This window comes from Streptomyces sp. RLB3-17 (assembly GCF_007113425.2).
In the GTDB taxonomy this organism is placed as follows: Bacteria; Actinomycetota; Actinomycetes; order Streptomycetales; family Streptomycetaceae; genus Streptomyces; species Streptomyces mirabilis_D.
In genome coordinates this window covers 4390168-4620853 of record NZ_CP041610.2, presented here as the reverse complement: position 1 = coordinate 4620853, position 230686 = coordinate 4390168, and the positions used below count along the sequence as shown (strand labels likewise).

General features: G+C 70.8%; 183 protein-coding genes, 4 tRNA genes and 3 pseudogenes (2 of these 190 running past the window's edge). 97 read left to right on the top strand and 93 right to left on the bottom strand.

What is annotated here, in order from left to right; genetic code table 11:
* The 5 genes from drmB to FNV62_RS21045 all read right to left on the bottom strand — a co-directional run.
* Window positions 1–411: the 5' end (the start) of a DUF1998 domain-containing protein gene (gene drmB / locus FNV62_RS21065; RefSeq protein WP_144315522.1), read on the bottom strand. It extends 1455 nt beyond the left edge of the window; 411 of the gene's 1866 nt are visible here — the first part of the coding sequence; the start codon lies at window positions 409–411; its stop codon lies beyond the left edge, outside the window.
* Complete coding sequence (locus FNV62_RS21060; protein ID WP_144315521.1) at window positions 408–3668, bottom strand: helicase-related protein; 3261 nt, start codon at window positions 3666–3668, stop codon at window positions 408–410. The genes drmB and FNV62_RS21060 overlap by 4 nt, the downstream gene beginning before the upstream one ends.
* A complete protein-coding gene (locus FNV62_RS21055; RefSeq protein WP_144315520.1) occupies window positions 3665–5569 on the bottom strand; it encodes a UvrD-helicase domain-containing protein in 1905 nt (634 codons plus the stop codon). Before FNV62_RS21055 ends, FNV62_RS21060 begins: the two co-directional genes overlap by 4 nt.
* Complete coding sequence (locus FNV62_RS21050; protein ID WP_144315519.1) at window positions 5566–10329, bottom strand: DEAD/DEAH box helicase; 4764 nt, start codon at window positions 10327–10329, stop codon at window positions 5566–5568. The genes FNV62_RS21055 and FNV62_RS21050 overlap by 4 nt, the downstream gene beginning before the upstream one ends.
* Before the next feature lie 207 nt (window positions 10330–10536).
* On the bottom strand, window positions 10537–10680 hold the full coding sequence (locus tag FNV62_RS21045; protein ID WP_164657637.1) for a hypothetical protein: 144 nt from the start codon (window positions 10678–10680) through the stop codon (window positions 10537–10539).
* Between the two features lie 590 nt (window positions 10681–11270).
* On the opposite strand from FNV62_RS21045, the gene FNV62_RS21040 reads away from it, so the two are divergent.
* From FNV62_RS21040 to FNV62_RS21030, 3 genes are read left to right on the top strand one after another with little or no spacing between them, the layout of a single operon-like run.
* The gene (locus FNV62_RS21040) at window positions 11271–13424 is read left to right on the top strand and encodes a helix-turn-helix transcriptional regulator (RefSeq protein WP_143601768.1); all 2154 of its coding nucleotides are present in this window, start codon (window positions 11271–11273) and stop codon (window positions 13422–13424) included.
* A 3-nt stretch (window positions 13425–13427) separates the two neighbouring features.
* Window positions 13428–14423, top strand: a complete 996-nt coding sequence (locus FNV62_RS21035) for a hypothetical protein (RefSeq protein WP_143601767.1) — start codon at window positions 13428–13430, stop codon at window positions 14421–14423.
* On the top strand, window positions 14420–15298 hold the full coding sequence (locus FNV62_RS21030; protein ID WP_143601766.1) for a DUF6339 family protein: 879 nt from the start codon (window positions 14420–14422) through the stop codon (window positions 15296–15298). The genes FNV62_RS21035 and FNV62_RS21030 overlap by 4 nt, the downstream gene beginning before the upstream one ends.
* 18 nt (window positions 15299–15316) lie before the next feature.
* Here the strand turns inward: FNV62_RS21030 and FNV62_RS21025 are convergent, their stop codons facing one another.
* The 5 genes from FNV62_RS21025 to FNV62_RS21005 all read right to left on the bottom strand — a co-directional run bounded on the left by FNV62_RS21025 (window position 15317) and on the right by FNV62_RS21005 (window position 22711).
* Entirely contained in the window at window positions 15317–16663 is a 1347-nt protein-coding gene (locus FNV62_RS21025; protein ID WP_143601765.1) for a DNA cytosine methyltransferase, read from the bottom strand.
* A gap of 11 nt (window positions 16664–16674) precedes the next feature.
* On the bottom strand, window positions 16675–17670 hold the full coding sequence (locus tag FNV62_RS21020) for a DNA cytosine methyltransferase (protein ID WP_143601764.1): 996 nt from the start codon (window positions 17668–17670) through the stop codon (window positions 16675–16677).
* The gene (locus tag FNV62_RS21015) at window positions 17658–18068 is read right to left on the bottom strand and encodes a very short patch repair endonuclease (protein ID WP_144316506.1); all 411 of its coding nucleotides are present in this window, start codon (window positions 18066–18068) and stop codon (window positions 17658–17660) included. The genes FNV62_RS21020 and FNV62_RS21015 overlap by 13 nt, the downstream gene beginning before the upstream one ends.
* A 54-nt stretch (window positions 18069–18122) precedes the next feature.
* Entirely contained in the window at window positions 18123–21011 is a 2889-nt protein-coding gene (locus tag FNV62_RS21010) for a Z1 domain-containing protein (protein WP_144316505.1), read from the bottom strand.
* 119 nt (window positions 21012–21130) lie between these two features.
* On the bottom strand, window positions 21131–22711 hold the full coding sequence (locus tag FNV62_RS21005) for an ATP-binding protein (RefSeq protein WP_144315518.1): 1581 nt from the start codon (window positions 22709–22711) through the stop codon (window positions 21131–21133).
* A gap of 393 nt (window positions 22712–23104) precedes the next feature.
* Here FNV62_RS21005 and FNV62_RS21000 point away from each other — a divergent pair, with 393 nt between their 5' ends.
* Window positions 23105–23581: a hypothetical protein gene (locus FNV62_RS21000; RefSeq protein WP_144315517.1), complete on the top strand. Its 477-nt coding sequence runs from the start codon at window positions 23105–23107 to the stop codon at window positions 23579–23581.
* 246 nt (window positions 23582–23827) lie between these two features.
* Here FNV62_RS21000 and FNV62_RS20995 read toward each other — a convergent pair whose 3' ends face one another.
* On the bottom strand, window positions 23828–25405 hold the full coding sequence (locus FNV62_RS20995) for a substrate-binding domain-containing protein (RefSeq protein ID WP_225900315.1): 1578 nt from the start codon (window positions 25403–25405) through the stop codon (window positions 23828–23830).
* 265 nt (window positions 25406–25670) lie between these two features.
* The gene (locus FNV62_RS20990) at window positions 25671–26690 is read right to left on the bottom strand and encodes an SEC-C metal-binding domain-containing protein (RefSeq protein WP_143601761.1); all 1020 of its coding nucleotides are present in this window, start codon (window positions 26688–26690) and stop codon (window positions 25671–25673) included.
* 188 nt (window positions 26691–26878) lie between these two features.
* On the opposite strand from FNV62_RS20990, the pseudogene FNV62_RS20985 reads away from it, so the two are divergent.
* Window positions 26879–27730: pseudogene (locus FNV62_RS20985) on the top strand (class E sortase).
* A gap of 149 nt (window positions 27731–27879) precedes the next feature.
* Here FNV62_RS20985 and FNV62_RS20980 read toward each other — a convergent pair.
* Complete coding sequence (locus tag FNV62_RS20980) at window positions 27880–29286, bottom strand: MFS transporter (protein WP_143601759.1); 1407 nt, start codon at window positions 29284–29286, stop codon at window positions 27880–27882.
* Window positions 29287–29419: 133 nt separating this feature from the next.
* Here FNV62_RS20980 and FNV62_RS20975 point away from each other — a divergent pair, with 133 nt between their 5' ends.
* The 4 genes from FNV62_RS20975 to FNV62_RS20960 all read left to right on the top strand — a co-directional run bounded on the left by FNV62_RS20975 (window position 29420) and on the right by FNV62_RS20960 (window position 32258).
* Window positions 29420–29947, top strand: a complete 528-nt coding sequence (locus FNV62_RS20975) for a winged helix-turn-helix transcriptional regulator (RefSeq protein WP_097284876.1) — start codon at window positions 29420–29422, stop codon at window positions 29945–29947.
* Between the two features lie 97 nt (window positions 29948–30044).
* Complete coding sequence (locus tag FNV62_RS20970; RefSeq protein WP_054235572.1) at window positions 30045–30371, top strand: DUF6412 domain-containing protein; 327 nt, start codon at window positions 30045–30047, stop codon at window positions 30369–30371.
* 196 nt (window positions 30372–30567) lie between these two features.
* Window positions 30568–31275 (top strand): membrane protein insertase YidC, encoded by a 708-nt coding sequence (gene yidC, locus FNV62_RS20965; protein ID WP_144315516.1) that lies wholly within the window; start codon window positions 30568–30570, stop codon window positions 31273–31275.
* Window positions 31276–31400: 125 nt separating this feature from the next.
* Window positions 31401–32258, top strand: a complete 858-nt coding sequence (locus FNV62_RS20960) for a fumarylacetoacetate hydrolase family protein (RefSeq protein WP_097284875.1) — start codon at window positions 31401–31403, stop codon at window positions 32256–32258.
* A gap of 258 nt (window positions 32259–32516) precedes the next feature.
* Here the strand turns inward: FNV62_RS20960 and FNV62_RS20955 are convergent, their stop codons facing one another.
* Both FNV62_RS20955 and FNV62_RS20950 read right to left on the bottom strand, forming a co-directional pair.
* A complete protein-coding gene (locus tag FNV62_RS20955; RefSeq protein WP_143601758.1) occupies window positions 32517–33005 on the bottom strand; it encodes a heme-degrading domain-containing protein in 489 nt (162 codons plus the stop codon).
* A complete protein-coding gene (locus FNV62_RS20950) occupies window positions 33002–34096 on the bottom strand; it encodes a Gfo/Idh/MocA family oxidoreductase (protein WP_143601757.1) in 1095 nt (364 codons plus the stop codon). The genes FNV62_RS20955 and FNV62_RS20950 overlap by 4 nt, the downstream gene beginning before the upstream one ends.
* 48 nt (window positions 34097–34144) lie before the next feature.
* Between FNV62_RS20950 and FNV62_RS20945 the strand changes: the two genes are divergently transcribed.
* The 13 genes from FNV62_RS20945 (at window position 34145) to FNV62_RS20885 (ending at window position 47001) form a co-directional block, all read left to right on the top strand.
* Window positions 34145–35293, top strand: a complete 1149-nt coding sequence (locus FNV62_RS20945) for an ROK family transcriptional regulator (RefSeq protein ID WP_143601756.1) — start codon at window positions 34145–34147, stop codon at window positions 35291–35293.
* Window positions 35294–35586: 293 nt separating this feature from the next.
* Window positions 35587–36639 (top strand): hypothetical protein, encoded by a 1053-nt coding sequence (locus FNV62_RS57590; protein ID WP_205523157.1) that lies wholly within the window; start codon window positions 35587–35589, stop codon window positions 36637–36639.
* Between the two features lie 48 nt (window positions 36640–36687).
* Entirely contained in the window at window positions 36688–37446 is a 759-nt protein-coding gene (locus tag FNV62_RS20935; protein WP_054235567.1) for a GntR family transcriptional regulator, read from the top strand.
* A 201-nt stretch (window positions 37447–37647) separates the two neighbouring features.
* Complete coding sequence (locus tag FNV62_RS20930) at window positions 37648–38772, top strand: TIGR03364 family FAD-dependent oxidoreductase (RefSeq protein ID WP_143601755.1); 1125 nt, start codon at window positions 37648–37650, stop codon at window positions 38770–38772.
* 5 nt (window positions 38773–38777) lie between these two features.
* Entirely contained in the window at window positions 38778–39479 is a 702-nt protein-coding gene (locus FNV62_RS20925) for an HAD family hydrolase (protein ID WP_143608213.1), read from the top strand.
* Complete coding sequence (locus tag FNV62_RS20920; RefSeq protein ID WP_143655077.1) at window positions 39476–40537, top strand: ABC transporter ATP-binding protein; 1062 nt, start codon at window positions 39476–39478, stop codon at window positions 40535–40537. The genes FNV62_RS20925 and FNV62_RS20920 overlap by 4 nt, the downstream gene beginning before the upstream one ends.
* Window positions 40530–41420, top strand: coding sequence for a 2-aminoethylphosphonate ABC transporter permease subunit (locus tag FNV62_RS20915; RefSeq protein ID WP_144315515.1), 891 nt, complete (start codon window positions 40530–40532; stop codon window positions 41418–41420). Before FNV62_RS20920 ends, FNV62_RS20915 begins: the two co-directional genes overlap by 8 nt.
* Window positions 41407–42204, top strand: coding sequence for an ABC transporter permease (locus FNV62_RS20910; protein WP_143601751.1), 798 nt, complete (start codon window positions 41407–41409; stop codon window positions 42202–42204). Before FNV62_RS20915 ends, FNV62_RS20910 begins: the two co-directional genes overlap by 14 nt.
* Window positions 42205–42286: 82 nt before the next feature.
* Entirely contained in the window at window positions 42287–43372 is a 1086-nt protein-coding gene (locus FNV62_RS20905) for a 2-aminoethylphosphonate ABC transporter substrate-binding protein (RefSeq protein ID WP_054235563.1), read from the top strand.
* Window positions 43373–43487: 115 nt separating this feature from the next.
* Window positions 43488–44267 (top strand): HAD-IIA family hydrolase, encoded by a 780-nt coding sequence (locus FNV62_RS20900; protein ID WP_054235562.1) that lies wholly within the window; start codon window positions 43488–43490, stop codon window positions 44265–44267.
* Window positions 44268–44447: 180 nt separating this feature from the next.
* Window positions 44448–45002, top strand: a complete 555-nt coding sequence (locus tag FNV62_RS20895; protein WP_382022895.1) for a hypothetical protein — start codon at window positions 44448–44450, stop codon at window positions 45000–45002.
* A gap of 1 nt (window position 45003) precedes the next feature.
* Entirely contained in the window at window positions 45004–45681 is a 678-nt protein-coding gene (locus FNV62_RS20890) for a class F sortase (protein ID WP_060896305.1), read from the top strand.
* A gap of 306 nt (window positions 45682–45987) precedes the next feature.
* Window positions 45988–47001 (top strand): glycoside hydrolase family 6 protein, encoded by a 1014-nt coding sequence (locus FNV62_RS20885; protein WP_143601748.1) that lies wholly within the window; start codon window positions 45988–45990, stop codon window positions 46999–47001.
* A 91-nt stretch (window positions 47002–47092) separates the two neighbouring features.
* On the opposite strand, the gene FNV62_RS20880 is transcribed toward FNV62_RS20885, so the two are convergent.
* From FNV62_RS20880 to FNV62_RS20870, 3 genes are all read right to left on the bottom strand, one after another.
* A complete protein-coding gene (locus FNV62_RS20880; RefSeq protein WP_144315513.1) occupies window positions 47093–49030 on the bottom strand; it encodes a kelch motif-containing protein in 1938 nt (645 codons plus the stop codon).
* Entirely contained in the window at window positions 49027–51015 is a 1989-nt protein-coding gene (locus FNV62_RS20875) for a glycosyltransferase family 2 protein (protein ID WP_143613461.1), read from the bottom strand. Before FNV62_RS20875 ends, FNV62_RS20880 begins: the two co-directional genes overlap by 4 nt.
* Before the next feature lie 491 nt (window positions 51016–51506).
* Window positions 51507–51580 (bottom strand) — tRNA-Lys (locus FNV62_RS20870).
* A 206-nt stretch (window positions 51581–51786) separates the two neighbouring features.
* On the opposite strand from FNV62_RS20870, the gene FNV62_RS20865 reads away from it, so the two are divergent.
* From FNV62_RS20865 to FNV62_RS20810, 12 genes are all read left to right on the top strand, one after another.
* Window positions 51787–52806 (top strand): peptidoglycan-binding protein, encoded by a 1020-nt coding sequence (locus FNV62_RS20865; RefSeq protein ID WP_143601746.1) that lies wholly within the window; start codon window positions 51787–51789, stop codon window positions 52804–52806.
* A 201-nt stretch (window positions 52807–53007) separates the two neighbouring features.
* Window positions 53008–54168, top strand: a complete 1161-nt coding sequence (locus tag FNV62_RS20860; RefSeq protein ID WP_143601745.1) for an SPFH domain-containing protein — start codon at window positions 53008–53010, stop codon at window positions 54166–54168.
* 178 nt (window positions 54169–54346) lie between these two features.
* Window positions 54347–55000 carry a lytic polysaccharide monooxygenase gene (locus FNV62_RS20855; RefSeq protein ID WP_054235554.1) on the top strand — a complete coding sequence of 218 codons (654 nt, stop codon included), beginning with the start codon at window positions 54347–54349 and terminating at the stop codon, window positions 54998–55000.
* A gap of 147 nt (window positions 55001–55147) precedes the next feature.
* Window positions 55148–55642, top strand: a complete 495-nt coding sequence (locus tag FNV62_RS20850; RefSeq protein ID WP_225900314.1) for a DUF3592 domain-containing protein — start codon at window positions 55148–55150, stop codon at window positions 55640–55642.
* Window positions 55643–55668: 26 nt separating this feature from the next.
* Window positions 55669–57333, top strand: coding sequence for an AMP-binding protein (locus tag FNV62_RS20845; RefSeq protein WP_144315512.1), 1665 nt, complete (start codon window positions 55669–55671; stop codon window positions 57331–57333).
* 278 nt (window positions 57334–57611) lie between these two features.
* Window positions 57612–58880 (top strand): MFS transporter, encoded by a 1269-nt coding sequence (locus tag FNV62_RS20840; protein ID WP_144315511.1) that lies wholly within the window; start codon window positions 57612–57614, stop codon window positions 58878–58880.
* Window positions 58834–62094: a type I polyketide synthase gene (locus FNV62_RS20835; RefSeq protein WP_318658467.1), complete on the top strand. Its 3261-nt coding sequence runs from the start codon at window positions 58834–58836 to the stop codon at window positions 62092–62094. Before FNV62_RS20840 ends, FNV62_RS20835 begins: the two co-directional genes overlap by 47 nt.
* Window positions 62091–67733 carry a MupA/Atu3671 family FMN-dependent luciferase-like monooxygenase gene (locus FNV62_RS20830; RefSeq protein ID WP_144315510.1) on the top strand — a complete coding sequence of 1881 codons (5643 nt, stop codon included), beginning with the start codon at window positions 62091–62093 and terminating at the stop codon, window positions 67731–67733. The genes FNV62_RS20835 and FNV62_RS20830 overlap by 4 nt, the downstream gene beginning before the upstream one ends.
* 6 nt (window positions 67734–67739) lie before the next feature.
* Complete coding sequence (locus FNV62_RS20825) at window positions 67740–69032, top strand: M18 family aminopeptidase (protein WP_097284860.1); 1293 nt, start codon at window positions 67740–67742, stop codon at window positions 69030–69032.
* Between the two features lie 40 nt (window positions 69033–69072).
* Window positions 69073–69795, top strand: a complete 723-nt coding sequence (locus FNV62_RS20820; RefSeq protein WP_143601742.1) for a thioesterase II family protein — start codon at window positions 69073–69075, stop codon at window positions 69793–69795.
* A complete protein-coding gene (locus FNV62_RS20815) occupies window positions 69792–70631 on the top strand; it encodes a mycofactocin-coupled SDR family oxidoreductase (protein WP_143601741.1) in 840 nt (279 codons plus the stop codon). Before FNV62_RS20820 ends, FNV62_RS20815 begins: the two co-directional genes overlap by 4 nt.
* A 40-nt stretch (window positions 70632–70671) precedes the next feature.
* Window positions 70672–73182, top strand: a complete 2511-nt coding sequence (locus tag FNV62_RS20810; protein ID WP_225900853.1) for an amino acid adenylation domain-containing protein — start codon at window positions 70672–70674, stop codon at window positions 73180–73182.
* A 33-nt stretch (window positions 73183–73215) separates the two neighbouring features.
* Here the strand turns inward: FNV62_RS20810 and FNV62_RS20805 are convergent.
* From FNV62_RS20805 to ehuB, 6 genes are all read right to left on the bottom strand, one after another.
* Window positions 73216–73289: transfer RNA gene (locus FNV62_RS20805), tRNA-Lys, on the bottom strand.
* A gap of 127 nt (window positions 73290–73416) precedes the next feature.
* Window positions 73417–74175, bottom strand: a complete 759-nt coding sequence (locus FNV62_RS20800; protein WP_054235545.1) for an IclR family transcriptional regulator — start codon at window positions 74173–74175, stop codon at window positions 73417–73419.
* 216 nt (window positions 74176–74391) lie between these two features.
* The gene (gene ehuA, locus FNV62_RS20795; protein WP_097288986.1) at window positions 74392–75210 is read right to left on the bottom strand and encodes an ectoine/hydroxyectoine ABC transporter ATP-binding protein EhuA; all 819 of its coding nucleotides are present in this window, start codon (window positions 75208–75210) and stop codon (window positions 74392–74394) included.
* Window position 75211: 1 nt separating this feature from the next.
* Complete coding sequence (ehuD, locus tag FNV62_RS20790) at window positions 75212–75862, bottom strand: ectoine/hydroxyectoine ABC transporter permease subunit EhuD (protein ID WP_060898408.1); 651 nt, start codon at window positions 75860–75862, stop codon at window positions 75212–75214.
* On the bottom strand, window positions 75859–76578 hold the full coding sequence (gene ehuC / locus FNV62_RS20785) for an ectoine/hydroxyectoine ABC transporter permease subunit EhuC (protein ID WP_143601739.1): 720 nt from the start codon (window positions 76576–76578) through the stop codon (window positions 75859–75861). The genes ehuD and ehuC overlap by 4 nt, the downstream gene beginning before the upstream one ends.
* Complete coding sequence (gene ehuB / locus FNV62_RS20780) at window positions 76575–77504, bottom strand: ectoine/hydroxyectoine ABC transporter substrate-binding protein EhuB (RefSeq protein ID WP_054235542.1); 930 nt, start codon at window positions 77502–77504, stop codon at window positions 76575–76577. The genes ehuC and ehuB overlap by 4 nt, the downstream gene beginning before the upstream one ends.
* 107 nt (window positions 77505–77611) lie before the next feature.
* On the opposite strand from ehuB, the gene FNV62_RS20775 reads away from it, so the two are divergent.
* On the top strand, window positions 77612–78106 hold the full coding sequence (locus FNV62_RS20775; RefSeq protein WP_054235541.1) for a DUF3830 family protein: 495 nt from the start codon (window positions 77612–77614) through the stop codon (window positions 78104–78106).
* A gap of 56 nt (window positions 78107–78162) precedes the next feature.
* On the opposite strand, the gene FNV62_RS20770 is transcribed toward FNV62_RS20775, so the two are convergent.
* Window positions 78163–79566 (bottom strand): amidase, encoded by a 1404-nt coding sequence (locus tag FNV62_RS20770; RefSeq protein ID WP_143601738.1) that lies wholly within the window; start codon window positions 79564–79566, stop codon window positions 78163–78165.
* 20 nt (window positions 79567–79586) lie between these two features.
* A complete protein-coding gene (locus tag FNV62_RS20765; protein WP_054235581.1) occupies window positions 79587–80510 on the bottom strand; it encodes a D-2-hydroxyacid dehydrogenase in 924 nt (307 codons plus the stop codon).
* A gap of 326 nt (window positions 80511–80836) precedes the next feature.
* On the opposite strand from FNV62_RS20765, the gene FNV62_RS20760 reads away from it, so the two are divergent.
* The 3 genes from FNV62_RS20760 to FNV62_RS20750 all read left to right on the top strand — a co-directional run bounded on the left by FNV62_RS20760 (window position 80837) and on the right by FNV62_RS20750 (window position 84128).
* A complete protein-coding gene (locus FNV62_RS20760) occupies window positions 80837–81619 on the top strand; it encodes an aspartate/glutamate racemase family protein (RefSeq protein ID WP_097288984.1) in 783 nt (260 codons plus the stop codon).
* Window positions 81616–82347 (top strand): aspartate/glutamate racemase family protein, encoded by a 732-nt coding sequence (locus tag FNV62_RS20755; protein ID WP_143601737.1) that lies wholly within the window; start codon window positions 81616–81618, stop codon window positions 82345–82347. The genes FNV62_RS20760 and FNV62_RS20755 overlap by 4 nt, the downstream gene beginning before the upstream one ends.
* A 686-nt stretch (window positions 82348–83033) precedes the next feature.
* Window positions 83034–84128 carry an LLM class flavin-dependent oxidoreductase gene (locus FNV62_RS20750; protein WP_054232842.1) on the top strand — a complete coding sequence of 365 codons (1095 nt, stop codon included), beginning with the start codon at window positions 83034–83036 and terminating at the stop codon, window positions 84126–84128.
* Window positions 84129–84183: 55 nt separating this feature from the next.
* Here the strand turns inward: FNV62_RS20750 and FNV62_RS20745 are convergent, their stop codons facing one another.
* Window positions 84184–86244 (bottom strand): putative bifunctional diguanylate cyclase/phosphodiesterase, encoded by a 2061-nt coding sequence (locus FNV62_RS20745; RefSeq protein WP_225900313.1) that lies wholly within the window; start codon window positions 86242–86244, stop codon window positions 84184–84186.
* A gap of 558 nt (window positions 86245–86802) precedes the next feature.
* Here FNV62_RS20745 and FNV62_RS20740 point away from each other — a divergent pair.
* Window positions 86803–88263 (top strand): M6 family metalloprotease domain-containing protein, encoded by a 1461-nt coding sequence (locus FNV62_RS20740; RefSeq protein WP_144316503.1) that lies wholly within the window; start codon window positions 86803–86805, stop codon window positions 88261–88263.
* A gap of 69 nt (window positions 88264–88332) precedes the next feature.
* Here FNV62_RS20740 and FNV62_RS20735 read toward each other — a convergent pair.
* The 7 genes from FNV62_RS20735 to FNV62_RS20705 form a co-directional block, all read right to left on the bottom strand.
* Window positions 88333–88406: transfer RNA gene (locus FNV62_RS20735), tRNA-Lys, on the bottom strand.
* On the bottom strand, window positions 88397–89032 hold the full coding sequence (locus FNV62_RS20730; RefSeq protein WP_143601734.1) for a bifunctional DNA primase/polymerase: 636 nt from the start codon (window positions 89030–89032) through the stop codon (window positions 88397–88399). The genes FNV62_RS20735 and FNV62_RS20730 overlap by 10 nt, the downstream gene beginning before the upstream one ends.
* Window positions 89033–89223: 191 nt before the next feature.
* Window positions 89224–89607 (bottom strand): hypothetical protein, encoded by a 384-nt coding sequence (locus tag FNV62_RS20725; protein WP_054232844.1) that lies wholly within the window; start codon window positions 89605–89607, stop codon window positions 89224–89226.
* A 161-nt stretch (window positions 89608–89768) separates the two neighbouring features.
* Window positions 89769–91103: an AAA domain-containing protein gene (locus FNV62_RS20720; protein WP_054232845.1), complete on the bottom strand. Its 1335-nt coding sequence runs from the start codon at window positions 91101–91103 to the stop codon at window positions 89769–89771.
* Entirely contained in the window at window positions 91100–92704 is a 1605-nt protein-coding gene (locus FNV62_RS20715) for a hypothetical protein (RefSeq protein WP_143608196.1), read from the bottom strand. The genes FNV62_RS20720 and FNV62_RS20715 overlap by 4 nt, the downstream gene beginning before the upstream one ends.
* Window positions 92695–93909, bottom strand: coding sequence for a hypothetical protein (locus FNV62_RS20710; RefSeq protein ID WP_225900852.1), 1215 nt, complete (start codon window positions 93907–93909; stop codon window positions 92695–92697). The genes FNV62_RS20715 and FNV62_RS20710 overlap by 10 nt, the downstream gene beginning before the upstream one ends.
* Entirely contained in the window at window positions 93860–94858 is a 999-nt protein-coding gene (locus FNV62_RS20705; protein ID WP_097284850.1) for a phosphatase PAP2 family protein, read from the bottom strand. Before FNV62_RS20705 ends, FNV62_RS20710 begins: the two co-directional genes overlap by 50 nt.
* 258 nt (window positions 94859–95116) lie before the next feature.
* Here FNV62_RS20705 and FNV62_RS20700 point away from each other — a divergent pair, with 258 nt between their 5' ends.
* Complete coding sequence (locus tag FNV62_RS20700; RefSeq protein ID WP_060901880.1) at window positions 95117–95713, top strand: histidine phosphatase family protein; 597 nt, start codon at window positions 95117–95119, stop codon at window positions 95711–95713.
* A 20-nt stretch (window positions 95714–95733) separates the two neighbouring features.
* On the opposite strand, the gene FNV62_RS20695 is transcribed toward FNV62_RS20700, so the two are convergent.
* Window positions 95734–97176: a hypothetical protein gene (locus FNV62_RS20695; protein ID WP_054232849.1), complete on the bottom strand. Its 1443-nt coding sequence runs from the start codon at window positions 97174–97176 to the stop codon at window positions 95734–95736.
* A 300-nt stretch (window positions 97177–97476) separates the two neighbouring features.
* On the opposite strand from FNV62_RS20695, the gene FNV62_RS20690 reads away from it, so the two are divergent.
* Both FNV62_RS20690 and FNV62_RS20685 read left to right on the top strand, forming a co-directional pair.
* Window positions 97477–97908 carry a hypothetical protein gene (locus FNV62_RS20690; protein ID WP_211178988.1) on the top strand — a complete coding sequence of 144 codons (432 nt, stop codon included), beginning with the start codon at window positions 97477–97479 and terminating at the stop codon, window positions 97906–97908.
* A gap of 74 nt (window positions 97909–97982) precedes the next feature.
* A complete protein-coding gene (locus FNV62_RS20685; protein WP_143601731.1) occupies window positions 97983–98900 on the top strand; it encodes a spermidine synthase in 918 nt (305 codons plus the stop codon).
* Between the two features lie 60 nt (window positions 98901–98960).
* Here FNV62_RS20685 and FNV62_RS55720 read toward each other — a convergent pair whose 3' ends face one another.
* Window positions 98961–99488: a hypothetical protein gene (locus FNV62_RS55720; protein ID WP_079090364.1), complete on the bottom strand. Its 528-nt coding sequence runs from the start codon at window positions 99486–99488 to the stop codon at window positions 98961–98963.
* A 119-nt stretch (window positions 99489–99607) separates the two neighbouring features.
* On the opposite strand from FNV62_RS55720, the gene FNV62_RS20675 reads away from it, so the two are divergent.
* The 3 genes from FNV62_RS20675 to FNV62_RS20665 all read left to right on the top strand — a co-directional run bounded on the left by FNV62_RS20675 (window position 99608) and on the right by FNV62_RS20665 (window position 103320).
* Window positions 99608–100309, top strand: a complete 702-nt coding sequence (locus FNV62_RS20675) for a response regulator transcription factor (RefSeq protein ID WP_054232853.1) — start codon at window positions 99608–99610, stop codon at window positions 100307–100309.
* Window positions 100306–101688 (top strand): sensor histidine kinase, encoded by a 1383-nt coding sequence (locus FNV62_RS20670; protein ID WP_054232854.1) that lies wholly within the window; start codon window positions 100306–100308, stop codon window positions 101686–101688. Before FNV62_RS20675 ends, FNV62_RS20670 begins: the two co-directional genes overlap by 4 nt.
* Window positions 101689–101844: 156 nt before the next feature.
* On the top strand, window positions 101845–103320 hold the full coding sequence (locus tag FNV62_RS20665) for a cellulose binding domain-containing protein (protein WP_144315508.1): 1476 nt from the start codon (window positions 101845–101847) through the stop codon (window positions 103318–103320).
* Between the two features lie 17 nt (window positions 103321–103337).
* On the opposite strand, the gene FNV62_RS20660 is transcribed toward FNV62_RS20665, so the two are convergent.
* The 5 genes from FNV62_RS20660 to FNV62_RS20640 all read right to left on the bottom strand — a co-directional run bounded on the left by FNV62_RS20660 (window position 103338) and on the right by FNV62_RS20640 (window position 109259).
* Window positions 103338–104069, bottom strand: coding sequence for a class I SAM-dependent methyltransferase (locus FNV62_RS20660; protein WP_144315507.1), 732 nt, complete (start codon window positions 104067–104069; stop codon window positions 103338–103340).
* Between the two features lie 348 nt (window positions 104070–104417).
* Window positions 104418–105854, bottom strand: a complete 1437-nt coding sequence (locus FNV62_RS20655) for a GH1 family beta-glucosidase (protein ID WP_097284845.1) — start codon at window positions 105852–105854, stop codon at window positions 104418–104420.
* Window positions 105855–105987: 133 nt separating this feature from the next.
* Window positions 105988–106896, bottom strand: coding sequence for a carbohydrate ABC transporter permease (locus FNV62_RS20650; protein ID WP_054232857.1), 909 nt, complete (start codon window positions 106894–106896; stop codon window positions 105988–105990).
* Window positions 106897–106908: 12 nt separating this feature from the next.
* On the bottom strand, window positions 106909–107922 hold the full coding sequence (locus tag FNV62_RS20645) for a carbohydrate ABC transporter permease (protein WP_060901890.1): 1014 nt from the start codon (window positions 107920–107922) through the stop codon (window positions 106909–106911).
* A 5-nt stretch (window positions 107923–107927) separates the two neighbouring features.
* Window positions 107928–109259 (bottom strand): extracellular solute-binding protein, encoded by a 1332-nt coding sequence (locus tag FNV62_RS20640; RefSeq protein ID WP_144315506.1) that lies wholly within the window; start codon window positions 109257–109259, stop codon window positions 107928–107930.
* Window positions 109260–109688: 429 nt separating this feature from the next.
* Between FNV62_RS20640 and FNV62_RS20635 the strand changes: the two genes are divergently transcribed.
* Together FNV62_RS20635 and FNV62_RS20630 are read left to right on the top strand one after the other, a co-directional pair.
* Entirely contained in the window at window positions 109689–110744 is a 1056-nt protein-coding gene (locus FNV62_RS20635; protein WP_060901892.1) for a LacI family DNA-binding transcriptional regulator, read from the top strand.
* Window positions 110745–110780: 36 nt separating this feature from the next.
* Window positions 110781–111611, top strand: a complete 831-nt coding sequence (locus FNV62_RS20630) for a serine/threonine protein kinase (RefSeq protein WP_097284843.1) — start codon at window positions 110781–110783, stop codon at window positions 111609–111611.
* A 2-nt stretch (window positions 111612–111613) separates the two neighbouring features.
* Here the strand turns inward: FNV62_RS20630 and FNV62_RS20625 are convergent, their stop codons facing one another.
* From FNV62_RS20625 to FNV62_RS54630, 5 genes are all read right to left on the bottom strand, one after another.
* The gene (locus tag FNV62_RS20625) at window positions 111614–112129 is read right to left on the bottom strand and encodes a GNAT family N-acetyltransferase (RefSeq protein ID WP_144315505.1); all 516 of its coding nucleotides are present in this window, start codon (window positions 112127–112129) and stop codon (window positions 111614–111616) included.
* Between the two features lie 140 nt (window positions 112130–112269).
* Window positions 112270–112342, bottom strand: a tRNA-His gene (locus FNV62_RS20620).
* Between the two features lie 106 nt (window positions 112343–112448).
* On the bottom strand, window positions 112449–113051 hold the full coding sequence (gene orn / locus FNV62_RS20615) for an oligoribonuclease (protein ID WP_143601726.1): 603 nt from the start codon (window positions 113049–113051) through the stop codon (window positions 112449–112451).
* A 131-nt stretch (window positions 113052–113182) separates the two neighbouring features.
* A complete protein-coding gene (locus FNV62_RS20610; protein WP_075029202.1) occupies window positions 113183–114412 on the bottom strand; it encodes a helix-turn-helix domain-containing protein in 1230 nt (409 codons plus the stop codon).
* Window positions 114413–114790: 378 nt separating this feature from the next.
* Window positions 114791–115900: a hypothetical protein gene (locus tag FNV62_RS54630; protein WP_205523268.1), complete on the bottom strand. Its 1110-nt coding sequence runs from the start codon at window positions 115898–115900 to the stop codon at window positions 114791–114793.
* Window positions 115901–116224: 324 nt separating this feature from the next.
* On the opposite strand from FNV62_RS54630, the gene FNV62_RS20600 reads away from it, so the two are divergent.
* Both FNV62_RS20600 and FNV62_RS20595 read left to right on the top strand, forming a co-directional pair.
* On the top strand, window positions 116225–116752 hold the full coding sequence (locus FNV62_RS20600; protein ID WP_054232865.1) for a universal stress protein: 528 nt from the start codon (window positions 116225–116227) through the stop codon (window positions 116750–116752).
* A 182-nt stretch (window positions 116753–116934) separates the two neighbouring features.
* A complete protein-coding gene (locus tag FNV62_RS20595; protein WP_144315504.1) occupies window positions 116935–117504 on the top strand; it encodes an acetate uptake transporter in 570 nt (189 codons plus the stop codon).
* Window positions 117505–117684: 180 nt separating this feature from the next.
* Here the strand turns inward: FNV62_RS20595 and glmS are convergent, their stop codons facing one another.
* Both glmS and FNV62_RS20585 read right to left on the bottom strand, forming a co-directional pair.
* Window positions 117685–119502 (bottom strand): glutamine--fructose-6-phosphate transaminase (isomerizing), encoded by a 1818-nt coding sequence (gene glmS, locus FNV62_RS20590; protein ID WP_060901897.1) that lies wholly within the window; start codon window positions 119500–119502, stop codon window positions 117685–117687.
* 13 nt (window positions 119503–119515) lie between these two features.
* Complete coding sequence (locus FNV62_RS20585) at window positions 119516–119773, bottom strand: hypothetical protein (RefSeq protein ID WP_054232868.1); 258 nt, start codon at window positions 119771–119773, stop codon at window positions 119516–119518.
* A 164-nt stretch (window positions 119774–119937) separates the two neighbouring features.
* Here FNV62_RS20585 and FNV62_RS20580 point away from each other — a divergent pair, with 164 nt between their 5' ends.
* Window positions 119938–121503 (top strand): purple acid phosphatase family protein, encoded by a 1566-nt coding sequence (locus FNV62_RS20580; protein ID WP_144316502.1) that lies wholly within the window; start codon window positions 119938–119940, stop codon window positions 121501–121503.
* Between the two features lie 146 nt (window positions 121504–121649).
* Here the strand turns inward: FNV62_RS20580 and FNV62_RS20575 are convergent, their stop codons facing one another.
* The gene (locus FNV62_RS20575) at window positions 121650–122519 is read right to left on the bottom strand and encodes a DUF4429 domain-containing protein (RefSeq protein ID WP_143613446.1); all 870 of its coding nucleotides are present in this window, start codon (window positions 122517–122519) and stop codon (window positions 121650–121652) included.
* An 85-nt stretch (window positions 122520–122604) separates the two neighbouring features.
* On the opposite strand from FNV62_RS20575, the gene FNV62_RS20570 reads away from it, so the two are divergent.
* Window positions 122605–124191, top strand: coding sequence for a beta-N-acetylhexosaminidase (locus tag FNV62_RS20570; protein ID WP_060901900.1), 1587 nt, complete (start codon window positions 122605–122607; stop codon window positions 124189–124191).
* A 58-nt stretch (window positions 124192–124249) separates the two neighbouring features.
* Here the strand turns inward: FNV62_RS20570 and FNV62_RS20565 are convergent, their stop codons facing one another.
* The 7 genes from FNV62_RS20565 to FNV62_RS20535 all read right to left on the bottom strand — a co-directional run bounded on the left by FNV62_RS20565 (window position 124250) and on the right by FNV62_RS20535 (window position 133351).
* Window positions 124250–126022, bottom strand: coding sequence for an IucA/IucC family protein (locus FNV62_RS20565; protein WP_144315503.1), 1773 nt, complete (start codon window positions 126020–126022; stop codon window positions 124250–124252).
* Window positions 126019–126588, bottom strand: a complete 570-nt coding sequence (locus FNV62_RS20560; protein ID WP_144315502.1) for a GNAT family N-acetyltransferase — start codon at window positions 126586–126588, stop codon at window positions 126019–126021. The genes FNV62_RS20565 and FNV62_RS20560 overlap by 4 nt, the downstream gene beginning before the upstream one ends.
* Window positions 126585–127871 carry a lysine N(6)-hydroxylase/L-ornithine N(5)-oxygenase family protein gene (locus FNV62_RS20555; RefSeq protein WP_211178987.1) on the bottom strand — a complete coding sequence of 429 codons (1287 nt, stop codon included), beginning with the start codon at window positions 127869–127871 and terminating at the stop codon, window positions 126585–126587. The genes FNV62_RS20560 and FNV62_RS20555 overlap by 4 nt, the downstream gene beginning before the upstream one ends.
* Entirely contained in the window at window positions 127855–129312 is a 1458-nt protein-coding gene (gene desA / locus FNV62_RS20550) for a lysine decarboxylase DesA (protein WP_144315501.1), read from the bottom strand. Before desA ends, FNV62_RS20555 begins: the two co-directional genes overlap by 17 nt.
* Window positions 129313–129464: 152 nt before the next feature.
* On the bottom strand, window positions 129465–130319 hold the full coding sequence (locus FNV62_RS20545) for a siderophore-interacting protein (RefSeq protein ID WP_144315500.1): 855 nt from the start codon (window positions 130317–130319) through the stop codon (window positions 129465–129467).
* A gap of 42 nt (window positions 130320–130361) precedes the next feature.
* On the bottom strand, window positions 130362–131411 hold the full coding sequence (locus FNV62_RS20540) for an ABC transporter substrate-binding protein (protein ID WP_143601721.1): 1050 nt from the start codon (window positions 131409–131411) through the stop codon (window positions 130362–130364).
* Between the two features lie 137 nt (window positions 131412–131548).
* Entirely contained in the window at window positions 131549–133351 is a 1803-nt protein-coding gene (locus FNV62_RS20535; RefSeq protein WP_144315499.1) for a tannase/feruloyl esterase family alpha/beta hydrolase, read from the bottom strand.
* 449 nt (window positions 133352–133800) lie between these two features.
* Here FNV62_RS20535 and FNV62_RS20530 point away from each other — a divergent pair, with 449 nt between their 5' ends.
* On the top strand, window positions 133801–134148 hold the full coding sequence (locus FNV62_RS20530) for a GntR family transcriptional regulator (RefSeq protein WP_054232879.1): 348 nt from the start codon (window positions 133801–133803) through the stop codon (window positions 134146–134148).
* Entirely contained in the window at window positions 134145–135125 is a 981-nt protein-coding gene (locus FNV62_RS20525; RefSeq protein ID WP_144315498.1) for a DUF1648 domain-containing protein, read from the top strand. Before FNV62_RS20530 ends, FNV62_RS20525 begins: the two co-directional genes overlap by 4 nt.
* Before the next feature lie 16 nt (window positions 135126–135141).
* On the opposite strand, the gene FNV62_RS20520 is transcribed toward FNV62_RS20525, so the two are convergent.
* From FNV62_RS20520 to FNV62_RS20500, 5 genes are all read right to left on the bottom strand, one after another.
* Complete coding sequence (locus FNV62_RS20520; RefSeq protein ID WP_143601718.1) at window positions 135142–135582, bottom strand: hypothetical protein; 441 nt, start codon at window positions 135580–135582, stop codon at window positions 135142–135144.
* Between the two features lie 158 nt (window positions 135583–135740).
* On the bottom strand, window positions 135741–136901 hold the full coding sequence (locus FNV62_RS20515; protein ID WP_054232901.1) for an acyl-CoA dehydrogenase family protein: 1161 nt from the start codon (window positions 136899–136901) through the stop codon (window positions 135741–135743).
* Window positions 136902–136912: 11 nt separating this feature from the next.
* A complete protein-coding gene (locus tag FNV62_RS20510; protein ID WP_054232881.1) occupies window positions 136913–137869 on the bottom strand; it encodes a hydroxymethylglutaryl-CoA lyase in 957 nt (318 codons plus the stop codon).
* Window positions 137866–139824 carry an acetyl/propionyl/methylcrotonyl-CoA carboxylase subunit alpha gene (locus FNV62_RS20505; protein ID WP_144315497.1) on the bottom strand — a complete coding sequence of 653 codons (1959 nt, stop codon included), beginning with the start codon at window positions 139822–139824 and terminating at the stop codon, window positions 137866–137868. Before FNV62_RS20505 ends, FNV62_RS20510 begins: the two co-directional genes overlap by 4 nt.
* A 14-nt stretch (window positions 139825–139838) precedes the next feature.
* Complete coding sequence (locus tag FNV62_RS20500; RefSeq protein WP_143608181.1) at window positions 139839–141455, bottom strand: carboxyl transferase domain-containing protein; 1617 nt, start codon at window positions 141453–141455, stop codon at window positions 139839–139841.
* Window positions 141456–141553: 98 nt separating this feature from the next.
* On the opposite strand from FNV62_RS20500, the gene FNV62_RS20495 reads away from it, so the two are divergent.
* The 5 genes from FNV62_RS20495 to FNV62_RS20475 all read left to right on the top strand — a co-directional run bounded on the left by FNV62_RS20495 (window position 141554) and on the right by FNV62_RS20475 (window position 145986).
* Entirely contained in the window at window positions 141554–142156 is a 603-nt protein-coding gene (locus FNV62_RS20495; RefSeq protein ID WP_054232883.1) for a TetR/AcrR family transcriptional regulator, read from the top strand.
* A gap of 295 nt (window positions 142157–142451) precedes the next feature.
* Window positions 142452–142607: a hypothetical protein gene (locus FNV62_RS20490; RefSeq protein WP_164657572.1), complete on the top strand. Its 156-nt coding sequence runs from the start codon at window positions 142452–142454 to the stop codon at window positions 142605–142607.
* A 259-nt stretch (window positions 142608–142866) separates the two neighbouring features.
* Window positions 142867–144024: an acyl-CoA dehydrogenase family protein gene (locus tag FNV62_RS20485; RefSeq protein WP_054232884.1), complete on the top strand. Its 1158-nt coding sequence runs from the start codon at window positions 142867–142869 to the stop codon at window positions 144022–144024.
* Window positions 144025–144070: 46 nt separating this feature from the next.
* Window positions 144071–144943 carry an acyl-CoA thioesterase II gene (gene tesB / locus FNV62_RS20480; RefSeq protein WP_144315496.1) on the top strand — a complete coding sequence of 291 codons (873 nt, stop codon included), beginning with the start codon at window positions 144071–144073 and terminating at the stop codon, window positions 144941–144943.
* A gap of 53 nt (window positions 144944–144996) precedes the next feature.
* Window positions 144997–145986, top strand: coding sequence for a cation diffusion facilitator family transporter (locus tag FNV62_RS20475; protein WP_373559485.1), 990 nt, complete (start codon window positions 144997–144999; stop codon window positions 145984–145986).
* Window positions 145987–146077: 91 nt separating this feature from the next.
* Here the strand turns inward: FNV62_RS20475 and FNV62_RS20470 are convergent, their stop codons facing one another.
* Window positions 146078–146863, bottom strand: a complete 786-nt coding sequence (locus tag FNV62_RS20470) for a phosphatase (RefSeq protein WP_143601715.1) — start codon at window positions 146861–146863, stop codon at window positions 146078–146080.
* Between the two features lie 90 nt (window positions 146864–146953).
* Window positions 146954–148507, bottom strand: a complete 1554-nt coding sequence (locus FNV62_RS20465; RefSeq protein ID WP_144315495.1) for a PucR family transcriptional regulator — start codon at window positions 148505–148507, stop codon at window positions 146954–146956.
* Between the two features lie 203 nt (window positions 148508–148710).
* Between FNV62_RS20465 and FNV62_RS20460 the strand changes: the two genes are divergently transcribed.
* From FNV62_RS20460 to FNV62_RS20450, 3 genes are all read left to right on the top strand, one after another.
* Window positions 148711–150177, top strand: a complete 1467-nt coding sequence (locus FNV62_RS20460; protein ID WP_097284827.1) for a sodium:solute symporter — start codon at window positions 148711–148713, stop codon at window positions 150175–150177.
* A 174-nt stretch (window positions 150178–150351) separates the two neighbouring features.
* A complete protein-coding gene (speB, locus tag FNV62_RS20455) occupies window positions 150352–151356 on the top strand; it encodes an agmatinase (protein ID WP_060901913.1) in 1005 nt (334 codons plus the stop codon).
* Window positions 151353–153041: a thiamine pyrophosphate-binding protein gene (locus FNV62_RS20450; protein ID WP_097284826.1), complete on the top strand. Its 1689-nt coding sequence runs from the start codon at window positions 151353–151355 to the stop codon at window positions 153039–153041. The genes speB and FNV62_RS20450 overlap by 4 nt, the downstream gene beginning before the upstream one ends.
* Window positions 153042–153106: 65 nt before the next feature.
* Here the strand turns inward: FNV62_RS20450 and FNV62_RS20445 are convergent, their stop codons facing one another.
* On the bottom strand, window positions 153107–153910 hold the full coding sequence (locus FNV62_RS20445) for an endonuclease I family protein (RefSeq protein WP_060901915.1): 804 nt from the start codon (window positions 153908–153910) through the stop codon (window positions 153107–153109).
* A gap of 200 nt (window positions 153911–154110) precedes the next feature.
* Window positions 154111–156396, bottom strand: a complete 2286-nt coding sequence (locus FNV62_RS20440; RefSeq protein WP_144315494.1) for an ArnT family glycosyltransferase — start codon at window positions 156394–156396, stop codon at window positions 154111–154113.
* 257 nt (window positions 156397–156653) lie between these two features.
* Between FNV62_RS20440 and FNV62_RS20435 the strand changes: the two genes are divergently transcribed.
* From FNV62_RS20435 to FNV62_RS20425, 3 genes are all read left to right on the top strand, one after another.
* Window positions 156654–157589: a serine hydrolase gene (locus FNV62_RS20435; protein ID WP_144315493.1), complete on the top strand. Its 936-nt coding sequence runs from the start codon at window positions 156654–156656 to the stop codon at window positions 157587–157589.
* 53 nt (window positions 157590–157642) lie between these two features.
* A complete protein-coding gene (locus FNV62_RS20430) occupies window positions 157643–158734 on the top strand; it encodes an esterase-like activity of phytase family protein (protein WP_144315492.1) in 1092 nt (363 codons plus the stop codon).
* Window positions 158735–158811: 77 nt separating this feature from the next.
* On the top strand, window positions 158812–162552 hold the full coding sequence (locus tag FNV62_RS20425) for an ABC transporter ATP-binding protein (RefSeq protein WP_143613431.1): 3741 nt from the start codon (window positions 158812–158814) through the stop codon (window positions 162550–162552).
* Window positions 162553–162556: 4 nt separating this feature from the next.
* On the opposite strand, the gene FNV62_RS20420 is transcribed toward FNV62_RS20425, so the two are convergent.
* On the bottom strand, window positions 162557–163033 hold the full coding sequence (locus FNV62_RS20420) for a hypothetical protein (protein WP_144315491.1): 477 nt from the start codon (window positions 163031–163033) through the stop codon (window positions 162557–162559).
* Window positions 163034–163263: 230 nt separating this feature from the next.
* Here FNV62_RS20420 and FNV62_RS20415 point away from each other — a divergent pair, with 230 nt between their 5' ends.
* Together FNV62_RS20415 and FNV62_RS20410 are read left to right on the top strand one after the other, a co-directional pair.
* The gene (locus FNV62_RS20415) at window positions 163264–163590 is read left to right on the top strand and encodes a hypothetical protein (protein ID WP_375336841.1); all 327 of its coding nucleotides are present in this window, start codon (window positions 163264–163266) and stop codon (window positions 163588–163590) included.
* 139 nt (window positions 163591–163729) lie between these two features.
* Entirely contained in the window at window positions 163730–165178 is a 1449-nt protein-coding gene (locus FNV62_RS20410) for a S28 family serine protease (RefSeq protein WP_143601709.1), read from the top strand.
* Window positions 165179–165227: 49 nt separating this feature from the next.
* Here FNV62_RS20410 and FNV62_RS20405 read toward each other — a convergent pair whose 3' ends face one another.
* Both FNV62_RS20405 and FNV62_RS20400 read right to left on the bottom strand, forming a co-directional pair.
* Window positions 165228–165860, bottom strand: coding sequence for a hypothetical protein (locus FNV62_RS20405; protein ID WP_054230791.1), 633 nt, complete (start codon window positions 165858–165860; stop codon window positions 165228–165230).
* Between the two features lie 160 nt (window positions 165861–166020).
* Entirely contained in the window at window positions 166021–167844 is a 1824-nt protein-coding gene (locus FNV62_RS20400) for a glycoside hydrolase family 3 protein (RefSeq protein ID WP_097284820.1), read from the bottom strand.
* A 396-nt stretch (window positions 167845–168240) separates the two neighbouring features.
* On the opposite strand from FNV62_RS20400, the gene aroA reads away from it, so the two are divergent.
* Window positions 168241–169482 (top strand): 3-phosphoshikimate 1-carboxyvinyltransferase, encoded by a 1242-nt coding sequence (aroA, locus tag FNV62_RS20395; protein WP_054230789.1) that lies wholly within the window; start codon window positions 168241–168243, stop codon window positions 169480–169482.
* Window positions 169483–169508: 26 nt separating this feature from the next.
* On the opposite strand, the gene hemC is transcribed toward aroA, so the two are convergent.
* From hemC to FNV62_RS20375, 4 genes are all read right to left on the bottom strand, one after another.
* Window positions 169509–170444 (bottom strand): hydroxymethylbilane synthase, encoded by a 936-nt coding sequence (gene hemC / locus FNV62_RS20390; RefSeq protein ID WP_144315490.1) that lies wholly within the window; start codon window positions 170442–170444, stop codon window positions 169509–169511.
* An 83-nt stretch (window positions 170445–170527) separates the two neighbouring features.
* Window positions 170528–171328 (bottom strand): sugar phosphate isomerase/epimerase family protein, encoded by an 801-nt coding sequence (locus FNV62_RS20385; RefSeq protein ID WP_097288976.1) that lies wholly within the window; start codon window positions 171326–171328, stop codon window positions 170528–170530.
* A gap of 209 nt (window positions 171329–171537) precedes the next feature.
* A complete protein-coding gene (locus FNV62_RS20380; RefSeq protein WP_144315489.1) occupies window positions 171538–172470 on the bottom strand; it encodes a bifunctional helix-turn-helix transcriptional regulator/GNAT family N-acetyltransferase in 933 nt (310 codons plus the stop codon).
* Window positions 172471–172920: 450 nt separating this feature from the next.
* On the bottom strand, window positions 172921–173970 hold the full coding sequence (locus FNV62_RS20375; protein WP_143655045.1) for a LacI family DNA-binding transcriptional regulator: 1050 nt from the start codon (window positions 173968–173970) through the stop codon (window positions 172921–172923).
* A 304-nt stretch (window positions 173971–174274) separates the two neighbouring features.
* Here FNV62_RS20375 and FNV62_RS20370 point away from each other — a divergent pair, with 304 nt between their 5' ends.
* Genes FNV62_RS20370 through FNV62_RS20360 form a run of 3 tightly spaced genes read left to right on the top strand, consistent with a single transcriptional unit; the run spans window position 174275 to window position 177404 of the window.
* Window positions 174275–175426, top strand: a complete 1152-nt coding sequence (locus FNV62_RS20370) for a Gfo/Idh/MocA family protein (protein WP_060901917.1) — start codon at window positions 174275–174277, stop codon at window positions 175424–175426.
* Window positions 175423–176577 carry a dihydrodipicolinate synthase family protein gene (locus tag FNV62_RS20365; protein WP_144315488.1) on the top strand — a complete coding sequence of 385 codons (1155 nt, stop codon included), beginning with the start codon at window positions 175423–175425 and terminating at the stop codon, window positions 176575–176577. The genes FNV62_RS20370 and FNV62_RS20365 overlap by 4 nt, the downstream gene beginning before the upstream one ends.
* Entirely contained in the window at window positions 176574–177404 is an 831-nt protein-coding gene (locus FNV62_RS20360; protein WP_144315487.1) for a sugar phosphate isomerase/epimerase family protein, read from the top strand. The genes FNV62_RS20365 and FNV62_RS20360 overlap by 4 nt, the downstream gene beginning before the upstream one ends.
* 29 nt (window positions 177405–177433) lie before the next feature.
* Here FNV62_RS20360 and FNV62_RS20355 read toward each other — a convergent pair whose 3' ends face one another.
* The 8 genes from FNV62_RS20355 to FNV62_RS58025 all read right to left on the bottom strand — a co-directional run bounded on the left by FNV62_RS20355 (window position 177434) and on the right by FNV62_RS58025 (window position 185152).
* Window positions 177434–177820, bottom strand: a complete 387-nt coding sequence (locus FNV62_RS20355) for a DUF937 domain-containing protein (RefSeq protein ID WP_144315486.1) — start codon at window positions 177818–177820, stop codon at window positions 177434–177436.
* Window positions 177821–178002: 182 nt separating this feature from the next.
* Complete coding sequence (rbsD, locus tag FNV62_RS20350; protein ID WP_054231846.1) at window positions 178003–178392, bottom strand: D-ribose pyranase; 390 nt, start codon at window positions 178390–178392, stop codon at window positions 178003–178005.
* A complete protein-coding gene (locus FNV62_RS20345) occupies window positions 178389–179288 on the bottom strand; it encodes a ribokinase (RefSeq protein ID WP_144315485.1) in 900 nt (299 codons plus the stop codon). Before FNV62_RS20345 ends, rbsD begins: the two co-directional genes overlap by 4 nt.
* A 99-nt stretch (window positions 179289–179387) precedes the next feature.
* Window positions 179388–181340 carry a substrate-binding domain-containing protein gene (locus tag FNV62_RS20340; protein ID WP_097284814.1) on the bottom strand — a complete coding sequence of 651 codons (1953 nt, stop codon included), beginning with the start codon at window positions 181338–181340 and terminating at the stop codon, window positions 179388–179390.
* Complete coding sequence (locus tag FNV62_RS20335; protein WP_143601703.1) at window positions 181330–182874, bottom strand: sugar ABC transporter ATP-binding protein; 1545 nt, start codon at window positions 182872–182874, stop codon at window positions 181330–181332. Before FNV62_RS20335 ends, FNV62_RS20340 begins: the two co-directional genes overlap by 11 nt.
* Complete coding sequence (locus FNV62_RS20330; protein ID WP_144315484.1) at window positions 182871–183905, bottom strand: LacI family DNA-binding transcriptional regulator; 1035 nt, start codon at window positions 183903–183905, stop codon at window positions 182871–182873. The genes FNV62_RS20335 and FNV62_RS20330 overlap by 4 nt, the downstream gene beginning before the upstream one ends.
* 250 nt (window positions 183906–184155) lie before the next feature.
* On the bottom strand, window positions 184156–184887 hold the full coding sequence (locus tag FNV62_RS20325) for an SDR family oxidoreductase (protein WP_143608169.1): 732 nt from the start codon (window positions 184885–184887) through the stop codon (window positions 184156–184158).
* A gap of 73 nt (window positions 184888–184960) precedes the next feature.
* The gene (locus FNV62_RS58025; protein ID WP_382109125.1) at window positions 184961–185152 is read right to left on the bottom strand and encodes a hypothetical protein; all 192 of its coding nucleotides are present in this window, start codon (window positions 185150–185152) and stop codon (window positions 184961–184963) included.
* Here FNV62_RS58025 and FNV62_RS20320 point away from each other — a divergent pair.
* Window positions 185057–187432, top strand: a pseudogene (locus FNV62_RS20320) (ATP-dependent RecD-like DNA helicase); the annotation flags it as partial. The gene FNV62_RS58025 and the pseudogene FNV62_RS20320 sit on opposite strands and share 96 nt — an antisense overlap.
* Before the next feature lie 289 nt (window positions 187433–187721).
* Window positions 187722–189011 (top strand): citrate synthase, encoded by a 1290-nt coding sequence (locus FNV62_RS20315; RefSeq protein ID WP_054231840.1) that lies wholly within the window; start codon window positions 187722–187724, stop codon window positions 189009–189011.
* A gap of 607 nt (window positions 189012–189618) precedes the next feature.
* Here the strand turns inward: FNV62_RS20315 and FNV62_RS20310 are convergent.
* The 4 genes from FNV62_RS20310 to FNV62_RS20295 all read right to left on the bottom strand — a co-directional run bounded on the left by FNV62_RS20310 (window position 189619) and on the right by FNV62_RS20295 (window position 194136).
* A complete protein-coding gene (locus FNV62_RS20310; protein WP_144315483.1) occupies window positions 189619–191922 on the bottom strand; it encodes a heavy metal translocating P-type ATPase in 2304 nt (767 codons plus the stop codon).
* A gap of 182 nt (window positions 191923–192104) precedes the next feature.
* A complete protein-coding gene (locus tag FNV62_RS20305) occupies window positions 192105–192344 on the bottom strand; it encodes a heavy-metal-associated domain-containing protein (protein ID WP_143601700.1) in 240 nt (79 codons plus the stop codon).
* Window positions 192345–192408: 64 nt separating this feature from the next.
* Window positions 192409–193359 carry a PrsW family intramembrane metalloprotease gene (locus FNV62_RS20300; RefSeq protein ID WP_144315482.1) on the bottom strand — a complete coding sequence of 317 codons (951 nt, stop codon included), beginning with the start codon at window positions 193357–193359 and terminating at the stop codon, window positions 192409–192411.
* Window positions 193360–193512: 153 nt separating this feature from the next.
* Complete coding sequence (locus FNV62_RS20295) at window positions 193513–194136, bottom strand: TetR/AcrR family transcriptional regulator (protein ID WP_225900851.1); 624 nt, start codon at window positions 194134–194136, stop codon at window positions 193513–193515.
* A 602-nt stretch (window positions 194137–194738) separates the two neighbouring features.
* Between FNV62_RS20295 and FNV62_RS20290 the strand changes: the two genes are divergently transcribed.
* Window positions 194739–196976 carry an MMPL family transporter gene (locus tag FNV62_RS20290; RefSeq protein WP_205523156.1) on the top strand — a complete coding sequence of 746 codons (2238 nt, stop codon included), beginning with the start codon at window positions 194739–194741 and terminating at the stop codon, window positions 196974–196976.
* Window positions 196977–197020: 44 nt separating this feature from the next.
* Window positions 197021–198055: a zinc-dependent alcohol dehydrogenase family protein gene (locus FNV62_RS20285; protein ID WP_097225829.1), complete on the top strand. Its 1035-nt coding sequence runs from the start codon at window positions 197021–197023 to the stop codon at window positions 198053–198055.
* A gap of 102 nt (window positions 198056–198157) precedes the next feature.
* Here the strand turns inward: FNV62_RS20285 and FNV62_RS20280 are convergent, their stop codons facing one another.
* The 3 genes from FNV62_RS20280 to FNV62_RS20270 form a co-directional block, all read right to left on the bottom strand.
* Window positions 198158–198355 carry a helix-turn-helix transcriptional regulator gene (locus FNV62_RS20280; RefSeq protein WP_054231835.1) on the bottom strand — a complete coding sequence of 66 codons (198 nt, stop codon included), beginning with the start codon at window positions 198353–198355 and terminating at the stop codon, window positions 198158–198160.
* Between the two features lie 406 nt (window positions 198356–198761).
* On the bottom strand, window positions 198762–199760 hold the full coding sequence (locus tag FNV62_RS20275; protein ID WP_144315481.1) for a helix-turn-helix domain-containing protein: 999 nt from the start codon (window positions 199758–199760) through the stop codon (window positions 198762–198764).
* 158 nt (window positions 199761–199918) lie between these two features.
* Window positions 199919–200848 (bottom strand): sugar phosphate isomerase/epimerase family protein, encoded by a 930-nt coding sequence (locus FNV62_RS20270; protein WP_143601698.1) that lies wholly within the window; start codon window positions 200846–200848, stop codon window positions 199919–199921.
* Window positions 200849–200970: 122 nt separating this feature from the next.
* Here FNV62_RS20270 and iolC point away from each other — a divergent pair, with 122 nt between their 5' ends.
* The 9 genes from iolC to FNV62_RS20225 all read left to right on the top strand — a co-directional run bounded on the left by iolC (window position 200971) and on the right by FNV62_RS20225 (window position 214474).
* Window positions 200971–201939 (top strand): 5-dehydro-2-deoxygluconokinase, encoded by a 969-nt coding sequence (gene iolC, locus FNV62_RS20265; protein ID WP_143601697.1) that lies wholly within the window; start codon window positions 200971–200973, stop codon window positions 201937–201939.
* A complete protein-coding gene (locus FNV62_RS20260; RefSeq protein ID WP_413083864.1) occupies window positions 201936–202886 on the top strand; it encodes a deoxyribose-phosphate aldolase in 951 nt (316 codons plus the stop codon). The genes iolC and FNV62_RS20260 overlap by 4 nt, the downstream gene beginning before the upstream one ends.
* Before the next feature lie 7 nt (window positions 202887–202893).
* Window positions 202894–203754, top strand: a complete 861-nt coding sequence (gene iolB / locus FNV62_RS20255; RefSeq protein ID WP_144315480.1) for a 5-deoxy-glucuronate isomerase — start codon at window positions 202894–202896, stop codon at window positions 203752–203754.
* Window positions 203751–205634 (top strand): 3D-(3,5/4)-trihydroxycyclohexane-1,2-dione acylhydrolase (decyclizing), encoded by a 1884-nt coding sequence (gene iolD, locus FNV62_RS20250; RefSeq protein WP_054231831.1) that lies wholly within the window; start codon window positions 203751–203753, stop codon window positions 205632–205634. The genes iolB and iolD overlap by 4 nt, the downstream gene beginning before the upstream one ends.
* Window positions 205635–205648: 14 nt before the next feature.
* Window positions 205649–207151: a CoA-acylating methylmalonate-semialdehyde dehydrogenase gene (gene mmsA, locus FNV62_RS20245; protein ID WP_097284800.1), complete on the top strand. Its 1503-nt coding sequence runs from the start codon at window positions 205649–205651 to the stop codon at window positions 207149–207151.
* A gap of 444 nt (window positions 207152–207595) precedes the next feature.
* A complete protein-coding gene (locus FNV62_RS20240; protein WP_097284799.1) occupies window positions 207596–209005 on the top strand; it encodes an APC family permease in 1410 nt (469 codons plus the stop codon).
* A 172-nt stretch (window positions 209006–209177) separates the two neighbouring features.
* Window positions 209178–211835: an alpha/beta fold hydrolase gene (locus FNV62_RS20235; RefSeq protein WP_143608164.1), complete on the top strand. Its 2658-nt coding sequence runs from the start codon at window positions 209178–209180 to the stop codon at window positions 211833–211835.
* On the top strand, window positions 211832–212695 hold the full coding sequence (locus tag FNV62_RS20230; RefSeq protein ID WP_054231827.1) for an ABC transporter permease: 864 nt from the start codon (window positions 211832–211834) through the stop codon (window positions 212693–212695). Before FNV62_RS20235 ends, FNV62_RS20230 begins: the two co-directional genes overlap by 4 nt.
* A gap of 174 nt (window positions 212696–212869) precedes the next feature.
* Entirely contained in the window at window positions 212870–214474 is a 1605-nt protein-coding gene (locus tag FNV62_RS20225; RefSeq protein ID WP_144315479.1) for a vWA domain-containing protein, read from the top strand.
* A gap of 122 nt (window positions 214475–214596) precedes the next feature.
* Here FNV62_RS20225 and FNV62_RS20220 read toward each other — a convergent pair whose 3' ends face one another.
* Window positions 214597–215004 carry a rodlin gene (locus FNV62_RS20220; RefSeq protein WP_054231869.1) on the bottom strand — a complete coding sequence of 136 codons (408 nt, stop codon included), beginning with the start codon at window positions 215002–215004 and terminating at the stop codon, window positions 214597–214599.
* Window positions 215005–215408: 404 nt separating this feature from the next.
* Window positions 215409–215819 (bottom strand): rodlin, encoded by a 411-nt coding sequence (locus tag FNV62_RS20215; RefSeq protein WP_060900436.1) that lies wholly within the window; start codon window positions 215817–215819, stop codon window positions 215409–215411.
* Window positions 215820–216292: 473 nt separating this feature from the next.
* On the opposite strand from FNV62_RS20215, the gene FNV62_RS20210 reads away from it, so the two are divergent.
* The 14 genes and pseudogenes from FNV62_RS20210 to FNV62_RS20155 all read left to right on the top strand — a co-directional run bounded on the left by FNV62_RS20210 (window position 216293) and on the right by FNV62_RS20155 (window position 224806).
* Entirely contained in the window at window positions 216293–216484 is a 192-nt protein-coding gene (locus FNV62_RS20210) for a chaplin (RefSeq protein ID WP_060900438.1), read from the top strand.
* A 129-nt stretch (window positions 216485–216613) separates the two neighbouring features.
* Window positions 216614–216946 (top strand): annotated as a pseudogene (locus tag FNV62_RS57585) (chaplin family protein); the annotation flags it as partial.
* Window positions 216947–216996: 50 nt separating this feature from the next.
* Window positions 216997–217395, top strand: a complete 399-nt coding sequence (locus tag FNV62_RS57580; RefSeq protein WP_318658515.1) for a hypothetical protein — start codon at window positions 216997–216999, stop codon at window positions 217393–217395.
* Window positions 217396–217399: 4 nt separating this feature from the next.
* Window positions 217400–217486: a hypothetical protein gene (locus FNV62_RS57575; protein ID WP_309171937.1), complete on the top strand. Its 87-nt coding sequence runs from the start codon at window positions 217400–217402 to the stop codon at window positions 217484–217486.
* 564 nt (window positions 217487–218050) lie between these two features.
* Window positions 218051–218290: a chaplin gene (locus FNV62_RS20200; protein WP_054231823.1), complete on the top strand. Its 240-nt coding sequence runs from the start codon at window positions 218051–218053 to the stop codon at window positions 218288–218290.
* Window positions 218291–218655: 365 nt separating this feature from the next.
* Entirely contained in the window at window positions 218656–218958 is a 303-nt protein-coding gene (locus FNV62_RS20195; protein ID WP_097284795.1) for a hypothetical protein, read from the top strand.
* 118 nt (window positions 218959–219076) lie between these two features.
* Window positions 219077–219316, top strand: coding sequence for a chaplin (locus FNV62_RS20190; RefSeq protein ID WP_144315478.1), 240 nt, complete (start codon window positions 219077–219079; stop codon window positions 219314–219316).
* A gap of 178 nt (window positions 219317–219494) precedes the next feature.
* Window positions 219495–219992 carry a DUF5949 family protein gene (locus tag FNV62_RS20185; protein WP_097284794.1) on the top strand — a complete coding sequence of 166 codons (498 nt, stop codon included), beginning with the start codon at window positions 219495–219497 and terminating at the stop codon, window positions 219990–219992.
* On the top strand, window positions 219992–220603 hold the full coding sequence (locus FNV62_RS20180; protein WP_143601693.1) for a vitamin K epoxide reductase family protein: 612 nt from the start codon (window positions 219992–219994) through the stop codon (window positions 220601–220603). Before FNV62_RS20185 ends, FNV62_RS20180 begins: the two co-directional genes overlap by 1 nt.
* 102 nt (window positions 220604–220705) lie before the next feature.
* Window positions 220706–221224, top strand: a complete 519-nt coding sequence (locus FNV62_RS20175) for a hypothetical protein (protein ID WP_054231818.1) — start codon at window positions 220706–220708, stop codon at window positions 221222–221224.
* 469 nt (window positions 221225–221693) lie between these two features.
* A complete protein-coding gene (locus tag FNV62_RS20170) occupies window positions 221694–222281 on the top strand; it encodes a hypothetical protein (RefSeq protein WP_054231817.1) in 588 nt (195 codons plus the stop codon).
* Between the two features lie 30 nt (window positions 222282–222311).
* The gene (locus tag FNV62_RS20165; protein ID WP_143601692.1) at window positions 222312–223064 is read left to right on the top strand and encodes a YcnI family protein; all 753 of its coding nucleotides are present in this window, start codon (window positions 222312–222314) and stop codon (window positions 223062–223064) included.
* A 248-nt stretch (window positions 223065–223312) separates the two neighbouring features.
* Entirely contained in the window at window positions 223313–224053 is a 741-nt protein-coding gene (locus FNV62_RS20160) for a hypothetical protein (RefSeq protein ID WP_143601691.1), read from the top strand.
* Window positions 224054–224173: 120 nt separating this feature from the next.
* A complete protein-coding gene (locus tag FNV62_RS20155; RefSeq protein ID WP_143601690.1) occupies window positions 224174–224806 on the top strand; it encodes a sigma-70 family RNA polymerase sigma factor in 633 nt (210 codons plus the stop codon).
* Window positions 224807–224927: 121 nt separating this feature from the next.
* On the opposite strand, the gene FNV62_RS20150 is transcribed toward FNV62_RS20155, so the two are convergent.
* From FNV62_RS20150 to FNV62_RS20135, 4 genes are all read right to left on the bottom strand, one after another.
* The gene (locus FNV62_RS20150) at window positions 224928–226337 is read right to left on the bottom strand and encodes a Cys-Gln thioester bond-forming surface protein (protein WP_143601689.1); all 1410 of its coding nucleotides are present in this window, start codon (window positions 226335–226337) and stop codon (window positions 224928–224930) included.
* A gap of 274 nt (window positions 226338–226611) precedes the next feature.
* Window positions 226612–227079, bottom strand: coding sequence for a single-stranded DNA-binding protein (locus FNV62_RS20145; protein ID WP_060901942.1), 468 nt, complete (start codon window positions 227077–227079; stop codon window positions 226612–226614).
* 179 nt (window positions 227080–227258) lie between these two features.
* On the bottom strand, window positions 227259–229427 hold the full coding sequence (locus tag FNV62_RS20140; RefSeq protein ID WP_143601688.1) for a YfjP family GTPase: 2169 nt from the start codon (window positions 229425–229427) through the stop codon (window positions 227259–227261).
* Window positions 229428–229432: 5 nt separating this feature from the next.
* Window positions 229433–230686 carry the 3' portion of a dynamin family protein gene (locus tag FNV62_RS20135; protein ID WP_097284788.1) on the bottom strand. Its footprint extends 354 nt past the window's final position, so only the last 1254 of its 1608 coding nucleotides appear in the window; its start codon lies beyond the right edge, outside the window; it ends in the stop codon at window positions 229433–229435.

The window sequence follows — 230686 nt, the reverse complement described above, 5'->3', positions numbered from 1 at the left end:
CAGGTCGACCTCACACGTGCCGCAGACGCTTCTACCGGCGGGCGGGTTGAAGTCGCGGTGCCGCTGCAGGTCGTTGCACTCCGGGCAGGAATGCATCAAGGGGAACCGCCGGACCCGGAGACCGTCCCTGCTGGTGTCGTCAGAAGCGGGCGGCAGCCGGAAGTAGTCGACGTCGAGCAGCCGGGCCAAGCGCCGTTCGTGGATCCGTGGGGACTCGTCACGACTCCAGCTCTGCTCGGCCTCGTCGAGCCCCGAGACGATGAAGGACTCATGGTCGACGGCGATGAGCGACCCGACGCCGTACGTAGTGATCGCCTGGGCGCGGCGGACCGCGCCGCGCCGCGGAAGGTTGTGGGCGGGGGCAGCGCCGTTCGTGCCGGTCCGGCGGCGGCGGGCGGGAGGCGGGGTCATCGGGTTCCCTCCATGAACAGGGCGGACTCGGCGTCGACGTCGCGCAGGCTCCACAACGTGGACCATGCCTGGACATCCTCGGACTCGTCGTCGTACGCCTTCAGGAGCGAAGGGGTACGACGGCCCCTTTGAGGTTCGAACAGCAGGCCGCTCTGGATGTCGGCTTCCTTGCACCACCACTCGACGAACTCGTCGAAGGCCCGGGACACGGCGTCGGTCTCCTCCGGGGTGACCGCCTCGACGCGTTCCAGGAGGATCGACTTGATGCGGCCCCGGAGCACGTGTTCATAGGACTCGACCTGGCCGGCGCCCTCGTTGGGTCGGGCGGCGGGGATCATGATGCGGGCGAGGGCGACGATCACCGCGTGCAGGCCCCGGTCACGGGCGCGGGCGGAGAACGGAGTGACAGAGGTGGACTCGACCTCGCGGTACAGGGCCGAGTGGAAGTGCTGGAAGCTCTCGTAGTGGGAACGGTCCCGGGACCGTGTCGAGTTGAGCATGACCGTGACCAGGCCGGGGTGCGCGCGGCCGACGCGGCTGGTCGCCTGGATGTACTCGGCGGTCGTCTGTGGCTGACCCATCACGGCCATGAGGCCGAGGCGATCCACGTCGACGCCGACCGCGATCATGTTGGTGGCCAGGAGGACGTCCACGGTGTCCTCGTCGGGCAGCCGCTTCTCGATGCCCTTGAGGCGGGTGGGGATCTCGCTGGCGTCGATACGGCTCGTCAGTTCCGAGTTGTTGGCGACCGAGCGGACCTCCACCCCCTCGCGCTCGGCAAGCAGCTCCAGATAGGCCACCACGTCGTCATGGACCTGGAGTTCGGCCGCGGACAGCAGCCGGAGGCTGTTGAAGTAGCCGACGAGACTCCAGTACGCGTCGCGCACCTCTTCATCGGTCTGCGCCTGCTTGGCCCGATGCAGCAGGGTTGCGTACGTGCGGATCAGCAGGGTGGACTGGCTGGTGCCGGGGGCCAGGAGGCCGACGTAGCGGCGGCTCGCCTTCTCGTCGCGCGGTGTCTCCACGGCGAACCACGAGTCGCGGGCATCCAGACCGGCGGGCGGGAACTGCCGTACTTTGCGGGCGAAGAGGTGGCGTCCCTGGTCGGCGGCGCGACGGATGGTTGCTGTGGAGGCGATCACTTTGGGCTGGCCGGCGAGGGCGTCCACGGCGGTTTCGTACAGGCCGGTGAGGGTTCCCAACGGGCCTGAGATCAGATGCAGTTCGTCCTGGACGATCAGTTCCGGGGGCGGGGTGCCGTCCTCCGGGTCGTCGTCGCGGTTGAAAAGCGCGGAGGTCGCGGGACGCCATGGCATCGACGCGAACTTGTCGACGGTGGCGATCACCAGGGTCGGTCGCGCGTCATACACCGCCTCGTCGATCAGGTGGACGGGCAGGCCCTCCGCGAAGTCGCAGCCCGCGCCGGGGCAGCGGACGTGCATCCGCTTGGCGTCTTCGTCGACTTCGTAGTTCCGTGCGTCGAGGCGTGTCCCGCACCAGGGGCAGGCGTGCAACTGGACGGGATTCTCCGTGGCGAGGCGCTTGGCGAGGTTTTTCCGCAGTTCGTCGAGCTTCAGACCCGCCACGGCAAGCGTGTTGGGGGTGGCCGAACGTCCCACCCACATGCCGACGGAGAACTCCTCATGGCCCAACTCGGGCGTCCGGCGTCGCATGTGCTCCATGGCGCAGAGCAGAATCGCCGCCCGCTCGAACTGCTGGAGGGTGAGCAGCCGCAGCGTGTAGCGCATGAGGACGGTGACACCGCCACCGTCCGCACCCTTGCGGATGCGACGCAGGAACGACGTGAGGGCGATCAACCCGAGGTAGGCCTCTGTCTTGCCACCACCGGTGGGGAACCACAGCAGGTCGGACACCTGCCGATCGTCGTGCGCACGGTCGTCGATGCCGGCCAGGCAGAGCAGCAGGAACGCGATCTGGAAGGGGCGCCAGCGGCCGGCGGCCGGGGCGGGGGCGCCGACGCGTCCGTCCTTCACCCACTTGCTGCGGGCGCGCTGGTCCGCCATGGCGTGGTTCGCGAGGCGGAAAGCGCGCATGACATCGGGCTTGGTCCGCAGCAGCTCGATGCCTTCACGGATACGGTCGAGTGCCTCGCGGCAGGCGCTCACCTGGTCCCGTGCGGGCTTCTCGTGGATGGTGCCCGCCAGAGCGTCCGCCTCGTCCGACTTGCGGTCGATCCAGTGTTCGTACCCTGTGGCCAGCCCGTCCAGAGCGGCCAGGACCTCGGTATCGGACTGCTCGGCCAGCCCCAGCATCGACAGTGCCGAGCTGTCGATCTCCGGGTTGGAGTCGGTCAGCAGCACCTCTACCGTGGGCACGAACTGGCTTCGCACCTCGGGGACGGCGGGTGGTTCGGCTTCGGTCATACCGATCGGCTGGGGAGTCCAGTCCCACTCGGCGGCGCAGCCGTGGCCGACCGCGAAGGTCGGGGCGTGGCGGTGCAGCAACCGACTCGTGGCGATCTCTCGGTCGTGGGCGGCGGCCGGGGCAGGACGCTCGACGAACGCGGTGGAGCCGTCGGCGGCCCGGACCGTCAGGCCGCACTGGAACAGGGAGAAGGCGTCCTGGAGATCTCGCTCGCCGACTTTCTGCGTATTGATCAGAGTGACCGTGACCGTGACCGTGTCGGTGATCGGATCGAAGCGCCGGACGTTGACGTGCAACGAGGCTTCCGGGGCGAGCTTGAACGTCTTCTTCGGATCGGGAAGGGTGACGTCGATGTGCTGGTCGGGGAAGGAGAGTTCCTTGCGCCGCCACTGCTCCCGCTGGTCGGCGGTGGTACGGGCCTCGGCGCGGCGGGCCGGGACGGGCCTGCCGTCGGCGTCGGTGGGTTCGTAGACGGCCGCGCGGGCAGAGACCACGATCGAAGTACTGCTTCTGGTCGGGCGGACTGCGAAGGTGAGACCCATCGAGGAAGGACGCCTGTCTCCCGCAGCACCGACCTCCTGCGCGGTGCCGGACTCTTCGATGTCTTCGCGGGTGAGCACAGGGGCGGCGTCGAGGCCTTCCTGCTCGGCGGCATCCTCGTCCTTCCGTTCCTTCGCCGCCCTGTCCGCGGCACGCGGATACAGCACGCCGGTCAGGTAGCGGTCGATCGGCGCGTCCTGGGTGAGAACCTCGCCGCGATCGTCCGGCTCGGCTTCCTCGGCGGGGCCCAGGAGTTCACGGCGGAGCCCCACCAGGAGTTCCTCGTCCCGGACCCGGTAGTGCTCGGAGTGTGGGCCTGCCACCTGCGTCATGCGCACTGCTCCTCGTAGTCGTCGGCTCTCCGGAACCGGCCGATGCCGGTGATCCGCGGCGCGATCCACACGCCTCGCTCACCGAGTCCGGCGTTCGTGCCGGCGGCGGTGCTGCCGGTCACGGTCTCCAGGGTGTCGATCCGCAGGTCGTGGATCTCGTCGGGCCACCAAGGGTCCCAGGCGCGGTTCACCTTCTGTACCTGGAAAAGATCCTCGCGGAACCGCTGCGAGGCCTCCCCGATCTCCTTTCCGTCGTGCATCAGGGCGTACGGCGGGCTCTCGACCTCGCTCATCGGCAGGTCGTGGCGCTTGCGCAGCAGCACCTCCTGGCCGGGACGCACCTGTTCCAGGAGATACGCCTGGGTGGCGACAGCGTCGGTCTGATGGCCGGGTGGGTTGTCCCGGCACACGTCGCCCGCCTCGGCGACGATCCCGTACCTGTCGTACGACCGCCACGACCCGAGATAGCGACGGCCGTGGCGCTGACTCCCCGCCCGCTTGAAGTGCGGCAGTTGGGGAGGCGCCGCGTGATACAGGTCCTGGCGGGCGCGCGTCATCGCCACGTACAGGGCGCGGGCTTCGGCGGGAAGATCCAACTCGTCCTGGTATCGCTTGTGGAACTCGGCGAGGGTCGGTGGCGTCAGGACGATCACCCGGTCGAACTCCAGGCCCTTGGCCCGGTGCACCGTCGAGAGGACGATCCGGGAGGTCTCCGGGTCGGCCACTTCATCGGGGAACCTGCCGTCGGCGACAGCACGGCGCAGCCGGTCCAGATCGAGCACCCCACGACCCGCTCCTCGCGCGACCCGACGCAGCACAGTCCACAGGGCGGCGGCGTTCGGTTCGTATGGGAGAGGGATCTCCGAGAGGAGGGTGCTGAACCGGTCCTCGGTGAGGCCGGTCGCCTCCGTGCGGCGCAGCAGCTCGGCCACCCAGTACGGCACCGGACGCTCCTCCAGCGGGCGCCGCAGCCGGTGGTCGATGCCGTGCGCGTGCAGCAGGCCGGAGATCACGAGGGCCTGTTGGTTGTCACGGGTGAGGACGGCGCAGGTGTCGGAGAGGTCCCGCAGGCCGCCCAGAGTGAACTCGCCGTCGAGGTCGCCCAAGCCGTTCGCCGGATCCAAAAGAAGGTCACGCAGTTCGTCGTAGAGCCTCCCGGCCTCGTCCGGGTCGGTGACCTGCTGGAGAAGGGGGCCGTGCGCCAGGGCGACCCGGGCCTCGGCGGTGGTAGCGCGGAAGTTCTGGGTGAGACGCAGTTCCACGAGGTCGTCGGGGTAGGAGCAGCGCAGCCAGTCGAAGAACCGACCGGTCTCGTCGGCGCGTTCGCCCAGGTCCGCGATCTGGAAGCCGTACACGGACTGGGCGGCGTCGCCGACGACGGTAAAGCCGCAGCTGTCCTGGTACCGGTCGAGAAGTGTCTCCACCAGCTCGCGGCGCCCACCCAGCAGGTCCTGCACCTCGTCGATCACGACATGGGCGGGCGAGACCGCGTCGCCGATCTCCAGCGCGCCCTTCTCGATCGCGCGGGCCGCGGCGGCGATCCGCTCGTCGAAGCCGACCTCTCCCCACTCGCTGTCCGGATGCGCCTGGAGGAGCACCTCATAGGCCCACGCGTCGAACGTACGGGCACGTACCCGGTGGGCTCTTTCCCCGTGCCGGGAGATCCGTTCGCGCAGCTCTCGGGCGGCGGCTCGGGAGAAGGTGAGCACCAGGATCTCGGCCGCCTCCAGCGCCTGTTCGGGGTCCTCGTGACCGCACAGCGCGTCGAGTCGACGTACCAGGGTGTGGGTCTTTCCGGCACCGGCGCCCGCGGTGACCAGGACACGAGCGTCCCAAGGCTGCTCGACCACGGCCAGTTGCTCGTCGGTGAGCGGGGGGCTGTCCTGGTAGGCGTCGGTCACTTCCGGCTCCAGAGGTGCTCGAACTCATTGAAGGCGAGGTCGGTGTCGAAGTTGGTGATGTTGTCGCTGATGTTGAGGATCAGACAGCTTTCCTTGCCGCCGTTCCGTGGTCCGCGCAGGCCGCGACCGATCATCTGCTGGTACACGTTGGTGCTGAAGACCGGCCGGGCCACGACCACGGCACGAGTGGCCGGCGCGTCGAATCCCTGGGTGAGCACACCGTAGTTGGTGAGGACCCGGATACGTCCGCTTCGGAAGTTCTCGATGCGAGTACGACGGTCCTGCGCACTGGTCGTCGAGTCCACGGCGGCGGACCGGACACCCCGGTCGTTGAGCATGGCCGCCAGGTACTTGGCGTGGTCGACGGAGGTGGCGAAGAGCAACGTCGGCCAGTCGTCGGGCAGTTCGGCTACCGAGTCGACGATGCGTCGACTGCGCGCGTGGTCGTCGGCGAGCCGCTGTTCGGCGGAGCGGGAGAGCATGGCCATGCGATCGGCGTGCGTCTTCTCGTCCCGGGTGAGTTCGATACGGCCGCCCTCAAGGGTGCGGTGCTCGACCTGGGCGAGCATCCCCCAGTCCTGGAGATCGTGGTAGGGATCGCCCGACGGGAAGACCCCTTCGTCGAGTCGTCGATTGCCGAAGCGGCCGGCCAGACGGCGGGTCTCCTCCTCGTTGCGGTTACGGAACGGGGTGGCGGTCAGGCCGAGGAGATGCCGGCCGGTCTCGTACTGGGTGAGTCCCAACTGGCTCAGGATCTCGGTGTACCGCTTGGAGGTGGCGGTGTGCGCCTCGTCCACGATCACCAGCGCGGCCTCACGCAGCCAGGCGTACTGGTCGGTGCCCAGGCACCGTTCCAGCTTGGCGTCGGTGGCGACCACCAGGTGCGGGTGGTCGACGACGTTCCCGACCTCGTTGGTGCTCCACAGTCGGCTGATGGTGAGCGGGCGCTCGGCACCCACCTTGTTCCAGACGAATTTCCAGCTCTGGACAGCCTGTTCGCACAACTCCTCGGTCTGCGCGATCCACAGCAGCGGACCCTTGAGGTCGCCGACCCGCTTCACCCAACGGATTACGGCCTCGGCGGTGACCCGGGTCTTGCCCGCACCGGTCGGCAGGGAGAGCATGCCACGCTGCGGGGCCAGCCGGTCGAGCATCGTGGTGATGTTCCGTACCAGGTCCTCCTGGTACTCGTGGAGACTCGGGAAGTCCCGAGGGCCCTCGACGGTCTCGAACGCGGGCGGGGACGGAGTCCTCGAACCGGCGAACGCGACAGGCAGCCTCAGCTCCGAGACGAATGCGATGGCCGCCGACGAACCCCCGTACGAGACCGGAGCGTTGGGGAATCGCGCCTGGATGTCGCGCGCGTGCTGCTGGAGCACTCCGTCACCGTGCGCGTTGAACGCCATCTGTGCCACCCGGCGTCCGGACGCCTCCTCGCCGTGGGCTGCCTGCAGCTCGGCCTCCATCAGTCCCTCGGGGAGGCCGGCCCGGAGCGCGTCGGCACCGATCAGCAGCTCGATCTTGGCCACCACGTCCGCGGCCTCGCGTACTGCCTTCTGTGCCGCCCTCAGTTCGCTGTCACGAGCAATGCGATCCTGGTGCTCCAGGACGGCGCGACAACCGGCGGCGCCGAGGCCGAGGCCGAGTTCGCGGTCGATGAGACGCAGCATCGGCTCGGGCTCCAGAGGCACGCGGACCTTGACGGTGCCGTCTTGGCGCACGGCGTCCAAGGGGGAGGTGCGCGTGCCGTTCGGCGTACGGGTGACCTCCTCCAGTTCGCTGCATCGTTGCACCATGCTGTTCCGATGCCCGCTGTTCAGGCGCTGCCGCAGAGCGGGGAACAACTCGACCAGAGGCACGGGGTCACCCTCCGGTACTTCGCGGGTCTCCCGGCTGATCACGTCGGCGTAGCGGAGCATCCCCCACTTCTCGATCATCAGCTCGGCATCCTCGGCGGTCGGTACGAGGAGCGCAGGGAGCTGTTCGGCACGGAGCGCCCGGTACTGAGCCGCTCCGACGGCGATCGTGATCTCGTCGTCGGGACGGGTGCCCCAGACCTCGCCGATCCGGCAACGGGTCAGGGAGTCCTCGGGGAAGTCCGCGCCGAACCGGGTCAGCATCACGTACGTGGCGCCGACGAAGGAGTCGTCTTCGCTGTGGGTGACCTCGTCGAGAAGCGCGTCCCAACGGTCGGCGGGAACTTCGTCGACGGTGGTCGGGAGCCGTAGCCTGCGAGCCTTCTCGGGGGAGATGTCCGCGACCGGCAGTACGTCCCGGTAGCCGGCGAGCTGGGAGCCGACGGCCTCCTTCAGCGGCTTGATCCCCTGGGAGGTGGCCACCGTGCCGAACTTCCTCAGCATCCACCGGATCGGCGAGATCACCGCCTGGCGAGTACTGGTCTGCGCGCCGATCTGAAGCGTCCAGTTGTCCACCACGGCGTCGTCGGGCAACACCTTCAGGAAGGCGGCGCGTGATTCCTCGGAGAGAGCTCGGAAGAGGTGGAGCGGGCCACCGATCGCGGCGCCCTCGACCTTCATCCGGTTCAGCGTGGGGCGTGGGGCGCGACTGTCCAGGCCGCGCAGGTAGGCGGCGTGGACGGCCGCGCGATACTCCTCGAACCATGCCTCGTCCGCCCGGGGCTGCACCCCGCCGGACGGCCGTTCCCGCAGACCGACCTGGGGGAAGAACGGGGTGTCGTCGGAGTGGAACGCCATGTCGACGGCGATGCTCGGATCGCGCTTCGCGTCGACGACCGCACCCGGCAGCATGCAGTTCTCGACCGGCCGGAACCGGCCGTCGGCGGTCCGCACCCGGAGCGTCGAGCGCGCAGTGGGCACCCGCTCCAGGACCTTGTGGGCCAGGCGACGCACCCCCGCCTGACGGAACAGCTCCCAGAACCGCTCCCAGTCCGAGTCGCTGTAGTGATCGAAACCCTGGTCGAGGACGCTGACGAACCGGCCCTCGACATCGGCCTCGCGAATGCCCAGGATGTTGAGCGAGTGAGCCAGCGACGGATCCTCGGCCAGTTTGTCGACCACGTACACCAGTGCCTCGCGCAGCCCGCCCTGGTCGGCGCGGCGGAACACCTTGCCGTGTACGGGGGCGATGAGACCGTGCTCCTCGGTGAGCACGATGTGGGCCGTGCGGGCCTCCTCGGCGTAGGGGGAGTGGGCCTCGATCATGTCCGCGAGGATTCGGATGGCCACTGCAGATGCTTCGGGGGTCCCGCTCTCGACCAGGGCCTCCAGCCACTCACGGACGCCGGTCCGTTCGTGTCCGGCCGCGCCGATGATGTGTTCGACCTTGCCGGAACGGAGGGCGTCCGCCTCCGCGCTCGGGTGCAGCCAGTTCGAGGGGCGCCCGGGGCACTCGTTCCACATCCGCAGCCAACCGGACAGTTTCCTCAGGTCCCTGTCGAGCCGCGGGGGGATCCGGAGTTGCGTGGGGACGCGCAGGACGCCGTCCTGGTCGGGCAGCGAGGGGCGGTCCGTGGTGCGGGCCCAGACCTCCCTGGTCAGAAACTCGTCGGCCCAGCTGATCGCCTCCTTGACGCGGCCGGGCAGCAGGGGGAGGTAGGCGGCCGGGTCCTCGGCCGGTGCCAGGGCGGGGAGGGAGTCGACGACCAGCTTCGCCGACACCCTGATCATTTCTTGGTTGAAGGGGGAGGAGTCCAGCAGGTTCTGCCTGTCCTCGTTGGTCTTCCAGGCTCCGTTGAGAATGCCGCTCAGCGACATTTCGTACTTGGTCGGGAAGAAGGACCAGAATCTTCCGCGTCCGCGCGACCGCGGGCTGACGTACAGGCCGCTCTCCGGGTCCTTCTCCAGGGCCGGAACACCCCAGGCGAGGTCGAGCAGAAGCCGGTCGTGCAGCTCTCCGGCATCCGCCCGTGCACTCGGACCGGGCTCGTGGGTGGTGCTGAACACGCGCCACCGGTCGATGGCGGCGGCCTTTCCGGTCCGCTCCTCGACGACGGTGTGCAGGTCGCCGGTCTGCCGGGTGGTCAGCGTACGTCGGGCCACGGGCCGGGGCCGGCGGTCCTCCAGCACGACCTTCGCGACGTGCGGGGAGAACAGCTGGAAGCCCACCGGGAATTCCTCGCGGGGCTCGCCGTGGTCCTTGGCACGACCGCCGTGCATGTCCCTGCCCAGCCGGTCGTCGGCTCTGGGGAGCAGGGGCAGTCGAACGACGGTGGTGGCCCAGTCCAGCAGCTCGTTCAGGACATGATCGGCAGCGCGCTCGGCCTGCACGTCGAGAGGTCGGGCCATCCGCAGCACGGGGGCGTCGAAGTCCGGGCCGTAGCGCGCCGTCACGCCAGGTACGGCCTTGATCTGCTCGTACGACCAGGCACGGTCGAATCCGAAACTTCCCATGCTGCTGAAGAATTCAGGCGCGTCGGTTACCACGAGGACCGACTTGACGCCTACTCCGAAGCGTCCGATCTGCCCTCCACGCTTCTTCGACATACTCATTCGAAGAATTGTCTCCGCGCCCTCAGGGGTGACCGGATTACCCTCGTTCGCGCAGTACAAATGGGTGTCCGTGAGGATGATGTTAACCCGTCCACCCGACTCGTCGGCCATTTCGTCTGCCGCGTTCTGGACGAGCTCAAAGAGCTGGCGATCGCCGTATCCGCCCTGGGTGATCCGGCGCTCACCATTGGCGTGCTCGGCCACGAGACCGGGGTCCACCGCGTAAGTCTGCAGGACGCGTGAGGACTGTTCGAGAACGGTTTGGACTACGGAAGAGGACGAAGGCGGCACTGCTTTGCACTCCTGAGTTGTGAAAGTCCGAGTGAAATTTCAGCGATGGGGCCGGCCGCGCCGGCTTCGTCGAAGCCGGCGCGCGTGCCTGTCGTGGTGTGCTGGTGTATTGGCGGCGCAGTGCCTTCGGGGAGCGTGAAGGCGTTGGGGGGTTCGGGCCTGTCGAGGGACGGCTTGGGGCTGTGACCTGCCCCTTTGCTACCTCGCTCAGGTTGTGGGGAACTCGTCCGGCGGCAGGCCGGGAATCCTGCCGTCGGGAAAGTCCTTCTCGGACAGGTCGTAGTCCTGGAGAATCTTCATCACCTCGGCCTCGGTCTTGGCCGTGTTGATTGCCAGTTCGAATGAACTCATTTCCCGAGACGAAAACAAGAAGTCGTTGTATCCCTGCTCAATCATGAATGGCGCACCCCTATTCAGGTTGCACAGGGGTGAATTGGGCACACGTCCCCCGCGAAAATGGATGAAATCGATAGTGAATCCCCCATTGGGATTCTTGTTGGCTGAAGACATTAGTGGGTGTTGGCCCGGTGTCGCCAGCCCTTTCGTCGAAATGCTTCTGCGGTGGTGGAGTGGCGACTTGGTGTGTGCCTCGGTCTCCTGTTGCGGGGCTGAATTTGGGTGCACTTCTCCCCGGGTCGCCCAGTCTTCCCGATTTCGGGTTTCGTGAGCGAGATGGGGTCCCCATCGTCAACAACCGTATCGAGAGTCACCCGAAGGTGCAACCCCAACTCCCATTCATCCGGGGGGAGTTGGGGGCTCCAATTATGGAAGTGGCGCATAAGTGGAGAGACTTGGTCATTCGAGGCAACTTGGACACCGAGTCAAAGGGGTCCGAGCGATGAGGTCGATCAACTGTTGGTTGACGCTTCCGTGCGTGTCAAATTAACCTCGTGGTCCACAGCACACGATCTGCATGGACTCCGAGGAAGAGCAGGTGACGCGTGGAGACAGGTGAGGAGTTCGGGCCTTGGCTGGCCCGACAGCTCAAGCTCGCGGGGAAGACACAGGCTGAACTGGCCGACGAGCTCCAGCTGACTCGGGCCGCCGTGTCCGCGTGGATCACCGGCAGGTCGACTCCTCGCCCGACCGTCATGACGGACATCGCCAAGGCACTCGGCACGGACGTGGGTACGGTGCACACCCGCACCACCGACACCCAGGCCGGCCTCCCGGTCACCTGGTACCACCGTCCCGGCTACTCCGACGGTGGTCGTGACCTGGGCAATGCCGCTGCCTTCGCCTTCGATGCCGACGTGCAGGTCCTCGCCCGCGAGACCTGCCAGAACAGCCTGGACGAGCGCCTTACGGAGAACGGTCGTCCGGTCCGGGTCCGTTACACCCTGCACGAGCTCACCGGTGAGGCCCTGGACTCCTTTCGCGAGGCGATCCTCTGGAACGATCTCTTCCCGCACTACTCCGCCGTCTCGGAGGCCGCCGGTAATCAGAAGGTCGGTCGGGTCGTGGACGCCGGGGTGCGCGACATGTACGAGAAGGGCCGTCTGGTCCTGCTGCGTGTCGACGACTACAACGCTTCCGGGCTCATCGGCGACGACTACGCGGACGGCAAGTTCGCCGCCGTGGTCAGACGTCAACTGGAGAGCCTCAAGTCCGGCCCCGGCGCGGGTGGTTCGTACGGCCTGGGCAAGGCGACGCTGTGGGCCACCAGCGCACTCGGACTCGTACTCATCAACTCCACCCTCTCCGTGGCCCACGAGGGCCGTACCGAGCGACGGGTCATCGGCCGTCTGGAACTGCCCTGGCGTGAGGTGGGTGGCGAGTCGTACGCGGGCCCCGCATGGTTCGGGCGCCCCGACCCCGATTCACCTGGTGCCATGGTCGCCCGTTCATGGTGGGCGGACGAGGAGACGGTGGCACGCCTGCATCTGGCCAGAGAGAGCGACGAACCCGGTACGTCTTTCCTCATCGTCGGCGCGCACGACGTGGCCAGTCTGGAGGGGAACACGTCCGACGCCGATGACGAGTCGATCGGTGACGAGGAGGGCGACGAGGACACGCGTGACATCCGCAAGATGCACGGCCGTCTGGTAGAGGCACTGGGACGTGACTTCTGGGCTGCGATGACCGGCGGCGGCAGCAGGCTCCCCCTTCTGGAGGTCTCTGTCCGTGCTTTGCAGAACGGCAAGGAGGTCGTGCCGGAGAAGCAGGTGGACCCGTCCGTCGAGCAGCCCGCCCGGACTCGTGCCCTCAGGGCGCACTACGAGGGCACCACGGTGGATCGTCTCACCGAGGCCGGGCAGGTGGCGGCGCGGAGCGTGCCGCTGAAGCTGCCGCCCTCCGGCGGTGCTCATGGGACGCTCGGTACCCACCAGGCGGTCCTACTGGTCACCGAGGCCGAGGGGGACAGGGACGGCGACGGGGGAAAGAACCAGGTGCACTCGCTGCGCGGCAACCGCATGACCGTCAAGAGGACCGGGGTTCAGAGGCTGCCGCTCGGGACCAACCCCTTCCAGGCCGTTCTGCTGGTGGGTGAGGCAGCCGGGGAAGCGGCCCCCTTCGCGAAGGAGGCCGAGGAATTCCTGCGTGCGGCGGAACCGCCTGAGCACGACCGCTGGGGACAGACGGAGGAGCTGACGCTGCGCTGGTCCCCGTCCGCGTATCGGCGGATCAGCGCACTGAGCGCCGAGGTCAACAATGCGGTCAGGGAACTTGTCGCACGGCCGAAGCGCAGCAGCCGTGAGGGCGGGGAGGCCGTGCGCAAGGCGTTGACCGTGAGAACAAAGCCCAAGGCCAAGGCACCCGCCGGGCCCGTGGTTCCGGTGCTGGACGCGCTCGACGCGACGATCGGGGACGGCGGGGAGTGGCAGATCACCGCGGAGGTGAGCATCCCGCGTGGTGACGAGGTCGTCCCGATGGTGCCGGTCGCCCAGCTGGACGTGCGCTCCGGCGGCCGCCCGAAGCTGGACTGGGCGGAGCTCGTGGCCGTCGAGGGCTGTGAGGTGGAGGACGGGACGCTGCGCTTCACCCCCGGTGTGCGTCGCGCGAAGTTCCGAGGGTCCACGGATGTCACCAGTCACCCGGTCAGGACCACGCTCACCCGTCTCGTCCTCGAACTCCGTGCCGGCAAGGGGGAGTGACGCGTGAAGATCTACCCGTACAAGAGGCTCAACCGGCCGATCACGCTCAGGGTGACCTCGGTCTCCCTCAGGCTTTCCGACGGTACCCGCGACCAGTTGGAGACCACCGCGTACTCGACCCAGCAGCAGGCCGTCGCGCTCGGCATCGCTGGTCACACGGACTGGGTGAGCGCGACGATCGGCCTCTCGGCGACGCTGCCACCCGGGGCGAACGCGCCGGACGCGGCGTGGTCCGATCTGTGTGTCCTCGCCGTGCTGACGGACGGCGAGACGAATGTCCGCACCTCCATGGCGCTCACGTGTGACGCGCAGGACGGCCGGGACTGGTCGGGCTCCGTGGAACTGCTCCGTGACGACCACTTGGGGCGAGCCTCCCTCGCCGTGTACGCCGTCGGGACCGTGGACGGAGTACGCGGTAGATCGATCGCCGAGACCGACCGGAGCTGGATCGTCGACACCGTCTCCGACGAGCCGGTCCGCGGTCTCCAACTGGACGTTCAGACGACGTCGTTCCGGAAAAGCTCCAGGGAGTGGCTGCAGGCCTACGCCGATGCGCCCTGGATCGTGGACACCTCGGCCAGGGTCCCCACCGTGTTCGTGAACACCGATGTCGAGGGTGTCATCGGTCTGTTGGACAGCAACAGCTCGGGTGTGGACATCAAGGTGCGTGACCTCCTGGTCGCGCAGATGGCCACCGATGTGTGGACCGCGGTGTTCCACGGTGCCATCGGCGATCTGGAGGTGGAGCCCGGCGGCGGCCCGGTCTTCCCGACCGACTGGCAGGGCGAGGTGCTCCGGGAGATGCTTCCGGACGTCGTTCCCGGCGTCCATGTCGAGGAGGCTCTGCGACAGGTCCATCGCCGGCGCACCGGCGACTCGGGCTGGGTCGAGCTCCAGACCCGTATCCACTACGCGGCGATCCGCCGTGCCGATGCCACCAAGGCGCTCGCCTACGTCATCCGCAGTCTGGAACAGATGAACCGGGAGAGTGAGACGTGATCACCCAACCGAACCATGTGCCGGAGCGCCTGGCGCTGCTCGCCACCTCGGCCGTCGATCCGTTCCTCACCGAGGAACTGCTCAAAGGTGAGCAGGTCCACGGCGGCATCGATCTCGCCAAGGTCGTCGAGCCGCTTCCTGAGGACGACGCCAGGTGGTGGGTCGAGCCGATCCGAAGCTTGGTGGAGGACGCCATGTTCGAGTTCCGGGAGGACCGCACCCGAGCCGACGCATGGCTCGCGCCACGACTCCATGCCACGCTGCGCCTGACGCGGCGACAAGCAGCGGACAAGCGTCTGTGGAACCACCTGGCCCTGGCGGTGGCCCCTGACTACGTGGCGTGGCGGCACTTGTCGGAGCCGACGGCGAAGAGGCCGGAAAGGCGCATCGCCGCGGAACGCTTCCGTGGCCCTGCGGACCGTCAGTGCTTCTCCCGTCTGTGGTGGGCGGCTGAGCTCTTCCGGAACGGACCGGACTATGAGCCGGTCGCGGCCGCCTGTGGGAACCAGGACCTTATCCACACGGTTCTCCGGATGGAGCTGATCGACCACCGACCTACCGCCCAGGCCCTGGTCCGCCTACTGCAACGGGGGCAAGTCACCACCGGGCGAGAGATCTTCGGCCTCAGCGTCGCGATCAACGCGGCCGGCGCGACCCTGATCTACGACATCCTCGGGCCGGACCGGCCCCGTGACCCCGCCCATCTGCGCGACTGGATCGCGGAAGCGGAATCGGCACCACCGGTCGAGCGGTACGAACTCCCGAAGGGGCCCGACGAGGACCCTGTCCCGGAGGAGTCCGTGGCTGCGCTCACCAGCTACTTTGCAGAGCTGTTCGAGACTGCGCCGGTCAGGGGGAGGAAGCTCGGGGATTGACCTGGCGCCGGGCTCGGACTACTTCGCTGACGTCTTCTTGCTCTTAGACAGGCGCATGGATGAGGGCGGCGGCACCTGGTCCTTGGCCTGCGGGCACTTGTCGGTGCAGTTGTCGGCGGCCCCGCAGCCATTGTTTCGCAGCTTGGCCCGCTGCTCCTCCGTGGCCGGCTGCCAGGGCTTTCTCAGTGCCTCCGGAGTCGGCTTGGGGAACCCGAGAGCGGCGCTCAGTAGGTGCGCACCGAAGAGGGGCGGTACGGCGTTGCCCACCTGTTGGGCCTGAGCCGTACCGGACCATGGATAGTCCGGCGGGAAGCTCTGCAGCATCCCCGCTTCGTTCATGCTGAACCGCGGGCCTTCGTAGACGATGTTCTCGTCGAGGTGCTCAAAGACCACGAAGCGGGAGATGCGGCCGGTGACGGTGGTGGCGGGCTGCTTGTCCGTGCGCACACCACGCCTCCCTGGGTTTCCGGAGCTCCCGTAGTTCGAGCGGACCAGGAAGGGAGCGACACGCCCTGGATGCGAGCCCACCGGGTCCGAGAGGGCATCATGCATCGACCTCCAGGGGAGCCTGTCCTCGTCGTCCCCTGACGTGCTGCCCTCGTCGAGGGTCGGCTGACGGACCTGGTCAGGTGCGCTCGTCCCGTTCTTCCGATTCCATTCCTTCGCATCGTAGGAACGGTGTGTAGGGGAGGGGAGCGAGGGCTCACCGAGGCCTTCGCGCCGAGCGATCAACACCGCGCGAGACCGCGTCTGCGGTACCCCGTAGGTCTCGGTGTCGAGAACATCGACGACAACCTTGTATCTGGTCCCATCGGGGAGCCCTGTCTCGGACAGCACCTTGGCGTAGTGCTCCCAGAGCGGGGCCACTGCTGGGACCTGTTCCAGGACGATGACGTCGTACGGTCGGTTCTCACGGTTCGGGCTCCGCGTTGCCTGAATCGCGTACCGGAGAGGTTCGAGGACCAATCCGGTGCGTGGATCGGGGCGAGCCCCGAGTTCCTCGTCGATCTCCTTGTCGGAGTCGCCTGTCATCAGCCTCTCGATGTACTCCTTGACCCTGTCCAAGGCCTGGCGCCCGGCGCCGTGCCCGGCCACTGAGTACGTCTGGCACGGAGGGCCACCAGCGAGCACGTTGATCTCCGGCGGCAATGACTCGAAGGCATCCCTGCGTACCGCGCTCACATCGGCGTGAAGGGTGTCCAGCCCGGCGGCGTACCGGGTCAGGCACGCGCTCCTGTCCCACTCGATACCGAGACTCGGGATGTCGAGCGAGTGACCGGCGACGTCCAGCCCTCCGGGACCTGCGAAGAGGTCGAGGACGAAAGGCTGGTCGAGGATGGCCTTGTGGGACGCCGTGCTGGTCATGTGGCGGAAGTCTAGCCGGCAGCGGGGACTGCTGGATCCAGAATCAGCGCTGCGGCGACAGCCCTCCCCAGTGCCTCTCCCACCGGCGGTGGTGTCGCGTGCCCGACCTGGCGGTATCGGGCAGTCTTGCGCCCGGTGATCTCCCACGTCTCGGGGAAGCCCTGCAACAGCGCCGCCTGCCCAGCCGTGATCTTCACCATGTTGTCCCTGCCGAGTTCGGGATCCCATACGAAGTCCGCGTCGGGAACGTCGTCACTCACGGTGTGACCGTTGACACCCATGGTCGCCCAGGTCTGCTTGGCACCAGTCGGTCCCAGGTCCGCGCCGCCCCGGTTCTTCGAACCGCCGACCAGAGTCGGAGCCGGTCGATCGGCCTGGGCGGCCCAACGGGCAGCATCCTGCCAACCGCGCGAGGCCATGGACGGCCCCAGAACGGCACCGACCGTCGCCGGCTGCTGCACGGTCGGTGTCGGAGGCCGGAACGCTTCGGCCCACTGCCGCTCGATGGCGACCAGGACGCCCTGCTTGCGGTTCTGGGGTACGCCGAAGTCGACGGCGTTCACGACGAACCAACTGAACTCGTAGCCGAGGTGGGCCAGTTCGGCCCGGGCGAAATCACGAAACTGCTGGTAAGCGCTCGAGTGCGCGAGCCCGGGAACGTTCTCGATGAGTACCGCACGAGGCCTGATCGCATGGACTAGATAGATCGTGGCCTTCAGTAACTGTTCCTCCGCACGCGAATCGGCGCGTCCGACAGTCGCACTGGACTTCACTCGTGGCAGGCCGGCCGAGAGGAGGTCCACGTCGTGGCTCATGGGATGCTCGGCCGGGTCGAAGTCCATCAGGTCAGTTTGAAGGATGTTCCAGTGCGGCCGGTTGGCCCGCAGTGTGCTGACGGCGAGTTCGTCGTCGTCCAGCAGCAGGCGCGGCTCGAACCCCGCCTGCTCCAGTCCGAGGGCGAGGCCGCCCGCTCCCGAGCACACATCGACGAAGGTCAGATCCCCCACTTTTTCCCCCTCCTCGTGCGTTCTGCCAGACGCCACTCCACAGCCGCTCTCACCCGCACGGCTACTTCCTCGGGAGTCTCATGCTCCCAGAACCGCAACACCATCCACCCCTGCGCGGTCAGGTGTTCCGTCGTCTCCCGGTCGCGGGCCATGTTCCGGTCGAGCTTCGTACGCCACCACTCGGCGTTGGCTTTCGGTTGCGTGGCGTGCTCCGGGCACCCGTGCCAGAAGCAGCCGTCGATCAGAACGGCCACCTTGGCACGGGTGAAGGCCACGTCGATCCGTCGCCTGGGTATGCCGGGCACCGGGTACTCCACGCGGTAGCGCAGGCCCGCCGCGTGCAGGAGGTGCCGTACAGCCAGTTCGGCGCTCGTATCCTTGCTGGCTTGTCGGGACATGCGCGCGGAGACGCCGGGAGAGGAGGGCCTCACGTTGTCCAATGCTGTCGGACCTCAAATACGTACGTCGTCTCGATCGATGACGATCGCATCCTGCCGGCTGGAGTCGATCGCACGGAACCGGACCAGCGGGCGCTCGGATCCCGCCGACGACTTCGGGGCGACGAAAGAGAAGGCCATCACCAGATCGCCAGGCGCCATCGCCCCGTCGGAGGCGAGTCGCGGCTCGGACTCGATCACCGGGTAGAGCAGCAGCGCGCCTCGGCGCGGGCGGACGTGCTGCTCGACCGTCGTGTTCCCGGCCGTCTCGACGGCGCCCGCGACGCGCAGGGCGGCGGCACGGTGCTTGGGCTCACTGAGCGCGCCGAAGAGAGAGCCTCGCCGGCGAGTACGACGGGCCGGGGTGAACGGGCCGTGCCCCAGGATGCGAGCCTCCACGCGCTTGGCGGAGGTCTGCAACGGAGTGATCACGAGCCAGTCGTCGATCGTCGTCTCCTGCTGCCCTGTCTCCAGCAGGAACTCCAGGTGCGGCGAGAACTGGCTCGGAATCGACCACCGCAGGTCGCACAGGACCTTCATCAGCGTGTCGTGCGAGATCGTCCCCACGCGCGCTTCGTACTCGGGGCCGTCCCCGACCGACAGGCGCACCGGGTCCTGACTCAGCGCGGCGAGCACCGGCTCCCAGCACTCGGTGTTGTGGGCCATTCCCTCCGAGGCCTCCGGGTAGGCGGTCGGCTCCACCCAGGTCCCGGGCGACCGCACCTCCACCAGCTCCGTATTGAACATCTTGTTCCGAGCCGACGGCTTCACCCATGGCAGATGCTGGGTCACCAGGGGTGGGATCTGGGCGGGGGTGACCTGGGGGCGGCCGTCCACCAAGGGCGCGTAGCGGGCCAGCTCGGCACGGAAGAGTTCCTCGTCGCGGCAGATCGCCTCGAAGGCTTCGTACAGGTCGACGGTCTTGGCGTTGCGACCGCGGCCGAGGGCCTCCTCGCGGCCGATGTAGAGGCGCACGAGGTCGCGGTAGCCGGGCCGGAAGCCGAACCAGCGGCCCATCTGCATCAGAGTGTCGGCCTGCTGCGTCGTTCGGCGGTAGTACGTGATCGTCAGGCCCTCGACCGTGAAGCCTCGGGACAACTTGGTGCCGCCGACGAGGATCTTCCAGACGTTCGGGGTGCGGTCGAAGTCGAGGTCGGGCTGGGCGTAGTCGCGTTCGCTCTCGCCGTTGACGACAATGACGGGGGTGCCGCCCCTGTTGATGAGTTGGCGGGCATCACTGACGTGTGGTTTGAGGTCCGCGTACGTAGCGGGAGTGGGCAGGGAGCTGTCCGCGTAGGTGCGGAAGTCCTTGTCGAAGAGGGACGCCAGACGAGCGTGGCCCTCCGGGCCCGTGTACGCGGCCTTGTCCCACATGGTGTTGATGCGCTGGGCCAGCGTGGCGTGCTCGGCCATGCGGACCGATTCGTGCACGAGCATCGTGTGGTGCCGGAAATCGTCGGAGGGGACGCCGTGGGCTTCGCGGTAGAGCTTCAGCGCGCCCGTGAGCATGAAGGCGTCCAAGGCTTCCTGGAGGCGGTCGCCCGTGGAGTCGTAGATGCCCCGGACATGCTTCTTCTCGGCCTCGCCTTCGCTGTCGTCGACGGGGTCCAGGTCGTGGAAGTCCTGAACACCCATGTAGTCCGTGGGGCGGGGGAGGGAGATCAGGAAGTCGCGAGGGAAGAGGTCTTCCTCGTCACCCGGGTCGATGAACACGTTGGCGAAGGGAGTCGCGGTGTAGCCGACGTACTGGGCGCGCGGCAGGAGCTTGAGGAGCTTGCTGATCTGGCCGTTGATCGCGGTGCGGGTGACCTTGCCGTCCTCCCACTTCTTCGGGTCCGTCGTGTTCACCGAGGCCTGGTCGGACTCGTCGTCGATGATCAGGGCCGGTATCTCGCCGAGGATCGGGCCCATCTTCTTGAGGTCCTTGACCAGCTTCTCCAGCACCGACTTGTTCTTCTTGACGACCATGACGCGTGCGCGGGCGGCATGCAGGTTCGCCGGGTCGTACAGGGCACGGGTGCGATCCGGCTTCTCGAACTCCAGGGCGCTGATGCCGCGTTCCAGCGACATGTAGTCGCGGTCGCGAGACGTCAGACGCTCGATGTCGAAGGCGCCGAGCATGGAGGGGCGGGCACCGAACGAGACGAACTTCGAGGGCCAGTCCTCGTCGTCCTGGTAGTCGATGCCGACCAGGGCGTCCGGGTCGTTCGGGTCGGCGGCGCCCAGGATGTTCTCCTGGCCGATCAGTTCCATGTCGAGACGGCGCTGGGTCTGGCCGCGCAGCAGGTTCAGGGTGCCGCCCAGAACGATGATCAGGCGGTAGCCCGCGTCGATGGCCTTGGCGGTGACGCCGGTGAAGTTGGCGGTCTTGCCGGACTGTACGTAGCCGACGACGAGGCCTCGCGCGCCATAAGGGTCGTCACGTGTGGGGTCGGCAAGCCGTTCCACGACCGCATGGGCGGCCTCGTCCAGACCGGAGACCGCCGCGTCGTTCCAGCCCTTGTGGCGCAGCAGCCGCTCGTACGAAGTCCAGTAGAAGGAGCGGTTCGCTGCCTGCCCCCGGGTGTACCAGGGCTGGAACTCGCGGCTGATGGTGACAGGACCCGGTTCCGTGTGGACCGGGACCGCAGCGTCGAACGCTTTGCGTAGATCCGCTTCGAACGCGAGCTTGTCGTAGACCTCGGCGCGGCGCTCCGGGGTGCGTGGCGCGGTGGCCGACCACGTGGGGGAGTGTTCGAAGTCCCATGCTGTGAGCTTGCGGTGCCAGAGGGCGAGCAGGTCGTCGCCGGGGGCTGCAGCCACGATACGGTCGTGGAAGCTGATCATGTCCGTGTCCGACGGTTCGTCGGTGTCGGCGAGCGCGAAGGCGAGCTTGGCGAAGTGCTTGGGGCCGCGCCTGCTCATCGCGTCGAGGACTTCGCCGTGGAGGTCGGTGACGCGGTCAGGCGCGGGCGTGTTCTTGGCGGTCACAGCGGCTGGGTGGCCTCTCTGGTGTACGGGAAGATGCGGGGGAGAGGGGTGGACTAACCCTCGGTGCGGGCGAGTTCGGCCCGTACCGCGGTGACGAGCACGCTGTTCCACAGGGCGACCTTGTCGGTCTGATTGGCCCAGACCCGCTCCTTCTGGAAGATCTCGTTGAGCATCAGATAGAGAAGGCTCTTGAGGACCGGGGCGTCGTTCGAGCCCCCGCGCCGGCCACCGTTGAAGGCGTGTCGGTAGTCCTTGTTGAGGACCACCAAGCGCTCCTTGTGGTCGATCGTGAAGACCAGTTCGGCGGAGTCGACGCCGGGCGGCACACCGAGTTTGGCCCAAGTGAAGGTGATGGGGTCATCGCCCTCCAGCTGCGGCAGTTCGTCCCGCAGCGTCCGCTTCAGCTTCGGGTCGATGCCCTTGCCGGGCGGGATGACGGCCATGCGCTTGACCTCGGTACGCCGCTTGGCGGCTTCGCGGTAGGTCGTCTCCGCCTCACGGATGTATTCGGTGAAGCTGTGGCCGACGGTGGGGTCGGCCGCTTGTTCCAGCCCGCGGGCGAACGCCGGCGTGACCTGGACGCCGTCCTTCTTGACGGTCAGGGCGAACACGTCGTTCGGCTCCGGCGGCAGGTCCACGGCGATCCGGGCGAGAGCGAGGTGGCCCTCCGGGCTGCGGGTGTCGTTCCAACCGCCGGCCTGGACGAGTCGGTCGTTGCGGTAGAGGTAGAAGCCCTGACGCTCGGCGAGCGGGCCGATGCCTCGGTAGGCGACCAAGGGAGACTTGGGCGGCCATATGTGCGCGGTGAGCGCGACGCCACCGACGCCCTCGACAGGCGCGACGTACGTACGGGGATATCCCGGGCGGCCCGGGACCCGATAGCCGAACGGGTCGATGTGCTCCACGCTCCGGTGGTCGAGTTCCTCCCGGGTGTGGACATCCTCGACGACGATGTCCACGTGGAAGCCATCGCGGGCGAGGAAGCGATGGAGGTGGAGACCGAGGTGGGTCTCGAGCCGTTCGATCGCGTCATTGAGGTAGCGGTCGGTCTGACCGGTGGTGATGGTCTCGAACGCGCGGACCTGGTCCCAGCGCACGATCGTGCCGTGCCAGTCGATGATCCCGTCGTAGCGGTCGACCAGGTCCTGGCAGTACGTCGCATCGACGATGTCGCAGGTGAAGTCGGCCTGTGCGCGGGCGGTGAGCCAACGGCGGCCGGCCGACGGGCTGCTCTTGGTCCGGCTGATCAGGGTGAGCGCATCGGCGTGCGAGAGGGAGGCGGCCTTCAGCCCGGCGCCGAAGTGCCCGAGGGCCCCGGCGGCGTACTTCTCGCGCCCGCCGACGGTCATCGCCGTGTCCAGGCTCGTCTCGTCCATGCCGTGGCCGTCGTCTATGACGAGCAGGCCGACGAGGCGGTCCCGTCCGCCGAGCTCGCCGGTGTCCCGCAGGAAGCTCACGACGACGCTGTGGGCTCCTGCGTCGATGGAGTTGTCGATCAGGTCGGCGATGGCCGCCTCGAAGCCGTAGCCCTGGTGCGCGAGCGATTCGAACGACCTGGCCGCCGGGGGGAGCCGCTTGCTTCCGCTGGTGGGTACGTCGAATTGCCAGTCCGAAGACGGTTGGTAGGGCGACATACAGGTGTTCCTCGCGGGCCGGGACATGCCCGGGAAGCGAGCGGGCATGCCAGTTCAGCTGGTTGCATGTGACGTTAGCGTGAGCGAGTTGTGAAGGAGTAACGGGATCGGAACAAATGCGCTCGATGTCCCTGGATGCGTTCCGGGGGGCGAACCGCGGGAGGCGTGGGGGAGCCGTCCAGGGTCGGGAGGTGCTCCTCGCGGCGGTGGGATTGAGGCGGCGTTCGCCTCGGCTTCCCGGGCGCTGGACACGGGGCTCCAGTAGCGTTTCGGCCGGATCGTTGAACGCTCCTGTACGGTCCGCCGGTCGCTGTCGTTGTTGTCGCTGCCCAAGGTGGTGCGGGATTTCGATGCACGCCTTCATGGCGTCTACCTGTGGGAGGGGGATCGGTCATGCGTGTGGGGATTACCGGGCATCGGGGTTTGAGCCGAGACGTTGAGCGGCAGGTTCGCCGGCTTCTTGAGGTGGCTGTTCGCGAAATCGATGCCGCTGAATTGGTGGGGGTCTCGTGCATCGCGGATGGCCCGGACGCGTGGTTCGCGGAGGCGGTGCTGAAGCGTGGTGGAGAGCTCGAAGTCGTCGTTCCCGCTGAGCGGTACCGCGAAGGTCTCCCGGAAAGTCACTGGCCGGTCCACGACGAGTTGATGCGTCGTGCGGCACGGGTGCACCACACGGGCATGACGGCGTCGGACTCGGAAGCGCACATGGCGGGCAGCGAGGTCCTGGTGGGCTTGGCCGAGGAACTGTTCGCCGTCTGGGACGGGAAACCGGCGTGGGGGTACGGGGGCACTGCCGATGTGGTGTCGTACGCCGAACGGAAACGGGTCCCGGTTCGGGTGCTGTGGCCAGAGGGCGCGACACGCGAGTAGGACCGGATCAGACGGGACCTGGTACCCCACTGCTCAGGACGCAACCAAGGTTGCAGCGCAGGCATCATGGGCTCTCCGCGGTGGTGATTCCGCCGACAGAGCGCCGGCGTGGGCCACTGTGTCGCCTGACAAACCCGGCGACGAGCCCGTGAGTGATCAGTCCTGCGAACTTGGGAAACGGCGGATCAGCCACCGTCCACCTGTCGGTGACCGCGCCCCGACACCGAGCCACGTGAAATCCCGAGGCTAACTCGGGCGACAGAGCAGCGGCTTGGCCAGTTCGGCGCATGGGCGGTTGCCGTGGGAGCGGATGATGTCCTTGCCGACCTCGTTGGCGAGGTAGCGCAGGAAGCCCGCGGCGAGGGAGTTCGCGGGCGGCTCTCCGTAGGTGTACGCGTACTCGGTCTGCCAGTACGGGTAGGCGCCCTCGTCCGCGCCTTCAAGGGTGGCCGGGTAGCCGTCGATGCGAATCTGCTGGACGTCGTCGTGTGCGGTGGCGGCGCCGACCTCGCTGTGGCCGAGGGCTCCGGGTGTTGAGGCCACGGTGTTCAGGAGGGTCTCGGTGTCGCTGACCTCGCAGCGGCCGGGCTTGTTCACGTCCAGTGCCGTGCAGTCGTTCGCGGTGACGGCCAACAGGGGCTTGTTGTCCAGTACTTGGTGCTCCAGCGTGGTCCGGGTGCCCGAGCCGGGGTTGCGGCTGACGAGGTGGATGGGCACGTTGTTGCCCTTCACCTGGCTCCAGTTGGTGATCGTTCCGGCGTAGATGTTCCTGATCTGTTTCAGGGACAGGTCCTGGACGCCGGCGTCCTTGTTGACGACCAGGGCGAACAGGGACAGGGCGACGGGTCTGGGGAGCAGTTGCGGACGGCCGTCGCTCTTGGGCCCGTCGCTGAACGCCAGCCGGTCACCCAGGCCCTGGCTGCCCGTCGGTTTGGCCTTCCGGCCGGCCGCGGCGAGGGCGTCGAGCCCCGACACGCTGCCGTGGAACGTGTCGTTGGTGATGGGTATGAAGGCGTCGGGGCAGGTCCTGTGGTACTGCTTCGCCGCCTCCTGGAGCACTGGCGCGAACGCGGTGGAGCCGGACAGGGTGAGCGTCCCCGTGGCGCAGTCCAGTGGCGCGGCCGTGGCATCGTGCCTGGTGAACGTGAGGATGGACTGGACGGCGCTGACCATGACGAGGAGGGCGAGCACCCACCTGACCGGCTTCGAGGCGAACGGGTAGTACTCGGTCTTCTTGATCTTCCCGCGGCGTACTCCGCCCACGATGCTCGCGACGACCTCGGGCTCGGGGAACTCCTCGTCCGTGAAGCTCTCCTCGCGTTCCAGGACCGCCAGCACCTTGTAGTGGTCGCCGCGGTTCAGTTTCACCTTGGGCAGTTCGATGACGCCGTCGGTGACCCCGAGGCCGGGGACGTGCGGTGTGGGGTGCTGGTCGTCGCTGCTCGGCGTGAAGAAGCCGCGCAGCTCGTTGCGGCTGAGTTCGGTCACGACCATGCCGACGACGCGGCGGCCCCGGCACTTGACCTGGATGCCCGCGTGGCCCCGGTCGGGCGCCAGGTAGCTGTTCTCCACGATGGGGGCCCAGCCGCTGTTCTCGATCCGCAGCAGCACGAACGACGGGTCACGCAGCGGCCCGCCGTTGGTCCGCTGCATCTGCTGAAGCACCCCGGCGTAGGGCAAGGCGCGTTCGTCCCGGGCGGTCGTGTCCATCTGGACCCGGTAGCCGAGCCGTTTGCGGCCGACGAGGACGAACTCCCAGAGCGCCGCGATCCCCGGAAGGGCCAAGCCCAGTACGGCGAACGCGAGTTGCCAGGAACCGTTCACGGTCGACTCCCGCGGAAGAAGGGGCTGGGAGGGCCATGGTGGCGGGCGCGTTGCCGGGGTGCCGGGGGTGCTCGGATCCTTGCGATTGATTTCACCGGGGCGTCATCTGGGACACCCGGGGTTTGCCGAGTGGAGCGACGTCTGCCGAGCGAGCGACGTCAGCCGAACGGAGCGACGGCATGGCTTCGGGGGCCGGGAGGGCACGCTGATGACGCCCGGTACCCCCGGCCCCGAGGCCGGGGGAGCCGGGGGAAAGAGGGTCGCGTTAGTCGGCGGTGGTTCCGTGGCACTCCCCATAGCCCCGCTCCGACCCGCACCAGCACTCGACGCCCCGCTGCGGCGGCCAAGCCACCGCCAGCCCCCGTGCCGCCAGCGTCGTCGCGTACTGCGGGAGCAGGGTCGCGTCCGACGGGGAGGAGGCCTCCGAGGCGGCGAAGGCCTCGTAGGACGGGACGGTTCCCGTGACGATGCCGAGGTTCGGGGTGCCGGAAGTCGCCAGTTCCCGTAGCGAGGCCTCTATGGTCGCGAGGTGTTCCTCGTGGGACGGGTACTCCGAGGTGAGGGTGGGGTACGCCGTCAGGAGTTCCGTCAGTTCGGTCGTCGGCCAGTGCAGGATCGCCACCGGGAACGGGCGGGACAGCGCCTCCCTGAACGTGCCCAGCTCCGCCCGCAGGCGGGAGATCTCCGCCTGGAGTTCGGCGGGGTTGTCCGAGCCGAGGGACCAGACGCGCTTCGGGTCGTGGAGTTCGTCGAGGGAGACCGGGGACGAGTGGAGGGTGTCGGCCAGGGCGTCCCAGTCGTCGTGGGCCGCGCCCAGCATGCGGCGGACGCGGTGGCGGCCGAAGAGGAGCGGGTGGGTGGCGTACGGGGGCTCCGACGTCTCCGTGAGGAGGAGCTGCGCGGCCTGGGTGAACGTCTCCTGCGCCGCTTCCAGTTCGTCGTGGGACTCCAGGGCCTCGGCCACGATCACCCAGGGGGCCGGGTCCCGGGGAGACGCGGTGCGGATGCCGTCGATGATCGCCCGGGCCTCGGCCTCGTGGCCGTACTCCCACAGGTTCGACGCCTTGAGGGCGCGGACCAGGTGGGGATGCTCCAGGGGCGTCGAGGACGACAGCAGGCGGTCGTAGAGCGCGGTGGCTCCGGGGCGGTCGCCGGCCAGTTCGAGGTGGGCCGCGGCCTGCACGAGCAGGTGTTCGGCGTCCTCGGGGTAGAGGCCTGCGGTCCGCTCCAGGCGCGCTGCTTCGGCGTTGTGGTCGACGTGCTCGGCAGACGTGTCGGGGCGCATGGGGGACACCGTACTGCCGATGCCGTTCGAGGGAGAGATACCTGCAGGCCAGAGGGTGGGATCTCTTCGTTGCCCTTGGGCGCCGACGAACGGTTCGGGCGGTCATGGGGCTGGTGAGTTCGGGGCGCAGCCCTTATCTTGCGGGCCCGGTCAAGGAGGCGAGGCAGTCGAGGAGACGAGGCATCGGTATGCGGGCTCCCGGCATCGTGCGGCGCGGCCTCGGGGCTCCCGGCGTCGTGGATCACGGCACTCGGCGGCGGCGGGCCGCGTACCGGCGGGTGGTGTGGGGCGGGGGCGAGGTGCTCGTCACCGTCGGTCTCCTTCTCCTGCTTCTCGTCGTGCATCAGCTCTGGTGGACCAACCGGCAGGCCCGGGAGGACGCCGAGAGGAAGGTCCAGGCGTTGGAGAAGGAGTGGGGGAGCGGGGAGGCGGAGGGAAAGGGAAAGGGAAAGGAGGAGGGGCAGGAGCTGGGGGCGGGGGTGTCGGGTGCGGGGAGTGGCGCGTCCTCCGGTGGTGCTTCCGGGGCGTCCGGCGGGGGTGGCTCCGGGGCGTCCACCGGGAGTGGGCGGGCTCGGGGAACGCCCCGGTCGTCCCAGGCGTACGCCGTGCTCTTCATTCCCCGACTCGGTCTTCGTGTGCCGGTCGCGGAGGGGGTCGGCAAGCGGGATGTCCTCAACAAGGGGTACGTCGGGCACTACCCGCACACCCAACAGGCCGGGCAGGCAGGGAACTTCGCGCTGGCGGGGCATCGGAACACTCATGGGGAGCCGTTCCGGTACATCAACCGGCTGCGGCGGGGGGACGAGATCGATGTCGAGACGGCGGCGGGGCGCTACGTCTAAGTCGTCGACAAGACGCTTCCGCAGACCTCCGCGAATGACGGAGGGGTCATTCGGGAGGTGCCGCGCAGTACCGTTCGGCCCGCCTACGGGTACAGCGCGCCGGGGTACTACATCACCCTCACCACCTGCACGCCCGAATACACCTCCCGGTATCGGCTCGTGGTGTGGGGAAAGTTGACGTCCATGCGCCCGCGTTGACGACGATCACCGGCCCGTGAGGGGAACGGTCGCGCGCGGGGTGCGCCCCTGCCTGGAGAACACCCCCGCCCGGAGAGCACCCCCCGCCCGAAGAACACCCCCGCCCGAAGATCCGTCCCCTCCGAGGAAACGGCCCCGCCAGGCCGGCGTCAGACCCGGTCCCGAAGGGCCAGCACGCTCGCGCCCGCGACCAGCGCCAGCCCCGCCGAGACCGCGATCGCGATGTCCGCGCCGTGCGCGAGCCCACCCGTGGAGGTGACGATCGCGATGGTCAGGGCCACGCCGGCGCACGAGCCGATGTAGCGGAACGTCTGCTGCGCGCCCGAGCCCATCGCGGCGCGGCTCGCGGGGACGGACTCGACCGCGACGAGCGGCAGCGCGGCGTTGAGGAGCCCGCTGCCGACGCCGGAGACGAGGAAGCCGGGCAGCAGACGGGTCCATGAACCGGCGTCGAGCGCGCCGAGCATCGTCAGGACGCCGACCGCGTGCAGCGCGAATCCGAGGGCGAGTTGGTGGCGCGGGGAGACCCGGCCCGCGAGGCGCCGCGCCTGCAGGGCGACCCCGAAGGACAGCCCGGACCAGAGCAGGAACAGCCACGCCGTGTCCAGCGCGGACAGGCCCAGGGTCTGCTGGAGCAGCGCCGGCAGGAAGCTGAACAGGCCGATCACCGCGAGGCCCGTGAACAGACCGCTCGCGGAGGAGGCGAGGAAGCGGCGGTGGCGGAGCAGGGAGAGGTCGATCATGGGCGTACGGGTCCGGTGTTCGACGAACACGAACGCCGTCGTCAGGACGACGAACGCCGTCAGCAGGAGGCCCACCGAGGGGCGCAGCCAGCCGTCCCGGCCCAGAGTGAGCGCGGCCACCAGGGCGACCAGCGCCAGGCCGAAGGTGAAGGCGCCGGCCAGGTCGGGGCGACCGCCTCGGGAGGCCCGGGACTCGGTGAGGGCCCGGGTGCCCAGCAGGGCGACCAGGAGCGCGGCGGCGCCCAGGACGGCGTACGCGATCCGCCAGTTCAGGGTCTGGGCGATCGTGCCGGCGAGCAGCGGGCCCAGGGCTATGCCGCCGCTGACGAACGCGCCCCACACGCCGGTCGCGTGCAGCCTGCCGCGGGCGGTCGGGAAGGCGTGGACGAGCAGGCCCAGGCTGCTGGCGAGGATCGCGGCGCTCGCCGCGCCCTGCGCGACGCGGGCCAGCGTGAACAGCCAGGTGGAGGTCGCGAGCGCGCCGAGCGCGGTGGTGATGCCGAGGGCGATGGTGCCGGAGAGGAAGATCCGGCGGCGGCCGTAGTCGTCGGCGAGGCTGCCCGCGACCAGGAGCAGCGCGGCGAGGCCCAGCGGGGTGCCGTTGAGCAGCCAGGCCTGGGCGGAGACAGGGGTGTGCAGCGCGGCGGCGGTGTCGGGGAGCGTGACCATCGGGGCGGTGTACGTCATCAGGGCCACGGCGGTGGCGGCGCTGGTGACGGCGAGGGTGGCGGTCGCCCGCGGGGGCGTCTCGAGGGGTGTGCCGGGGGGTGCCGAGGACGCCTTCGCGGTGGTGGCGTGATCGAGCTGGGACATGGTCTGCCCTTCGGGCTCCGGAGCGGATCAGTGGAAGGGTAGGTTCATTCAATGAACCATCCCCGTGGGTCGACCGTAGCACCTTAGGTTCGTTCATTGAACCGACTCGTCGAAAAGTGGCTACAGTGGGGTCATGGCTCTCGGCAAGGACTACGCGACGCAGGAGTGCTCGCTCGCCAGCGCGCTCGAGATCGTCGGCGAGCGGTGGACGCTCCTCGTCGTGCGCGACGCGCTCTACGGTGTACGGCGCTACAACGACTTCCTCGTCCACCTCGGCATCCCGCGCGCCGTCCTCGCGTCCCGCCTCCAGGCGCTGACCGCGGAGGGCATCCTCGAGAAGCGCCGCTACCAGGAGTCGCCGCCGCGCGACGAGTACGTCGTCACCGACCGCGGCATCGCCCTGTGGCCGACCGTGCGCTCGCTCGGGCGGTGGGGCCGCGAGCACCTCGGCGAGGCGCAGCTGCGCTACTTCCGGCACGCGACCTGCGGTACGGAGCTCGGCTCGTACGGCGAATGTGCCACGTGCGGAACCGTCGTACCCGTTCCGGACGTCGAAATGGTGCCGGGACCCGGACTCGATCCGGACCCGGCGGATCCGGTCAGTCGGGCACTGCTCAAGCCGAGGCGGCTGCTGGAGCCGATCGACACCGGTCACGCGTAGACCGACGCCGGTCAGGTGTAAGACCGACACCGGTCACGCGTAAGCAGGTACGGGGGACGTGAGCCCGCGTACGAGAAGGCGAGAGGAGGGGCGGTCCGTGGTCCGGAGCTCGGCGAACGCGCGAAATCTGCGCCCTGTCGCCCTTCTGCTCGCGCTGCTCCTCGAACTCGCCGTGCTGGACGCCGGCAGCCTCCCGGCAGCCGTCGCCGTCGCGTTCACCGCGACCGCAGCGGCCGGGGCCGCGCTCGCCGTCTGTGCCCTCATCGGCTCGCGCCGCGCGTCCGCCGTCCCGCGTACGCGGGTTCGTACGGCGATCCGCGACCGTGAGCACCGTACGGCGTTCCTGCCTCAACGTGATCCCGACGCCTCGGGGCGTCCGCGCCCCCGAGCGCCCGGGCGGGCCCTCCTGACGGCCGCCGCGTAGGGATCCCAGCAGGAACTCGCCAGAACCCGCCAGAACTCTCCAGTCGTACAACCCCTGTCTGCGTACCCCGCGCGGGTCGTCATGCCGACGCGTCATTTCTCATTCCGGCACGACGAGACCCCCGGAGGGCTCATCCATGTCCACGTTCATGTCCGCCTCCTTGTCTGCCTCCCTGTCCGCTTTCACGCCCACACCCATGTCCGCTTTCGCCGGGCTGGTCGAGCGGCTCGCCGATCTGCTCGAACCGCTGTTCCACGCTTCCGCTGCCGCCGCCGCGATCGTCCTGTTCACCGCGCTCGTACGACTGCTCGTGCATCCCCTGTCCCGGGCGGCGGCGCGTGGACAGCGGGCGCGTGCCGCGTTGCAGCCGCGGGTCGCCGAACTGCGCAAGAAGCATCGGAAGGATCCCGAGAGGATGCGGAAGGCGGTGCTGGAACTGCACGAGAAGGAGAAGGTGTCGCCGCTGTCCGGGATTCTGCCCGGGCTCCTTCAGCTGCCGGCCTTCTTTCTTCTCTATCACCTGTTTTCCAGTTCCACCGTCGGTGGTGAGGCCAACGAGCTGCTGAGCCACCGGCTGTTCGCCGCGCCGCTCGGCGGGCGGTGGCTGGACGTGCTCGGGGGCGGCGGGGTGTTCGGTGCCGCCGGGTTCGTCTACCTCGCTCTGTTCGTGGTTGTCGGCGCCGTGGCCGTCTTCAACTACCGGCGTACGAAGCGGACGATGGCCGCCTCGGCGCCTGCGGCCGACGCGGCGGAGGTGCCCGGCCTCGGTGCGGTGAGCGCGTTCGTACCGTTCCTGTCCTTCTTCACGCTCGTCACCGTGGCGGTGGTGCCGCTGGCCGCCGCGTTGTACGTGGTGACCAGTACGGCCTGGAGTGCCGTGGAGCGGGCGGTCCTGTATCCCTGAGAGTGTGGCGGCGGTCCAGTCCGTGAACGGGGTATTGCGGAGTGGACGCGCAGCTTGGAGGATCGACCAGTCCTCCGATGGCTGCACCCGTCGGTGGCTGCCCGCGATCGAGGGAGACTGGGATCATGAAGCTGCTGCGAGTCGGTACGGCGGGATCGGAGCGGCCCGCGCTGCTCGACGCCGAAGGGATTCTCCGGGATCTGTCGGGAGTCGTGCCGGACATCGACGGGGCGCTGCTCGCCGACGACGCGGCGCTCGGGCGGGTCCGTGCGGCCGCCGAGTCGGGCGAACTGCCCGTGCTGGACGCGGACGGGCTGCGCGTCGGGCCGCCGCTCGCCCGGATCGGCAAGATCGTCTGCATCGGGCTCAACTACCACGACCACGCCCGCGAGACCGGGGCCGAGCCGCCCACCGAGCCGGTGATCTTCTTCAAGGCGGCGGACACGGTGGTCGGGCCGGACGACACCGTGCTCGTGCCGCGTGGGTCGGTCAAGACCGACTGGGAGGTCGAACTCGCGGTCGTCATCGGGCGTACCGCCCGCTATCTGGAGTCGCACGAGGAGGCGCTCGCGCGTGTCGCCGGGTACGCGGTGGCGCACGACGTCTCCGAGCGGGAGTTCCAGATCGAGCGCGGGGGGACGTGGGACAAGGGCAAGAACTGCGAGACGTTCAATCCGCTGGGGCCGTGGCTGGTGACGGCGGACGAGGTTTCCGACCCGCAGGATCTTTCGCTGAAGCTGTGGGTGAACGGTGAGCTGAAGCAGGACGGGACCACGGCCGAGCAGATCTTCTCGGTGGCGGAAGTGGTCCGGTACGTCAGTCAGTTCATGACGCTCTATCCGGGGGACGTCATCAACACGGGGACGCCGGCGGGGGTTGCCTTGGGGCAGCCGGAGCCGAAGCCGTATCTGCGGGCCGGGGATGTGGTCGAGTTGGAGATCGGGGGGTTGGGCAGGCAGCGGCAGGAGTTCAAACCCGCGTAGGCACTCCGTTGGGTTCTGCGGGGGGTGCGGGTGGGGGTGGGGTGCTTTGTCGGGTGCCGGTTCGTTGTGGCTGGGCGCGCAGTTCCCCGCGCCCCTGAAAGCCTGCGGTCACCTGTGCTGCCAAGGTTCCGCGGTTCCGCGCGTCCTCTAGAAGATTGCGCGGTTCCCCGCGCCCCTAAGAGAATTCGCAGTTCCCCGCGCCCCTGAAAAGAAGCAGGGGCGCGGGTGTGGGACTTACCTTCCCGGGGACTGTGGGACTTACCTTCCCAGGAACTGGTGGAGCGCCTTGATGACCATGGCGTGGTCCTCCAGTTGGGGGAGGCCCGAGACCACCACCGTGCCGATGACGCCCGCGCCCTCGACCGTGAGGGGGAACGCGCCGCCGTGGGCCGCGTAGGTGTCGGGGTCGAGGCGGGAGGACGCCTCGAAGGTGGTGCCCTTGGCGCGGAAGCGGGTGCCGACGAGGAGCGAGGAGCAGCCGTAGCGCTCGACGACGCGGCGCTTGCGGTCGATCCAGGCGTCGTTGTCCGGGGTCGAACCGGGCAGGGCCGCGTGGAAGAGCTGCTGGCCGCCGCGGCGGATGTCGACGGCGACCGGAGCGGCGGCCTCGCGGGCCATGCTCACGAGCAGGGTGCCCAGGGTCCACGCGTCGTCGTACGTGAAGTGGGGGAGGACCAGTTGCCGCTCCTGGGACTCCAGTTCCGTGATCTGTTCCGCGAGCTGCCGCGCGGTGTCCTCGGTGCTCACAGGGACACCGCCGTGCCCTCGGCGGCGGAGCGGCGGGCCGCCTCCAGGACGTCGAGGGCGGCCGCGGCCTCCTGCGCGGTGACCGGGTTCGGGGCGCCGTCACGCAGGGCGGCGGCGATGGCCGCGTAGTACGCGGGGTACGCGCCCGGGAGCGTGGGCTCGGGGCGTCCGCCACCCGTGAGCGGGGACTCGCCGGAGCCGACGCGGCCCCACAGGGACTCGGGCTCGACACCCCACTCGGCGGTCGTGTCGGGACGCTTGCCCTCGCGCAGGTCCGCCTCCTGCGGGTCGAGGCCGTACTTCACGTAACCCGCCTGCGAGCCCAGTACGCGCAGGCGCGGGCCGAGTTGGGCGGTCGTCGCGGAGACGTAGAGGTGGGAGCGGACGCCGTTCGTGTGCGTGATCGCGATGAAGGTGTCGTCGTCGGTCTGCGCGCCGGGGCGACGGACGTCCGTCTCGGCGTACACCGAGGCCGCGGGGCCGAAGAGGACGAGGGCCTGGTCGACGACGTGGCTGCCGAGGTCGTAGAGGAGACCTCCGATCTCTGCCGGGTCGCCGGACTCGCGCCAGCCGCCCTTGGGCTGCGGACGCCAGCGCTCGAAACGGGACTCGAAGCGCCATACGTCGCCCAGCTCGCCCTCGTCGAGCAGCTTGCGGAGGGTCAGGAAGTCGTTGTCCCAGCGGCGGTTCTGGAAGACGGAGAGGAGCAGGCCGCGCTCTTCGGCCAGCGCGGCCAGCTCGCGGGCCTCCGCCGCCGTACCGGCGAGGGGCTTGTCGACGACGACCGGCAGGCCCGCCTTGAGGGCGGCGGTCGCGAGCGGGACGTGGGTCTTGTTCGGGGAGGCGATGACGATCAGGTCCAGCTCGTCGGCGCGCGCCCAGAGCTCTTCGGGCGTGGCGGCGAACGAGACTCCGTCGCCGAACTCGGCGCGGGCCTGCTCCTGCCGCTCCGGGTTCGAGGTGACGATCGTGTCCAGGGCCAGGCCCTCGGTCGCGGCGATCAGCGGGGCGTGGAAGACGGAGCCCGCGAGGCCGTAACCGATGAGGGCCACACGGAGGGGGGTGCCAGTCGTGCCAGTCGTACCAGTCATGACGTCCACTTTCGCAACGCTGTTGCCAAAGTGCAAGCGCGGGGGACAATGGCGTACGTGAACAGGACCAACGCCGAGTCGGGAGTCAATCTGCTCGCCCTGCGCAGCCACAACGCCGCGCTCGTGCTCGATCTGCTGCGCACGGCCGGGGAGAGCGGTATCAGCCGGCTCGAACTCGCCGAGCGCACCGGGCTGACCCCGCAGGCCGTCAGCAAGATCACCGCTCGGCTGCGGGCGGACGGGCTGGTGGCGGAGGCGGGGCGCCGCGCGTCGACCGGCGGCAAGCCGCGCACCGTGCTGCGGCTCGTGCCCGAGGCCGGGCACGCGGTCGGGCTCCACCTCGACCGCGACGAGGTGACGGTCGTGCTGTGCGACCTCACCGGCGCGGTGGTCGCCGAGCGGCGGGTTCCGCTCGATCTGGGGGCCGGGGCGGAGGCGGTCGTCGAGTCGGCGGCGGGGGAGGTCGAGGCGCTGCTCGCGGGGGCGGGGGTGTCCGTACTGGGCGTGGGCGTCGCCCTGCCCGGGCCGCTCGACCATGTCCGGGGTGTGCTGCACCGGGTGACCGGGTTTCCCGAGTGGGACGGGTTCCCGCTGCGGGACGCGCTGGCGGGGCGGCTCGGGGTGCCCGTGGTGGTGGACAAGGACACGAACGCGGCCGCGTTGGGGATCGCGGTGGTGGGGAGGGAGAGCGGCATCGGGAAGACGGGGGATGTGTCCCCCGGCCCCCTCGAATCCTTCGCCTATCTGCATCTCGGTACGGGGCTCGGGGCCGGGCTCGTGATCGGTGGGGGCGTGCACCGGGGGGCGCGTACCGGGGCGGGGGAGTTCGGGCATCAGGTCATCCAGCTGGACGGGCCCCCGTGCGGCTGCGGCAACCGTGGCTGCATCGAGGCGTTGTGCCTCGCCGCGGTGGACCGCGGTGCCCTGGGTGAGGCGGCGCGGGTGCTCGGGGTGGGCGCCGCGAATCTGGTGGGGCTGCTGGACATCGACCTCGTGCTGCTCGGCGGGCGTACCGTCGCCGCGCATGAGGAGGCCTTCGTACGGGGTGTCGGTGCCGTTCTTGAGGAACGGGCTCGGCTGGAGGGCGTGGACGACGGGGCGATTCCGGTGCGGGTGGCGCCCGGTGGGGCGCGTGGGGTGGCGGAGGGCGCGGCGCAGTTGCTGCTGGCGCCGTTGTTCGGGCGCGGGGAGGACTGAGCGGCTCGGCTGTTCGGGGCCGGGTTCCGGCCGGGTGACTCGGTTGTCCGGAGGGGCTTCGGGGGCCGGGTGACTCGGTTGTCCGGAGGGGCTTCGGGGGCCGGGTGACTCGGCTGTTCGGGGGGACTTCAGGGGCCGGGCGGGGTGTGTCGCGGGCGTGGCGGGGCGGTGGGCGCAGGCCGGTGTGGGACGGTCACGGGGCCGTTGCCCTGTACGCCGTTGCCCTCACCGACCGACGCTTCCGACCCCTTTCCCGACCCCCTCCCGCCGCCCTTGATCGGCAAAGGCCCCTCATGCGACTGCGCAAGACCAGCCCCTTCGCCCTGACCGCCGTTGCCCCCGCCCTGGGCCTCGGGCTCGCCCCGCCGCCCGCCGTCCACGCGCTCATGCCGCTCGGGCCCACCGCGAGCCCCCGCCCCACCTGTGCCGCGCCCGACACCCGGGCCTTCCCGATCAAGACCCGGATCCACGGCGGGCCGGACGCCTACGACATCGGCGGCGACTTCCGGACCTGGTACATCGACCTGACCAACACCACTGCGCACACCTGCGGAAACATCCACCCGATCGTCGTACTCGTGGACAGCAAGCGGACGCTGCGGCCGGAACAGGCGCGGCTGGAGTTCTATGAGGGGGAGCGCACGCATCCCGTCGAGTTCGAGAAGAGCGACCAGGACGAGAACGTCGGGGCGTTCGACGACGGGTTCCCGGGGTTCACGGTCGGACCCGGCCGCACGCTCACCGTGAAGGTCCGGCTCTCCGTGACCTCCGACGCCGCCGTGCCGAACGACGTCGTCGCCAACGCGGCCGTGGTGCAGCGCCACAACAACGACGGGGACTGGGTGGGGGAGTCGAACGCGTACCGCTTCCGGATCGGCGACGAGAGCAAGACGAGCGACGGCGACGTTGTGGAAGCCGGGGGCACTGGGGGCAACGGGGGTACTGGGGACGGCGGCGACGGTGGCGCCGGCGATGGCGGAGGGGACAGCGGAGGCGGCGGCGGTACGAGCGCGGCTCCCGACGCCAGTGGCACCGGCACCGGCAACAGCACCGGCAGCAGCACGGACGGCGTCACCGGCACGGGCACCGGCACCGGCAGTCCCAGCGGCAGCCCCACCGGTACCGGCGACGGCGGTGGCGGCGGTCGTGACGGCGGTGACAGCGACGGTGACGCCGCGGGAAAGGAACGGGACGGGTCCTCGTCGGCGGACGAAGAGTCCTCGTCCGCGGACGAGCTGGCCATGACCGGACCGCGCGAAGCCGCCCTGGTGGTGGGCGTCGTCCTGCTCGCCGCCGGAGGCGTGCTGCTGGCGGCCTCCCGCTGGTCCCGGGTCCGGCGTCGCTGAGCCCTCCCACCGGCGCACCGTCCGTACCGCATCTGCGACCATCCCCCCGTGGACTACCCGAACGACCAATCGCCCGGCGCCCCCGTCCGCTCCGGCATCCCGGAGCACGGCCGTATCCCGAAGTACTACGCGGTCAAGGCGCACATCGCCGTGCTGATCGAGGAGTTGGGCGAAGGGGGGCTCCTGCCCACCGAGCGCGATCTCGCCGAGAAGTACGAGGTGGCCCGCGAGACCGTACGGCAGGCCCTGCGGGAGTTGCTGCTCGAAGGCAAGCTGCGGCGGCAGGGGCGCGGCACGGTCGTCGCGGGGCCGAAACTGGAGCAGCCGCTCTCCCTCGCGAGCTACACCGAAGGCGTACGGCGACAGGGGCGCACCCCCGGTCGTACGCTCATCTCGCTCGACCGCTTCCCCTGCCCGCAGGCGCTGGCCACCGAGGCGGGGCTGACGCGCGGCGAGCCCGTCTGGCACATGGAGCGTGTGCTGCTCGCCGACGACGAGCGGGTCGGGCTGGAGAGTACGTACGTCGCCGTGGCCCGGGTGCCCGACCTCGACCGTGACTTCGACCCCGACTCATCCTTCTACGCCTACCTCCACGACCGGCTCGGCATCGCGTTCGGTGACGCGGACGAGCGGATCGAGACGGTGCTGGCCACGCCGCGCGAGGCGCTGCTCATCGGTACGCCGCCCGCGCTGCCGATGCTGCTGATCCACCGGGTCTCGCGGGACACGAGGGGGCGGCCGCTGGAGCGGGTGCGGACGCTGTACCGGGGGGACCGGTTCTCGTTCACGGCCCACCTGGGCAGGTGACGTTCACGGCGCACCTCGGCGGCTGACGTTCCACGCACCTCGGCGGCTGACGCGCGGCGGGCGGGGCGGGCTCGGGCTCGTCTTTTCGGCCAAGTATCGTCACGGGAAGATAACGGGTCTAGCCCAAATGTGATGGGCGGTTCACCATCCGGTTGCTGTCCGGACCCCTTTGATTCCCCCTTCCCGAGGAGCGTGGCCGTCGTGAGAGTGATAGTCGTCGGAGCCGGCGTGGTGGGTACCCTGCACGCCTGGCACGCAGTGGAACGCGGCCACGAGGTCGTACAGATCGAGCGTGAGGCGGAGGCCCGCGGGGCCTCGCTGCGCAACTTCGGACAGATCTGGGTGAGTGGTCGCGCCGGAGGAGAGGAGCTGGAGACCGCCCTGCGGGCGCGGGAGCTGTGGGAGGAGATCGGGGCACGCGTCCCGGACCTCGGCTTCCGGGCGTGCGGATCGCTGACCCCCGTGCGCAACCCGCGCGAACTGGCCGTCGCCGAGGCCGCCCTGGCCCGCGAGGACGCCGCCGCCCGCGGCTACAAGCTGCTCGCCGCGGACGAGGCGCGCGCCGTGAACCCCGCCCTGCGGGGTGCCTTCGAAGCGGCCCTGTTCTGCGAGCGCGACGCGGCCGTCGAGCCGCGCACGGCCCAACTCGCCCTCCGTGCCGAGCTGTCGAAGTCCCCGAACTACACGTTCCTGCCGGGGCGCGAGGTCCGTGACGTCGTCGGAGAGCACGCCGTGCGCGACGACCACGGGGACGTCCACACCGGTGACGTCGTCGTGCTGTGCACGGGCGCCTGGCTCGGCGGTCTCGTACGGGAGCTGGCCGGGCCCGAGCTGCCCGTACGGCGGGTGCGGCTGCAGATGATGCAGACCGAACCGCTGGGCGAGGCGCTCACCACCTCCGTCGCCGACGCCGACAGCTTCCGGTACTACCCCGCGTACCGCAGCCCCGCCCTCGACGAGCTCGACGCGCACCAGCCGCAGGCCCCGATCGCCGCCGCGCACCGGATGCAACTGCTCATGGTGCAGCGCGCGGACGGCGGGCTGACCATCGGCGACACCCACGAGTACGAGCACCCCTTCGCCTTCGACACCCTCGAAGACCCCTACGACCACCTCACCGAGGTCGTCGAGTCCTTCCTCGGCCGCCCGCTGCCGAAGATCCGGCGCCGCTGGGCCGGGGTGTACGCGCAGTGCACCGACCCGAGCCGAGTCGTGCACCGGCAGCGGGTGCGGGACGGGGTGTGGCTGGTCACCGGGCCCGGCGGGCGCGGCATGACCTGTTCGCCCGCCATCGCCGAAACGACCGCCAACGAGCTGGGATGGTGAAAGAAATGACCGAGGACATACGACTCGTCGTGCTCGACATGGCGGGCACCACCGTCGCCGACGGCGGCCTGGTGGAGCAGGCCTTCGCCGTGGCCGCCGAGGAGCTGGGCGTCGAGCCCGGGTCCGCCGACCACGCCGAGAAGCTCGACCACGTCCGGGCCACCATGGGCGAGTCCAAGATCTCCGTCTTCCGGCACCTGTTCGGCGAGGAGTCCCTCGCCCGGCGGGCCAACGCCGCCTTCGAGAAGGCGTACGGGGAACTCGTCGACGGTGGGCGCCTCGCGCCGATCGCCGGGGCGCGCGAGGCGATCGAGGAGCTCCAGGCGGGCGGCCGCACCGTCGTCCTGACCACCGGGTTCGCCCGCGTCACCCAGGACGCCATCCTCGACGCCCTCGGCTGGCAGGGGCTGGTGCCGCTCACGCTGTGCCCGGCCGACGCCGGAGGACGCGGGCGGCCGTACCCCGACATGGTCCTGGAGGCCTTCCTGCGCACCAGGGCGGCGGAGGGCGTCCAGCAGGTCGCGGTCGTGGGCGACACCTCGTACGACATGCTCAGCGGCGTACGCGCCGGGGCGGGCGTGGTGGCCGGTGTGCTCACCGGGGCGCACGGCACCGAGGCGCTGCGCGCGGCCGGGGCCGGCCATGTGCTCGGCTCGGTGGCCGAACTTCCCGCCCTGCTCGACGGACCCCCCGGAGCCGGGCGGTGAGCGGCGGCAGCGGTATCCGCTTCGACCGGGTGTCCGTCGCGTACGACGGCACCACGGTCCTCGACTCCCTCGACCTCACCGTCGAGCCCGGCGAGGTGCTGGCGCTGCTCGGGCCGTCCGGGTCCGGGAAGACCACCGCGCTACGGGCCGTCGCCGGGTTCGTGCGGCCCGTCTCCGGCCGGGTGTTCATCGGCGACCGGGACATGACCGCTCTGCCGCCCCACCGGCGCGGCGTCGGCATGGTGGTGCAGCAGTACGCGCTGTTCCCGCACATGCGGGTCGAGGACAACGTCGCCTTCGGGCTCAGGGCACAGAAGGTCGCCAAGGGCGAGATCCGCGGACGGGTCGCCGAGGCGCTGGAGATGACCGGGATGGCGGCCTACGCCCGGCGCCATCCGCGGGAACTGTCCGGCGGGCAGCAGCAGCGGGTCGCCATCGCGCGGGCGCTCGCCATCCGGCCCGGCGTCCTCCTCCTCGACGAGCCGCTGTCCGCGCTCGACGCGCAGCTGCGGTCGGGGATGCTGGCCGAACTCGCCCGGCTGCACCGGGAGTTGCCCGACATGTCGATCCTGTACGTCACCCACGACCAGATCGAGGCGCTGACGCTGGCCGACCGGATCGCGGTGATGGACAAGGCGCGGTTGCGGGATGTGGGGACGCCGCGGGAGCTGTACCGGGCGCCGAGGACCGCGTTCACGGCGTCGTTCGTGGGCAACGCGAACCTGTTGCCGGTGACCGTGGGCGCGGGGGGTGTCGCCTTCGGCGGGACCGAGCTCAAGGTCGCCACGGGGGACGCGGCGCCGGGAGCTGCGGCGACCCTGTGCGTACGGCCGCACCTGGTCGGGCTCGGCGCCGGGCCCAACCAGGTCGCCGGAACCGTGAGCGAGGTGCAGTGGCGGGGGGCCACGCACCGGCTGTACGTCGACGTGGCGGGCCATCGGGTGATGGCCGACCTGCGTGAGCTGCGGGAGCCTCCGGCGCACGGGGACTCCGTACTGCTGCACTTCGCGCCCGACGACGCGGTGCTGCTGTCGGCGGGGGTGACAACGGATGGCTAGCGCCGCGACGGCCGCCCCGCCGAAGCAGCACCCCACGTCCCCCAAGTCCTCCGACTCCCGTCCGCGCACACCGACCTGGGCCTGGGCCCTGCCCCCCGTCGCCGTCCTCGGACTCGTCTTCCTCTACCCCCTCGCGCTCGTCGTCCAGCAGTCCTTCCAGCCGGACACCGGGGGCACCTCCCTCCAGCCGTACGCCGACGTCCTCGCGTCCCCGTCCTTCCTGGAGGCCCTGCGTACGACCGTCTGGATCGCCGTCGCGGCGACCGTCGGCGCTCTTGTGCTCGGGTTCGTGCTCGCCCTGGTCATCGCGTTCGTGCCGTTCCCCGGCGGGAGGGCCGTCGCCAGGTTCATCGACGTCTTCCTGTCCTTCCCGTCCTTCCTGATCACGCTCGCGCTGCTGTTCATCTACGGCACGGTGGGCATGGCCAACGGGCTGTGGACGGACGTGACCGGTGCCGCCGAGGGGCCGTTCCAGTTCCTGGCCACCCCGTGGGGGGTCCTCCTCGCCGAGATCACGTACTTCACCCCGTTCGTGATGCGGCCCCTGCTCGCCGCCTTCTCCGGGATCGACACCGCCCAGCTGGAGGTGGCGTCCTCCCTCGGGGCGCGGCCCGCCCGGATCGTGCGGCAGGTGATCCTGCCCGAGGCGCTGCCCGCGCTCGCGGCCGGCGGCAGCCTCGTCCTCGTGCTCTGCCTCAACGAGTTCGGGATCGTCCTGTTCACCGGCGCGAAGGGCGTCACGACCCTGCCGATGCTCGTCTACAGCAAGGCGATCCTGGAGTCCGACTATCCGGGCGCGTGCGTGGTCGCCGTCGTCAACGTCCTCGTCTCCGTCGGGCTCTACGGCCTCTACCGGGTGGTGAGCCGCCGTGCTGGTGCATAGCCGCAAGGGGAAGTGGGCCACCTGGGCCGTCTTCTTCCTGCTCTTCCTGCCCCTGTTCGCCCTGCCGCTGCTCGTCGTCCTCGCCGCGTCGTTCGCCACGAACTGGTCGAGCGCGCTCCCGTCCGGCTTCACCACCGGGCACTACACGGCCGCCACCCGCGGCGCGTCCCTCCAGGCCCTCACCACCAGCCTGGTCACGGCGGTCATCGCGAGCCTGCTCGCACTGGTCGTCGGCACCTGGGCGGCGCTCGCCGCGCACGCGCTCAAGAAGCGCGGCAGGCGGGTCGTGGACGCCCTGTTCATGCTGCCGGTCGCCGTGCCCTCGGTCGTCGTGGGCCTCGCGATCCTCGTCGCCTTCTCCCAGCCGCCGATGCTACTCAACGGCACCCGGTGGATCGTCGTCCTCGCGCACACCGTGCTGGTCACGGCCTTCGCCCACCAGTCGGTGTCGGCCGCCCTCGCCCGTCTCGACCCGGCCTACGAACAGGCCGCGGCCTCGCTCGGCGCCCGGCCCTCGTACGTGCTGTGGAGGGTGCGGCTGCCACTGCTGCTGCCCTCGCTGACCGCCGCCGCGGGGCTCTGCTTCGCCCTGTCCATGGGCGAGCTGAGCGCCACCATGATGCTCTACCCGCCCGACTGGACCCCGCTTCCCGTCCAGATCTACGCGGCCTCGGACCGCGGCGCCCTCTTCACCGGCTCCGCGCTCGCGGTCGTCCTCATGACCACGACGGTGCTCGTCCTGTTCGCCGTCTCCCGGATCCGCACCAAGGCCTCCTACCGCTGACCCCGATCCGATCCTGAACCGCTGACCCCGATCCGATCCTGATCGGCCAACCTTCCGAACATCGCAAGGAGTTCATCTCGCCATGCCCAGAAACCTCCACCACCTCAAGCCGATCGCCGCCGTGATCGGCAGCCTCGCCCTCGCCGCCACCCTCACCGCCTGCGGCGGCGACTCCGCCGCCTCCGACGCCAAGGTCGTCACCGTCTACAGCGCCGACGGCCTCAAGGGCGAGAACGGCGACGGCTGGTACGACCAGATCTTCAAGGACTTCGAGAAGCAGACCGGGATCAAGGTCAAGTACGTCGAGGGCGGCTCGGGCGAGATGGTCCAGCGCGCCGTCCGCGAGAAGACCAACCCGCAGGCCGACGTCCTCGTCACCCTCCCGCCGTTCATCCAGCAGGCCGACGGCAAGGGGCTGCTGCAGAAGTACACCCCGAAGGGCGCCGACCAGGTCGCCGGCGGAGACAAGGCCGCCGACGCCACCTGGACCTGCGTCGTCAACAACTACTTCGGCTTCGTCTACGACAAGAAGGAGCTGAAGCAGGCCCCCACCACCTGGGAGGAGCTGCTCGACGCGCGGTACAAGAACAAGCTCCAGTACTCCACCCCGGGCGTCGCCGGTGACGGAACCGCCGTGCTCGTCAAGGCGATCCACGACTTCGGCGGCAAGGAGCAGGCGCTCGCCTACCTGAAGAAGCTCCAGGCCAACAACGTCGGCCCGTCCGCCTCCACCGGCAAGCTCGCGCCCAAGGTCGACAAGGGCGAACTCCTCGTCGCGAACGGCGACGTCCAGATGAACTACGCCCAGTCCAAGGACATGCCGAACCTGGGCATCTGGTTCCCGAAGGCCACGGACAAGGCCGCCGACGCCGCCGGGAAGCCCACCACCTTCGCCCTCCCGTACGCCGCGGGACTCGTCACCAAGGCCCCGCACGCGGACAACGGCAGGAAGCTCCTCGACTTCATGCTCTCCGCCAAGGCGCAGCAGCAGGTCAGCGAGATCGGCGGCGGCTTCTCCGCACGCAAGGACGTCAAGGCCACCGACGCGAACGCCATCGCCCTGACCAGGCTCATGGACGGCGTCGCCCTTTTCGAGCCGGACTGGGCCGACATCGACAAGAACCTGACCTCGTACGTCGAGGACTGGAAGACGGCCACGGGAAGCTGACACTCCACCCTGACTAGGCTGGGGGCGTCGGCACATCGTCGTTCCGGCGCCCCCGGATCGTGTGCGTACGTACGCCAGGACGGCAGTACGCCAGGACGGCAGGAGAACCAGCACCATGGCAGAGCGCAAGCCCATCGAGTCGTGGCTCACCGACATGGACGGCGTCCTCATCCACGAGGGTGTGCCGATCCCCGGCGCGGACGCCTTCGTCAAGAGGCTGCGGGAGTCCGGGAAGCCGTTCCTGGTGCTCACCAACAACTCGATCTACACCGCTCGTGACCTGCACGCCAGGCTGCGGCGCATGGGCTTGGACGTGCCGGTCGAGAACATCTGGACCTCCGCGCTCGCCACCGCCAAGTTCCTGGACGACCAGCGGCCCGGCGGCACCGCGTACGTCATCGGTGAGGCGGGCCTGACCACGGCACTGCACGACATCGGGTACGTCCTGACCGACCACGAGCCGGACTACGTGGTCCTCGGCGAGACCCGTACGTACTCCTTCGAGGCCATGACGAAGGCGGTCCGGCTGATCAAGGGCGGCGCCCGGTTCATCGCCACCAACCCCGACGAGACCGGCCCGTCCGCCGAGGGCCCGCTGCCCGCGACCGGCGCGGTGGCCGCGCTGATCACCAAGGCGACCGGCAAGCAGCCCTACTTCGCAGGCAAGCCGAACCCGCTGATGATGCGGACGGGTCTCAACGCCATCGGGGCGCACTCCGAGACCAGCGCGATGATCGGCGACCGGATGGACACGGACGTCCTGGCCGGCCTCGAGGCGGGCATGGTGACCTATCTCGTCCTCACCGGGCTGACCACCCGCGAGGAGATCGAGCAGTACCCCTTCCGGCCCTCCAGGATCGTGGACTCGATCGCGGACCTCGTCGAGCGGATCTGACGCCACCCGGGCCGGGGGCCACCGGCCCGCGCCAAACCTTTCGAGACCCGTTTGGAGCAGTCGAGGGCGTCTGAGGATGCGTCCGGCGGCTCGGAGGGGGAGTCTCCAGGTATCTGGAGGTTCACGATGGGTTCATGTCGACTCGCTCTCTGTGCGCGACTCACTCTCTGTGCCGGTGCGGTGCTCGCGGCGGCGTTCACTCCCGCCGCGTACGCGGCCGACGGCGGCGTCTCCGTCTCTCCCGTGTCCCCGGCCCCCGGCAGCGACGTCCAGCTGCGGGCGCTGGGCTGTACGGGGACGACCGGTACCGCGGTCTCGACGGCGTTCGTCGCGGACGCGCGGCTCACCGGCCAGGGCGGGGTGCTCGTCGGCGACACCCGTGTCCGCTCGTCGGCCACGCCCGGTGCCTACGAGGTCAAGGTCAGCTGTGACGGCCGCCAGAACCGGGTGAGCGGCACGGTCACGGTCACCGCGCCGGGCGGCCCGACCTCCCTGAGGTCCGTCCTCGCCGTCCCGACCGCCTTGACGTCCGCCCTGGCCCTCCCGAACGGCCTGGCCTCGCCCGTCGCCCCCGTGCACGCGGGCGGCGGCGGCACCGCGCACTTCGCCTCCGTGGACGCCCGCTCGTCGAGCCCCGGCACCAAGCACGCGGTGATCGGCCTCGTCCTCGCGAGCGCCGCCGCGGTGGCGGTCGCGGTCCGCAGCGCGCGCCGGGGCCACGACACCCGAGACTGACATGTCCGACGACATGCCCGCACACGGGCGTTCCTCCGGCGCCGGCCGGCTGCTGACCGGTGTCGCCTGGGCGGTGCTGCTGCTCGGGCTGTGGCTGTGGGGCCGTGACCTGACCGACGTACGGCTGGGGATAGCGGCGCCGACGACGGGGGACATCGCGGCGGTCGGACGACCGCCGGAGGTACGGCTGCCACCCGCGCTGAAGCCGCTGACGAGCGCGGTGCCGCAGCGCATCGACATTCCCTCGATGGGGGTGCAGGCGCCGGTCGTGGGCCGCGGGCTCGACGGGCAGGGGGCGATCGATCCGCCGCCCTTCGACCAGCCGGGCGTGGTCGGCTGGTACGCCGCCGGGGTGCGGCCGGGGGCGGCCGGGACCGCGTTGTTCGTGGGGCACGTCGACACCGAGACCCGGCCCGCGGTCTTCTACAAACTCAGCACGGTACGGCCGGGGCAGACGGTCCGGGTGGTCCGCGACGACGGGACGGTCGCCGAGTTCACCGTGGACGACGTGCAGGTCTTCCCGCGCGACCACTTCGACGCCCGACAGGCCTACGGGCCACGGGAGTCGGGGCGGGCCGAGCTGCGGCTCGTCACCTGCGGCGGCACCTTCGACCGGGCGAGCCGCACCTACACCGCGAACGTGGTCGTGTCGGCGTACCTCACGGGCCACGGACGATGAATCGGGTGACCGAGGCCGGTGTCCCGGTGACCGGTTCCACCTGGCCCGGTCGGCGGCCCGCTCCCCCCGGAGCCGCCGACCGGGCTGGTCCTCGACCGCGCGCGCACGGGCTGCGGGAGTAACCCGGCGGTCGGCGCGGGAGGTTCTGGGTCCGTTTGAGGCAACTCTAGAACGTATGAGCGTTCTGGCCTAGGACCTGTCTCCGGGGCTGTAACAGCTCACCGACAAGGGGCGGGCGATCTCGTGGGCGAGGCGCCACCTATGTCACGATTGACCCCAAGGACAGTGCACCCGAGGGGGAGTTGCATGTACGGCAGCATGGGGGCCGGGGCTCGGGCGTCCGTCGCGGTGGTGGGGGCGTTGCTGGTGCTCGCGGGGTGTTCCTCCGGGGGCGGCGACAAGAGCGACGGTTCCGGTTCCAAGGTCACACAACAGCCCAAGAACTCCGACCCGTTCTGGGTCAACCCGGCGGGCAACGCGGCCGAGCAGGTCGCCGCGTACGTCAAGGCGGGCAAGAAGGACGACGCCGAGCAGATCCGCAAGATAGCCGAACAGCCGACCGGCGAGTGGATCGGGCCGGAGAATCCCGAGCGGGAGGCGCGCGGTTTCACCGAGGCGGCGCAGCAGGCCGACCGGGCGGCCATCCTGGTCCTCTACAACATCCCGCACCGCGACTGCGGCCAGTTCTCGCAGGGCGGCGCGGCGGACGGCGACGCCTACAAGGCCTGGATCGACGGGGTCGCCCGCGGCATCCAGGACCGGCCCGCCACGGTGATCCTGGAGCCGGACGCCATTCTGCACCTGGTCAACCAGTGCACCCCGGCGCAGTTCCAGGAGGAGCGGTACTTCCTCCTCGAGACCGCGGTCACCAAGCTCAAGGCCCTGAAGAACACGAAGGTGTACCTCGACGCGGGCAACGCGGGCTGGGGCCACCCCGACCAGATCTTCCAGCCGCTGAAGCGGGCGGGCATCGACCGGGCCGACGGCTTCTCCGTCAACGTCTCCAACTTCTACTCGACCAAGGACTCCATCGCGTACGGCAAACAACTGTCCGCGAAGGTCGGCGGCAAGCACTTCGTCATCGACACCAGCCGCAACGGAAACGGCCCCTACACGGCCGGCGGGGCGGACGAGAACTGGTGCAATCCGCCGGGGCGCGCGCTGGGCGAGACCCCGACGACCAAGACCGCCGATCCGCTCGTCGACGCGTATCTCTGGGTCAAGCGGCCGGGTGAGTCGGACGGGGAGTGCAAGGGGGGTCCGAAGGCGGGCGAGTGGTGGCCCGAGTACGCCCTGAAGCTGGCCAAAGCTTCTGACTGACGGCAAGTTCCCCGCGCCTTCAGGGGCGCGGGGAACTGCGCGCTCAGCCCCCACTCAGCCGCAGCCAGAACCGGCCCGACCCAGCGGAGCGCTACGGCACCTTGACCCACTGCGCCTTGCTCGGCGTCCCCTGGTCGTCCGTCACGAACAGCATGTACCAGCCGGACTCCACGAGATTCCGGTTCTGCGGCACGGTCACCGTGACCCCGTTCTTCGTCTTCTTGAAGTCCAGCGCGATGGAACGCTGATCGACGTCGGTGACGTGCGTGGACGCGCTCGGCCGGATCAGCCGGGCCGTCCTGATGGTCGACGCGTGCTGCGAGGTGAACGTCGCCGAGCCGCCGCGCGCGATCGTCTTCGGGCCGCCGGTCAGATCGGGCCGCGAGTCCCGGTAGAGGTACGGCGGCGTGTAGATCTCGATGCGCTGCTCGAACGTGGCCGGTTTGGTGTTGGCCTTGTCCGCGTAGAGCGAGTTGGAGCCGAAGAACATCACCCGGCCGTCGGGCAGCAGGATCGAGCCCGAGTGGTAGTTGCGGCCCACCAGCGGATCGGCGACCCGGTCGAAGGTGTTCGACTTGGTGTCGTAGATCCGCGCCTGGAGGATGTTGGAGTCGCTGCGCCCCCGGTAGTCCTCGGAGCCGCCGGACACCAGGACGGTGTCGTCCGGCAGGATCGAGGACTGCGGATAGCGGGTGCCCTTCTCCAGTTCGGGCCCGTCGACGAACCTCGGGTTCTGGTCCTTGAGGTCGATCAGCCGGGTCTTCTTGCTGGACAGCTTGGACTCGCCGACCCCGCCGCCGCCGATCACCATGTACTTCTCGTCCTGCGCGGGCGGCAGCAGCACCGTGCCGGACGTCTCCATCATGTTGGGGTCGCTCAGGCCCGGCAGCTTGGTGAACTTGTTGGTGGCCACGTCCCAGACGCCGGGGTCGCGGCCCACGTTGTCCGGTCCGTAGCCCGCGTTCGAGCCCGAGTAGAACATTTCGCCGTTCTGCATCAGGGAGATCGCCGGGTAGGTCGGGAACTGGCGGATTCCCTTGGTGTACGTCCATTTCTTGGTCTTCGGGTCGAACACCTCGTTCTTGCCCGGGACCAGCTGGCCGATCTCGTCCAGACCGGAGAGGCTGAGGATCTTGCCGTCGCTCATGGTGGTGAGCGTCGGGTACCAGCGGGCCTCGTTCATCGGGTCGACCTTGATGTACTTCTCGGCGACCGGATCGAACTCGTACGCGTCCCGGATGCCCTGGAAGTCCTTCTTGTCCAGGGCGAGCTTCTGTGCGATGCCGTAGGTGTTGCGGGCGTCGGCTCCGGTCAGGCCCTGGATGCGGTAGTTGTCCTGGGTGCCCGTCTCGTACTTCTGGCCGCTCTGCTCTGCCTCGACGTAGATACGGCCGAGGCCCGGGTCGTTGCGCAGGAACTTTCCGGTCGCCTTGTCGAAGACCTTCGTCGCGCGCGGGACGAGCACCGGGTCCTTGGAGACGAACGTCTTGCCGTTCTCCTTGCCGGTGAACCTGGTGCCCGCGGGCAGCGTGATCGGCTTGTCCGGGTTCTCGTTGTGGACGACCATCAGGCCGCCCGCCTTGGTGACGTCACCCTTCAGCGTCTCGTACCGCTTCGTGCCGCCCGCGATCAGCAGATTGCCGTTGGCGAGCTGGGTGTGGCCCGTGCAGAACAGGTCGGCGGGCGTCGGGATCTTCTTGATGGTGCCCTTGACCGGGTCCCAGATCCGCGTGTCGAACTTCTTCGCGTCGAAGTTGTCCTGGTTGTTGCCCGAGCCCGCGATCAGCAGGATCTTGCCGGTGTGCAGCAGGGCCGCGTGGATGGTGTTCTGTCTGTACTCCTCGGGGAACTGGATGATGTCCCAGTGCCCGTTCTTGGCCTTGTACTCGGGCTTGTTGATCGTGTAGTCGTGGTACTTCTCCGTGCTGAAGCGGTACACCCACGGCCCGTTCATCCCGGCCAGCGCGAGCACCACCGCCCCGCCTATCGCAAGTCGACGAGCACGGCGGCGACGGGCACCGTCTTTCATTTTTTACGTCCCCCAAGGGAAATCTGCATGGTCTGGTCATTGCCTCCGCCGCTGCCGCCGCCCTGTGCCGCCGCCCAGCTGGGCTTGTGCTGCGGGGCGTGCGGGGCATGCGGAGCGTGCTGCTCCTGCTGGGGCGCCGAGGCCTGAGCGGGCAGCGGCACCGACTCCTCGGGTGAGGCGGGCGCCGCCGACGGCTTCTTCTTCGCCTGGCGCAGGGCCCACTGCCAGGCGAGGATCGGCGAGGCGGTGATCAGCAGGGCGAAGGAGGCCCAGGTGATCATCGCGGGGTGGGAGTGCCCGAGCAGGAGTCCGGCGACGATCGAGCCGGCGAAGACCAGGATGAAGAACAGGTGGATCCGGAAGGTCCCGAACAGTGTGTCGGGGCTGGCCGAATCACCCTTGGGGGTCACCACGAACTTGCTCTTGCGGCGCAGCACCGCGTCCATCAGCGAGCGGGCGTAGATCGGCGCGGAGAGCGCCGACATGATCATGCCCGCCACGCCGCCCGAGCCCTCGGGCTCGTGCGGGGAGACGTTGTGCCGGCGGTTCCACACGTACAGGCCGATCTGCAGCGCGGAGGCGTTGCCGTACAGCATCAGCCAGACCGTCGGGTCGATGTTCACACCGGATGCGCCCAGGCCCAGGAAGAGTGCGCAGCTGAGGGCCGCGAGGATCCAGTTGAGGGCGGACATCGGGTAGAAGATGATCATCATGGTGTAGTTGAAGAGCTTGCTCGGCGGCAGCGAGAAGAAGCCCTTCCAGTACTGCTTGAGGATCGTCTCGTACGTGCCCCGGGACCAGCGCAGCTGCTGGGTGAAGAAGTCCGTCCAGGCGTTCGGGCCCTCACCGACCGCGAGGACGTCCGGGGTGTAGACCGAGCGCCACTTCCTGCCCGTCGCCGGGTTCTTCGCGCGGTGCATCTCGAAGCCGGTCGCCATGTCCTCGGTGATCGAGTCGTACAGGCCGCCGATCTGCTTGAGCGCCTTGATGCGTACGGCGTTGGAGGTGCCCACGAACATCGGCGCGCCGTAGCGGTTGCCGGCCCGCTGGATCAGCGCGTGGAAGAGGAACTGCTGGGACTCGGCGGCCTTGGTGATGGGGTTGTCGTAGTTGCCGTAGACCTGCGGGCCGATGACGAAGCCGATGTCCGGGTCGCGGAAGAAGCCGAGCATCCGCTCCAGGTAGTTGGGCAGCGGCACGTGGTCGGTGTCGACCGAGGCGAAGAAGTCGTACTCGTCGCCGTGCGCCTCCAGCCAGGCGTTGTAGTTGCCGTGCTTGGTCTTGGCGCGGTGCGGGCCCTTGGCCTGGTTCCACTTCGCGACGCCCTTGCGGGAGAAGTGGTGCACGCCCAGGCGCTTGCAGACCTCCTTCACCTCCGGGTCGTCACCCTCGTCGAGCAGCCAGACGTGCAGAAGGCCCCGGTGGCGCAGCTTGACGGCCGCCTCCAGGGTCTTGGTCACCATGGCGAGGGGTTCCTTGCCGGGCACGAAGGAGGTGAGGAAGGCGACTCTGGTGCCGGTCTCCGGGACCACCGGGATCGGGTCGCGGGCGACCAGGGTGGCGTGTGCGTTCGACAGCACGTTCATGCAGCGGAAGAACTCGATCAGACCGATCGAGACCAGCATCACGATGTCGAGCACCGGCAGGAAGTCGTAGGCCGGGTAGTCGCGTTCGGTCCAGTGCTCCGGCTGGAGCAGCCAGCCCAGCAGGATCAGCGACAGCAGCGGCGCGGCGCCCAGCATCAGGGCGGCTCGGATGCGGTGCGGCTCCTGGGACAGCAGCGAGCGGTACTGCACCTTGTACGGCTTGTTCGGATCGGGCTGTGTGAGGGGACCCGCGAGCCGGCTGTAGTGCTCGTAGTCGTATCTCGGCAGGGTCTTCTTGATCCTGCGGAAGTTGCTGCCGGTCCGGTGCGATGGCATCCGGAGCTGGGTCGTCTCAGACGGGTCGAAGTTCTGCCGGGCGCCCGTCGGCGTCGACGTCATGAGTCATTCCCCCCGCACGCACGTCCAGGTGCGTGTTCGTCGGTTCTTGTCGCCCGTTCGAGTCCCCCTTGACCGTCACGGACGCATGCTGGCAGGTCGGCATCACCACATGCTCCACACAAGGGAGACATAGAAATGCGACCTTCCGGTTGCATGATGCCCCCCTCGGCATCGGTTCATGAACGGGGCCCCCAACCCCCCATGGTCGCAACCGGCCATACCCCCAACTGTCAGGTATCGACAGTCCCTTGAAGCCCAGGGTTCTACGGCGTTCATCATGATCGCAAGATGCGAAACGCGGTGTTAACCGGTCATACGCGCTAATTGGGACGCCTGTACGAAGATGGGGTCACCGCTCCATACGCCGGGCGCATATGCCCGGTCCGTATGCGACCCTATGTGACCCTTTACGCCGGTTGTACCAGCGGGGAGCCCGCCCCGCCCACAAGCCGAAGGGCCCCTCACGCTGGTGAGGAGCCCTTCGGTGTCGGTGCGCCGCCAGGGACTCGAACCCCGGACCCGCTGATTAAGAGTCAGCTGCTCTAACCAACTGAGCTAGCGGCGCCTGCTGACCCGAGAACTCTACCCGACCGGGGAGGGTGCTCCGGACCACGTGGGTGTCGTGAAGTGAGCGGTGAGGTGTCCCGAACCGGTCGGAAGTGGTCCCTGTACATCATTCGGACCGTCAACATGCGACAAGAGGTGACAGTTGCGAAACTGACGACTGTGCAGAAGTGCGGAGACATGGACCTGTGGTGTGAGGGGAATCTCATGGACGCTCCGGTATTCGAGGAATTCGATCCCGCGAGCGACTGCGATTGCCCCGGATGCGTGCACTGGCGGCGCGTCATTCCCCCTTCCTCACTCCCCGGGCCCGTGGGACACCCGGCGGCGCGGGGCGCGCTGCTGCTGGCCGCGGCGGCGGGCACCGTCCTCGCCGCGGGCCAGCCGGTGCCGGCCGTGGCCGCCGCGCACGGACCCGCCCGGCCGGGCGACCCCCGAGGTGACGAGCCCGACACCCCGCAGGGCGCCAAGGCCCCGCTGCACAGCTTCGGCGGGAGCCCGGCGGGGCAGCCCGCGAAGCCCGGGGCGGGGGGCGAGCTCCCCGCGACCACCCGGGCGGCGATCATCAACCGGGCCAAGAAGTGGGTCGCCGCGCGGGTGCCGTACAGCAATACCGCGTACTGGCCGGACGGATACCGGCAGGACTGCTCGGGCTTCGTCTCGATGGCCTGGAACCTGCCGGGAAACGAATGGACGGGCAGCCTCAGCACGTTCGGCGTACGCGTTTCACGCGACCAGCTGCAGCCCGGCGACATGCTCCTCTTCCATAATGCGGCGGATCCGCAGAACGGCTCGCACGTCGTCCTTTTCGGCGGCTGGTCGGACTACACCCACACCTATTACCTCGCCTATGAACAGACCCGCCCGCACACCCGCGGGCAGTCCACTCCGTACGCCTACTGGAGCAACTCGGACCGCTATGTGCCCTACCGCTACAAGGGGCTGGCCGAGGAGACGAGCGCGGGCGTCTCGGCGCCGGGGGCGACGAGCAGCCGCTACCCGGGCCGGTCCTTCTTCGGCCCCGGCGCGGACAACCCCCATGTCACCCGGCTCGGCGAGCAACTCGTGAAGAAGGGGTTCGGCACGTACTACACGTCGGGTCCGGGGCCGCGCTGGGGCGAGGCGGACCGACGGGGCGTCGAGGCGTTCCAGCGGGCGCAGGGCTGGCGCGGCGGCGCGGCGGACGGCTGGCCGGGGCCCGAGACCTGGCGCCGGCTCTTCTCGTGAAAGGCCGGGTGGCAGGGCTCGCACCACGGCTCGCGTCAGGGCTCGTACCGGGCAACGCGTCAGGCAGCACACCAGGGCTCGCACCAGGGCTCGTACCAAAGCTCGCACCAAAGCTCGCACCAGGCATCGCACCACGGCTCGCACCAGGGCTCGTCACCCGGCCGGGATCACCCTTCCACGCGCGGAGGCATGGAGGCAGCTATGAGTACGACGACTTCACCCACCCCGGAGTCCGGGGGGACGCCGGAGGGCGGCGGCGCCGCCCGGGCCGCCCGGCTCATCCACAACGAGACGACCACCGAGATCCCCGTCCATCTGCTCTTCCGTGACGACCCCGAGCCGGTGTCCGTGCCGCTCTCGCCCGCCGTGGTGGGGCGGCGGCGCGGCACGGGCGAACAGCCCCGGATCCGGCGCCCCGGGCTGGGCCGCGCCCCGCGCCCGGTGCCGGAGGTGGACCCCGAACTGGTGGAGCGCCCCGCACGGGTGCTGCCCGGAGTGGCGGGTGTGCTGGCCGGGGCCTGCGGGGTGGCTGGATGTGTACTCACCACTTGGTGGTCGGGTGTGCTGCCGCACAGCGCGGGGAGGGTGATCGGGCTGCCCTGGTACGCGGGGGCCGGGGTCGGCCCCGCGCAGTGGGCCGCGTACGCCGGGGCCGGCGCGCTCGGGCTGTTCGGGTTCGGCGGGCTCTCCCGCGGCCGGACCGGGCGTGCCTGGGTGCTCGGCCTCTTCGGCCGCTACCGGGGCACGGTCCGGCGCACCGGGCTGTTGTGGATCAACCCGATGGTGCTGCGGCGCCGGGTCGACGTACGGCTGCGGCACTGGCGCAGTGAGCCGATGTCGGTGGTCGACGCGAACGGGGTCGCGCTGCGGGTGGTGGTGCTCGTGGTGTGGCGGGTCAAGGACACCGCGCGGGCCGTGCTCGGCGTCGAGGACCACGAGACGTATCTGCGCGAGTGTGTGGAGGCGGCGATGTCGCGGATGCTCTCGCAGCTGCCCGCCGAGGCGCCGCCCGCCGTCATCAAGGACGTGGCGACCCTGCGCAACACGGACGCGGTCGGCGAGGCGCTCACCGGGATGATCGCCGCGGACGCCGCGCCGGTCGGCCTGGAGGTGTTCTCGGCGCAGCCGACCCGGATCGAGTACGCCCCCGAGGTGGCGGCCGTGATGCAGCGCCGCCGGATCGCGACCCTGGACGCCCAGCACCGCGACACCGTGCTCACCTCCGTCGTCGACTCCGTCGAGGACACGGTGACCCGGCTGACCATGCGCGGGCTGGTCGAACTCGACGACTACGAGCGCAAGGCGCTGGTGAAGGACCTGACGGTGGCGTTCTACACGGGGCGCAGGGATTCCTCGCCGTGACGGGGACGGGCAGCGGAGCCGTGGCGGGGACCGACAGTGGGTCCTCGCCGGGGACGGAGAGCTCGGTTATTGGTCTGGACATGTTCAAGTCGCGGCAATAATCTGGGACTTGGTCTAGACCTGAAAATCGCGCGCACGGCTCACGAGAACCTCCCCCACGTCCTCCAGGAGCGGCAGCATGCGCATACGGACGACCAGGATCCCCGCGGCAAGGGTCCGTACCAGCAGGAAAGTCAAGCTGTACGCCGCTGTCGTGGGCCTCGCCACGGCGGGCACGTTCGTGCTCTCCACCGGCGGAGCCGACGCCCACGGCTACACCGACCAGCCCCTCAGTCGGCAGAAGTTGTGCGCCGCCAACGGCGGCAGTGTCGCGGGCTGCGGTGACATCCAGTGGGAGCCGCAGAGCGTCGAGGGCCCGAAGGGCTTCCCGGCGGCGGGTCCCGCGGACGGACAGATCTGCTCCGCGAACCACACCAACTTCAGCCAGCTCGACCAGCCCAAGACCCCCTCGGGCGCGGCCTGGCCGACGACCAAGGTCACCGGCGGGCAGAGCTACACCTTCCGCTGGCAGTTCACGGCCGTGCACGCCACGACCGACTTCAAGTACTTCGTCACCAAGTCCGGCTGGAACCAGAACCACGCACTGACCAGGGCGGACCTGAACACCACCCCGTTCCTGACCGTCCCGTACAACGGGCAGCGCCCGCCGTCCACGTTCAGTCACACCGGCACGCTGCCCTCCGGGCTGAGCGGTCACCACGTCATCCTCGGCGTGTGGACGATCGCCGACACCGCGAACGCGTTCTACTCGTGCGCGGACGTCACGTTCTGAACGTGCGGAACGTTCTGAGCGCGTGTGGACCGCACATGTTCTGAGCCTCTCTTGAGGAGCTCGCGCACCCCCCACGGGTAGGTTCCACGCACGTCGACATGACCATGACGGCGTGCGTGGAGCTGTACCGGACAACGGGGGAATGTCATGGACGTCTTCTTCTATGCCGTGCCGGCGGTGATCATGACCGGGGCGATCTTCATGGCGGTCGTGGTGGTCCGCCGGTCGCTGGACATGAGCCGGGCGTGGAACAGCGGGCTGATCGCCGAGGCCCGCTGTCTGCGGTCGTACACGACGACCAGTGGCGGCGGCGGTGACACGTCCGTGTCCACGACCCTGCACCACGTGTACGAGTTCATGACGCGCGACGGCCGCACGGTCCGCTTCGAGGAGCCGAACGGCCCGGCGACGATCGTCGAGGGCGACATCGTCCCCGTCCACTACACCGCCGAGCGTCCCGAGAAGGCGACGGCCCACGCGCCGCGCCGGGGGCTGCTGGCGGCGGGCACGGTCTTCACCCTGGTCTTCTGCACCGTGATCGTCCTCTTCTGCATCGGCTTCATGGTGGGTGTCCACGGGTTCTTCTCGATGGACGACCCGTCCGGCGGAGACGACTTCGAGGGCACGGGGCTCCCCTTCTGACGGCCCGTCAATTATCGTGCGCCCCCATGGGGTCCATGAGGCGTACCGTCGCGGAACTCGTACAGGAACGGTGGGGCGACCACCGGCCGGGACTGTGGTTCGAGGGCCGGGTGCTGAGCCACCACCGGGTGGCGGCGGGCGCGGCGGCGCGGGCGGCGCTCCTCGCCGACCTGCTGCCGCCCGACGCCGCGCCGCACGTCGGGGCGCTGCTCGACAACACCCCCGAGTATCCGCTGTGGTTGAGCGCGGCGGCCCTCTCCGGTGCTGCCGTGGCCGGGATCAACCCGACCCGGCGCGGCCCCGAACTGGCCCGCGACATCCTGCACACCGAATGCCGTGTCCTGGTCACCGAGCGGACCCACCTGCCCCTCCTCGACGGCCTCGAACTGCCCGGCGTACGCGTTCTGGTCACCGACACCGAGGCGTACGAGGAACTCCTCGCGCCGTACGGGGGCGCGACGCCGGACGCGGCGCCCTCCGTGTCGGCGGACGCCCGCCTCCTCCTCTACTTCACCTCCGGCTCGACCGGCGCCCCCAAGGCCGCGATCTGCACCCAGGGCCGGCTGGCCGCGGCCGGGCGCTCGCTCGTCGACCAGTTCGGGGTGCGCCCGGACGACACGCACTACATCTGCATGCCGATGTTCCACGGCAACGCGGTGATCGCCGACTGGGCGCCCGCCCTGGCGGCGGGCGCGGGGATCGCGCTGCGGCGGCGGTTCTCGGCGTCGGGGTTCCTCGCGGACGTACGGGCCTGCGGGGCGACGTACTTCACCTATGTGGGCCGCGCGGTGCAGTACCTGCTGGCCACGCCCGCCCGCGGCGACGACCGCGACAACCCGCTGCGGATGGGCTTCGGGACGGAGGCCGGGGCCGTGGACGCGGCGGCCTTCGAGGAACGCTTCGGGGTGCGGCTGGTGGAGGGGTACGGCTCGTCCGAGGGCGGCGCCGCCATCCAGCGGACGCCCGGCGCCCCGGCGGGCGCGATCGGACGGGCGGCACCCCGCGACGACCTCGCGGTGGTCGACCCGGGGACCCGGGCCGAGTGCCCGCCCGCCGTCTTCGCCGAGGACGGGAGGCTTCTCAACGGGGACGAGGCGATAGGGGAGTTGGTGAACCGCGGACCCAACCCCTTCGAGGGGTACTGGCGCAACCCCGCCGCGGACGCCGACCGCCGGCGCGACGGCTGGTACTGGACCGGCGACCTCTTCTACCGCGACACCGACGGCTTCCTCTACTTCGCCGGGCGGGCGGACGACCGGCTGCGCGTCGACAGCGAGAACCTCGCCGCCGCGATGATCGAGAACATCCTCGCCCGTCACGAGGACGCCGCCGCCGTGGCGGTGTACGCGGTCCCCGACCCGGTGGCCGGGGACCAGGTGATGGCGGCGATCGCGCCGCGCGAGGGGGCCGGCTTCGACCCGTCGGCCTTCGTGGAGTTCCTGCGCGCCCAGCCCGACCTCGGGACCAAGATGGCGCCCCGTTTCGTTCGGATCGTGACGCGGATGCCGGTCACCGCCACCAACAAGATCCACCGGGTGGGGCTGCGCCGCGAGGGCTTCCGCTGCGCCGACCCAGTGTGGTGGCGGCCATCGGGGGAGTCCGCGTACCGCAGACTGCGCGCGTCGGACGTCGAAGGGCTGCTGGTCGAGTACCGGGCGCGCGGACGCGAGAAGTTGCTGCCGACCGGGTAGGTTGCGGGCGCGCTTCCCGCGCGGGCGTTCGTCGGCCGGAACTTTCGGCGGCCCGGCGGACCTCCCGTCTCAGGGAGTCCCGGGGCAAGGAGTCTTGGGGCAGAGGAATCCCCTCCGCCCCACAGGGGGAGGATGCCCCCGGACACCTGTGCCGTCCGCGCCGAGGAAAGAGGGAACATGCGTCACCTGATCCGGGTCGTGAACATCCCCGATGCCGCACCGCCACGCGGCGGACGGCGGCGGACGGCGGTCCGGGGACGGCTCGTGGCGCGGCACCGGTGACGGCCGAGGGGCGCTACCGCGTCCTGGTCGCCGGCTACTCCGTCTCCTCGTACGGCACCTTCCTGAACATGGTGGCGCTCAACCTGTTCGTCTACGCCACCACCCACAGCGCGCTCGCCATCGGACTGTTCATGGCGGTGCGGCTGGGCGCGGGGTTCCTGGCGGGGACGGTCGCGGGGCGCGTGCAGGCCCGGTTCGGGGTCAAGCCGGTCATGCTGTGGGCCAACATCGCCCAAGCCGTTGTCATGTTCCTGCTGGTAGTGACGCCGGACGGGGGACTGCGGACCGGCGTGCTGTTCACGGTGTCCGCGGCCGTCGGGGCGTGCAGCACGGTGTTCATGGTCGCGCTGCGCAGCTCCATCCCCGACCTGGTCGGCGCGGACCGGCGCGCCTGGGCCAACTCGCTGATGGTGGGCGGCCGTTCGCTGGCGATGGTCGCCGGGTTCGCCTCGTCCGGTGTGGTGGTGCCCTGGCTCGGCTTCACCGCCGCGTTCCTGGTGGACGCGGCGAGCTTCCTGGTGTGCGCGGCGGCGGTCGCGTGGCTGCCGGGCATCGCACGCGCCCCCGAACCGCCGCGGGCGCCCGACGAGCCCCTCGAGAGGCGCGGCGTGTGGGCCGCGATGACGGCGCTGGCGACCGTGCCCGCCCTCGGCCTCATGATGTGTCTGCGCACCGTCGACGCCCTCGGCTCCTCCTCGCACAACGCGGCCCTGCCCGTCTACTCCAGCACGCTCCACCCGGACGATCCGGCCGCGTTCGTCAGCCGCTTCTGGCTGTTCTGGGCGCTGGGCAACGTCCTGGCGCAACAGGTCATCCAACGCTGGGCCAAACGCTCCCAACGGGCCGTCGGCGCGCTCGGCTTCGGCCTCGGCACCGTCGTCATGTCCTCCGCGTTCATCCTCGGCTTCGCCGGGTTCCCGATGGTGGCGACCGTGCTGATCGCCCTCGTCGCGGGCGCCGCGGACGGGCTCACCGAGGTGTCGTACACCTCGCATCTGCAGACCCTGCCGGAGACCCTGCGCGGCCACGCCTTCGGGCTCACGGCGACGGTCGAGAACCTCGGTTTCGGAATCGGCATGATCGGGGTGTCGGCGGCCCTCGAATCGTTCTCCGCGTTCACCGTCGTGGCCTGGTCGCACGGCCTCGCCATCGTCGTCGCGGGGATCTACCTGCTCCGTTTGTACGCGGTCCACGGCGCCGGCAAGGAGGGGACGAGCGGTGCGTACGGCAGTCGTCGGGATGGCGCTGAGGTTTCCGGGAGCTGACACCCCCGACGGGTACTGGCGGGACATCCGGACGGGCGTGACGCACGTACGGCGGTTCACCGACGCCGAGCTGGCGGCGGCCGGGTTCGCCCCCGAGGAGTACGGCGCGCCCGACTTCGTGGCCGCGAGCGCCCCGCTGCCCGGCATCGACGGCTTCGACGCGGCCTTCTTCGGGATGAGCGCCCGCGAGGCCGCGGTCACCGATCCGCAGCAACGCCTCTTCCTGGAGTGCGCCCACCACGCCCTGGAGGACGCGGGGTACGCACAGCCGCGCGCCGGGGTGCGGATCGGGGTGTGCGGGAGCACCGGCTACCGGCTCCACTCCCTGCACAGCTACCTCGCCAACAACCTGCGGGAGGAGGCGGGTTCGGGGGACTGGCAGCGGCAGAAGCAGGCGCAGGTCGGCACCTACCCCGATTTCGCGGCCCCTCGGGCGGCCCACCGGCTCGCACTGACGGGCCCGGCCCTGAACGTGGCCACGGCCTGCTCGTCGTCCCTGGTGTCCGTCCATCTCGCCCGCCAGGCTCTGCACTTCGGCGACGCGGACCTCATGGTCGTCGCCTCGGCCGCCCTGCACGTGCCCCAGGTCACCGGGCACCGGCACGTACGCGGCTCGACGATCTCGCGCTCCGGGACCGTGCGCGCCTTCGACGCCGACGCGGACGGCACCGTCGGCGGCAACGGCGTCGCCGCCGTCGTCCTCAAACCGCTGGAGAGGGCGCTCGCCGACGGCGACACCGTGTACGCGGTGATCGCCGGGTCCGCCGTCACCAACGACGGCGCCGACCGCGCCGGGTTCGCCGCGCCGGGCTCCACCGGCCAGCGCGACGCCGTGCTCGGCGCGCTGCGCGCGGCCGGGGTGCCCGCCGACTCCATCGGCTACCTGGAGGCGCACGGCACCGGCACGCTCAAGGGCGACCCGATCGAGTTCGCCGCCCTCACCGAGGCGTTCCGGCTGCACACCGACCGCACCGGCTTCTGCGCGCTGGGCTCCACGAAGTCGGCGATCGGCCACCTGGACAGCGCGGCCGGGCTGGCCGGGCTGATCAAGGCGGTGCTGGTGCTGCGCCACGGGGAGATACCGCCGCTGGTGAACCACACCCGCCCCAACCCGGCCCTGGACGTGACCGGGAGCCCCTTCGTCCTGCCCACCCGCGCGCTGCCCTGGCCCGCCGAGGAGGGCCGCCCGCGCCGGGCCGGGGTGCACTCCATAGGGATGGGCGGGACGAACGCCCACGTGATCCTGGAGGAGGCGCCGACCCCGGCCCCCCGCTCGCCGGACCGCGGGCGGGCCCCCGCGCTGCTGCCGCTGTCCGGCCACACCCCCGAGGCGCTCCTCGCCTCCGCACGGGCCTTCCGCGACCACCTCACCGAACACCCCGGGACCGACCCCGCCGACCTGCTCCTCACCACCGCGCTCGGACGACGGCACCTGGAACACCGACTGGTGGTCACCGCGGAGGCAGGCGGCACGGCGGCGGCGCTGGACGCCTTCGTACGGGGCGCGGCGGGGGCGTACGCGCACGCTGTCGCCGGGGCGGCGGCGGGCACGGGACCGGTGTTCCTCTTCACCGGCCAGGGCAGCGGGTACGACGGGATGGGCGCGGCGCTCGCCGGGCGGTTCCCGGTGGTGGCCCGCACGTTGGAGGAGTGCGCGGGGATCCACCGGGACGAGACGGGGGAGGAGGGGTTCCTCGACCGGTTGCTGGGCGGCGCCGACGGTGGTCCCGCGGAGGGAGCGCGGGCCCGGGGCCCGGAGGGAGCGCGGTCCTGGGACCCGGAGGGAGCGCGGGTCTGGGACACCGCCTTCGCGCAGCCCGCGCTCTTCGCCCTGCAGGTCGCGCAGGCGCGGCTGTGGCGGCGGTTCGGCGTCGAACCGGTCGCGGTGGCCGGGCACAGCGCCGGGGAGTACGCGGCCCTGTGCGTGGCCGGGGCGCTCACGCTGGAGGACGGACTGCGGCTGGTCTGCAGGCGGGGGCGGCTGATGCGCGACGGCACCCCGGCCGGGGGCATGCTCGCGGTGTTCGCGGCCGAGGACGTCGTACGGGGGCTGGTCGCCGAGGTCGACGGCCTCGAACTCGCCGTCGTCAACGGGCCCGGGCAGTACGTCGTGGGCGGACCGCCCGAGGCGGTGGCCGCCGCCCGCGCCCGGCTCGCGGAACGCGGCACGCCCGCGGAGTCCCTGCCGGTGGACCGCGCGTTCCACACCGCCCTGCTCGACCCCGTCCTGGCGGACTTCCGGGACGCCTGCGGAAAGGTACGGCTGCGGCCCACCAGGACCGAGTTCGTGAGCGGTCCGGACGGGGTCCGGCACCCGGTGGGCTGGCTGCCGGACGCCGAGCACCTCGTACGGGGGACCCGACGGCCGGTGGACTTCGCCGCCGTACTGCGCACGCTGGAGCGGACACCTGGGCGGCCGGTCCATCTGGAGATCGGCCCCGACGCGCCCCTCGCCGGGCTCGTCCGGCGTGCCCGGCCGGACACCGCCGCCGTCCCCACCCAGCGCCGCGGCGACCGTGGCCTCGGCACCCTCTGGGCGGCCGTGGCCCGGCTGCACTGCGCGGGCCACCGGCTCGACTGGGCGGCCCTGCTCGACGGCAGCGACGCCCGCCGGATCCCGCTGCCGCCGTATCCCTTCCAGCACCGCTCGTACTGGACAGGACCGCCGCCCACCCCCTTGGCCGACGACCGCACAACGGAGGACGGCATGACCGAACAGGCCGTACTGGAACGGGTGCTGGCGCTCAGCGCCCGTCATCTCGGATACGCGCCGGAGGAGATCACCGCGGAGCGTACGTTCGTCGGGCTCGGCGCGGACTCGCTCCAACTCATAGGAATGGTCCGACAGTTGGAGGCCGAGTTCGGGGTGGAGATCGGTATGCGGGAGATCCTGGAGGAGGCGGGGACCCCACGGCTCGCGGCCCGGTTGATAGCGGAGCGGACGGGGCGGAGGGCGGTCCCGGCCTCCGCGGGCGTCACCCCGGACGACGAGCCCGTGCACATCACCCCGGACGACGAGCCCGTGCACGTCACCCCCGACGAGGAACCCGTCTACGCCACCCGTGCCGAGGAACCCGTCTACGCCACCCGTGCCGAGGTCGAGGAACTGGCCCGCCAGATACGCCAACTCGCCGAGACCCAGACCAGGATGCTCGGTCAGCTCTCCGAGGCCGTGGCCCTGCTCGCCGAGGGCCGCGAGGAGGTCGGAGGATGACCACGGTGCGGACCAGCCCCGCGTCGCAGGCGAGCGCCGAGGCCGTCGCCCGGACCGTCGCCGTCTCCGGACGGCTCGACGAACTCCTGACGGCGGCCCGGCACCGCACCGAGCCGTCCGCCGGGCAACCCGCCGAGGCTCCCGCCGGGCAACCCGCCGAGCCGCCCCTCCAGCACGGCCCCCACGTCACCCTCCCCCCTGACTCCGGCATGTCAGGCACCGGTGCGAGTGACGCCCAGCGGGCCCACGCCGACGACCTGGTCCGCCGCTTCACCGAGCGGACCCGCACGTCGAAGGAGCTGGCGCAGCGGCACCGAACGGTGCTGGCGGACAGCCGGGCCGTGGTCGGCTTCCGGCGGGCGACGAAGGAGATGCAGTACCCGATCGCGGCCCGCTCGGCGCACGGCGCCCGGCTGACGGACGTCGACGGCAACGACTACACCGACATCACCATGGGCTTCGGCGCGCTGCTGCTCGGCCACGAGCCCGCCCCGGTGACGGAGGCCGTCCGTCGGCACCTCGCCGACGGACTGCGCCTCGGACCGCGCTCCGAGGACACGGGCGTGGCCGCCGAACTGCTCGCGGAACTCACCGGCATGGAGCGGGTGGCGTTCGCGAACTCCGGCACCGAGGCCAACTCCGCCGCCCTGCGGCTCGCCCGCGCGGCCACCGGACGCGACCGCGTGGTCATGTTCCGCGGCTCCTACCACGGCCACATCGACTCGGTCCTCGGCCGTCCCGGCCCCGACGGCCGCCACGCCGTCCCCGTCTCGCGCGGCGTCCCCGCGAGCGCGGTGTCCGAACTCCTCGTCCTCGAATACGGCAGCCAGGAGAGCCTGGACGTCATCGACGAACTCGGCGACACGATCGCCGCGGTCCTTGTCGAACCGGTCCAGTGCCGCAACCCCGCCCTGCGCCCTGTCGCCTTCCTGCGCGCGCTGCGGGAGCTGACCGCCCGGCGCGCCATCGTCCTCCTCTTCGACGAGATGCTCACCGGCCTGCGCCCCCACCCCCGCGGCGCCCAGCACCACTACGGCGTCGTCCCCGACCTCGCCACCTACGGCAAGGCCCTCGGCAGCGGTCATCCCATCGGCGCGATCGCGGGCCGCGCCGACCTCATGGACGGCATCGACGGCGGCTTCTGGCGGTACGGGGACGACAGCCGCCCGACGCGCGACACGACGTTCTTCGGCGGCACGTACATCCAGCACCCCCTGTCGATGGCCGCCGCCCGCGCGGTCCTCACCCACCTCAAGGAGCGGGGCCCGGAGCTCCAGCAGACGCTGAACGCCCGCACCGACGTGCTCGCCGCCGACCTCGACGACTTCTTCCGCGCCGAGGAATTCCCCCTGGAAACGGCCCACTTCGGGTCCATGTTCCGCTTCACCCACCGCGCCGACATGGAGCTGCTCTACCACCACCTCCTCCTGCGCGGGATCTACGTCTGGGAGTGGCGCTCCTTCTACCTCTCCACCGCGCACACCGACACCGACGTCGAACGGATCACGGACGCGGTGAAGGACTCACTGCGGGAGCTGCGCGCGGGCGGCTACTTCCCGACGACGCCCCGCCACCGCCGGCGGCACGGTCACGGCGACGCCGCCGAGCGGCCCGCTCCCGACTTCGGCGTCTATTTCTTCGGAGACCATCCCGACGGCGAGGACAGCGCGCAGGCCTACGAACGGCTGATCGAGACCGCACGCTTCGCCGACACCCACGACTTCAGCACGCTCTGGCTCCCCGAACGCCACTTCCACTCCTTCGGCGGCCTCTTCCCCAACCCGTCCGTCCTGGCCGCCGCGCTCGCCCGGGAGACCCGCCGCATCCGCCTGCACGCGGGCTCGGTGGTCCTCCCGCTGCACGACCCCGTGCGGATCGCCGAGGAGTGGGCGGTGGCCGACAACCTCTCCGGCGGCCGGGTCGGCATCGGCTGCGCGAGCGGCTGGCACGCGAGCGACTTCGCCCTGCACCCCGACCGCTTCACCGACCGCACCGAGATCGCCTTCCGGCACCTGGAGGACGTACGGCGGCTGTGGCGGGGCGAGAGCGTCGCGCGCCGCACCGGCGAAGGGCACCCCATCGACGTACGCCTGCATCCGCGGCCCGTGCAGGAGCTGCCGCCGATGTGTCTGGCGACGTCCGGGCGGCGTGCCTCGTACGAGGAGGCGGCCCGCCGCGACCTCGGGATCGTCACCAACCTCATGAACCAGACGGTCGAGCAGCTCGCGGCGAACATCCGCCACTACCGCCGGCTGCGCGCCGAGAGCGGCCTCGACCCCGACGCGGGCCGCGTCACCGTCCTGCTCCACACCCACCTCGCCGAGGACCACGCCGCCGCCCGGACAGCCGCGCGCGAGCCGATGAGCCGCTATCTGCGCTCCTCCCTCCAGATGCGTTCCGCCGCGAGCGCCCTCGGGGGCCGCCCCGAGGACGTGGCCGACGCGAGCGAGGCCGACCTCGCCTACCTCTTCGACCGCGCCTACGACCGCTACTGCGACCAACGGGCCCTCATCGGCTCGCCGGACACCTGCGCGGCCACCGTCGACGCGCTGCGGGCCGCGGGCGTCGACGAGATCGCCGCCCTGGTCGACTTCGGGCTGCCGCCGGAGGAGATGAAGGCGGGCCTGGAGCAACTGGACGTCCTGCGCCGCCGCTACCACGAGCCCCCGACGCAGCCGAAGAAGCCGAAGAGGCCCGAAGAACGGCGGGCTCCCGCGACCCCGGCCCAGCGCCGCCTGTGGCTCGCCGCCACGCTGATCGCCAACCCGGCCGCGTACAACGAGATCCAGGGCGTACGGCTGCGGGGTCCGCTGGACGTCGAAGCGCTGCGGACCGCCGTGGACGGCCTGGTCCGCCGCCACGACGGGCTGCGGACCGCGTTCGTCGCCGGGGGAGACGGGGTCTTCCAGGTCGTACGGGAGGACCGGGACCGGGCATGTCCGGCCCTGGTCGTCGACGACGTCCGGGGCCGGGACGCCGACGAGGTGATCCGGGCCGCCCTGCGGGAGGAGAGCACCCGCGCGTACGACCTCGCGGCGGGGCCGCTGTTCACGCCCCGGCTGCTGCGGCTCGCCGACGACGACCACGCGCTGATCCTCGGCATGCACCACCTCGTCACCGACGGCCACTCCGCGGGGCTGGTCGCCGCCGACCTCGGGGAGTTCTACCGGGCGGAGGCGGAGGGTCGCGCGCCCCGCTTCGAGCGGGCCGCCGGGAGCACGCTCGACACGATCGCGGTGACCGGGGGAGCGGACGACCTGGACTGGTGGCGCGCCCACCTCGGGGACGGGCCGGGTGCGCCCGCGCTGCCCACGGACCGGCCGCGCACCCGCACCGTCGCCGGACGCGGCGGGGCCGTGGGGCTGCGGCTCGGCCCGGAGCGGGCGGGGCGGCTGCGGGAGTGGAGCGGGCGGCAAGGGGTCACCCTGTTCGCGACGCTGCTCACCGCCTGGCGGATCGTGCTGCGCCAGTACGCCGGACAGGACGACTTCGTCATCGGGTCCACCTTCGGCCGCCGCACCCCCGAGACGCGGGACACGGTCGGCTTCCACGTGTCCCTGCTGCCGCTGCGCGGGACCCTGACCGACCGCACGACACTCACCGACGCCGTACGCGCCACCCGGGACACGCTCTTCGCCGCCGACGCCCGCCAACACGTCGACCTGGACGCCCTGTCGGCGGCCCGCCACCCCGACCCGGGCAACCCGCGCCCCCTCGTCACCGTCTCCGCCGACCTCGACACCGCGCCCCTGACCGCCCTCGCCCTGCCCGGCCTGCGCGCCACGCCCCTCGACGGCGGCACCGAGTCCGCACCCCTCGAACTCGCCCTCATGGCGACCCGGCTCCCCGACGGAGACCTCGACCTGCGCCTCCGCCACGACGCCGACCTGTTCGACGAGGCGACGGCACGGGGGTACCTGGACCGTCTGGAGAACGTGCTGGTCGACATGACGGCGGGCGCCGCGGCGACGGTCGGCGACCTGACACCGGGTTCCGTCACCCCGGGCACCCCCGACGGCGCCCACCGCCTCCGTACCCTCTGGCGGCACACGCTCGGCCCGGTCGGTGATCTCACCCCGGACGCCAACTTCTTCGAACTCGGGGGGAATTCGATCGGCGCGATCAGACTGGTGAACCGGGTCCGGGACAGCTTCGGCGTGGAATACCCCTTGGCGGACTTCTTCGCCGACGCCACGCTGGGGGCGATGACCGCCCGGCTCGCGCCACCCCGGGGCGTGACCGTGGTGGACACGGCGCCCGTCAGCGACCAGCAGGCCCGCATGATCGCGGGCGTCCTGAGCATGCCCCGCCCCGAGGTGTGGAACATCCCGACCCGGATCCGTTTCACCGGCCCCCTGGACGTGGCCGCCCTGCGCACCGCGGTGGCCGGGCTGCTCGACCGGCACCACGGACTGCGGTGCCGCTTCGTACCCGCAGACGGGCGGCCGGTGCCGTCGTACGGAACGGACGACGGGACCGGCTGGCGGCAGGAGGTTCTCGACGTGCCGCCCCCGCCGCTTCCCGTCGAGGACCTCACCGGCATCGCGGCCGAGTCCGAACGGCAGGCGCGCGCCGAGGAGTTGTGCCGGGAAGCCGCCGCGACGCCCATCACGGTGACCGACAGTGCCCTGCCGGTCCTGCCCGTCCTGCGGCTGCTGCGCCTCGCCCCCGACCGGTGGACGCTGATGTTCGTCGTGCACCACATCTGTGTCGACGGCTGGTCCCTCTCCCTCCTCCTGAGCGAGCTCGCCGCGCTCTACACGGCCGCCGCCGCGGGCCGCCCGCACGGTCTGCCCGAACCGGCGGCGCAGTGCACGGACTACGCCCGCTGGCAGCGCGAGCACGCCGACCCCGCCGAGGAGGCCCGCAGGTCGGCGTACTGGACCCGGTACCTGGAGGGGATCCCGGCCGCGGTCGAGATTCCCGGCGACCGGGCCCGGCCCGCCGTACCGAGCGGAGACGGCGACACCCTGCGCGGCACCGCCTCCGGTGAACTGCGCAGGGGTGTCGAGGAGTTGGCTGCGGCCCGGCACACCACGCCCTTCGGGGTCGCGGCCACCGCGCTCGGCGTGCTGGTCGCCCGCCGGTCCGGGGTGCGGGACATCGTGATGGGCACGCCGTACGCCCACCGCGAGCGCAGCGCGTTCGAGTCGATGGTCGCGCTGACGTCGACCGGCGTGGTCGTGCGGGTGACGCCCGACCCGGACGAGACGCGCGGCGCCCTCGTGGAGCGCACCGGCGCCGGCGCCCTGGAGGCGACGGCCCATGTCCTGCCGACCGCGCGGATCGTGCGCGCCCTGCGCGAGAGCGGTGCCCGCGCGGTGCCCGAGCGCTTTCCGCTGACCATCGCCTTCCAGAACTCCCTGGACACGGACATCGAGATCCCCGGACTCGACGTCGAGGTCGACGACCTCGCCCCGCCCGTGTCCCGCGGTGACCTCTCCTTCGGTCTCGCCCCGCGCCGCGACCCGGCCAAGGGCTACCGCACCTTCCTGGAGTACTCCGCCGATCTGTGGGACCCCGCCACGGCTCAGGAGCTGCTCGACGACTGGCAGGCCGTCCTCGCCGAACTGTGCACTCGGCCGGATGCGCCCGTCGCTTCACTCCTCAACCCTCTCCAGCCCCTCCGAAAGGCGTGAGCGCCCATGTCCCCCACACATGACCGCAGTCACAGCGACGATCTGCTCTCCTTCATCCGCTCCAGCCCCTCGCCCTACCACGTGGTCGCGAACGCGGCCCAGCGCCTGGAGAAGGCGGGCTTCCAGGAGCTGCGCGAGACGGACGACTGGACGGCCGGTGCCGAGGGCGGCCGGTATGTCGTCCGCGCCGGAGCGCTGCTCGCCTGGTACGTCCCCGCGGGCGCCCCGGCCCGCACCCCGTTCCGGATCGTCGGAGCCCACACCGACTCCCCGAACCTGCGGATCAAGCCCGAGCCCGACACCGGCTCCGCGGGCTGGCGGCAGATCGCCGTGGAGATCTACGGCGGCGTCCCCCACAACACCTGGCTCGACCGCGACCTCGGCATCTCGGGCCGGCTGACGCTGCGCGACGGATCCAGCCGCCTCGTCTGCGTCGACCAGCCGCTGCTGCGCGTACCCCAGCTCGCCATCCACCTCGACCGCGGCGTCAACGAAGGTGTCGTGCTCGACGCGCAGCTGCACATGACCCCGCTGTGGGGCCTCGGTCCCACCCGGCCCGGCGCCCTGCTCGCCCGGGTCGCCGCCGAGGCGGACACCGACGTCGCCGAGGTCCTCGGCTGGGACCTGATGCTGCACGACATCCAGCCGCCCGGCTACCTCGGCGCCGACGAGGAGTTCCTCGTCTCACCGCGTCTGGACAACCAGATCTCCGTGCACGCGGGCGTCACCGCGCTGGTCTCCGCCGCCACCGCCGCCCGGCCGCCCGCCCACATCCCGGTGCTCGCCGCCTTCGACCACGAAGAGGTCGGCAGCGGCTCCCAGTCGGGCGCCCAGGGCCCCCTGCTGGAGCGGGTGCTCGGCCGGTCCGTCGCCGCGCGCGGCGGCAGCGCCGAGGACTTCAACCGGGCCCTCGCGGGCGCCTTCTGCGTCTCCGCCGACATGTCGCACGCCGTGCACCCCAACTACGCCGAACGCCACGACCCGGACCACCACCCCCTCCCCAACGGCGGCCCCGTCGTCAAGGTCAACGTCAACCAGCGGTACGCCACCGACGGCACCGGGGTCGCCGCCTTCGCCGCGGCCTGCGAGCGCGCCGAGGTGCCCTGGCAGCCGTTCGTCTCCCACAACGCCATGCCGTGCGGCACCTCGATCGGCCCGATCACCGCGGCCCGGCTGGGAGTCGCCACCGTCGACGTGGGCGTACCGGGGCTGTCGATGCACTCCGCGCGGGAGCTGTGCGGGGCGCAGGACCCCGGCCTGCTGGCCCGGGTCCTCACCGAGTTCGTCACCACGGGCTGAGCCCCGGCCCCTTTGTATCCGGAACCGAGACTCGGGAGCGATGTCAGCAGTGGAAGAGACCCACCTCGTCTGTCTGCCCTTCGCCGGGGCGGGCGCGTCCTTCTTCAAGCCGTGGCAGGACCGGGCACCGGCGGGCCTGCGCGTCCTGCCGGTGCAACTCCCCGGCCGCGAGGAGCGGTTCGTGGAGGAGCCCCACACGGACGCGGCGCGGGCGGCCGCCGAGGCGCACGCCCAGGTGACCCGGCAACTCCCGGAGGGCGCGCGGGTGGCGGTGTTCGGGCACAGCCTCGGCGCGGTGCTCGGCTTCGAGCTGGCGCACCGGCTGGAGGCCGAGCCCGGCGTCCGCCTCGACGCCCTCGTCGTCAGCGGCGCGCCGGGCCCGTGGACCGGCCGCGCGGACCGTGCGAGCGGTCTGCCCGACGCGGAGTTCCTGGCCCGGGTGCGCACCTTCGCGGGGTACGCGCACCCGGCCCTTGAGCACCCGGAGATGCGCGAGCTGCTGCTCCCGCTGCTGCGGGCCGACGTACGGATGCACGAGACGTACCGGCCCGCCACCGACCGCCCGCTCGCCGCCCCGGTCCTCGCCCTGCGCGGCCGCGACGACGAGCTGGTGAGCGCGGCCGAGGCCGCCGAGTGGTCCCGCGCCACCACCGGGAAGCTCACCACGGCGGAGCTGGACGGCGGCCACATGTACCTGACGGAGAACCCGGGCGCCCTCCTGCGCCTGATCGGAGCCGAACTCCGCGCCGGACGCACGCGGTGAGCCAGGGGGGTCCGAGGCTCTCAGGCAAGGTCGCCCTCGTCACCGGGGCGGCCCGTGGCATCGGCCGGGCGACCGCCGTCGCGTTCGCCCGCGAGGGCGCCGATCTGATGCTCGTGGACATCGCGGCGGACCTTCCGGGTGTGCCGTATCCGCTGGGCTCCGAGAGCCAGTTGGCGCACACGGCGGAGCTCTGCCGGGAGACGGGCGCCGCTGTCCGTACGGCCCGGGTCGACGTACGGGACCTGGCCGCGGTGGAGACGGCGGTGAAGGAGACGACGGCCCGCTTCGGACGGCTCGACGTCCTCGTCAACAACGCCGGGATCGCCGCGCCCTCCGGCCGGGCCGCCCACGAGATCGAGGAGCACGAGTGGCAGCTGATGCTGGACGTGGACCTCTCCGGGGCCTGGCGCACGATCCGCGCGGCGGGCGCCCTGATGACCGCGCGGGGCGCCGGCTCGATCATCAACATCGCCTCCACGGCCGGTCTGGTCGGCTACCGCCACTTCGCCGGGTACGTCGCCGCCAAGCACGGCCTGATCGGCCTGACCAAGGCGGTCGCCCTCGACTACGCGCCCCGCCGGGTCCGCGTCAACGCCATCTGCCCCGGCTCGGTCCGCGACGACCCCCGTGTGGAGGGCCGGATGCTCGCCGAGATCGCCCGCGCCCTGGACGTGCCGGTCGCCGAGCACGAGCAGACCTTCGTCCAGGCCCAGCCCATGAACGCCCTCGTCGAACCGGACGACGTCGCCACCGCCGCCCTCTGGCTCGCCTCCGACGAGTCCCGCCAGGTGACCGGCACCGTCCTCACGGTCGACGGAGGCTTCTCGGCCCGCTAGGCCCTGTCCGGCACCCTTGCCCACGGTTGGAGACTTGAACGTGACGTGTCACGCCCTCGCCCTCCGCGTTCCTGCGTCCGCCGATCCCGGGCCCGCCCTGGACGCGGCCGTACGCGGCTGGTGGCCCGAACTCCCGGACCGCTGGCCGGTGTTGTGGCGCGACCAGGTGCCCGCGCGGTTCGCCGAACACCGTCTGCGGGCCGAACTGCACCGGCCCGTCACCGAGTGGGGCCCCGCGTTCCGCGCGGTCTTGTTGCGGTACGAGGACGAGGGCGCCCATCTGGTGCTGGTGGCACACCACGCGCTGCTGACCCCGAGCGTGCTCCAGGACATCGCCCACGTCCTGCTCGGCCACCGCCCGGCCACCGAAGTGACGGCTCCCCTCGGCTGCGACGAGCCCCCGAAAGGCCCGCACAGGCCCCGTATCGACTGGGCGACGGGCGAGAAGGGGGCCGGTGACCGGACGGGCGTGGTCACCGTCCCGGTACCGGCCGGGGCCCCCGCCGCGGCCCTGGTCCTCGCACGCTACGAGCACCGCGACCCGGGGGACGGACTCCCCGCGTACGCCACGGTCCTCGACGAGGCGGGCCCGGTGGACCCCGCCTTCAGTCACCGACTCCCGTTCCAGTCGGCCCCCTTCCCCCTCACCCTCGTCCCGCGCGGGACCACCGTCGAGCTGCACCACCAGCTCCGGCACATCGACGAAGCCTCCGCCCGGGCCTTCGTCCGCCACCTCACCCACGTGCACGGTCAGCTGGGCCACCGCCCCCTCGCGGAGATCGAACTGATCCCCCGCGAAGAGGCGGAGCGCCCGCTCCCGCCGCCCGCCGGCATATGCGGGTCCGCTGTTCCCTCCCGTATCGACACCGCCTTCGACGCCCGCGCCGACCGTCACCCCGACGCCCCCGCCCTCACCCACGACGGCATCACGACGACGTACGGGGCACTGCGCGAGCGCGCCGAGCGGCTGGCCGCGGGACTGCGCGCCGCCGGGGTCCGCCCCGGTGACCGGGTCGGCATCCGGCTGGAGCGGGGCGCCGACCTGGTGGCGACGATGCTCGCGGTGCTCAAGACGGGCGCGGCGTACGTACCGATGGATCCGGCGCACCCCGAGGAGCGCCTCGACCGCACGGCGCGCGACGCGGGCGTACGGCTGGTCGTCCGGGACACCGCGCCCTATCTGGGTGCCGCGCGGACCGACCGGCCGCGGAACCTCACCCCGCGGAACCTCACCCCGGGGGATCCCGCCTACGTCATCCACACCTCCGGTTCGACCGGCCGTCCCAAGGGGGTCGTCGTCCCCCACGCCAATGTCCTCGCCCTCCTCGACGCCACCCGCGAGGACTTCGCCCTCACCGCCGCCGACACCTGGACGTTCTTCCACTCCGCCGCCTTCGACTTCTCGGTGTGGGAGATCTGGGGCGCCCTGCTGACCGGCGCCCGGCTGGTGGTCGTGGACCACTGGGCGGCGCGCTCGCCGGAGGACTTCCACGCGCTGCTGGTACGGGAGTCGGTGACCGTCCTCAGCCAGACCCCGTCGGCCTTCGGGCAGTTGCGGGCGGTGGACCGGAGCGCGAAGGAAGGACTGTCGGTGCGGCTGGTGGTGCTGGGCGGGGAGGCGCTGGACACCCGGCCGCTGCTCGGCTGGTTCGACCGCCACCCGGAGGACCGCTGCCGCCTGGTCAACATGTACGGGATCACGGAGACCACCGTCCACGTCACCGCCGCGACCGTCACCCGGCGCGAGGCCCTGGCCGCCTCCCGCTCGGTGGGCCGCCCGCTGCCCGGCTGGTCGGTGTCGGTGCGCGACGAGCGGGGGCGCCCGCTGCCGACGGGCTCGGCGGGGGAGATCTGGGTGGGCGGGGCCGGACTCGCCCTCGGATACCTGGGGCGGCCCGAGCTGACGGCCGAGCGGTTCGTGAACGATCCGTACGGCCCCGGCCGGTGGTACCGCAGCGGTGACCTGGGGCGGCTGCGCGCCGACGGTTCACTGGAGCACCTGGGGCGGATCGACAGTCAGGTGAAGGTGCGCGGATACCGGATCGAACCGGACGAGATCCGGGCGGTGCTGCTGGAGGACCCGGTGGTCACGGCGGCGGCGGTGGTGCTGAGCGGGGACGCCTTCGAGGACGCGGCGGGGGTGCGGATCGACGCGTATGTCGTGGCCGACGGGGACACCGGCGACGTACGCCGCCGGGCGGCGCGGCTGCTGCCCGACCACATGCTGCCGACGACCGTCACCGCCGTCCCCGCGCTGCCGCTGACCCCGAACGGCAAGCTGGACCGCGACCGTCTGCCGGCGCCGGGGAAGCCCGTATCGGTGCCCGCGCCCACCGGAGACCTGGTGACGGCCCTCACAGGGGTGTGGGAGGAGATCCTCGGTGTCCGCGTCGGCCCGGACGACAACTTCTTCGAGCTCGGTGGGAACTCGCTCTACGCGATCCGTGTCGGCACCGCCCTGCGCGAGCGCGGGCTGCCCGCGCTGTCCATGCGGCTGCTCTACACGCATCCGACGGTCCATGCCCTGTCGCTGGCCATGGCAGACGGATGAAGGCCCCTCACCATGGTGAAGGGCCTTCTCATGTGCGCCGCCAGGGACTCGAACCCCGGACCCGCTGATTAAGAGTCAGCTGCTCTAACCAACTGAGCTAGCGGCGCATGACTCTCGCCTCCCGCTTCCGCGGTCGGCGACAAAAGAAATACTACCTGGTCCGGACGGGTGCTTCCGACCACCCAGGGCCTGATCCAAAAGAGTGGGTCCTAGGGCCTGTCCGGCGGACAGGCCCTAGATGGCCAGGGAGAGCAGGACGGGGGTGGCGCCGCGGTTGAGTGTGTCCGCGGCGCGGCGCAGGCGGTGGGCGTGTTCGACCGGGAGGGAGAGGGCGAGGCAGCCGACCGAGGAGCCCGCGGTGATGGGGACGGCCGCGCAGACCGTGCCGATCGCGTACTCCTGGAGGTCGAGCACCGGCACCGTGGCCGGCTGGGCGTCGAGCCGGGACAGCAGCAGCCGCTCGTTGGTGATGGTCCGCGAGGTGAGGCGGGCCATCTTGTGGCGGGAGAGGTGGTCGCGCCGGGCGTTCAGGTCGAGCTGACCGAGAAGGCTCTTGCCGACCGCGCTGGCGTGGGCCGAGGAGCGGAAGTCCACCCATTCGTTGACCGCGGGGGTCGCGGGACCCTCGGCGCACTGGGTGACGTGCACCTCGCCGTCGATGTAGCGGCTGATGTAGATCGCGGCGCCGACCGAGTCGCGCAGCCGGTCGATGGTCTGCTGGAGTTTCTCGCGCAGTGCCTGGTCGCGGCCGTGGGCGGAGCCCAGCCGGCCGAGGGCCGCGCCGGCGACGTACGCGCCGTCGACGACCTGCTCGACGTACCCCTCCCGGCGCAGCATCCGCAGCAGCGCGGTCAGGCGCTCCGTGCCGAGGCCCGTCTGGCGGGCCAGCTCGACATCGGTGACACCGCCGGAGTGCCGGGCCACCGTCTCCAGGACGCGCAGGGCGTCCTGGGCCGAGTGGTACGGCGCGGTCGGCTCGTTCATCAGCGCCACGGTTTCCCCCTGCGCTTTTTGGGCCATCGATCCGGACAGCTGAGCTCCTCCACGATAACTGTCAAACGCTCGGTGGGGAGGGGCTGTTGGCGAGAAAGTCGGCGCGCTCCGGTTCGCTCAACAGGAGTGCGACACCCTGGCATATGCCGAGGTCATGGCTCAGTGGGCATGCCGCGTGGTCCGGACCTCGCACCTTGTCGCGTTCACTTTTTGTAGTCACAGGATCGCGCTGAGGAATTCCCGGGTCCTTTCGTGCTCCGGATCGGTGAAGATCCGGTCGGGCGAACCGGACTCGATGACATGGCCGGAATCGAACATCAGCACCTGGTCCGAGATGTCGCGGGCGAAATTCATCTCATGGGTCACGCAGAGCATGGTGATGTCGGTGGTGTGGGCGATGTCACGGAGGACGTCGAGGACGCCCGTGACCAGCTCGGGGTCGAGCGCCGACGTCACCTCGTCCAGAAGCAGCACCTGGGGCCGCATCGCGAGCGCTCGTGCGATCGCCACCCGCTGCTGCTGTCCGCCGGACAACTGACTCGGGTAGGCGTCGCACTTGTCCGCGAGGCCCACCATCTCCAGCAGCTCCCGGGCCCGTGCCTCGGCCTCGTCCCCGGACAGCCCGAGGACGGTGACCGGTGCCTCGGTGATGTTGCGGAGCACCTTCATGTTCGGGAAGAGGTTGAACTGCTGGAAGACCATCCCGATCTTCTTGCGGACCTCCCGGATCTGCTTCTCGGGGGCCGGGTGGAGCCGCTCGCCGGCGACCGTGATCGTGCCCTCGTCGGGCTTGGCCAGGGTCATCAGCAGCCGCAGGATCGTCGTCTTGCCGGAGCCGGACGGGCCGATCAGCGTGACGTGCTTGCCGGAGTCGACGCGGAAGTCGAGGCCGTCGAGGACGGTGTTGTCCCCGAAGCGCTTGGTGACCTTGTCGAAACGGATCAGCTCGCCGCCGTCCACCGGCGGATTGGCCGTGTGGTCGGTCTTTTCCGCAGGGTTCGTATCGGCAGGGGTCGTGGACGTGTCGAGGGGGATGTCAGCGGACAAGACGTCGCTCCAGGGCTCGCAGAAGGAGGGAAGCCGGATAGGAAATGAGGATGAAGGCCACGCCGATGACCGTGAGCGGCTCGGTGAACTGGAAGTGCTCCTGCGAGTACAGCCGCGCCTCACCGAGCATCTCCAGCACGGTGATCGCCATCAGCATCGGGGTGTCCTTGAGCATCGAGATGACGTAGTTGCCGAGCGCGGGCACGACCCGGCGGATCGCCTGCGGCAGGATCACCGCGGTCCAGGTGCGCCGCAGCGGCAGGTTGAGCGCCGTGGCCGCTTCCCACTGGCCGGCCGGCACGCCCTCGATGCCGGCCCGGTAGACCTGCATCGTGTACGTCGAGTAGTGCAGCCCGATCGCGACGACACCGGTGGTCAGCGCGGAGAACGTGATGTTCCACTCGGGCAGCACGTAGAAGAGGAAGAACAGCTGCACCAGCAGCGGGGTGTTGCGGATGAACTCCGTGACGACCCCGACCGGCCAGCGCACCCAGCGGGTCGGCGTGCGCATCAGCAGCGCCCACACCAGGCCCAGGGCGAAGGAGATCACCGAGCCGAGGGCCAGCGCCTGCAGGGTGACCAGCAGTCCGTCCCAGAAGTGCGGCATGAAGTCGCGCACCGCGCCCCAGTCCCAGTTCATGCGGCACCTCCCGTCGCACCGACGCCGGTGGCTTCCGCGCGCCGCGGTGTGGCCCTGGCCGGCTGCGGCGCCTTGCCGATCCCGGCCTTCAGCCGCCGCTCCAGTGCCCGCATCAGCCGGGTGATCACGAACGCGATCGCGAAGTAGATCAGCAGGACGTACGCGTAGATCTCCGCGCTCTCCTGGAGCGCGAGCCGCACGAGGTTGCCGCTGAACGTCAGATCGCCCATGCCCATGATCGACACCAGGGCCGTGCCCTTGAGCAGTTCGACCAGCAGGTTGCAGAAGGAGGGGATCATCTCGGGCACCGCCTGCGGCAGCAGGATCAGCCGCATCCGCTGCCAGGGCGTGAAGCTGAGCGCGATGCCGCCCTCGCGCTGGGCGGGGTCGACGGCGTTCAGGGCGCCGCGCACGATCTCACTGCCGTACGCCCCGTAGGTCAGCCCCAGCGCCAGCGTGCCCGCCCACATCGGGACGAGCTGCCAGCCGAAGGCGAGCGGCAGCACGAAGTACACCCAGAAGATCATGATCAGGGCGGAGGTGCCGCGGAACACCTCGGTGTAGAGGCCCGCGAGGAAGCGGACGATCCACCGCCGCGAGGTGCGCGCGACACCGACGGCGAACGAGACGGCCCCGGCCACCAGCGAGCTGAGGAACAGCAACTGGACGGTGACCCAGACACCTTTGAGTACGAGTTCCCAGAGTCCCGAGGTCATCCGCGGCAGAGCTCCTTCGCGGTCATGTCGGTCATCTCGGCCCGGGTGAACCCGAAGGGCCGCAGAATGCGGAACAACTCCCCGCTGGCCTTCAGCTTCTTCAGTTCCACGTTGAAGGCGTCGCGCAGCCGCGTCTCGGCGGAACGGAACGCGAAGCCGCCGCCGTCGACGTGCGGCTTGCCCTTCACCAGAGGTGTGAAGGGCTTCGTGCTCTCGGCCTTGCTGGACTTCTTCGCCACCTCGCGCGTGGTCAGCGCGGTCCCGGCGAAGACGTCGACACGGCCCGCCTCGACCGCGTTCAGCCCGGCGACCTGATCCGGCACGATCAGGATGTCGCTCTCCTTGTACCCGGCCTCGACGGCGTACTGGATCTCGGCGTACCCGGTGCCGGTCGCGAACCTGGCCTTCTTCGCCACGACGTCCTTGTAGTCGTGCAGGCCCTTCGGATTTCCCTTGCGCACGATGAAGGCGTCCAGCATCTGGTAGTCCGGATCGGCGAAGACGACCTGCTGACAGCGTTCCGGGTTGATGTACATCCCCGCGGACACGACGTCGAACTGCTGCGAGTTGAGCCCGGGAATGAGCGAGCCGAACTCGGTCGGCACGGGTTGCACCCGGTCGACGCCCAGCCGCTTGAAGATCACCTTGGCGAGTTCGGGTGCCTCGCCGGTCAGTTCACCGTTCTTGTCGATGTAGCCGAACGGGATCTCACCGGCTATGCCCAGCCGTACGACGCCCTGCGCCTTGAGCCGGTCGAGGAGATCACCGCCGTTGTCGGACGCGGTGGCGACCCGGGTGCAGCCGGCGGCGCCCAACGCGCCGACGGCACCGAGCGCGGAGACACCCGCGAGCAGCGACCGCCGACTCGGACTTCGTTTCTCCGCGTCGGTCCCGTCATTCCCGTCATTCCTGAGTGGTGGAGCCATGGCCGCGCGGCTACCCGAGAGCATGCGAAGTATTCGGATCGATTTCGGCCCCGTACGACGTCGAGTGGCGTCGAGGCGCCCTTGACTCCGGGGAGACCATGGAATGCATGGCTGATCGATTCATCGAGGTCTCGCTGGTCAAGCGCGGAATCCACTGCACCGCGAAACTGCTCGACGACCGGGCGCCGGTCACCTGCGCGGCGGTGTGGGACGCGCTTCCCCTGGGCGGCGACGTCTACCACGCGAAGTACGCGCGCAATGAGATCTACGCCCTTTTCCCGCCTTTCGCGAAATCGGAGCCACCACTGGAAAATCCGACAGTTACCCCCATTCCCGGAGACCTCTGTTATTTCGCCTTCGCGGGCACGGAACTGGGTACGAAGGCCTACGGCTACGACACCGACGTACGCCCCGGCACCACGGTCGTCGACCTCGCCCTCTTCTACGAACGCAACAACCTGCTGCTCAACGGGGACGTCGGCTGGGTCCCGGGCATCGTCTGGGGCCAGGTGACCGAGGGCCTGGAGGCGATGGCCGAGGCCTGCAACGACCTCTGGCGCTCGGGCGCCCAGGGCGAGACGCTCAGCTTCCGTAGGGCGTAGGGCGCAGGGCGCGTGGGACACATGCGGCATGTGGGGCGTGGGGCGTCGGGCCGTCCCTAGAACCCCGGCGGTGGAGCCACCCCCGCGGCGCCCGTCTCGTAGAGGGCGTGTGCCGTGCGCAGGACGAGGTCGTCGCGATGGCGGGCGGCGACGATCTGCAGGCCGACCGGGAGGCCGTCGCCGTCCGTGCCGACCGGGACGCTCGCGGCGGGCTGCTGGGTCATGTTGAAGGGGTACGTGAACGGGGTCCACCCCGTCCAGCGGCGGTGGCCGGAGCCCGGCGGCACCTCCACCCCCGCCGCGAACGCCGTCAGCGGCAGGGTCGGCGTCACCAGCACGTCGTACGACTCGTGGAAGCGCCCCATCCGCCGCCCGAGCTCCATCCGGACGTCCACCGCGGCCAGGTAGTCCAGCGCGCTGAACCGGGCGCCCCGCGCGCAGATCTCCCGCAGCCCCGGGTCCAGCGACTCCCGCTGCCGCGGCCCGAGCCGCTGGGCCACCCGGGCCGCACCGCCGAACCACAGGACGTGGAAGGCCTCCACCGGGTCGGTGAGATCGGGGTCGGCCTCGGTGACGTACGCGCCGAGCCCCGCGAGCCGTTCCACCGCCCGCCGCACCGCCGCCGCGACGGCCGGCTGGACCGCGACCTGCCCGCCGAGGGACGGCGAGTACGCGACCCGCAGCCCGCGCACCCCACCCCCGAGGGCCTCGACGAAGGAACCGTCCACCGGCCCGAGCGCCGACCAGTCACGGGCGTCCGGCCCGCTGATCACGTCCATCATCAGCGCCGCGTCGGCCGCGTCCCGTGTCATCGGACCCACGTGCGAGAGCGTCCCGAACGCGCTCGCGGGGTACAGCGGCACCCTCCCGTACGTAGGCTTCAGACCGAAGATCCCGCAGAACGCGGCCGGGATGCGCACACTGCCGCCCCCGTCCGTGCCCAGCGCCAGCGGCCCCGCCCCGAGCGCGACGGCCGCCGCGCTGCCGCCGCTGGAGCCGCCCGCCGTGCGCGTGACGTCGTACGGATTGCGGGTGATCCCCGACAGCGGCGAATCCGTGACGCCCTTCCAGCCGAACTCGGGTGTCGTCGTCCTCCCGAGGAACACCGCCCCGTGCTCGCGCAGCCGGGCGACGGACGGCGCGTCCTCGTCCCAACTCCCCTGCGGATCGACGGTCTTGGAACCGCGCAGGGTCGGTCCGCCGCGCAGCAGCAGGATGTCCTTGACGGAGACCGGAACCCCGTCCAGCAGCCCGGCGGGCTCACCCCGCCGCCAGCGGTCCGCGGACCGGGCCGCCCGCGCGAGGGCCGCGTCCGCGTCGATACGTACGAACGCGTTCACGGCCGGCTGGATCTCCACGGCCCTGCGCAACGCCGCCCGCGTGGCGTCCACGGGGCTGAACTCGCCCTTGCGGTAGCCGTCGAGGAGTTGTACCGCGGTCAGCTCGACGAGTTCAGACATCGGCCCCTCCAGAGGAAGTCTCAGTGCCCCGGTACGTATCCGCGCTTCTTGTCGACCACGTTCGGCAGCGGTCTGCCCGCCTCCCAGCGCTCGTACATCTCCACGAACTGCGCCCCGAGTTCGTCCCGCCAGCCGACCGTGTCCCCGCTCATGTGCGGCGACACGATCAGCCCGGGGACACCCCACAGCGGGCTGTCCGGGCCGAGCGGCTCGTCCTGGAAGACATCGAGGGCCGCGCCCGCGATCCACCGCTTCGACAGTGCCTCGGCGAGCGCGTCCTCGACGACCAACTGCCCCCGGCCGACGTTGATGAAGCGCGCCGAGGGCTGCATCATCCCGAAGCGCCGCGCGTCGAACATGCCGTACGTGGCCTCGGTGAGCGGCGCCGCCGACACCACCCAGTCGGCGCGCGCCATCAGCCGGTCGAGCTCCTCGGGCCCGTGGATCCCGGTGCGCGCGGTACGCCCCACCAGGGCCGTCGTCACCTCGAGCGCCTTGAGCGTCTTGACGATCGTGCGCCCGATCGGCCCGGAACCGACCACACACGCGCGGGTGCCCGCCACCCGCTGCGACTCCCGGTGCCGCCACTCCCGCTGCCGCTGAAGGTCCCACGTCCTCGGCAGGTCCTTGGCCATCGCGAGGACCAGCGCGGCGACGTACTCGGCGATCGGCCGGTCGAAGATCCCGCGCGCGTTGGTCACCACCGTGCCGGACGCGGCGAGTTCGGGGCACATGAGGTGGTCGACGCCCGCGCTCGCCGTGTGCACCCAGCGCGGCCGGGAACCCTCGCCGGGCCAGGCGCGGCGCACCGCGTGCGAGGTGAAGTCCCAGACCAGCAGTACGTCCGCGCGCGGCAGTCGCTCGGCCAGCGTCGACTCGTCGGCGTGCTCGATCCGCACCCGGCCGGTGAGTCTGCCGAGGCGGGGGAGCGGCTCGGCGTCCAGGACGAGGAGGGTGGTGCGGGATCCGGCGCCGGACCCGGAGGCCGGGGCCGACGCGGATACGGGGCGGGGCGGGCGAGGGAAACCGTTTCGCAATGCGAGTCCGCTTTCCTGAGAGTTCCGAAGAGTCCGAAGAGTTCCGAAGGCTCCGAAGAGTCCCGGAGGCTCCCTGAGTTCCTGAGAGGACGAACCTGCGGGGTGGGCGAGGGCGGCCGGAGCCGTCTGAGATGCGCGGATTGACCACGCTCGCACCCGAACCTACCTTCGTCAACACGGACGCACACACGGTCCGTTGCCCCTTCGTCTCCCTTCGTGAGGCCGGTGCTGCCATGGACGTCTCCTTTCTCGGCGGCCCCCGCCCCCAGCGCGGGATCGGTGTCGTCGCCCCCTTCGACTTCGCCCTCGACCGCGAGCTGTGGCGCTGGGTCCCCGACGACGTCTCCCTGCATCTGACCCGCACCCCGTTCGTGCCGGTCGAGGTGAGCCTGGACCTGGCCCGCCTGGTCTCCGAGCACGAGACGCTCGGCGACGCGGTCCGCGCGCTGAACGCGGTCGCGCCCGAGGTCGTGGCGTACGCGTGCACCTCCGGCAGTTTCGTGGGCGGGGTCGCGGGCGAGCGGGCGATGTGCGAGGCGATGACACGGGCGGGGGAGGTGCGCTCGCTGACCACCTCCGGCGCCCTGCTGGAGGCGCTCACCGAGCTGGCCGCCCACCGCATCGCTCTCGTCACTCCCTACACGGTCTCGGTGACCCAGTCCCTGGAGGAGTACCTCGCCGAGGCGGGCGTCCATGTCACCGGGCGCGCCTTCATGGGTCTGACCAGGCACATCTGGAAGGTTCCGTACCGTGAGGTGGTCGACATGGCCCGCCGCGCGGTGCGGGGCGAAGGGGCCGACGCCCTGTTCATCAGCTGCACCAACCTGCCGACGTACGACGTCATCCCCCAGCTGGAGGCGGAACTGCGCATACCGGTGATCTCGGCCAACCAGGTGACGATGTGGGCGGCACTGCGTCACCTGGGTACCCGGGCGGTGGGCCCCTATCAGCGGCTGATCGATCAGTCCGCCCGTGGGGGACCTGTACTGCCGGAAGAACAGGAAGGTTGGGCATGACCGCACTCGGATTCCTCTACCCGGGCCATTCGGCCGAGGACGACTACCCGCGCATCGAACAGCTCCTGGGCAGCGACGTCCGCCTCCAGCTGGTCCACACGGACATCGGGGAGGACGCCCACCGGGTCGACGCGCTGCGCGAGATGGGCTCGGCGGCCCGGCTCTCGGCGGGCGTCGAGGAGCTGCGGCTGTCCGGCGCGGAGGCCGTGGTCTGGGCGTGCACCAGCGGCAGCTTCGTGTACGGCTGGGAGGGCGCCCACGAGCAGGTACGCGCCCTGGCCCGGGCCGCGGGGCTGCCCGCCTCCTCCACGTCCTTCGCGTTCGCGCACGCCGTCCGGGAGGTCGGGGCCCGGAGGGTCGCGATCGCGGCGACCTATCCGCAGGACGTGACCGATCTCTTCGCCGCGTTCCTTCGGGAGGCGGGGGTGGAGGTCGTGTCGAGCAGGGCCTCCGGGATCATCACGGCGGCGGAGGTCGGGACCTGGGGCGAGGGGGAGGTCCTCGCGCTCGCCCGGGCCGGCGACCACCCCGACGCGGACGCCGTCCTGCTCCCCGACACGGCCCTGCATACGGCGGCGCACCTTCCGGCCCTGGAGAAGGACCTCTCCAAGCCGGTCCTCACCGCCAACCAGGTCACGGTCTGGGAGGCCCTACGCCTCGCCGACCGCAAGGTGAACGCCCCCACCCTCGGCACCCTCTTCACCAAGGAGCCCATCATCCAGGTGTAACGCCTCGTCCGCGGGCCGGTGGGGGCTGGTCGCGCAGTTCCCCGCGCCCCTGGGCCGGGGCTGTGCCCCGGATCCCCGTCTGCCCGGTGGTTCTTCGTCCGCGGGCCGATGGGGGCTGGTCGCGCAGTTCCCCGCGCCCCTGAAAGCCCCGGTCGCCCGGCGTTCGAGGCCGAGGCCGCACCCCACCCGCCCCATTTAGCCCATCCGGCGTTTGAGCACGGAGCGGAGGCCGTCACCCCACCCACCCCGACCCGCTTCGTTCAGCCCGTCCGGCGTTTGAGGGCAGGGCGGAGGCCGTGCCCCCACCCACCCCGACCCGCTTCCTTCAGCCCGTCCGGCGTTTGAGCACGGGGCGGAGGCCGTCCCCCCGCCCACCCCGACCCGCTTCGTTCAGCCCGTCCGGCGTTTGAGGACGGGGCGGAGGCCGTCTCCCCGCCCACCCCGACCCGCTTCGTTCAGCCCGTCCGGCGTTTGAGGACGAGGCCGTTCAGGCCGATGCGGGGGTCCAGGGGGCGCAGCGCCCCTGGCGGGGGTGAGGGGGCGGAGCCCCTGGGGATGGGACGGGTAGGGGCGGCGGGGGCGAGAGACCCTTCCCTCGTGCCGGCGCGCGGTGGCGGGAATAAGCGGGGACTGTCTCCTGTTGGCGCCGTGAGGACAGCAACACGTACGCAACAGGAGGCACCCCGGTGGACGACACGGACGAGATCCGAGGCACCGCGCAAGGCACCGCGCCCGTACCCCTCTCCGTACTGGACCTGGTCACCGTAGGCGCCGGCCGCACCGCGACCGACGCCCTGCGCACCAGCGTCGCCATCTCCCGCCTCGCAGAGTCCCGCGGCTTCCACCGCTACTGGGTCGCCGAACACCACTCCATGCCGGGCGTGGCCTCCTCCTCACCCGCGGTGATCCTCGCCCACCTCGCCGCCCACACGACCCGCATCCGCCTGGGCTCGGGCGGCGTGATGCTCCCGAACCACGCCCCCCTGGTGATCGCGGAGCAGTTCGGCACGCTGGAAGCCATGGCCCCGGGCCGAGTGGACCTGGGCCTGGGCCGAGCCCCCGGCACGGACGGCGCCACCGCCGCCGCCCTCCGCCGCACCGAGCGCCTCCACGAGGGCGCCGACGACTTCCCCGAGCAACTCGCGGAGCTGACCCGCTTCCTGGACGACGACTTCCCGTCCGGTCACCCCTACGCCCGCATCCACGCGGTCCCGGGCCCCGTCCAGTCGACCTCCCCGGGCGGCGTACAGTCCCCGCACCGCCCCCCGATCTGGCTCCTCGGCTCCTCCGGGTTCAGCGCCCGCCTGGCCGGCGTCCTCGGCCTCCCCTTCGCCTTCGCGCACCACTTCTCGGCCCAGAACACGATCCCGGCGCTGGACCTCTACCGCGAGTCCTTCCGGCCGAGCGCCGTGCTGGACGCCCCCTACGCCCTGATCGGCGTCTCCGCCCTCGCGACGGACGACGAGAAGGAGGCCCGCCGCCAGGTCAGGGCCGCGGCCCTGAACATGGTCCGTCTGCGTACCGGCCGCCCGGGTCTCGTCCCGACCCCCGAGGAGGCGGAGGCGTACGACTTCAGCCCGATGGAACGTGAGTTCGTCGACTCCTGGAACGCCAACGTCATCCACGGCACCGCGGACGAGGTCCGCGCCGGCCTCGACGACCTCCAGAAGCGAACCGGCGCCGACGAGCTGATGCTCACGGGCAACGCCCACGGCGGCGACGTACGCCTGCGCTCGTACGAATTGATCGCGGACGCGTACGGGCTGCCGAACGCGGACTAGGACCCGTTCGCCGTCAGGAACTCGCGGTCAGGAACTCGCCGTCACGAGCTCGCCGTCAGGAACTCGCGGTCAAGAGGGCGGAGATACGATCCGGCGCCACCGGGCGGGAGTAGAGCCAGCCCTGCCCGGTGTCGCAGCCGATCCCGCGCAGCCGGGTGGCCTGGGAGGCGGTCTCCACGCACTCGGCGGTGACCGTCAGGCCGAGCCGGTGGGCGAGTTGGATGAGGGCCTCGACGATGACCTCGTCGGCGGGGTTGGGGTGGGCGCCGCCGTCGGGCCCCTCGTACTGGAAGCCGCGCACGAAGGAGCCGTCCAGCTTCAGGACGGAGACCGGCAGGCGGCTGAGGTAGGCGAGGTTGGAGTACCCGGTGCCGAAGTCGTCGATGGCGATGCGGACGCCCATGTCGCTGAGGGCCTGAAGGGCCTGGAGGGGCCGCCCTGCCGAGCCCATCACCGCCGACTCCGTCAGCTCCAACTGGAGCAGATGCGGGGCGAGACCCGTCTCCGCGAGGATCTCCGCCACGTCCGCGACCAGGTCGGAGTCCCACACCTGCCGTACGGCGACGTTGACGCTGACGAAGATCGGTACCGCGTCGGGACGGTCCAGCTGCCAGCGGCGGGCCTGGCGGCAGGCCGTGGCCAGTACCCAACGGCCGAGCTGCACGATCGAACCGTCTTCCTCGGCCAATCCGATGAACCGATTCGGCGTCAGCGTGCCGAACTGCGGATGGTTCCAGCGGACCAACGCCTCGACCCCGCGCACCCCGCCGTCCTCCATGCCCACCAAGGGCTGGTACTCCAGGGCGAATTCGTTCCGTTCGATCGCCGCCCGGAGGGTGGAGGAGAGCGCCTGACGGGTCATCCGATGGGCGTTGCGCTCCGGGTCGAACAGCGTCCAGCGGCCCTTGCCGTCGGCCTTCGCCCAGTACAACGTGGTGTCCGCGGCCTGCATCAGATGGGTCGCGCTCGTCCCGGCGGCGCGCCGCTCGACGACCCCGATCGACGCGGAGACCGACAGCCGCTGCCCGGAGAGGTCGAAGGGCGCCTGCAGTGACTTCAGGACGGACTCGGCGAGGTCGGCCAACTGGTCCGTCCCGGTCGAGTCCTCGACCAGCAGCGCGAACTCGTCGCCGCCCAGCCGGGCGACCAGGGGAGTGGCCCCCCGGGCGTAACCCGCCTCGTCGGCGCAGCGCGTCAGCCGTTCGGCGACGGACGCGAGCAGCCGGTCGCCGACCCGGTGGCCGAGCGTGTCGTTGACCGCCTTGAACCCGTCCAGGTCCAGATAGCAGAGCCCGATCCGGCCGGTGCCGCCCTCCTCGTACGCCTCCGCCTCCAGGGCGGACGAGAGCCGCTCGAAGAACAGCGTGCGGTTGGGCAGCCGGGTCACCGGGTCGTGCATCTGCAAGTGCCGCAGTCGCGCCTGGAGTTCACGACGGGCGCTGATGTCCGCGATGGACAGCAGTACCGCCTCCTCCTGCGCGGGCAGCGGAGCGATCGTCACCTGCACCCAGAGCGAGTGGCCGTCGGGGTGCTTGAGGCGGCGGGTGCAGCGCAGCCGGGCCTGCCGGCCACGCAGCACCTCGCGGTACGCGTGCCAGGTGCGGGCGTCGGAGGCCAGATCCACCAGATCCGCGGCGATCCGCCCGACGAGCGCGCCCGATCCGGTGCCGAGCAGCGCGCCGAGCGACTCGTTGGCGGTGACGACCAGACCCTCGCGGTCGACCACGGCCATCGGAAGGGGCGCGGCGCCGAAGGCGGCACGGAACGCGCCGGGAGACGTCGAGGTCCCGGCGGACGGGATGAGCGCCGCATCGGGGACGGACTCGGAAACGCCGGGGATGGACTCGGGCGTGTCGGAGAGGGATCCGGGCGTGTCGAGGGGGGACTCAGGCGTGTCGAGGGTGTCGAGGGGTGTTTCCGCCGGGGCGTACGTGCCGGGAGAGGCCTCGGTGCAAGGGGGTGCGCCGGGGGGTGAAACGGCGGGGACGGATGCGCTGGGAGGCACCTCGGCGTACGTACGAGGAGACGTACGCGGAGATGTGTCGATGTGACGCTCTGTGACGGCCGACCGGATGAGATCTGCCGTGGGCGTCGGCCCTTCGGACGTTCCGCTCACCGCTCGCTCCCGCAGTGCACTCGTTCTTCGTATGGGTCTCTCGGGTGGTCGGCCGGTGCTGGACGGCCGAACAAGCCGTGTCCGTGCAGGAAAGTGTGCCGATCATAGAGGCTGGTTCCGGAGCCTTCCAGCCACAGTCCAGTGTCCCGGAACAACCACCGGTTCTGACAGATCGTTTCTGCCTGCATCTGGACCGGTTCTTGTGTCTGGCGATCGCATGTGACGTTCCGTGAGTGTTCGGGGTGTCGTTCGGGGTTTCGGCCGCGCATGGCCTCTCACCCGTCTGGTGCAGACAAACAGGGCGAAGTGTCGCGAAGTAACTCAGGCTGGGTGCCGGTGTCCCGAAAACCGCATCCGGAGGTCGACGTGCCGCGTCAGCGCCCCCCGAGGGGTCTCGCCCGAGAGGCTCGGCGGCGTCTAACCCGTGACGTTTCGCGGGTTCCTGACGTCCTGACGGTTCTCGGCGTGCCGCGGGTCCTCGCACGTCCGGGCGCGCAGGAGGCCCTCGCTCGTCCGGGTGTGCCGCGCTGGCGCAGCACCGCGGCCGTGTTCACCTCCATGTCGGCGCTGGCCGCGACCTCCCTGATCACAGGCCCCGCACTCGCCGAACCCCTCTTCTCGCCCTGCGCCCTGAAGCGGACCGGGGCCCACCACTCGGAGGGCCTGGACACCTGGAACGCCGACTATCCGCGCCCCACCCGCCCCCTCGACGCGGTGCTCGTCTATCTGTCCTTCCCGGACTCCCGGCCCCGCACCACGCCCGCCGAACTGGCCGCCGACTACTTCCCGGCCACCAGCCAGTTCTTCGAGCGCGCCTCGTACGGCAGGTTCACGCTGCGCCCGCATCCGCAGCGCGACTGGATCCGGATGCCGCACACCTCCACCTCGTACGCCATAAAGCGCGACTGGAACGCCGCGCGGCGCGGCGCCTATCTGCGTGACGCGGTCGCCGCGGCCGACCGGCAGGTCGACTTCTCCCGCTACGACATCGTCTATTTCGTGGCCGACCCGGACGCGCCGGGCGTCGACTCCGACGCGACGAAGGTCGTCAACCTCGACACCCCCATCGAAGCCGACGGCAAGGAGATCCGCCGTGTCGTCACGGTCTTCGAGAAGCACCCGCCGGACCGCCTCGTCCTCGCCCATGAGACGGGGCACGTCTTCGACCTGCCCGACCTCTACCACCGCCCCACCGACGGCAAGGGCGAGTGGGACACCTATGTCGGCGACTGGGACCTCATGGGCAGCCAGTTCGGCCTTGCCCCGGACCTGTTCGGCTGGCACAAGTGGAAACTGGGCTGGCTGGAAACTCGCCAGGTGGCCTGTCTGCGGGAGCACGGGACCACGAGGCTGACGTTGGAGCCGCTGGGGTCGGGTCCGGTGACGGGCGGGGCGGGGACGGCGGCATCGGGAGCGCCGGTTTCCGTCGCGAGCGACGCTGTCCAGGCCGGTCCGCCACCGGCTCCGGGCGCCGGGGGATCGACCTCGGACGCGGAGGGCTCCGCCGCGGGGTCCGGGGGGTCGGTTCCCGGTCCCGGGGTGCCCGGCTCCGGCTCCGGGGGGCCCGCCTCGGGCTCCCGGGCGCGGACCTCGGCCCCGGCCCTGTCGGCCTCGGCCCCGGCCCTGTCGGCGTCGAGGGCGGTCCTGCCCACCTCGGTCCCAGGGGCGCGCATCTTCGGTTCCGGTCGCGGTACGAAGTTGGCGGTCGTCCGTACGGGTCCCGACAGCGCGCTGGCCTTCGAGGCGCGCACCTCGACGGGCAACGACGGCGCCACCTGCACCCAGGGCGTCCTGATCTACCGCATCCGCAGCGAGACCGACTCCGGCGGCGGCCCGATCGAGGTCGTCGACGCCCACCCGCACTCCGAGTCCTGCTGGGGCGAATCGGTCTACCCGCCCCTGGCGGACGCGCCGGTCAGACTCGGGGAGAGTTTCACGGTCCCCGGCGAGAAGGTGCGCGTCGAGGTCGAGGACCGTACGGCGTCCGGGGCGTGGACGGTGAAGATCACGACCGGCTGAGCCCCTCGCCCGCGCGGAGCCGGACACGCAAGAAGCCCCTCGCTTTCGCGAGGGGCTTCTCACCGTCTGTGCGCCGCCAGGGACTCGAACCCCGGACCCGCTGATTAAGAGTCAGCTGCTCTAACCAACTGAGCTAGCGGCGCCTGCTGACGTCGTAGACCTTAGCATCCTGATCGGCGGGAGGAAAAATCGATATCCGCACCGCGGCGGAGGCGGCCGTGCGGGCCGCCCGGACGGCGGCCCACACCAGGATCTCGGGTCCCGGAAGCCACGGATGCCGGGTGTCGGGGGCCACCAGCCAGCGGGACGTGAGGTGGGCGACGGGGCTCAGGGCGGGCACGGTCACGGCGTCGCCCACCCCGTGGCAGAGCAGCGGAGGAATGGCGTCGACGCGCCCGGATCCCCCCGACTCGCCCGCCCCCCACTCCTCCCACTCCAGGAGCGACGGCAGGCGCTGTGCGGTGCCCGGCGCGCTGAACAGCAGCGTTCGTCCGCGGTGCACGGCCACCGGGCCCGAGCCCGGCCCCTCGTCCCACAGCTGGTCGAGCATCCGCCGGCCGAAGATCGCGGGCACGTTGACGATGTCGAAGGCGGTGCCGCAGGGCAGGACGACCGGGGCGGTCGGGCGCTCCTCCCAGAGGGTGAGGGTGCTGCGCGGATACGTTCCTGCCGAGGCGAGCCAGGCGGCTCCGTCCGGGGTGACGCCGCAGACGTCGAACCGGTCGGGCAACGGGGCGGCGGAGCTTGCCGGATTCCGTGTGCTGCTCATGGCTATGAGATCTACCGTCGGTAAGCACCCGGCCCCCGAGAGTTGCGAAAACCCGGGACAGAACGCCGGGGGAGGAGTACCTTGCCCCGCGGCATATGCCAGGCCTTTGAGGCCTCAGGGGCGCGGCGAACTGCGTGACAGGCCCGGGCGGCGGGGGCGAGAGACCTCGCGATCACACCGAACAGACCGGCTCACGCATGGTCGCCCACCCCATGCCCGAGTCCCCGCCCGTCCCCCTCGGCTCCCCGCAACAGATCCCGCCCGAACTCGATCATCTTCTTCGCGTAGTCCTCGGTCCACTCGGCCCGCTCGGCGATCGAAGCCGGTGTAAGCCGATCGAACCGCCGAGGATCGGCCAGCTGCGCGGCGGCGATCGCCTGGAACTCGAGCGCCCGATCCGCCGCGGCGCGAAACGCGAGCGTCAGCTCCGTGGCCCGCGCCAGCAGCGCCCGAGGATCGTCGATCGACTCGAGATCGAAGAAGTGCTCCGGATCACCGGCCGCCTCCGCGGGCTCGAAGAGCAGGGGCGCGGGGCGTAGCCGCGGTTCGTTCCGACGCGGCGTGGGCTCCGCCATGTCTTCTCCTCCTCGTACGGTTCAGGGGCCCGCTTCGTGGGTGGGCCAACGTCCATTCTCCCCCGTCCGCGCAAGTAGGCCCGTGTGACCGGACCCGTACAACCGTGCCATCCGGACCCACGGCCGCCACCTATGGATCCGCCATGGATCCATGGATGGATCTACGGTCGCCACAGCACCCGATGCTCCGCCAGATGCGACAGCACCGCGTGATTGGCCTCCCAGCCGTCCGGAAACTTCACCGTGACCCCCAGCTGCACCGGCTCCGTCGACGGGTGGTCGTCCAGCAGTTCCGTCACTCCTGCCCGGCACACCACGATGCACGCGTGCCGATGCCGCGAGGCGAGGACGCACAGCCGCCCCGTCTCCAGGTGGAACGCGGTCGCGTCGGGGCGCCCGGACAGCGGATGCAGCACCACGGTGACGTCGAACTCCCGCCCCTGAAGCCGATTCGCCGTGTCGACGGTGACGTCCGCGACCCCGAGGTCGGCGAGCGCCGCCCGTACGGCCGCCGCCTGGTCCCGGTGCGCCGTGCCGACGGCGATCCGGTCGGCGGTCAGCGGCAGCGGTTCGTCCGCCCGCTCCGAGGTGGCCGCGCCGCCCCGGTCCAGCAGCCGTCGTACGACCTGGGCCACCGCCCGTACCGCCTCCGGGTCCGTCCGCGGCGTGTGCCGGGCCGGCAGCTCCAGCAGCCCCCAACCGGCCTCCGCCGCTTCGTCGATGACCCGGTCGGGACCCGAACCGTCCGACGCCACAGCGAACTTCAGCCGCCGGTCACCATGGCCGGTGCCGCTGCGGAACGGCGTGTACGGGTAGAACGCGTTCGAGACGAGCGGCGCCGCGGAGGCCGGCAGCCGCCAGGACACCGGGAGGCGGTGCTGCGGCAGTTCGGGGTTGTGGGCCAGCAGTGTCGTCACCGCGGACGCCGACGGGTCGTACGACAGCCCCGCCCACTGCTCCGAGCCGACGATCGCGAACGGGTCCAACTGCCCTGGGTCGCCCACGAACAGCGCCCGCTCGAAGAGCCCCGCCACGGCCAGCAGCGCGTCCGACCGCATCTGGTAGGCCTCGTCGACGATCGCGTGCCGCCACGGCTCGACCCCCTTGACGTGGGCCCACTTGGCGGCGGTCGAGATGACCACGTCCAGGCCGGCCAGATCGCCGGCCTTGGTGGACTTGCGTACGTTCGGCAGGTCGTCCAGAGCCTTGTCGTAGGGGTCGGGATCGCTGCTGTGCAAGCGCCCCACCGGCAGCTCCCCGTTCTTTTCGGCGAGTCGCAGCACCAGGTCGTCGACCTGGGCGTTGGTCTGCGCGATGACCATCAACGGGCGTCCCGCGGAGGCGAGTTCGAGCGCCGCGCGGACGACGAGGGTGGATTTCCCGGCACCCGGGGGCGAGTCGACCACGACACCGCGGTGCGTGCCGTGCAGGGTGTCGTCCAGGATCGCGTCGGTGGCGCGGCCGGCCGCGGCTGCGGGATCGAAGACCGTGGTCACAGGATGTCCTCCTCGGTCACCGGGTCCGGCTGCGGTACCGCGTCGGGCTCGCCCGGGGGTCCGCCGTGCGTCCACGGGGTGTCCTCCGGGTCGGGCAGCTTCGCGCCGCCCCGCTGCTCGTGCTCGAAGAGCGTGAAGCAGAGGAGGTCCCCCTTCTCCGGCACGGACCCGGTCTCGGGTTCCTTGCCGCGCCCCATCTTGTCGACGATCCGCAGGACCACCAGTCCGTCGCCCTCCGACGACTCCTCGTACCCGACGAACTCGGCCGCCTGCGGCTTCCCGCCCAGCGACCGGTACACCTTCGTCCGCTCCCCGAGGTGCGGCCGGTCGTCCGTGCGCACGGTCACCAGGGGACGGGGGCTCGGCCGCTTGCTCTCGCTGTACGCCATGACGACGTCCGTGACCTCACCCGCGAAGGCCTCCCCGACCAGCCGCCGCCCGGCCATGACCAGCGGATCGTCCAGGGCTTCCTGCGCGTCCAGGCGGGCCTGTTCGCGCTCGCGCGTGGCCAGCTTGTTCGCCGCGGTGACCGCGTCGTCACGGCGTGGCTGCGGGGGCTCGCCCGCGGTGATCCGGTCGCGGTGGCCGGTGAACGACCAGCGGTCGCGGGTCCACCGGTCGGCCGCGTGGGTGCCCTCGGGGAGCGTCCGCAGCAGGTCGAGGCCGCGCCACACCGCGTCCCAGGTGGGCCGGGTGACCTGCTCGACGAGAGCGCGGATCTCCCGCTCGGCGGCGGTGAGTTCACCGAGTCGGTCGTCCGCCTCCAAGCCGTCCTCGGCGGCGGCGAGGGCGGTCCGCGCGCGGTCGTAGCGCTCGATGGCGGGAGCGAGCAGTTTGTTGTCGAAGGCGGGGTCGGTGGCCGGGCCCGCGGGCGGGCACACGAGCTGCCCCCGGGCATCCCGCCGCAACTCGGCCCGCAGCGCGCCCGCCGCGCCCGACGCACCCTCCGGGGGGTCGATCCAGGCGAGCAGCGCCCCCAGGTGCTGGTCCTCCAGGCTGCTCTGGCCGGTCGCCCAGTGCCGGGACAGTACGTCGGTGAGGGCGAGCAGCAGGGCGGAGCCGGGCACCCGGGCCCGCTCCCCGAAGTGCGTCAGCCACCGCCCGAGCAACGGCACCCGGGGCGGCGCCGGATGGGGTGCCTCCGGCTCCTGCTCCGCGGTGCGCCGAAACCGCGTGGAGCGGCCGAGGAGCCGCACGAACTCCACACCCGCGCGGCTCGGCACGATCAGCTGCGGGGCGTCCGCGCACAGTTCGACCTCGACCTTGACGCGCTTGCCGGTCTCGGGATCGGTCTCGCTGCGCTCGGCCGCCTCCACGACGTCCGCGTACGTGTCCACGTACGGCAGTACGACATCGGCCAGCTCCGCCAGGAACGCGAACCGCAGGTCCCGGTCCCGGGGCTGGGGCACGACCAGCAGGCGGGGCGCGTCCCGGTCCGTGCCCACCAGCGCCCCGAGCGGGGCCCCGGCCTCACCTGCGGTGGTCAGCGGTACGAACACCAGGGGCCGCTCGGTCAGATGCCGGTGCCGCACGGTGGCGAGGGGCTGGGCCCGCCCGCTCTCGACGGCCTCCAGCCGGGCGAGGGTGGCGATCAGCGACAAGGGGCCACCTCCGGGAGGGCTTCGCCGGCCTGCTCCGGCCGGCCGGTGGGAGGCGTCGCGCGCCCCCGCAGGGCCTCCGAGCGCAGCGCCGCGGCCCTGCGCAGGGCCACGACCGCCGGATCGTCGGGGTCCCCGGCCGCGCCGTGGGCCGCCGCCAGGACCTCGCCGATCGTCGTCAGCCCGCCCAGTTCGGAGCGGAGCGACCGCCCCAGGGCCGTCACCACGCCTTCGGCGCGGGAGCGGTCGCGGCAGTGGAAGGCGAGCTCGCAGGCGGCCAGGCACTCGGGGGCGTACGTCGCGGGGACGGACTCGACGGCGGTCGTCAGGTCGGCGACCGGGAGGTCGGGGGCGAAGCAGGTGCCCTCGGGGAGGGTGTCCGCGATGTCCTCGACGCGGGTGAGGCGGGCCAGCTGGCGGCGGGTGACCGCGCGCTGCTTGCGGATGTCGACGGCGGACGCGGCGGGCAGGTTGGAGAAGTCCTTGGGGCAGACCAGCAGGACCCGGTGGCGGACGTCGGGGACGGTGCCGCCGTCCTCGGCGCCACGCCCCTGTGGCCCCGCCCCGAGGCGCGCGGCCACCTCCTCCAGGGCGAGCACGTAGACCGCGGACTGGCGGGCGGCGGCGCCCACCTTCGCCGGGTCCGCGGAGCCGTCCAGCATCGGGAAGGACTTGATCTCGACGACCGTCCAGCTTCCGTCGGGGTGGACGACGACGGCGTCCGGCTCGAGGAAGGCGGGGGAGCCTGCGACGTCGAGGGCGAGCATGGGGTGGTCGAGCAGGGTCCAGGCGGCGGCCGTGGTGGCCTCGCGCAGGGCGAGCGCCGTACGGGCCGCGCGGCCCTCGGGGCCGACCGCGCTCAGGTCGGGGACGACACCGGCAGCGGGTGGCTCGGCGCCCGGGTCCAGCTTCTCGTGCACCAGCCGCAGCAGCTCCGCGCCGCCGTCGGCCTTGACCCGCGCCTCGAACGCGTTCCCCCGCATGAAGGCGAACTGGGACTGGCCGAAGGCGGACGGCGAGCCCAGCGCGTCCGCCAGCTGCGCCTTGTCGACGCCCGCGCCGTCCAGCAGGGCGCGCCGGTCGCACCCCGGGTTCGCGGCGAGCGCCGCGAGGGCCCGCGCGTCCAACGCCTTGGGCGGTACGGCGGAACCGCGCAGCTCAGCGAGCCGCTGCCGTAGCACCTTCCCCGGCGTCCTTGGGGGAGGCACCCGGCTCGGCTTCGGGCCCGGTTCGGGACTCGCGCTGTCGGGGAATTCGCTCACCCGCGGAAGTCTGGCATCCGCCACTGACAATTGAGGAACGTGCGCCGTGCGAGGCGCCCGCGACCCACGGGATGCGGGCACCGAGCAGCCCCCGCACGCGGTCCGCGAGCCGCATCACGTACGGGGTCAGCAGCAGCCCGATGCCCATCACCGCGGCACCCGCCGCCGCGTCGAGGAAGTAGTGGTTGGCGGTGCCCATCACGACGATCGTGGTCAGCAGCGGATAGGCGATGCCCGCGAGCCGGACGACGGGTGTGCGGCCGTAGCGCCACAGCATCACTCCGCACCACAGCGACCAGCCCACGTGCAGGCTGGGCATCGCCGCGTACTGGTTGGTCATGCCGCCGAGGCCGCGCGGCGCGCTCGCCTCGCCGCCCCACCAGCCGTACGAGCTGTACTGGGCCATCGTGTCGACGAAGCCGTGGCCCGCGGAGAGCAGCCGGGGCGGGCAGGTCGGCATCAGCGTGAAGCCGATCAGCCCGATCAGCGTGGATGTCATCAGCCAGGTGCGGGCGGCGCGGTAGCGCACGGCCCGGGAGCGGAAGAGCCAGATCAGGATCGCGGGCGTCACCAGGTAGTGCAGCGACGCGTACCAGAAGTCGGCGGGGACGCCGAGCCAGGCCTCGCGGGTGAACAGCCGGTTCAGCGGGTGCTCGGCGTTGAGGTGGAGGGCCTTCTCGACGCGCAGGATCCCGAGGCCGTGTTCGACGGCGTCGTCGGTGTCGCCACGTGCGAGGAGCCGGCCCGCCGAGTACGACGCGTACACCATCACGAGCAGCGGCAGCTCGGTCCACCAGCGCAGCCGGGTGTGCGATGCGGCGGTGCGCAGCTCGGTCCACCGGCGGAGCCGGGCGCGCGGTGCCGCCTCGGTTCGCCGTGCATCGGTCTGCGGCATCCGATCGCCCTCCCCCATCTGCGTGACCTGTGGTTGTTGCTCACGTGACCAGCCGATTGCGCTCCGGTGACGCGGCCATCCGATTTTACGGTGTATGTGAACGGCTTAAGGAGGCGCCCCCTGGTCGTCAAAGACGCAGAGATCGCCCGCCGGGTTGCCCGACGCGGGGGTGAGACATGATGGAACGACCCATCTCTCAGGTCCGCGTCTCCTCCTCGTCCCGCACGTCCTCCACGCGCACCGGAAAGGCTTCTCTTCATGGCACCGCGCATCCTGCTGGCCCGGCACGGCCAGACGGAGTGGTCACTGTCCGGCAAGCACACCGGCAGGACCGACATCCCGCTCCTGGAAGAGGGCCGACGCGGCGCCAAGGTGCTGGGGGAGCGACTGCACCGGGCGCCCTTCGACGGGCTCTCGGGGGTCGAGGTGCGCACCAGTCCGCTGGCACGCGCGCGTGAGACGTGCGAACTGGCCGGCTTCGGCGAGCGTGCCACCACCTGGGACACGCTCATGGAGTGGGACTACGGCGCGTACGAGGGCATGACCCCGGCCGAGATCCAGGCGGTGCGCCCGGGCTGGTTCATCTGGCGCGACGGCGTGCCCGAGGGGGAGACCCTGGAGCAGGTCACCGCGCGCGCCGACGAGGTCGTCGCCTGGGCCCGCGCGGAGGACCGGGATGTGCTGGTCTTCGCGCACGGGCACATCCTGCGCTCGATCGGCGCCCGCTGGCTCGGCCTCCCGCTCGACTTCGCGGCCCGGATCCGCCTCAACCCGACCTCGCTGTCGGTGCTCGGCTGGGCCTACGGAGAGCCCGCGATCGAGGCGTGGAACGACTGCGGGCACCTGACCGCCTAGGCACCGGCCGGCGGCCGGGGTCACGCGATGCGCGGCAGACTCGCGTGGCGCTCGAGGAACGCCGAGACACCCGACGCCCGGCGGTGCGGCAGCAGTACGCGCGCGGTGCCCGCCAGCATGGTCTGGATGCGTGACGACTGGACCTCGCCCAGCAGGTCGAGGACGCGCAGCCCCGCGAGGGCGGCCTCGTCGGGTCGGCCGCCGCGCGCGAGGTCGTCGGCGAGTTCGGCCGTGTAGAGGGCGATGTTGCGGGTGAAGTGCGGGTCCTGGAGGTGCGCGGCGCGCCGGGCGTGCCGGGCCGCGCGGGTCCAGTCGCCCAGCGTCGACCAGCACTGCGCCTCCAGACCCTCCAGTTCGGCCTCTCCGTAGAAGGTCATCCACTCGGGATCGGTCTCCGAGGGGCCGCGTTCGAAGAGCGTCTGCGCGCGGGCGAGCGCCTGCTCGCACCCCGGTCGGTCGGCGAGTCCGGCCCAGCCGCCCGCCTCGCGCAGCGAGAGCAGCGAGAGCAGCCGCGGGGAGCCGAGCGGGCGTGCCGCGCGCTGCGCCGCCTGTGCCGCGCGCACCGCCTCGCGCGGGCGCCCCGCGTCGCGTGCCAGGAACGCCGTGTTGCAGAAGGCGTGCGCCTCCAGGGCCGGGTCGCCGGACATCCGGGCGGTCGCCAGCGCCTCGGCGTAGTGCGAGCGCGCGTCCTCGAAGCGCCCGGAGTCGTGTGCCAACCAGCCCACCGAGATCGCCAGTTCGCCCGCCCCCGCGTACAGCCGGTCGGCGGTGGTCTGCCGGGTGGTGCCCGCGTCGAGCAGTTCGTAGGCCGTGCGCAGCGGCGCCGCGGCCCGCCGGTAGAGGCCGTCGGCCCCGTGCCGGTCGTCGAGCAGCCGGATCCGGCGGACGGCCTCTTCGAGGGCACCCGCCTCGGACGTCCCCACCCGGTGGACACGACGGTCCGCGGCCGGAGCGCCGAAGGTGACCCCGAAGGGGCCCAGTGAGGCCGCCGCCACGGTGGCGGTGCCTCCAGTCATGAATGCGCGACGTTGCACGTCGCTCTCCTCGTGGTTCTCGTGCGTGTCATACGGGTCCTGCGTGTCATACGTCTCGTGCGTCTCCTCCGTCTCACCGGTGGCGTACGTCGGGCTCGTGGTGTGGGGAGGGGGCGCCTCGTCCGTGCCGCGCGCCCCTCGGCCGCGTACGGACGAGCGGGGCGAGAAGCCCAGGTCGGTCAGCGTGCGGCCGGGGAACATGTGCAGGAACACCCGTTCGTACGCGTAGTTGGGGCAGCGGATCTCGCCTGCCTCGACCCGCCCGATGTAGCGCGCGTCACAGCTGACCAGCTCCCCGATCTCGCGCGCGGCCCTCCGTACCGCCGCGGCGAACTCGCCCGGCGAGCGCTGTCCGCGCAGCCGCCGGAAGGCGAGATTCGGCCGTGGTGGCCGGGGGGACTGGGACGAGGTCAACGCTGACGACGTCATGGCCGGGCCCTCTCTTACGAACCGTCGAACCATGCCGGACTCAAGACGAGTTGTCCGTGTTGCGACGTGTGCCGCCTTGTCCCGGCGGAGCAAGAACGTACCTGCTGTGACGGTGTCGCCACGCTGGGTTTAGCTACAAAACGGATATCTCATCCACGATCTGCCATGAACTGCCATCCTTTGCGGCTGTGTTGTGCCGTAGCCGTTGACGTTCTGACGCGTTGAACCGGGTGGACCGGGAGCGCACCCGAACTCCCGACCCACTCGTGCAGGAGGAGGGGTTCCGTGTTGGAGGCCGGGATGGAGAGCACCGAGTTTCGTACGCCGCTGTCGACCGCCGAGCACCGGCCGTCCCCCGAGTGCGACGCCCCACCGGAGCCGGTCGCCGACTGCGACCTCGTGACCGTTCCGGCACGTCAGGGGCTGGAGGCGGTCGACATCCTGCGCCGCGGCGCCTGCGACTCCGTCGGGCCCGTCCTGCTCGAGGACGGCTGCGACACCCTCGGCTTCCTGGTGCCGCCCGGCACCGCGGACGCCTGGGACATGCCGGGCAGCACCTGCACCCAGACCAACGGCCGAGGCCTCAGCCTGGTGGCACCCGAGCCCCCGGTCGAGGGCTCGGACTGGCTGCTGCCGCCCGGCACCACGGACCTCGCGACCGACCCGGCCGTGCTGCGGGCGGCGCTGGGCGAGGCGGCCCGGCTGATCGAGGCCGCGGACAACTGCAGCTGACACCGGAGACACCGGGCGGCGCCCCCACGGGTTGCCGCTGCGCCGACCTCCCTGTACGCCCTGATAATGGCAGGATGGGAAGGTCGAGGAACAAGCGGTCCGACGACGAGCGGGGCGCGGCGCGTGACGCGTCGCGCGGTTCGCGCCGCGGGCAGGCGTCGGCCGGCGCCGTCGTCGAGACGGTCGAGGGCGGCCTCGCCGAGCTGATACCCGACCGGGACCGCCCGCGCGCCTGGACCCTCCTCATCGACGGCGCCCCCCAGTCCCACGTCGACCTCGACGACCCCGCCCACCTGAGCTTCGAGTACCAGCGCCGCCTCGGCCATGTCATCGACCTGGTGGCCCCGCCCGGCAAGCCCGTGCACGCCGTCCACCTCGGCGGCGGCGCCCTCACCCTCGCCCGCTACACCGCCGCGACCCGCCCCCGCTCCACCCAGCAGGTCGTCGAACGCGACGGGGCGCTCGTCCAACTGGTCCGCCGCGAACTCCCCCTGGACCCGAACGCCCGCATCCGCGTGCGCTCCCTGGACGCCCGCGAAGGCCTCGCCAAGGTCCCCGACGGCTGGGCGGACCTGGTGATAGCGGACGTGTTCAGCGGTGCCCGCACCCCCGCACACCTCACCTCGGTCGAGTTCCTCACCGATGTCCGCAGAACCGTCAAACCCGGTGGCCTGTACGCCGCCAACCTCGCCGACGGCCCCCCGCTGGCCCACCTGCGCGGCCAGATCGCCACGGCCGCGACCGTCTTCCCCGAGCTCGCCCTCATCGCCGACCCCACGGTCCTGCGCGGCAAACGCTTCGGCAACGCCGTCCTCGTGGCCTCCGGCCACCCCCTGCCCCTGGCCGAACTGACCCGCCGCGCCGCCTCGGACCCCCACCCGGCGAGACTCGAACACGGCAAACAGCTCACCGACTTCACCGGGGGAGCGCTGCCGGTCCTGGACGCGGAGGCGGTGGCATCCCCGGCCCCGCCCGCATCGGTGTTCCGCTGACAGAGGGAACTGCGCGCCCAGCCACGAATCACCCGCACCCGACCCGCAAAGCCCGCGCAGCTAATACGTGCCGATCTCCACCCGCGGCGGCCCGTCGTGCCACGTGCAGAACACCGACACCCGATCCGCCCCCGAAGTGAACTCCACCCGAATCCACGACTCCGTCTTCCACACCTGCATCGACCACCCCGAACCCGGCGTCGCCGAGACGAGCGTCGCGGAGGTCGTGCCGAGATCGAAGACGGCCCGCCCCCCGCCGGTGTCGTAACTCTTGACCTGCCCCGCCGGTCCGGAGGCGCTCGGACTCGGGTCGGCGGAGGGCGACGTCGAGGCAGCCGGCGTCGCGCTCGGCCGCGGACTCGCCGTCGGCTTCGAGGCGGAGGGGCTCGGACTCGTCGAGGGCCGACTCGTCGACGAGGCAAGCGCCTTGGCCCCCTGCGTCGTCGCCCCGCCCGCCATGATGGGCAGCGCGCGCGGCGGATCGTAGGCCGTCCCCGTCATGACCGTGTGGACGCCCCACCACGACAGCGTGACCGCCGCGCCCGTGGCGAGCGACCAAGCCAGTACGTGTACGAATCCTCTGAGCATCGCCAGTCATACTGCCTCACGCGCCCCATGGGTGTCTCCCGTGTCTCGGGACAGGACTGCGGCCCGAGTTGTCCACAGGCACCGGACCGGCACCGCACAGATGGCGTACGGTGCGGCGCATGGCAAGTGTGCTCGTGGTCGAGGACGACCAGTTCGTACGCAGCGCTCTCATCCGGCATCTGACCGAAGCCGCGCACACGGTGCGCAGTGTCGGCACCGCCCTCGAGGCGCTGCGCGAGGTTGCCCATTTCTCCTTCGACGTCGTCATCCTGGACCTCGGACTGCCCGATCTGGACGGGGCCGAGGCGCTGAAGATGCTGCGCGGTATCACCGACGTCCCGGTGATCATCGCCACCGCGCGGGACGACGAGACGGAGATCGTCCGCCTGCTGAACGACGGGGCGGACGACTATCTGACCAAGCCGTTCTCGGTCGAGCACCTGTCCGCGCGGATGGCCGCCGTCCTGCGCCGCTCCCGGGCGACGGGGGACACGCCCGCCTCGCCGGTCATCCGGGTCGGCGGCCTGTCCATCGACCCGCTGCGCCGCCAGGCCGAGCTGGACGGCGCCCGACTGGACCTCACCCGGCGCGAGTTCGACCTGCTCGCGTTTCTCGCCGGGCGGCCCGGTGTCGTCGTCGCGCGCAAGGAACTGCTCGCCGAGGTGTGGCAGCAGTCGTACGGGGACGACCAGACCATAGACGTCCATCTGTCGTGGCTGCGCCGGAAACTGGGCGAGACGGCGGCGAGGCCGCGCTATCTGCACACCCTCCGCGGGGTCGGCGTGAAGCTGGAACCACCGGGCTTGGAGCCGCTGCGATGAGGTGGGCACTGGTCAAGGTGTGCGTGGCGGTGACCACGATGGTCGTGGTGGCCTTCGCGGTTCCCCTGGGGCTCGTCATCAAGGAGATGGCCAGGGACCGCGCCTTCTCGAACGCCGAGCGGCAGGCCGCGGCCATCGCGCCCGCGCTGTCCATCACCACCGACCGGGACCAGTTGGAGCGGGTCGTCGCCTCCGCCGGTTCGGACGACGGGATGGCCGTGCACATACCGGCGAGCGACGGCGCCAAGGCGGTCGACATCGGACGGCAGCGCGCCGCCGCCAAGGACATCGCGACCACACGCAGCATCGGCCGGGCCTCCACCACCGAGGTCCCCGGCGGCTCCACCCTGCTCCAGCCCACCGCGCTGAGCTCCGGCGAGATCGCGGTCGTCGAGGTGTACGTCCCCGAGTCCGAGGTCAGCAACGGGGTCGGCACCGCCTGGGCGGTGCTCGCCGCGGTCGGGATCGCGCTCATCATCGGCTCGGTCGCGGTCGCCGACCGGCTGGGGGTACGCATGGTGCAGCCGGCCCAGCGGCTGGTCGAGGGCGCGCACGAGCTGGGGGAGGGGAAGCTCGGCGCGAGGGTGCCCGAGGAGGGGCCGAACGAACTGCGGCTGGCGGCGGTGGCGTTCAACTCGATGGCGGACCAGGTCGTACAACTCCTGGCGAACGAGCGGGAGCTGGCCGCCGATCTCTCGCACCGCCTGCGCACCCCGCTGACCGTGCTGCGCCTCAACACGGCCTCGCTCGGTGACGGGCCGGCCGCCGAGCAGACGCGGGCGGCGGTGGCGCAGTTGGAGCGGGAGGTCGACACGATCATCCGGACGGCCCGGGAGGCCAAGCCGCAGACGGCGGCGATAGGCATCGGCGCCGGGTGCGACGCGTCCGAGGTCGTCCGCGAGCGGATGGACTTCTGGTCGGCGCTCGCCGAGGACGAGGGGCGCAAGGTGCGGCTCGCGGGAGTGGACCGTCCCGTACGGATACCCGTCGCCCGGGCCGACCTCGTCGCCGCGCTCGACGCACTCCTCGGGAACGTGTTCCGGCACACCCCCGAGGGCACGGCCTTCGCCGTCGACGTGCACAACGGCGAGGACGCGGTGATCGTGCTGGTGTCGGACGCGGGACCCGGCATCGTGGACCCGGAGGCGGCGATGGCGCGCGGGAAGGGCTCCGGGAGCGACGGTTCGACCGGCCTCGGGCTGGACATCGTGCGCCGGCTCGCGGAGTCGACGGGCGGCGACGTGCGGATCGGTTCGTCGGTGCTGGGCGGCACCGAGGTGCGCATATGGATCCAGCTGGACGGGCGGGCTCCGGTGCGGCGCGGGCACCGGGGGTCCGTGCGGCGTCGTAGGCGGGGCGTGGGCGCGAGCCGGGTGTGAAGCGAATTGGTCTCTACCTTTAACCGTCCCCGATGCCTTCCTTAAGCGCACCATAAGATCGCCAACGGACGTCCCGATCAGGCGTTTTGCCTGGTTTCGGATCGCTAGCGTGCTGCCGCACCCCACCCCCGTGAACGGCGAAGGCAGGCACACGCGATGAGCACTACGCACCGGCGCAAGGTCAGTGGCAGGAACAAGGCGATAGGCGGGATCGTCGCCGCGGCCGTGGTCGGTGGTGGCGCCTTCCTGTTCTCCGGGACCGCGCTGGCGGCCGGCGTCGGTGCCGCGTACACCAAGACCAGTGACTGGTCGACGGGTTACACCGCGCAGTACGTCATCACCAACGACACCGGCCAGGCGAAGGGGGACTGGACGCTGGAGTTCGACCTGCCGTCGGGTGCCGGACTCAGCTCGCTGTGGAACGGAACGTCGACGGTGAGCGGGCAGCACGTCACCGTCAAGCCGCCGTCCTGGGACAAGGACGGGCTGGCGGCCGGCGAGTCGGTCACCGTCGGCTTCGTCGTGAACGGCACCGCGGACCCGAAGGGCTGTGTCATCGACGGCGCCAAGTGCTCCGTGGACGACGGCGCGACGCCGGAGCCGAGCGGCCGCCCGACCCAGTCGCCGACCCCGACACCCACCGCCACCCGGCCTCCCACGTCGACCCCGACCCCCACGTCCACCCCCACCCCCACCCCCACCCCCTCCGCCTCGCAGACCACCGGCAGTGGCACGACGACCGGCGCGGGCTTCGCGCCGTACGTCGACACCTCCCTCTACCCGGCCTTCGACCTGGTCGGCAGCGCCACGGCCACCGGCGTGAAGGACTACAACCTGGCCTTCGTCACCGACGGCGGCGGCTGTACGCCGAAGTGGGGCGGGGTGACCGACCTCGCCAGTGACGGCGTGGCGTCGCAGATCGGCGCGCTGCGGGCGAAGGGCGGCGACGTCCGGGTGTCCTTCGGCGGCGCCTCGGGCTCGGAGCTGGCGACGAGCTGCTCGTCGGCGGACGCGCTGGCGGCGGCGTACGGGAAGGCCGTGGACGCGTACAACCTGACCAAGGTCGACTTCGACGTCGAGGGCGGCGCGCTGCCGAACACGACCGCGAACGCGAACCGGGCGAAGGCGATCGCGAAGCTCCAGCAGCAACACCCCGACCTGGACGTGTCCTTCACCCTCCCGGTCATGCCCGAGGGCCTGACCCAGGACGGCGTGAACCTGCTCTCCAACGCCAAGTCGAACGGCGTGAAGATCTCCGCGGTCAACATCATGGCGATGGACTACGGCCCCTCGTACAACGGTGACATGGGCACCTACGCCGAGCAGGCCGCCACCGCCACCCAGGCCCAGGTGAAGAGTGTCCTCGGACTGTCGGACAGCGCGGCGTGGAAGTCCGTCGCCATCACCCCGATGATCGGGGTCAACGACGTCGCCGCCGAGACCTTCAAGGTCGACGACGCGACCCAACTGGTCGCCTTCGCCAAGTCGAAGGGCCTCGGCTGGCTCTCCATGTGGTCCGCCACCCGCGACAAGCAGTGCCCGGGCGGTGCGAAGAACTCCGCCGACGCGACCTGCAGCTCGATCGTGCAGGACGCGGGCGCGTTCTCGAAGGCGTTCGGCGCGTACAAGTAGCCGACCCCGCCAGGGGGTCACTCGTCGCGGCGGAACAGGGCCGTCCAGAGGAAGGGCTCACCGAAGAGCCCTGACTCGGGCGGCTCGTCGCGCATGCGGCGCAGTTCGACCTCGGTCAGGTCGGAGAAGACCCAGCGCAGGGACTCCGGGGTGTAGGCGAGTCCGCCGTGCAGTGCGGACTGCCGGTAGAAGGCCTCGTCGGGGAGTTCGGAACCCATCGCGCCGGCGGCGAAGCAGGTGAGGGAGAGGTGGCCGCCCGGGGCGAGGACGCGGTCGAGCAGGGCGAGGTAGCTGATGCGGCGGTGCGGCGGCAGATGGTGGAAGCAGCCCGAGTCGTGGACGAGGTCGTACGGGCCGCCCCAGTCGCGGTCGGTGAGCGCGAACGCGTCACCGCAGTGGAAGCGGATCTCGGCCCCGGCCTCGCGCGCACGGTCCTGCGCCCAGGCGATGGCCGTCGGGGAGAGGTCGACCGCGTCCACCTGGAAGCCCGCGGCGGCCAGATGAAGGGCGTTGCGCCCCGGCCCGCAGCCCAGATCGAGGGCGCGGCCCGGGGTGATCAGGTTCTTGTCGAGGTATCCGACCAGGCTCTCGTCCGGCTTCGCGACGAAGAACGGTACGGGCTTGGAGCGGTCGGCGTAGAAGCCGTCCCACCAGGCGGCGCCACCCGCCGTCCACCGATCGGCCCCCGGCGCGAACAGGCCGTCCAGCAACTTCAGCACATCGTCGACGGTGCGTATGTTCCGGTCCATACGGTCCCCTTCCAGGATGAGGGAACGGTAGTCCCGAAGGCCACGAAAGGCCAGGTCAGGGCGGTTTCCCGGAGAGGCGTGAAGGGGCTTTGCGGGACCCGGGACGGCAGCCCGCACCCACCCCGCCGGAGGTGCGCCGCACGGTCGCCCAGGCCCCCTTCGGCAGGCGCGCCGGGGGCATTCCCGAAGGAGCCGAGGCCGCTTTCCGGGAAGAGGCGGACTCGACCGCGTCGGGGGCGCGGCACCCCCCAGGTGCCGCGCCCCCTCCCCCGCTTCCCCCGGACAGAAGGACTCTGTGGCCTGCTCGCCCCAGGGCCGAGTGATCTGCTTGCCCCAGGGCCGAGTGACCTACTCGACGCCGGCCGGCGCCGCCGGCGGCAGCGAACTCGTCCGCGCCACCTGCCCGTACCAGTGCGCGCTGGACTTGGGCGTACGGGCCAGGGTCGCGTAGTCGACGTACACCGCCCCGAACCGCTTGTCGTAGCCGTACGCCCACTCGAAGTTGTCCATCAGGGACCAGAGGTAGTAGCCCCGCACGTCCGCGCCGTCGGCGATCGCGCCGCGCACCGCCGCCAGATGGCCGTGCAGGTACGCGATGCGCTCGGGGTCGTGGACGCGGCCCTCCGGGTCCGGCTTGTCGTCGTAGGCCGCGCCGTTCTCCGTGATGTACAGCGGCAGACCCGGGGCCTCCCGCGAGTAGCGCATGATCAGGTCGTGCAGGCCGGTCGGGTCGATCGTCCAGCCCATCTCCGTACGCTCGCCGGGGGTCTGGTGGAACGCGACATCGTCCGCACCCGGCCACGGCGAGTACGCGCTCGCCCCGTGCCCGTCCGCGCGCGGCCCGTCCGCCGACTTCTCCGCCGCCGACACCAGCGCCGGGGTGTAGTAGTTCAGACCGAGCGCGTCGAGCGGCTGCTTGATCACCGCGAGGTCGCCGTCCAGGACGAATGACCAGTCCGTGATCGAGGAGGTCTCCGCGAACAGGCCCTCCGGGTAGGCGCCGTGCAGCATCGGGCCGTGGAAGACGCCGTTGGCCAGGTTGTCGATGCGCCGGACCGCCGCCAGGTCCGCCGGGGACGGGGAAAGGGGCCTGACCACCGACGAGTTCAGGCTGACCGCGACCGTGTTGCGGGCCGGCATCGCGGACCTCAGCGCGGTGGTGCCCAGGCCGTGCGCCAGGTTCAGGTGGTGCGCGGCCTTGAGCGAGGCCGCCGCGTCCGTGCGGCCCGGCGCGTGCACACCCGAGCCGTAGCCCAGGAACGCGCTGCACCACGGCTCGTTCAGGGTGATCCACTGCTCCACACGGTCGCCCAGCGCCTCGCCCACGATCTGCGCGTACTCGGCGAAACGAAACGCCGTGTCGCGCTCCGGCCAGCCGCCCGCGTCCTCCAGCTCCTGCGGGAGGTCCCAGTGGTAGAGGGTGACGGCCGGCTTGATGCCGTGCGAGAGCAACTCGTCGACGAGGTTGCGGTAGAAGTCCAGGCCGCGCTGGACCGCGGGACCGCGGCCCGTCGGCTGCACCCGGGACCAGGAGACCGAGAAGCGGTACGCGGACAGGCCCAGCTCCGCCATCAGCGCCACGTCGTCTCGGTAGCGGTGGTAGTGGTCGACAGCGATGTCACCGGTCTCACCACCGGCCGTCTTGCCGGGCGTGTGGCTGAAGGTGTCCCAGATGGAGGGCGTACGGCCGTCCTCCCGTACCGCACCCTCGATCTGGTACGCGGAGGTCGCCGCGCCCCAGAGGAAGGCGGGGGGAAAGGTCACGGGCGATGCGGACTCAGGCATGGAAGCGCTCCCATAGGAGGTCGTGGAGACCGACAGTAAGAAGAAGAGGGGGAGGGGCGAGGGGGAGAGAAGAGGGGGAGGAGGGGCCGGGGCGGCAATGGCCCGGCTCCCCTTCTCCCACCGACGAACGAGGTCAGCCCTTGACGGCGCCCTGCATGATGCCGCCGACGATCTGCTTGCCGAACAGGGCGAAGACGAACAGCAGCGGCAGCGTGCCGAGCAGCGCGCCCGCCATGATCAGGGACTGGTCGGGAGTGAAACCGCGGCCGAGGCCCGCGACCGCGACCTGCACGGTCGGGTTGCCGGTCTGGGTGAGTACCAGGAACGGCCACAGGAAGTCGTTCCACGTCTGCACGAACACCAGCATGCCGAGCACCGCCATGGCGGGCCGGGCGGCCGGGAACACCACGTGCCAGATCACCCGCCAGCTGCTCGCGCCGTCGACACGGGCCGCCTCGATCAGCTCGTCCGGCAGCGCCTGGATCAGGTACTGCCGCATGAAGAACACGCCGAACGCGCTCACCAGCGACGGGAAGATCACCGCCTGGAGCTGGTCCGTCCAGTCGAGCTTGGCGACCATCATGTAGAGCGGGATCACGCTGAGCTGCGGCGGCACCATCATCGTGCCGACGACGATCAGCATGAGGGCGCCCCGGCCCTTGAAGCGCAGCTTGGCGAAGGCGAACCCGGCGAGCGTCGACAGGAAGACCACCGTCACCGCCGAAACGCCCGCCACGAACGTGGTGTTGACGAAGGCCTCGCCCAGGTTGGCCTCCGTCCAGGCGACGTCGAGATTGTGGAAGAGGTTCGAGCCGAACCAGAAGGGCGGCGGGGTCTGCGCCAGCCGGTTGGTGTCGCGGGAGGCGGCGATCGCGGTCCACACCAGCGGGCCCAGCGAGCCGATCGTGAACAGCGCGAGGATGACGTACGCGAGGGGTCCCGCGTGCATCTGCCCGCCCGCGCGCGCCGACTTGGGGCGCCGCAGACGCTTCGGCGGTTCGGGTACCGCGTCCGCCGGGGGTTTCGTCAGGGTCGTCGTCACGGCCGGTTCTCCTTAACTACTGGCGCGCAGCCGGCGCGAGATGACGTAATTGACGATCCCGATCACGATGAGGATCAGGAACATCGTCCAGGCGATCGCGGAGGCGCGGCCCAGGTGCTGGTTCACCCAGCCCTGCTCGTAGAGGTACAGGCCGAGCGTTTGGAACTGGTGCTCGGCGCCGCCGGAGGCGCCCTTGTTGGCGTCGAACAGCAGCGGCTCGCCGAAGACCTGGCTCGCGCCGATGGTCGAGACGACGACGGTGAACAGGATCGTCGGCCGCAGCGACGGCAGGGTCACGTGGAAGAACTGCTGCCAGCGGTTGGCCCCGTCGAGGGCCGCCGACTCGTACAGGTCCTGCGGGATCGCCTGCATCGCCGCCAGGTAGATCAACGCGTTGTAGCCGGTCCAGCGCCAGATGACGATCGTCGAGACGGCGATCTGTGAGGGCCACTTGTCGTTCTGCCAGTCGATCTTGTCGAAACCGATGGCGTGCAGCGCCCAGTTGATCATGCCGTAGTCACGGCCGAACAGCAGCACGAACACGAGCGAGGCGGAGGCGATCGACGTCGCGTACGGCGCGAGCATCATGACCCGGTAGAAGATCGAGCCGCGCAGCTTGTAGTTGAGGATGTGGGCGAGGCCCATCGCCATCAGCAGCTGCGGGACGGTCGAGATGATCCCGATGGTCAGGGTGTTCTTCGCCGCGTTCCAGAAGAAGTCGTCGTCGAAGATACGGGTGTAGTTGCGCAGGCCCGCCCACTGCATGTCGGTGGGAGCCGTCAGCTCCACCGTGTGCAGCGAGGCCCAGCCCGTGTAGATCAGCGGGAACAGGCCGAACGCGAGGAACAGCAGGAAGAAAGGCGAGACGAACGCGTACGGGCTCCACCGTATGTCCCGCTGCCAGCGTCGGGACAGCCGGCTGCGGCGCCGCTGTTCCTTCTCGTCGGGTACGGCGGCGGGCGGACGTCCCGGGGCCGCGCCCCCCTCCTCGGTGGGGGGCGCGGCGGTGTCGTGCCGGGTGGCCATACCGGTCACTTCTCCAGGTTGTTGTCGATGGTCTTGGTGGCCGTGTTCCAGGCCTCCGCGGCCGACTTGCCCTTGGTGACGAGGATGACGCCGTTGTCGGTCAGACCCTGCTGGATGATTTGGTCCTTCGCGCCGATCACCTGGGTCGGGATGGCCTTGGCGGCCTCGGCGAAGACGGTGCCGATCGGGGTGTCACCGGTCATCGTGTTCTTCGCGCCGGTCACCAGGGGCAGGTTGTAGGCACCGGGTGCGCTCGGGAAGCTGCCCTGCACGCTGAACAGCTTGGCCTGCTGGGCGGGCGCGGTCAGCCAGGTCACCAGCTTCTCGGCCTCCGTGACGTGCTTGCCGTTCTTGGGCACGGCCAGGAAGGTGCCGCCCCAGTTGCCGGACTTGGGCGCTGTCGCCACGTCCCACTTGCCGGCGGCCTCCGGCTTCGACTTGCCCTTGAGGTAGCCGAGCATCCACGGCGGGCAGGCCACCGCGGCGAACTTGCTGTTGGCGATCGTCGTGTCCCAGGCGGGCTGGAACTGCGTCTGGGCGCCGACCAGTCCCTCCGATGCGGCCTTCGCCGTCAGGTCGAAGGCGGACTTGATGGCCGGGTTCGTCTTGTAGATGACCTTGCCGGAGGAGTCGTAGAACTTCTCCTGGTTGCTGCTGATGATCGCGTTGAGCAGACCACCGGGGGAGTCCATGAAGGTGGTGCCGCTGGGCGCCTTCTTCTTGTACGTCTCGCCCGCGGCGACGAGCTTGTTCCAGTCGCCCGCCCACAGCTGCCCGACCTTTTCGCGGTCGGTGGGCAGGCCGGCCTGCTGGAAGAGGTCCTTGCGGTAGCAGATCGCCATCGGGCCGATGTCGGTGCCGAGTCCGATCGTCTGGCCGTCCTGGGTGGTGGCCTGCTGCCACTTCCAGTCCAGCCAGTTGGCCTTGCTCACGCCCGAGACCTTGGACAGGTCGACGAGCTTGCTCGCCTGGGTCTGCACGACCTCGGCGATGTTGCCGACTTCGACGGCCTGGACGTCCTGCAGGCCGCTGTTGGTGGTGAGGTGGTTGACGAGCGCCGGGTAGTAGTTCTCGTTGCGCTCGACCACGTTCTCGGCGATCTTGATGTTCGGGTTGAGCTTCTCGTACTCGGCGTAGAGACCGGCCTCCTTGAACCCCTGAGTGCCGAAGAGACCCAGGGTGATCGTGGTCTTGCCCTTGCCTCCGCCCGTGTCGCTGCTGCTCCCATCGCTGCTTCCACCACTGTCGTTGGCACAGCCGGCCAGCAGCCCTGTGGTCAGCGCGGCGACGGCCGCGAGGGCCCCCAGACTGCGGGACCGACGGGTGATCGTGCGCATTGCGTCCTCCTGTTGCCTGACGTGCCGACCCCCCGGCCAACTGCACTGTTGGGCCCGTTTTTTCTCGCTGCGGCTCGGGCGGGGAACGTGCGGGATGTGTATGTGTCAGGTACCGTGGGAGCGCTCCCACAGGTGATGTGTTGAAGAGTCGTCGGTTCGCGCGGGGGTGTCAAGGGAGCCGACGCGGAGAGATGCGTTCAGTTATCGGCCTGTTAGCTAACTCCGGGGGACGGGTGGGAGAGACATCGCGGACGGTTGAAGTGGCTCGTGTCAGTGGGGTATTGGCCCCGGCGGGACGGTCGGTCGACGATCCCTGGCCGGGAGGGGCGGAACCTCGTCCACGTACGGGTTGCCGAGGTCCGGGTGAGGAACGGGACTGTTAGATTCCAGGCCAGTCGCGGAGCGCGCGACGTCGACGGGAGGCGGACCATGGCAAGCCACGGAGCGCGGGGCCGGGGAGGCGGCCGGCCGACCTTGGAAGAGGTCGCGGCACGCGCGGGCGTGGGCCGCGGCACGGTGTCCCGGGTCATCAACGGCTCCCCGAGGGTCAGCGACGCGACCCGCGCGGCCGTCGAGGCGGCGGTCGCCGAACTCGGCTACGTCCCGAACACGGCGGCACGCGCCCTCGCCGCCAACCGCACGGACGCGATCGCCCTCGTCGTCCCCGAGCCGGAGACCCGCTTCTTCGCGGAACCGTACTTCTCGGACATGCTGCGGGGTGTCGGCGCGGAGCTCTCCGACACCGAGATGCAGCTGCTGCTGATCTTCGCGGGCAGCGACCGGGAGCGGCAGCGCCTCGCCCAGTACCTGGCCGCGCACCGCGTCGACGGCGTACTCCTCGTCTCCGTCCACGCCGACGACCCGCTGCCCGACCTCCTCTCCCAGCTGGAGATCCCGGCCGTGATCAGCGGTCGCCGCTCGGCGGACGAGACCCTGCCGTCCGTGGACTCCGACAACTACGGCGGCGGCCGCATGGCCGTCGAGCACCTGATCGCCCGGGGACGCCAGAGGATCGTCCACCTGGCGGGCCGCCTCGACGTCTTCGGCGCCCAGCGCCGTGTCGACGGCTACCGCGAGGGGCTGAGCGGGGCCGGACACGAGGTGGACGACCGGCTGATCATTCCGGGCGACTTCACCGAGGAGGGCGGCCGGCGCGCGATGACCGAGCTGCTGGCCCGCTGCCCGGACCTGGACGCGGTGTTCGCGGGCTCGGACGTGATGGCGGCGGGCGCCCGCCAGGTCCTGCGCGAGCTGGGCCGCCGCATACCTGACGACGTCGCCCTCGTCGGCTATGACGACTCCGCCATCGCCCGCCACATGGACCCGCCCCTGACGAGCGTGCGCCAGCCGATCGAGGAGATGGGCCGCGCCATGATCGATCTGCTGCTCGGGGAGATCGCCGACCGGCGCCCCGCGGTCTCGCGCGGTCTGGAGAAGCGGCAGGTCGTGCTGCCGTCCGAACTGGTGGTACGGGCCTCGTCCTGACGCGCTGAAAGGCTTCGATAGGGCAATCTGATCGGTATGGTCCTCCACCCGTTGCTCGGAGTCGATGAAGTGCCCGCCATGGAGCCCTACCTGGGCAGGGTCGGGGAGGTGTTCCAAGCGTTCCGGGAACAGGACTCGGGGTGCGTGTCGTACGGCGTCCGGCTGCTCGACGGGGCGCGCTGGTTCGTCAAGGAGGCGGTGACCGACCGCGGCCGGCACTCGCTCGAACGGGCCTGGGCCTTCCACCGGGCCGTACGGCACCGGGCGATCGTCCCGCAGGTCCACCGCATCGCCGTGGGGAGCGACGGCGCGGCGGTGGTCATGCCCTGGCGGGAGGGCGAGGTGCTGTACCCGGCCATGGTGGGCGGACCGCGCGACCGCACGGGCCCAGGCAGCCCCATGGCCCGCTTCCGCGCCCTGCCGATCTCCCGCGTCCTCACCGCCTTCGAACGCGTTCTCGACGCCCATCTGGCGGTGGAGGCCGCCGGGCATGTCGCGGTCGACTTCTACGACGGCGCGCTGCTCTACGACTTCGGGGGCGACGTCGTCCACCTGGTCGACCTCGACGAGTACCGGCCGGGCCCGTTCGTGGTCGACGAGGAACGCCTGCCGGGTTCGCGCCGGTTCATGGCCCCCGAGGAGTTCGTGTGCGGGGCCGTGATCGACACCCGTACGACGGTCTTCACCCTGGGCCGCACCGCCCGGCTCCTGCTGGACGCGGGCGACGAGGAACGCGCCTGGCGGGGCACCCCGGCCCAGCAGGCGGTGATCGTCCGGGCGACCCGGTCCGACCCCGAGGAGCGCTTCGAGGACGTGCACCGGTTCGCCGACGCGTGGCGGGCCGCCAATCGGCCGCACGGGGGCTGAGGTCACCGCCGCAGCGGCAGCTCCCACCGGACTTCACCGTCCTGGTACCGGTCGGTCGGGGCCAGCCCGGCGGCCGTGGCGACGGCCGCGGAGGCCCGGTGGTCGGGCTGGACGTGCGCGACGACCGTACGGACGCCGGGCTCCTCGCCCAACCGGCCGACCAGCCCCCGGGCCGCCTCCCCGGCGAACCCCCGGCCCTGCCAGGGCGTGCCCACCACCCAGGCGATCTCCGCGACCTCCCCGGTGACCGTCGCCTGGACCGTTCCGACGAGACATTCCTCCTCGCGCAGCCGCAGCACCCAGTTGCACCAGACGACGGCCGGGTCGGGGGAGCCCGCGACGAGGCGTTCATAGCGTGAACGCAAGGCCTCGGGAGTGGCGGGTGTGCCGCCGATGAACGTGTGCAGCTCCGGGTCGGACAGCACCTCGGCCATGTCCCCGGCGTGTTCGACACGAAGGGGAAGGAGATCGAGACGGGCGGTGCGCAGGGTGTGGGCGGGGAGGTGGGGTGGAGGCATTGGGTGAGCCTAGAGGGCGCGCCGGACGCGCACGGACCCGGCCGCACGGCTCGACGCTATGACCCGGCCGTACGACCGTACGACCCGACCACACGACTGAGGCCCGGTCCGCTTGCGCGGACCGGGCCTCAGTCGATCAGGGTGAGTGACGGGACTTGAACCCGCGACATCCTGGACCACAACCAGGTGCTCTACCAGCTGAGCTACACCCACCACGACCGGTCTTGGTTTCCCTGACCGGCCGAGAAAAAGTGTACAGGGTCCGAAGGGGTGCTCGCGCCAGGCTTTCTCCGGGGTCCCTCGGGGCCCCGGACATGCGTCATTCGGCGGGCAGCACGTGCTTCGCCGCGATGGTGCGGGCGGTGTCCGAGTCGGGGCCGGGCTGCGGGACGAAGATCGCCTCGCGGTAGTAGCGGAGCTCCGCGATGGATTCGCGGATGTCGGCGAGAGCGCGGTGGTTGCCGTTCTTCTCCGGGCTGTTGAAGTAGGCCCGGGGGTACCAGCGGCGGGCCAGCTCCTTCACCGAGGAGACGTCCACGATGCGGTAGTGGAGGTAGTCCTCGAGGGCCGGCATGTCGCGCGACAGGAAACCGCGGTCCGTGCCGACCGAGTTTCCGCACAGCGGGGCCTTCCCCGGCTCCTTGACGTGCGCACGTACGTAGGCGAGGACCTGTGCCTCGGCGTCGGCCAGGGTCGTGCCCTCGGCCAGTTCGTCGAGGAGGCCGGAGGCCGTGTGCATCTGGCGCACCACGTCCGGCATCGTCTCCAGCGCCCGCTCCGGCGGGCGGATCACGATGTCCACCCCTTCGCCGAGCACGTTCAGTTCCGAGTCGGTGACCAGTGCGGCCACCTCGATGAGTGCGTCCTCCGACAGCGAGAGCCCGGTCATCTCGCAGTCGATCCACACCATGCGATCGTTCATGGCCCTAACCCTACGGCGCGCTCCGGCGCACGGGCAGATCCGGGACGGCGGTGACCTGCGTGGTGGCCTGGGACGGGGGCGGCCCGGAACCCTCGTCGGGTCCCGGGCCGCCCCCGTCTCGCGTCATCGCCTCAGGGCGCGCTGCGCTGCCCCGGCAGGCGCCCGGCCGCGTACAGCTCGGTGCCCGTCTTGCCCGGCTCCGTCGACAGGGACGTCGAGGGGCCCAGGGCGGTGGCGGCCGCCGTGCGGCGGGTCTGCAGCGGCACCGGACTCTCCTGGTTCAGGACGGGCGACGGCCCGGCCTGGCCCGCGGAGCCGTCCACGTCCGACGGCCGTTCCGACTGCGGTCTGCGCGCGCGGTACGCCGCCCGGTACGCGGCCGGGGACGAGCCGAGCTGGCGCCGGAAGTGACCCCGCAGCGCGACCGGCGAACGGAAGCCACAGCGTCCGGCGACCTCGTCGACCGAGTAGTCGGAGGTCTCCAGCAGCCGCTGCGCCTGCAGTACGCGCTGAGTGATCAGCCACTGCAGGGGAGCGCTCCCCGTGAGCGAGCGGAACCGGCGGTCGAAGGTACGGCGGCTCATGTACGCGCGTGCCGCCAGCGTCTCGACGTCGAACTGCTCGTGGAGGTGCTCCAGCGCCCAGGCGACGACCTCCGCGAGGGGGTCGGCGCCGATCTCCTCTGGTAAAGATCGATCGAGATAGCGCTCCTGACCGCCACTCCGGCGCGGGGGCACGACAAGACGGCGGGCCAGCGCGCCGGCCGCCTCGTTGCCGTGGTCCGTCCGCACGATGTGGAGACAGAGATCGATTCCGGCCGCTGTACCCGCGGAGGTCAGTACGTCGCCGTCGTCCACGAAGAGTTCTCGCGGGTCGACGTGGACCGACGGGTAGCGCTTGGCCAGCGTCGGTGCGTACATCCAGTGGGTCGTCGCCGGTCGGCCGTCCAGCAGTCCGGCGGCGGCCAGCACGAAGGCGCCGGTGCACAGTCCGACTATGCGGGCTCCCTCCTCGTGCGCCCGGCGCAGCGCGTCGAGCGCCTCCTCCGGTGGCGGCGAGGTGATCGAACGCCAGGCCGGCACCACGACGGTGCCCGCCCGCGAGATCGCCTCCAGGCCATGCGGCGCGGTGAGTTCCAGGCCCCCTGTGGTCCGCAGTGGGCCTTCTTCGCCGCCGCACACCAGAAGTCGGTAGCGCGGCACGCCGGCGTCCTGGCGGTCAATCCCGAACACCGACAGCGGTATGGAACTCTCGAAGATGGGGCCGCCGCTGAACAGCAGCACCGCGACGATCTCCTTGCGGCGTCGCCCGGAAAGTTTCCGGGCCGCGGCTTCCGGCGCGGCAGTGGAGTCGTGGCTCATACTGCTAAGCCCCCCTCGGTGGTCGCGGCTCCTCGGTTGTGTCGCTCCTGCACGTTTCCCCTCGGTCCTGCACGAGTCCCCCGCCGTAAGACAGTCAAGATCGAATCTACTGTGTCCCGTGGCGCCAAGGTGACCAGTTCGGCAGTCGGCAGAATGTCGACATGGCAACTTGGCGTGAAGCATTCGATCACGAAGCGTTGCACTCGTGGGCCTTGCAGGGAAGTGCGCCTCGTGTCAGTGGCCAATCCCCATAGGGTGCGCGCGCCCTCCAGGGGGCTTTCGGTGCAGGTGGAACGCGGGTTGGGGGGTCGTTCGAGCAAGGGATGCGCGGGTGACCGAAGTTGGCTGAAAAGAAGCGGGGGCGTGCGCGCAAACCGGTCAGTCAACCGGCTTCTTTTCTCCGCCGTGACGCCCGCCCCTGCGCGCCCCCGAGCCACTGCTGCCCTGCAAGCCGCTCATGATGTGCGAGTCGGCCAAATCCTGTGTGCCACGGTGCCGTGCGGGGCGCTCGGGCGCGACGTCGTCGCGAGGGGCGTCCCGCTGTCCCTCCTGGTCGCGCGTGTCCCGGCCCCCGGCGTCCTGGACGCGGGTGTCCGGATCCTGCGCGTCCCGGTTCCAGTCGCCCGGGTCCCACGTGATCAGGTTCTGCGGGGCACGGTCCCAGGTGATCAGGTTCTCCGGGTGCCCGTCTCGTTCGGCCGGGTTTCCCGGGGGCCAATCCCGTGCGGTCGGGTTCGCCGTGTCGCGGGCCTGAACGCCGGGATCGCGCCCGTCCGGACTCCGTGTGTCCCGGTCTCGTGTGTCCCGGCCCCGGCCGTCCGGACTCCGTGTGTCCCGGTCCTGTCCGTTCCTGCCCCCCGTGTTCCGGTCCCCCGCGTTCCGGTCCCGCGCGGAGCGGTTCTGGTCGCTCCGGGCCCCGGCGTCGGGGCTCCGCGCGCCGGGGGTGGTCCCCTCGGCGTGGGCCGTCGCGTCGTGGGCCCCGCCACCGCCGTCCCGCGGGCCGCCTCCCCTCTCCGCACCGCCCGTTCCTCGGCGGCTCCCGCGACTCGCGTGGCGCCCGTCGTCGCGATCCCGGGTGCCGGGGTCTCCGTCCCCGCGGGGTGCCTCGGTGCGACCCCGGCGGCCATGCCTGGGGCGGCCGTGGTGGTGGTGCGGGGTGCCGCCGTGGAGGGCGGTCCTGCTGTGCCGGGCCCGGGGCGGGGCCGGCGCATCCGCACGGAGGCGGGCCGCGACGCGCTCGGACTGGCGCAGGAGGACCAGGCAGGCGCCGGTCACGGCCGCCAGGCCCAGCGCCGTACCGGCCGCGCCGGCGATGGAGGTGCCGAACCCGACGAGGACGACGGGGACCAGGACGCAGCTGAAGGCCGCCCACCGCACCACCTCGCTCGCCGTGTCCGGCCCGGGTGACGCGGCGGGTACCGGGGAGGAGGAGTGGGACGCGGCGGGTGCCGGGGAGGAGGAGTGGGACGCGGTCTCTGGTCCTGGCACGGTCTGCTCCCTGGTTCCCTGGTACTCCAGTGCTCTCCATGGCGGTGGCTCATCGGTTCAACGCGTGTTCGACCCGCCGGTCACCTACGAAAGGCCTCGAGCCTGGGTGAACCCTGTGCAAACCGCCTGTACGGGGCAGCAACCATTGCGTTAAGGGCGCCTCTCATGCATGCTCCGGGGAACGCCGCGCAGCGCGCGCGAGATCTGGGCAGAGGAGGCGTGCCGCCGTACCCTTGGGGGTATGGGGTTGGGAAGATGATTCCCGGACACAGCTCTGCCGCACGTTGTCGTCCCCACCACGAGGATCTAAACGCCGAGATACCCATGGCCGGTCACGAATTCTTCGATCCCGCGGACCGCAAGCGCCCGCTCGCCGATCCCACGGCGGCCGAGCCCCTGGCGGCGGAAGAACCCCGCCAGTCCTGCGATCCTGCCTTCAAGCACGGCGTCGTCGTCGGTTTCGACGGCTCGACGTCCAGCGAGCGCGCCCTCGCCTACGCGATCGGCATGGCCCACCGCTCCGGCTCGGGCCTGATCATCGTGCATGTCGCGAACCGGCTGCCCACCACGGTGTGGGCGGGCTGTGAACCACCGGTCTTCGTCGACGTGCCCGACCACCGCACCGAGGTACTCGGCCTCGAACTCGCGTGCGCCGAATACCTGGCCGAGGTGCCCTGGATCCTCGTCGAGCGTGGCGGTGACATCTGTCACGAACTCGAAGAGGTCGGACGGGAGTACGAGGCGGACGCGATCGTGGTCGGCTCCACGCACGGCATCGTCGGACGCATCTTCGGCTCGGTGGCCGGACGGCTCGCGAAGCGTGCGCAGCGCCCGGTGATCGTCATCCCCTGACGCATCCTCCGACGTGCCCCCTGACCTACCGTCAACTCCCTTTGGCGGGGGCCTGAACCGGCACGAATCTACTCGCGCGTAGAGGTGGTATGTGCCCTTGTGAAGGGTACATACCGGTCACCGGACCAACCGCACGGCCGGTACCACGCAGCACAACTGCACATGCATGAAGGGAGCCCGCCGTGGACAAAGACGTCGCCGCGGGAAGCATCACCTCGACCCTCGGCCACCTCGCGCTCGGCCTCACCCTGTTGCTCTTCGGCCTCGGTAACACCCAAGTGATCGACGGCGTGACAGCGGCCGACTCCGTCTCCCTCGCCACCTATGTCGGTGGCATCGCGCTCTTCGTAGCCGGGCTGTTCGCCTTCCGCGACCACGACGCCTTCACCGGTACGGCCTTCACGGCGCTCGGTGCGTTCTGGTTCACCTGGGGCGTCACGGCCGGCACGCAGATGTCCGCCAACGCGACCGGTCTCTTCCTGCTCCTGTTCGCGCTCGTCGCGCTCAGCCTGACCGCCGGCGCGAGCGGCGCCCCCCTTCTCACCCGAGGGACGTACGCGCTGCTCTTCGTCGCCCTTCTCCTGCTGGCCGTCGGGCAGTTCGGCGACAGCGGAGGTCTGGGGAAGGTCGGCGGCTGGTTCGCCGTCGCGGGCGGCGCGCTCGCCTGGTACGGGGCCACGGCGGCCATGGCTCACTGGCCCACCGCACTGCCCGGACGCGCCGCCGGCCGGGGGGTGACGGCCACCGGCTGACGTCGGCGCGGGCCGGGGCATGGGCGGCCCCGGCCCCCTGAAGGAACGGGTCCCTGTGCGCTGGTGGCGTGGCACAGGGACCCGTTCTCGTCCTTTGCGCCTAAACCGGCGCCGCTCTCGCGGAGGTGGTTGCGCGCCGCGAGGGTTCCTCAGTTGTCGCTTCGGTGGACTGGTGGATTTTTACTCCACCGTCACCGACTTGGCCAGGTTGCGCGGCTTGTCGATGTCGCGGCCCAGGGCCAATGCCGTGTGGTAGGCGAGGAGTTGGAGCGGGATGCCCATGAGGATCGGGTCCAGCTCGTCCTCGTTCTTCGGGACGACGATCGTCTGGTCGGCCTTCTCCTGCTCCTGGTGCGCCACCGCGAGGATCCGGCCGCTGCGGGCCTTGATCTCCTCCAGGGCGGCGCGGTTCTTCTCCAGGAGGTCGTCGTCGGGCACGATCGCGACCGTGGGCAGCGCGGGCTCGATGAGCGCCAGCGGGCCGTGCTTGAGCTCGGAGGCCGGGTAGGCCTCGGCGTGGATGTACGAGACCTCCTTGAGCTTCAGGGAGGCCTCACGGGCCACCGGGTAGCCCCGGACGCGGCCGATGAAGAGCATCGAGCGGGCCTCGGCGTACTCCTCGGCCAGCTTCTTGATCTCGTCCTCCTGCTCCAGGATCTCGGAGATCTGCCCGGGCAGCCTGCGCAGGCCCTCGATGATCCGCTTGCCGTCGCGGACCGACAGGTCACGGGTACGGCCGAGGTGCAGCGCGAGCAGCGCGAAGGCGACGGTCGTGTTGGTGAAGCACTTCGTCGAGACGACGCAGACCTCGGGGCCCGCGTGGACGTACATGCCGCCGTCCGCCTCGCGGGCGATCGCCGAGCCGACGACGTTGACCACACCGAGCACCCGCGCGCCCTTGCGCTTCAGCTCCTGCACGGCGGCCAGTACGTCGTACGTCTCACCGGACTGGGACACGGCCACGTACAGGGTGTCGGGGTCGACGACCGCGTTGCGGTAACGGAACTCGGAGGCCGGCTCGGCGTCCGCGGGGATGCGGGCGAGCTCCTCGATCATCTGGGCGCCGATCATGCCCGCGTGGTACGAGGTGCCGCAGCCGAGGATCTTCACGCGGCGGATCTGGCGCGCCTCACGGGCGTCCAGGTTCAGGCCACCGAGGTGAACGGTGGAGAACCGGTCGTCGATGCGGCCGCGCAGCACCCGGTCCACGGCCTCGACCTGCTCGTGGATCTCCTTGTGCATGTACGTGTCGTGGCCGCCCATGTCGTACGAGGCCGCCTCCCACTCCACGGTGGTCGGCTCGGCCGTCGTACGGGTGCCCTCGGTGGTGTACGTGCGGAAGTCGTCGGCCTTGAGGGTGGCCATCTCTCCGTCGTCCAGGGTCACTATCTGGCGGGTGTGGGTGACCAGGGCGGCGATGTCCGAGGCGACGAACATCTCCTTCTCGCCGATGCCGAGGACGACCGGGGAGCCGTTGCGGGCCACCACGATGCGGTCGGGGAAGTCGGCGTGCAGGACCGCGATGCCGTACGTGCCCTCGATCACCCGGAGTGCCTCGCGGACCTTGTCCTCGAGCTTCTCGGCCTGGGAGTGGGCGATCAGGTGGGTGAGGACCTCGGTGTCGGTCTCCGAGAGGAACTCGACACCGTCCGCCTCGAGCTTCTTGCGCAGGTCGGAGGCGTTGTCGATGATGCCGTTGTGGACGACCGCGACCTTGCTGTCGGCGGACATGTGGGGGTGCGCGTTCACGTCGGAGGGGGCGCCGTGGGTGGCCCAGCGGGTGTGGGCGATGCCGGTCGTGCCCTTGAAGCGTGCGGGGACCTTGGCCTCCAGGTCACGGACCCGGCCCTTGGCCTTGACCATCTTCAGACCGGCCGACTTCGGCGTCGTGACGACGATGCCCGCCGAGTCGTAGCCGCGGTACTCCAGGCGCTGGAGGCCTTCGAGCAGCAGCGGTGCCACGTCACGCCTGCCGATGTATCCGACGATTCCGCACATGTATATGTATTCCTCAGCCGTAGACAATGCGGCGCAGCTGCCTGAGCGTGAGCTCCGGCGGCGCGACCGCGCGGTACTTCAGGTCCGCCTCGATCCGTTCGAAGATCGTCGCGTTGACCAGGCCCTGGGCCTGGAGCTCGCGGTGGCGGCGACGGACGTAGTCCTCGGTCGTCTCGTCGAAGTAGGCGAGCACGTCCTGGATCACCCGCAGTGCCTCGCCCCGGTTCAGGGGGGTGGAGCGCGTCAGGTGATCAACAAGTTCGTCGTGCACCCGTTGATCCTGAGGTACCAGGAGCCGATTCGCAAGAATCTTGCCCGATATCGGGCAAGTGGCTGTTGAAGGTCTTATGGGGGGCTGTTAGCAAGCTGTCCATCCTGCGTCTTGTGCCGCGTCGATTGCCGGGAGCAACTTCTGTGGCCATGGACACTCCACGCATGGGCGTACCGGAGAAGCTCGCCGAGCGCATGACCATGGCAGAGCAGCACGAGTATCTCCGCGCCAAGTTCTCCCGGCGCAACATGATCAGAGGCGGGGCCGTGACCCTCGGCGCCGTCGCGGGCGGCACCTTCGTGCCCGGCGCCGTCGCACAGGCCGCTGCCCCGACGCGGGCCACCACCTCCTCGACCGAGAAGGTCGACGGCGCCCTCGTCGCCCCCTTCGGCCGTCACCTCGCCTTCGGCAACGACCCGCGTACGGAGATCACGGTCTCCTGGCAGGTTCCGGCCGCGGTGAAGAAGCCGTTCATCCGCATCGGCGCCCACCCCTGGGACCTCTCCCGCAAGATCGAGGCCGAGGTCCGCACCCTCTACACCCCGGCGGGCGTCGGCGCGAGCGGCGACCACACGCAGTACTACCTGCACGCCAAGCTCACCCACCTGCGCCCCGGCAAGACGTACTACTACGGCGTCGGCCACGCGGGCTTCGACCCCTGCGCGCCCCACCTGCTGGGCACGCTCGGCACCTTCACCACCGCGCCCTCGCACGCCGAGCCGTTCACCTTCACGGCCTTCGGCGACGAAGGTGTCGGCTACCACGGCCTCGCCAACGACGCCCTGCTGCTCGGCCAGAACCCGTCCTTCCACCTGCACGCCGGCGACATCGCGTACGCGGACCCGGCCGGTGCGGGCAAGAAGGAGGACACCGGCTTCGACTCGCGCATCTGGGACCAGTTCCTCGCCCAGACCGAGACGGTCGCCAAGCAGGTCCCGTGGATGCCCGCGTACGGCAACCACGACATGGAGGCCTGGTACTCGCCCAACGGCTACGGCGGCGAAGAGGCCCGCTGGACGCTTCCGGACAACGGGCCCGACAAGAAGAACCTGCCCGGCGTCTACTCCTTCGTCTACGGCAACACGGCGATCATCTCGCTGGACGCCAACGACATCTCCTTCGAGATCCCGGCGAACCTGGGCATATCCGGAGGAACGCAGACGAAGTGGCTCGAGGGCCAGCTCAAGAAGTTCCGGGCGTCCAAGGACGTCGACTTCATCGTGATCTTCTTCCACCACTGCGCGTACTGCACCTCCACGGCGCACGCCTCGGAGGGGGGCGTGCGACAGGAGTGGGTGCCGCTGTTCGAGAAGTACACGGTGGACCTGGTCATCAACGGCCACAACCACCAGTACGAGCGCACGGACGTCATCAAGGGCAACGCGGTCACCAAGAAGCTGCCGATCGGCGGCACGGCGTACCCGGAGACCGACGGTGTCGTGTACGTGACGGCGGGCGCGGCGGGGCGCAGCCTGTACGCGTTCACCGCCCCGGAGTCGTACGAGGGCCACGAGAACGAGGTCGACTCCGTCGCCTCCTTCATCAACCTCAAGGACGGCAAGCAGAACGAGACGGTCGCCTGGTCCCGGGTGCGCTACCTCAACTACTCCTTCCTCCGGGTGGATGTCACGCCCGCGCACAAGGGCCGGCTGGCCACGCTGACGGTGCGGGGGATTGCCGAGACGGGTGCCGAAGTTGACCACTTCACGGTGGCCCGTCGCGCTCGGTGACTTTGTCTGCGGGCTGAGTGTGGCTGGTCGCGCCCACGCGGCGGAGCCGCACATGTCATAGCCCCGCGCCCCTGAAGGGGCGCTCCACTGGTCGTATGCCTAGAAGGCAAGGTGGGACGACCTCGGGCGGTCCTCGTCGCGGATTTCTACATCCGCTTGAGGACCGCCCGTTTGGCTGTGGCGAACTCCTCGTCCGTCAGAACGCCGGACCTGTGGAGGTCGCCCAGTTCGCGCAGGCGGCGGAGCAGGGCGTCGTGATCGTCCTCCGGGGCGATCGCGGCCGGCTGCTCCGCCGCCCGCGCGGCTTCCGGGGAGGCCGCGGGATGCGGGAGCCGGGCCTGTACCGCCGCCGCGACCAGGGCCATCAGCGGGTCCTTCTTGAAGCCCCACAGTTCGACGGAGTTGGGGTCGTACTTCGGTGGGGCCTTGGTCTCCCCGCCGCGGACGGTGAAGCGCAGGTAGCCGTTCTCCAGGCCGACCGCGGGGTGCCACTCGACGGTGGTGAGGTCGGTGAGGGCGAGCGAGCGGGCTCCGGCGGCGGACTTGGAGTCCTCGGTCTTCCAGTTCCACTCCAGGCGCACGTGCTCGCCGTCGAAGCTCGCGGTGCCGTCGCCGGCGGAGACGGACAGCGGCACGGAGGGGCCCGGGAGCAGATAGCCGTCGACCGGGTCGGCCGGCACCCGGTCCAGGAGCAGGGCGTCCCGCACCTCGTCCACGACGTACTCGGCTACGCCGTAGCGGTCGGACTCCACGGTGAGCTGGTAGGGGTCGTTCGGCTCGGCGAGCCTGCCGCCGGTCGCCTGGAGCAGCGGGTCGGCACCGTCGCGCAGTCGGAGCCGCAACCGCCCGCTCTTCTTGCCCTGTTCGAAGGAAATCCCCGCCAACGCTCCCAGGGGGACGGTCAGTTCACCCAAGGTTCTGCGGAGCAGGCTCACGTTCTTGTCGCGCCCCGGAGTCAGCCGCAGCGCGTCGCCGTCGAAGGTCCACGTCCCGTCCTTCTGGATGATTTCCGCCATGAGGGGGATTGTTTCACCGGGTCTGCGGAAGAGTGGTCTACACCCATCCGCAATTGATTTGCAGGGTCCTTCGAAGGGAGCGCATGTGAGACAGCACAGAACGCCCCGTCTTCTCGGTACGCTGCTGCTCGTGGCGGCCGCCGGTGTCTCAGTCGCCGGTGCCGCACACTCCGAGTCGGGCCGCACCGCGACCCCGCTCGGGCAGGTGGTGCCGGCCCCCGCCTCGGTCCACGCGGGCGGATCCCCGTATCGCATCACCGACGGCACCCGTATCCGGGTCGAGGACTCGCCCCAGGCCCGCCGGGTCGGCGCGTATCTGGCCGATGTCCTGCGTCCCTCCACCGGGTACCGACTGCCCGTCACCACGCACGGCACGGGTGGTATCCGGCTGCGGATCGCGGCGGGGTCCACGGGTGCCGAGGGCTATCGCCTGGACAGCGGGCGAAGCGGCGTCACCATCACGGCCGCCGCGCCCGCCGGGCTCTTCCACGGCGTGCAGACGCTGCGCCAACTGCTGCCCGCCGCCGTCGAGAAGAACTCCGTGCAGGCCGGCCCCTGGCTCGTCGCGGGCGGCACCATCAAGGACAGCCCGCGCTACGGCTACCGCGGCGCGATGCTCGACGTCTCCCGGCACTTCTTCGGTGTCGCGCAAGTCAAGCGGTACATCGACGAGTTGGCCCTCTACAAGGTCAACAAGCTGCATCTGCACCTGAGTGACGACCAGGGCTGGCGCATCGCGATCGACTCCTGGCCGCGGCTCGCCACGTACGGAGGGTCCACGCAGGTCGGCGGCGGGCACGGGGGCTACTACACCAAGGCCGACTACAAGGAGATCGTGCGATACGCGGCCTCCCGCTATCTGGAGGTCGTCCCGGAGATCGACATGCCGGGCCACACCAACGCCGCGCTCGCCTCGTACGCCCAGCTGAACTGCAACGGGACCGCGCCCCCGCTCTACACCGGCACCGACGTCGGGTTCAGCTCGCTGTGCGTGGCGAAGCCGGTGACGTACGACTTCGTGGACGACGTCGTGCGGGAGCTGGCGGCCCTCACGCCGGGCAAGTACCTCCACATCGGCGGGGACGAGGCCCACTCCACCAGCCACGCCGACTACGTCACCTTCATGGACAAGGTGCAGCCCGTCGTCGCCAAGTACGGGAAGACCGTGATCGGCTGGCACCAGCTGACCGGGGCGCACCCGGTGAAGGGCGCGATCGCGCAGTACTGGGGGCTCGACGACACCAGTGCCACGGAGAAGGCGCAGGTCGCCGCGGCCGCGCGGAACGGGACGGGGCTCGTGCTGTCGCCCGCCGACCGGGTCTACCTCGACATGAAGTACACCGCCGACACCCCGCTCGGGCAGGACTGGGCGGGCCTGGTGGAGGTGAAGCGGTCCTACGACTGGGATCCGGGCGCCTACCTTCCGGGAGCGCCGGCTTCGGCGATCCGGGGCGTCGAGGCGCCGCTGTGGTCGGAGACCATCGTCACGGGGGCCGACATCGACTACATGACCTTCCCGCGGCTGCCCGGTGCGGCCGAGCTCGGCTGGTCGCCCGCCTCGACGCACGACTGGGACACCTACAAGGTGCGGCTCGCGGCGCAGGGGCCGCGTTGGGAGGCGCTGGGGATCGGCTACTACCGCTCGCCCCAGGTGCCCTGGCCCACGGCGTAAGCGGCGTCGCCGGGAAAGATGGGGCTCAGGAGGACCGTACTCCTGAGCCCCACCGGTTTCAGAGACCCGCGATCGGGTTCTTCAGGCTGCCGACCAGCTGGAGTGCGCCGGACGGATCGGCCAGGTCCACCATCTGCCGGTTGTCGCGCAGCTGGAGCCGGTTGAGGCAGGACAGCGCGAACTCGGGCGCGAACATGTCGTACTGCCGGAACTTGTCGGCGAGTTCCGGCGCCGACTCCTGGTACTCGCGTACGGACTGGGCGACCGTCCGCCAGAAGTCGTCCTCGTCGAGGATGCCCTCGTTCGCCAGGTCGGCCGCCAGGAAGCGGAAGAAGCAGTCGAAGACGTCCGTGAAGATGGACAGCAGTTTCTTGTCCTCGGGGACCTCGACGCGGATCCGCTCGACCACGGGCGGCAGCACCGCCTGCGGGTCCATGACGGCGATCTCCTCGGCGATGTCCTTGTAGATCGCGCGCTGCACGGCGCCGTCCCTGAGGACGAGGATGACGTTCTCGCCGTGCGGCATGTAGACCAGGTCATAGGCGTAGAAGCTGTGCAGGAGGGGCGTGAAGTAGGCGCGCAGATAGCGGCGCAGCCACTCCACGGGGGTCAGCCCCGACCGCTCGATCAGCGCGCCCGCGAAGGAGGCGCCCCTGTGGTCGACATGGAGGAGGGAGGCCATGGTGGCCAGGCTCTCGCCCTCCTGGAGCGAGGGGACCGGGCTCTCACGCCACAGGGCCGCGAGCATTTTGCGGTACGGGGAGTAGCGGTCGGTGGCGGCCTCGTACTCCAGGTGGCGGTAGCCGACGGCGGCGCGCTCGCGGATGACCGACAGGCCGGTGGACTTGAGCACCGGATCGTTCTCGACGAGCTGGGCCAGCCAGTCGTTGATGGCCGGGGTCGCCTCCATGTAGGCGGCGGACAGACCGCGCATGAAGCCCATGTTGAGGACGCTCAGCGCCGTCTTCACATAGTGCTTCTCGGGGCTGCTGGTGTTGAAGAACGTCCGGATGGACTGCTGGGCCAGGTACTCGTCGTCGCCCTCGCCGAGGCAGACCAGATGGCGCTGGGCGACCTCGGCCGCGAAGGTCACCGAGAGCTTGTTCCACCACTGCCAGGGGTGGACGGGGATGAGCAGGTAGTCCTCGGGGTCGAGGCCCTGTTCGGTGAGGGTGGCGGCGAACCGCTCGACCGTCCCGGCGCCCAGCTCCGCGCGGACGAAGGACTCGTACTCGATGCCCACACCCGCGGTGAAGGCGGCCCGGGAGCGGTGCGCGGCCAGCCACACCAGCCGGACCGGGCTCGCGGTCTCGGGCGCGTACGAGAGGTACTCGTGCACGCCGAAGCCGAGCCGCCCGTTGTTGGCGACGAAGCAGGGGTGGCCCTCGGTCATGCCGGTCTCGATCTCCTGGAAGGAGGCCTTCGCGAGCTCGGCGGACGGGATCTGCGGCTTGGTGAGTTTGAAACAGGTGCCCGAGAGGGTGGAGGAGATCTCCTCCAGGTAGACCGGCAGCACCTCGTCGCTCAGGCCCAGCGACGTCTTCAGCTCGATGAAGAAGTCGAGTGCCGCGACCGGCAGTTCGGCCCCGTCGCGGTGGCGGGTGATCGACTCGGGGTCGACCTGCCAGTGGTCGAGGGAGCGGAGGGTGGCGGAGAAGCGGTAGCGGGTCAGGCCGTCGTCGCTGCGGACGACGTACCCGCCGTCGCCGTCGGACTCCGGAGTGATGAGGCGCTCGTGCGCGAACTCGGCGAGGGCCTTGCGGACGAGGAGGCGGTTGGCGCGCTCCCAGCGCTCGGGGGAGAGGTGGGCCACGGCGTCGGCGAGGCTCATACGGTCACCCCAGCCGCCCGCTCGAACCGCTCCCGGGTGCAGAAGCTCAGCAACGCCCTTTTCTCCGGCTTCTCTATCTCGCGCTCGGGCACGAACCCGACCGCTTCGTTCAGCGCGTGCACGGCCGCGTTGCGCACGTCGGGCTCGACGACGACCCGCGCGGTCGTCGGGTCGGCGAACAGGTGCTCCATCACCGCGGTGATCACCGCCCGGGTGAACCCGTGCACCGGTGTGTCCGCCGGCGCGACCAGGAAGTGCATGCCGACGTCTCCGGGCGCGGGCTCGTACAGACCGACCAGCTCCACGTGCGCCGGGTCGTAGCGCTCCATCAGGAACACGGGTTCGCCGTCCAGCGACCCCAGGAACGCGTCGTGGTACTCGCTGGCCGCGATCGCCATGTACGCGCGCTCCACGTCGTGCAGTCTCGCCTCCTGCATCATCCAGAAGGCGGCCTTGGGGTGCGTCACCCAGCCGTGCAGCAGCTCGGCGTCCTGGATGGGGTCGAGGGGGCGGATGGTGAAGGTGCCCACGTCGGTGGTCGTGTCTGTACGGCTCGTGGTGCTCATACGGCGAACTCCTGGAACGCGATCGTCTTCTCGACCGGGTAGTACTCGGTGCCGAGCAGCTCACGGATGATGGACGCGTTGCGGTACGGGCCCATGCCCAGGTCGGGGCTGGTGATGCTGTGGGTGTGGACGCCCGCGTTCTGCAGGAAGACGCCGCGGCCCGTGGTGTCGATGGAGTAGTTGCGGGCCACGTCGAAGTTGCCGCGGGAGTCGTGGCGCAGCCGGTCGCGCACCGGCTTCAGGAACGCGGGCTCGGCGTACTTGTAGCCGGTGGCCAGGATCAGGCCCTCGGAGCTCAGCTCGTAGTCCTTGCCCTGCTCCTCCTGGCGCAGGCCCAGGGTGTACGTGCCGTTCTCGTGAGCGGCCGAGTTCAGGGAGGAGTTGGTGAGCAGGCGCGTCGGGACGGGGCCGCCGAGGTTCTTCTGGTAGAGCAGATCGAAGATCGCGTCGATCAGCTCGCCGTCGATGCCCTTGAACAGGCCTTTCTGCTCCGTCTGGAGGCGGTAGCGGGTCGGCTCGGGCAGCGCGTGGAAGTAGTCGATGTACTCCGGGGAGGTCATCTCCAGCGTGAGTTTGGTGTACTCGAGCGGGAAGAAGCGCGGAGAGCGCGTGACCCAGTTCAGCCGGTAGCCGTGGACGTCGATCTCGCTGAGCAGGTCGTAGTAGATCTCGGCGGCGGACTGGCCGCTGCCGACGAGCGTGATCGACTTCTTCGCCTGGAGCTCCCGCTTGTGCTGGAGATACCGGGAGTTGTGGATGAAGTCGCCGCCGAGGTCCGCGCAGGCCTCGGGGATGTACGGGGGTGTTCCGGTGCCGAGGACCAGGTGGCGGGCGCGGAACACCTCGCCGGTTGCCGTCCGTACGTGGTACAGATCGCCCTCGTACGTCACTTCCTCGACCGTCGTGCTGAAGCGGACGCTGCTCAGTTTCGAGGCGGCCCAGCGGCAGTAGTCGTCGTACTCGACCCGCAGCGGGTAGAAGTTCTCGCGGATGTAGAAGGAGTACAGCCGCCCGGACTCCTTGAGGTAGTTGAGGAAGGAGTACGGGGAGGTCGGGTCGGCGAGGGTCACCAGGTCCGACATGAACGGGGTCTGGAGGTGCGCGCCCTCCAGGAACATCCCGGAGTGCCACTCGAAGTCCGGCTTGGACTCGACGAAGACGCCGTCCAGTTCGGCGATCGGCTCGGTGAGGCAGGCGAGGCCGAGGTTGAAGGGCCCGAGCCCGATGCCCACGAAGTCGTAGGCCTCTCCAGTGGCTTCGACGGATTCAGGAAGCGCGGTCAAGGGACTCTCCCAGGTACTGCTCGGCGTGGCCGGCGATCAGATCGAGCACGGCGGCGATGTCGTCGGCCGTGGTCTCGGGGTTGAGCAGGGTGAACTTCAGGTAGTGACGGCCGCCGACCTTGGTGCCCGCGACGACGGCGTCACCGGAGGCGAACAGGGCCTTGCGGGCGTAGAGGTTGGCGCGGTCGATCTCGGCCGGGTCGGTGACGGCGGCCGGGATGAAGCGGAAGACGAGGGTGGACAGGGACGGCTCGACCACCACGTCGAAGCGGGGATCGGCCACGAGCAGCTTCCAGCCCTCCTGGGCCAGGTCGCAGACCTCGTCGAAGAGCTCGCCGATGCCGTCGGCGCCCATCACACGCAGCGTCATCCACAGCTTGAGGGCGTCGAAGCGGCGGGTGGTCTGCAGGGACTTGTCGACCTGGTTGGGGATGCGCTCCTGGACCATGCGGCGCGGGTTCAGGTACTCCGCGTGGTAGGTGGCGTGGCGCAGGGTGGCGGCGTCGCGGACCAGCACGGCGGACGAACTCACGGGCTGGAAGAAGGACTTGTGGTAGTCGACGGTGACGGAGTCGGCGCGCTCGATGCCCTCGAGGCGGTCCCGGTTCTTGAGGGAGGTGAGCAGTCCGCAGCCGTAGGCCGCGTCCACGTGCATCCAGGCGCCGAACTGGGCGCACAGCTGCGCGATCTCGGGCAGCGGGTCGATGGAGCCGAAGTCGGTGGTGCCGGCGGTGGCGACGACGGCCATCGGGACCAGGCCGTCGCGCTCGCAGCGCTCCAGCTCGTGGGCGAGGGCGAGCGTCTGCATGCGCTTGTCCTGGTCGACGGGGATCGGGACGACGGAGTCCGCGCCGAGGCCCAGGAGTTTGGCCGACTTCTTGACGCTGAAGTGGCTGACCTCGGAGGCGAAGACACGGAGTTTGGCCGCGTTGTCGCCCGGTTCGTTCCCCGGCTTCGCCTCCTCGCGGGCCAGCAGCAGGGCCTGGAGGTTGGACTGGCTGCCGCCGCTGGTGAACACGCCGTCGGCGGCCGGGCCGAGGCCGATGCGCTCGTTGGTCCAGTCGATGAGCCGGCGCTCGATGAGGGTGCCGCCGGCCGACTGGTCCCAGGTGTCCAGGGAGGAGTTGACGGCGGACAGGACGGCCTCGCCGAGCACGGCGGGTATGACCACCGGGCAGTTGAGGTGCGCGAGGTAGCGCGGGTGGTGGAAGTAGATCGCGTCCCGGAGGTAGACCTCTTCGAGCTCGTCGAGGACGGCGCTGGTGTCGTGCAGCGGGCGGTCCAGGTCGATCCGCTCGATACGGGGAGCGAGGGCGTCGACCGTGACACCCGTGAACGGTCGTTCGGTGGTGGCGAGTTTGGCCGCCACCCGCTCGATTCCTTCGGTCACGGAGCGGCGGTACCGCTCCGCGGTCGTGTCATTGAGCAGGTGCGAGCGCATGTGGGGGTCCTCCGTGCGGGAGAGTCCGAGCGGGACGGGTGGGGCGAGGGCTGGGCCGGGACGAAAAGAGGGGCGGGGGTCCCGTTCGACTTAGGTTAGCCTAACCTAAGTTGATCTGCGACCCCGCCCCACCTGTGACTTCTCGCGAACGGTCAGTCCTGTTCGCGCAGTTGCTCCTCGGTCAGCCCGCGCCGCCAGTAGCCGACGAAGGTGACCCGCCTGCGGTCGATGCCGCGCTCGCGCACGAGATGGCGGCGCATCTCCTTCACGCACCCGGACTCGCCCGCGATCCAGGCGTACGGGCGCTCGGTGGGTGGAAGCCGGGCGGCCCGTACCGCGTCGACGGCCATGGGGGCCCCGTCGTCGCGCACGAGCCAGGTGATCTCCGCCTCGGCGGTGACCAGCAGGTCCTGGACGTCCTCGGCGTGTTGAACCTCCAGCCAGGCGCGGACGCGGGTGTCGGCGGGAAGGGACTCGAGGATCGCGGAGGCGGCGGGCAGAGCGGTCTCGTCCGCCCACAGGACGACCAGGTCGGTGTCGGCGGGCGGCCGGAAGCGGATCGCCCGGTTGTCCTCGACCGCCGGGCCGAGCAGTACGACGCGGTCACCGGCGGTCGCGCGGGAGGCCCACCGGGACGCGGGACCCGCGGGGACCTCGGCGTCCGGCTCCACGCCGTGCAGGACGAAGTCGATGTCGATCTCACTCGTACGGCCCCGGGCGTCTGGGCGCAGCGCCCGCAGCGTGTACGAGCGCATCACCGCCCGCACGTCGTCCGGGAGTTCGCGCCAGCCCTGCCACCAGCTGTCGCCCAGCTCGTAGGGGACGGCGGGCTCGGTCTGGCCGGGGTGCGGCAGGAAGAGGGAGAGGCTCTGGTCCCGGCCGTGGGAGGCGAAGGCCGCCAGGTCGTCACCGGCGAAGGTGATCCGGACCAGCGACGGGCCGAGCCGCCTCGTCCGTACGACCTGGAGGGAGAAGAAACGGAACGGGGCGGCTGTGGCCGTCGTCATAAGTGCTCCTGAGTCATCGTCAGGTGGTCACGTCGGGGGGTGTCAGGCGACCTTCTTGGCCTTCTCGATCGCCTCGGCGAGGTTGTCGAGGAGCGGGGTGCACTTGTCGTACGACACGATCGGCTCGGGGGAGCGGGCGATGACCTGGCCGGCCTTCACCGCGGGCAGCTTCTTCCAGGTGGCCTCGGTGATGTCGGCCGGCTGGATGGTCGCGCTGCGGTCGTCCATGATGATGACGTCCGCCGGGTACTTGTCGACGTTCTCCCAGCTCAGGTTCTCGAACCAGCCGCCGCTGGCCTTCAGGGCCTTGGCGGAGGGCTCGACGATGTTCACGCCGAGCGCCTTGAAGTACTCCAGGTCGATGGAGAGGTTCGAGCCGGAGACGTAGAAGATGTCCTGGCTCGCGGAACCGGCGAGCACCTTGATCTCGGGGCGGGCCTTGGCCGCCGTGCGCAGCCGCTCCGCGGCCGTCTCGAACTTCTTCTTGGCCTCGGCGATCCTGGCGGACTTCTCGTCGGCGCCCAGCGACACGGCGAGCGCGAGCATGCGCTGCAACGACACGGGCATCTGACGGTCGTAGACGGAGATGCCGACGCTCGGGGCGAGCTTGAGGATCTTCGCCTTGGACTCCTCGGGGACGTACCAGAGGGTGCCCGCGGAGTCGAACATGGTGGAGATCAGCACGTCGGGCGCGAGGGCCGCGTACTTCTCGATGTTGAACTGGCCCCACTCGTTGCCGAGGACGGTCAGCTTGCTGACGTCCATGTCGCCGGCCTGGACGTCGGCCTTGCCGTCCTTGGTCGTGGTCGGGCCGAAGACGCCCTTGACCTCGACGCCGTAGTCGTGGAGGGCGGCGGCGACACCGGTGAAGGCGACGATGTTCGCCGGGACCTTGTCCAGCTTCACCGTCGTGCCGCGGTCGTCCTTGAAGGTCCAGGGACCGGACTTGGCGGCGGCGGCCTTCGTCGACTCCGAGCCACCGCTTTTGCCGTCGTCGTCGCCACAGGCGGCGAGGACGGCACCGAGACCGAGGGCGCCGCCGGCGGCGAGGACGCCGCGTCGGGTGAGGTGGGTGGCACGGGCGTTGGACATGTGTGTGGCTGCTTTCGGCACGGGGCGGTAGCGCCCGCCGGACAAGTTCGAAGGTAGGTTAGCCTAACCTCACTACTTGTCCAGGGGGCGGGCGCCGACCGCCCCAACCTGTGGGCCGCCCGTGTGCCGACGGGCGGTCAGGCCTTGCCCTTGGACACCACCCACTCGCCGCGCACCCAGTTGCCGACGGTCTCGTAGCCGGAACGGAAGGAACCGAGCCGGTTCAGCGTCAGGTTGGCCTCGGCGGTGGACCTGACGGGCGTGTAACTGCCCGCGTCGTCCGCCGGGCCGCCCGTGGTGTTCTCGGCGACGTAGGGGAAGGGATAGACGGGACGGGTGGCGGTGGTGCTCCCGCCGCTGTTCACGGACCTGGTCGTCAGGCTGCTCGGGGCCTCGCCCTTGGTGACCCAGTCGGTCATCGCGGTCAGCGCGTCGAAGGTGTCCGGGCCCTGGCCGCCGCCGCAGTGCGCGACGCCGGGGAGCAGGAACAGCCGGGCGAAGCCCTCCGTGGCCGCGCTGCCGCCCATGACCTTCTCGACCGCCTTGTAGTACGCCATGGTTCCGACCGCCGGGATGTGCTGGTCGCCCAGGCCGTGCCAGAGGATCAGCCTGCCGCCGGCCGCCTTGAACGCCTTCAGGTCCGGGTCGGTCGCGTCGTACATGCCCTCGTTGGGGGCCATGACCGTCTTGTAGGAGGCCGCGGTGAACTTGACGTCCTTGTACGTCAGCGTCGGCCGCGGGCTGTCGAAGATCTGGTACCGGAGGGTCTCGCGGACGAAGCTGATGTCGCCGGAGGCGCCGGTGGCCGTGGCCGGCGTGATGATCCCGGCCCAGTTCAGCTCGGAGCCGCGCAGCTGGTAACCCGGGTACAGCAGCTTGCCGTTCTCGTCGGTCGGTCCCGCGTAGATCCGGCGCAGGGTGGTGACCTGGTCCGCGGTCAGGCAGTAGTCGGCGCTCGTGGAGGTCTGCCCGGCCTCGCACCGGATGGTCGCCGGGTCCCACGTACAGCTCAGCGGGTCGGCGATGATCCCGTCCGCGGGAGCGCCGCAGCCCTTGAGCACGGCCGCGTGGAGGTCCGGGAGGTCGGCGTTGGTGATCGTGGCCGGGCCGCCGCCGAGGTAGACGGACTGGGCGGTCCAGGCGTGCGAGAAGGTGTTCAGCGCGGTGAAGTTGTTGGCCGGGGCCCCGGCGATGATGCCGTCGAAGTCGGTCGGGTAGCGCTGGGCCTCCGTCAGGGCCTGGTGGCCGCCCTGCGAGCAGCCGTCGAAGTACGCGTGGTCGGCGGCCCGTCCGTAGTACCGCTCGATGACGGCCTTGGCCGCCTGGGCGAGCTGGTGGTCGGACTTGTAGCCGAAGTCGGCGCGCAGCGTCGGGTCGGCGGAGAACAGGCCGCCGCCCTGGTAGTGGCCCTCGTCGCTGGAGGCGACGGCGAAGGCGCCGCTGGTCAGCGGTACGCAGCCGGCCGAGGCGGGGGCGTTGCCCACGTTCACGTTGCCGCAGAGGCCGCCGCAGCCGACCTGGAGGTAGTTGGCCTGCCAGCCGGTCTCGGGCAGCTTGATCTCGAAGTGGATCTGCGGGGCGATCACGCCCTTCACATCACAGGCAGCCCAGTTGCCCAGGGTGTTGCTGCCCGCGGCCAGCTCCGTGGCCGAGGTGACCTCGAAGGGCACGCCGGGGACGGCGGCGGCGAGGTCCAGTGAGGTGAGGCCGGCGCAGGACATGGCGGGCGCGATGCCGGAGGAGGTGCCGCTGGCCGTGGTGGCGGGCTTGGCGACCTGGGCGGCGGAGACGGCGGCGGAAGCGGCTTGCGCGCCACCGGTCGCGCCGGTCGCGCCGGCCGCGAGTGCCACGCTCACGCCGGTCACGAGCGCGAGGGCGGTCGCGAGGGTGGCCATGAAGACGGCCGACTTCCACCGACACCATCTGGACAGCGTGGCCATGCTCGGTCTCCATTCGTTGGGCGATCGACGGCTTGCGCGGAACGTGCGGGGTGGTGCGGTGCGGCGAGTACGCGAACGCAACGGTCGGCAGACCGAGGGGACACCGCGGTGGGCCGCGCGGATCGGCTCGCGGCCGTGGCCAGTGGGGCGAGTGGGGGCGCGGCGAGGCCCCCTGACGGCTGGTCACCTCGCCCCGCCGCCGACGGACCCCTCCCTCGCCTCCTTCCGCGGCTCCGGCTTCGCGGGGGCGGTACGGCGAAGGAACGTAGCCCGGCGACAATCTCGGCGCAAGACATGTCGACTAGATTGTCGACGATTTTGTCAGGTGCTTCGGGTTGTTTCGGGTGTCCGAGGTGTCGAAGGGGGCAAAGTGTGCGGTGGTGTCGCCGCATCGTTTGTCTCGAACCGCGCCCCCACTTCAAGCAGTTGGTGCTATCTTCACTAGCACCATGCTGTTGAGGCTGAACACCGCGGACAGTCGCCCCCTGCACGAGCAGGTGGCCGGCGCGATCCGGCGCGCCATCGCCGAGGGCGAGTGCGGGCCGGGAGACCGCCTTCCCCCGGCCCGGGATCTTTCCCAGGCCCTGGATGTGAACGTCAACACGGTTCTACGGGGCCTTCGGGCGCTGCGCGACGAAGGGGTGTTGGAGTTCCGGCGGGGCCGGGGTGTGACGGTGGCCGACGGGGCGGACCAGCGCTCCGTCCTGCTGCACCGCGTACACGACCTGGTGACCGACGCGGCGCACCTCGGCTACAGCAAGAACGACCTCATCGACATGATCAGGGGGATCTCGTGACCGAGCAGGGGCGCAAGAGCGGAGCGGCGTGGGGCGCGGTCGGCTGGGGTGTCGGCGTCCTGGCCCTTTTGGTGGCGTTGCCGTTGGCCGCGAGCGGCCGGCTCCCGGACCGACTGGCGACCCACTGGGAAGCCGGCTCGGGCAGGCCCGACGACTCCATGCCGCTCTGGGGCGCGGCACTCTTCCCCGCGCTGATCTGGGGTGTCCTGGCGTTCGTCGTCGTGCTGACGCTGCGCCGGGCAGGGGCCGGTCGCGGCGTACCAGGGTGGGCGGCTGCGGTCCTCGGCTTCGGCGGTGTGACACTGCTCGGCGGGCAGGCGTCGGTCGTACGGGCGAATCTGGACCGCGCGGACTGGCACGAGGCGGGATCGGTGACGAGCGGGGTCGTGGGCACGCTCGTGGTGGCGGCCGCGGCGGGCGCGGCCGGACTGCTGGCCGCGCGCCGGGCGCCGGACGAACCCCGGCCCGCGGCGGACGGCCCGACCCTGGACATTCCCGCCGGGCAGCGGGTCGTATGGCTCGCCCGCACGTCGAACTCCTGGCTCCATGCGCTCGCCGCCCTGACCGGGCTGCTCGCGGTCGCCGTCGTCGTGTCGGCGCTCGCGGGTCTGACGGACCTTCCGTTCCTGCTGGCGGCCGCGCCCTTCGCAGGTGCGTCCCTTCTGGTCCTCGACTGCTCCTCGGTGCGGGCGCGAGTCAGCGAGCGAGGTCTGGACGTCGCCTTCGGTCCCTTCGGCTGGCCGACACGACACTGGGCCGCCGAGGGCATCGAGTCGGCACGCGTCGAGATCCGCACGCCCGCCCAGGTCGGCGGATGGGGCTACCGACTGAGCGGGCGGGGAACCACCGTGATGCTGCGCGGTGGCGAGTGCCTGGTCATCCACCCTTCCAGGGGCAGGGAATTTGCCGTGAGTGTTGACGACGCCGAACGCGGAGCCGCCCTCCTGAACTCCTTGAGTGCCCGGCACACAAGGTGAGGAACAGGTGGCGGGGTCAGGAAAGAGCAGGGTTCGTAAGGCCGAGCACCAGCCGATTCCCCCAATCGTTGGTGAAGACGGCGCTCATGCCCTGGTAGCGCACTCCGACGAACGGGTTGGAGTGGAACATCACGGCGACCCACTGCAACGAGCGGTCGGCGTTCAGACGGGCGAGGTAGCCGATGTTCCCCATCCCGCCGCCCCCACCGGACATCCATCCTGCTCCGTCCGGCAGCGGGCTCTCGAAGTATGTGTCCACCTCGTCGATGCCGTGCTCCTCAACGGCCTGGGCCACATCGAACGGTCCTCCGATACGGAAGGGAATCGGCTGCCCGGCATCCGGGTGGTACGTCCCCGGACCGTCAACATGCAACTCCAAGCCGGTGTCGTCCGGCCGGTACAGGCCGTCACGGAGCGGCATCTCCCTGGCCTTCCAGAGCCCCTCGACCATTCCCATGGCCCACCCCACCGTCAACTTCCAGGACGAGTCGGTTCCGAAGTCTGGCTGCGCGCAAGGACGGAGGGCGTCCAGGACCCGGTGGTCGCGGTTCGCGCACGGCCCACTTGCGCGGCAGGTTCTCCCGCCTGCCGCGGCGACCGGGTTACAACAAGAGCTCAGCCCGTCAGCCCCAGCTCCCTAGCGATCAGCATCCGCTGTACCTCGCTCGTGCCCTCGCCGATCTCCAGGATCTTGGAGTCGCGCCACATGCGGGCCACCGGGTACTCGTTCATGAAGCCGTAGCCGCCGTGGACCTGGGTGGCGTCGCGGGCGTTGTCGACGGCGATGGTGGAGGAGTAGAGCTTGGCGACCGCCGCCTCCTTCTTGAAGGGCTCGCCCGCGACGAGGCGGGACGCGGCGTCGCGCCAGCCGACGCGGGCCATGTGGGCCTTCATCTCCATGTCGGCGATCTTGAACTGGATGGCCTGGTTCGCGCCGATCGGGCGCCCGAACGCGTGTCGCTCCTTGGCGTACTTCACCGACTCGTCGACGCAGCCCTGCGCGAGCCCGGTGGCCAGGGCCGCGATGGCGATACGGCCCTCGTCCAGGATGCGCAGGAACTGGGCGTAGCCGCGGCCCTCCTCGCCGAGCAGGTTCGCGGCCGGGACGCGGACGTCGGCGAAGGACAGCTCACGGGTGTCGGAGGCGTTCCAGCCGACCTTCGAGTACGGGGCGGCGACCGTGAAGCCGGGGGTGCCGGACGGGACGATGATCGCGGAGATCAGCGGCTTGCCGTCGGACTTGCGACCGGTGACCGCGGTGACCGTGACCAGGCCCGTGATGTCCGTGCCGGAGTTGGTGATGAAGCACTTGCTGCCGTTGATGACCCATTCGTTCGTGTCCGGGTCCAGACGGGCGGTCGTGCGGGTCGCGCCGGCGTCCGAGCCGCCGTCCGGCTCCGTCAGGCCGAAGGCGCCGAGGATCTCGCCGGAGCAGAGACGGGGGAGCCACTCCCGCTTCTGGGCCTCCGTGCCGAAGAGGTGGATCGGCATCGCGCCGAGCGAGACGCCCGCCTCCAGGGTGATGGCGACGGAGGAGTCCACCCGGGCGAGCTCCTCCAGGGCGATCCCGAGGGCGAGATAGTCGCCGCCCATGCCGCCGTACTCCTCGGGGAAGGGCAGTCCGAACAGGCCCATGCGGCCCATCTCCCGCACGATCTCGTACGGGAACTCGTGCCGCTCGTAGAAGTCGCCGATCTTCGGGGCCACGACGTCGTGGGCGAACTCCTCGACCGTACGGCGGAGTTCTTCGAGTTCGGGGGAGAGGCGGTGGTCCAGGGACATGGGGATCATTCCTTGTGGGAGAGGGCTTTGACCGTGCGGGACGGGCTGGGTCGGCCCAGTCGCTCGGCCATCCACACGCTGGTGGCGGTGAGGCGGGCGAGGTCGACACCGGTGTCGATGCCGAGGCCCTGGAGCATCCATACGAGGTCTTCGGTGGCGAGGTTGCCGGTGGCGGACTTGGCGTAGGGGCAGCCGCCGAGGCCGCCCGCGGAGGCGTCGACGGTGGTGACGCCGTGCTGGAGGGCGGCCAGGGTGTTGGTGAGCGCCTGGCCGTAGGTGTCGTGGAAGTGCACACCGAGCGCGCTGGTCGGCACGCCCTCCTCGTTCAGCTCGGCGAGGAGGGTCTGCACATGACCCGGTGTCGCCACGCCGATCGTGTCGCCGAGGCTCAGTTCGTCGCAGCCCATGTCCATCAGGGCCTTGCAGACGCGTACGACCTGGTGGATGGGTACGGGCCCCTCCCACGGGTCGCCGAAACACATCGAGATGTAGCTGCGGACGTGCACCTTGTCCGCCTTGGCCCGGGACACCACCGGCTCGAACATGGCCAGGGACTCGTCGACGGTCCGGTTGAGGTTCGCCTTCGCGAAGGACTCCGTCGCGCTGGCGAACAGGGCGACATGGCGGGCGCCGAGGGCCAGCGCCCGGTCCAGACCCCGTTCGTTGGGCACGAGGACCGGGAGGTGGACCCCCGAGGACCTGCCCAGGTCGCTCACGAGCGGGAACAGCTGCTCCGCGTCCGCCAGCTGGGGCACCCACTTGGGGTGGACGAAGCTGGTGGCCTCGATGGTGGTCAGGCCCGAGTCCGCGAGGCGCCGGACGAACTCGGCCTTGACCTCCGTCGGCACGGTCGCCTTCTCGTTCTGCAGCCCGTCGCGCGCGCCGACCTCGTAGATCCGCACCCGCGCGGGCAGGTCCGGGGCCGGTACGACCATCGGGAGGCCGAGTTCGGGGGTGCTCATGTCGTCTCCTCGGACGGTGTCGTCTCCTCGTACGGCGTGATCACGGCCAGCACCTGGTCCATGGCGACCGTGGCGCCCGGAGTGACGTCCAGCTCGCTGACGGTCCCGGCGTGCGGGGCGGAGATGACGTGCTCCATCTTCATCGCCTCGACGACCAACAGGCTCTGTCCCGCGGCCACTTCGTCGCCCACGGCCACCTTCACGACGGTCACCGTGCCGGGCATGGGCGCGGTGAGCGAGTCCACCCCGGCGTGCGCCGCGCCGCTGAGGGAGGCGGCCACGGGGTCGTGGTCGCGCACGTGCCAGGCGTCACCCTCGCGGCCGAGCCAGTCGCCGGCGCGATGGAAGGTGTGGCGTACGCCGTCGAGGGTGACGGAGACCCGGCCGGGGGTGACGGTGCTCGTGCCTCGCGGACGGTGAGCGACGGGTTCGAGTCCCGGCGCGCGCAGGTGGAAGACCACGGGTGCGGGCTCGCCGCCCAGGCGCCAGCCACTCGGCACCGAGAAGGGATCGGTCCAGCCGCCCTCCGCCGGGGCCAGCGACGACAGCCGTACCGCGGCAGCGGCGTCGTACACCTCCTCCGGTACGTCGCCGGAGCCGGCGAGCAGTTCCTCCGCCTCCCGCTCCACCAACCCGGTGTCGAGGTCCCCCGCCACCACGGCCGGATGGGCCAGCAGCCGTCGCAGGAACCCGGCGTTGGTCTGCACACCGAGCGTGACCGTCTCCGCGAGGGCGGCGCGCAGCTTCCGCAGCGCGGTCGCGCGGTCCGGCCCGTAGGCGATGACCTTGGACAGCATCGGGTCGTAGAGCGAACCGACCTCCGTGCCCTCGCTCAGCCCCGAGTCGGTGCGCACGCCGTCGCCCTGGGGTTCGTGCAGGGCGAGCACCGTGCCGCCGGACGGCAGGAAGCCGCGTGCGGGGTCCTCGGCGCAGATGCGTGCCTCCACCGCGTGCCCGGTGAGGGTGATGTCCTCCTGCCCGTACGGCAGTCGCTCGCCCGCGGCGACCCGCAGCTGCCACTCCACCAGGTCGAGCCCCGTGATCAGTTCGGTGACCGGGTGCTCCACCTGGAGGCGGGTGTTCATCTCCATGAAGTAGTACGACGACGGGTCGGAGCCGGGGACGATGAACTCGACCGTGCCCGCGCCCTCGTACCCGCAGGAGCGGGCCGCCTGGACGGCCGCCTCGCCCATCGCGGCGCGGGTGCCGGCGTCGAGGAGCACGCTCGGCGCCTCCTCGATGATCTTCTGGTGGCGGCGCTGGAGGGAGCACTCGCGCTCGCCCAGGTGGACGACGTTGCCGTGGCCGTCGGCCAGGACCTGGATCTCGATGTGCCGGGGGCGGTCGACCCAGCGCTCGACGAGGAGGGTGTCGTCGCCGAAGGAGGCGCGGGCCTCGCGGCGGGCGGCGGCGATCTCCTCGCCCAGCGCCGACGCGTCCCGCACCAGCCGCATGCCCTTGCCGCCACCGCCCGCCGACGGCTTGAGCAGCACGGGCATGCCGATCTCCCGTGCGGCCTCGGCCAGCTGGGCGTCCGTGAGGCCGCTGCCGGACGAGCCGGGGACGACCGGGACCCCGGCCGCCTTCACCGTCTCCTTGGCGCGGATCTTGTCGCCCATCAGCGCGATCGCGTCCGCGGGCGGGCCGATGAAGACGAGCCCGGCCTCGGCGCACGCGCGCGCGAACGAGGCGTTCTCGGCGAGGAAGCCGTACCCGGGGTGCACCGCCTGGGCCCCGCTGCGAGCGGCGGCTTCGAGGAGCCGCTCCACCGACAGATAGCTCTCGGCGGCCGGCGCGGGACCGATCCGTACCGCCGTGTCCGCCTCGCGCACATGCCGGGCGTCGGCGTCCGCGTCGGAGAAGACGGCGACCGAGCGCACGCCGAGAGCGCGCAGGGTGCGGATGACGCGTACGGCGATCTCGCCCCGGTTGGCCACAAGGACTGTGTCGAACATCTCGGGCACCCTCATCACATCCGGAAGACGCCGAACTGGGGGTCGCCCAGTGGCGCGTTGGCGCAGGCGGTCAGTGCGAGACCCAGCACCTGCCGGGTCTCCAGCGGGTCGATCACGCCGTCGTCCCAGAGGCGGGCCGTCGCGTAGTAGGCGCTGCCCTGCCGCTCGTACTGGGCGCGGATCGGGGCCTTGAAGGCGTCCTCGTCCTCGGCGGGCCAGGAGTCCCCGCGCGCCTCCAGTTGGTCGCGCTTGACGGTCGCGAGGACGGACGCGGCCTGCTCGCCGCCCATCACGGAGATCTTGGCGCCGGGCCACATCCACAGGAAGCGCGGCGAGTACGCCCGGCCGCACATCGAGTAGTTGCCCGCGCCGTACGAACCGCCGATCACCACGGTCAGCTTGGGCACGCGGGTGCAGGCGACGGCCGTGACCATCTTGGCGCCGTGCTTGGCGATGCCACCGGCCTCGTACTGACGCCCCACCATGAAGCCCGAGATGTTCTGCAGGAACACCAGGGGGATGCCGCGCTGGTCGCACAGCTCGATGAAGTGGGCGCCCTTCTGGGCGGACTCGGAGAACAGGATGCCGTTGTTGGCGACGATCCCGACCGGGTGTCCGTGGATGCGGGCGAAGCCCGTGACCAGGGTCTGCCCGAACTCCGCCTTGAACTCGGCGAAGCGCGAACCGTCCACCACGCGCGCGATGACCTCGCGTACGTCGTAGGGGGTGCGGGAGTCGACGGGCACCGCGCCGTAGAGCCCGTACGGATCCACCTTGGGCTCGACGGACTGCTCGACGGCCCAGGGGAGGGGCCCGCGCGCGGGGAGCGTGGCCGCGATGTTCCGTACGATCCGCAGCGCGTGCGCGTCGTCCTCCGCGAGGTGGTCGGTGACGCCCGACACACGTGCGTGGACCTCGCCGCCGCCCAGCTCCTCGGCGGTGACGACCTCGCCGGTGGCGGCCTTCACCAACGGGGGCCCGCCGAGGAAGATCGTGCCCTGATTGCGCACGATCACGGCCTCGTCGCTCATCGCCGGGACATACGCGCCGCCGGCCGTGCACGACCCGAGGACCGCGGCGATCTGCGGGATCCCCGCCCCCGACATCCGCGCCTGGTTGTAGAAGATCCGCCCGAAGTGCTCGCGGTCCGGGAAGACCTCGTCCTGCATGGGCAGGAAGGCGCCTCCGGAGTCGACGAGATAGACACAGGGGAGGCGGTTCTCGAGCGCCACCTCCTGGGCGCGCAGGTGCTTCTTCACGGTCATCGGGTAGTACGTGCCGCCCTTGACGGTGGCGTCGTTGGCGACGATCACGCACTCGCGGCCGCTGACCCTGCCGATCCCGGCGATCACCCCCGCGGCCGGGGCCTGCCCGTCGTACATCCCGTGGGCGGCCAGTGGGGCCAGCTCCAGGAAGGGCGAGCCCGGGTCGAGGAGCGTGTCCACGCGCTCGCGCGGAAGCAGCTTCCCGCGCGCGGTGTGGCGCTCCCGGGCCCGCTCACCGCCCCCGAGGCGTGCCTCGGCGAGCTTGGCGCGCAGCTCCTCGCCGAGGGCGCGATGAGCCGCCTCGTTGTCCCGCCAGGCCTCCGACGCGGGATCTGCCGCGCTCGTCAGCTCCGGTGCTTCGTGCATGTCCCGCGGTCCCCTCACCAGTGGTCCACCAGTTAATGAGCGTTAACGCATGTCGTCCAGGTTAACGACCGCTAACCTCCCTGTCTAGAATTGCTTCCATGGCCACGAGAACCGACGCCCCCACCCGACGCGAGCAGATCCTCCGGGAGGCTGCCCGGCTCTTCGCCGAGCGCGGCTTCCACGGCGTCGGGGTGGACGAGATAGGAGCGGCGGTCGGCATCAGCGGCCCCGGTCTGTACCGGCACTTCGCGGGCAAGGACGCGATGCTCGCCGAGCTGCTGGTGGGGATCAGCGGGCAGCTGCTCACCGGCGGCAAGCGCCGGGTGGCGGAGGCCGACGGGGGTGCGGAGGCGGTCCTCGACTCGCTCGTCGAGGGGCACATCGACTTCGCGCTCGACGACCGTCCCCTGATCACCCTGCACGACCGCGAGCTGGACCGCCTGCGGGACAGCGACCGCAAGCTCGTACGACAGCTGCAGCGGCAGTACGTCGAGCTGTGGGTGGAGGTCGTCCGCGAGGTGTATCCGGCCCTCACCGAGCCCACCGCCCGCTCGGCGGTGCACTCGGTCTTCGGCCTCCTGAACTCGACACCCCACCTCGGGCGGCCGGGGGCGCTGCCGGGGCGCGGTGTGACGGCGGCCCTGCTGCACCGGATGGCGCGGGGCGCCTTCGCGGCGGCGGCCGGGGACGCCGCTCTTTGATCCGGGTCTTTGATCCGGGTCTTTGATCCGGACAATTTGTGCTTGCGGGCCCTTGTGGCTGCGGGCTCTTGTGCGTACGGGTTTTTGTGCGAGCGGCGGCTCTGCTCCCTGCGCCATGATGGCGGCCATGAACGGAGACATGGCCGTGAGCGAACAGGCTTCCGACTGGGTAGCCCTCTTCCGCTTCGAGAACGTCCCCGGCTGCCCGCGGCCGGGGCGGCTGATGGCGGTTTGACTGCGTGACCGGGGCATCGACTGGGACCCCTTCGCCGTACGGGATGTACGGATCGACCTCATGTGCGGGGTCCGGGCGGACGGCCACTGGCACGGCACGGTCGTCGTCCGCGTGCGCGCCGACACCCTGCGCGGGCTCGGCCTCCATCCCGATCAGCCGACTTCGGCACCGGCCGACCCGATGCCGCCCAAGTGGTGGGGTCCATGGGCGCGTTGATCCCTGATCCGTGATCGTGGGACAGGCCGACGGCCTTCGCGCGCTCTCGCCCGGCCGGGCCGGCCGGGCCGGGGCGGGCGTGACGAGCGTCATGGGGGAGGGCGGCCGATGACTCTGGACGGTCGTCGTGACCGACGGGTAACCTGAGTGCTGAGCAAGCGCTTAGCCAAGGGGCCGCGGCCATTCATTGCGCAACCCCGACGGCGGGCAACCACATCCGCGAGAGCGGCGCCGGTTCAGGCGCAGAGAGGGGCCGGCGGTGCGCCGTACGGTGTTCAACGAGGACCACGAGGCGTTCCGGGAGACCCTGCGGGCCTTCATAGAGGCCGAGGTCGTTCCCGTCTACGACGAGTGGTTCGCCGCGGGCCAGGCGCCGCGCGACTTCTACTACAAGCTCGCCGAGCTCGGCGTCTTCGGCATCCGCGTGGACGAGGAGCACGGCGGCGCGGGCATCGACTCGTACAAGTTCGAGGCCGTCCTGTACGAGGAGACCGCCCGCGCGGGTGTCTCCTTCGGCGGCTCCGGTGTGCACGTGCTGCTCGGCCTGCCCTACATCAAGCTGCTCGCCACCGACGAGCAGAAGAAGCGCTTCCTGCCGAAGTTCGTCTCCGGCGAGGAGATGTGGGCCATCGCGATGACCGAGCCGGGCACCGGCTCCGACCTCGCGGGCATGAAGACCACCGCCAAGCTCTCCGAGGACGGCACGCACTACGTCCTCAACGGCGCCAAGACCTTCATCACGGGTGGCGTGCACGCCGACCGCATGATCGTCTGCGCTCGCACCTCCGCGCCCACCAAGGAGGACCGCCGCCACGGCATCTCCCTCTTCGTGGTGGACACCAAGGCCGAGGGCTACTCGGTGGGCCGCAAGCTCGACAAGCTCGGCCTGAAGACCTCGGACACCGCCGAGCTGGCGTTCGTCGACGTGAAGGTCCCGGTCGAGGACCTCCTCGGCGAGGAGAACAAGGGCTTCTACTACCTCGGCCACAACCTCGCCTCCGAGCGTTGGGGCATCGCCTTCGGCGCGTACGCGCAGGCCAAGGCCGCCGTCCGGTTCGCCAAGCAGTACGTGCAGGAGCGGGTCGTCTTCGGCCAGCCCGTCGCCGCCTTCCAGAACACCAAGTTCGAACTGGCCGCCTGCCAGGCCGAGGTGGACGCGGCCGAGGCCGTCGTCGACCGGGCCACCGAGGCCCTGGACGCCGGTGAGCTGACCCCCGCCGAGGCGGCCAGCGCCAAGCTGTTCGCCACCGAGGTCGCGCACCGCGTCATCGACCGCTGCCTCCAGCTGCACGGCGGCTACGGCTTCATGAACGAGTACCCGATCGCCCGCCTGTACGCGGACAACCGCGTCAACCGTATCTACGGCGGCACCAGCGAGATCATGAAGTCGATCATCGCGAAGGACATGGGCCTGTAAGGCCCGCGAAAGATCACCGGAAACAACCGCAGGATACAACTGACGCATGAGTCAGGCACTTGAGTCCCTGCTCGATCTGCTCGACCTGGAGCGGATCGAGCAGGACATCTTCCGCGGCCAGTCCCGCTCCGCCGTCGTCCCGCGCGTCTTCGGCGGGCAGGTGGCGGCGCAGGCACTGGTGGCAGCCGGGCGTACGGTCCCCGAGGACCGGCACGCGCACTCCCTGCACGCGTACTTCCTGCGTCCGGGGGACCCCGGCGCACCCATCGTGTACACGGTGGACCGCATCCGCGACGGGCGCTCCTTCACCACCCGCCGCGTCGTCGCCATCCAGCACGGGCAGCCGATCTTCCACCTCTCCGCGTCCTTCCAGACGTACGAGGACGGCATGGAGCACCAAGCCGCGATGCCGCCCGCGCCCGACCCGGAGACGCTGCCCACGGCCGCCGAACTGCTGCCGCTGTACGCCGATGTCATCAAGGACCCGGTCGTCGTCGAACGGCTCCTCGAAGCGCGCGAGTCCGTCGACCTGCGCTATGTCGACGCGCCTCCGTACGGCACGGTCGGCGAGACCCGCGAACCGCACTCCCAGGTGTGGTTCCGCACCAACGGCAAACTGGCCGACGATCCCCTCCTCCACGTCGTCCTCGCCACCTACGTCTCCGACATGACACTCCTCGACTCGATCCTGCTCGCGCACGGGCGCGGCGGCTGGGTGACCGGGGACGTCGTCGGGGCCTCGCTGGACCACGCGATGTGGTTCCACCGCCCCTTCCGCGCCGACGAATGGCTGCTGTACGACCAGGAGTCGCCGTCCGCCTCCGGAGGCCGCGGCCTCGGCCAGGCCCGTATCTACACCCAGGACGGACGGCTCGCCATCTCGGTGATCCAGGAGGGCGTGGTCCGCATCCCCCGGTAGGACCGGGCCCGCCCGGTGAGACTGACGGGGGGCCTGCCCGGTAAGACTGGGGCATGGCCATGACTGAAGCGGGAGCCGGACGGCAGGACGACGACGGCGGCGGCGAGAGCACCATCACGGTGATCGTCGCCGCCCTCGCCAATCTCGGGATCGCGGTGGCCAAGGCGGTCGCGGGCGTCATCAGCGGATCGAGCGCGATGCTGTCCGAGGCCGCGCACTCGGTGGCCGACACGGTCACCGAACTGCTGCTGCTCACCGCGCTGAAGCGCAGCGAGAAACCGGCCGACGAGGACCACCCGCTCGGCTACGGCCCCGAGCGCTACATCTGGGCGATGCTCGCCGCCGTCGCCACCTTCGTCGGCGGCGCGGTGTTCTCCCTCTACGACGGCATCCACACCCTCGTCGCGGGCGAGGAGCCGGGCGACCCCCTGGTCTCGTACATCGTGCTCGCGGTCGCCTTCCTGCTGGAGAGCTACTCCCTGCGCACCGGCGTACGCCAGGCGCGCGGGGAGGCGGAGCGCGTGGGGGCGCCCTTCAAGCGCTACCTCCGGTACACCCCGGACACCGCCGTCAAGGCCGTGGTCCTGGAGGACTCGGCCGCCCTGATCGGCCTCGTCCTCGCGGCGGGCGGCCTGCTCGGCGGACAGCTCACCGGCTCCGGCGTCTGGGACGGCATAGCGTCTCTCTGCATCGGGCTCCTCCTGCTGTACGTCGCCTGGGTCCTCGGCCGCTCCAACGCCGAGCTGCTGATCGGCCGCCCGCTCCCCAAGCCGATGCGGGAGCGGATCCGGGCCGAACTGCTCGCCGTGGAGCACGTCGAGGCCGTACTGGAGCTCACGACCCTCGTACAGGGACCGCGCGAGGCGCTGGTCGCGGCCAAGGTCGACTTCAGGGACGTCTCGACCGCCGCCCAGATCGAATGGGCCTGCGAACAGGCGGAGGCCCGACTACGAGAGGCGTTCCCCGTGGTGAGCCGCGTCTACCTCGACCCGACACCGGGCTACGCCCAACGCCGCCACGAGGGCCTGAACCCTTGGCCGTGACAGGGGATTTCGCCCCCCGCCGCCCCTACCGTCCCAGCCGTTCCCGGGGTTGTGCGTCCGGGGCGGGTCGGTGGGGGCCAGGAACCGGTTCCTACAGGGTCGCCGCGGAGAGCAGATACGCCGTCAGCGGGTCATAGAACCGAGGGCTTGTGACGTGGTCGTCGAGGGGGACCGTCACCTGGAGCGTGCCCTCGGACTCGGCGAGGAAGAGGGCCGGGTCGTTGCAGTCGGCGTAGCCGACGGAGTCGATGCCGAGCTGGCCCGCGCAGCCGGCCCAGCCGTGGTCCGCGACGACCAGGTCGGGCAGGGGTTGGCCCGCGCCCTCCAGGCCCTTGAGGATCGCGCGCATCGGCTCGCCCGAGTGGGTGTGCCACAGCGTGGCCCCGTGCTCCAGCACCGCCACGTCCGCGAACTGCATGACGTACCCCTCGTCCGTCTGCAGCCCGTCCGGAATGACGACGATCTCGCAGCCGGCGCCGCGCAACGCGGCGGCGGTGGCACGGTGCACGTCGAGCAGGCCGCCGGGGTGGCCGGTCGCGAACAGCACCCGCTGCTCACCGTCCGCCGCCTTGCGCAGCCGCGCCGCCATCCGGTCCAGGGCGTCGACGGTCAGCTCGGGGTCGATGGTGTCCTGGCCGTAGCGATACTCCGGGTCGTCGTTCACACCGCACCGCTCCGCCATCACGGCGAGCACGTCCTGCTCGTCGGTCCAGCGGTCGCCGAGTTCCAGGCCGAGCCAGAAGTTGCGGTCGCCGTTGGCGAGCTTGCGGTAGTGGGAGAGGTTGTTCTCGCGGGGCGTCGCGACGTCGCCCGCGATACGGGTCTTCACGAGATGGTCGACGAGCTCGGCGCGGCTGGGGGTCCCGGATATCGGCATGCCATCCATTGTGCCGGGGTGCTCCGCCGGGAGGGCGGTTGTCCTGAACCGTGGGATGTGGGTCACGCAGGGGGTGTGTTCTCGGGGTTCTCAGGATTCCCTCAGTGCGAACCACAACTCCATCCGTACGTCCGCGTCGTCGAGGTCCGCCTCCAGCAACGCCGCACACCGTGCGATGCGTTGGCGGACGGTGTTGCGATGGACGGACAGGGCGACGGCCGTGCGGTCCCAACTGCCGTGCAGGGAGAGCCAGGTGCGGAGGGTCTCGGTGAGGGCCGGGGTGGCGGCGATGGGGGCGAGGAGGGCGCGCGCGTGGGCCGCGGCGTCGGCCGGCGGCACGAGGTCCGCCAGGGCGGGCCGCTCGCCGTGGCGGACGAGGGGCGCGCGGGTCGCCCGGGCGCGGGCCAGGGCGCGGGCCGCCTGCCCGTCGGCGGACGCCCACTCGTGCGGGGCGACCGCCGCGCTGACCCCGCAGATCCAGCCCTTCTGCGCGGCCGGCTCGCGGTCGCCGGGGACGAGGACGCGTACGACATTCCCCCCGGTGTCGATGAGCGCGGAGCCCAGGGCCGCCCCCAGCGCGGACGCGGCGACGGCGTCCGGCGCCGGGCCGTCCGCCGCGGGGCGGGCGTGCACGACGGTCCACCGGTCCCCGCCGAGCAGTGGGGCCACGTCCTCGGGCGCGGCGCCCAGCAGGAGCCGTACGAGCGCCGCCGAGCGCGCCGAGCCGCTCCCGCTCTGCTGCTCGCCGGTGAGGAGGGAGAGGAGGACGGCCGCGACGGAGGCGATGGTGTGGTCCCCGGGGTCCCGGCGCGGCGCCGCGACCCCCAGGACGAAGCCCCGCCCGCCGCCGAGGGCGTACGCGGCCAGGTGGGAGCCGCCCACGGTGTCGGTGGCGGAGGAGGGGGCGGGCGTGGGGGGTGGAGTGGGGCCCTGGGGAACCCCGGGCCGGGTCGGCACGGGGCGTACGACGGCGGCCAGGGCGCCGAGTGCGACCACGGGACCGTCCTGCGGTGTTCTTCCCGCGCGGGCCAGCTCCGCGCCCTCCGGGCCGTACAGCACCGCCCAGCCACCCACCCGCTGGGCCAGCTGCCGCAGCACCGCCGCCACCGGGTCCGGGCGCGCGGCGGCCGCCGCCAGGCTCTGCTGGGCCTCCGTGACCCGCCGCAGCTCCGCCAGCCGGGCCTGCGCCATCAGCTGCCACACCGCGCGGGCCACGCCCGAGAAGGTGGTCTGGGGCGGGACCTCCAGCAGGGGCAGGCCGTAGGTGTCGCAGGCCGCGACCAGGGCGCGCGGCACCGTGTCGTGCACCGGCGCCAGGCCGAAGCCGAGCGCCGCGCCGCCCGCCGCCACGATCCGGGAGACGTAGTCGTCGAAGTAGGTGCCCGAGCCCGCCGCCTCCGGGATGTGCACCCCGGCGGTCAGCAGCAGCTCACCGCCCAGCAGATACGGGTACGGGTCCGCCATCTCCGACGTGTGCGCCCAGTGGATCACCGTGTCCTGTTCAACGGGGCCCGCGATGTGGCGCAGGCCGAGGTCCTCCCGGGCCAGGAGGGCGGACAGCGGCACCGGTGGGGTGGGAGGGACCGGCGGGGCTGATGTGACGGATGCGGCGGATGTGTCCGGCACGGTGGACGTTCCCTCCATCCGGGTCGGCTGCGATGGATGAAACGTACACTTCAGAGTCATCTTCCGGCCACCTAAGGTCAGTGCCGTCGGCAGCCGCGGGTACGGGCGTATGTCCCCGCGACCAGCTGCCGGACTCCCGGCCGGGTATCGCTCGCCCGGCCCGCGTCCCCACGTCCATCTGCACGACACGCCACCGACGAGTGCGCGAAGGAGGGCCCCCTATGGCCGTCGACTACACAGTGATCGTCGTCTATCTGGCCGGCATGCTGGCCATGGGCTGGTGGGGCATGCGCCGCGCCAAGTCGAAGAGTGAGTTCCTGGTGGCCGGACGGCGCCTGGGCCCCGCGATGTACTCCGGGACCATGGCCGCGATCGTCCTCGGCGGCGCGTCGACCATCGGCGGCGTCGGACTCGGATACCAGTACGGGCTCTCCGGCGCCTGGATGGTGTTCACCATCGGCCTCGGGCTCCTCGCGCTCTCCGTCTTCTTCTCCGCCCGCATCGCCCGCCTGAAGGTCTACACCGTCTCCGAGATGCTCGACCTCCGCTACGGCGGCCGGGCCGGCGTCATCTCCGGTGTCGTCATGTGGGCGTACACCCTGATGCTCGCGGTCACCTCGACCATCGCGTACGCCACCATCTTCGACGTCCTCTTCGACATGAACCGGACGCTCGCGATCATCATCGGCGGCTCGATCGTCGTCGCGTACTCCACGCTCGGCGGCATGTGGTCGATCACCCTCACCGACATGGTGCAGTTCGTCGTGAAGACCGTCGGCGTGCTGCTGCTCCTGCTCCCCATCGCGGTGATCAAGGCCGGTGGGTTCAGCGAGATGAAGGCCAAGCTGCCCACGGAGTACTTCGACCCGCTGGGCATCGGCGGCGAGACGATCTTCACCTACGTGCTGATCTACACCTTCGGCATGCTCATCGGCCAGGACATCTGGCAGCGCGTGTTCACCGCCCGCAGCGACACGACCGCCAAGTGGGGCGGCACCGTCGCCGGCACCTACTGTCTGGTGTACGCCCTCGCCGGCGCCGTCATCGGCACGGCGGCGAAGGTGCTCTACCCGACGCTGCCCAGCGCCGACACCGCCTTCGCGACCATCGTCAAGGACGAGCTTCCGGTCGGCGTACGGGGCCTGGTGCTCGCCGCCGCCCTCGCCGCCGTGATGTCCACGTCCTCCGGCGCCCTCATCGCCTGCGCCACCGTCGCCAACAACGACATCTGGGCCAAGCTGCGCGGAGCCGTACGGCCCCGTGGGGACGACCACGACGAGGTCAAGGGGAACCGGGTCTTCATCCTCGTCATGGGCATCGCCGTGATCTGTACCGCCATCGCCCTCAACAACGTCGTCGAGGCGCTGACCGTCGCGTACAACCTCCTCGTCGGCGGTCTGCTCGTCCCGATCCTCGGCGGACTGCTGTGGAAGCGCGGGACCGTGCACGGCGCGCTCGCCTCCGTCGTCGTCGGCGGGCTCGCGGTCGTCGGACTGATGGCGACGTACGGCATCCTTGCGAACGAGCCCGTCTACTACGGGCTGCTGTCCTCGCTGGTCGCGTACGTGATCGTCTCCCTGGCCACACCCGCGACCGACCCGGCGGTCCTGGCCGCCTGGCGCGAGCGACTGGCCGGGCGCGGCGCGGATGCCGAGGCCGAGGCCGAGCCGGCGGCCGTGGTCGCCTAGCCGCCGTACGTCACCCCAGCCCCCGAAGAGCTTCGGCCCGGCCGCCGCACGGCGACCGGGCCGGGCGGCACCCCGGTCAGCGGGGTCCGCGACACTGGAAGACGCACCACCCGCATCACGCACCACTTACCCCTCGCACCACGCATCACCCGTACCACCTGGAGGAGTCCGACGATGAGCAGCACCGAGTACCCGGCAGCAGGCGACAGCCAGCCACGCGGCCCCGTCGACTCGTCCCGCGTCCCGCGGTACGCGGGCCCCGCGACCTTCGCCCGGCTGCCGCGCCTCGACGAGGTCGGCCGCGCCGACGTCGCCGTGGTCGGCGTGCCCTTCGACTCCGGGGTCTCCTACCGACCCGGCGCCCGCTTCGGCGGCAACGCCATCCGCGAGGCCTCCCGCCTGCTGCGCCCGTACAACCCGGCGCAGGACGCCTCCCCCTTCGCCCTCGCCCAGGTCGCCGACGCCGGTGACATCGCGGCGAACCCGTTCAACATCAACGAGGCCGTGGAGACGGTCGAGGCCGCGGCCGACGAGCTGCTCGGCACGGGCGCCCGCCTGATGACGCTGGGCGGCGACCACACCATCGCGCTCCCGCTCCTGCGCTCCGTGGCCAAGAAGCACGGCCCGGTGGCCCTGCTCCACTTCGACGCGCACCTCGACACCTGGGACACCTACTTCGGCGCCGAGTACACGCACGGCACCCCGTTCCGCCGGGCGGTGGAGGAGGGGATCCTGGACACGGAGGCCCTCTCCCACGTCGGCACCCGCGGTCCGCTGTACGGCAAGCAGGACCTCACCGACGACGAGAAGATGGGCTTCGGCATCGTCACCTCGGCGGACATCTACCGCCGCGGCGCCGACGAGGTCGCCGACCAGCTGCGCCAGCGCATCGGCGACCGCCCGCTGTACATCTCCATCGACATCGACTGCCTCGACCCGGCGCACGCCCCCGGCACGGGCACGCCGGAGGCCGGCGGCATGACCTCCCGCGAGCTGCTGGAGATCCTGCGCGGACTGTCCTCCTGCAACCTGGTCTCCGCGGACGTGGTCGAGGTCGCGCCCGCGTACGACCACGCCGAGATCACGGCGGTGGCCGCGTCCCACACGGCGTACGAACTCACGACGATCATGTCCCGCCAGATCGCGGCGGCCAGGGCTCAGGAGGCCGGGAACAAGTGACTCACGACCACGACCTGGTGCTCCGTCCGTCGGCGGCGCAGACGGAGGCCGCGCTGAATCCGCCCCCCGGCCGCAACGGCGGAGACCTGGTCGTGGAGACCCTCTCCGGTCTCGGCGCCACCACCGTCTTCGGCCTGCCCGGCCAGCACGCGCTCGGCATGTTCGACGCCCTGCGCCGCTCCTCGTTGCAGTACATCGGCCTGCGGGTGGAGAACAACGCGGGGTTCGCGGCCGACGCGTACGGCCGCGTCACGGGTGAGGCCGCGCCCCTGCTGCTCTCCACCGGCCCGGGCGCGCTGACCTCCCTGGCCGCGCTCCAGGAGGCCGCCGCGGCCTCCGCCCCCGTCCTCGCCATCAGCAGCCAGATCCCCACCGCGGGTCTGGGCGGCGGACGCCACGGCTATCTGCACGAACTCCCCGACCAGCAGGCGTCGTTCAGGGGTGTCGTCAAGTCCGTCCACACGGTCCGTACGCAGTCGCAGATCCCCTCCGCGATCGCGGCGGCCTGGGAGTCGGCGCTGACCGCCCCGCACGGCCCGGTCTGGGTGGAGATCCCGCAGGACGTCCTGCTCGCCGAGACCCACCTGCCGCAGGTCACGGCGATGGACGCGACCCCGGAGGACGTCGTCCCGCGCCCCGAACTGACGGCGCTGGCCGCCCACCTGCTGTCCTCGGCGGCCCGCCCCGCGATCATCGCGGGCGGCGGGGTCGTACGGTCGGACGCGTCCGGCAAGCTGAAGGCGCTGGCGGAGAAGCTGAACGCGCCGGTCGTCACCACCTTCGGCGGCAAGGGCGCCTTCCCCTGGACCCACCCGCTCTCGCTCCAGTCCTGGCTGGAGGACCGGCACACCACGGACTTCCTGGAAGACGCGGACGTCCTGCTGGTCGTCGGCTCCGGCCTCGGCGAACTGTCCTCGAACTACCACACGTTCAAGCCCCGCGGCCGGGTCGTCCAGATCGAGGCCGACCTCGGCAAACTGGAGTCCAACCACCCGGCGATCGGTATCCACGCGGACGCCAGGCTCGCGCTCTCCGCGCTCCTGGAGACCGTCGAGGAGCGCCCCGACCCGACGGCGGCGGACCGCGTCCGCACGCTGCTCGACCGGGTGGGGGAGCGCATCGCCGCACAGGAACTCACCCTGGAACAGGGGGTGCTGGCGTCCGTCCGCCGGGCCCTCCCGTCCACCTCCCCGTCCTTCTGGGACATGACCATCCTGGCGTACTGGGCGTGGTCCGCCTTCGACCCGCGCGGAAAGAACACCATGCACTCCGCCCAGGGCGCGGGCGGCCTCGGCTACGGCTTCCCGGCGGCCCTCGGCGCGGCGGCGGCCGATCCCACCCGCCCGGTCCTCGCGGTCTCCGGTGACGGCGGCGCGTTGTATTCGATCGCCGAACTCGCCACCGCGAGGCAGTACGACCTGAACGTCACCTGGCTCATCGTCGACGACGGCGGCTACGGCATCCTGCGCGAGTACATGACCGGCGCCTTCGGCCAGGCCACGGCGACGGAGCTGACCCGCCCCGACTACGTGGCGCTGGCCGAGTCCTTCGGCGTCCCGGGGGTCCGTACGACCCCCGAGACACTGGAGGAGGACCTGGCGAAGGCCTTCGCGAGCCCCGGCCCGTCGGTGGTGCTGCTCCCGGCGGTGCTGCGGATGTTCGCGCCGACGCATCTCGGGAGCTGACGGCACGGTCGACAGCTACGGCCCGGTGGCCCGGGCCGTAGCCGGTCGACCGCCATCACGGCCGTCTACCAGATCGCGTCGACCCACTCCGGGTGGTCGATGAACGGGTTGCGGTTGTGCTGGTAGCTGTCGTAGATGACCTGGTTGCGCTTCTCCTCGAAGGCGCTCGGCGGGTCCTCGTCGTTCCACTCCTTGAGCACGGACAGCTTGCCCATGAACGGCGCGCTGCCGTTGTTGACCTTCTCGTCGGGCTCCAGGTCGGCGAAGCCGTCGCCGCCGTCGTAGCGCACCGCCATGTAGAGGATCATGCGGGCCACGTCGCCCTTGTCCGCGTCGCGCGGCTCGAACGAGTCGGAGTCGGTGAGGCTGCCACCCCCGCCGCTGACCGTGCTGCCGCCGTTGTCGAAGTCCTTGTTGCCACGGATGCTGTTGACCTGGACGTCCGCGGGACGCAGGTGGTGCAGGTCCGTGCCGGGACCGGTCACCTCGCCGAAATCGCCGTGGGACTTGGCCCACACGTGCTCGCGGTTCCAGTCGCCGACGTCTCCGCCGTTGAGCGACTTGGCACGCGAGGTGCCGCTGTACAGCAGGATCACGTTGTTGCTGTTGTTCGGGTCCTGGTCGGTGACCATGAGCGCGTTCCAGACCGCGGAGTACGAGATCTTGGTCTGGCTGCTGATGATCGTGTGCAGCGAGGACTTCAGGCTGCTGCCGGTCTTGCCGACCGCGTTCTTGTAGTACGTGCTGTCGTACGCGGTCGTCGTGGCGCTCGCGGGAGTGGCGGTCATCGTCGGCAGGGTGAGGCCTACCAGGACGGCTGAGGTGGTCAGCGCCAGCGTCTTCCAGCGGCGTATGTGCGTGGCGGGCATGGTGGGGGCGTCCGTTCTACGCGGGTTGAATGAGCGGGCAACCGGAGCGTGACATGGACATGCGTTTCAGGGAATGAACGGAGCGTGTCGGTCGAGTGACGGAAACCGGCAAGTCGCTTGTTGTGCGCGCGATCTGACACACCGAAAGGCCCCTGCCCATGGGTCGCATGGGCAGGGGCCTTCCGGCGATTGGGGACTGGTCAGTTCACGTCGGACGGGTCCAGGCGGTAGAGCGTCGAGGCCGACTGGGCCGACTGGCCGTTCTCCGACTCGGAGCCCGTGGCCGAACTCGACTCGGACGAAGAGGTCTTGCTGTAGGCGCTCTCCTTCACCGCGGTGGCGTTCTTCTGCACCCAGGCGGTGACCGCGGAACTGGTGCTGTTGTCGCCGCCCATTCCGCCGCCCATGCCCGAGCCGCCGACCTGGATGTAGTGAAGCTCGCCCTTCTTCACCAGCTCCTTGAGCTTGGCGACCGTCATGCCCTTGTCGGTGCCGGTGAAGCCGTACATGGAGATGACGGGCTTGTGGGTGCTCAGGATCAGCTGTCCGGCGCTCTGCGAATTGGACACCGCGAGCAGCCACTTGGCGCCGTCCTGGTGCTTCTCCAGGTACGAGATCAGCTCGCTGCTGGTCTCGCCGCCCATGCCGCCACCGCCGCCGAAACCGCCGCGCTGACCGCCCGTGCCGCCCGGGGCCGTACCGCTCTCGCCACCGGCCCGGCCGCCCGGGAACTCGCCGTTCTGGCCGCCCGTGCCGCCGCCGGGGAAACCGCCGTTCTCGCCGCCCTGCGGGGCGCCGCCGGGCAGTTCCCCGGTTCCACCGCCGCCGGGCGTCACCTGGCCGCCCTCCTGGCCGGCCGCTTGGCCGCCCTGCTGGGTGCCGCCAGGCATCTCGCCGCCGCCCGGACCCCCCGCGTTGCCGCCGGGGCCACCCCGTCCGCCGCCGAAGCCGCCTTGGCCGGTGGACGGTCCGGCGGTCGGATTGGTGCCGCCCATGCCGCCGCCCGCGCCGCCCGCACTGGCCGGGACGGCGAACGAGTACGCCGCCGGGCCCGCGAGAGCCGCGACGACCGCCGCCGCCAGGGACGCGGCCAGCAGCCGTATCCGGTTGCCGGAGCGGAAGACGAACAGGCCGACGACGGCCAGCGCCATGACCACCGCGATGGCCGGCCACAGCCAGGTGTTCCAGTCGGTGGCCCGGCGCAACAGCACGACCGCCCAGATGCCGGTGACCGCGAGCCCGGCGGGCAGCACCCAGGACCAGCGGACGTCACCGCCGCGGAAGGCTCGGAACAGCATGACGCCGCCGCCACCGCACAGGGCCGCGATGCCAGGGGCGACCGCGGTCGTGTAGTACGGGTGCATGGTGCCTTCGGCTGTGGCGAACGTCAGGTAGTGCAGCAGCAGCCAGCCGCCCCACAGCACCAGCGCCGCACGAGTCGGGTCGATGCGCGGGGCGCGCCCGCACAGCACGAGGCCACCGGCGAGGGCGATGCCCGCGAAGGGGATCAGCCAGGAGATCTGGCCGCCCAGGATGTCGTTGAACAGCCGGCCGAGGCCCGCGGAACCGGAGAAGCCGCCGCCGCCACCTCCGCCACCGCCGTTGCCCTCGCCGCCGAGGACGCGGCCCAAGCCGTTGTAGCCGAAGATCAGGTTCCAGGCGGTGCCGTCCGTCGAACCGCCGATGTAGGGACGGTCGTCGGCGGGCACGAGCGAGACGGCCGTCGCCCACCAGAAGCTGGACACGGCCAGGGCCACGGTGGCCAGCAGCAGGTTGCGGATCCGCTTCGCCCAGCCGAGGTGCGACGCGTACAGATAGACCGCGAAGACGGCGGGCAGCGCGATGTAGCCCTGGAGCATCTTCGTGTTGAAGGCGAGCCCGAAGCAGACCGCCGAGCCGAGCAGCGGCAGCAGCCTGCCGTCGCGGGTCGCGCGCAGTCCGAGGGCCGCGCCCGACACCATCAGGAGGAGGAGCAGGGTGTCGGGGTTGTTGTCGCGGTTGATGGCGACGGTGATCGGGGTGAGCGCGAGCACGAGCGCGGCGAGCGCGGCGGCGGCGTGGCCGAACACCCGCTTCACGGAGGAGTGAAGGATCCAGATCGTGCCGAGGGCGGCCACGATCATCGGCAGCATCATCTGCCAGGTGCCGAAGCCGAAGATCCGGCACGACAGGCCCATGACCATGAGTGCGAGCGGCGGCTTGTCGACGGTCAGGAAGTTGCCCGCGTCGAGCGAGCCGAAGAACCACGCCTTCCAGCTCTGGGTTCCGCTGTAGATCGCGGAACTGTAGAAGCTGTTGAGGCCGGAGCCGGACAGGTTCCAGGAGTAGAGCACCGTGGCCAGCGCCATGATCGCGATCAGGGCGGGGAGGGACCAGCGGGGCGCGGCGGGGGCGGGCGACGGCTCCTGGGGCGGCTCGGCGGCCGGTGCGCCGGGGGCCACGGAAGGGCCGGGAGCCGGGGGCAGTGGGTCGGTGGCAGATGTCACCAGTGCACCGTGCACACCGCCGATGGGTACGGGCTGTGCTCCGTCTGGGGGCGAGCTGTGGATGGATGAGATGCGGGTAAGAGAGCCGCCCGCCCGCCGCTCCTCCGGCAGCTCTCCGTGCCTTCAGGACGGCCCCCTCGCTACACCGAACCTGCGTCCGCAGAAAACGCGTACAACTTTCGGCCACCCAAGTGAGTCATGAGAGGCGAGTGCGCCACAGGCGCGCTCGTATTGGTCGAAGGGGATGGGGAACCTCCATGACTCACCGGATATCCCGGCGTGCCCGTGTGCTCGCGGCGGGCCTCGGCGCCGGGGTGATCGTGCCGTTCGCGGCCGCCGCCGCACCGGCCGCCGCCGCGGCACCGCAGGTCAGCTGTACGTCGAACAAGGCGGGCCTGGCCACCAAGCTGCAGAACGACATCACCACGGCGCTCAGGGGCCGCGCCGGCACCGTCGCCGTCGGTCTCTACGACCGTTCGACGAAGACCACCTGCACCCTGCGGAGCAGCACGGCGTACGACTCCGCCAGCGTCGTCAAGGCCACCGTGCTGGCCACGCTGCTGTGGGACGCCAAGAAGCACAACCGGTATCTGACCACGCGTGAGCAGAGCCTCGCCACGGCCATGATCACCCAGTCGGACAACAACGCCACCAGCACGCTGTGGAAGCAACTCGGTGTGACCAAGGTGAAAGGTTTCCTCGCCGCCGCCGGGATGACCCAGACCAAGCCGGGCGCCAACAACTACTGGGGTCTCACCCAGATCACCGTCCGGGACGAGCAGAAGCTGCTCGCGCTGCTCACCGCCAAGAACTCCGTGCTGAGCGACAACTCCCGCGCCTACGAGCTGAAGTTGATGGGCAAGGTCATCTCCTCGCAGCGCTGGGGCACCCCGGCCGGAGCGCCCTCCTCGGTCGTCGTGCACGTCAAGAACGGCTGGCTGTCGCGTGCCACGCACGGCTGGCGCGTGCACAGCATCGGCACGTTCAACGGCGCGGGCCACGACTACATGATCACCGTGCTGACACAGGACAACAGCACCATGCAGTACGGCGTCAACACCATCCAGGCCGTCGCCAAGGCCATCCACAAGGACCTGGTGCCGACCACCTCCACGACCAGCGCGAGCGTGCTGCGCTACGTGCCCACGACCAACCCCCAGGAAGCGATCCCGGCGGTGCCGTCCGCGGGCTGACGCTTCACGGGGCGGTCTCCCGCGCGTCACCCGGCGGTCCTACGGTGACCGGCATGCGCATGAGATCCGTACTCGCCACCGTCACCGCCGGCCTGGCGGCGGCCACCTGTGTGACCGCCGCTCCGGCCGACGCCCACAGCGGCAAAGCCCCGGGCGTCCACGCCTGTTCGCCCGCCGTCTCGATCACGAGCTACTCCGACGCGCTCGACAAGACGACGTACGACGGCGCCTTCGTCGGCAACCTCTCCGCGCTCGCCGTCGACCGCGGCGGCCGGATCGCCGCGCTCTCCGACCGGTCCTCGCTCTTCACCCTGGACCGCGAGACGCTGAAGCCGACGAGCGTCGTGAACCTCGTCGACGAGAAGGGCGCCGCGCTCGACTCCGAGGGCCTGGTCGTGGACCTCCCCCACTCTCGGCTTCGCTCGAGCGGGGGGACCCCCACCGGCACCCGTCTCGTCACCTCCGAGACCGAGCCCTCCGTACGCCGCTACGAGGGCGACGGCACCCTCGTCGGGAGCCTCCCCGTACCGGACGCGCTCAAGGTCGCTCCCGCGGGCCGCGCCACCTCCAACCTGACCTTCGAAGGGCTCACGCTCCTCCCCGGCGGCCACACCCTGCTCGCCGCCATGGAGGGGTCACTGAGCGGTGACACCGCCGGCATCGTGCGCTTCCAGACCTGGGACCGCGCGACCCGCCAGGGTGACTTCCGGCTCTCCGCCCAGTACGGCTACCGCACCGACACCGGCCTCGGCGTCTCCGAGGCGCAGGCCACCCCCGACGGCCGCCTCCTCGTCCTGGAGCGCGGTTTCACCGCGGGCGTCGGCAACACCGTCCGCCTCTACCTCGCCGACCTCCGCCACGCCACGGACACCCGCCGTGTCGACACCCTGACCGGCCAGGAAGGTGTGCGGCTCGCCCGCAAGACGCTCCTCGCCGACCTCGTGAACTGTCCTTCACTGGGCGCCCGGGCCAAGCAGCCCCAGCCCAACCCCCTCCTCGACAACATCGAGGGCCTGACGATCACCGGCCGCACCCCGGACGGCCGTCTCCAGCTCCTCCTGGTCAGCGACGACAACCAGAACGCCGTCCAGACCACCCGCCTGTACTCCCTGAGCGCCCGCCTGCCACACACGGTGAACGGCTGATTATTGCGGAGGGATGAAATCCGCTTGCTTCAGCGTTGGTGTCTTCCGGTGGAGTGAGATCTACGGAAGGCACCGGCGTGGCATTCGAGCAAGGGGACAGGGGCGGCTGGGCGCAGCGGCTCGCGGGGTACGCGTGGCGGTACCCGAAGTACGTCCTGCTCGCGCTCGGCTCCTCGCTCGGCGGCATGGCGGTGCTGGCGGTCGTCCCGCTGATCACCAAGGTGATCATCGACGACGTCATCGGGAACCACAGCAAGTCCATGGCGCCCTGGGCGGGTGCGCTCATAGCCGCCGCCGTCGTCGTGTACGTCCTCACCTACATCCGCCGCTATTACGGCGGCCGCCTCGCCCTCGACGTCCAGCACGACCTGCGGACCGAGATGTACGGGACGATCACCCGGCTCGACGGACGACGCCAGGACGAGCTGTCCACCGGCCAGGTCGTCGGCCGAGCCACCAGCGACCTCCAGCTGATCCAGGGTCTGCTCTTCATGCTCCCGATGACCATCGGGAACGTGCTGCTCTTCCTGATCTCCCTCGGGATCATGGCCTCGCTGTCCCTGCCCCTCACCCTGGTCGCGCTCGCCGTCGCACCCGCCCTCTGGGTCGTCGCCAAGCGCAGCCGCTCCAAGCTGCACCCCGCCACCTGGTACGCGCAGGCGCAGGCCGCCGCCGTGGCGGGTGTGGTCGACGGCGCCGTCAGCGGCGTACGCGTGGTGAAGGGCTTCGGGCAGGAGGAGCAGGAGACCGGGAAGCTCCGGGAGGTCGGGCGGCGGCTCTTCGCGGGGCGGCTGCGCACCATCCGGCTGAACGCCAAGTACACCCCGGCCCTCCAGGCCGTGCCCGCCCTCGGCCAGGTCGCGATGCTGGCGCTGGGCGGCTGGCTCGCCGTACGGGGCCAGATCACGCTCGGCACCTTCGTCGCGTTCTCCTCGTACCTCTCCCAGCTCGTGGGACCCGTACGGATGCTCGCCGTGGTCCTCACCGTCGGGCAGCAGGCCCGCGCGGGCGCCGAGCGCGTTCTCGAGCTCATCGACACCGAGCCGTCGATCAAGGACGGCACCAAGACCCTCCCGGCCGACGCGCCCGCGACCGTCGAGTTCGACGACGTGTCCTTCGCCTACGAGGGCACCTCGAAAAAGCAGCCGGTGCTCGACGGGCTGAGCTTCGAGATCCGCCCCGGCGAGACCCTCGCCGTGGTCGGCTCCTCCGGCTCCGGCAAGTCGACGGTCTCGCTCCTGATGCCCCGCTTCTACGACGTGACGCACGGCGCCGTCCTCATCGGGGGCCACGACGTCCGCGAGCTGACGCAGGAGTCGCTGCGCGCCGCGATCGGCCTGGTCCCCGAGGACTCCTTCCTCTTCTCCGACACCGTGCGCGCCAACATCGCCTACGGCCGCCCGGACGCCACCCAGGAGGAGATCGAGACCGCGGCCCGCGCCGCGCAGGCGGACCGTTTCATCGCCGAGCTGCCCGAGGGCTACGACACCAAGGTGGGCGAGCACGGCCTCACCCTCTCCGGCGGCCAGCGCCAGCGCGTCGCCCTCGCCCGCGCCATCCTCACCGACCCCCGCCTGCTCGTCCTGGACGACGCCACCTCCGCCGTGGACGCCCGCGTCGAGCACGAGATCCACGAGGCCCTCAAGGGGGTCATGGAGGGGCGCACCACCCTCCTCATCGCCCACCGCCGCTCCACCCTCAACCTCGCCGACCGCATCGCCGTCCTCGACGGCGGCCGCCTCGCCGACATCGGCACCCACGAGGAACTCCAGCAGCGCTCCCCGCTGTATCGCCGGCTCCTGACCGACCCGGACGAGCTGGGCGGCGTCTCGCCCGGCCACGTCCCGCCCGCCGTGCCCCAGGAGGACACCTCCGTACGAGACGAGCTGGACGCCGAGTTCGACGCCGAGCGCGGGGTCACTCCCCACCTGTGGACCGGCGACCGGGAGCCCAAGGACAACGCCCTGTCCGGCATGCCCGCCACGCCCGAACTCCTCACCCTGGTCGAGGCGCTGCCCCCGGCCACCGACGCCCCCGGCATCGACGAGGCGCGTGCGGTCAGGCCCGAGGAGTCGTACGGGCTGCGCAGGCTGCTGCGCGGCTTCGGGCTCCCGCTGCTCGTCAGCCTCGGGCTCGTGGCCGTGGACGCGGGGATGAGTCTGCTGCTGCCGGTGCTGATCCGGCACGGCATCGACCAGGGCGTCACCCGGATGGCCATCGGCGCGGTGTGGGCCGCCGCCGCGCTGGCGCTGGTCACCGTGCTCATCCAGTGGGCCGCGCAGATCGGCGAGACCCGGATGACGGGCCGGACCGGCGAGCGGGTCCTCTACTCCCTCCGCCTGAAGATCTTCGCGCAGCTCCAGCGCCTGGGGCTCGACTACTACGAGCGGGAGCTGACGGGCCGGATCATGACCCGGATGACGACGGACGTCGACGCGCTGTCGACGTTCCTCCAGACGGGCCTGGTCACCGCCTTCGTCTCGGTCGTCACCTTCTTCGGCATCATGGGCGCGCTGCTGGTGATCGACGTACAGCTCGCGCTGGTCGTCTTCATCACCCTTCCGCCGCTGGTCATCGGCACGTTCTTCTTCCGCCGGGCGAGCGTGAAGGCGTACGAACTCGCCCGCGAACGGGTGTCGGCGGTCAACGCCGACCTCCAGGAGTCGGTCTCCGGACTGCTGATCCTGCAGGCGTTCCGGCGCGAGCGCTCGGGCAGGCAGCGGTTCGCGGAGGGCAGCGACAGCTACCGCAGGGCGCGCACCCGCGGCCAGTGGCTGATATCGATCTACTTCCCCTTCGTGCAACTGCTGTCGTCGGTCGCGTCGGCGGCCGTGCTGATCGTGGGCGCGCACCGGGTGGACGCAGGCACCCTCACGACGGGCGCGCTGGTCGCCTACCTCCTCTACATCGACCTGTTCTTCGCGCCCGTGCAACAGCTCTCGCAGGTCTTCGACGGCTACCAGCAGGCCACGGTCTCGCTGGGCCGCATCCAGGAACTGCTCCAGGAGCCGACCTCGACGAAGGCCGCCGACGAACCGCTGGACGTCCTCTCCCTGCGGGGCGACATCGCCTTCGAGGACGTCGACTTCGCCTATGGTGACGACGAGGAGGCGCTCAGCGCCGTCTCGCTGAGCATCCCCGCCGGACAGACCGTCGCCTTCGTGGGCGAGACCGGCGCGGGCAAGTCCACGCTGGTGAAGCTGGTCGCCCGGTTCTACGACCCGACGGGCGGGCGGGTGACGGTCGACGGCACGGATCTGCGCTCGCTCGACCTGACCTCGTACCGGCACCGGCTCGGCGTCGTCCCCCAGGAGGCGTACCTCTTCCAGGGGACCGTCCGGGACGCCATCGCCTACGGGCGCCCCGACGCGACCGACGCCGAGGTGGAGGCCGCGGCCCGCGCGGTCGGCGCCCACGACATGATCGCCACGCTCGACGGCGGCTACCTCCACGAGGTCGCCGAGCGCGGTCGCAACCTCTCCGCCGGCCAGCGCCAGCTGATCGCGCTGGCCCGCGCCGAACTCGTGGACCCGGACGTGCTGCTCCTCGACGAGGCGACGGCGGCGCTGGACCTGGCGACGGAGGCCCTGGTCAACCAGGCCACCGACCGCCTCGCCGGCCGTCGTACGACCCTCGTCGTCGCCCACCGTCTGACGACGGCCGCCCGCGCCGACCGGGTCGTGGTCATGGACCACGGCCGCGTCGCCGAGGACGGCACCCACGACGAACTCCTCCAACAGGGCGGCCACTACGCGGAGTTGTGGAGGACGTTCGTCGGAGCCCCGGAGGAGGAAGAGCCGGTTCCCTCATCGGCCTGAGTTCTCAGCTCTTCGCCTTGATGTCGGAGATCTTCTTCGTGGCCAGGTCCGACTGCACGGTCAGATAGGTGTACGTGGGGTGCTGGGCGGAGCCCCAGGTGAGGCGGACCGTCGACCAGGTGTGGCCCGCGCCGCTGTCTCCCGCCGTCACCTTCCACGCCCGCGGAACGTCCTGCGCGCGCAGCACCCCGTCGGCGTGCTCGCGGCTCTCCCACTTGGCCAGGCGGGTGCGGAGATCCTTGGTCAGGTAGAAGCTGCGCAGCTGGGAGCCGAGGTGACCGCTTCCCTCGTCGGTGACCGCGTCGATGTAGGCGCCGTAGAAGTTCGCCACCCGGTCGTAGGCGGGGCCGTTGGCGCCGCTGCGGGCGGGCGGGGGCGCGCTGGAGCCGGCGAACGCGGGCACGGAGGCACCCGCCGTGGCGAGGAGCGCCGCGGCGACGAGCGCGCCGACGGCCGTACGTGAACGTGACGTGCGGGACATGGATGAGTACCTTTCGTTCGGTTTTCTGACCGGTTGGACACCGAACAAAGGGGTGTGGTTGCCCCAAACGCGGAAGAAAACCTCTCTCGGGTGAAGGCAACCATCCGATGTACGTCCTGCGTCCGTACACCAGTACGCTGAATGGCCGGGGGAGGACGACAGTGGACCGTAGTGGTGCGATATGCCGGCGCCTGGCGCTGGGCTTTGCGGTGTTGACCGCGGCCGGGCTGATGGCGTTGATGAGTCCGGGCAGCGCGCAGGCCGCCGACTCGTACTGCTCGGGTCGCAAGGTCAGAACGCTCAGCTTCTCGACCGGCTCCGTCCAGATCTACAAGCGCGACGGCTATGTCTGCGCGATGACCGTCCCGAAGGATCAGCAGTCGCGCAAACGGACGATGTCCGTCAGCGTGCAGGCGCGCGGCGGCCGACCCGTGGTCGACCAGGGCAGCTTCTCGCACCACGCCGGCCCGGTGACCGTCCACGCGGGCCACCGCTGCGTCCGCGTCAAGGGCTCGGTCGGCTCGGGTTCGGTGAGCTCGAGCTGGATCCTCTGCTGAGCCGGCCTAGCGCTGAACCGGCCGAGTGCCGAGTCGACCGAGACACCGCCTTCCCATAGGGTTTTCCCCATCTCCCCTGGTGCGCCTGTGAGTTGCTCCGATAGCTTCCAGCGCACATCCGTTTCACAGGGGAGTGTGCATGCGCAAGGCGCTCAGATGGCTGCTGGCGCTCACGGTGCTCATAGGCACGTTGAGCACGGCCGGGGCGGCCACCGCCGCCCAGCCGGAGGCGGCACCAGGCACCACAAGCACGGACACCGACATCAAGGACAGGCTGCTCGCGATACCGGGCATGAGCCTGATCGAGGAGAAGCCGTACACCGGTTACCGCTTCTTCGTGCTGAACTACACCCAGCCGATCGACCACCGGCACCCGTCCAAGGGCACGTTCCAGCAGCGGATCACCGTGCTGCACAAGGACGTCTCCCGCCCGACGGTCTTCTACACCGGCGGCTACAACGTCTCCACGAACCCGGGCCGCCGTGAGCCCACCCAGATCGTGGACGGCAACCAGGTCTCGATGGAGTACCGCTTCTTCACCCCGTCCCGGCCCGATCCGGCCGACTGGTCGAAGCTCGACATCTGGCAGGCGGCGAGCGACCAGCACCGCATCTTCGAGGCCCTCAAGCCGATCTACCGCCAGAAGTGGCTCTCCACGGGCGGCTCGAAGGGCGGCATGACCGCCACGTACTACGAGCGCTTCTACCCGCGCGACATGGACGGCGTCGTCGCCTACGTCGCCCCGAACGACGTGGTGAACGACGAGGACTCGGCGTACGACCGCTTCTTCAGGAACGTCGGCACCAAGGAGTGCCGCGACAAGCTGAACGCCGTGCAGCGCGAGGCGCTGGTGCGGCGCGCACCGCTGGAGAAGAAGTACGAGGCGTACGCCGCCGACAACGGCTACACCTTCACCACCATCGGAAGCCTCGACAAGGCGTACGAGGCGGTCGTGCTCGACTACGTGTGGGGCTTCTGGCAGTACAGCCTGCTCTCGGACTGCGCCTCGATCCCGGCCGACGCCGCCCACGCCACCGATGACGCGATCTGGGACTCCGTCGACACCATCTCCGGCTTCTCGGCCTACACCGACCAGGGCCTGAACACGTACACGCCGTACTACTACCAGGCGGGTACGCAGCTCGGCGCGCCCACGATCCACTTCCCGACCATCGAGAAGAAGTACATCCGCTACGGCTACCAGCCGCCGCGGAACTTCGTGCCGCGCTCGATCCCGATGCGGTTCCAGCCGTGGGCCATGGCGGACGTGGACTCCTGGGTCCGTCACCACGCCGACCACATGCTCTTCGTCTACGGCCAGAACGACCCCTGGGGCGCGGAGCGCTTCCGGCTCGGCAAGGGCGCGCGCGACTCGTACGTCTTCACCGCCCCCGGTCTGAACCACGGTGCCAACGTCGCGGGCCTCGTCCCCGACGAGAAGGCCCTCGCGACGGCCCGCATCCTGGAGTGGGCGGGTGTCGCCTCGGCGACGGTCCAGGAGAACCCGTCGGCGGCGAGGCCGCTCGCGAAGTTCGACGCGAAGCTGGACCGGCGCGACATCGAGCGCGAGCCCGCGCTGCGACCGTAACCCGGTTCGCCGGCCGCAATACGATCCACCGGCTGCGTCCGTCCCTCGGCTACACGGGGCGGGCGCAGCCCACCGGTCTGCTGCCGCCCAGTTGGACGTAGAGGGCCGTGGACGACGGGCACTCGGCGCGGTCGACGACCGCCGAGGTCACCTTGTAGTCCGGGGGCTTCTTGCCCTTGCCGTCGCACGCGGTCTCCCGCACCTGCCCGTCACCGGAGTTGTAGACGCAGTCGCCGACGATGGTGCGGGGCCCGCCGCCTCCGCCCGGATCGCCGGGGTGCGGGGCCTCCAGCTTGCGCATGCAGGCGTAACCCTGGGGGACGACCCCGTCGCCGTTCTCGTCGGAGGCGGGCCGGGTCTCGCTGATGTGCAGCACGAAGTCCGTGGTCGCAGGGCACAGCGGCCCGTCGGCCACCTTGCCGTCGTAACGGGCGATCACCCGCGCGGCGGCCCGTTCGCTGCTGCAGGGCACCTCGGTGAAGCTGGTCGTCCCGAAGGAACTGCACTCGTCGACCGCGAGGAACACCGCCCCGTAGCCCGAGGGTTGCGTCGACCTCGTCCCCGCGCCGGGCTCGGCGCTCCCCGAGTCCGACCAGCGGTCGCACCCCGCGAGCGCGCAGAGGACCAGCAGCAGCGCGCACACCACCCCAACGGAACGCCGACCCGACGAGCTGGCTCGCATGGCTTCCCCCCGATACCCCCGTCCAGCGTGACCCGTCGCGACGGGCACACGCCAGACATCCGGGGTGCTTTGCGCCCTTTGGGGGTGGTGCGCCGGGTGTGCGGCGTAGGGCCGGTACGCCAAACCCCCAGCCGGGGTGGTACGTCAGCCCTTACCGGACCTAGTACGTCAATCCGTACCCGATCGGATACAGCGCCTTCGTCGGGTCGTCCGCCCGCTGCACCTCCACCGGCAGCCTCCCGCGGGGCCTCGCGCTGCCCGCGATCACTCGGGCGGCGGCGCGCAGTTCGACGTCCGTCCAGGAGTAGGTCGCCAAGTAAGCCCGCACATCAGGGAGTTGAGCCACGTCGTACGGGTTGCGGATCGCGATCGCGACCACCGGGACGCCGGTCGCGACGAGCCGCTCGACGAGGGTCTTCTGCGACCCGGTCGCCGTCACGTTGTACGTGCCGACGACGACCGCGTCCACGCCTCGGGCCGCCGCCACCGCGTTGTCGATGCTCGCTGCGGAGGGTGCCGTTCCGGTGGACAGTGCCGTCGCCGTGAACCCCAGCTCGGTGAGGGCGGTCGCGAGGACGGTCGTGGGCGGTCCGTCGGTGCCGGACGGCGAGGCGGGATCGGCGCCGACGACGAGGACGCGCGGGGTGCTCCGGCGCGAGAGCGGGAGCAGGCGCTCCTGGTTGACCAGCAGTGTCGTCGTGCGCTCGGCGATCCGGTCGGCCGCCCTGCGGTGCGCGGCGGTGCCGACCGTGTGGTCGACGCCGGAGTCGCTGACGTACGGATTCTCCAGCAGGCCCAGCTTGGACTTCAGGCGCAGGACGCGCAGGACGGACTCGTCGAGCCGGGCCTCCGTGAGCTCGCCGCCGTGCACGGCGTTCAGGACCGCGTTCCAGGCCACGTGGATGGACGGCGGGTTGAGGAGCTGGTCGACACCGGCCTTTAGCGCCAGGACGGGGACGCGGTCGTCGCCGTACTTCGTCCGGACGCCCTCCATGCCGAGCGAGTCGGTCACCACGAGCCCGTCGTAGCCGAGTTCCTCGCGCAGGATGCCGGTGAGGATCGGGTGGGAGAGCGTCGCGGGGTCCCCGGACGGGTCGAGGGCCGGAACCATGATGTGGGCGGTCATGACCGAGTCGATGCCGGCGCGGACGGCGGCCCGGAAGGGCACGGCGTCGAGGGACGACCACAGCTCGCGGCTGTGTGTGATGACGGGGAAGCCGAAGTGGCTGTCGACGGCGGTGTCCCCGTGCCCCGGGAAGTGCTTCGCCGTGGCCGCGACCCCGACGCTCTGATAGCCCTTCACCTCGGCCGTCACCAGCCCGGCCACGGCGTCCGGATCGGCGCCGAAGGAGCGTACGCCGATGACCGGGTTGGCCGGGTTGACGTTCACGTCGGCGACCGGGGAGTAGTCCTGTCGGATGCCGAGGGCGCGCAGCTCGGCGCCGCCGAGGCGCCCCACCGTACGGGCGTCCTCCCGCGAGCCGCCCGCGCCGAGCGCCATCGCGCCCGGGAACAGCGTCGCGGGCTTGCCCACCCGGGCCACCGCTCCGTACTCCTGGTCGGTGGAGATGAGGACGGGCAGCCCGCGCGGCTGGTCGAGGGAGACCTTCTGGATGCCGTTCGAGAGGGCGGCGATCTGGTGCGGGTCACGGGTGTTGTGCGCCCAGGTGAAGTAGATGATCCCGCCGACGCGGTATTTGGCGATCAGCTCGGCGGCCGTCCTGACGCCGAGCTCCTCGAGGTTGGTGTCGATGTCGGCCTGGTCGGGCGCGGTGGCCGAGTGCCCGTAGACCCGCATCACGAAGAGCTGGCCGACCTTCTCCTCCAGCGTCATACGGGAGACGAGCGCCCGGAGTGACGATTCGTCAGGTCTCTCCTCGGCCGCCCGGACGGAGGTGGTGCTCAAGGTCAGGGCCGCGGTGGTCCCGGCGGTGGCGGCGAGAACGGTACGTCTGGACGGTCTGGAAGAACTCGATGGCCCCACGTGCGCTCCTCCCTCATGAAGGAAACTTCCGAGGAATCACGAATATCCGGGAAGTTTCTTCCAGTCAAGGGTGTGCACAGTATCCCGAGGAGGGGCCGTCACCGGCGCAGTTGGAGGGGGGCGCGCCGGTGACGGCGTGCTGCCGGCCGCAGGCGGCGGAGAGGGTGGTCAGCGTTCGCAGCCAGCAGCGAGGCCGACACCGCTCTGCGGAGACTCATCCGGCAGTATGCGGATTGGACGAAGCGGTGCGGGTCGGGGTTCCCCGGTTTTCGCCGGTTCGGGGAATTGGTGCGGGTGGGACGAATGGGTGGGACGGTTCGACGCCGGGCTCGCAGGGACAGGTCCATTTGGCGGACGTTCCCGCGCCGGAGCGGGTCGGGGAGCCAGCATGAGGACATGGCCGTCGTCGACATCCCCGGTTCCAAGTCCATCACCGCGCGTGCGCTCTTCCTCGCGGCGGCGGCCGACGGGGTCACGACCCTCGTACGGCCGCTCCGGTCGGACGACACGGAAGGTTTCACGGAGGGCCTGACCCGGCTCGGCTACCGCGTCGGCCGCACCCCGCACGCCTGGCAGATCGACGGCCGCCCCCAGGGCCCGGCGGCCACCGACGCCGACGTGTACTGCCGCGACGGCGCGACCACCGCCCGCTTCCTGCCGACCCTCGCCGCCGCCGGACACGGCACCTACCGCTTCGACGCCTCCCCGCAGATGCGCCGCCGCCCGCTGCTCCCGCTCACCCGCGCCCTGCGCGACCTCGGCGTCGACCTGCGGCACGACGAGGCGGAGGGCCACCATCCGCTGCGGATCGCGGCGGCCGGCGTGGAGGGCGGTGACGTGACGCTCGACGCGGGCCAGTCCTCGCAGTACCTGACCGCCCTCCTGCTGCTCGGCCCGCTGACCCGCAAGGGCCTGCGCATCACCGTCACCGACCTGGTCTCGGCGCCGTACGTCGAGATCACGCTCGCGATGATGCGGACGTTCGGCGCGTCCGTGCGCCGGGAGGGCGAGGTGTTCGTGGTCTCGCCCGGCGGCTACCGCGCCACCACCTACGCCGTCGAGCCCGACGCCTCCACCGCGAGCTACTTCTTCGCCGCGGCCGCCCTGACCGGCCGCGAGGTGACGGTCCCCGGCCTGGGCGCCGGCGCGCTCCAGGGCGATCTGGGCTTCGTCGACGTACTGCGGCGGATGGGGGCGCGGGTGGAGGTCGGCTCCGGCGGGACGACGGTCGCGGGCACCGGCGAACTGCGCGGGCTCACGGTCAACATGCGGGACATCTCCGACACCATGCCGACGCTGGCCGCGATCGCGCCCTTCGCCTCGGGCCCGGTCCGCATCGAGGACGTCGCCAACACACGGGTGAAGGAGTGCGACCGCCTGGACGCCTGCGCGGAGAACCTCCGGCGGCTGGGCGTACGGGTGGAGACCGGGGCCGACTGGATCGAGATCCACCCCGGTGCGCAGCCCGTGCCGGGCGCGGAGATCAAGACGTACGGTGACCACCGCATCGTCATGTCCTTCGCGGTGACCGGACTCCGCGCGCCGGGCGGCGTCTCGTTCGACGACCCCGGCTGCGTACGGAAGACGTTCCCCGCCTTCCACGAGACCTTCGCCGCCTGGGCCGGCCCGCTGGGGTGATCAGTGAGGTGATCGGCGGGGGGCGATCAGTGCGGGATGTCGTCGATCAGTTCGCGGGCGCCCTGGCGCAACAGTGCGACGGCGACCGACGTGCCGAGCGTCGCGGCGTCGAGGCGGCCCGCCCACTCGTGGGCGTTCAGTACGGTCTTGCCGTCCGGGGTGAACACGCAGGCACGCAGGGACAGTTCGCCGCTGCGGTCGGCCTTCGCGAAACCGGCGATCGGTGAGTTGCAGTGGCCCTGGAGGACGTGCAGGAACATCCGCTCCGCCGTGGCCTCGCGATGCGTGTTCGGGTCGCCGAGGTCGCTGATCGTCTCGATGACGTCGGTGTCGCCCTCACGGCACTGGAGGGCCAGGATCCCCGCCCCGATCGGCGGCATCATCGTCTCGGGCGACAGGATCTCCGTGATCACGTCCGACCGGCCGATCCGCTCCAGCCCCGACACCGCCAGCAGCAGCGCGTCCGCCTCACCCGCCGCCAGCTTCTCCAGCCGCCGGTTGGCGTTCCCCCGGAACGGCACGCACTCCAAGTGCGGGTGCGAGGCGGCCAGCTGGGCGCCCCGCCGTACCGACGAGGTGCCGATCCGGGTCCCCTGCGGCAGCTCGTCCAGCGTGAGCCCGCCCGGGTGCACGAGGGCGTCCCGGATGTCGTCCCGCGCCAGGAACGCGGCGAACATCGTCCCCGCCGGGAGGGGACGGTCCGCGGGGATGTCCTTGACGCAGTGCACCGCGAGATCGGCCTCACCGGCCAGCAGCGCCGCGTCGACCTCCTTGGTGAACGCGCCCTTCCCCTCGACCTTGGCCAGGTCGCCCATCCACTTGTCACCGGTCGTCTTCACGGGCACGACCTCGGTACGGATGTGCGGATGGAGCGCGCCCAACTCGGCACGGACACGCTCCACTTGGGCCAGGGCCATGGGCGAGTCGCGGGAGACGATACGGATCAGTTCCGGTGCCGACATGGCGTCCACGATAGCCCGTCGGCGAGGGGCGGCGAGCCGCGGGACGCCCACCCGGGCGTGTGCGCGCGCCGCCGGAACCGGTCCTAGGCGGAGTCGTTCAGCAGGCGCCCGAGGTGCTCCCGACCCGGTCCCAGCAGCTCGGGCAGCGGCGCGGCCTCCTCGTACCACCGCTTCTCGTACTCCCAGCACAGCCAGCCGTCCCAGCCCTCCCGGGAGAGGAGTTCCACACAGTCGGCGAGGGGCAGGACGCCCGCGCCGAGGGGGAGCGGGGTGGTGTCCTCGGCGGAGGCGATGTCCTTGACCTGGAGGTAGCCGAGGTAGGTGCACAGGGCCGCGTAGGTCTCCGCCGGCTCCTCGCCGCCGAGCCAGGTGTGCATGACGTCCCACAGCGAGCCCACGTGGTGGTGGCCGACCAGGCCCAGGATCCTGATCGCGTCCGCGCCGGTGCGGTGCGAGTCATGGGTCTCCAGCAGGATCCGTACGCCCAGGTCCGCGGCGTACTCCGCGGCCGTGCCGAGCCGTCGCGCCGCCGTCGCGTCCGCCTCCTCGACGCTCTGCTCGGAACTCGCGCCCGGAAAGACGCGTACGAACGGGGCGCCCAGGTCGTGGGCGAGGTCGAGGAGCTCCTTGACCTCGGCGACGACGGTGTCGTCGTCGCCCGGCGCCGCCACCCGCGCGTAGCCCGCCACGCCCAGGATCTCGATGCCGCCCGCCTTGAACTCCGCGACCACCTCGGCCCGCTCGGCGGCCCCGATCCCGGGGTGCACCGGCTCCTCGGGATGCGCGCGCAGCTCCACGCCGTGGTAGCCGTGCGCGGCGGCGAGTCGTACGACGTCGGGGATGGGGAGCCCGGGCACGCCGAGCGTGGAGAAGGCCAGCTTCATGTGCATGGACCCTACTCGCGTGCCGATGTCGGCCGTTGTCGATCAAAAGGAGAGTCGAAAGGAAAAATCGGCCGCGGGTGGTCGAGCGGGTTGCTACGGCAGCTCACCGGGCCGGGTTCCGGGGCCGACGACGGAACGCCGGATGCCGTCACGCCGGATGCCGTCACGCCGGATGCCGTCACGCCGGAAAGCCGTGTGAGCCCGACCGGTCACTCCTGTGGGGGGTGCAGATCCAGCCGCCAGTCCTGGCCGGTCAGGTCCGCTCCGAACGAGCGGTGCGGTTTCTCGGCGACGAGGACGAAACCGTGGCGCTGGTAGATGCGGCGGGCGGCGGCGAGCACGTCGTTGGTCCACAGGACCAGGTCCCGGTAGCCACCGTCCCGCGCGAAGTCGATGACGGCCCCGACCAGCCGGTCACCGATGCGCAGCCCGCGCGCGTCGGGCTCGACGAGGAGCAGGCGGAGGCGGGCGGTCCCGGGCGCGTCGTCGCGTACGCACATCACGCAGCCCACCGGCCGGCCGTCCAGCTCGGCGATCCACACCCGCTCCAGGTGCGGATCGTGGTCCTCGGCGAAGTCCGCCACGATCCGGGCGACCAGGCCCTCGTAGTCGGTGTTCCAGCCGTACTCGGCTGCGTACAGCGCGGCGTTGCGCTGCACGATCCAGCCGAGGTCGCCGGGCCCCGGGTCGCGCAGGACGACGTCCTCGCTGCGTGGTGGGCGCCCGGAGGAGAGCAGCGTGCGCACGGTCCGCATCGCCTCGGCGAGCCGGGGGCGGTCGTCGGCCGGCACGGTCGCCAGCAGCGCCCCCACCGATTCCCGTGAGCGCTCGTCCAGCAGGGACGCCGTCTCCCTGCCCTGTGCCGTGAGCGTGATGCGGCGCCGCCGCGGGTCCCGCTCCGAGGGTGCCCGCTCGATCAGGCCGTCCTGCTCGAACTTGTTCAGGATGCGGCTCAGGTAACCGGCGTCCAGGGACAGTTCGCCGCGGAGGTCGGCGGCGTCGGTGCGGGGGGAGTGGGCGAGTTCGTACAGCACACGGGACTCGGTGAGGGTGTAGGGGGCGTAGAGGTGGCGGCCGTAGTCGAGGGCCCCGATGACGTTCGTGTAGAAGCGGTTGAAGGAGCGGATGTCCTGGACCGTCATGATCACTCAACCCCGGATGGTCGGCGCCGGTTGTTCGGTCTGACTGTTCGGGTCTGGCTCAGCGGCCTTGGTTGCTCGGACCTGATAGTTGACTCAGTCAGAGGTATGCGCCGAGCCTACGGCTTCGGCCAAGCGCGGGCAACGGTCGGGCGACACCGCCCGCACGTGCGATCGCGGTCGCCGCCGGATCAGACGTGGACCGGGCAAGCGAACCGCTGCTCGATCCGAACGTAAGCGACGCGCTTGCGACGCACCGCCACGGCCCCTCCCGTGTGTCCCCGGCTGCGGCTGAGTGGGGCAGGGGCGCAGCCCCGCCCCACAGGGGCGCGGGGAACTGCGCGACCGGCCCCCACTCGCCCGCAGCCGAAGAACCCACCCCGGGGGTCTGGGGGCGGAGCCCTCAGGTTGAGGATGGGACGGGTAGGGGCGGCGGGGGCGAAAACCCCACGTTCAGACCCGCGGCACCCCCGTGGACCCCCGCACCATCAACTCCCCCCGCACCGTCGCGATCCCGCCCGGCGGCGGCTCCTCGCGGCCCATCGCGATACGCCCGGCCCGGGCCCCCGCCTCCGAGAGGGGCAACCGCACCGTCGTGAGCGCGGGGACGGCGTCGATGCTGAAGGGAAGGTCGTCGAAGCCGGCGACGGACACGTCGTCGGGGATACGCAGGCCCGCCTCCCGCAGCGCGGCACACGCGCCGAGCGCGACGGTGTCGTTGGCGGCGACGACAGCCGTCAACGACGGGTCACGGCGCAGGAGTTCGAGGGTCGCCTCGTAGCCGGCGCGACGGTCGTAGCGTCCGTGCACCGTGCGCAGCGGATCGTCCTCGATGTCGTGCGCGGCGAGCGCGGCGCGGTGCCCCTCCAGGCGGTGCCGGGTCGTCGTCCGCTCCTCCGGGCCCGCGATGTAGCCGAGCCTGCGGTGGCCGAGCCCGATCAGATGCTCGGTGAGCTGCTGTCCGCCACCCCGGTTGTCGAAGGTGAGCGCGATCGCCTCGGGGGCGTCGGGCGCGGGCGGCCGTCCGCACAGGACCACCTGGGTCCCCGCGTCCCCGAGCTTGCGCAGCTTCGCCGCGACCGCCGCCGCGTGCGGCGCGTCCTCGACGGCACCGCCCGTCAGGACGACCGCGGCGGCGCGCTGGCGCTGAAGGAGCGTGAGGTAGGTCAGCTCACGCTCCGGGGAGCCGCCGGTGTTGCACACGACCCCGAGCCGTTCGCCGCCCGCACGTCCCCCGGGCCCGCCGATCTCCGACTGGATCGCGGCCGCCATGATTCCGAAGAAGGGGTCGGCGATGTCGTTCACCAGGATGCCGACCAGGTCGGAGGTGGCGGCGGCCAGCGAACTCGCGGGTCCGTTCAGCACGTAGTCCAGGTCGTCCACCGCGCGCAGCACCCTCTCGCGCGTGGACGCCGCGACGGGATAGTTCCCGTTCAGCACCCGGGACACGGTCGCGGGTGAGACCTGCGCACGCGCCGCCACGTCCGCCAGGGTCACGGTCATCTCGTCGTCCTCCGGTCACGCATCTCGTAGCACCTCATCGTGCTTCTCGTGCTCGCTGTGCTCTTTGGCCTGCCGTACCCGTCGTGCCCGTCGTGCCCGTCGTACTCGTCTTGCTCGTAGTGCTCCATCCGACCGTGCCACGCCCCCTACGTCCAGCCGTCCGGACGGTCGAACATCTCGTCGTCCGTATGGTCTTGTCCAATCGGCTCGACAGAGGCTAACTTCTTCTTGAGTAGAAAGCGCTTGCTGTCACGTTCACCAGTGGGGCGTACGCGGCGCGGAACCCGCGTACGAAGGGAATCACGTGACACGCAAGACGGTGCGAATCGCCATGAACGGCGTGACGGGGCGCATGGGCTACCGCCAGCACCTCGTCCGCTCGATTCTCGCCCTGCGCGACCAGGGCGGCCTCGACCTCGGCGACGGCACGGTGCTGTGGCCCGAGCCGGTCCTCCTCGGCCGCCGCGAGCACGCGCTGAAGGCGCTCGCCGAGCAGCACGGCCTGGAGCACTGGTCGACGGACGTGGACGAGGTCCTCGCCGACCCGACCGTGGACATCTACTTCGACGCCCAGGTGACCTCCGCCCGAGAGGAGGCCATCAAGAAGGCCATCGCGGCGGGCAAGCACATCTACACCGAGAAGCCCACCGCCACCGGCCTCGACGGCGCCCTGGAGCTGGCCCGCCTCGCCCACGAGAAGGGCATCAAGCACGGGGTCGTGCAGGACAAGCTCTTCCTCCCGGGGCTGCTGAAGCTCAAGCGGCTCATCGACGGGGGCTTCTTCGGGCGGATCCTGTCCATCCGCGGGGAGTTCGGGTACTGGGTCTTCGAGGGCGACTGGCAGAGCGCCCAGCGGCCCTCCTGGAACTATCGCGCGGAGGACGGCGGCGGCATCGTCGTCGACATGTTCCCGCACTGGGAGTACGTGCTCCACGAGCTGTTCGGCCGGGTCACCTCCGTCCAGGCGCTCACCGCCACCCACATCCCGCAGCGCTGGGACGAGCAGGACAAGCCGTACGACGCCACGGCCGACGACGCCGCGTACGGCGTCTTCGAGCTGGAGGGCGGCGCCGTCGCCCAGATCAACTCCTCCTGGGCGGTGCGCGTCAACCGCGACGAGCTGGTCGAGTTCCAGGTCGACGGGACGGAGGGGTCGGCCGTCGCCGGGCTGCGCAACTGCCGCGTCCAGCACCGGTCCGCCACCCCCAAGCCGGTCTGGAACCCCGACATCCCGGCCACCTACTCCTTCCGCGACCAGTGGCAGGAGATCCCCGACAACGCCGAGTTCGACAACGGCTTCAAGGCGCAGTGGGAGCTGTTCCTGCGGCACGTGTACGCCGACGCCCCCTACCACTGGGACCTCCTCGCGGGCGCCCGCGGCGTCCAGCTCGCCGAACTGGGGCTGAGGTCCTCGGCCGAGGGCCGCCGTCTCGACGTGCCGGAGATCTCGCTGTGACCCTTCGCCTGCCGGACACGAACGGCGCGTTGAGGGCCTATGAGCCGCGTGCCGTCCCGCTCGCCCTCACCACCGGCGCGCCCTTCACCTCCCGTACGGTCTTCTCGGCCGCGCACGTCGTCGCCGACCCGTTCGCGGACGTCTCGCCCGACTCGGCCGCCGCCGTCGACTGGGACGCCACGCTCGCCTTCCGCCGCCACCTGTGGTCGCACGGGCTCGGTGTCGCCGAGGCGATGGACACCGCGCAGCGCGGGATGGGCCTGGACTGGGCCGGCGCGGCGGAACTCATCCGCCGGTCCGCGGCGGAGGCGAAGGCGGTCGGGGGCCGTATCGCGTGCGGTGTCGGCACCGATCAGCTCACCGGTCCGGCATCCCTGGAAGAGGTGCGGACGGCCTACGAGGAGCAGCTCGCCCTCGTAGAAGAGTCGGGGGCGCAGGCCATCCTCATGGCCTCCCGGGCGCTGGCGGCGACCGCGAAGGGGCCCGAGAACTACCTGGAGGTCTACGGGCATCTGCTCCGCCAGGCGGCCGAGCCCGTGGTCCTGCACTGGCTCGGCCCCATGTTCGACCCCGCCCTTGAGGGCTACTGGGGGTCGGGCGACCTGGACGCGGCCACGGACGTGTTCCTGGAGGTCATCGCCGCCCACCCGGACAAGGTCGACGGCATCAAGGTCTCCCTCCTCGACGCCCGACGAGAGGTCGACCTGCGCCGCCGCCTGCCGCAGGGCGTCCGCTGCTACACGGGCGACGACTTCAACTACCCCGAGCTGATCGCGGGCGACGAGCAGGGCTTCAGCCACGCCCTGCTCGGCATCTTCGATCCGCTGGGTCCGCTCGCGGCGGAGGCGGTACGGGTGCTCGACACCGGTGACGTGAAGGGCTTCCGTGAGCTTCTCGACCCCACCGTCGAGCTCTCCCGCCATCTCTTCGAGGCGCCCACCCGGTTCTACAAGACCGGCGTCGTCCTGCTCGCGTGGCTGGCCGGGCACCAGGAACACTTCACCATGGTCGGCGGGCTCCAGTCGGCCCGCTCGCTGCCGCACTTCGCGCGGGCGTACGAGCTGGCGGACACCCTGGGCCTGTTCCCGGACCCGGAGCTCGCCGAGGCCCGGATGAAGACCCTGCTGGCTCTGCACGGAGTGACCTCATGAGCAGCCTCGCCCGTTTCTCCATCAACCAGATGACGGTCAAGCAGCTGTCGATGCCCGAACTGGTCGCATCCTGCCTCGAGCTGGGGATCCCGGGCGTCGGACTCTGGCGTGAACCCGTCCAGTCGTACGGCCTGGACGCCACCGCCAAACTCGTCCGCGACGCCGGTCTGGCCGTCACCACGCTCTGCCGTGGCGGTTTCTTCACGGCGATCGACCCGCGGGAGCGGGCCCGCGCCCTGGACGACAACCGTGCGGCCGTCGACGAGGCCGCGACCCTCGGCACCGACACCCTGGTTCTGGTCTCCGGGGGGCTGCCCGCCGGCTCGAAGGATCTGCACGGGGCGCGGGAGCGGATCGCCGACGCGCTGGGGGAGCTGGGCCCGTACGCCGCCGAGCGGGGCGTGCGGCTGGCCATCGAGCCCCTCCACCCCATGTACGCCGCGGACCGTTGTGTGGTGTCCACCCTCGCCCAGGCCCTGGAGCTCGCGGAACGCTTCCCGGCGGACCAGGTGGGCGTCACCGTCGACACGTACCACATCTGGTGGGACGACACGGCTCCCGCCCAGATCGCCCGCGCGGGCGCCGGCGGCCGTATCCACACCTTCCAGCTCGCCGACTGGACGACTCCGCTGCCCGAGGGCGTCCTCAACGGCCGCGGTCAGATCGGCGACGGTTCGATCGACATGCGGGAGTGGCGGGGGTACGTCGAGGCGGCGGGATACTCCGGGCCGATCGAGGTCGAGCTGTTCAACGACGGGCTGTGGGCGCGCGACGGGCGGGAGGTGCTGGCGGAGACGGCGGCGCGGTTCGTGGAGCACGCCGGGTAGCCCCGTCGGCGGCCGCTGTCACTTCTTGGTCACTTCTTGCGTGCCGCCCGCTTGGTGAGGACCGTCAGCACGACCGGGACGAGCATCTCGATGACACGGGTGACCGTGGCCACCGGGATGCCCGTCTTCTTGGCGACGACGTTCGCGACCGGCTTGCTCACCTTGGCCAGCACCCCGGCCATCAGACCGCCGGTGGCGAACCCGCCCAGGGTGGACACGCCCTGGAGCGGGGCCTCCTCCTCGGGCGCAGCCGCGGCCTCCTCCTGTACGGGGCCGGCGAGTGCCGAGACCGTGGTCCCGACCACCTCCTGGGCGCCCGCCGTGTCGGTCCCCAGCAGCCCCGCGATCTCCTGGAGCTTGTCGTCGCCCAGTTCACCGAGCACGTCGTCCTCGAAGGAGCAAGCGGATTCACTCATGCCGGAAAGCATCCCGAAAAAATCTCGGAAGGCCGTGCAACCCTTCCCCCACCCCGCGTGTCGTACTTGGCATCAGGACTTCTGGAGGGGGATCTGGGGGGATCGCGGGGTTCTGATGTCGGAGGGGAAAACCGAGGGGCCCGGTCGACGGACCGGGCCCCTCGAAGCATGTCGAACACCGACTAGAAGAACACCCCGCACCGCAGCAGCACATTCGCGTACGGCCGTGCCTCTCCCGTGCGGACGATCAGCTTCGCGCCCGCCGACAGCGACTTCAGTTCCTCGTGCGAGACCGTCGACAGCGTGGGGAAACGGGCGTCCAGCAGGGCCGTCGCCTCCGGGTTCGCCCCGCGGACCTCGTGCGCGGCCGTGGCGCCCTCCACCACGAGTTCCGCCAGCAGCCCGTCGAGCACCTCGGCGAAGGACGGCACCCCGGCCCGGAAGGCCAGGTCCACGACGCGCGGACCGGCGGGGATGGGCATCCCGGCATCGCAGACGAGCACCCCGTCCCCATGGCCCAGCTCGGCCAGCGCGCCCGACAGATGGCGGTTCAGGATTCCGGCCTTCTTCATAGCGACGCGACCTCTTCGGCCGTCGGGAAGGACTCCTGCGCACCGGCGCGGGTGACCGCCGCCGCGCCGACGCGGGCGGCGTACGCGGCCGCCTCGGCGAGCGGCTCGTCGAGCCCGAGCCGCCACGCCAGCGCCGCCGTGAACGCGTCCCCCGCACCCGTCGTGTCCACCGTCTCCACCTTCACCGACGGCACCCGCGCGGCGCCGTCGGCGGAGGCCACCAGCGCGCCCCGCGCGCCCAGCGTGATCACCACCGAGCGCGGGCCGAGGGCGAGCAGGGCGGACGCCCAGTCCTCCGGGGGGTCCCCGAGATCCGTGCCGACGATCACCCGCGCCTCGTGCTCGTTCACGATCAGCGGATCGCAGGCCGCGAGCACCTCGGCGGGCAGCGCGCGCGGCGGCGACGGGTTCAGTACGAAACGGCTGCCGGGAGCGAGATTCCGTACGACCTCCACGACCGTCTCCAACGGGATCTCCAACTGCGCCGAGACCACACGGGAGGCCGCCAGGAGGTTTCCGGCGGACCGCACGTCCTCGGGTGTGAGGCGGCCGTTGGCACCGGGCGAGACCACGATGCTGTTGTCCCCGGAGGGGTCCACCGTGATGAGCGCGACCCCGGTCGGCGCCCCGCCGACGAGCACGCCCGCCGTGTCGACCCCGGCCGCCCGCTGCGAGTCGAGCAGCAGCCGCCCGTGCGCGTCGTCGCCGACCCGGGCCAGCAGCGCCGTACGGGCTCCGAGGCGGCCGGCGGCGACCGCCTGGTTGGCGCCCTTGCCGCCCGGGTGGACGACGAGGTCGGAGCCGAGCACCGTCTCGCCGGGCGCGGGCCGCCGCTCGACCCCGATCACCAGGTCGGCGTTGGCCGATCCCACGACCAGCAGGTCGTAGTCGTACATGAACTTTCTCCCTATGAAGGTGAGTCGAAGCAACGGGGCGAGCCGCCCGGCGGCGCGCGGAGGTCGTCCGCGTCGCGCTGCCCGGGCGGCCCGCTCAGGTCATCCGCCGAAGCCGGCCACATTCTCCTTCGTGACCACCTTCACCGGCACCATCACCGTCTTCTCGACCGTCTTGCCCTCGGCGGCGTTCAGCGCGTTCTCCACCGCGATCCGGCCGAGCTCCTTCGGCTGCTGGGCCACGGACGCGTACATCGTGCCGTCCTTGACCGCCTTCAGGCCGTCCGGTTCGCCGTCGAAGCCGATGACCGAGACCGACGTGCCGGCCTTGGATCCGAGCGCCTTGACCGCGCCGAGCGCCATCTCGTCGTTCTCGGCGAAGACGCCCTGGATGTCGGGGTGCGCCTGAAGCAGGTTCGTCATCACGTCGAGGCCCTTGGTGCGGTCGAAGTCCGCGGGCTGCCGGGCGACGACCTCGATGCCCGGGTAGGCCTTCAGACCCTCGGCGAAGCCCGCGCCGCGTTCACGGCTCGCGGACGTTCCGGCCAGGCCCTGCAGGATCACGATCTTGCCCTTGCCGCCCAGCTTCTCGGCCATCGCCTTGGCGCCGAGCTTGCCGCCCGCGATGTTGTCGGAGGCGACCAGCGCGGCCGTGTCGGCCTTGTTCACGCCCCGGTCCACCCCGACGACGGGGATGCCGGCCTTGTTCGCGGAGCGGACCGCCGGGCCCGCCGCGTCCGAGTCCACCGGATTGACGATGATCGAACCGAGTCCCGAACTGGTGAAGTTCTGGAGCTGGTTGGCCTGCTGCGAGGCGTCGTTCTGGGCGTCCGTGACCGTCAGGTCCACGCCGAGCTTCTTCGCCTCCTGCTGGGCACCCGACTTGATCTGCACGAAGAACGGGTTGTTCAGGGTGGAGAGGGACAGGCCCACCTTCTTCGTCGCCGACGAGGAGGAGCCGTTGTGCAGGAAGGACATCGCACCGACGACGGCCGCCGCGACCACGGCCGCGATGATGTACGTCGCCGCCTGCTTGCCCCTGCCGCCCGGCGCACCCGCCCCGGCGGCCACCGGAGTCGCCCCGGCCTTGCGCCGCAGCGTGTCCAGCAGCACCGCCAGCGCGATCACGACACCGATGACGACCTGCTGCCAGAAGGCGGAGACGGAGAGCAGGTTCAGACCGTTGCGGAGCACCGCGAGGATCAGGGCGCCGATCAGCGTGCCGGACGCCTTGCCGGTGCCGCCCGCCAGCGAGGCGCCGCCGATGACGACCGCGGCGATCGCGTCCAGCTCGTAGCCCTGCGCGGCCTGCGGCTGCGCGGAGGAGAGCCGGGAAGCGAGCACGATGCCCGCGGCGGCCGCGAAGAGACCCGACAGGGCGTAGATCGCGAGCTTCTGCTTCTTCACCCGCAGACCCGAGAGGCGCGCGGCCTCCTCGTTGCCGCCGATCGCGTACATGGAGCGGCCGATGTAGGTACGGCCCAGGATCAGGGCGGTGATCAGACCCATGACGACCATCACCAGGACCGGGACCGGCAGCCAGCCGCCGAGGGTGTCACCGAGGTGCGAGACCGATTCGGGGAAGGCGATCGGCGAGCCCTGCGAGATCACCAGGGACAGACCGCGGCCCACCGACAGCATGGCGAGCGTCGCGATGAACGGCGGCAGCTTCCCGTAGGAGATCAGGACGCCGTTGACCAGGCCGCACGCTATGCCGGTCGCGACCGCGAGGATCACCGCGATCCAGACCGGGACGCCCTGCGAAGTCGCCATCCAAGCGAGGACGGTGGCGGACAGCGCGGCGACCGAGCCGACCGACAGATCGATGCCCGCCGAGACGATCACGAAGGTCACACCGAAGGCGAGGATGGCGGTCACGGCCGCCTGGACGCCGATGTTGAGCAGGTTGTCCGTCGTCAGGAAGTCGCCGGACAGCGCCGACATCGCGATGACGAGGGCGATGAGCGCGGTGAGCGCCCCGTTGTCGAGCAGAAGGCGGCGGACCGCCGAGGCGCCACTCGCGCCCGTAGTGCTCTTGAGCGTGTCAGTGGCCACGGGAGCCCTCCACAGCGGTAACAGAGTTGGTGGTCGGTGTGCTGACGGCGAGTGCCATCACGGAGTCCTGGGTCGCCTCGTCGGCGGACAGTTCGCCCGCGATCCGGCCCTGGGCCATCACCAGCACCCGGTCGCTCATGCCGAGCACCTCGGGCAGATCGCTGGAGATCATCAGGACGGCCGCGCCGGCGGCCGTCAGTTCGTTGACGAGCTGGTAGATCTCGACCTTGGCGCCGACGTCGATGCCGCGGGTCGGCTCGTCGAGGATCAGCACCTTGGTGTCGGCCAGCAGCCACTTGCCGATGACGACCTTCTGCTGGTTGCCGCCGGAGAGCGTGCGCACGTGCTGGCCGAGACCGGCCATCCGGACGCCGAGCTGCTCGGCGATCCGCGCGGCGGCCGCCCGCTGGCCCTTGAGGTCGACGAGGCCGCCATGGGTCGCCGCCCGCATGGTGACCAGGCCGAGGTTCTCCTCGACGGAGGCGTCCAAGAGCAGCCCCTGGCCCTTGCGGTCCTCGGGGATGAGCCCGATCCCGGCCGCCATCGCCGCGTTCACGTCGTGCCGCCGCAGCGCGGAACCGGCGACCTTGACGGTCCCCTTGTCGTACGGATCGGCCCCGAAGACCGCTCGTACGACCTCCGTGCGCCCGGCCCCGACGAGCCCCGCGATACCGACGACCTCACCGGCCCGCACCTCGAAGCTCACGTCGTGGAAGACCCCGTCACGGGTCAGTCCCTCGACGGTCAGCAGGGTGGTCCCGGAGCCGTCGTCAACGGCGGCCCGCACACGTGGGTACTGCTGCTCGATCGACCGCCCCACCATGAGCCGTACGAGCTCGTCCTCGGTGGTGGAGGCCGGGACCTGACCGACGCTCTTGCCGTCCCGGATGACGGTGACCCGGTCCCCCAGGGCGGCGATCTCCTCCAAGTGGTGCGTGATGAAGACGATGCCGACACCGTCCTCGCGCAGCCTGCGCACGATGGAGAAGAGTTTTTCGACCTCTTCGGAGGTGAGCACCGCGGTCGGCTCGTCCATGATCAGCACGCGGGCGTTCAGGCTCAGTGCCTTCGCGATCTCGACCATCTGGAGACGTGCGATACCGAGTTCACGCACCCGCGCGCGCGGGGAGACGCTGACACCCACCCGCTCCAGCAGCTCGGCGGCCTCGGCCTCCATCCTCTTCCGGTCGATCAGCCCGTAGCGGCGCGGCTGCCGCCCCAGGAAGATGTTCTCGGCGACCGTCAGATCGGGAACGAGGTTGAACTCCTGGTAGATGGTCGCGATCCCGAGACGCTCGGAGTCCTGCGCGCCGTGGACGCGCACCTCCTCGCCGTCGACGAGGACGCGCCCGGAGTCGGGCTGGTAGGCGCCCGAGAGCATCTTGATGAGCGTGCTCTTGCCGGCACCGTTCTCGCCGAGCAGCACATGCACCTCGCCGCGGCGCAGATCGAAGTCGACGCTGTCGAGCGCGACCACGCCGGGGAAGGTCTTTCGGATGCCCTCGATGCGCAGCAACTCGTCCTGGTTGCTCACGACTTACTCCTGTTCGTTACGGGGGAGTGCGGGGTGGGGGCCGGTTCGCCGCACGAGCGGCGGACGACGAGACGGGCGGCGAGGGTGACCGACTGCGGGGGCCGCCCCTCGATCCGGTCGACGAGCGCGCGTACGGCGGCCCGCCCCAGCTCGCCGGTCGGCTGGGCCACCGCGGTGATCGGCGGATCGGTGTGCACGAACCACGGGATGTCGTCGAACGCCGCGAGCGCGATGTCCTCGGGAACCCGCAGCCCGCGCGCGCGGACCGCGTCCAGCGCGCCGAGCGCCATCAGGTTGTCGGCGGCGAAGACGACCTCGGGCGGCTCGGGCAGGTCGAGGAAGCCCTCGGTGACCCGCCGTCCGCTCTCGGCCTGGAAGTCGCCCTGGCCTATGTAGGCGTCCGGGAGCGGCAGCCCGTGTTCGGCCATGGCCTCCCGGAAGGCCTCGACGCGCTCGCTGCCGGTGGTGGTCGCCGCGGGCCCCGCGATGATCGCGAGCCGGCGGTGTCCGAGCCCGTGCAGATGCGCCACGAGATCCCGGACCGCCGTCCGGCCGTCCGCCCGTACGACGGGCACGTCCACGCCCGGGATCCAGCGGTCCACGAAGACCATCGGCGTCCCCGCACGCGCGGCGTCCAGCATCCCGGGGGAGCCGCCGTCGGCGGGGGAGACGAGGAGCCCGTCGATCCGCCGGTCCAGCAGGGTCCGTACGTGGTGGTCCTGGAGGTCCGGCCGTTCGTCGGCGTTGCCGATGATCACGCTGTAGCCGAGGGCGCGGGCCTCCTCCTCGACGGAGCGGGCCAGCTCGGTGAAGTACGGGTTGAGTACGTCGCTGATGACCAGGCCGAGGGTGCGGGTCTGGTCGGTGCGCAGAGAGCGGGCGACGGCGTTCGGGCGGTAGCCCAGGGTCTGTACGGCGGCCAGCACGCGGGTGCGTGCGTCTTCGCTGACCGACGGATGATCGTTCAGGACGCGCGAGACCGTGGCGACGGATACGCAGGCCTCGGCGGCAACGTCCTTGATGCTCGCCATCGCCGCTCCACCTCCTCGTGGAATCGATTACACGGAGGATTGGAATCGATTACACGAGCATTAATCAAGACCTCAACCACATGCCGAAACCGGATCGTGATGAACCGCGCTCGGATGAGCGGAGTGAGGTGGGGAGGCGGGGTGGGGGTGGAGCAGGGGGTGGAGCGGGCGGTGGAGCAGGTGGTGGAGCAGGTGGTGGAGCAGGTGGTGGAGCACCCGCCCCTTGCGGATCGCGGGTGCTCCTGTGGGGCTACTTCAGCCAGTCGGTGTAGTGCGTGGGGGCGATGCGGGCGCCCTTCTTGGTGGTGAGGACGTCGCCGTGGGCCGCGGCGAACATGCCGGCGGTGTCGTCGACGGTCACCGAGCGTTTGTCGCCCTTGAAGTCGAGGGTGATCCGACCCAGCTCGTCCAGCGGGTAGGTGTCGGGTCCGCCGACCTCGAGGGTGCCGCCCAGGGGTGATCCGGCCGCGACCTCGGCGACGGTCGCCGCGACGTCCGCCGCGGCGATCGGCTGGATGGGGGTGCGGGGCAGGCGGACGGTGTCGCCGTCGGTGGTCCAGGACAGGACGGCGTCGACGAACTCCATGAACTGGGTGGCGCGGACGATGGAGTACGGGACGGAGCCGGCCTTGAGGATGTCTTCCTGGAGGGTCTTGGCGCGGTAGTAGTCGAGGTCCGGCACCTGGTCGGTGCCGACGATGGACAGGATGACGAAGTGTCCGACGCCCGCCCGCTGGGCCGCGGCCAGGAGGTGGTCCATCGAGGTCCGGAAGAACGCGGCGGAGGCGTCGTCGAAGGTCGGGGAGTTGGTCAGGTTGACGACCACGTCGGCGCCGGCCAGCGCCGCGTCCACGCCCTGACCGGTGAGGACGTCGACCCCGGTGGACAGCGAGTGCGGCACCGCCTCGTGTCCGGCCGCGTTCAGGTTCCGCACGACCTGTGACCCGATCAGCCCGGTCCCGCCGATGACTGCGAACTTCATGAGACGTCCTGCCCTTCGCTCGTCGATGCTCGTCGATCATTGTCCGTTATGAATCGTATGTACCTTTAGGGCGTTATTGTGTCGTGCCGGCTTCGATGGAAGGACCTGTGCCGGCTTCCACGGAAGGACCCGTGCCGGACTCGTCCAGTCGGTCCGGGGCCAGGCGGGCGGCCACGTCCTCGCCCGCTCGCCCGAGCTGATCACCGTGCTCGACGCCGTCGAGGCCGTCGCTGTCCGCCACGGCGCCCCGGCTGTCAGTCGGCACAGGTACCTTCGGATCATGTCCAATCAGGCGGAGAACCGGCAGGTACAACTGGCGGTTGTCGAGGGCGTGCTCGAGCGGATCACGTACGCCAACGAGGAGAACGGGTACACGGTCGCGAGAGTGGACACCGGCCGCGGCGCCGGCGACCTGCTCACCGTCGTGGGCGCACTCCTCGGAGCCCAGGTGGGCGAGTCGCTCCGGATGGAGGGCCGTTGGGGCTCCCACCCGCAGTACGGCAAGCAGTTCACGGTGGAGAACTACACGACCGTCCTGCCCGCCACCGTCCAGGGCATCCGCCGCTATCTCGGCTCCGGTCTGGTCAAGGGCATCGGCCCGATCTTCGCCGACCGCATCACCCAGCACTTCGGGCTGGACACGCTCCAGATCATCGAGGAGGAGCCCAAGCGCCTCATCGAGGTCCCCGGCCTCGGCCCCAAGCGCACCAAGAAGATCGCCGACGCCTGGGAGGAGCAGAAGGCGATCAAGGAGGTGATGCTCTTCCTCCAGACCGTCGAGGTGTCGACGTCGATCGCGGTGCGCATCTACAAGAAGTACGGCGACGCGTCGATCTCGGTCGTCAAGAACCAGCCATACCGCCTGGCCGCCGACGTCTGGGGCATCGGCTTCCTCACCGCGGACAAGATCGCCCAGTCCGTCGGCATCCCGCACGACAGCCCCGAGCGCGTCAAGGCGGGCCTCCAGTACGCCCTGTCGCAGTCCGCCGACCAGGGCCACTGCTTCCTCCCCGAGGAGCAGCTGATCGCCGACGCGGTGAAGCTGCTCCAGGTGGACACGGGCCTGGTCATCGAATGCCTGGCGGAACTGGCGGAGCCGACCCAGGACGAGGACGAGCCCGGTGGCGTACGGGAGCCGGGCGTCGTACGCGAGAAGGTCCCCGGTCCCGACGGCGGCCCGGACACGGTCACGGCCGTCTATCTGGTCCCCTTCCACCGCGCCGAACTCTCCCTCTCGGCCCAGCTGTTGCGCCTCCTGCGCACCACCGAGGACCGGATGCCCGGTTTCCACGACGTGGCCTGGGACAAGGCGCTGACCTGGCTGAAGGGGCGTACGGGCGCGGAGTTGGCACCCGGGCAGGAGGAGGCCGTCCGGCTGGCGCTCACCAAGAAGGTCGCGGTGCTCACCGGAGGCCCCGGCTGCGGCAAGTCGTTCACGGTCCGCTCGATCGTGGAGCTGGCGCGCGCCAAGCGGGCGAAGGTGGTGCTCGCGGCGCCGACGGGCCGTGCCGCCAAGCGACTCGCCGAGCTGACCGGAGCGGACGCCTCCACCGTGCACCGGCTCCTGGAGCTCAAGCCGGGCGGGGACGCGGCGTACGACAAGGACCGGCCGCTGGACGCCGACCTGGTGGTCGTGGACGAGGCCTCCATGCTCGATCTCCTGCTCGCCAACAAGCTGGTCAAGGCGGTGCCGCCGGGCGCCCACCTGCTGTTCGTCGGGGACGTCGACCAACTCCCCAGCGTCGGCGCCGGCGAGGTCCTGCGCGACCTGCTCGCCGACCGGAGCCCCATCCCCTCCGTCCGTCTGACCCAGGTCTTCCGCCAGGCCCAGCAGTCGGGAGTGGTGACGAACGCGCACCGGATCAACTCAGGGCAGCATCCCGTCACGGACGGCATGAAGGACTTCTTCCTCTTCGTCGAGGACGAGACCGAGGAGGCCGGGCGGCTCACCGTGGATGTGGCGGCACGGCGGATTCCCGCCAGGTTCGGGCTCGACCCGCGCCGGGACATCCAGGTGCTGGCGCCCATGCACCGCGGCCCCGCGGGCGCGGGCACCCTCAACGGCCTGTTGCAGCAGGCGATTACGCCAGGCCGCCCCGACCTCCCCGAAAAACGCTTCGGTGGCCGGGTCTTCCGGGTCGGCGACAAGGTGACCCAAATTCGCAACAACTACGAAAAAGGGGAGAACGGCGTCTTCAACGGCACCGTGGGCGTGGTCACCTCACTCGACTCCGAGGAGCAGCGTCTGACGGTGCTGACGGACGAGGACGAGGAAGTGCCCTACGACTTCGACGAACTCGACGAGCTGGCCCACGCGTACGCGGTGACGATCCACCGCTCCCAGGGCAGTGAGTACCCCGCGGTGGTGATTCCGGTCACCACCGGCGCGTGGATGATGCTCCAGCGCAATCTGCTCTACACGGCGGTCACCCGCGCCAAGAAGCTCGTCGTCCTGGTGGGCTCCCGCAAGGCGATCGGCCAGGCGGTCCGCACGGTGTCGGCAGGCCGCCGCCACACATCCCTCGACCACCGCCTCACCACCTGACCCGCAGCCGAAAAGGACGCATCACGGGGCCCGGGACGGAGCCCCGCGGGGATGCGACACCCACCCCCGCCCCAGGCATCACAAAAAATGATCGATCAAACGAGTCGCAAAGGTCACACAGCACTTCCGGAACCAGGGCGAAGGGGGGCAGGATGAGCAGGTTGGCGGCACTGAGTGCCGCCAATAGGCCCAATGGTCGACCCCGAGTGCACTCTCCAGGGCCAAATGGGGGATGGTAGAGACAGTCAGGGCACCTCGAAGAAGAGGCACAACGTCGGTGAGGGATGACGTGAGCGACAACTCTGTAGTACTGCGGTACGGCGATGGCGAGTACACCTACCCGGTGATCGACAGCACCGTCGGCGACAAGGGCTTCGACATCGGGAAGCTCCGCGCCCAGACCGGGCTGGTGACGCTGGACAGCGGGTACGGCAACACCGCCGCGTATAAATCCGCGATCACCTACCTCGACGGTGAGCAGGGCATCCTCCGGTACCGCGGCTACCCGATCGAGCAGCTGGCCGAGCGCTCCACCTTCCTTGAGGTGGCCTCTCTGCTGATCAACGGTGAGCTGCCGAACGTGGACGAGCTCTCCACCTTCAAGAACGAGATCACGCAGCACACCCTGCTGCACGAGGACGTCAAGCGCTTCTTCCAGGGCTTCCCGCGCGACGCGCACCCGATGGCGATGCTGTCGTCGGTGGTCAGTGCCCTGTCGACGTTCTACCAGGACAGCCACAACCCGTTCGACGAGAAGCAGCGTCACCTTTCGACGATCCGCCTTCTCGCCAAGCTTCCGACGATCGCGGCGTACGCCTACAAGAAGTCGATCGGTCACCCCTTCGTCTACCCGCGCAACGACCTCGGGTACGTCGAGAACTTCCTGCGCATGACCTTCTCGGTCCCCGCGCAGGACTACGAACTCGACCCGGTCGTCGTCGCCGCGCTCGACAAGCTGCTCATCCTGCACGCCGACCACGAGCAGAACTGTTCGACCTCCACCGTGCGCCTGGTGGGCTCGTCGCAGGCGAACATGTTCGCGTCGATCTCCGCCGGCATCAGCGCGCTGTGGGGCCCCCTGCACGGTGGCGCCAACCAGTCCGTGCTGGAGATGCTGGAGGGCATCCAGGCCTCCGGCGGCGACGTCGACTCCTTCATCCGCAAGGTGAAGAACAAGGAGGACGGCGTCCGTCTGATGGGCTTCGGCCACCGCGTCTACAAGAACTTCGACCCCCGGGCGAAGATCATCAAGGCGGCGGCGCACGACGTCCTCTCGGCGCTCGGCAAGTCCGACGAGCTGCTGGACATCGCGCTCAAGCTGGAGGAGCACGCGCTCTCCGACGACTACTTCGTCTCGCGCAGCCTCTACCCGAACGTGGACTTCTACACCGGTCTGATCTACCGCGCCATGGGCTTCCCGACCGAGATGTTCACGGTCCTGTTCGCCCTCGGCCGCCTCCCGGGCTGGATCGCCCAGTGGCACGAGATGATCAAGGAGCCCGGCTCCCGCATCGGCCGCCCGCGCCAGATCTACACGGGCGTCGTCGAGCGCGACTTCGTCCCGGTCGAGGCCCGCTAGGGCCTGTCCGGCCGGACAGGCCCTAGGCCCAGGTCACTCCCAGGAAAAACGGAAAGCGCCCTGCTACCGGTCCCCCCACGGGCCGGCAGTCAGGGCGCTTTCCTTGTCCCGGTGCGGATTCCCCCCACGGGATCCGGCCGGGCGTCTGTGGGACAGCGCCTGAATCGCTGCGAGCGTGCTGACGCGTTGCTCCCGGCCGGCCGGGCTGACCGGACCGGCCGTGAGCAAAACGAGCAAAACTCTCTGTACTACTGCGGTGCTGATGTACTGCTGGGGTGCGGTCTGCCGGGACCCGTACCGACGGGAGGGCCGCTCAAAGCTCCCCGCTGCACGTGCCCCGGCAACGCAGTTCCGGGAACGTCCCCCAAGACATCCCCAGATGTCAGAGACGCCCCCCAAGACGTCTCCGGCATCGCCAACTTAGACTCACGAACCCCTTCGATGGTTACGTTCGCATCACTGTGATCTGCGTCTCTTGCGTATGTCCTGAAGATACGCAAGAGACTGATATGGCAAATCGAGACCCAAGCGTAAGGAAGATGCGCGAGCCTTGTGAAGAGCTTATGTGAGGCTCCCGTTCGACTCTAGGGGGACTCTTACTCCGTCGTCATGAGAATGTCCTGAGTCGAAGGCTGTTTGTCACCACGAACACCGACGAGAAGGCCATCGCGGCCCCCGCGATCATCGGGTTGAGGAGTCCGGCCGCGGCGAGCGGCAGCGCCGCCACGTTGTATCCGAACGCCCACACCAGGTTCCCCTTGATCGTGGACAGGGTCTTGCGGGACAGCCGGATCGCGTCCGCCGCCACCCGCAGATCCCCCCGGACCAGCGTCAGGTCGCTCGCCTCGATCGCCGCGTCCGTGCCCGTCCCCATCGCGAGGCCGAGGTCGGCGGTGGCGAGGGCCGCCGCGTCGTTCACCCCGTCGCCGACCATCGCCACGGTCCGCCCCTCGCTCTGGAGGCGCTTGACGACGGCGACCTTGTCCTCGGGCAGCACCTCGGCGATCACATCCCCGGGGTCGATGCCGACGGCACGCGCCACGGACCGGGCGACCGCCTGGTTGTCCCCGGTGAGCAGGACCGGTGTGAGCCCCAGGCCGCGCAGTGCGCGCACCGCCTCGGCGCTGGTCTCCTTGATCGCGTCGGCGACGGTCACGACACCGAGTGCCACCCCGTCCCGGGTGACCACGACGGCCGTACGTCCCTCCGTCTGTGCCTCGGCCTTGGCGCGGGCCAGCGCCTCCGGGAGTTCGCCTTCGTGGAGCCGTCCCACCTGGATGTCGTGACCCTCCACGCGTCCGCGTACGCCGAGGCCGGGGACGTTCTCGAAGTGCTCCACCGGAGGAAGGTCGCCAGTCCGCTCCTGAGCGCCCGCGGCGATCGCCCGGGCCACCGGATGCTCGGAGGCGTGCTCCAGGGCGCCTGCGAGCCGCAGGACCTCCTTCTCGTCGGTGTCGGCGACGACGTACACCTCCCGCAGTGTCATCCGTCCCGTCGTCACCGTGCCGGTCTTGTCCAGGACGACCGTGTCGACGCGGCGCGTGGATTCCAGGACCTCGGGGCCCTTGATGAGGATGCCGAGTTGGGCGCCGCGGCCCGTGCCGACCATCAGGGCGGTCGGCGTCGCGAGGCCGAGGGCGCAGGGGCAGGCGATGATCAGCACCGCGACGGCCGCGGTGAAGGCGGCGACCGTGTCGCCGGTGACACCGAGCCACACCCCGAAGGTGACGAGCGCGATCACCAGCACCACCGGCACGAAGATCCCGGAGATCCGGTCGGCGAGGCGCTGCACCTCGGCCTTGCCGTTCTGCGCGTCCTCGACGAGTCGGGCCATCCGCGCGAGTTGGGTGTCGGCGCCGACCCGGGTCGCCTCGACGACGAGCCGTCCGCCGGCGTTCACGGTCGCGCCGGTGACGCCGGAACCCACCGTCACGTCCACCGGCGCCGACTCGCCGGTCAGCATGGCGGCGTCGACGGCGGAGGAACCCTCCACCACCGTCCCGTCGGTGGCGATCTTCTCGCCGGGCCGCACGACGAAGCGGTCGCCCGTCGCCATCCGCGCGACCGGGATACGGACCTCACGGCCGTCCCGTAGCACCGCGACGTCCTTGGCCCCCAGCTCCATCAGCGCCCGCAGCGCGGCTCCGGCCCGCCGCTTGGAGCGGGCCTCCAGGTAGCGGCCCAGCAGGATGAAGGCGACGACACCCGCGGCGACTTCCAGATAGATCGTCGACGACCCCTCCGTGCGCGAGACGGTGAGGTCGAACCCGTGCCGCATGCCCGGCATGCCCGCGTGCCCCCAGAACAGCGCCCACAGGGACCAGCCGAACGCGGCGAGCGTGCCGACCGAGACGAGGGTGTCCATGGTGGCCGCGCCGTGCCGCGCGTTGGTGAACGCGGCCCGGTGGAAGGGCAGCGCGCCCCAGACCACGACGGGCGCGGCGAGGGTCAGCGAGAGCCACTGCCAGTTGTCGAACTGCAGTGCCGGGACCATCGACATCAGGACGACGGGAAGGGCGAGCAGGGCCGATACGACGAGCCGTTCGCGCAGGGAGGCGAGTTCGGGGTCCTCGTCGGCGCCGACGGCGTCGGCGGCCCGTTCCGGCGTTTCGAGGCGCGGCGGCGGGGGTTCCTCGGCCGTGTATCCCGTCTTCACGACGGTGGCGATGAGGTCGGCGACCTGTACCCCCACCGGGTACGAGACCTTCGCCTTCTCCGTCGCGAAGTTGACCGTGGCGGTGACGCCGTCCATGCGGTTGAGCTTCTTCTCGACGCGGGCCGCGCAGGAGGCGCAGGTCATTCCGCCGATGGTGAGCTCCACCTCCGACGGCGCGGCCGGCGCGGTGATCGGGGTGGTCGCGGTGGTCTGGGCCGTCTCGGCTATGGCCGGCTCGGGTGCTGCGGTGGTCATGGTCGGGCTCCAGGGAATGAGCCGGGCCGTACGGAGCCAGTATCAGCTGGTCGGTACGGCCCGGTGTGGAGAGCTGCGTGAAGTGCTGGGTGGTGCGGGGCGAACGGGTGATGCGGGTGATGCGCGTGATACGGGGAACTGGAAGGCGCGGGGGAGCGACTGCTGAGTGCGAGGCCGGTGACTCAGGCCTTGCCGGCGAGCTCGAAGCCCGCCTCGTCGACGGCGGCGCGCACGGCCTCCTCGTCGAGCGGCGCCGCGGAGACCACGGTCACCTCGCCGGTGGCGGCGACGGCCTTGACCGAGGTGACCCCGGAGATCTCGGAGATCTCGCCGGAGACGGAGCCCTCACAGTGCCCGCAGCTCATTCCGCTCACCTGGTAGACGGTCGTGACGGAACCCGGGGTGTCGGTCTGCGTGGTCATGGCGTACTCCTCGTCGAGGCGTGTGGGGTTCGGGTGGCTTGCTCAGGTGACCAACACTATACCCCTAGGGGGTATTTCTCCAAGCAAAGTCGCGGCGTGTCAGCGAACGCACCCAGCCGACCCCCGCGAGCGCGACGATGATCAGGCCACCCACCGAGAACAGCGTGAAGAGATGTTTCTGCTCGTCGGTGGGCCCCTGCAGGTACCCCAGTCCGAACAGCGTCCGGTCGAGCCCCGTCGTGGTCAGCCGCGCGACCAGCCAGAGCGCGATGCCGTGTGTCGAGTCCCACAGGGCGTGCAACAGCGACACGCCGACATAGGTGCCCGACACCGGGCCGACGTACTGGAAGCGTCCGTGCGGATGGCGGTATGTGAGCAGCGCCGCTCCCGCGATCGCCGTCCACAGGCCGTGCCCGAAGGGGGTGAGCGGCCCGCGCAGGATCTCCGTCTCCAGCAGTGCGCGCAGATCCAGTCCCTTGAGGGAGAGGGCGGTGTTGAACGCGTACCCCGCGCTCTCCATCGCCGCGAAGCCGAGGCCGACGCTCGCGCCGAGCACGAGGCCGGCCCGCAGTCCCCGGAGTCGGGGGTGGCGGCGCAGGACGAACGCCAGCGCGGTCAGCTTCGCCGCCTCCTCGACCAGTCCGACGCCGACGCACCTCGACAGCGAGGGGTGGAGCAGGTGGTTCTCCGTCACCGACGCGCCCAGCACCCCGAGGGTCCCGCCGGCCAGGAAGCAGCCGAGGATCACCTGCACGCCGAGGTCGCGGCCGTGGCGCTCGTAGGCCCAGAGCGTGAAGACGACGGGGGCCAGGAAGCTGCCGAGCAGGATCAGGGTGGGCAGCAGCGTGGTGTTCCCCGTCGTGTACGTGACGATCGCCGTCAGCGTCCAGAGCGCGAGCCCGCCGCCCAGGCAGCGTCGCCACAGTCCGGTGCGGATCTGGGGGTACGACGGCGGGGGCTGCTGGGGTCCGGGAATGCGGGCCCGGGGCGCACCGGGCGGCTGATTCTGGGTCACGGCTTGCCCCTTGGGCTCGGTCTGATTTATCCGAACCTTATGGCAAATGTCCGCTATGTCGCAGTATGGGGTACTCCGCCACGATCGCGGTGCGAGTGGCCGCGTTCGACGGCCGGGTCGCCGTACGCGGTCAGGGGGTTGGGCCGTGCGCGCTCAGGAGGTCGGGGCCGTGAACTCGCCGGGGCCGGCGGTGAGGTCCGCCGGGGTGAGTGTCCTGTCGCGGACCAACGGCTCCAGGTAGCGGAGCAGGACGTCCTTCAACTCTCGGATGTACGCCTCGCGCTCGGCTCCCTGGTTCGAGAGGACCAGCTCCAGGCCGGCCTTGTAGATGCCCAGGCACACGTGCGCGACGCGCGTGACCTCGGTGGCGGGTGCGTCGGACATGAGGGAGGAGAGCAGCCCCTCTATCCGCGAGATCAGGGTCGCGTGCAGGGCGTCGTGCTCCTCGGCGATCCGGCCCGGGATGTCGGGGCCGTGCATCAGCGCGAAGAACACGGGGTGATCGCAGTTGAAGGCGATGAACCGGTCGACCGCGGCGCCCACGGCCTCCTCCAGCGGGGTCGTGGGGTCGACCGGGGCCAGTGCCTCGCCGTACGTGTCGCGCATCTCGTGCATGAGCCGGTCGCCCAGCTCGATCGCGATGGCCTCCTTGTTCGGGAAGAACTGGTACAGCGTGCCCGGTGAGACGCCCGCCTCGCGGGCGATGGCGTTGGTGCTGGCGGCGGTGTACCCGGTGGTGCAGAAGACGGAGGCGGCGGCCTCCAGCAGCTGGGCGATCCGGCGCTCACCGCGGGCCTGCCGTCGGCGGGGCCGCTCATCGGCGGTCTGCGCGTCGGCGGTCTGTGCGTCGACGGGGTGTCTGTCGACGGTCTGCGCGTCGGCGGTCCGCTGCGTCTCGGGCTTGTCGGGCACGAGTTATCCCCAGCTCTCCGAACGTGATTGACAAACACGAGCGGTCGCTCGCATTCTAGTGAAACGCGAGCGATCTCTCGTGTTTGCCATTCTATGGCAATGGTCGACCCCTGCCGCCTGCGCACACGACCGGATGGTCGGACGGACGCCGCGCGGACAGGGGGTCACGGTGAAGGGGACACCGCACGATGACCGAAGTCAACAGCGCGGATGACGGCCACGGGAGCGGCGCGGGGCGCGGGAGGGGCGCGAGCGTCGACGCGAGCGCGGGCGACGAGCCGCAGGTGGGCGGAGGCCCGCCGGAGAGCGGAAGCCCGCCGGGGAAGAGCGGTCCGCGGGCGGGTCGCGGCCGACGGGCGGGCGACGGCCAACGGGTGAGCGACGGCCAACCGGTGAGCGGTAGTCGACGGGTGAGCGGTGGCCCGCGAACCGGTCGCGGTGTCCGGGCCGGTGGCTGGACCCGGTTCGTGACCGCGCGCCCCCGACTCTCCCTGTTCGTCGCGCTGCTGCTCACCGCGCTCGCCGTGGTCGCCGGCAGTGGGGTCGCCGACCGGCTGGGCAGCGGCGGCTGGCAGGACCCGACCGCCGAGTCGACGTACGCGACCAAGGCGCTGGAGCGGGAGTTCCCCGCCTCGCAGCCCAATCTGCTGCTCCTGGTCGACTCGGGGCGTGCCACGGTCGACGCTCCCTCGGTCGCGGCCGAGGCGAAGCGGCTCACGGCGCGGCTCGCCGGCGAGCGGGGCGTCACGGGGGTCGGTTCGTACTGGGCGTCGGGCGCACCGGCGCTGAAGGCGAAGGACGGCCACGAGGCGCTGATCGCCGCGCGGATCACGGGCGACGAGAAGACGGCGAGCGAGACCCTGGACCGCCTGGCGCCCTCCTACCGAGGGACGCACGGGCCGGTCGAGATCAGGGTCGGCGGCCCGGTCGCGGTGCAGCACGAGATGCAGACGACCATCCGTGAGGACCTGACCCGGGCCGAGATGATCGCCCTGCCGGTGACCCTCGTGCTGCTGGTGATGGTCTTCGGCAGCGCGATCGCCGCCCTGCTGCCGCTCGGCGTGGGCATCGTCGCGATCCTGGGCACGAACGCGGTACTGCGCGGCCTCACCGAGTTCACCGACGTCTCGGTCTTCGCGATGAACCTCACCACGGCCCTGGGACTCGGCCTCGCCATCGACTACGCCCTGTTCATCGTCCGCAGGTTCCGCGAGGAACTGGCCAGGGGCGCCGCGCCTTCCCCGAGTTCTCCAGCGCGTTCGAGCAGGGAAGACGTCATCGGGGCCATCGCCACGACCCTGCGCACCGCGGGCCGCACGGTCCTCTTCTCCTCCCTCACGGTCGCTGTCTCCCTGGCCGCGATGCTGCTCTTCCCGCAGTACTTCCTGCGCTCCTTCGCCTACGCGGGCATCGCCGTGGTGCTGCTGGCCGCGGCCGCCGCCCTGGTCCTGCTCCCGGCGGCGCTGGTGCTGCTCGGCCACCGGGTGAACTCGCTGGATCTGCGCCGCCTGTTCCGGCGCGGAAGGCCGGCGGCGAGCGCGGACGGGGCCGCCTGGGGACGTATGGCCGCACTCGTCATGCGCAGGGCGCCGGTCTTCGCCGTCGCCACCACCGTCGGGCTGATCGTGCTCGGACTGCCCTTCCTGGGCGTGAAGTTCGGCACCGCGGACGATCGCCAGCTGCCCTCGGGCGCCGAGTCCCACGTCGTCCAGCAACACATACGCGACGGCTTCCCGGGCAGCCCCGGTGGTGCCCTGGAGGTGCTCGCGGAGGGCCCGGCGACCGAGGCCCAGTACACGGCCTACAAGGACCGGATCGCCGCGCTGCCCGAGGTGCTGCGGGTGGACGGGCCCCTGGCGCAGGGCGACTCGGCCTACTTCACGGTGCTGCCGAAGGGGGAGGCCGTCGGCGACGGAGCCCAGCGGCTGGTGCGCGAACTGCGTTCGACACAGGCCCCGTTCGGCACGGCGGTGACCGGCACGGCGGCGGTCCTGGTCGACTCCAAGCACGCCATAGCCGACCGGCTCCCCTGGGCCGCGGCCTTCATAGCGATCGTCACCCTGCTCCTGGTCTTCCTCCTCACCGGCAGCGTGCTGATCCCGATCCAGGCGGTGCTGCTCAACGCGCTCAGCCTGACGGCGATGTTCGGCGCGGTGGTCTGGGTCTTCCAGGACGGCCATCTGTCGGGCCTGCTCGGCTTCACCAGCCCGGGATCGATAGAGACGACGCTCCCCGTCCTCATGTTCTGCGTCGCCTTCGGCCTCTCCATGGATTACGGAGTCTTCCTGCTCTCCCGGATAAAGGAGGAGTACGACCACACGGGCGACCACCGGGAGGCGGTCCGCTTCGGCCTCCAGCGCACCGGCGGACTGATCACCGCGGCCGCGGTCATCCTCGCCGTGGTGATGGTCGCGATCGGCACCTCACGCGTGACCAACACCAAGATGCTCGGCCTGGGCATCGCGCTCGCCGTGCTGATGGACGCGATGGTCGTCCGCAGCCTGCTGGTCCCGGCGGTCATGCGCCTCACGGGCCGCGCGACCTGGTGGGCACCGGGGCCGCTGCGGCGCTTCCACGACCGGTTCGGACTGAGCGAGGGCGAGGCGGAGCCGGACGGCCCCCGGCAGGCGGACGGCCGGGAGCACGGCAAGGAGGGCGGCAGGGAGGGCGACCGGGAGCGGGACAAGGTCGAGGCGCGCGGATAGCGTTCGCTCCGGAAGGGTGATCTTCGGGCGGAGGGGCGAGACGGATGCGGGCAGTGGTGTTCGAGCGGTACGAGGAGCCGGCCGAGGTGCGCGAGGTGGCGGACCCGGTGCCCGCGGAGCACGGGGTGGTGGTGCGGGTCGAGGCCACCGGGCTGTGCCGCAGCGACTGGCACGGCTGGATGGGGCACGACCCGGACATCACGCTGCCGCATGTGCCGGGCCACGAACTCGCGGGGACCGTCGAGGCGGTCGGTGCGCGGGTGACCGGCTGGCGCCCCGGCGACCGGGTCACCGTCCCGTTCGTCTGCGCCTGCGGGACGTGTCCCTCCTGCGCGGCGGGTGACCAGCAGGTGTGCGAGCGGCAGACCCAGCCGGGGTTCACCCACTGGGGTTCCTTCGCCCAGTACGTGGCACTCGACCACGCCGAGGTGAACCTGGTGGCGGTGCCGGACGAGCTGTCCTTCGCGACGGCGGCGTCGCTGGGCTGCCGGTTCGCCACGGCGTTCCGCGCGGTGGTCGCGCAGGGCCGGGTGGCGGCGGGGGAGTGGGTCGCGGTGCACGGCTGCGGAGGCGTGGGACTGTCGGCAGTGATGATCGCGGCGGCGGCCGGGGCGCGGGTCGTGGCCGTGGACCTCTCACCCCAGGCCCTGGACCTGGCACGGAAGTTCGGCGCGGTGGAGGTCGTGGACGCCTCGCGGGTCGGGGACACGGCGGCGGCGGTCCGGGAGCTGACCGGCGGCGGTGCCCATCTCTCCCTCGACGCGCTCGGCTCCCCGGTCACCTGCGCGGCCTCGGTGAACGGCCTGCGCCGCCGGGGGCGCCACGTCCAGGTCGGTCTGCTTCCCGAGGACCCCGCGGTTCCGATGGCCCGGGTGATCGGCCTCGAACTCGAACTCCTGGGCAGCCACGGCATGCAGGCACACGCCTACCCCCGCATGCTCGAACTGGTCCGCGCCGGGGTGCTCCGCCCCGACCTCCTGGTCACCTCCACCATCCCGCTGGACGCGGTCCCCGCGGCCCTGGCGGCGATGGGGACGGCGCCGGGGGCGGGCGTGACGGTCATCGAACCGTGGAGCTGAACCCGGACAGGGGCTGTGCCCCGCACCCGGGCGAGGGGCGGGGCAGAGCGCGAGGGCACCGTGAGTGCGTGTGGCGAGCGGGGCGGGGCCCGGGGCCCGTGGTCAGTCTCTTCGTCCGCGGTTACCGGGGCGGGAGGCGACCCAGGCGCGGACGGTGTCCGCGTACCAGTAGGGCTTCCCGCTCTCCACGTGGTCGGGCGGCGGCAGCAGTCCGTGCTTGCGGTACGACCGCACGGTGTCCGGCTGCACCTTGATGTGCGCCGCGATCTCCTTGTACGACCAGAGCCTACGGTCGGTCATGAGTGGCACCTCCCTGCGCGCGTCGCGGCGGCGGCCGGGGGGTGGCCGTCGGGGGAGCCGGGCGCTGCGCTGGCGATCACAAAGCCTGCGCTCGTTGAACGACACAGAGTGACCGCAGGGCAGGGCCTGTTGGCCGGGTGTGACACAAGACCTGCGTACACGCGACATGTGTGACAGGGCGGTGGTTTTTGTGACACGCGTGACGCATTCGCGCCGAGGGGACCGTAGAGCCGAGGGGACCGTCGAGACGTGTGCGCGGCGGGGGCGGGTGGCGGGCCGGGTGCGTCGTGCGTACGTGAGCGGTGGGTCGGACCCACTCCAGGTCCGGCCCACCAGCTCCCCGCATCCCCCTCGGAAGCCGTCCGCGTCCCCCCGTCGGATCAGCCGCCGGAAGTTCAGCCTGCAATCAACGGAGCCCACCGGTCTTGGAAAAAATCGCACCCCGGTCACTTCGATCGCTCCGGTCGGGGGAGAGCACCAGGCTGGTCGCCTCCCCGGCCATCCGATCGGCCCCCGGCGGGCCGGGCGGTGGAACCGGCTGAGCTCCGCGGGCCGCCGTGAACTCCCGCGGTGTGCACCCCGTCATCGCCCGGAACTCGCCGCTGAGGTGGGCCTGGTCGTAGAACCCGCAGGCCGCCGCCGTCTCCGCCTGTGAGCGTCCCGCGGCGAGCAGCCGCCGGGCCCGTTCCAGGCGCAGCACCCGGGCCGCCGCCTTGGGGCCCAGCCCGATCTGCTCCCGGAAACGATTCTCCAACTGCCGTACGCTCCAGCCGACGTCCTCGGCGAGCCGGGCCACCGGCATCGCGCCCCAAGTCCGTTGCAGTTGCGCCCACGCCCGCACCACCCGTGTCGAACCGGGCGTCCCCGCCGAGTGCCAGCGCACGAGGACGTCGTCCAGCAGTTCGAAGCGTTCCGGCCATCCCGGCAACGCGGCCAGCGCGGCGGAGAGTTCACCGACGCTCCGCAGCCGGCGCCCGCCCGGGCCCGCGTCCCGCGAGCCCAGTCCATGCGGGAGCTCGTCGGGATCCAGGGTCCGGTCGGCGAGTTCGTACTGCGGTGTGCCGAAGAGCGTGAACGCGGCCCAGGGGGCGAGCAGCACCTCGATGCCCGCCAGCCGTCCGTCGTGTTCGCCGACGGCCGCGGTGGTGGTCGGTCCCGAGAACACCGACCTGAGGGTGACGGGGGGACGGCCCACGCGTGAGATGCGCAGGGGCTGTTCGAAGCCCAGCAACAGGGTCGCCGCGCCGATCGGCGCCTCCAGCCTGCGCCGCGGCCGGTCGAGCGCGAGCCGGATCCCGCGATAGCTGATCACTCCGGGCCCCAGTCGTGGATGCGGCCGTGCGAGGGCCGTCTCCCAGGCACCGCCGGGACCGTGCCCCGCCCGCGAGACGATTCGCGTCACCATCGGCCCTCCCGCCGCCGCCCGCACCCGGGGAACTCCCATGGTGCAACGCGGCCGGCGACGCCGGAAGGCCCGCCGAGCCCCGGGCTCTCGGCGGGCCCCACGGCTCCCCGCGGAGGGTCAGGCTCCGCGGGACACTGTGAAGCGGTCACCTCGAACGGTCAGGCTCCGCAGGACCTCAGGAACGCCCGGGTGCGCTGGGCGATCGGCAGCGGCTTGTCCGGCGGGCACGGGTACATGTCCTGCTCGACGATGGCGAAGAGTTCGACGTCGAGCTTCTGGGCGGCGGCGAGGACGGGCTCCAGTGCCGGTACACCGGACGGCGGTTCGCACATCACACCCTTGGCCACGGCGGGCCCGAACGGCACCTCGTTCGCCCGCACCTCGGCCAGGACCAGCGGATCCACCTGCTTGAGGTGGAGGTAGCCGATGCGCTCCCCGTAGGTCTCGATGAGCTTGACGCTGTCGCCGCCGCAGTACGCGTAGTGGCCGGTGTCCAGGCACAGCGACACCAGTGAGGAGTCGGTCGCGTCGAGGAAACGCGTGACGTTCTCCTCGCTGTCGATGTGCGTGTCCGCGTGCGGGTGGACGACGATCTTCAGCCCGTAGCGCTCCCGCACCTCATGGGCGAGCCGCTCGGTCTGAGCGGTCAGATTGCGCCACTGCGTCGGCGTCAGCGCGCTGCTCTCCAGCACCTCGCCCGTCTTGTCGTCCCGCCAGAACGCCGGGATGACGACGAGGTGCTCGGCGCCCGTCGCCTGGGTGAGCGCGGCGATGTCCGAGACGTGCGCCCAGGTGGCGTCCCACACCTCGGGTCCCCGGTGCAGCCCGGTGAAGACGGTGCCGGCCGACACGGTGAGCCCGCGCCGCGCGGTCTCCTCCTTGAGCACCGCCGGATCCGTGGGCAGATAACCGTAGGGGCCCAGCTCGATCCACTCGTACCCGGACTGGGAGACCTCGTCGAGGAAGCGCTGCCAGGGGACCTGCTGAGGGTCGTCGGGGAACCAGACGCCCCAGGAGTCCGGAGCCGAACCGATCCGGATGCGGGACAGTGAGGACTGAGGTGATGCCTGCGGCGACAACGACGTCATGGGCGTCAGCTTCGGGCGGCACGAGGGAGGTGTCAAGGCCTGGTCCGAATGTCCGGACAAACTGTTGACAGGGCTCCCCGCGCGGCGCTAGACCTTGGGGGAGCCGAAGCGAAGGGAAGTCGATGGCGTACGACCTGATCACCATGGGGCGGATCGGTGTGGACCTCTACCCGTTGCAGACGGGGGTCCCGCTGGCGCAGGTGACGTCCTTCGGGAAGTTCCTGGGTGGCTCGGCGACGAACGTCGCGGTGGCCGCGTCCCGGCTCGGACGGCGTACGGCGGTGATCACGCGCACCGGTGACGACCCCTTCGGCGCGTACCTCCACGAGGCGCTGCGCGGCTTCGGCGTGGACGACCGCTGGGTCACCCCGGTCGCCGGGCTGCCCACCCCGGTGACGTTCTGCGAGATCTTCCCGCCCGACGACTTCCCGCTGTACTTCTACCGGCAGCCCAAGGCCCCGGACCTGGAGATCGACGCGCACGACCTCGACCTGGACGCCGTCCGTGAGGCGCGCATCTTCTGGGTGACCGGGACCGGCCTGAGCGAGGAGCCCAGCCGGACGGCGACGCTCGCCGCGCTCGCCCACCGCGCCAAGTCCGCCACGACGGTCTTCGACCTCGACTGGCGGCCCATGTTCTGGAAGAGCACGGCCGGGAACACCCCCGAGGACTCCGCCCGGGTCTTCTACGCCGAGGCCCTGCGCCACACCACCGTCGCCGTCGGCAACCTCGACGAGGTCGAGATCGCCACCGGCGTCCGCGAACCGCACGCGGCGGCCGAGGCCCTCCTCGAGGCGGGCGTCGAACTCGCCGTCGTCAAACAGGGCCCCAAGGGCGTCCTCGCCGTCCACCGCGACGGCACGTCGGCCGAGGTCCCGCCGCTCCCGGTGACGGTCCTCAACGGCCTCGGCGCCGGTGACGCGTTCGGCGGTTCCCTCTGTCACGGCCTGCTCGCCGGCTGGGACCTGGAGCGGATCATGCGGCACGCCAACGCGGCCGGTGCCATCGTCGCCTCCCGGCTGGAGTGCTCCTCCGCGATGCCGACCCCCGACGAGGTCGAGGACGCGCTCATGGCGGGAGCGGTCCGATGAGGGCGGGACGCGTGGGACACGAGGGCGGAGACCCCGTCCTGCCCCCGGCTCCCTCCCCGCCGCTGCGAACCGTGGACACGGTGGAGCTCGTCCGGCTCCGCGCCCACCGCCCCGAAGCCGTCGCCGAGGCCGCCGCGCGCCGGCCCCGCCGCCCCCTCGTGGGCGACAACGGGCGGCTGATGATCATCGCCGCGGACCATCCGGCCCGCGGGGCGCTCGCCGTCGGCGACCGCAAGTTCGCCATGGCGAACCGCGCGGACCTGCTGGAACGGCTCTGCCTCGCGCTCTCCCGCCCCGGTGTCGACGGCGTCCTCGCGACCGCCGACATCCTCGACGACCTGCTGCTCCTGGGCGCCCTCGACCACAAGGTGGTCCTCGGCTCGATGAACCGCGGCGGCCTCCAGGGCGCCTCGTACGAGCTGGACGACCGTTTCACCGGCCACCGTCCGCAGGACATCGAGCGGCTCGGCTTCGACGCGGGCAAGCTGCTGCTGCGCATCGACTACGACGATCCGGGCTCGCTCAACACCCTCGAGTCCACCGCCCGCGTGATCGACGAGATGGCGGAGCGTCATCTCCCGGTCTTCGTCGAACCGTTCCTCAGCCGCCGCACCCCCAGGGGCGCGCTGGTCAACGACCTGAGCGCCGAGGCCGTCATCAAGTCCATCGCCATCGCCAGTGGCCTGGGCGGCAGTTCGGCGTACACCTGGCTGAAGGTCCCCGTCACCGACAACCCGGACGACATGGCCCGGGTCATGGAGACCTCCACCCTGCCCGCCGTACTGCTCGGCGGAGACGTCGGGGAGGACCAGGAGAGCGCGTACGAGAAGTGGCGCGGCGCGCTCCAACTGCCCACCGTGCAGGGCCTGGTCGTCGGCCGCTCGCTGCTCTACCCGGCCGACGGGGACGTGACCGCCGCGGTGGACACCGCCGTAGGACTGCTGTGAGGACCCGATGACGGACCCCAGGACGCACTCGACGACGGACGTGCCCCGGAGCGACGGCCTGTACGTGCCCAGGGGCGCCACCGCCGGCGGGCTGTACGCCGTCGACATCGACCCCAAGTACGCCGGCTGGACCCACAGCAGCCTGCGCGTGGTCGACCTCGGACCGGGCGGCACCCACACCTTCACCACCGGCGACAGCGAGTGGATCGTGCTTCCGCTGGGTGGCGCCTGTACGGTGCGCATAGAGGACGAAGAGTTCCAAATCCTGGGCAGGGAAAGCGTGTTCGCGGGGGTCTCCGACTTCGCGTACGTGCCCCGTGACGCCCGGGCCCAGATCGCCTCCGGTGCGGGAGGCCGCTTCGCCCTGGCAGGAGCGAAGTGCGAGCGCCGACTCCCCGCCCGCTACGGCCCCGCGCCGGAGGTCCCCGTCGAAGACCGAGGCAGTGGCAACTGCGCACGTCAGGTGCGCAATTTCGCCTCCGCCGACGCCTTCGAGTGCGACAAGCTCATCGCCGTCGAGGTCATCACCCCCGGCGGCAACTGGTCCTCGTATCCGCCGCACAAGCACGACGAGCACCGGCCCGGTGTCGAGTCGGAGCTGGAGGAGATCTACTACTTCGAGATCGACGGCCCGAACGGATTCGGCTATCAGCGCGTATTCCCTTCGCGCGAGGGCGGATCCGACGTCCTCGCCGAGGTCCGCACCGGCGATGCCGTCCTCGTCCCCGACGGATGGCACGGCCCGTCCATCGCCCAGCCCGGCCACACCATGTACTACCTGAACGCGATGGCCGGACCGGGCGAGGAGAGGGAGTGGCGGATCTGCTTCCACCCGGGACATCTAGAGAGCACAGAGGGATACCGATGACCTCAACGACGAGGCTGACGGTCGCACAGGCGCTGGTGCGCTTCCTGGCCGCCCAGTACACGGAGCGGGACGGCGAGCGGCGGCGGCTGATCGGCGCCACCTGGGGCATTTTCGGTCACGGCAACGTCGCCGGACTCGGCCAGGCGCTGATCGAGTACGCCGACGAGATGCCCTACCACCAGGGCCGTAACGAGCAGTCGATGGTGCACGCGGCGGTCGGCTTCGCACGCCAGTCCAACCGGCTGTCGGCGCACGCCGTGACCACCTCCATCGGACCCGGCGCCACCAACCTCGTCACCGGCGCCGCGCTCGCGACGATCAACCACCTCCCGGTGCTCCTGCTGCCCGGCGACATCTTCGCGACCCGCCCCGCCGACCCGGTCCTCCAGCAGCTCGAAGTCCCCTACGCGGGCGATGTGTCGGTCAACGACTGTCTGCGCCCGGTGTCGAAGTACTTCGACCGCGTCACCCGGCCCGAGGCGCTGATCCCCGCCGCCCTGCAGGCCATGCGCGTGCTCACCGACCCGGTCGAGACCGGCGCCGTCACGCTCGCGCTGCCGCAGGACGTGCAGGCGGAGGCGTACGACTGGCCGGAGGAGTTCTTCCAGGAGCGGATCTGGACCGTGCGCCGTCCGGCGGCCGACGCCTCCGAGCTGGCCGCCGCCGTCACGGCGATCCGCGAGGCCCGGCGCCCGCTGATCGTCGCGGGCGGCGGGGTCCACCACAGCCGCGCCGAGGACGTGCTCGCCGAACTCGCCGCCACCACCCGCATCCCCGTCGCCTCCACACAGGCGGGCAAGGGATCACTGAAGTGGGACCACCCGCAGGACGTCGGCGGAGTCGGACACACCGGCACGGCGACCGCGAACGAGCTCGCCCGCACCGCCGACCTGGTGATCGGCGTCGGCACCCGCTACACCGACTTCACCACCGCCTCCGGCACCCTCTTCACCGCCTCGAACGTCCGCTTCCTGAACCTCAACATCGCGCCGTACGACGGCCACAAGCTGTCGGGGATCCCGCTGATCGCGGACGCGCGGGCCGGCCTTGAAGCGCTCACCGAGGCGCTGCTGCTGCACGGGCACCGCGTGGAGCCCGCGTACGCCACCGAGTACACGGACGACAAGGAGCGCTGGGAGTACCGCGTCGACGCGGCGTACGAGGCCGAGGACATCGACATCCGGCCCACCCAGCCGCAGGTCCTCGGCGTCCTCGACGAGCTCGTCACCGAGGACGACATCCTGATCAACGCGGCCGGCTCGCTCCCCGGTGACCTGCACAAACTGTGGCGGGCCCGGTCCCGCGACCAGTACCACGTCGAGTACGGCTACTCGTGCATGGGCTACGAGATCCCGGCCGCGATCGGCGTCCGGATGGCGGCCCCCGACCGGCCCGTGTGGGCGCTGGTCGGCGACGGCACCTACCTGATGATGCCGACCGAGATCGTCACCGCCGTGCAGGAGGGCGTCGCGATCAAGGTCCTCATACTCCAGAACCACGGGTACGCCTCCATCGGCGGCCTCTCCGAGTCCGTGGGCGCCGAGCGGTACGGCACCGCCTACCGCTACCGCTCCGAGGACCGTACGTACACGGGGGCGCCGCTGCCCGTCGATCTCGCCGCCAACGCGGCCAGCCTCGGCATGCGGGTGCTGCGCGCGAAGACCGTCCGTGACCTGCGGGCGGCCCTTGCCGAGGCGCGCGCCGCGGACACTCCCACATGTGTCTACGTGGAGACCGAAACGGCAGACACAGTGTCGGGCGCGCCCCCGGCCCAAGCCTGGTGGGATGTACCTGTGGCCGAGACCGCGACCCGATCGTCGGCGGTCAAGGCACGTGAGGAGTACGACCGGCACGTCGCCGCCCGACGCCGCCATCTGTGAAGGAGTTTTTGGCCATGACGAAGACCGTCAACCACTGGATCGGTGGCAAGACAGTCGAGGGTGCGTCGGGTACGTACGGGCCGGTCACCGACCCGGCGACCGGCGCCGTGACCACACGGGTCGCCTTCGCGACCGTCGACGAGGTGGACGCCGCCGTCGCCGCGGCCAAGGACGCCTACGCGACCTGGGGCCAGTCCTCGCTGGCCAAGCGGTCCACGATCCTCTTCAAGTTCCGGGCGCTGCTCGACGCGAACCGGGACGCGATCGCCGAGCTGATCACCGCCGAGCACGGCAAGGTGCACTCGGACGCGCTCGGCGAGGTGGCGCGCGGTCTGGAGATCGTCGACCTGGCGTGCGGGATCACCGTGCAGCTGAAGGGCGAGCTGTCGACCGAGGTGGCCTCCAAGGTCGACGTGGCGTCGATCCGGCAGCCGCTGGGCGTCGTCGCGGGCATCACGCCGTTCAACTTCCCGGCCATGGTGCCGATGTGGATGTTCCCGATCGCCATCGCGTGCGGCAACACCTTCGTGCTGAAGCCGTCGGAGAAGGACCCGTCGGCCGCCATGAAGGTCGCCGAGCTGCTCGCCGAGGCCGGTCTGCCCGACGGTGTCTTCAACGTCGTCCACGGTGACAAGGTGGCCGTCGACCGCCTCCTGGAGCACCCGGACGTCAAGGCGGTGTCCTTCGTCGGCTCGACCCCGATCGCCCGCTACATCCACACCACCGCCTCCGCGAACGGCAAGCGCGTGCAGGCCCTGGGCGGCGCCAAGAACCACATGCTGGTCCTCCCGGACGCCGACCTGGACGCGGCCGCGGACGCCGCCGTGTCGGCCGCCTACGGCTCCGCCGGCGAGCGCTGCATGGCCATCTCCGCCGTCGTCGCGGTCGGCTCGGTCGGCGACGTGCTGGTGGAGAAGATCCGCGAGCGCGCCGAGAAGATCAAGATCGGCCCCGGCAACGACCCGACCTCCGAGATGGGTCCGCTGATCACGGCCGTGCACCGCGACAAGGTGGCGTCCTACGTCAAGGGCGCGGCGGCGCAGGGCTCCGAGGTCGTCCTCGACGGCACCGGGTACACGGTCGAGGGGTACGAGGACGGCCACTGGATCGGCCTCTCGCTGCTCGACAGGGTGCCGGTGACCTCGGACGCGTACAAGGACGAGATCTTCGGCCCGGTGCTGTGCGTGCTGCGCGTGGACACCTACGAGGAGGGTGTCGCCCTCATCAACGCGTCGCCCTTCGGCAACGGCACCGCGATCTTCACCCGGGACGGCGGCGCCGCCCGCCGCTTCCAGCTGGAGGTCGAGGCGGGCATGGTCGGCGTGAACGTGCCGATCCCGGTGCCCGTCGGTTACCACTCCTTCGGCGGCTGGAAGGACTCCCTCTTCGGGGACCACCACATCTACGGCAACGACGGCACGCACTTCTACACCCGCGGCAAGGTCGTCACCACCCGCTGGCCCGACCCGGCCGACGCCCCGACGGGCGTGGACCTGGGCTTCCCGCGCAACCACTGAGCGACCCCCTGGTGCCCCGTCCCCCGTCCCGGGGGGCGGGGCACCGCCATGCCCGGCTCCCCTATTCGCCGGGCGTCCCGGAGTGCGGACCAATCCTGGTGAATTTCAAGGCCTCGACTGCGGTTCTCGTCATGAGGTGATGAAACGGATAGCTGAGGTGGATTGCTGCTGATGCCTTTGAAAGCATGGTCATAGCCCGATGGGTCCTGATGATTGCAACATGTAGGCGTCGGGGCCTGGGAAAGCGATGTGACCTGCGTCGCTTCGGTGGTGCGGATTCCGTAGGTAAACGGCCATTGACGCAACGGTTTCCGTCAAGGTTCCATCAACGCGGGAGCGGACGACGAGATGAACGACGCGAGCCGCCGGAGGCGATAGCGCTCCCGACCGAATCACCTGACGCACGAGTCGTCTTCTGACGCATGAGTCGATCGGAACCGCTTCATGACCGACACGCTCCGCCCTGTCGAGCAGGCCCTCCCGGACGCCGCCCCCACGGCCTCCGGGAGCCCCCAAAAGCTCAAGCGCTCCATCGGCATCGTCGGCGGCACCCTGCTGACGCTCTCGTGCGTGACGCCCGCCTCCACGCTCTTCGTGGTCGTACCCGACCTGTTCTCGTCCCTCGGCACGGCGACCGCGCTCACCATCGCGATCGGCTCGCTGCTCTGTATCGCCGTGGCGTTCTGCTACTCGGAGCTGGGCACCCTCATCCCCAGCGCGGGCGGCGAGTACGCCATGGTGTCGACGATGGCCGGACGACTCGCGGGCTGGCTGGTCTTCGTGCTCTCCCTCCTCGTCGTCATGATCGTGCCGCCGGTGATCGCGATGGGCACCGCGGACTACCTGGCGCCGATCGTGCACCTCAACCCGTCGATGGCGGGCGCGGGCGTGATGCTCCTGGCCACCCTCGCGGGCCTGCTCGACCTGCGGGCCAACGCCTGGATCACCGGCGTCTTCCTCGTCCTCGAGGTCATCGCGGCGGCCGTCGTGGCGGTGCTGGGCTTCACACACAGCCAGCGCGGCGTGGGCAGCCTCACCTCGATGCAGGTGGCGGGCTCCGGCGGCCACACGGACACCGTGACGGCCATGCTGGTGGTCTCGGGGCTCGCGATCGCCCTCTTCATCACCCAGGGCTTCTCGACCGCGGTCTACCTCTCGGAGGAACTGGAGAACCCGCGTCGCAACGTCGCCCGTACGGTCCTGGCCACCCTCGCCATCTCGACCGTGATCATCCTGGTCCCGGTCGTCGCGATCACCATGGGCGCCTCGGACCTGTCCACCCTCACCGGCGGCGACATCAGCAGCATGGTCACCGCCTGGTCCAACTCCGCCGTCGGCACCTTCGTCAGCCTCTGCGTCGCCCTCGCGATCATCAACGCGGGCATCGTCATGGTCATCCAGAACTCCCGGGTGCTGTTCGCCTCCGCCCGTGACAAGGCCTGGCCCGAGCCGATCAACCAGAGCCTCTCCCGCCTCGGCCGCTTCGGCTCCCCGTGGGTCGCCACCCTCCTGGTGGGCGTCCCCGGCGCCCTCCTCTGCTTCGTCAACCTGGACACCCTGTACGGCGTCACGGGCGTCTCGGTGACGGCCATGTACCTGCTCGTCGCGGTCGCCGCCCTGCTCGCCCGGCGCGGCCAGCACCGCCACACCCCGGCCTGGCGCATGCCGCTGTGGCCCGCGATGCCGGTGCTCCTGATCGCGGTCCTCGCCTACATCCTGAGTCAGCAGGAGATGACGTACCTGCTGTGGACCGGCGGCATCACAGCCGTCGCCACCCTCTACTGGGCCTTCTACCTCCGCCCGCGCCGCGAGACCCGCTGGCTGGTGTCGATCCCGGAGGACGTCCAGGCCTGAGCCCTCCGGGGTGCACGCGAAGTCCCACGTCACCACCGCGCTCGTGAAGACGCCCGAGCCGGCTCGTACCACGGGCGCGGTATACGGGAGGGGCCTCGTACGCCCGGAGGAGGGGCGCGGGTTCAGACCGACGGCTGCCTTCGTTGTCGGTGGCGGCCCGTACCGTTGACACATGGATCTTCGACTGCCCCGACTGCGCGGGCCCGCACGGCGAGGACGCCGACGGTGGTTCGCCGCCGCGGCCGCCGTGGTCGTGCTCGCCGGCGCCGGTACGTGGACCGCTGTCGCCTCGGACGACGGGCCGGCCGTCCACCGCACCGACCGTGTGATGACCACGGGCGCCGGGGTGAACATCGACACGTCGTTCTTCACCGCGGGCTCCGGCCGCCGCCCCGCCGTGCTCCTCGGGCACGGCTTCGGCGGCAGCAAGGACGACATGCGGCGGGAGGCGGAGCAACTCGCCCGCGACGGGTACGCGGTGATGACCTGGTCGGCGCGCGGCTTCGGCCGTTCCACCGGCAAGATCGGGCTGAACGACCCCAAGGGCGAGGTCGCCGACGTCTCCAAGCTCATCGACTGGCTGGCCAAGCGGCCCGAGGTCCGGCTCGACAAGAGCGGCGACCCGCGCGTGGGAGTCGCCGGAGGCTCGTACGGCGGAGCGATCTCCCTGCTGGCCGCCGGGTACGACAAGAGGATCGACGCGATCGCCCCCTCGATCACGTACTGGAACCTGGCGGACGCGCTCTTCCCGAACGACGTGTTCAAGAAGCTCTGGGCCGGCATCTTCATCAACTCCGGCGGCGGCTGCGACCATTTCGAGGCGCAGCTGTGCGCGATGTACAACCGGGTGGCGGAGTCGGGGAAGCCGGACGCCCAGGCGCGGGCCCTGCTGGAGCAACGCTCGCCGTCCGCCGTCGGCGACCGCATCAAGGTGCCCACGCTCATCCTGCAGGGCCAGACCGACTCCCTCTTCCCGCTCGGCCAGGCCGACGCGATGGCCAAGGCGATCCGGGCCAACGGCGCGCCCGTGGACGTCGACTGGATCGCCGGCGGGCACGACGGCGGCGACCCGGAGACGAGCCGCGTCGAGGCCCGTGTCGGCTCCTGGTTCGACCGCTATCTGAAGGACGACAAGAACGCCGACACCGGTCCCGCCTTCCGCATCACCCGCACCGGCGGCATCGACTCCACCGACGGCGCCGCGCAGCTGCGGGGCGCGAGCGGGGACGTCTACCCCGGCCTGGAGAGCGGCGAGCACGCCATCGCGCTGAGCGACGGCCGACGCGAGCAGACCTTCCAGAACCCCGCGGGCGCGAGTCCGCCCGCGATCTCCGCCCTCCCCGGACTCGGCGGCACCGGCGGCCTGTCCCAGCTGTCCGCGCTCGGGCTCGGAGTGTCCCTCGACTTCCCGGGCCAGTACGCGCAGTTCGACTCCGCGGCGCTCCGCGGCGACCTGCGGATCACCGGCTCGCCGACCGTGACCGTCCACGTCCGGTCGAGCACCGACGAGGCGGTCCTCTTCGGGAAGGTGTACGACGTCGGGCCGGGCGCCGCCCAGCCGGTACTGCCCTCGCAACTGGTGGCGCCCGTGCGGGTGACCGGCGCGAAGGCGGGCAAGGACGTCACGATCGTGTTGCCCGCGGTCGACCACGAGGTCCAGAAGGGCCACCGGCTGCGCCTGGTCCTCGCCTCGACGGACCTCGGCTACGCCTCACCGGCGGCCCCGGCGACGTACACGGTCTCCCTGAAGAGCGACCTGCACGTGCCCACCGCGCCCGGTGTGAAGACCGCCGCCGCCGTGCTGCCCTCCTGGGTGTGGTGGCTGCCCCTGGCCGGCGCGCTCGCCGCCGCCGCACTCCTGCTGACCGGCCGACGTCGTACGGCCCCGGTCGCGCCCGACCCCGAGCTCGCCGAAGTCCCCCTCCAGATCACCGACCTGAGCAAGCGGTACGCGAAGTCGGCGGACCGGTACGCGGTACGGGACCTGTCGTTCCGCGTGGAGAAGGGCCAGGTCCTCGGTCTGCTGGGGCCGAACGGCGCGGGCAAGACGACCACGCTGCGCATGCTGATGGGCCTCATCAAGCCCGACGGCGGCGAGATCCGCGTCTTCGGGCACGCGATCCGGCCCGGCGCCCCGGTGCTCTCCCGGGTCGGGGCGTTCGTCGAGGGCGCCGGCTTCCTGCCGCACCTCTCGGGCCGCGAGAACCTGGAGCTGTACTGGCAGGCGACGGGCCGTCCGGCCGAGGACGCCCACATGGAGGAGGCGCTGGAGATCGCGGGCCTGGGCGACGCGCTGGCCCGCGCGGTCCGCACCTACTCCCAGGGCATGCGCCAGCGCCTGGCCATCGCCCAGGCGATGCTGGGCCTCCCGGACCTCCTCATCCTCGACGAACCGACCAACGGTCTCGACCCGCCCCAGATCCGCGAGATGCGCGAGGTCATGATCCGCTACGCCGCCGCGGGCCGCACGGTCATCGTCTCCAGCCACCTGCTGGCCGAGGTCGAGCAGTCCTGCACCCACCTGGTGGTCATGGACCGCGGCCGGCTGATCCAGGCCGGCCCGGTGAGCGAGATCATCGGATCCGGCGACACCCTCCTCGTCGGTACGGGCGCGCCCGTGGAGGGGCCGGTCGTCGAGAAGATCGGCGCGCTGCCCGGCGTGGCCTCGGCCGTCGCCGCCGAGGGCGGGCTGCTGGTCCGCCTCGACGAGGGCGGCAGCGCCGAGCGCCTGCTCGTGGAACTCGTACGACTGGAAGTCCCCGTGCGGTCGGTGGGTCCCCACCGTCGGCTGGAGGACGCGTTCCTCACCCTGATCGGAGGTGCCGCATGAGCACGCTCGTCGAACGGGCCGAGACGGCGGACGGGTACCGGGCGCGGCACACGCTGCCGCTCCGCGTGGAGCTCCTGCGGCAGTTGAAGCGGCGCCGCACGCTCGTCATGGGCGCGATCCTCGCCGTGCTGCCCTTCGTGCTCGTCATCGCCTTCGCGATCGGCGGTGACCCGGGCTCGCGCAACGGGCAGGTCACCCTGATGGACACGGCGACCGCGTCGGGCGCCAACTTCGCCGCGGTGAACCTCTTCGTCTCCGCGGGCTTCCTGCTGGTCATCCCCGTCGCGCTGTTCTGCGGGGACACGATCGCCTCCGAGGCGAGCTGGTCCTCGCTGCGCTATCTGCTCGCGGCCCCCGTACCGCGGGCCCGGCTGCTGTGGTCCAAGCTCACCGTCGCCCTCGGCCTCAGTCTCGCCGCGATGGTGCTGCTGCCCATCGTCGCCATAGCGGTGGGCACGGCGGCGTACGGCTGGGGGCCGCTGGAGATCCCCACCGGCGGCGCGCTCTCCGCCGGCACCGCGGCCCAGCGGCTCCTCGTGGTCATCGCGTACGTCTTCGTGTCCCAACTCGTCACGGCGGGGCTCGCGTTCTGGCTGTCCACCAAGACGGACGCGCCCCTGGGCGCGGTCGGCGGCGCGGTCGGCCTGACGATCGTGGGGAACGTCCTGGACGCGGTCACCGCCCTCGGCCACTGGCGCGACTTCCTGCCCGCACACTGGCAGTTCGCCTGGGCGGACGCCATCCAGCCCAACCCGGAGTGGGGCGGCATGATCCAGGGCACCGCGATTTCGATAACGTACGCCCTCGTCCTGTTCGCCCTGGCCTTCCGGGGTTTCCGGCGCAAGGACATCGTGTCGTAGATCTCCGGAGCGTCACCTACCGGTCTCGACGACCGCCCTTCGTGGCCGCTTCGAGATCCATCCGCAACGCTCCGTAGCGCACATCCGGGCCCCCTCGGGCGTCACAGTCACAGACGTCGGCCCAATGACGTCGGCAGACAGCCGGCGGACAGGCGACTCACCGAGGGGGCACGGATGACACTGACGGGGAACGACGAGCACACAGGGCGACCGCGGCGGCGGCCGAGGACCGGGCGACGGCGGCGACCGGTCGCCATCCTCATCGGTCTGACGCTCGCGGGCGGCCTGCTCCTCACCGGCTGCGGCGCGAGCGACAGCAACGGCTCCTCGACGAACGGTTCGAACAAGTCCGGCGGACGCGGGTTCCCGCGGCCCGCCCCGAACCGGACCTCCGGGACCTCCCAGGGCGAGCAGAAGAACACTTCGACGGGCGACGCGAGCCGCGAGTTCGCGCCGTCCCCCGACTACCTCTCCACCTTCGCCCTCGACGTCGACACCGCCTCCTACGGCTACGCACGCCGTGCCCTCGCCGACGGCCGGCTGCCCGAGGCGTCGACCGTCCGCCCCGAGGAGTTCGTCAACAGCTTCCGGCAGGACTACCGGCGTCCCGACGGCAACGGCTTCTCGGTCACCGTCGACGGCGCCCGCACCCGGGAGAAGGACTGGTCGCTGGTCCGCGTCGGCCTCGCCACCCGCGACGCCGCGTCGAGCGGTGAGCGCCCGCCCGCCGCGCTCACCTTCGTCATCGACATATCCGGCTCCATGGGCGAGCACGGCCGACTCGACCTCGCCAAGGACGCCCTCGGCGTGATGACGGACCGGCTGCGCGACGACGACTCGATAGCCGTGGTCACCTTCAGCGACGAGGCCCGGACCGTGCTCCCGATGACCCGCCTCGGCCACCACCGCGACCGCATCTACGACGCGATCAGGGGACTGGAACCGACGGAGTCGACCAACCTCGGCGCGGGCGTGCGCACCGGGTACGCCACGGCCGTCAAGGGCCTGCGCGAGGGCGTCACCAACCGCGTCGTGCTGATCTCGGACGCCCTCGCCAACACCGGCGAGACCGACGCGGACGCCATCCTGGAGAACATCTCCACCGCCCGCCGCGAACACGGCATCACCCTCTTCGGCGTCGGCGTGGGCAGCGAGTACGGCGACGCCCTCATGGAGCGCCTCGCCGACAAGGGCGACGGCCACACGACTTACGTCTCGACCATCGAGGACGCCCGCAAGGTCTTCTGCGAGCAGCTTCCGCAGAACATCGACCTCACGGCCCGCGACGCCAAGGCACAGGTCGCCTTCGACCCGGAGACCGTCAAGCAGTTCCGGCTGATCGGATACGACGACCGTCAGGTCGCCGACGAGGACTTCCGCAACGACCGGGTGGACGGCGGCGAGGTGGGACCCGGCCACACGGTCACGGCCCTCTACGCGGTCCGCACCAGGCCCGGCGCCTCCGGCCACCTCGCCACCGCGAGCGTCCGCTGGCTCGACCCCGACACCCGCGCCCCGCACGAGGAGTCCGGCCAACTGGAGACCGGCTCCCTCGACGAGGACCTGTGGACCTCCTCCACCCGTCTCCAGGTCGATGCCGTGGCCGCGTACTTCGCCGACGACCTGCGCACGGGCGACGACAAGGCGAACCCGCTCCCCGGCGCCCTCCCGCTGGGCGAACTCGCCGACCGTGCCCACCGGGTGGCGTCCGCCGCGGAGGACAAGGCGGTGGACGACCTCGCGAACGCGGTGGAGCGGGCGAGTGGACTCATGGGATAGCGGCAGCGATGGGTGGTTCGCCGAGCACGTGAAGAGGGCCGCCGAGCACGCCAAGAGGGTCACCGAGCACGCGAAGAGCGGGCCGCCGAGGTGCTCGGCGGCCCGCTCTCGCGGTGCTGGGATCAGCTGTTGTTCGTGCCGTTGCCCGACAGGACCGGGATGTTGTCCAGGATGTGCGACAGCGGTTCGTCGCCCTTGGCCTGGGTGGAGTTCTCGACGCACTGCTGGTTCTGCGGGGACGACAGGACCGGGACGTCCTGGACGGCGATCGGGACGACGCCGACGAGCGAGCCCACATTGGCCTTCGCGGGCAGGCCGACGCAGGGCTTGTTGAGCGAGCCCTGGATGAGCGCCATCTGCGGGCTCATGCTGCCGTAGGTCGCCGAGTTGCCGAACGACTGCGAGGCGCCGTAGCCGCTGACGGACGTCGTGCCACCGTCATCGCCGATCGCCAGAGCCTGGGGGGCGGCCGCGGCCGAGATACCGGCGACAGAAGCGGCGATAGCCGCGGTTGCCCACAGCTTCTTCATGTTCATTCCCTTCGGAAAGCGGACTCCTGTTGGGGAGCTGCATGATCATCAACTGGGCAGACCGCCCAAGGGTTGCGGGTAGTGCCCCATTTGGCCCAGCATGCGGGGCGTTCGCCCCGTCACCCGACACGCCAGTGGGCTCCTCCGAGCCGACTCGCAGTGGTCGATCTGGCCGACGCGTGGCGGATCGCTCGGCCGGGGCCGCTCCTTGGGTGGGATCGGCGCCTCGCGCGGCTTCCGGACGGGCGCCAGGTCCATCGGCGTCTCGATGTGGAAACCCGGGCCGGTCCGGGGGCCCCTCTTCGACACGTGACTCGTGACGTGCACTCGGCAAGTGAACGGTCACGCACAGAAGATGGGCCCGGCGGGCCGCCGAGAGAGCTGCGGCCCGCCGGCCGAGAGTGCTACTTGTTGCCGACACCGTTGCCGGACAGGACCGGGATCCGGTCCAGGACGTGCGACAGCGGTTCGTCGCCCTTGGCCTGGGTGGAGTTCTCGACGCACTGCTGGTTCTGCGGGGACGACAGGACCGGGACGTCCTGGACGGCGATCGGGACGACGCCGACGAGCGAGCCCACATTGGCCTTCGCGGGCAGGCCGACGCAGGGCTTGTTCAGCGAGCCCTGGATGAGCCCCATCTGCGGGCTCATGTCCCCCGTGGTCGCCGAGTTGCCGAACGACTGGGTGGCACCGACGCCGCTGACGGAGGTCGTCCCACCGTCATTCCCGATCGCCAGCGCCTGCGGCGCGGCAGCAGCGGAAGCGCCGACGGCGCAAACGGTGACCGCGGCGGCGGTCATAACCTTCTTGATCACTGGCTGGATCCATTCTGAAGAAACCCCGTCCATCGGAGCGTTTTGGTTCAACCGCCGCGGACGCCCTTGGTTGCTCCCATTCACCCTGATGGCCCAATAGGGCCGATCGGGTGAATCACCGAAACCAGTCCAGGACCGCCGGGTTGATGCGAGAGGTCGGTGGGCGCGACGTCGAGCAGTCGTGCAGGTCCTGTCGGCCCCGCGGAACGCATTTAAGGGAACCGTTCCTTCCCGTATGGGTGTTCGTGTGCACCTCGGTGCCGATTCGAATTTGGGGCGATTCGAGTGAATTCCCAAGCGGCGCACGTTCTTTAGTTTCTTCGGACGGTCCTCCATCGTTTACAGACTGCAGGTCGTGGTGCGAGCCGCTCAAGGTGTGCTCGCTCGGTTTCGGCCGTCATAGGACCACGACCGCAGAGAAGGGAAATTACGTGAAGCACAAGAAGAGCGCTGCTGTTGTCGCCGGCGCGATCATGGCCCTGGGGATGGGCGCCCCGGCCTTCGCGGACTCCGGCGCCGAGGGTTCCGCCGTCGGCTCGCCGGGTGTCCTCTCGGGCAATGTGATTCAGGTCCCCATTCACGTCCCCGTCAACGTGTGCGGCAACACGGTCGACGTCGTCGCCCTGCTGAACCCGGCGTTCGGCAACAGCTGCGCCAACCACTGACGCGACAGCATCAGCCTTCCCGGCTGGATCACGGTCGGCCTTGGGTCGCTCTTTCGGCTCCAAGGCCGGCTTTCCTCACTTCTTTCAAGCAGGAAGACAACGAGATTGCGACAGAACCTGAGTAGGGGAATGGTCGTGGCCGCGGCCGCGACGAGCATCCTGTCCCTGTACGGCACCCCCGTGTTCGCGGACTCGCACGCGGACGCCAGCGCTATGGACTCACCCGGCGTCGCGTCGGGCAACAGCGTTCAGGTTCCGGTGCACGTGCCGGTGAACGCCTGCGGCAACACTGTCAACGTGATCGGCGCGCTCAACCCGACCTTCGGGAACTCCTGCACCAACGGCTCGGGTTCGCAAGGCACCTCCTCCGGCTCGATGGCGTCCGGCAGGACCCAGGGCTCGCCCGGCGTGTTGTCAGGCAACCATGCCCAGGCCCCGGTGGACGTTCCGGTGAACGCGTGCGGCAACACGGTCGACGTCGTCGCCCTGCTGAACCCGGCGTTCGGCAACAGGTGCGGGAACGAGCACGGGGGCAGCGTCAGCACTCCGCCGACGACGCCTCCGACTGTCCCGCCGACGACGCCTCCGACCGTTCCGCCGACGACGCCTCCGACCGTTCCGCCGACGACGCCTCCGACTGTCCCGCCGGTGACGCCTCCGACCGTTCCGCCGGTGACGCCTCCGACTGTCCCGCCGGTGACGCCTCCGACCGTTCCGCCGGTGACGCCTCCGACCGTTCCGCCGGTGACGCCTCCGACCGTTCCGCCGGTGACGCCTCCGACTGTCCCGCCGGTGACGCCTCCGACCGTTCCGCCGGTGACGCCTGTCACCCCGCCGCGGACCGTCCGGCAGCCGGTCCTGCCCGTTTCTCCCTCCGAGAATCCGCCCACCCTGGCGCGCACCGGCAGTGAGAACGTGCTCGGGGCCTCGGCCGCCGGCGCCGCGCTGCTGCTCGGCGGAGCCGTCCTGTACCGACGAGGTCGAGTCGCCTCCCGCCGGTAGTACGACGCTCTGGGTGCCGGACGCTTCGCCGCGCCCGGCACCCAATTGTGCTGTTCTCCAGGTCCTTCCGCCCCTTGGCGCCGGCTTGGATGCGCATGGCCGCGTCCCGCCCGTGCCGGCCCGTGGGTGCGGGGACCCGCTCGCCGCCCGGGCCCGTGCGCAGCCGCCGCCGGGCTCCTGCGCAGTTCGTCGGCCGACAGTCCGAGCTGCTCGCAGCTCGCCCCGAACCGCGAGGCTGCGACGAGGCGTTCGGTCTCCAGGTGGCCCGGTACACCGTGCCACCTCCTGGGCGGGGTCCAACTCCCGCTGGGTGGCCGAGGCCCGATTCCAGGTCGGTATTCCGAGCCTGATTCCGGCATCCCCTTGGCAAGGAGCTGCGGGAGGTTTTCGGCTCCAGCCACTCACTGCGTTTGTCGGTTAAATCTCATGAATGTATCGGAATGGTGGAGTTCGGTGATGGTGGGATCACTCCTTTGGAGGCGCAACTCGTGCGTGTCCTGCGCGTTGATTCCAGCACCGGGCATCTCGCCCGGACGTTGTGACGATTCCAAGGAGCACTTCTCCATGTCGCGTATCGCGAAGGGCCTGGCCCTGACCTCCATTGCCGCCGCTGCTGTGGCGGGCACCGCCGGCATCGCTGCCGCCGACAGCGGCGCAACCGGCTCGGCTGCCCAATCCCCTGGCGTCCTGTCGGGCAACGTTCTGCAGGTGCCCATCCACGTTCCGGTCAACGTCTGCGGGAACACCGTGAACGTCATCGGTCTGCTGAACCCCGCGTTCGGCAACACCTGCGCCAACGGCTGACGTCAGCGCCAACCTTCTGCCGGCCGCCTTCCCCAACGGGAGGGCGGCCGGTCCGCGTTGTCCCGATTGAGGCAAGCGGGTTCAAGGCCCTCGCACGGCTCCTGGGCCGTCGTCAAGAAGAACCACCCTGCTCTCCGCGAGTGGGTGCGCCGGCTGCCCTGACACGGGGAGCCCGAGCCGGGTGGCGCGCCGGGCCGCGGCCCTGGGCGAGCCGCCGACCACAGGCTGTTCATTGCGGGTTGGACGTTCGGGTGGGGTGCGGGAATCGTCTGTACAGGGTTTCCTTCGTGTCCGGGTCTCGTTAGTCAGTCCGGAAAAAGCGGAAATTCCCTCCGGTGGCACCTGTCACCGAAGAAAGGAGCACGATGAAGTCCCTGAATGCTGCCGCTGTCGTTGCCGGGTCCATGATCATCGCTGGTGCCGCCGCGCCCGCCTTTGCCGCCGAGGCCTCCGACCTCACGCCCACCAGTCTCAACAGCGCACTGGAGACCATCGCCAGCCAGCGTTCGCTCAGCCTGAAGGACGTGCAGCCCCTGCAGCATCAGTCGAACGCGCTCGACACCGAGAACAAGAGTTCGGTGCTCAATGCCGTGAGTGGCGCGACGAAGGCGCTCAACACGGCCGGCGGCCCCGCGCGGCTCCTCGGCGGACTTCCTCTCCGGAACTGATGGGTTCCCTCCGCAGTCAGTCGGTTCAGGGAAATGGATTCACTTCATCGCGTGTCTTCCCGAAAGGCCTGCGAACTCATCCCTAGGCTGAAGCAAGTCGCCAAGGAAAGGACGGACGATGAACCTTGCCAAGAAGGCCGCTCTCATTTTCGCCACCGCTGGAATGGCCGCGGGTGCCGCCGCGGGCAGCGCCGTCGCCGATGCCGGCGCGCAGGGCTCGGCGGCCAATTCCCCCGGTGTCGCCTCCGGCAACGTCATTGAGGTACCCGTGGACGTTCCGGTGAACGCCTGTGGCCTCAGCGTCAACGTCATCGGCGCGTTGAACCCGGCGTTTGGGAACGTGTGCGACAACAAGTGACGTCGTGCCTCCTCGATTGACGTCGCACGCGGACTGAAAGGGCTGATTCCGTACCCGCGGAGTCGGCCCTTCGCGTTGTTCGAGGAGCGTCCCCCATTCGTGTGGTCGCCCGTCGGTCATCGGCCATACGGGTGAGAAATCGGCCGGGCCCGTTCGGGTGCGTCGATAAGGTTCCGCGGTGACCTCAACCTCAAGTCAAGCGCGCCCTTTCCGGGCCGTCGACCTCGGCACGCTCGCCGTCATCGCCTTCAGCGGTGAAGTGCCCGACGGCGACATGCCCTATCTCCTCGCCTACTCCCTGGGCGACGGTGAAGGCGGCCCAGAGGCCGCCACGGCCGCCGTCGAGCAGTTGCTGCGGAACAACGGTCTGCCCGTCGGCGACTCGCTACTCGACGGGACCCGGCAGCCGAGCCTGCCGCTCACCCTCCTTGTCGAGGCGGGCCAGGCCGTCGTCACGATGCCGTACCTCAACGCTCAGTGCGTCGTGCCGCCCGAGTGGCTCGCGGCAGTCGGTGAACGGGGCTACGCCTACTTTCTGTTCGCCACCCGCGCCTGGCCCGAGGCCGAGCCGGGCAAGCCCGTCGAGCCGGAGAGCCTGGCGGCCTTCGCGGGTAACGAGGAGATCCTGCTCAGCGCGGCCCACGTACTCCTGCCCGCGCACAGTTTGCGCGGCTGATGACACGGACCGCGGGCGGCGCCGCGAGGGTGCGGACCGCGGGGGGCAGCCGCGCGTTCGCCCTGCTACTGGTGATCACCGGTGCGGCCGGTCTGCTCGCCGCGTGGGTCATCACGATCGACAAGTTCAAGCTGCTGGAGAACCCGAACTTCGTGCCGGGATGCAGCCTGAACCCGGTCGTCTCCTGCGGCAACATCATGAAGAGCAAGCAGGCCGCGGCCTTCGGGTTCCCCAACCCGATGCTCGGCCTGGTGGCGTACGGCATCGTGATCTGCGTCGGGATGAGTCTGCTCGCGCGGGCCGCCTACCCGCGCTGGTACTGGCTGACCTTCAACGCCGGCACCCTCTTCGGCGTCGGATTCTGCACCTGGCTGCAGTTCCAGTCGCTGTACCGGATCAACTCGCTGTGCCTGTGGTGCTGTCTGGCGTGGGTCGCCACGATCATCATGTTCTGGTACGTGACGTCGTTCAACGTACGGCATGAGTTTCTGCCCGCGCCCGGCTGGTTGCGGGGATTCCTCGGAGAATTCACCTGGGTCCTGCCGGTCGCGCACATCGGAATCATCGGGATGCTGATCCTGACCCGCTGGTGGAATTTCTGGACGAGCTGACTAATGGGTCCGTCAGGGGAATCCTGAACTGAAGGCGTTCTCAGGATCGTTACCCGGTATGGACGCAGATCCACCGACATCCTGAAAGGGACCGTACCTGAGATGAAGTCGACCACTCGAGGAACTCTTGTCGCTGTCGTCACCGGCGTGGCGGCAGCGATGGGTGCCGGCGCCGTGACGCCGGCCGTCGCGGCCGAAAAGGTTCCCGTCCCCGTACCTCTGGACGGCGTGGGGCGCGCCCTCAACCTGCAGACGCCCAAGATCGCCGGGGAGCTTCCGGTGCCGATGCCGGGTGGACCCGAGGGACCGCGGTACGTCGAGGGCCGGATGCTCCCCGACCGGGCGGTGCCGCGACTGCCGGTCGACGCCGGACTGCCCGGGGCGGGTTTGCGCACGCCGCTTCCGAACCTCCTCGGGCACGGCTTCGATCACCTCGGGGCGGACGCGCCCGCCGCCGATCTGACCACGTTGACGCCGGGGCTGGCCGTGGACACCCCGCTCGGCGCACCCAACCCCGACCATTACGGTCTGCCGGACCTGAAGCTCCCTCAGGCCGCCGTCCTCGGACCACTGCTGAAGACGGTGCCCGGGGCGAACGTCGGCATGGCAGAGGGGGAGTAGTACTCCCGTTGTGCTTCTCCACTTGTCCTGGTCAGCGTGCCCGTTTCGCATCCAGTGGGCTGATGCTGCATCAGGGCGGTGGTGGTCCGCGACCCGCTCGATCGGGGTGCGTCGAGACGGCCATCGAGCCGGATATCGAAGCAGGGCTGTGGTCCACTCGGTCGAAGTCGTGCCGCTGTGGATGAGCCGGCGGTTGGGGCGCGACGGGCGGTCAGGGGTTTGCCGGTCGGCCGACGGGCGCGACCTCCACGTCGGCCGCCACCGGCGACCAATCGGCGGCCTCGGTCGCTACGCCCTGATAGTCGTCGAGCACGACACAGCGAAGCGGTATGTCAGGTTCCTACCTCCCTCCCCGGTTCGATCGGCCCCTGCCCGAGCGGCGTTTCGAGGCCCCCGGACGACCTCGGAGGAAGCAGCTGCTGGGGAAGCCGCGACGGCCGTTCGCCCGCCATGGCAGTATCTGGGCCTCATGAGTGCGTCCCCAGAGGTACGGAGCCTGCGCGCGGCGGTGTTCGCCGTGCTGTGCGTGCTGCTGGCCGCCGGGGGGCACGGGCTCGCCACCGGTCAGGCGCCGCCGCTGTGGGCGGACGGCGCCGGGCTCCTCGCCGTCTTCTCGGCCGGCTGGCTGCTGGGCGGACGCGAACGCTCGCTCCTCGGGATCGGCGGCGGGATGCTGGCCGCCCAGGCCGGACTGCATCTCGCCTTCGAGGCGGCCGGCCCGCGGATGGCGATGGACATGCACGGCGCGCACATGGCGAACCCGGCAGGGCACGCCATGACACCGCACGCCACCGCCGCCCACGTGGTGGCCGCCCTCCTCGCGACCTGGTGGCTGCGGCGCGGTGAAGCCGCGTTCTGGTCCGTGCTGCGACGGGCCGCGGCGCTCGTACCGGGGCTCGCCGCCTGGTGGCGGGTGCGCGCGGGGTGGTCCGCCGTACCGACCCGGCCGGCCGTCGTACGCCGGACCGCGCGGGAACCCCGGCCGCTTCGGCAACTGCTGCTGCGCCACGCGGTCTCCCGTCGGGGACCGCCGGCAGGGCTCGCGTACACGCCCTGACCGCATCCCCACCAGTACGGAGTTCCGCCGATGTCCCCGATTCGCACCACCCTGCGCCGCGCCGGCCTTGTCGCAGCCCTCACCACCGCCGGTGTCCTGGCCGCCGCGGGCGCCGCCTTCGCGCATGTGACGGTCCACCCCGAGACCTACGCCAAGGGAGCCACGGACGGTGTTCTCACCTTCCGCGTCCCCAACGAGGAGGACACCGCTAGCACCACGAAGGTGCAGGTCTTCCTGCCGACGGACCACCCGGTCCTCGGCGTGCTCGTCACCCCTCAGGAGGGCTGGACGGCGCAGGTGACGACCACGAAGCTCAAGACCCCCGTCAAGACCGACGACGGCACCATCACCGAGGCCGTCTCGGAGATCACCTGGACCGGCGGCCGGATCCGGCACGGCCAGTACCAGGACTTCAACGTCGCCTTCGGGCAGCTGCCCGACGACACCGACCAGTTGAGCTTCAAGACCCTGCAGACCTACTCGGACGGCAACGTCGTCCGCTGGATCGAGGAGGCGAAGAAGGGCGCGGGCGAGCCGGAGAACCCGGCGCCGGTGCTCACCCTGACCGCCCAGGACGCGGGGAAGGGTTCCGACGGGACCTCGGACTCGGCGTCGGGCTCCGCCTCGTCGTCGAGCTCGGCGCCGGCCGCCGCGGCCGACTCGACGTCGAGCAGCGACTCCACGGCCCGTGGCCTGGGCATCGCCGGACTGGTCGTGGGCGTCCTGGGCCTGGCCGCGGCCGGCTACACCCTCGCGCGCGGCCGGGGTACCCGCTCCGAGTAGGCGAACGGCCTCTCACCGGTTCTCGCCGGTTCTCACCGGCTCCCATTGGCTCTCACCGGCCGATGACCACCCGCTGAGCGGTTGCCGTCCCGCCGACCTCGCCCTCCGTCGGCGGGACGGATTCCCCCACCAGCTCGCTCGTGAACACCGCGCGTCCGACGCGAGTTGAGCCGGCGCATGAGTGGGGGGTGAGAAATTTCCGTACCCTCCCATGAAGCCTGTTGCCCGGATGCGAGGATGAGCCCGCCATGACTGCTGGGTGGTGTTCTCGCACGGTACGGGCCGCGGTGTTCGCGGTCGTCTGTGTGCTGCTCGCCGCCCTGGGGCACGTGATGATGTCCGGCGGCACGGTGCCCTGGTGGGCGTTGGGCGCCTCGGGCGCGGTGATCGGCGGCGCGGGCTGGTGTCTGGCCGGCCGGGAACGCGGACTACCCCTGATCGTGTCCGCGGTGGTCGCTGCGCAGGCGGTACTCCACTCGGTGTTCTCGCTCGCGCAGTCGTCGGGCTCCCTCGGAGTGTGGGGAGCGGCGGCCTCGGTCTTCACCGGCCATGACATGAACTCCATGCCCACGGGTCCCATGCCCACGGGTCCCATGCCCACGGGTCCCATGCCCATGGGTTCTATGTCCCCGAACTCCCTGCCCATGGACTCGACGCGCATGGACGCCATGGACATGGGCGCCATGGATCACCTGGGTCACGCGGCGGACGGCACGTCGTCCTCCCTCGGCATGCTCGCCGCCCACCTGCTGGCCGCCCTGCTCTGCGGCCTCTGGCTCGCGCACGGAGAGCGCGCCGTCTTCCGTGTCCTGCGGGCCCTCGCCGGCCTGTTGGCAGCCCCGCTGCGGCTGCCGCTCGCGCTGCCCGCGCCGGTGAGCCGCCCGCGTCCGCGCGTCCGCCGCGACCGCTCCGCCCGCGCGCCGCGCCGGCTCCTTCTCGCCCACGCGATCACTTCTCGGGGTCCGCCCGCCGGGACCGCTGTCGTCTGAAGACAGCAGGTTCCCCGAGGCCGCCCCTGTGCGCCCCGGGCCTCGGCCGCACGCCCTCGCGCGGCCGGTTTCGCTCACCGGACCCTCGGGCCGCCCTCGCGCGCCGGGTCCGGATCCCGGATGACCCGAGAAGGACACCAGGTGACCACTCCTGCCCTGCCCACCTCACGTGACGCGTCGCTGACGGCCTGGGCGCTGGCCGCCCGCGCCGGTGACCCCGACGCCGTCGACCAGCTCGTGCGCGCCCTGCACCGCGACGTACGCCGTTACGTCACCTATCTGGGCGCGGACCCGCAGACCGCCGACGACCTGGCCCAGGACACCTTCCTGCGCGCCCTCGGCAGCCTGCACCGCTTCGAGGGCCGCTCCTCGGCCCGTACCTGGCTGCTGGCCATCGCGCGCCGGGCCGTGATCGACAGTTTCCGCACCGCGGCGGCCCGGCCCCGGCTGGCCGACTCCGACGACTGGCAGCTCGCCGCCGAACGCGCCCAGCCGCGCGGCCTGCCGGGCTTCGACGACGGCATCGCACTCGACGAACTGCTGGCCGAACTGCCCGAGGAGCGCCGCGAGGCCTTCGTGCTGACCCAGCTCCTCGGACTGCCGTACGCGGAGGCGGCCCTGGTGAGCGACTGCCCCATAGGTACGGTCCGCTCACGCGTGGCCCGTGCCCGCAGCGCCCTGATCGCCTCGCTGTCCGACGCCGAACGCTGTGGACTGCCCGAGCGGCGCGAGCTGGTCGGCGCGATGGCCTGACGGGCGCGGCCGGAAAGGGACGCGGCCCCGGTCGCCTGGGGGCGGGCCGGGGCCGCGTCTCACGGAGTCACCGTGCCGCGGTCACTCACTGTTGAGTTGCCAAGGTGCGGTGCCGCTGTGCTCAGTTCCGCGCCGGTGCCTTCTTCTTGCGGAGGAGGAACACCGCCGCGCCGCCGATCACGACCAGGGCGACGGCGATGCCCGCGATGATCGGGGTCGCGCCGGAGCCACCGGTCTCGGCGAGGTTGGTGCCCCCGGTGGAGTCCGCGCTCGCCAGGGCCGGGCTCGGCTCGCCGACGGTCTGGGTCGTGATGTCGCTCGCGCTGCCCTGTGTCTTGCAGTCGAGCATGCCGGTGAAGTGCTTCTCGAAACCGTTCGGACCCGTCAGCGTGAAGTCGTACGCCTGGTCCTCCTGCAGCGGGACCGTCACCGTCAGGGACTTGCCCGCGGCGACGGTGTGCTCGGCCCCCATCAGCTCGAAGGTGAACGGCGCGTCGCCCGTGACGGTCGCCATGACGTCCACGCCGCCCTTGGCGCAGTTCGTCGTGGCGGACAGCGCCGGTATCGCGCCTTCCTTGGCCCAGTTCGCGGTCGCCGTCGCGGAGACCGTCGACTCGCTGGAGCCCGCGAGGATCTGTGTCTGGCTGCGGGTCCCCGAGGCGAAGGCCCGGCCGACCGGCACGGTCGTCGACGCCTGCACGGTCAGCGCCGCCGAGCCGTCCGTGGCGTCCTTCGGCACGTCGAAGTAGAGCCGGCTGCCGTCCGTCGCCGAGGTGATCGCCTTGCCGTCCTTGCCGACGACCTTCACCCCACTGGCGGCGGCGTCCGCGGGCGGCGTCACCGTCACGCTGTCCGCGTCGGTGTGCACCGTGATCGGGCCGAGCCTCTCGCCGGCGTGCCCGGAGACCGCGGGCGGGTCGAGGGTCAGCGAGGCCTTGGGCTCCGCCACGTTCAGCGCGTTCTTCTGCAGGTAGTCGGCGAGCTTCTCCGCCTGCGGGTCCAGCGCGTCCACGTCGGCGCCGTCCGAGTACCGCCAGATGGCCACCTGGGTGCCGGCCGCCGCGTCCTGCTCGGTGAGGCCGTGCGCGCCGGCCATGTCGGCCAGCGCCGCGAGGTCGTTCACCTGTGGGTAGGAGTGCTGCAGGATCCAGCGGATCTTGCCGGCGTCCTTGTTGCCGTTCAGCGAGGTGCCGCTCCAGGAGGTCTCCTGGTACTGGGCGTCCCGCTGGGTCGGGTTGTGGAGGTCGATGCAGTACGTCTGCAGCATGCCGCCGCCGTCGACGGACATCTCGAACAGACCGGCGGACACCTGCTGGTCCACGCCGTTGTCGTGGACCACCGCGGCCCCGTACGTCTTCAGACCGCCGATGGTCGCGGTCGCGCCGCCCTGACTCCGCGGGGCATCGTCGGCGGCGGCCGCACCGGCGGTGGCCAACGCCCCCGCGGCGACGAGCCCCGACACCAACGTCGCGGCGGCGAGGCGAGCGGCCCCTCGCCTGCGCGCGGACCACGCAGAGAACGAAGAAAACACAGAATTCCCCTTCGAGCAGGACCCGTTGACATGGGGGGACGGTCCCGCCAGCAGAATCAGAAGCCCCGTGAGCTATGCCCGGCATCCTAAGGACGTGGGCGCACCGCGCTTCCCGGTCCTGCCGTCGGATAACCGATCCGAATCGGAATCGTTATCGGTCGGCGAGCCTGTGAGCTGCGCTTATCGACAAATCAATGGGGACTGTCCGGAACGGATTTGTCGATAAGCCGCAGTTCGGTCAGGTCGCCAGGCCTGGACGATTCCGCATCTGACGTCAGGTCACTCCGGCGGGTTCCGGCTGCTGTTGGGAGACGTCTAGGGAACGACTCTCCGGCTCCGTCTCCCAGTTGGGCTCGGGCCGGGGGGACGCGGTTGTGTCCCCTTCCTTGTTCGGGCGCCGGAAGGCCGAGGTGCCGCGCGAGAGGTCGTGGCCGATGGCCACCGCGTCGATGTCCGCCGACGTCCAGCTCTGTCCTTCGCGTACCTCGGTACGCACCTTCAACCTGCCCTGCACGATGACGGGATCGCCCACCGACAGCGATGCCCCCACGTTGGTGGCGAGCGCGCGGTTCGCCCACACGGTGAAGAAATTGGTGTGCCCGTCCGTCCAGGCGCTCTTCTCGCGGTCCCAGTACCGCGCCGTCACCGCCAGGCGGAACCTCGCCGACGCGCCGTTCGCCAAGTCTCGGTAGACCGGCTGTGTCGCCACGTTCCCCACCGCGCACACCATCGTCTCGTTCATGCCCGACCCCTCTCCCGTACGAATGCGTCTGTCGCGGCGCTCGCATGCGCTGCGATCGCCGCGAGTTCAGACTGCCTTCGTCGGGCCGGCCCCGCTGAGCCCTGTGTGCTACCGGCCGGTTGTGGACAACCGCGTCACCCGAAGGGTGGAGGCGCTTCAGCCCATGGAGTGCTTCCTCGTCATCCGACCGGCGCCGACGCCCCCGTGACCCGCCCGTACTGCTCCCGTACCTCCCGATATCGCAGCAACTCCGCCGCCACCGGATCGAGTACCCGCGCCCTCCCGCACCCGGCCGCTGCCTCGCGCAGTCGCCGTTCCGCTTCGAGCCCGTACCGCTTGGCCGGTCCGCGCGCCGCCATCCTGCTGCCCCACTCGACGGCGGGGCCGCCGATGATGCCGGCCAACATCAGCAGCACCGGCACCCCGAGGTTCGGCGCCATGAACCCGATGATCTGCCCCAGCAGCCACAGCCCGCCGACGATCTGAAGAATCGTCATCGAGACCTGTGCGAGCACGGCGGCCGGCCACCAACCGGGCCGCGGCGGCCGCCCCACCGGTGTCGTGGCGCGCGACGCCATCTCGTCCAGCGCCTCCGACAGCCCCTGCGCACCGCGCACGGCCGCCTCGCGCACCGCCTGCGCCCAGGGCGCGGGCAGCCCGCGGGCCGCCCGGTCCGCCACCGTACGCACCGCCTGTTCGACGCGCTGTCGGGCCGTGGCCTCCTCGTCCGCGGGTGCCCGTACCGACAGTCGGCCCGTCGTCGAGTCCCCCCGGCCCTGGACCCAGCGCCACAGCCGCAGCCAGGGGGTGCCGCACGCGCGGTTGGCGTTGCGGCGCCACGCGCGCTCGGCCGCCTGGCCGGCCGCCGTGGCGCCCACCGCGTCCGCGAGCCGGTCCGCGAACTCGTCGCGCGCCTCCTCGCTGAGCCCCGTACGCCGTCCGGTCGAGTAGACGGGACGCAGTCGCGCGGCGGCCGCGTCGAGATCGGCCGAAATTCGACGGGCGGCGGCGCCCCGCTCGGCCAGGAACTGGCCGAGCGACTCGCGCAGTTCGCCGATGCCGTCCCCGGTGAGCGCGGACAGCGCCATCACGGTCGCGCCCGGTTCGCCGTACTCGCCCAGTGCGATCCCGTCCTCGTCGAGCAGTCGTCGCAGATCGTCGAGGACCTGGTCGGCGGCCTCGCCGGGCAGCCGGTCCACCTGGTTGAGGACCACGAAGGTGACCTCCCCGTGGCCCGCCATGGGCCGCAGATACCGCTCATGGAGCATGGCGTCCGCGTACTTCTCGGGGTCGACGACCCAGATGACCGCGTCGACGAGCGCCAGGATGCGGTCCACCTGCTCCCGGTGCTGGACGGCCGCGGAGTCGTGGTCGGGCAGGTCGACCAGGACGAGGCCGCGCAGTTGCGCCTCCGCCTCCGGGCTCTGCAGGGGACGTCTGCGCAGTCGTCCCGGGATGCCGAGCCGGTCGATGAGGGTCGCCGCGCCGTCGCTCCAGCTGCACGCGATGGGCGCCGCGGTGGTGGGCCTGCGCACGCCCGTCTCCGAGATGGCCACCCCGGCGAGCGCGTTGAAGAGCTGCGACTTGCCGCTGCCGGTGGCTCCGGCGATGGCGACCACAGTGTGCTCACCGGACAGTTTGCGGCGCGCCGTCGCCTCGTCGAGGACCCGGCTCGCCTCGGCGAGCGTCCTGCTGTCCAGCCGGGTGCGCGACGACCCCACCAGCTCGCGGAGCGCGTCAAGGCGCGACCTCAGGGGTCCGTCGTACGCGAGCGGGAGCGGCGGGGCCTGTACGGCGGTCTTGGTCTCCAGGACCAGGGACGGGGCGTGTGTCTCCTGGCCGGGGGCCGTCTCGGACACGCGGCGGGCGATCAGCCCGTCGTCCCAGGCGGTCTCCGACTCGGCACGGGTACCGCCGTCGTCGGTCTTCACCCGTGGGTGCCCGGCGTCGTCCTTCACGCGTGTGTGCGCGCCGCCACGCGGGGCATCGAAGGCGACCTCCTGGGCCCGCTCGGCGTCCCCCGTCTCTGCCTCCTTCCCCGCCTTCGCTTCCGTCCCCGCCCCGGCTTCCCCCTCCGGCTGCGCCTTCGTCACGGACTCCAGGGGAGCCTCCCTCGCGGCCTCCCCGGCGGCGGGCTCGCCCTCCGCGGCCTCCGTGGCGAGGGCCTCCGGGGAGTCGGCCTCGGAACGAGCGGCTTCAGGGCGGCCGTTTTCGGAACTTCCCTGGTCGGACGCACCCCCGTGGTCGGACGCGTCGTGACCGGACATTCCGTGATCGGACGTGCCGTCTTCGGGGGAATCGTCTCCGGTGTGGTCGGCGTGATCCGTGTGGTCTGTGACGGCAGTCACCGCGGTCACCTCTCCTTCTGCAGTACGGACAGCGCGGCGATGAGTTCGGCCTGGGGCTCTGGGTGCACGTCGAGGGCGTCGAGCGGGGCGAGACGGCGCTCGCGCTCGGTGTGCAGGGCCCTGTCGAGGTACTCGGCAAGGAGGCGCCCGCCCCTCTCGCGCAGCCGCAGGGCGCCGTGCGCGCCGAGCCGCTCTGCGAGCCCCTCGCCCGCGTTGCGTGCCCTGTGGCCGCCCAGGAGCGCGGTGGCCACCAGCGCGGCGACGACCTCGGCGTCCGGTGCCACGCTCTTGTCGAGGCGGCCGACCTCGTCCTCGGCGTACTCCTCCAGGACCCGCCGCCAACGCCGTACGGACATCCCGATCCGGTGCTCGGCGCTCTCCAGCGTCGGATCACGGTCCGTCAGCCCTGGAGCATCCGAGGCCGGTTCGCGCCGCCAGGCGTCGTCCACGCGCTCGTCGGCGGCCGTGACGGCGCACAGCAGGAGTGCGGCCAGGCTCTCGACGAGCGAGTCGAGCAGTTCACCCGCGGTGCAGTCGAGCGGGTAGGCGCGCCACCGCTTGAGCGCGTCCCCGGAGAGCACGGCACCGGTTTGCAGACGCCCCTTCACGCGCGCGTGCTCGCTGTCGTACGCCCCGTCGACGGCGGCGGTGAGCCGCAGCGCGGCCGCGTACTGCGCGGCGGCCGCACCGGCGAGCTCAGGCATCCGGGCCTTGAGCGAGTCGAGGAGTCCTTGGGCCGTACGGGCCATCGTCGCGTGCCGGGCGCCGGGGTCCTGCGCCTGGTGGACGAGCCACGTGCGCAGCGGCGCGACGGCCGTGGCGGGCAGCAGGCCGCCGCCCCACGCGGACTCGGGCAGTTCCGGCACGGTGAAGCGGGGCACCTCGCCGAGCCCCGCCTTGGTGAGCAGGGCGCCGTACTGCCGCGAGACCTCGGACACCACCTGGTGGGGCACCCGGTCGAGAACGGTCACCAGGGTCGCCTTGTGCTCCTTGGCCGTACGCAGCAGGTGCCACGGCACGGCGTCGGCGTACCGCGCGGCCGTGGTCACCATGACCCAGATGTCGGCAGCGCAGATCAGTTCGGCGGCGAGTACGCGGTTGTCGGCGACCAGGGAGTCGATGTCGGGCGCGTCGAGCAGGGCGAGGCCCCGGGGGAGGGTGTCAGCGGTTTCGATACGCAGCACCCGTTCCCCGCGCTCCATGAGGGCCTGAAGGTCGTCGCCGGGTTCCTGGTGGGGCACCCACGCGCGCGTGAGGTC

Bases quoted from the DNA above. Each gene is read 5' to 3' on its own strand.
- FNV62_RS20345 (WP_144315485.1), bottom strand. From the start codon at position 179,288: ATGTACGACTACGACCTGCTGGTCGTGGGATCGGCCAACGCCGACCTG.
- FNV62_RS20905 (WP_054235563.1), top strand. From the start codon at position 42,287: ATGCCCAGAAACCTCCACCACCTCAAGCCGATCGCCGCCGTGATCGGC.
- FNV62_RS20670 (WP_054232854.1), top strand. From the start codon at position 100,306: ATGAGGTGGGCACTGGTCAAGGTGTGCGTGGCGGTGACCACGATGGTC.
- tesB (WP_144315496.1), top strand. From the start codon at position 144,071: ATGAGTCAGGCACTTGAGTCCCTGCTCGATCTGCTCGACCTGGAGCGG.
- FNV62_RS21025 (WP_143601765.1), bottom strand. From the start codon at position 16,663: ATGACCAGCACGGCGTCCCACAAGGCCATCCTCGACCAGCCTTTCGTC.
- FNV62_RS20690 (WP_211178988.1), top strand. From the start codon at position 97,477: ATGGAGAGCACCGAGTTTCGTACGCCGCTGTCGACCGCCGAGCACCGG.
- FNV62_RS20885 (WP_143601748.1), top strand. From the start codon at position 45,988: ATGTACGGCAGCATGGGGGCCGGGGCTCGGGCGTCCGTCGCGGTGGTG.
- speB (WP_060901913.1), top strand. From the start codon at position 150,352: ATGAGCAGCACCGAGTACCCGGCAGCAGGCGACAGCCAGCCACGCGGC.
- FNV62_RS57590 (WP_205523157.1), top strand. From the start codon at position 35,587: ATGCGACTGCGCAAGACCAGCCCCTTCGCCCTGACCGCCGTTGCCCCC.
- FNV62_RS20420 (WP_144315491.1), bottom strand. From the start codon at position 163,033: ATGTCCCGCACGTCACGTTCACGTACGGCCGTCGGCGCGCTCGTCGCC.
- FNV62_RS20545 (WP_144315500.1), bottom strand. From the start codon at position 130,319: ATGACGACGGCCACAGCCGCCCCGTTCCGTTTCTTCTCCCTCCAGGTC.
- FNV62_RS20655 (WP_097284845.1), bottom strand. From the start codon at position 105,854: ATGCCTGAGTCCGCATCGCCCGTGACCTTTCCCCCCGCCTTCCTCTGG.
- FNV62_RS20210 (WP_060900438.1), top strand. From the start codon at position 216,293: ATGGCCCTGGGGATGGGCGCCCCGGCCTTCGCGGACTCCGGCGCCGAG.
- FNV62_RS20355 (WP_144315486.1), bottom strand. From the start codon at position 177,820: ATGAGTGAATCCGCTTGCTCCTTCGAGGACGACGTGCTCGGTGAACTG.
- FNV62_RS20730 (WP_143601734.1), bottom strand. From the start codon at position 89,032: ATGAGCAGCACACGGAATCCGGCAAGCTCCGCCGCCCCGTTGCCCGAC.
- FNV62_RS20410 (WP_143601709.1), top strand. From the start codon at position 163,730: ATGCGCAAGGCGCTCAGATGGCTGCTGGCGCTCACGGTGCTCATAGGC.
- ehuD (WP_060898408.1), bottom strand. From the start codon at position 75,862: ATGAACTGGGACTGGGGCGCGGTGCGCGACTTCATGCCGCACTTCTGG.
- FNV62_RS55720 (WP_079090364.1), bottom strand. From the start codon at position 99,488: ATGCTCAGAGGATTCGTACACGTACTGGCTTGGTCGCTCGCCACGGGC.
- FNV62_RS20330 (WP_144315484.1), bottom strand. From the start codon at position 183,905: ATGGCGAGCATCAAGGACGTTGCCGCCGAGGCCTGCGTATCCGTCGCC.
- FNV62_RS20530 (WP_054232879.1), top strand. From the start codon at position 133,801: ATGCTGTTGAGGCTGAACACCGCGGACAGTCGCCCCCTGCACGAGCAG.
- FNV62_RS20850 (WP_225900314.1), top strand. From the start codon at position 55,148: ATGGACGTCTTCTTCTATGCCGTGCCGGCGGTGATCATGACCGGGGCG.
- ehuC (WP_143601739.1), bottom strand. From the start codon at position 76,578: ATGACCTCGGGACTCTGGGAACTCGTACTCAAAGGTGTCTGGGTCACC.
- aroA (WP_054230789.1), top strand. From the start codon at position 168,241: ATGGCCGTCGTCGACATCCCCGGTTCCAAGTCCATCACCGCGCGTGCG.
- FNV62_RS21060 (WP_144315521.1), bottom strand. From the start codon at position 3,668: ATGACGCAGGTGGCAGGCCCACACTCCGAGCACTACCGGGTCCGGGAC.
- FNV62_RS20470 (WP_143601715.1), bottom strand. From the start codon at position 146,863: ATGCCGATATCCGGGACCCCCAGCCGCGCCGAGCTCGTCGACCATCTC.
- yidC (WP_144315516.1), top strand. From the start codon at position 30,568: ATGTCCGCTTTCGCCGGGCTGGTCGAGCGGCTCGCCGATCTGCTCGAA.
- FNV62_RS20175 (WP_054231818.1), top strand. From the start codon at position 220,706: ATGAAGTCGACCACTCGAGGAACTCTTGTCGCTGTCGTCACCGGCGTG.
- FNV62_RS20520 (WP_143601718.1), bottom strand. From the start codon at position 135,582: ATGGGAATGGTCGAGGGGCTCTGGAAGGCCAGGGAGATGCCGCTCCGT.
- FNV62_RS20740 (WP_144316503.1), top strand. From the start codon at position 86,803: ATGTCGGCGCTGGCCGCGACCTCCCTGATCACAGGCCCCGCACTCGCC.
- FNV62_RS20915 (WP_144315515.1), top strand. From the start codon at position 40,530: ATGGCTAGCGCCGCGACGGCCGCCCCGCCGAAGCAGCACCCCACGTCC.
- FNV62_RS20675 (WP_054232853.1), top strand. From the start codon at position 99,608: ATGGCAAGTGTGCTCGTGGTCGAGGACGACCAGTTCGTACGCAGCGCT.
- FNV62_RS20415 (WP_375336841.1), top strand. From the start codon at position 163,264: ATGGCGTTGATGAGTCCGGGCAGCGCGCAGGCCGCCGACTCGTACTGC.
- FNV62_RS20460 (WP_097284827.1), top strand. From the start codon at position 148,711: ATGGCCGTCGACTACACAGTGATCGTCGTCTATCTGGCCGGCATGCTG.
- FNV62_RS20600 (WP_054232865.1), top strand. From the start codon at position 116,225: ATGGCCGGTCACGAATTCTTCGATCCCGCGGACCGCAAGCGCCCGCTC.
- FNV62_RS20945 (WP_143601756.1), top strand. From the start codon at position 34,145: ATGGCGTACGTGAACAGGACCAACGCCGAGTCGGGAGTCAATCTGCTC.
- FNV62_RS20565 (WP_144315503.1), bottom strand. From the start codon at position 126,022: ATGAGCCTCGCCGACGCCGTGGCCCACCTCTCCCCCGAGCGCTGGGAG.
- FNV62_RS20825 (WP_097284860.1), top strand. From the start codon at position 67,740: ATGTCCCCCACACATGACCGCAGTCACAGCGACGATCTGCTCTCCTTC.
- FNV62_RS20285 (WP_097225829.1), top strand. From the start codon at position 197,021: ATGCGGGCAGTGGTGTTCGAGCGGTACGAGGAGCCGGCCGAGGTGCGC.
- FNV62_RS20700 (WP_060901880.1), top strand. From the start codon at position 95,117: ATGGCACCGCGCATCCTGCTGGCCCGGCACGGCCAGACGGAGTGGTCA.
- FNV62_RS20220 (WP_054231869.1), bottom strand. From the start codon at position 215,004: ATGAAGAAGCTGTGGGCAACCGCGGCTATCGCCGCTTCTGTCGCCGGT.
- FNV62_RS20145 (WP_060901942.1), bottom strand. From the start codon at position 227,079: ATGAACGAGACGATGGTGTGCGCGGTGGGGAACGTGGCGACACAGCCG.
- FNV62_RS20640 (WP_144315506.1), bottom strand. From the start codon at position 109,259: ATGCGCACGATCACCCGTCGGTCCCGCAGTCTGGGGGCCCTCGCGGCC.
- iolD (WP_054231831.1), top strand. From the start codon at position 203,751: ATGACCTCAACGACGAGGCTGACGGTCGCACAGGCGCTGGTGCGCTTC.
- FNV62_RS20875 (WP_143613461.1), bottom strand. From the start codon at position 51,015: ATGACGTCGACGCCGACGGGCGCCCGGCAGAACTTCGACCCGTCTGAG.
- FNV62_RS21000 (WP_144315517.1), top strand. From the start codon at position 23,105: ATGCGTGTGGGGATTACCGGGCATCGGGGTTTGAGCCGAGACGTTGAG.
- hemC (WP_144315490.1), bottom strand. From the start codon at position 170,444: ATGTCGGCACCGGAACTGATCCGTATCGTCTCCCGCGACTCGCCCATG.
- FNV62_RS20155 (WP_143601690.1), top strand. From the start codon at position 224,174: ATGACCCGAGAAGGACACCAGGTGACCACTCCTGCCCTGCCCACCTCA.
- FNV62_RS20755 (WP_143601737.1), top strand. From the start codon at position 81,616: ATGACCGCACTCGGATTCCTCTACCCGGGCCATTCGGCCGAGGACGAC.
- FNV62_RS20535 (WP_144315499.1), bottom strand. From the start codon at position 133,351: ATGGCCACGCTGTCCAGATGGTGTCGGTGGAAGTCGGCCGTCTTCATG.
- FNV62_RS20630 (WP_097284843.1), top strand. From the start codon at position 110,781: ATGGTCCTCCACCCGTTGCTCGGAGTCGATGAAGTGCCCGCCATGGAG.
- FNV62_RS20860 (WP_143601745.1), top strand. From the start codon at position 53,008: ATGAGTACGACGACTTCACCCACCCCGGAGTCCGGGGGGACGCCGGAG.
- FNV62_RS20225 (WP_144315479.1), top strand. From the start codon at position 212,870: ATGACACTGACGGGGAACGACGAGCACACAGGGCGACCGCGGCGGCGG.
- FNV62_RS20990 (WP_143601761.1), bottom strand. From the start codon at position 26,690: ATGCGCCCCGACACGTCTGCCGAGCACGTCGACCACAACGCCGAAGCA.
- FNV62_RS20705 (WP_097284850.1), bottom strand. From the start codon at position 94,858: ATGCCGCAGACCGATGCACGGCGAACCGAGGCGGCACCGCGCGCCCGG.
- FNV62_RS20445 (WP_060901915.1), bottom strand. From the start codon at position 153,910: ATGCCCGCCACGCACATACGCCGCTGGAAGACGCTGGCGCTGACCACC.
- FNV62_RS20275 (WP_144315481.1), bottom strand. From the start codon at position 199,760: ATGGTGACGCGAATCGTCTCGCGGGCGGGGCACGGTCCCGGCGGTGCC.
- iolC (WP_143601697.1), top strand. From the start codon at position 200,971: ATGGCGTACGACCTGATCACCATGGGGCGGATCGGTGTGGACCTCTAC.
- FNV62_RS20775 (WP_054235541.1), top strand. From the start codon at position 77,612: ATGGCTGATCGATTCATCGAGGTCTCGCTGGTCAAGCGCGGAATCCAC.
- desA (WP_144315501.1), bottom strand. From the start codon at position 129,312: ATGCGCTCGCACCTGCTCAATGACACGACCGCGGAGCGGTACCGCCGC.
- FNV62_RS20685 (WP_143601731.1), top strand. From the start codon at position 97,983: ATGGGAAGGTCGAGGAACAAGCGGTCCGACGACGAGCGGGGCGCGGCG.
- FNV62_RS20580 (WP_144316502.1), top strand. From the start codon at position 119,938: ATGGGCGTACCGGAGAAGCTCGCCGAGCGCATGACCATGGCAGAGCAG.
- FNV62_RS20560 (WP_144315502.1), bottom strand. From the start codon at position 126,588: ATGAGCACCACGAGCCGTACAGACACGACCACCGACGTGGGCACCTTC.
- FNV62_RS20430 (WP_144315492.1), top strand. From the start codon at position 157,643: ATGCGCATGAGATCCGTACTCGCCACCGTCACCGCCGGCCTGGCGGCG.
- FNV62_RS20170 (WP_054231817.1), top strand. From the start codon at position 221,694: ATGAGTGCGTCCCCAGAGGTACGGAGCCTGCGCGCGGCGGTGTTCGCC.
- FNV62_RS20925 (WP_143608213.1), top strand. From the start codon at position 38,778: ATGACCGAGGACATACGACTCGTCGTGCTCGACATGGCGGGCACCACC.
- FNV62_RS21010 (WP_144316505.1), bottom strand. From the start codon at position 21,011: ATGAGCAGGCGCGGCCCCAAGCACTTCGCCAAGCTCGCCTTCGCGCTC.
- FNV62_RS20845 (WP_144315512.1), top strand. From the start codon at position 55,669: ATGGGGTCCATGAGGCGTACCGTCGCGGAACTCGTACAGGAACGGTGG.
- FNV62_RS20195 (WP_097284795.1), top strand. From the start codon at position 218,656: ATGAAGTCCCTGAATGCTGCCGCTGTCGTTGCCGGGTCCATGATCATC.
- FNV62_RS20280 (WP_054231835.1), bottom strand. From the start codon at position 198,355: ATGACCGACCGTAGGCTCTGGTCGTACAAGGAGATCGCGGCGCACATC.
- FNV62_RS20865 (WP_143601746.1), top strand. From the start codon at position 51,787: ATGGACGCTCCGGTATTCGAGGAATTCGATCCCGCGAGCGACTGCGAT.
- FNV62_RS21005 (WP_144315518.1), bottom strand. From the start codon at position 22,711: ATGTCGCCCTACCAACCGTCTTCGGACTGGCAATTCGACGTACCCACC.
- FNV62_RS20200 (WP_054231823.1), top strand. From the start codon at position 218,051: ATGTCGCGTATCGCGAAGGGCCTGGCCCTGACCTCCATTGCCGCCGCT.
- FNV62_RS20635 (WP_060901892.1), top strand. From the start codon at position 109,689: ATGGCAAGCCACGGAGCGCGGGGCCGGGGAGGCGGCCGGCCGACCTTG.
- FNV62_RS20695 (WP_054232849.1), bottom strand. From the start codon at position 97,176: ATGACGTCGTCAGCGTTGACCTCGTCCCAGTCCCCCCGGCCACCACGG.
- FNV62_RS20880 (WP_144315513.1), bottom strand. From the start codon at position 49,030: ATGAAAGACGGTGCCCGTCGCCGCCGTGCTCGTCGACTTGCGATAGGC.
- FNV62_RS20660 (WP_144315507.1), bottom strand. From the start codon at position 104,069: ATGGACCGGAACATACGCACCGTCGACGATGTGCTGAAGTTGCTGGAC.
- FNV62_RS20180 (WP_143601693.1), top strand. From the start codon at position 219,992: ATGACACGGACCGCGGGCGGCGCCGCGAGGGTGCGGACCGCGGGGGGC.
- FNV62_RS20900 (WP_054235562.1), top strand. From the start codon at position 43,488: ATGGCAGAGCGCAAGCCCATCGAGTCGTGGCTCACCGACATGGACGGC.
- FNV62_RS20310 (WP_144315483.1), bottom strand. From the start codon at position 191,922: ATGACCACCGCAGCACCCGAGCCGGCCATAGCCGAGACGGCCCAGACC.
- FNV62_RS20240 (WP_097284799.1), top strand. From the start codon at position 207,596: ATGACCGACACGCTCCGCCCTGTCGAGCAGGCCCTCCCGGACGCCGCC.
- FNV62_RS20375 (WP_143655045.1), bottom strand. From the start codon at position 173,970: ATGACCGTGACCCTGGCGGACGTGGCGGCGCGTGCGCAGGTCTCACCC.
- FNV62_RS20495 (WP_054232883.1), top strand. From the start codon at position 141,554: ATGGCCACGAGAACCGACGCCCCCACCCGACGCGAGCAGATCCTCCGG.
- FNV62_RS20950 (WP_143601757.1), bottom strand. From the start codon at position 34,096: ATGACTGGTACGACTGGCACGACTGGCACCCCCCTCCGTGTGGCCCTC.
- FNV62_RS20830 (WP_144315510.1), top strand. From the start codon at position 62,091: ATGACCACGGTGCGGACCAGCCCCGCGTCGCAGGCGAGCGCCGAGGCC.
- FNV62_RS20665 (WP_144315508.1), top strand. From the start codon at position 101,845: ATGAGCACTACGCACCGGCGCAAGGTCAGTGGCAGGAACAAGGCGATA.
- FNV62_RS20645 (WP_060901890.1), bottom strand. From the start codon at position 107,922: ATGGCCACCCGGCACGACACCGCCGCGCCCCCCACCGAGGAGGGGGGC.
- FNV62_RS20855 (WP_054235554.1), top strand. From the start codon at position 54,347: ATGCGCATACGGACGACCAGGATCCCCGCGGCAAGGGTCCGTACCAGC.
- FNV62_RS20820 (WP_143601742.1), top strand. From the start codon at position 69,073: ATGTCAGCAGTGGAAGAGACCCACCTCGTCTGTCTGCCCTTCGCCGGG.
- FNV62_RS20980 (WP_143601759.1), bottom strand. From the start codon at position 29,286: ATGTCCCAGCTCGATCACGCCACCACCGCGAAGGCGTCCTCGGCACCC.
- glmS (WP_060901897.1), bottom strand. From the start codon at position 119,502: ATGTGCGGAATCGTCGGATACATCGGCAGGCGTGACGTGGCACCGCTG.
- FNV62_RS20305 (WP_143601700.1), bottom strand. From the start codon at position 192,344: ATGACCACGCAGACCGACACCCCGGGTTCCGTCACGACCGTCTACCAG.
- orn (WP_143601726.1), bottom strand. From the start codon at position 113,051: ATGAACGATCGCATGGTGTGGATCGACTGCGAGATGACCGGGCTCTCG.
- FNV62_RS20490 (WP_164657572.1), top strand. From the start codon at position 142,452: ATGTGCGGGGTCCGGGCGGACGGCCACTGGCACGGCACGGTCGTCGTC.
- FNV62_RS21045 (WP_164657637.1), bottom strand. From the start codon at position 10,680: ATGAGTTCATTCGAACTGGCAATCAACACGGCCAAGACCGAGGCCGAG.
- FNV62_RS20160 (WP_143601691.1), top strand. From the start codon at position 223,313: ATGACTGCTGGGTGGTGTTCTCGCACGGTACGGGCCGCGGTGTTCGCG.
- FNV62_RS20575 (WP_143613446.1), bottom strand. From the start codon at position 122,519: ATGGCGGAAATCATCCAGAAGGACGGGACGTGGACCTTCGACGGCGAC.
- FNV62_RS20325 (WP_143608169.1), bottom strand. From the start codon at position 184,887: ATGAAGTTCGCAGTCATCGGCGGGACCGGGCTGATCGGGTCACAGGTC.
- FNV62_RS21015 (WP_144316506.1), bottom strand. From the start codon at position 18,068: ATGTCCCGACAAGCCAGCAAGGATACGAGCGCCGAACTGGCTGTACGG.
- FNV62_RS20360 (WP_144315487.1), top strand. From the start codon at position 176,574: ATGAGCAGCCTCGCCCGTTTCTCCATCAACCAGATGACGGTCAAGCAG.
- FNV62_RS20235 (WP_143608164.1), top strand. From the start codon at position 209,178: ATGGATCTTCGACTGCCCCGACTGCGCGGGCCCGCACGGCGAGGACGC.
- FNV62_RS20500 (WP_143608181.1), bottom strand. From the start codon at position 141,455: ATGCACGAAGCACCGGAGCTGACGAGCGCGGCAGATCCCGCGTCGGAG.
- FNV62_RS20435 (WP_144315493.1), top strand. From the start codon at position 156,654: ATGACTCACCGGATATCCCGGCGTGCCCGTGTGCTCGCGGCGGGCCTC.
- FNV62_RS20270 (WP_143601698.1), bottom strand. From the start codon at position 200,848: ATGACGTCGTTGTCGCCGCAGGCATCACCTCAGTCCTCACTGTCCCGC.
- FNV62_RS20190 (WP_144315478.1), top strand. From the start codon at position 219,077: ATGAACCTTGCCAAGAAGGCCGCTCTCATTTTCGCCACCGCTGGAATG.
- mmsA (WP_097284800.1), top strand. From the start codon at position 205,649: ATGACGAAGACCGTCAACCACTGGATCGGTGGCAAGACAGTCGAGGGT.
- FNV62_RS20510 (WP_054232881.1), bottom strand. From the start codon at position 137,869: ATGAGCACCCCCGAACTCGGCCTCCCGATGGTCGTACCGGCCCCGGAC.
- FNV62_RS20405 (WP_054230791.1), bottom strand. From the start codon at position 165,860: ATGCGAGCCAGCTCGTCGGGTCGGCGTTCCGTTGGGGTGGTGTGCGCG.
- FNV62_RS20725 (WP_054232844.1), bottom strand. From the start codon at position 89,607: ATGGCGGAGCCCACGCCGCGTCGGAACGAACCGCGGCTACGCCCCGCG.
- FNV62_RS20165 (WP_143601692.1), top strand. From the start codon at position 222,312: ATGTCCCCGATTCGCACCACCCTGCGCCGCGCCGGCCTTGTCGCAGCC.
- FNV62_RS20230 (WP_054231827.1), top strand. From the start codon at position 211,832: ATGAGCACGCTCGTCGAACGGGCCGAGACGGCGGACGGGTACCGGGCG.
- FNV62_RS20760 (WP_097288984.1), top strand. From the start codon at position 80,837: ATGGACGTCTCCTTTCTCGGCGGCCCCCGCCCCCAGCGCGGGATCGGT.
- ehuB (WP_054235542.1), bottom strand. From the start codon at position 77,504: ATGGCTCCACCACTCAGGAATGACGGGAATGACGGGACCGACGCGGAG.
- FNV62_RS20260 (WP_413083864.1), top strand. From the start codon at position 201,936: ATGAGGGCGGGACGCGTGGGACACGAGGGCGGAGACCCCGTCCTGCCC.
- FNV62_RS20465 (WP_144315495.1), bottom strand. From the start codon at position 148,507: ATGGAGGGAACGTCCACCGTGCCGGACACATCCGCCGCATCCGTCACA.
- FNV62_RS20975 (WP_097284876.1), top strand. From the start codon at position 29,420: ATGGCTCTCGGCAAGGACTACGCGACGCAGGAGTGCTCGCTCGCCAGC.
- FNV62_RS20625 (WP_144315505.1), bottom strand. From the start codon at position 112,129: ATGCCTCCACCCCACCTCCCCGCCCACACCCTGCGCACCGCCCGTCTC.
- FNV62_RS20960 (WP_097284875.1), top strand. From the start codon at position 31,401: ATGAAGCTGCTGCGAGTCGGTACGGCGGGATCGGAGCGGCCCGCGCTG.
- FNV62_RS20770 (WP_143601738.1), bottom strand. From the start codon at position 79,566: ATGTCTGAACTCGTCGAGCTGACCGCGGTACAACTCCTCGACGGCTAC.
- FNV62_RS20610 (WP_075029202.1), bottom strand. From the start codon at position 114,412: ATGAGCCACGACTCCACTGCCGCGCCGGAAGCCGCGGCCCGGAAACTT.
- FNV62_RS20540 (WP_143601721.1), bottom strand. From the start codon at position 131,411: ATGTCCAACGCCCGTGCCACCCACCTCACCCGACGCGGCGTCCTCGCC.
- rbsD (WP_054231846.1), bottom strand. From the start codon at position 178,392: ATGAAGAAGGCCGGAATCCTGAACCGCCATCTGTCGGGCGCGCTGGCC.
- FNV62_RS20380 (WP_144315489.1), bottom strand. From the start codon at position 172,470: ATGACGGTCCAGGACATCCGCTCCTTCAACCGCTTCTACACGAACGTC.
- FNV62_RS20505 (WP_144315497.1), bottom strand. From the start codon at position 139,824: ATGTTCGACACAGTCCTTGTGGCCAACCGGGGCGAGATCGCCGTACGC.
- FNV62_RS20385 (WP_097288976.1), bottom strand. From the start codon at position 171,328: ATGAAGCTGGCCTTCTCCACGCTCGGCGTGCCCGGGCTCCCCATCCCC.
- FNV62_RS20475 (WP_373559485.1), top strand. From the start codon at position 144,997: ATGGCCATGACTGAAGCGGGAGCCGGACGGCAGGACGACGACGGCGGC.
- iolB (WP_144315480.1), top strand. From the start codon at position 202,894: ATGACGGACCCCAGGACGCACTCGACGACGGACGTGCCCCGGAGCGAC.
- FNV62_RS20890 (WP_060896305.1), top strand. From the start codon at position 45,004: ATGTCCGACGACATGCCCGCACACGGGCGTTCCTCCGGCGCCGGCCGG.